The 230,686-nt window shown below is 53.8% G+C and carries 226 protein-coding genes (1 of these 226 running past the window's edge); 116 read left to right on the top strand and 110 right to left on the bottom strand.

Features of this window, described 5'->3' with window-relative positions; all coding sequences use genetic code 11:
* Positions 1-1,395, bottom strand: the 5' portion of a protein-coding gene (locus HUF18_RS11410; RefSeq protein WP_225692276.1) for an AMP-binding protein. It extends 267 nt beyond the left edge of the window; 1,395 of the gene's 1,662 nt are visible here — the first part of the coding sequence; the start codon lies at positions 1,393-1,395; its stop codon lies beyond the left edge, outside the window.
* Between the two features lie 263 nt (positions 1,396-1,658).
* Between HUF18_RS11410 and HUF18_RS11405 the strand changes: the two genes are divergently transcribed.
* From HUF18_RS11405 to HUF18_RS11385, 5 genes are all read left to right on the top strand, one after another.
* Positions 1,659-2,663, top strand: coding sequence for an AraC family transcriptional regulator (locus HUF18_RS11405; RefSeq protein ID WP_225692275.1), 1,005 nt, complete (start codon positions 1,659-1,661; stop codon positions 2,661-2,663).
* An 871-nt stretch (positions 2,664-3,534) separates the two neighbouring features.
* The gene (locus HUF18_RS11400) at positions 3,535-4,404 is read left to right on the top strand and encodes a hypothetical protein (protein WP_225692274.1); all 870 of its coding nucleotides are present in this window, start codon (positions 3,535-3,537) and stop codon (positions 4,402-4,404) included.
* Positions 4,405-4,452: 48 nt separating this feature from the next.
* Positions 4,453-4,815 carry a hypothetical protein gene (locus HUF18_RS11395; RefSeq protein ID WP_225692273.1) on the top strand — a complete coding sequence of 121 codons (363 nt, stop codon included), beginning with the start codon at positions 4,453-4,455 and terminating at the stop codon, positions 4,813-4,815.
* A 78-nt stretch (positions 4,816-4,893) separates the two neighbouring features.
* Positions 4,894-5,196, top strand: a complete 303-nt coding sequence (locus HUF18_RS11390) for a hypothetical protein (RefSeq protein WP_225692272.1) — start codon at positions 4,894-4,896, stop codon at positions 5,194-5,196.
* Between the two features lie 280 nt (positions 5,197-5,476).
* Entirely contained in the window at positions 5,477-5,962 is a 486-nt protein-coding gene (locus HUF18_RS11385) for a hypothetical protein (protein WP_225692271.1), read from the top strand.
* 68 nt (positions 5,963-6,030) lie between these two features.
* Here the strand turns inward: HUF18_RS11385 and HUF18_RS11380 are convergent, their stop codons facing one another.
* The 4 genes from HUF18_RS11380 to HUF18_RS11365 all read right to left on the bottom strand — a co-directional run bounded on the left by HUF18_RS11380 (position 6,031) and on the right by HUF18_RS11365 (position 10,943).
* Positions 6,031-7,212, bottom strand: a complete 1,182-nt coding sequence (locus tag HUF18_RS11380) for a thiolase family protein (protein ID WP_225692270.1) — start codon at positions 7,210-7,212, stop codon at positions 6,031-6,033.
* A gap of 137 nt (positions 7,213-7,349) precedes the next feature.
* Complete coding sequence (locus tag HUF18_RS11375; protein ID WP_225692269.1) at positions 7,350-8,498, bottom strand: acyl-CoA dehydrogenase family protein; 1,149 nt, start codon at positions 8,496-8,498, stop codon at positions 7,350-7,352.
* A 7-nt stretch (positions 8,499-8,505) separates the two neighbouring features.
* Positions 8,506-9,267 (bottom strand): SDR family NAD(P)-dependent oxidoreductase, encoded by a 762-nt coding sequence (locus HUF18_RS11370; RefSeq protein WP_145469639.1) that lies wholly within the window; start codon positions 9,265-9,267, stop codon positions 8,506-8,508.
* A gap of 287 nt (positions 9,268-9,554) precedes the next feature.
* On the bottom strand, positions 9,555-10,943 hold the full coding sequence (locus HUF18_RS11365; RefSeq protein ID WP_225692268.1) for a DsbA family protein: 1,389 nt from the start codon (positions 10,941-10,943) through the stop codon (positions 9,555-9,557).
* 106 nt (positions 10,944-11,049) lie between these two features.
* On the opposite strand from HUF18_RS11365, the gene HUF18_RS11360 reads away from it, so the two are divergent.
* The 5 genes from HUF18_RS11360 to HUF18_RS11340 all read left to right on the top strand — a co-directional run bounded on the left by HUF18_RS11360 (position 11,050) and on the right by HUF18_RS11340 (position 17,790).
* Positions 11,050-11,376, top strand: coding sequence for a hypothetical protein (locus tag HUF18_RS11360; protein WP_225692267.1), 327 nt, complete (start codon positions 11,050-11,052; stop codon positions 11,374-11,376).
* 17 nt (positions 11,377-11,393) lie between these two features.
* Complete coding sequence (locus tag HUF18_RS11355) at positions 11,394-12,614, top strand: cation:proton antiporter (RefSeq protein ID WP_225692266.1); 1,221 nt, start codon at positions 11,394-11,396, stop codon at positions 12,612-12,614.
* 227 nt (positions 12,615-12,841) lie between these two features.
* Positions 12,842-13,816 carry an HlyD family secretion protein gene (locus HUF18_RS11350; RefSeq protein WP_225692265.1) on the top strand — a complete coding sequence of 325 codons (975 nt, stop codon included), beginning with the start codon at positions 12,842-12,844 and terminating at the stop codon, positions 13,814-13,816.
* 81 nt (positions 13,817-13,897) lie between these two features.
* Entirely contained in the window at positions 13,898-16,663 is a 2,766-nt protein-coding gene (gene rbbA, locus HUF18_RS11345; RefSeq protein WP_225692264.1) for a ribosome-associated ATPase/putative transporter RbbA, read from the top strand.
* Between the two features lie 2 nt (positions 16,664-16,665).
* On the top strand, positions 16,666-17,790 hold the full coding sequence (locus HUF18_RS11340) for an ABC transporter permease (protein ID WP_225692263.1): 1,125 nt from the start codon (positions 16,666-16,668) through the stop codon (positions 17,788-17,790).
* 20 nt (positions 17,791-17,810) lie between these two features.
* On the opposite strand, the gene HUF18_RS19850 is transcribed toward HUF18_RS11340, so the two are convergent.
* Both HUF18_RS19850 and HUF18_RS11330 read right to left on the bottom strand, forming a co-directional pair.
* Entirely contained in the window at positions 17,811-18,200 is a 390-nt protein-coding gene (locus HUF18_RS19850; RefSeq protein ID WP_145469646.1) for a VF530 family protein, read from the bottom strand.
* Between the two features lie 143 nt (positions 18,201-18,343).
* Positions 18,344-19,465: a putative solute-binding protein gene (locus tag HUF18_RS11330; RefSeq protein ID WP_222428579.1), complete on the bottom strand. Its 1,122-nt coding sequence runs from the start codon at positions 19,463-19,465 to the stop codon at positions 18,344-18,346.
* A 290-nt stretch (positions 19,466-19,755) separates the two neighbouring features.
* Between HUF18_RS11330 and HUF18_RS11325 the strand changes: the two genes are divergently transcribed.
* Positions 19,756-21,573, top strand: coding sequence for a 5'-nucleotidase C-terminal domain-containing protein (locus HUF18_RS11325; RefSeq protein ID WP_225692262.1), 1,818 nt, complete (start codon positions 19,756-19,758; stop codon positions 21,571-21,573).
* 110 nt (positions 21,574-21,683) lie between these two features.
* On the opposite strand, the gene HUF18_RS11320 is transcribed toward HUF18_RS11325, so the two are convergent.
* Together HUF18_RS11320 and HUF18_RS11315 are read right to left on the bottom strand one after the other, a co-directional pair.
* Positions 21,684-22,967, bottom strand: coding sequence for a glycosyltransferase family 4 protein (locus HUF18_RS11320; RefSeq protein WP_225692261.1), 1,284 nt, complete (start codon positions 22,965-22,967; stop codon positions 21,684-21,686).
* Between the two features lie 51 nt (positions 22,968-23,018).
* Positions 23,019-23,507, bottom strand: a complete 489-nt coding sequence (locus HUF18_RS11315) for an HPP family protein (protein ID WP_145469649.1) — start codon at positions 23,505-23,507, stop codon at positions 23,019-23,021.
* 126 nt (positions 23,508-23,633) lie between these two features.
* Here HUF18_RS11315 and HUF18_RS11310 point away from each other — a divergent pair, with 126 nt between their 5' ends.
* The gene (locus HUF18_RS11310; protein ID WP_225692260.1) at positions 23,634-24,245 is read left to right on the top strand and encodes a TetR/AcrR family transcriptional regulator; all 612 of its coding nucleotides are present in this window, start codon (positions 23,634-23,636) and stop codon (positions 24,243-24,245) included.
* A 4-nt stretch (positions 24,246-24,249) separates the two neighbouring features.
* On the opposite strand, the gene HUF18_RS11305 is transcribed toward HUF18_RS11310, so the two are convergent.
* Together HUF18_RS11305 and HUF18_RS11300 are read right to left on the bottom strand one after the other, a co-directional pair.
* Positions 24,250-24,819, bottom strand: a complete 570-nt coding sequence (locus HUF18_RS11305; RefSeq protein WP_225692259.1) for a hypothetical protein — start codon at positions 24,817-24,819, stop codon at positions 24,250-24,252.
* Positions 24,816-25,298, bottom strand: coding sequence for a hypothetical protein (locus tag HUF18_RS11300; protein WP_225692258.1), 483 nt, complete (start codon positions 25,296-25,298; stop codon positions 24,816-24,818). Before HUF18_RS11300 ends, HUF18_RS11305 begins: the two co-directional genes overlap by 4 nt.
* 136 nt (positions 25,299-25,434) lie before the next feature.
* Here HUF18_RS11300 and HUF18_RS11295 point away from each other — a divergent pair, with 136 nt between their 5' ends.
* The 4 genes from HUF18_RS11295 to HUF18_RS11280 all read left to right on the top strand — a co-directional run bounded on the left by HUF18_RS11295 (position 25,435) and on the right by HUF18_RS11280 (position 27,771).
* A complete protein-coding gene (locus HUF18_RS11295) occupies positions 25,435-26,271 on the top strand; it encodes a hypothetical protein (protein ID WP_225692257.1) in 837 nt (278 codons plus the stop codon).
* Positions 26,272-26,305: 34 nt separating this feature from the next.
* Positions 26,306-26,704 carry a GFA family protein gene (locus HUF18_RS11290; protein WP_225692256.1) on the top strand — a complete coding sequence of 133 codons (399 nt, stop codon included), beginning with the start codon at positions 26,306-26,308 and terminating at the stop codon, positions 26,702-26,704.
* Between the two features lie 169 nt (positions 26,705-26,873).
* On the top strand, positions 26,874-27,437 hold the full coding sequence (locus HUF18_RS11285; RefSeq protein WP_225692255.1) for a hypothetical protein: 564 nt from the start codon (positions 26,874-26,876) through the stop codon (positions 27,435-27,437).
* A 127-nt stretch (positions 27,438-27,564) separates the two neighbouring features.
* A complete protein-coding gene (locus HUF18_RS11280; RefSeq protein ID WP_145469656.1) occupies positions 27,565-27,771 on the top strand; it encodes a DUF2798 domain-containing protein in 207 nt (68 codons plus the stop codon).
* Positions 27,772-27,846: 75 nt separating this feature from the next.
* Here the strand turns inward: HUF18_RS11280 and HUF18_RS11275 are convergent, their stop codons facing one another.
* Genes HUF18_RS11275 through HUF18_RS11265 form a run of 3 tightly spaced genes read right to left on the bottom strand, consistent with a single transcriptional unit; the run spans position 27,847 to position 30,093 of the window.
* Positions 27,847-29,511 (bottom strand): PepSY-associated TM helix domain-containing protein, encoded by a 1,665-nt coding sequence (locus tag HUF18_RS11275; RefSeq protein ID WP_225692254.1) that lies wholly within the window; start codon positions 29,509-29,511, stop codon positions 27,847-27,849.
* Entirely contained in the window at positions 29,508-29,831 is a 324-nt protein-coding gene (locus HUF18_RS11270; protein ID WP_225692253.1) for a hypothetical protein, read from the bottom strand. The genes HUF18_RS11275 and HUF18_RS11270 overlap by 4 nt, the downstream gene beginning before the upstream one ends.
* Entirely contained in the window at positions 29,821-30,093 is a 273-nt protein-coding gene (locus tag HUF18_RS11265) for a hypothetical protein (RefSeq protein ID WP_225692252.1), read from the bottom strand. Before HUF18_RS11265 ends, HUF18_RS11270 begins: the two co-directional genes overlap by 11 nt.
* A gap of 242 nt (positions 30,094-30,335) precedes the next feature.
* Here HUF18_RS11265 and HUF18_RS11260 point away from each other — a divergent pair, with 242 nt between their 5' ends.
* Positions 30,336-30,887: a nucleoside 2-deoxyribosyltransferase gene (locus tag HUF18_RS11260; protein WP_225692251.1), complete on the top strand. Its 552-nt coding sequence runs from the start codon at positions 30,336-30,338 to the stop codon at positions 30,885-30,887.
* 278 nt (positions 30,888-31,165) lie between these two features.
* On the opposite strand, the gene HUF18_RS11255 is transcribed toward HUF18_RS11260, so the two are convergent.
* The gene (locus HUF18_RS11255) at positions 31,166-32,407 is read right to left on the bottom strand and encodes a benzoate/H(+) symporter BenE family transporter (RefSeq protein WP_225692250.1); all 1,242 of its coding nucleotides are present in this window, start codon (positions 32,405-32,407) and stop codon (positions 31,166-31,168) included.
* A 110-nt stretch (positions 32,408-32,517) separates the two neighbouring features.
* Between HUF18_RS11255 and pdxR the strand changes: the two genes are divergently transcribed.
* On the top strand, positions 32,518-34,014 hold the full coding sequence (gene pdxR, locus HUF18_RS11250; protein WP_225692249.1) for a MocR-like pyridoxine biosynthesis transcription factor PdxR: 1,497 nt from the start codon (positions 32,518-32,520) through the stop codon (positions 34,012-34,014).
* 90 nt (positions 34,015-34,104) lie between these two features.
* On the opposite strand, the gene HUF18_RS11245 is transcribed toward pdxR, so the two are convergent.
* From HUF18_RS11245 to HUF18_RS11230, 4 genes are all read right to left on the bottom strand, one after another.
* Complete coding sequence (locus HUF18_RS11245) at positions 34,105-34,524, bottom strand: hypothetical protein (protein WP_225692248.1); 420 nt, start codon at positions 34,522-34,524, stop codon at positions 34,105-34,107.
* A gap of 294 nt (positions 34,525-34,818) precedes the next feature.
* Positions 34,819-36,459: a chaperonin GroEL gene (gene groL / locus HUF18_RS11240; RefSeq protein WP_145469664.1), complete on the bottom strand. Its 1,641-nt coding sequence runs from the start codon at positions 36,457-36,459 to the stop codon at positions 34,819-34,821.
* 55 nt (positions 36,460-36,514) lie between these two features.
* Positions 36,515-36,808 carry a co-chaperone GroES gene (locus HUF18_RS11235; protein WP_145469665.1) on the bottom strand — a complete coding sequence of 98 codons (294 nt, stop codon included), beginning with the start codon at positions 36,806-36,808 and terminating at the stop codon, positions 36,515-36,517.
* 159 nt (positions 36,809-36,967) lie between these two features.
* Positions 36,968-37,447: an FxsA family protein gene (locus HUF18_RS11230; protein WP_225692247.1), complete on the bottom strand. Its 480-nt coding sequence runs from the start codon at positions 37,445-37,447 to the stop codon at positions 36,968-36,970.
* 284 nt (positions 37,448-37,731) lie between these two features.
* On the opposite strand from HUF18_RS11230, the gene HUF18_RS11225 reads away from it, so the two are divergent.
* Positions 37,732-38,223, top strand: a complete 492-nt coding sequence (locus HUF18_RS11225; protein WP_225692246.1) for a GNAT family N-acetyltransferase — start codon at positions 37,732-37,734, stop codon at positions 38,221-38,223.
* An 81-nt stretch (positions 38,224-38,304) separates the two neighbouring features.
* On the opposite strand, the gene HUF18_RS11220 is transcribed toward HUF18_RS11225, so the two are convergent.
* Entirely contained in the window at positions 38,305-39,000 is a 696-nt protein-coding gene (locus HUF18_RS11220; protein ID WP_145469668.1) for a phosphoglycolate phosphatase, read from the bottom strand.
* A 3-nt stretch (positions 39,001-39,003) separates the two neighbouring features.
* Positions 39,004-39,678, bottom strand: coding sequence for a ribulose-phosphate 3-epimerase (gene rpe, locus HUF18_RS11215; RefSeq protein ID WP_145469669.1), 675 nt, complete (start codon positions 39,676-39,678; stop codon positions 39,004-39,006).
* Positions 39,679-39,831: 153 nt separating this feature from the next.
* Between rpe and HUF18_RS11210 the strand changes: the two genes are divergently transcribed.
* From HUF18_RS11210 to HUF18_RS11200, 3 genes are all read left to right on the top strand, one after another.
* Positions 39,832-41,193: a DUF3530 family protein gene (locus HUF18_RS11210; RefSeq protein WP_225692245.1), complete on the top strand. Its 1,362-nt coding sequence runs from the start codon at positions 39,832-39,834 to the stop codon at positions 41,191-41,193.
* A gap of 81 nt (positions 41,194-41,274) precedes the next feature.
* Positions 41,275-41,874, top strand: coding sequence for a hypothetical protein (locus HUF18_RS11205; protein WP_145469671.1), 600 nt, complete (start codon positions 41,275-41,277; stop codon positions 41,872-41,874).
* A 37-nt stretch (positions 41,875-41,911) separates the two neighbouring features.
* On the top strand, positions 41,912-42,649 hold the full coding sequence (locus tag HUF18_RS11200; protein ID WP_145469672.1) for an MBL fold metallo-hydrolase: 738 nt from the start codon (positions 41,912-41,914) through the stop codon (positions 42,647-42,649).
* A 73-nt stretch (positions 42,650-42,722) separates the two neighbouring features.
* On the opposite strand, the gene ampE is transcribed toward HUF18_RS11200, so the two are convergent.
* Positions 42,723-43,598 carry a regulatory signaling modulator protein AmpE gene (gene ampE, locus HUF18_RS11190; protein WP_255606100.1) on the bottom strand — a complete coding sequence of 292 codons (876 nt, stop codon included), beginning with the start codon at positions 43,596-43,598 and terminating at the stop codon, positions 42,723-42,725.
* Between the two features lie 9 nt (positions 43,599-43,607).
* The gene (ampD, locus tag HUF18_RS11185) at positions 43,608-44,165 is read right to left on the bottom strand and encodes a 1,6-anhydro-N-acetylmuramyl-L-alanine amidase AmpD (protein WP_145469674.1); all 558 of its coding nucleotides are present in this window, start codon (positions 44,163-44,165) and stop codon (positions 43,608-43,610) included.
* A gap of 130 nt (positions 44,166-44,295) precedes the next feature.
* On the opposite strand from ampD, the gene HUF18_RS11180 reads away from it, so the two are divergent.
* The 8 genes from HUF18_RS11180 (at position 44,296) to yacG (ending at position 52,122) form a co-directional block, all read left to right on the top strand.
* Positions 44,296-45,678 (top strand): alanine/glycine:cation symporter family protein, encoded by a 1,383-nt coding sequence (locus tag HUF18_RS11180; RefSeq protein ID WP_225692244.1) that lies wholly within the window; start codon positions 44,296-44,298, stop codon positions 45,676-45,678.
* Positions 45,653-46,513: a carboxylating nicotinate-nucleotide diphosphorylase gene (gene nadC, locus HUF18_RS11175; RefSeq protein WP_225692243.1), complete on the top strand. Its 861-nt coding sequence runs from the start codon at positions 45,653-45,655 to the stop codon at positions 46,511-46,513. Before HUF18_RS11180 ends, nadC begins: the two co-directional genes overlap by 26 nt.
* A 260-nt stretch (positions 46,514-46,773) precedes the next feature.
* Positions 46,774-47,262, top strand: a complete 489-nt coding sequence (locus HUF18_RS19715; RefSeq protein ID WP_274704266.1) for a pilin — start codon at positions 46,774-46,776, stop codon at positions 47,260-47,262.
* Positions 47,263-47,404: 142 nt separating this feature from the next.
* Positions 47,405-49,099 carry a type IV-A pilus assembly ATPase PilB gene (gene pilB, locus HUF18_RS11165; protein WP_225692242.1) on the top strand — a complete coding sequence of 565 codons (1,695 nt, stop codon included), beginning with the start codon at positions 47,405-47,407 and terminating at the stop codon, positions 49,097-49,099.
* A gap of 47 nt (positions 49,100-49,146) precedes the next feature.
* Entirely contained in the window at positions 49,147-50,373 is a 1,227-nt protein-coding gene (locus HUF18_RS11160; RefSeq protein ID WP_255606099.1) for a type II secretion system F family protein, read from the top strand.
* Positions 50,373-51,251 (top strand): prepilin peptidase, encoded by an 879-nt coding sequence (locus tag HUF18_RS11155; protein ID WP_225692241.1) that lies wholly within the window; start codon positions 50,373-50,375, stop codon positions 51,249-51,251. The genes HUF18_RS11160 and HUF18_RS11155 overlap by 1 nt, the downstream gene beginning before the upstream one ends.
* Positions 51,252-51,267: 16 nt before the next feature.
* Positions 51,268-51,867 carry a dephospho-CoA kinase gene (coaE, locus tag HUF18_RS11150; protein ID WP_225692240.1) on the top strand — a complete coding sequence of 200 codons (600 nt, stop codon included), beginning with the start codon at positions 51,268-51,270 and terminating at the stop codon, positions 51,865-51,867.
* Positions 51,868-51,921: 54 nt separating this feature from the next.
* Positions 51,922-52,122, top strand: a complete 201-nt coding sequence (gene yacG, locus HUF18_RS11145) for a DNA gyrase inhibitor YacG (RefSeq protein WP_145469683.1) — start codon at positions 51,922-51,924, stop codon at positions 52,120-52,122.
* A 56-nt stretch (positions 52,123-52,178) separates the two neighbouring features.
* Here yacG and HUF18_RS11140 read toward each other — a convergent pair whose 3' ends face one another.
* Positions 52,179-53,135 carry a DUF808 domain-containing protein gene (locus HUF18_RS11140; protein WP_225692239.1) on the bottom strand — a complete coding sequence of 319 codons (957 nt, stop codon included), beginning with the start codon at positions 53,133-53,135 and terminating at the stop codon, positions 52,179-52,181.
* Positions 53,136-53,153: 18 nt separating this feature from the next.
* Complete coding sequence (locus tag HUF18_RS11135) at positions 53,154-53,690, bottom strand: PadR family transcriptional regulator (protein ID WP_145469686.1); 537 nt, start codon at positions 53,688-53,690, stop codon at positions 53,154-53,156.
* Between the two features lie 150 nt (positions 53,691-53,840).
* On the opposite strand from HUF18_RS11135, the gene HUF18_RS11130 reads away from it, so the two are divergent.
* Positions 53,841-55,529, top strand: a complete 1,689-nt coding sequence (locus HUF18_RS11130) for a phytoene desaturase family protein (RefSeq protein WP_225692238.1) — start codon at positions 53,841-53,843, stop codon at positions 55,527-55,529.
* Positions 55,530-55,681: 152 nt separating this feature from the next.
* Here HUF18_RS11130 and HUF18_RS11125 read toward each other — a convergent pair whose 3' ends face one another.
* From HUF18_RS11125 to HUF18_RS11115, 3 genes are all read right to left on the bottom strand, one after another.
* Positions 55,682-56,107 carry a copper chaperone PCu(A)C gene (locus tag HUF18_RS11125; protein WP_225692237.1) on the bottom strand — a complete coding sequence of 142 codons (426 nt, stop codon included), beginning with the start codon at positions 56,105-56,107 and terminating at the stop codon, positions 55,682-55,684.
* Between the two features lie 84 nt (positions 56,108-56,191).
* Positions 56,192-58,180, bottom strand: coding sequence for a bifunctional diguanylate cyclase/phosphodiesterase (locus tag HUF18_RS11120; RefSeq protein WP_225692236.1), 1,989 nt, complete (start codon positions 58,178-58,180; stop codon positions 56,192-56,194).
* Positions 58,181-58,182: 2 nt separating this feature from the next.
* A complete protein-coding gene (locus HUF18_RS11115) occupies positions 58,183-58,944 on the bottom strand; it encodes a transglutaminase-like cysteine peptidase (RefSeq protein ID WP_225692235.1) in 762 nt (253 codons plus the stop codon).
* A 69-nt stretch (positions 58,945-59,013) separates the two neighbouring features.
* On the opposite strand from HUF18_RS11115, the gene HUF18_RS11110 reads away from it, so the two are divergent.
* The 9 genes from HUF18_RS11110 (at position 59,014) to HUF18_RS11070 (ending at position 70,463) form a co-directional block, all read left to right on the top strand.
* Complete coding sequence (locus HUF18_RS11110; RefSeq protein ID WP_145469690.1) at positions 59,014-60,615, top strand: diguanylate cyclase; 1,602 nt, start codon at positions 59,014-59,016, stop codon at positions 60,613-60,615.
* A gap of 134 nt (positions 60,616-60,749) precedes the next feature.
* Entirely contained in the window at positions 60,750-61,199 is a 450-nt protein-coding gene (gene aroQ, locus HUF18_RS11105; RefSeq protein WP_145469691.1) for a type II 3-dehydroquinate dehydratase, read from the top strand.
* A gap of 1 nt (position 61,200) precedes the next feature.
* Complete coding sequence (gene prmA, locus HUF18_RS11100) at positions 61,201-62,091, top strand: 50S ribosomal protein L11 methyltransferase (protein ID WP_225692234.1); 891 nt, start codon at positions 61,201-61,203, stop codon at positions 62,089-62,091.
* 9 nt (positions 62,092-62,100) lie between these two features.
* The gene (locus HUF18_RS11095) at positions 62,101-63,387 is read left to right on the top strand and encodes a DUF3426 domain-containing protein (RefSeq protein ID WP_225692233.1); all 1,287 of its coding nucleotides are present in this window, start codon (positions 62,101-62,103) and stop codon (positions 63,385-63,387) included.
* A 147-nt stretch (positions 63,388-63,534) separates the two neighbouring features.
* A complete protein-coding gene (dusB, locus tag HUF18_RS11090) occupies positions 63,535-64,524 on the top strand; it encodes a tRNA dihydrouridine synthase DusB (RefSeq protein WP_145469693.1) in 990 nt (329 codons plus the stop codon).
* On the top strand, positions 64,521-64,853 hold the full coding sequence (gene fis / locus HUF18_RS11085; protein ID WP_145469694.1) for a DNA-binding transcriptional regulator Fis: 333 nt from the start codon (positions 64,521-64,523) through the stop codon (positions 64,851-64,853). Before dusB ends, fis begins: the two co-directional genes overlap by 4 nt.
* Positions 64,854-64,923: 70 nt before the next feature.
* Complete coding sequence (gene purH, locus HUF18_RS11080) at positions 64,924-66,555, top strand: bifunctional phosphoribosylaminoimidazolecarboxamide formyltransferase/IMP cyclohydrolase (protein WP_225692232.1); 1,632 nt, start codon at positions 64,924-64,926, stop codon at positions 66,553-66,555.
* Positions 66,556-66,790: 235 nt separating this feature from the next.
* A complete protein-coding gene (gene purD, locus HUF18_RS11075; protein ID WP_225692231.1) occupies positions 66,791-68,083 on the top strand; it encodes a phosphoribosylamine--glycine ligase in 1,293 nt (430 codons plus the stop codon).
* A gap of 25 nt (positions 68,084-68,108) precedes the next feature.
* Positions 68,109-70,463, top strand: coding sequence for a 7TM-DISM domain-containing protein (locus HUF18_RS11070; protein WP_225692230.1), 2,355 nt, complete (start codon positions 68,109-68,111; stop codon positions 70,461-70,463).
* On the opposite strand, the gene HUF18_RS11065 is transcribed toward HUF18_RS11070, so the two are convergent.
* Positions 70,460-71,935: an AAA family ATPase gene (locus tag HUF18_RS11065; protein WP_225692229.1), complete on the bottom strand. Its 1,476-nt coding sequence runs from the start codon at positions 71,933-71,935 to the stop codon at positions 70,460-70,462. The two genes, HUF18_RS11070 and HUF18_RS11065, sit on opposite strands and share 4 nt — an antisense overlap.
* Positions 71,936-72,077: 142 nt before the next feature.
* Here HUF18_RS11065 and coq7 point away from each other — a divergent pair, with 142 nt between their 5' ends.
* Both coq7 and HUF18_RS11055 read left to right on the top strand, forming a co-directional pair.
* Positions 72,078-72,728, top strand: coding sequence for a 2-polyprenyl-3-methyl-6-methoxy-1,4-benzoquinone monooxygenase (coq7, locus tag HUF18_RS11060; protein WP_145469699.1), 651 nt, complete (start codon positions 72,078-72,080; stop codon positions 72,726-72,728).
* 167 nt (positions 72,729-72,895) lie between these two features.
* Positions 72,896-73,138 (top strand): hypothetical protein, encoded by a 243-nt coding sequence (locus HUF18_RS11055; protein ID WP_145469700.1) that lies wholly within the window; start codon positions 72,896-72,898, stop codon positions 73,136-73,138.
* Positions 73,139-73,215: 77 nt separating this feature from the next.
* Here HUF18_RS11055 and ilvN read toward each other — a convergent pair whose 3' ends face one another.
* Both ilvN and HUF18_RS11045 read right to left on the bottom strand, forming a co-directional pair.
* Complete coding sequence (gene ilvN / locus HUF18_RS11050; protein WP_145469701.1) at positions 73,216-73,707, bottom strand: acetolactate synthase small subunit; 492 nt, start codon at positions 73,705-73,707, stop codon at positions 73,216-73,218.
* Between the two features lie 2 nt (positions 73,708-73,709).
* Positions 73,710-75,434 carry an acetolactate synthase 3 large subunit gene (locus tag HUF18_RS11045; RefSeq protein WP_145469702.1) on the bottom strand — a complete coding sequence of 575 codons (1,725 nt, stop codon included), beginning with the start codon at positions 75,432-75,434 and terminating at the stop codon, positions 73,710-73,712.
* A 369-nt stretch (positions 75,435-75,803) separates the two neighbouring features.
* Here HUF18_RS11045 and HUF18_RS11040 point away from each other — a divergent pair, with 369 nt between their 5' ends.
* Positions 75,804-76,271 (top strand): DUF4124 domain-containing protein, encoded by a 468-nt coding sequence (locus HUF18_RS11040; RefSeq protein WP_225692228.1) that lies wholly within the window; start codon positions 75,804-75,806, stop codon positions 76,269-76,271.
* Between the two features lie 7 nt (positions 76,272-76,278).
* Here the strand turns inward: HUF18_RS11040 and pgeF are convergent, their stop codons facing one another.
* Positions 76,279-77,010 (bottom strand): peptidoglycan editing factor PgeF, encoded by a 732-nt coding sequence (gene pgeF, locus HUF18_RS11035; RefSeq protein ID WP_225692227.1) that lies wholly within the window; start codon positions 77,008-77,010, stop codon positions 76,279-76,281.
* Positions 76,997-77,950 carry a 23S rRNA pseudouridine(1911/1915/1917) synthase RluD gene (rluD, locus tag HUF18_RS11030; protein ID WP_145469705.1) on the bottom strand — a complete coding sequence of 318 codons (954 nt, stop codon included), beginning with the start codon at positions 77,948-77,950 and terminating at the stop codon, positions 76,997-76,999. Before rluD ends, pgeF begins: the two co-directional genes overlap by 14 nt.
* A gap of 158 nt (positions 77,951-78,108) precedes the next feature.
* On the opposite strand from rluD, the gene HUF18_RS11025 reads away from it, so the two are divergent.
* A complete protein-coding gene (locus tag HUF18_RS11025) occupies positions 78,109-78,930 on the top strand; it encodes an outer membrane protein assembly factor BamD (protein ID WP_145469706.1) in 822 nt (273 codons plus the stop codon).
* Between the two features lie 58 nt (positions 78,931-78,988).
* On the opposite strand, the gene HUF18_RS11020 is transcribed toward HUF18_RS11025, so the two are convergent.
* On the bottom strand, positions 78,989-80,611 hold the full coding sequence (locus tag HUF18_RS11020; protein ID WP_225692226.1) for an NAD+ synthase: 1,623 nt from the start codon (positions 80,609-80,611) through the stop codon (positions 78,989-78,991).
* Between the two features lie 115 nt (positions 80,612-80,726).
* Between HUF18_RS11020 and HUF18_RS19785 the strand changes: the two genes are divergently transcribed.
* The 9 genes from HUF18_RS19785 (at position 80,727) to HUF18_RS10975 (ending at position 90,485) form a co-directional block, all read left to right on the top strand.
* On the top strand, positions 80,727-82,253 hold the full coding sequence (locus tag HUF18_RS19785; RefSeq protein ID WP_225692225.1) for a sensor histidine kinase: 1,527 nt from the start codon (positions 80,727-80,729) through the stop codon (positions 82,251-82,253).
* A gap of 31 nt (positions 82,254-82,284) precedes the next feature.
* On the top strand, positions 82,285-83,628 hold the full coding sequence (locus HUF18_RS11010) for a sigma-54-dependent transcriptional regulator (protein WP_145469709.1): 1,344 nt from the start codon (positions 82,285-82,287) through the stop codon (positions 83,626-83,628).
* A gap of 170 nt (positions 83,629-83,798) precedes the next feature.
* The gene (locus HUF18_RS11005; RefSeq protein ID WP_225692224.1) at positions 83,799-84,356 is read left to right on the top strand and encodes a GspH/FimT family pseudopilin; all 558 of its coding nucleotides are present in this window, start codon (positions 83,799-83,801) and stop codon (positions 84,354-84,356) included.
* 140 nt (positions 84,357-84,496) lie between these two features.
* The gene (locus HUF18_RS11000; RefSeq protein WP_225692223.1) at positions 84,497-85,051 is read left to right on the top strand and encodes a pilus assembly PilX family protein; all 555 of its coding nucleotides are present in this window, start codon (positions 84,497-84,499) and stop codon (positions 85,049-85,051) included.
* A 55-nt stretch (positions 85,052-85,106) separates the two neighbouring features.
* Entirely contained in the window at positions 85,107-88,190 is a 3,084-nt protein-coding gene (locus HUF18_RS10995; RefSeq protein ID WP_225692222.1) for a PilC/PilY family type IV pilus protein, read from the top strand.
* 3 nt (positions 88,191-88,193) lie between these two features.
* Positions 88,194-88,667, top strand: a complete 474-nt coding sequence (locus tag HUF18_RS10990; protein ID WP_225692221.1) for a GspH/FimT family pseudopilin — start codon at positions 88,194-88,196, stop codon at positions 88,665-88,667.
* The gene (pilV, locus tag HUF18_RS10985) at positions 88,661-89,227 is read left to right on the top strand and encodes a type IV pilus modification protein PilV (protein WP_225692220.1); all 567 of its coding nucleotides are present in this window, start codon (positions 88,661-88,663) and stop codon (positions 89,225-89,227) included. The genes HUF18_RS10990 and pilV overlap by 7 nt, the downstream gene beginning before the upstream one ends.
* Positions 89,224-90,063, top strand: a complete 840-nt coding sequence (locus tag HUF18_RS10980) for a PilW family protein (RefSeq protein ID WP_225692219.1) — start codon at positions 89,224-89,226, stop codon at positions 90,061-90,063. The genes pilV and HUF18_RS10980 overlap by 4 nt, the downstream gene beginning before the upstream one ends.
* Complete coding sequence (locus HUF18_RS10975; RefSeq protein ID WP_225692218.1) at positions 90,063-90,485, top strand: type IV pilin protein; 423 nt, start codon at positions 90,063-90,065, stop codon at positions 90,483-90,485. The genes HUF18_RS10980 and HUF18_RS10975 overlap by 1 nt, the downstream gene beginning before the upstream one ends.
* Here HUF18_RS10975 and ispH read toward each other — a convergent pair.
* The 12 genes from ispH to rplU all read right to left on the bottom strand — a co-directional run bounded on the left by ispH (position 90,482) and on the right by rplU (position 102,521).
* Positions 90,482-91,429 carry a 4-hydroxy-3-methylbut-2-enyl diphosphate reductase gene (ispH, locus tag HUF18_RS10970; RefSeq protein ID WP_225692345.1) on the bottom strand — a complete coding sequence of 316 codons (948 nt, stop codon included), beginning with the start codon at positions 91,427-91,429 and terminating at the stop codon, positions 90,482-90,484. The two genes, HUF18_RS10975 and ispH, sit on opposite strands and share 4 nt — an antisense overlap.
* Positions 91,419-91,862, bottom strand: coding sequence for an FKBP-type peptidyl-prolyl cis-trans isomerase (gene fkpB / locus HUF18_RS10965; RefSeq protein WP_225692217.1), 444 nt, complete (start codon positions 91,860-91,862; stop codon positions 91,419-91,421). Before fkpB ends, ispH begins: the two co-directional genes overlap by 11 nt.
* A gap of 26 nt (positions 91,863-91,888) precedes the next feature.
* The gene (lspA, locus tag HUF18_RS10960) at positions 91,889-92,395 is read right to left on the bottom strand and encodes a signal peptidase II (protein ID WP_145469719.1); all 507 of its coding nucleotides are present in this window, start codon (positions 92,393-92,395) and stop codon (positions 91,889-91,891) included.
* Entirely contained in the window at positions 92,396-95,290 is a 2,895-nt protein-coding gene (gene ileS / locus HUF18_RS10955) for an isoleucine--tRNA ligase (protein ID WP_225692216.1), read from the bottom strand.
* Between the two features lie 34 nt (positions 95,291-95,324).
* On the bottom strand, positions 95,325-96,278 hold the full coding sequence (gene ribF / locus HUF18_RS10950) for a bifunctional riboflavin kinase/FAD synthetase (protein WP_225692215.1): 954 nt from the start codon (positions 96,276-96,278) through the stop codon (positions 95,325-95,327).
* A gap of 86 nt (positions 96,279-96,364) precedes the next feature.
* On the bottom strand, positions 96,365-97,948 hold the full coding sequence (gene murJ, locus HUF18_RS10945; RefSeq protein ID WP_225692214.1) for a murein biosynthesis integral membrane protein MurJ: 1,584 nt from the start codon (positions 97,946-97,948) through the stop codon (positions 96,365-96,367).
* Positions 97,949-98,104: 156 nt separating this feature from the next.
* The gene (gene rpsT, locus HUF18_RS10940) at positions 98,105-98,371 is read right to left on the bottom strand and encodes a 30S ribosomal protein S20 (RefSeq protein ID WP_145469723.1); all 267 of its coding nucleotides are present in this window, start codon (positions 98,369-98,371) and stop codon (positions 98,105-98,107) included.
* Positions 98,372-98,487: 116 nt separating this feature from the next.
* Positions 98,488-99,327, bottom strand: a complete 840-nt coding sequence (kdsA, locus tag HUF18_RS10935) for a 3-deoxy-8-phosphooctulonate synthase (RefSeq protein WP_145469724.1) — start codon at positions 99,325-99,327, stop codon at positions 98,488-98,490.
* A 59-nt stretch (positions 99,328-99,386) separates the two neighbouring features.
* Complete coding sequence (gene proB / locus HUF18_RS10930) at positions 99,387-100,526, bottom strand: glutamate 5-kinase (RefSeq protein WP_186435960.1); 1,140 nt, start codon at positions 100,524-100,526, stop codon at positions 99,387-99,389.
* A 57-nt stretch (positions 100,527-100,583) separates the two neighbouring features.
* Entirely contained in the window at positions 100,584-101,774 is a 1,191-nt protein-coding gene (gene cgtA, locus HUF18_RS10925) for an Obg family GTPase CgtA (protein WP_225692213.1), read from the bottom strand.
* Between the two features lie 87 nt (positions 101,775-101,861).
* Positions 101,862-102,122, bottom strand: coding sequence for a 50S ribosomal protein L27 (gene rpmA / locus HUF18_RS10920; RefSeq protein WP_145469726.1), 261 nt, complete (start codon positions 102,120-102,122; stop codon positions 101,862-101,864).
* A gap of 87 nt (positions 102,123-102,209) precedes the next feature.
* Positions 102,210-102,521, bottom strand: a complete 312-nt coding sequence (rplU, locus tag HUF18_RS10915) for a 50S ribosomal protein L21 (RefSeq protein WP_145469727.1) — start codon at positions 102,519-102,521, stop codon at positions 102,210-102,212.
* Between the two features lie 409 nt (positions 102,522-102,930).
* Here rplU and ispB point away from each other — a divergent pair, with 409 nt between their 5' ends.
* Both ispB and dsbD read left to right on the top strand, forming a co-directional pair.
* Complete coding sequence (gene ispB, locus HUF18_RS10910) at positions 102,931-103,899, top strand: octaprenyl diphosphate synthase (RefSeq protein ID WP_225692212.1); 969 nt, start codon at positions 102,931-102,933, stop codon at positions 103,897-103,899.
* Positions 103,900-103,927: 28 nt separating this feature from the next.
* Entirely contained in the window at positions 103,928-105,706 is a 1,779-nt protein-coding gene (gene dsbD / locus HUF18_RS10905) for a protein-disulfide reductase DsbD (protein ID WP_225692211.1), read from the top strand.
* Position 105,707: 1 nt separating this feature from the next.
* Here the strand turns inward: dsbD and HUF18_RS10900 are convergent, their stop codons facing one another.
* Complete coding sequence (locus HUF18_RS10900) at positions 105,708-106,478, bottom strand: MBL fold metallo-hydrolase (protein WP_225692210.1); 771 nt, start codon at positions 106,476-106,478, stop codon at positions 105,708-105,710.
* Between the two features lie 91 nt (positions 106,479-106,569).
* Here HUF18_RS10900 and HUF18_RS10895 point away from each other — a divergent pair, with 91 nt between their 5' ends.
* Both HUF18_RS10895 and trxC read left to right on the top strand, forming a co-directional pair.
* Positions 106,570-107,508 carry a GlxA family transcriptional regulator gene (locus HUF18_RS10895; protein ID WP_225692209.1) on the top strand — a complete coding sequence of 313 codons (939 nt, stop codon included), beginning with the start codon at positions 106,570-106,572 and terminating at the stop codon, positions 107,506-107,508.
* A gap of 61 nt (positions 107,509-107,569) precedes the next feature.
* A complete protein-coding gene (gene trxC, locus HUF18_RS10890) occupies positions 107,570-108,007 on the top strand; it encodes a thioredoxin TrxC (RefSeq protein ID WP_225692208.1) in 438 nt (145 codons plus the stop codon).
* Between the two features lie 2 nt (positions 108,008-108,009).
* Here trxC and HUF18_RS10885 read toward each other — a convergent pair whose 3' ends face one another.
* Complete coding sequence (locus HUF18_RS10885; RefSeq protein ID WP_225692207.1) at positions 108,010-109,149, bottom strand: response regulator; 1,140 nt, start codon at positions 109,147-109,149, stop codon at positions 108,010-108,012.
* A 145-nt stretch (positions 109,150-109,294) separates the two neighbouring features.
* Between HUF18_RS10885 and HUF18_RS10880 the strand changes: the two genes are divergently transcribed.
* A complete protein-coding gene (locus HUF18_RS10880; protein WP_145469734.1) occupies positions 109,295-109,534 on the top strand; it encodes a YdcH family protein in 240 nt (79 codons plus the stop codon).
* A gap of 65 nt (positions 109,535-109,599) precedes the next feature.
* On the opposite strand, the gene HUF18_RS10875 is transcribed toward HUF18_RS10880, so the two are convergent.
* The 6 genes from HUF18_RS10875 to HUF18_RS10850 form a co-directional block, all read right to left on the bottom strand.
* Positions 109,600-110,274: a TorF family putative porin gene (locus tag HUF18_RS10875; protein WP_145469735.1), complete on the bottom strand. Its 675-nt coding sequence runs from the start codon at positions 110,272-110,274 to the stop codon at positions 109,600-109,602.
* Between the two features lie 130 nt (positions 110,275-110,404).
* Positions 110,405-111,367: a lipoyl synthase gene (lipA, locus tag HUF18_RS10870; protein ID WP_225692206.1), complete on the bottom strand. Its 963-nt coding sequence runs from the start codon at positions 111,365-111,367 to the stop codon at positions 110,405-110,407.
* Position 111,368: 1 nt separating this feature from the next.
* Positions 111,369-112,004 (bottom strand): lipoyl(octanoyl) transferase LipB, encoded by a 636-nt coding sequence (lipB, locus tag HUF18_RS10865; RefSeq protein WP_225692205.1) that lies wholly within the window; start codon positions 112,002-112,004, stop codon positions 111,369-111,371.
* The gene (locus tag HUF18_RS10860) at positions 112,004-112,276 is read right to left on the bottom strand and encodes a YbeD family protein (RefSeq protein ID WP_225692204.1); all 273 of its coding nucleotides are present in this window, start codon (positions 112,274-112,276) and stop codon (positions 112,004-112,006) included. Before HUF18_RS10860 ends, lipB begins: the two co-directional genes overlap by 1 nt.
* Before the next feature lie 160 nt (positions 112,277-112,436).
* Positions 112,437-113,558 carry a D-alanyl-D-alanine carboxypeptidase family protein gene (locus HUF18_RS10855; protein ID WP_225692203.1) on the bottom strand — a complete coding sequence of 374 codons (1,122 nt, stop codon included), beginning with the start codon at positions 113,556-113,558 and terminating at the stop codon, positions 112,437-112,439.
* A 283-nt stretch (positions 113,559-113,841) separates the two neighbouring features.
* Positions 113,842-114,933, bottom strand: a complete 1,092-nt coding sequence (locus tag HUF18_RS10850; protein ID WP_145469739.1) for a hypothetical protein — start codon at positions 114,931-114,933, stop codon at positions 113,842-113,844.
* 387 nt (positions 114,934-115,320) lie between these two features.
* On the opposite strand from HUF18_RS10850, the gene HUF18_RS10845 reads away from it, so the two are divergent.
* The gene (locus HUF18_RS10845; RefSeq protein WP_145469740.1) at positions 115,321-115,602 is read left to right on the top strand and encodes a hypothetical protein; all 282 of its coding nucleotides are present in this window, start codon (positions 115,321-115,323) and stop codon (positions 115,600-115,602) included.
* 31 nt (positions 115,603-115,633) lie between these two features.
* Here the strand turns inward: HUF18_RS10845 and HUF18_RS10840 are convergent, their stop codons facing one another.
* Together HUF18_RS10840 and HUF18_RS10835 are read right to left on the bottom strand one after the other, a co-directional pair.
* Positions 115,634-116,095 (bottom strand): YchJ family protein, encoded by a 462-nt coding sequence (locus HUF18_RS10840; RefSeq protein WP_225692202.1) that lies wholly within the window; start codon positions 116,093-116,095, stop codon positions 115,634-115,636.
* Positions 116,092-117,120 carry a DUF3549 family protein gene (locus tag HUF18_RS10835; RefSeq protein ID WP_225692201.1) on the bottom strand — a complete coding sequence of 343 codons (1,029 nt, stop codon included), beginning with the start codon at positions 117,118-117,120 and terminating at the stop codon, positions 116,092-116,094. The genes HUF18_RS10840 and HUF18_RS10835 overlap by 4 nt, the downstream gene beginning before the upstream one ends.
* A 156-nt stretch (positions 117,121-117,276) precedes the next feature.
* Here HUF18_RS10835 and HUF18_RS10830 point away from each other — a divergent pair, with 156 nt between their 5' ends.
* Complete coding sequence (locus HUF18_RS10830) at positions 117,277-117,516, top strand: hypothetical protein (RefSeq protein ID WP_225692200.1); 240 nt, start codon at positions 117,277-117,279, stop codon at positions 117,514-117,516.
* 9 nt (positions 117,517-117,525) lie between these two features.
* Here HUF18_RS10830 and HUF18_RS10825 read toward each other — a convergent pair whose 3' ends face one another.
* The gene (locus tag HUF18_RS10825) at positions 117,526-118,146 is read right to left on the bottom strand and encodes a DedA family protein (RefSeq protein WP_225692199.1); all 621 of its coding nucleotides are present in this window, start codon (positions 118,144-118,146) and stop codon (positions 117,526-117,528) included.
* Between the two features lie 99 nt (positions 118,147-118,245).
* On the opposite strand from HUF18_RS10825, the gene HUF18_RS10820 reads away from it, so the two are divergent.
* The gene (locus tag HUF18_RS10820) at positions 118,246-119,100 is read left to right on the top strand and encodes a class I SAM-dependent methyltransferase (RefSeq protein WP_225692198.1); all 855 of its coding nucleotides are present in this window, start codon (positions 118,246-118,248) and stop codon (positions 119,098-119,100) included.
* Positions 119,101-119,130: 30 nt separating this feature from the next.
* Here the strand turns inward: HUF18_RS10820 and HUF18_RS10815 are convergent, their stop codons facing one another.
* Both HUF18_RS10815 and HUF18_RS10810 read right to left on the bottom strand, forming a co-directional pair.
* On the bottom strand, positions 119,131-120,117 hold the full coding sequence (locus HUF18_RS10815) for a GGDEF domain-containing protein (protein WP_225692197.1): 987 nt from the start codon (positions 120,115-120,117) through the stop codon (positions 119,131-119,133).
* A complete protein-coding gene (locus HUF18_RS10810; RefSeq protein WP_145469747.1) occupies positions 120,107-121,039 on the bottom strand; it encodes a GGDEF domain-containing protein in 933 nt (310 codons plus the stop codon). Before HUF18_RS10810 ends, HUF18_RS10815 begins: the two co-directional genes overlap by 11 nt.
* Positions 121,040-121,156: 117 nt before the next feature.
* Between HUF18_RS10810 and HUF18_RS10805 the strand changes: the two genes are divergently transcribed.
* From HUF18_RS10805 to HUF18_RS10770, 8 genes are read left to right on the top strand one after another with little or no spacing between them, the layout of a single operon-like run.
* Entirely contained in the window at positions 121,157-122,413 is a 1,257-nt protein-coding gene (locus HUF18_RS10805) for a glutamate-5-semialdehyde dehydrogenase (RefSeq protein WP_145469748.1), read from the top strand.
* A complete protein-coding gene (gene nadD / locus HUF18_RS10800; protein ID WP_225692196.1) occupies positions 122,394-123,083 on the top strand; it encodes a nicotinate-nucleotide adenylyltransferase in 690 nt (229 codons plus the stop codon). Before HUF18_RS10805 ends, nadD begins: the two co-directional genes overlap by 20 nt.
* 6 nt (positions 123,084-123,089) lie before the next feature.
* Positions 123,090-123,440, top strand: coding sequence for a ribosome silencing factor (gene rsfS / locus HUF18_RS10795; protein ID WP_145469750.1), 351 nt, complete (start codon positions 123,090-123,092; stop codon positions 123,438-123,440).
* Complete coding sequence (gene rlmH, locus HUF18_RS10790) at positions 123,437-123,904, top strand: 23S rRNA (pseudouridine(1915)-N(3))-methyltransferase RlmH (RefSeq protein ID WP_145469751.1); 468 nt, start codon at positions 123,437-123,439, stop codon at positions 123,902-123,904. Before rsfS ends, rlmH begins: the two co-directional genes overlap by 4 nt.
* Before the next feature lie 7 nt (positions 123,905-123,911).
* Positions 123,912-125,765 carry a penicillin-binding protein 2 gene (mrdA, locus tag HUF18_RS10785; protein WP_145469752.1) on the top strand — a complete coding sequence of 618 codons (1,854 nt, stop codon included), beginning with the start codon at positions 123,912-123,914 and terminating at the stop codon, positions 125,763-125,765.
* Entirely contained in the window at positions 125,765-126,910 is a 1,146-nt protein-coding gene (gene rodA, locus HUF18_RS10780) for a rod shape-determining protein RodA (protein ID WP_225692195.1), read from the top strand. Before mrdA ends, rodA begins: the two co-directional genes overlap by 1 nt.
* 11 nt (positions 126,911-126,921) lie before the next feature.
* A complete protein-coding gene (gene mltB / locus HUF18_RS10775) occupies positions 126,922-127,896 on the top strand; it encodes a lytic murein transglycosylase B (RefSeq protein ID WP_145469753.1) in 975 nt (324 codons plus the stop codon).
* Complete coding sequence (locus HUF18_RS10770) at positions 127,893-128,666, top strand: septal ring lytic transglycosylase RlpA family protein (protein WP_145469754.1); 774 nt, start codon at positions 127,893-127,895, stop codon at positions 128,664-128,666. Before mltB ends, HUF18_RS10770 begins: the two co-directional genes overlap by 4 nt.
* A 102-nt stretch (positions 128,667-128,768) precedes the next feature.
* On the opposite strand, the gene ccoM is transcribed toward HUF18_RS10770, so the two are convergent.
* Entirely contained in the window at positions 128,769-128,888 is a 120-nt protein-coding gene (gene ccoM, locus HUF18_RS19780; RefSeq protein WP_286716578.1) for a cytochrome c oxidase subunit CcoM, read from the bottom strand.
* A gap of 350 nt (positions 128,889-129,238) precedes the next feature.
* Here ccoM and HUF18_RS10765 point away from each other — a divergent pair, with 350 nt between their 5' ends.
* Positions 129,239-130,690 (top strand): tetratricopeptide repeat protein, encoded by a 1,452-nt coding sequence (locus tag HUF18_RS10765; protein WP_225692194.1) that lies wholly within the window; start codon positions 129,239-129,241, stop codon positions 130,688-130,690.
* Between the two features lie 11 nt (positions 130,691-130,701).
* Positions 130,702-132,390: a FecR family protein gene (locus tag HUF18_RS10760; RefSeq protein ID WP_225692193.1), complete on the top strand. Its 1,689-nt coding sequence runs from the start codon at positions 130,702-130,704 to the stop codon at positions 132,388-132,390.
* Positions 132,391-132,410: 20 nt separating this feature from the next.
* Here HUF18_RS10760 and HUF18_RS10755 read toward each other — a convergent pair whose 3' ends face one another.
* The 8 genes from HUF18_RS10755 to HUF18_RS10720 form a co-directional block, all read right to left on the bottom strand.
* Complete coding sequence (locus tag HUF18_RS10755) at positions 132,411-134,624, bottom strand: CHASE2 domain-containing protein (RefSeq protein WP_225692192.1); 2,214 nt, start codon at positions 134,622-134,624, stop codon at positions 132,411-132,413.
* Positions 134,625-134,698: 74 nt separating this feature from the next.
* Positions 134,699-135,001 (bottom strand): hypothetical protein, encoded by a 303-nt coding sequence (locus HUF18_RS10750; RefSeq protein WP_145469758.1) that lies wholly within the window; start codon positions 134,999-135,001, stop codon positions 134,699-134,701.
* Positions 135,002-135,062: 61 nt separating this feature from the next.
* On the bottom strand, positions 135,063-136,220 hold the full coding sequence (locus HUF18_RS10745) for a glycosyltransferase family 4 protein (protein WP_225692191.1): 1,158 nt from the start codon (positions 136,218-136,220) through the stop codon (positions 135,063-135,065).
* A 78-nt stretch (positions 136,221-136,298) separates the two neighbouring features.
* On the bottom strand, positions 136,299-136,997 hold the full coding sequence (locus tag HUF18_RS10740; protein WP_222428580.1) for a helix-turn-helix domain-containing protein: 699 nt from the start codon (positions 136,995-136,997) through the stop codon (positions 136,299-136,301).
* Between the two features lie 223 nt (positions 136,998-137,220).
* Entirely contained in the window at positions 137,221-137,655 is a 435-nt protein-coding gene (locus HUF18_RS10735) for a CBS domain-containing protein (protein ID WP_145469761.1), read from the bottom strand.
* An 83-nt stretch (positions 137,656-137,738) separates the two neighbouring features.
* A complete protein-coding gene (locus tag HUF18_RS10730; protein WP_225692190.1) occupies positions 137,739-137,990 on the bottom strand; it encodes a DUF4404 family protein in 252 nt (83 codons plus the stop codon).
* A 95-nt stretch (positions 137,991-138,085) separates the two neighbouring features.
* Positions 138,086-138,616 (bottom strand): hypothetical protein, encoded by a 531-nt coding sequence (locus HUF18_RS10725; RefSeq protein WP_225692189.1) that lies wholly within the window; start codon positions 138,614-138,616, stop codon positions 138,086-138,088.
* Positions 138,617-138,799: 183 nt separating this feature from the next.
* Positions 138,800-139,000 (bottom strand): DUF2788 domain-containing protein, encoded by a 201-nt coding sequence (locus HUF18_RS10720; protein WP_145469764.1) that lies wholly within the window; start codon positions 138,998-139,000, stop codon positions 138,800-138,802.
* A 166-nt stretch (positions 139,001-139,166) separates the two neighbouring features.
* Here HUF18_RS10720 and HUF18_RS10715 point away from each other — a divergent pair, with 166 nt between their 5' ends.
* From HUF18_RS10715 to HUF18_RS10705, 3 genes are all read left to right on the top strand, one after another.
* On the top strand, positions 139,167-140,183 hold the full coding sequence (locus HUF18_RS10715) for a putative solute-binding protein (protein ID WP_222428581.1): 1,017 nt from the start codon (positions 139,167-139,169) through the stop codon (positions 140,181-140,183).
* 173 nt (positions 140,184-140,356) lie between these two features.
* Positions 140,357-141,457 carry an NAD(P)/FAD-dependent oxidoreductase gene (locus HUF18_RS10710; RefSeq protein WP_225692188.1) on the top strand — a complete coding sequence of 367 codons (1,101 nt, stop codon included), beginning with the start codon at positions 140,357-140,359 and terminating at the stop codon, positions 141,455-141,457.
* Between the two features lie 276 nt (positions 141,458-141,733).
* The gene (locus tag HUF18_RS10705) at positions 141,734-141,985 is read left to right on the top strand and encodes a hypothetical protein (RefSeq protein WP_145469766.1); all 252 of its coding nucleotides are present in this window, start codon (positions 141,734-141,736) and stop codon (positions 141,983-141,985) included.
* A 37-nt stretch (positions 141,986-142,022) separates the two neighbouring features.
* On the opposite strand, the gene HUF18_RS10700 is transcribed toward HUF18_RS10705, so the two are convergent.
* A complete protein-coding gene (locus tag HUF18_RS10700) occupies positions 142,023-142,733 on the bottom strand; it encodes a TetR/AcrR family transcriptional regulator (protein WP_225692187.1) in 711 nt (236 codons plus the stop codon).
* Positions 142,734-142,935: 202 nt separating this feature from the next.
* Here HUF18_RS10700 and HUF18_RS10695 point away from each other — a divergent pair, with 202 nt between their 5' ends.
* From HUF18_RS10695 to HUF18_RS10685, 3 genes are all read left to right on the top strand, one after another.
* Complete coding sequence (locus HUF18_RS10695; protein WP_225692186.1) at positions 142,936-143,637, top strand: hypothetical protein; 702 nt, start codon at positions 142,936-142,938, stop codon at positions 143,635-143,637.
* A 118-nt stretch (positions 143,638-143,755) separates the two neighbouring features.
* On the top strand, positions 143,756-144,235 hold the full coding sequence (locus tag HUF18_RS10690) for a hypothetical protein (protein WP_225692185.1): 480 nt from the start codon (positions 143,756-143,758) through the stop codon (positions 144,233-144,235).
* A gap of 83 nt (positions 144,236-144,318) precedes the next feature.
* Positions 144,319-145,065, top strand: coding sequence for a DUF481 domain-containing protein (locus HUF18_RS10685; RefSeq protein ID WP_225692184.1), 747 nt, complete (start codon positions 144,319-144,321; stop codon positions 145,063-145,065).
* Positions 145,066-145,095: 30 nt separating this feature from the next.
* On the opposite strand, the gene HUF18_RS10680 is transcribed toward HUF18_RS10685, so the two are convergent.
* Together HUF18_RS10680 and HUF18_RS10675 are read right to left on the bottom strand one after the other, a co-directional pair.
* On the bottom strand, positions 145,096-145,548 hold the full coding sequence (locus HUF18_RS10680) for a flavodoxin domain-containing protein (RefSeq protein WP_225692183.1): 453 nt from the start codon (positions 145,546-145,548) through the stop codon (positions 145,096-145,098).
* A gap of 78 nt (positions 145,549-145,626) precedes the next feature.
* On the bottom strand, positions 145,627-146,019 hold the full coding sequence (locus HUF18_RS10675; RefSeq protein WP_225692182.1) for a hypothetical protein: 393 nt from the start codon (positions 146,017-146,019) through the stop codon (positions 145,627-145,629).
* Between the two features lie 93 nt (positions 146,020-146,112).
* Between HUF18_RS10675 and HUF18_RS10670 the strand changes: the two genes are divergently transcribed.
* From HUF18_RS10670 to HUF18_RS10655, 4 genes are all read left to right on the top strand, one after another.
* The gene (locus HUF18_RS10670) at positions 146,113-146,988 is read left to right on the top strand and encodes a DUF6685 family protein (RefSeq protein ID WP_145469773.1); all 876 of its coding nucleotides are present in this window, start codon (positions 146,113-146,115) and stop codon (positions 146,986-146,988) included.
* A 154-nt stretch (positions 146,989-147,142) separates the two neighbouring features.
* On the top strand, positions 147,143-148,171 hold the full coding sequence (locus HUF18_RS10665; protein WP_145469774.1) for an AraC family transcriptional regulator: 1,029 nt from the start codon (positions 147,143-147,145) through the stop codon (positions 148,169-148,171).
* 155 nt (positions 148,172-148,326) lie between these two features.
* Positions 148,327-149,541 (top strand): glycosyltransferase family 4 protein, encoded by a 1,215-nt coding sequence (locus HUF18_RS10660; protein WP_225692181.1) that lies wholly within the window; start codon positions 148,327-148,329, stop codon positions 149,539-149,541.
* Positions 149,495-150,079: a phosphatase PAP2 family protein gene (locus HUF18_RS10655; RefSeq protein WP_225692180.1), complete on the top strand. Its 585-nt coding sequence runs from the start codon at positions 149,495-149,497 to the stop codon at positions 150,077-150,079. The genes HUF18_RS10660 and HUF18_RS10655 overlap by 47 nt, the downstream gene beginning before the upstream one ends.
* A gap of 26 nt (positions 150,080-150,105) precedes the next feature.
* Here HUF18_RS10655 and dinB read toward each other — a convergent pair whose 3' ends face one another.
* Positions 150,106-151,224 (bottom strand): DNA polymerase IV, encoded by a 1,119-nt coding sequence (gene dinB, locus HUF18_RS10650; protein ID WP_225692179.1) that lies wholly within the window; start codon positions 151,222-151,224, stop codon positions 150,106-150,108.
* 209 nt (positions 151,225-151,433) lie between these two features.
* Here dinB and HUF18_RS10645 point away from each other — a divergent pair, with 209 nt between their 5' ends.
* The 6 genes from HUF18_RS10645 to HUF18_RS10620 are packed head-to-tail and all read left to right on the top strand — an operon-like array spanning position 151,434 to position 154,476.
* Complete coding sequence (locus HUF18_RS10645; RefSeq protein ID WP_225692178.1) at positions 151,434-151,793, top strand: HopJ type III effector protein; 360 nt, start codon at positions 151,434-151,436, stop codon at positions 151,791-151,793.
* 1 nt (position 151,794) lies between these two features.
* Complete coding sequence (gene minC, locus HUF18_RS10640; RefSeq protein WP_225692177.1) at positions 151,795-152,487, top strand: septum site-determining protein MinC; 693 nt, start codon at positions 151,795-151,797, stop codon at positions 152,485-152,487.
* 42 nt (positions 152,488-152,529) lie between these two features.
* The gene (minD, locus tag HUF18_RS10635; RefSeq protein ID WP_145469780.1) at positions 152,530-153,336 is read left to right on the top strand and encodes a septum site-determining protein MinD; all 807 of its coding nucleotides are present in this window, start codon (positions 152,530-152,532) and stop codon (positions 153,334-153,336) included.
* A gap of 1 nt (position 153,337) precedes the next feature.
* Positions 153,338-153,592 (top strand): cell division topological specificity factor MinE, encoded by a 255-nt coding sequence (minE, locus tag HUF18_RS10630; protein WP_145469781.1) that lies wholly within the window; start codon positions 153,338-153,340, stop codon positions 153,590-153,592.
* A complete protein-coding gene (locus HUF18_RS10625; RefSeq protein WP_145469782.1) occupies positions 153,589-154,131 on the top strand; it encodes a paraquat-inducible protein A in 543 nt (180 codons plus the stop codon). The genes minE and HUF18_RS10625 overlap by 4 nt, the downstream gene beginning before the upstream one ends.
* Before the next feature lie 33 nt (positions 154,132-154,164).
* Entirely contained in the window at positions 154,165-154,476 is a 312-nt protein-coding gene (locus HUF18_RS10620; protein ID WP_225692176.1) for a peptidylprolyl isomerase, read from the top strand.
* Between the two features lie 65 nt (positions 154,477-154,541).
* On the opposite strand, the gene HUF18_RS10615 is transcribed toward HUF18_RS10620, so the two are convergent.
* The 4 genes from HUF18_RS10615 to HUF18_RS10600 form a co-directional block, all read right to left on the bottom strand.
* A complete protein-coding gene (locus HUF18_RS10615; RefSeq protein ID WP_225692175.1) occupies positions 154,542-155,693 on the bottom strand; it encodes an ABC transporter substrate-binding protein in 1,152 nt (383 codons plus the stop codon).
* A 270-nt stretch (positions 155,694-155,963) separates the two neighbouring features.
* Positions 155,964-156,422: a hypothetical protein gene (locus HUF18_RS10610; RefSeq protein ID WP_225692174.1), complete on the bottom strand. Its 459-nt coding sequence runs from the start codon at positions 156,420-156,422 to the stop codon at positions 155,964-155,966.
* A gap of 23 nt (positions 156,423-156,445) precedes the next feature.
* Complete coding sequence (locus HUF18_RS10605; RefSeq protein ID WP_145469786.1) at positions 156,446-157,531, bottom strand: peptidase M42; 1,086 nt, start codon at positions 157,529-157,531, stop codon at positions 156,446-156,448.
* Positions 157,532-157,640: 109 nt separating this feature from the next.
* A complete protein-coding gene (locus tag HUF18_RS10600) occupies positions 157,641-157,817 on the bottom strand; it encodes a PA3496 family putative envelope integrity protein (protein ID WP_186435965.1) in 177 nt (58 codons plus the stop codon).
* Positions 157,818-158,209: 392 nt separating this feature from the next.
* On the opposite strand from HUF18_RS10600, the gene HUF18_RS10595 reads away from it, so the two are divergent.
* The 4 genes from HUF18_RS10595 (at position 158,210) to HUF18_RS10580 (ending at position 163,307) form a co-directional block, all read left to right on the top strand.
* Entirely contained in the window at positions 158,210-158,824 is a 615-nt protein-coding gene (locus HUF18_RS10595; RefSeq protein WP_145469787.1) for a TMEM165/GDT1 family protein, read from the top strand.
* 152 nt (positions 158,825-158,976) lie between these two features.
* Entirely contained in the window at positions 158,977-159,627 is a 651-nt protein-coding gene (locus HUF18_RS10590) for a 2OG-Fe(II) oxygenase (RefSeq protein ID WP_225692173.1), read from the top strand.
* Between the two features lie 134 nt (positions 159,628-159,761).
* Positions 159,762-161,495, top strand: coding sequence for an ABC transporter substrate binding protein (locus HUF18_RS10585; protein ID WP_225692172.1), 1,734 nt, complete (start codon positions 159,762-159,764; stop codon positions 161,493-161,495).
* Between the two features lie 183 nt (positions 161,496-161,678).
* A complete protein-coding gene (locus tag HUF18_RS10580; RefSeq protein ID WP_225692171.1) occupies positions 161,679-163,307 on the top strand; it encodes a methyl-accepting chemotaxis protein in 1,629 nt (542 codons plus the stop codon).
* A 73-nt stretch (positions 163,308-163,380) separates the two neighbouring features.
* Here HUF18_RS10580 and HUF18_RS10575 read toward each other — a convergent pair whose 3' ends face one another.
* From HUF18_RS10575 to HUF18_RS10540, 7 genes are all read right to left on the bottom strand, one after another.
* Positions 163,381-166,527 carry an efflux RND transporter permease subunit gene (locus tag HUF18_RS10575; protein WP_225692170.1) on the bottom strand — a complete coding sequence of 1,049 codons (3,147 nt, stop codon included), beginning with the start codon at positions 166,525-166,527 and terminating at the stop codon, positions 163,381-163,383.
* Positions 166,508-168,085, bottom strand: a complete 1,578-nt coding sequence (locus HUF18_RS19710) for an efflux RND transporter periplasmic adaptor subunit (protein ID WP_274704265.1) — start codon at positions 168,083-168,085, stop codon at positions 166,508-166,510. The genes HUF18_RS10575 and HUF18_RS19710 overlap by 20 nt, the downstream gene beginning before the upstream one ends.
* Before the next feature lie 6 nt (positions 168,086-168,091).
* On the bottom strand, positions 168,092-169,495 hold the full coding sequence (locus HUF18_RS10560; RefSeq protein WP_225692169.1) for a TolC family protein: 1,404 nt from the start codon (positions 169,493-169,495) through the stop codon (positions 168,092-168,094).
* Positions 169,496-169,581: 86 nt separating this feature from the next.
* Positions 169,582-170,061 carry a hypothetical protein gene (locus tag HUF18_RS10555; RefSeq protein WP_225692168.1) on the bottom strand — a complete coding sequence of 160 codons (480 nt, stop codon included), beginning with the start codon at positions 170,059-170,061 and terminating at the stop codon, positions 169,582-169,584.
* A gap of 18 nt (positions 170,062-170,079) precedes the next feature.
* Positions 170,080-170,454 carry a SirB2 family protein gene (locus HUF18_RS10550; protein ID WP_145469794.1) on the bottom strand — a complete coding sequence of 125 codons (375 nt, stop codon included), beginning with the start codon at positions 170,452-170,454 and terminating at the stop codon, positions 170,080-170,082.
* Positions 170,455-170,662: 208 nt separating this feature from the next.
* Entirely contained in the window at positions 170,663-171,097 is a 435-nt protein-coding gene (dtd, locus tag HUF18_RS10545) for a D-aminoacyl-tRNA deacylase (protein ID WP_225692167.1), read from the bottom strand.
* Positions 171,098-171,172: 75 nt separating this feature from the next.
* The gene (locus tag HUF18_RS10540) at positions 171,173-173,143 is read right to left on the bottom strand and encodes a methyl-accepting chemotaxis protein (RefSeq protein WP_225692166.1); all 1,971 of its coding nucleotides are present in this window, start codon (positions 173,141-173,143) and stop codon (positions 171,173-171,175) included.
* Positions 173,144-173,247: 104 nt separating this feature from the next.
* Here HUF18_RS10540 and HUF18_RS10535 point away from each other — a divergent pair, with 104 nt between their 5' ends.
* The 3 genes from HUF18_RS10535 to ntrC all read left to right on the top strand — a co-directional run bounded on the left by HUF18_RS10535 (position 173,248) and on the right by ntrC (position 176,595).
* A complete protein-coding gene (locus HUF18_RS10535; RefSeq protein WP_225692165.1) occupies positions 173,248-173,760 on the top strand; it encodes a DUF4124 domain-containing protein in 513 nt (170 codons plus the stop codon).
* Positions 173,761-174,085: 325 nt separating this feature from the next.
* Positions 174,086-175,162: a nitrogen regulation protein NR(II) gene (gene glnL / locus HUF18_RS10530; protein WP_186435967.1), complete on the top strand. Its 1,077-nt coding sequence runs from the start codon at positions 174,086-174,088 to the stop codon at positions 175,160-175,162.
* Positions 175,163-175,164: 2 nt separating this feature from the next.
* Entirely contained in the window at positions 175,165-176,595 is a 1,431-nt protein-coding gene (gene ntrC, locus HUF18_RS10525) for a nitrogen regulation protein NR(I) (RefSeq protein WP_145469798.1), read from the top strand.
* 20 nt (positions 176,596-176,615) lie between these two features.
* Here ntrC and HUF18_RS10520 read toward each other — a convergent pair whose 3' ends face one another.
* The 15 genes from HUF18_RS10520 to HUF18_RS10450 all read right to left on the bottom strand — a co-directional run bounded on the left by HUF18_RS10520 (position 176,616) and on the right by HUF18_RS10450 (position 193,062).
* The gene (locus tag HUF18_RS10520) at positions 176,616-180,458 is read right to left on the bottom strand and encodes a DUF6701 domain-containing protein (protein WP_225692164.1); all 3,843 of its coding nucleotides are present in this window, start codon (positions 180,456-180,458) and stop codon (positions 176,616-176,618) included.
* Positions 180,459-180,887: 429 nt separating this feature from the next.
* Positions 180,888-181,700 (bottom strand): type II secretion system protein, encoded by an 813-nt coding sequence (locus HUF18_RS10515; protein WP_225692163.1) that lies wholly within the window; start codon positions 181,698-181,700, stop codon positions 180,888-180,890.
* Positions 181,700-182,185, bottom strand: a complete 486-nt coding sequence (locus HUF18_RS10510) for a type IV pilus modification PilV family protein (RefSeq protein ID WP_225692162.1) — start codon at positions 182,183-182,185, stop codon at positions 181,700-181,702. Before HUF18_RS10510 ends, HUF18_RS10515 begins: the two co-directional genes overlap by 1 nt.
* A gap of 61 nt (positions 182,186-182,246) precedes the next feature.
* Positions 182,247-182,711, bottom strand: coding sequence for a prepilin-type N-terminal cleavage/methylation domain-containing protein (locus HUF18_RS10505; protein WP_225692161.1), 465 nt, complete (start codon positions 182,709-182,711; stop codon positions 182,247-182,249).
* A 12-nt stretch (positions 182,712-182,723) separates the two neighbouring features.
* Positions 182,724-183,218 carry a type II secretion system protein gene (locus tag HUF18_RS10500; protein ID WP_145469804.1) on the bottom strand — a complete coding sequence of 165 codons (495 nt, stop codon included), beginning with the start codon at positions 183,216-183,218 and terminating at the stop codon, positions 182,724-182,726.
* An 18-nt stretch (positions 183,219-183,236) separates the two neighbouring features.
* Positions 183,237-183,851 carry a hypothetical protein gene (locus HUF18_RS10495; RefSeq protein ID WP_225692160.1) on the bottom strand — a complete coding sequence of 205 codons (615 nt, stop codon included), beginning with the start codon at positions 183,849-183,851 and terminating at the stop codon, positions 183,237-183,239.
* A gap of 108 nt (positions 183,852-183,959) precedes the next feature.
* Entirely contained in the window at positions 183,960-185,186 is a 1,227-nt protein-coding gene (locus HUF18_RS10490; protein WP_225692159.1) for a type II secretion system F family protein, read from the bottom strand.
* On the bottom strand, positions 185,179-186,900 hold the full coding sequence (locus tag HUF18_RS10485; RefSeq protein ID WP_145469807.1) for a GspE/PulE family protein: 1,722 nt from the start codon (positions 186,898-186,900) through the stop codon (positions 185,179-185,181). The genes HUF18_RS10490 and HUF18_RS10485 overlap by 8 nt, the downstream gene beginning before the upstream one ends.
* Positions 186,901-186,903: 3 nt before the next feature.
* Positions 186,904-187,860 (bottom strand): tetratricopeptide repeat protein, encoded by a 957-nt coding sequence (locus tag HUF18_RS10480; protein ID WP_225692158.1) that lies wholly within the window; start codon positions 187,858-187,860, stop codon positions 186,904-186,906.
* Entirely contained in the window at positions 187,857-188,765 is a 909-nt protein-coding gene (locus HUF18_RS10475) for an ExeA family protein (protein ID WP_225692157.1), read from the bottom strand. The genes HUF18_RS10480 and HUF18_RS10475 overlap by 4 nt, the downstream gene beginning before the upstream one ends.
* Before the next feature lie 2 nt (positions 188,766-188,767).
* Entirely contained in the window at positions 188,768-190,390 is a 1,623-nt protein-coding gene (mshL, locus tag HUF18_RS10470) for a pilus (MSHA type) biogenesis protein MshL (RefSeq protein WP_225692156.1), read from the bottom strand.
* Between the two features lie 9 nt (positions 190,391-190,399).
* Positions 190,400-190,744 (bottom strand): hypothetical protein, encoded by a 345-nt coding sequence (locus tag HUF18_RS10465; RefSeq protein WP_225692155.1) that lies wholly within the window; start codon positions 190,742-190,744, stop codon positions 190,400-190,402.
* Positions 190,737-191,414, bottom strand: coding sequence for a type II secretion system protein GspM (gspM, locus tag HUF18_RS10460; protein WP_225692154.1), 678 nt, complete (start codon positions 191,412-191,414; stop codon positions 190,737-190,739). The genes HUF18_RS10465 and gspM overlap by 8 nt, the downstream gene beginning before the upstream one ends.
* On the bottom strand, positions 191,411-192,097 hold the full coding sequence (locus HUF18_RS10455) for a hypothetical protein (RefSeq protein WP_225692153.1): 687 nt from the start codon (positions 192,095-192,097) through the stop codon (positions 191,411-191,413). Before HUF18_RS10455 ends, gspM begins: the two co-directional genes overlap by 4 nt.
* Positions 192,097-193,062 (bottom strand): hypothetical protein, encoded by a 966-nt coding sequence (locus HUF18_RS10450; protein WP_145469813.1) that lies wholly within the window; start codon positions 193,060-193,062, stop codon positions 192,097-192,099. The genes HUF18_RS10455 and HUF18_RS10450 overlap by 1 nt, the downstream gene beginning before the upstream one ends.
* A gap of 129 nt (positions 193,063-193,191) precedes the next feature.
* Between HUF18_RS10450 and trmL the strand changes: the two genes are divergently transcribed.
* Together trmL and HUF18_RS10440 are read left to right on the top strand one after the other, a co-directional pair.
* Positions 193,192-193,656: a tRNA (uridine(34)/cytosine(34)/5-carboxymethylaminomethyluridine(34)-2'-O)-methyltransferase TrmL gene (trmL, locus tag HUF18_RS10445; protein ID WP_145469814.1), complete on the top strand. Its 465-nt coding sequence runs from the start codon at positions 193,192-193,194 to the stop codon at positions 193,654-193,656.
* Positions 193,657-193,671: 15 nt separating this feature from the next.
* Positions 193,672-194,760 (top strand): PQQ-dependent sugar dehydrogenase, encoded by a 1,089-nt coding sequence (locus tag HUF18_RS10440; protein ID WP_225692152.1) that lies wholly within the window; start codon positions 193,672-193,674, stop codon positions 194,758-194,760.
* Between the two features lie 108 nt (positions 194,761-194,868).
* On the opposite strand, the gene secB is transcribed toward HUF18_RS10440, so the two are convergent.
* On the bottom strand, positions 194,869-195,342 hold the full coding sequence (gene secB, locus HUF18_RS10435; RefSeq protein WP_145469816.1) for a protein-export chaperone SecB: 474 nt from the start codon (positions 195,340-195,342) through the stop codon (positions 194,869-194,871).
* A 39-nt stretch (positions 195,343-195,381) separates the two neighbouring features.
* The gene (locus HUF18_RS10430; RefSeq protein WP_145469817.1) at positions 195,382-195,795 is read right to left on the bottom strand and encodes a rhodanese-like domain-containing protein; all 414 of its coding nucleotides are present in this window, start codon (positions 195,793-195,795) and stop codon (positions 195,382-195,384) included.
* A 296-nt stretch (positions 195,796-196,091) separates the two neighbouring features.
* Between HUF18_RS10430 and gpmI the strand changes: the two genes are divergently transcribed.
* The 7 genes from gpmI (at position 196,092) to HUF18_RS10395 (ending at position 203,952) form a co-directional block, all read left to right on the top strand.
* Complete coding sequence (gene gpmI / locus HUF18_RS10425) at positions 196,092-197,636, top strand: 2,3-bisphosphoglycerate-independent phosphoglycerate mutase (protein WP_225692151.1); 1,545 nt, start codon at positions 196,092-196,094, stop codon at positions 197,634-197,636.
* 1 nt (position 197,637) lies between these two features.
* A complete protein-coding gene (locus tag HUF18_RS10420) occupies positions 197,638-198,762 on the top strand; it encodes a murein hydrolase activator EnvC family protein (protein WP_186435969.1) in 1,125 nt (374 codons plus the stop codon).
* A gap of 81 nt (positions 198,763-198,843) precedes the next feature.
* Positions 198,844-200,223: a S41 family peptidase gene (locus tag HUF18_RS10415; RefSeq protein WP_145469819.1), complete on the top strand. Its 1,380-nt coding sequence runs from the start codon at positions 198,844-198,846 to the stop codon at positions 200,221-200,223.
* A complete protein-coding gene (locus HUF18_RS10410) occupies positions 200,224-201,060 on the top strand; it encodes a divergent polysaccharide deacetylase family protein (RefSeq protein WP_225692150.1) in 837 nt (278 codons plus the stop codon). It begins immediately after the preceding gene.
* 125 nt (positions 201,061-201,185) lie between these two features.
* Entirely contained in the window at positions 201,186-201,482 is a 297-nt protein-coding gene (locus tag HUF18_RS10405) for a c-type cytochrome (RefSeq protein WP_145469820.1), read from the top strand.
* A 2-nt stretch (positions 201,483-201,484) separates the two neighbouring features.
* Positions 201,485-202,906 (top strand): D-arabinono-1,4-lactone oxidase, encoded by a 1,422-nt coding sequence (locus HUF18_RS10400; RefSeq protein ID WP_225692149.1) that lies wholly within the window; start codon positions 201,485-201,487, stop codon positions 202,904-202,906.
* Positions 202,907-203,091: 185 nt separating this feature from the next.
* Complete coding sequence (locus HUF18_RS10395) at positions 203,092-203,952, top strand: substrate-binding periplasmic protein (protein WP_225692148.1); 861 nt, start codon at positions 203,092-203,094, stop codon at positions 203,950-203,952.
* A 16-nt stretch (positions 203,953-203,968) separates the two neighbouring features.
* Here the strand turns inward: HUF18_RS10395 and HUF18_RS10390 are convergent, their stop codons facing one another.
* The 3 genes from HUF18_RS10390 to HUF18_RS10380 form a co-directional block, all read right to left on the bottom strand.
* Positions 203,969-204,700, bottom strand: coding sequence for a tRNA-uridine aminocarboxypropyltransferase (locus HUF18_RS10390; protein ID WP_225692147.1), 732 nt, complete (start codon positions 204,698-204,700; stop codon positions 203,969-203,971).
* A 73-nt stretch (positions 204,701-204,773) separates the two neighbouring features.
* A complete protein-coding gene (locus tag HUF18_RS10385) occupies positions 204,774-205,553 on the bottom strand; it encodes a TIGR01458 family HAD-type hydrolase (protein ID WP_225692146.1) in 780 nt (259 codons plus the stop codon).
* Positions 205,554-205,685: 132 nt separating this feature from the next.
* Positions 205,686-206,906, bottom strand: coding sequence for a cytochrome-c peroxidase (locus HUF18_RS10380; protein ID WP_225692145.1), 1,221 nt, complete (start codon positions 206,904-206,906; stop codon positions 205,686-205,688).
* Between the two features lie 189 nt (positions 206,907-207,095).
* Here HUF18_RS10380 and HUF18_RS10375 point away from each other — a divergent pair, with 189 nt between their 5' ends.
* The 5 genes from HUF18_RS10375 to HUF18_RS10355 all read left to right on the top strand — a co-directional run bounded on the left by HUF18_RS10375 (position 207,096) and on the right by HUF18_RS10355 (position 213,690).
* Positions 207,096-208,670, top strand: a complete 1,575-nt coding sequence (locus HUF18_RS10375; protein WP_225692144.1) for an imelysin family protein — start codon at positions 207,096-207,098, stop codon at positions 208,668-208,670.
* 87 nt (positions 208,671-208,757) lie between these two features.
* The gene (locus tag HUF18_RS10370) at positions 208,758-210,227 is read left to right on the top strand and encodes a di-heme oxidoreductase family protein (protein WP_225692143.1); all 1,470 of its coding nucleotides are present in this window, start codon (positions 208,758-208,760) and stop codon (positions 210,225-210,227) included.
* Positions 210,227-211,390 (top strand): DUF1513 domain-containing protein, encoded by a 1,164-nt coding sequence (locus tag HUF18_RS10365; RefSeq protein ID WP_225692142.1) that lies wholly within the window; start codon positions 210,227-210,229, stop codon positions 211,388-211,390. The genes HUF18_RS10370 and HUF18_RS10365 overlap by 1 nt, the downstream gene beginning before the upstream one ends.
* 15 nt (positions 211,391-211,405) lie before the next feature.
* Entirely contained in the window at positions 211,406-212,479 is a 1,074-nt protein-coding gene (locus HUF18_RS10360) for an imelysin family protein (protein ID WP_225692141.1), read from the top strand.
* A gap of 32 nt (positions 212,480-212,511) precedes the next feature.
* Positions 212,512-213,690 (top strand): porin, encoded by a 1,179-nt coding sequence (locus HUF18_RS10355; RefSeq protein WP_225692140.1) that lies wholly within the window; start codon positions 212,512-212,514, stop codon positions 213,688-213,690.
* 111 nt (positions 213,691-213,801) lie between these two features.
* On the opposite strand, the gene HUF18_RS10350 is transcribed toward HUF18_RS10355, so the two are convergent.
* Positions 213,802-214,767, bottom strand: coding sequence for a magnesium transporter CorA family protein (locus HUF18_RS10350; protein ID WP_145469830.1), 966 nt, complete (start codon positions 214,765-214,767; stop codon positions 213,802-213,804).
* Positions 214,768-214,862: 95 nt separating this feature from the next.
* Entirely contained in the window at positions 214,863-217,304 is a 2,442-nt protein-coding gene (locus HUF18_RS10345) for a DNA polymerase II (protein ID WP_225692139.1), read from the bottom strand.
* A gap of 52 nt (positions 217,305-217,356) precedes the next feature.
* Here HUF18_RS10345 and HUF18_RS10340 point away from each other — a divergent pair, with 52 nt between their 5' ends.
* Positions 217,357-217,701 carry a pentapeptide repeat-containing protein gene (locus tag HUF18_RS10340; RefSeq protein WP_225692138.1) on the top strand — a complete coding sequence of 115 codons (345 nt, stop codon included), beginning with the start codon at positions 217,357-217,359 and terminating at the stop codon, positions 217,699-217,701.
* A 160-nt stretch (positions 217,702-217,861) separates the two neighbouring features.
* Positions 217,862-218,659 (top strand): Crp/Fnr family transcriptional regulator, encoded by a 798-nt coding sequence (locus HUF18_RS10335; RefSeq protein ID WP_225692137.1) that lies wholly within the window; start codon positions 217,862-217,864, stop codon positions 218,657-218,659.
* A gap of 290 nt (positions 218,660-218,949) precedes the next feature.
* Here HUF18_RS10335 and HUF18_RS10330 read toward each other — a convergent pair whose 3' ends face one another.
* Both HUF18_RS10330 and HUF18_RS10325 read right to left on the bottom strand, forming a co-directional pair.
* Positions 218,950-219,714 (bottom strand): heme ABC transporter ATP-binding protein, encoded by a 765-nt coding sequence (locus tag HUF18_RS10330; protein WP_225692136.1) that lies wholly within the window; start codon positions 219,712-219,714, stop codon positions 218,950-218,952.
* Complete coding sequence (locus HUF18_RS10325) at positions 219,708-220,703, bottom strand: FecCD family ABC transporter permease (protein WP_225692135.1); 996 nt, start codon at positions 220,701-220,703, stop codon at positions 219,708-219,710. Before HUF18_RS10325 ends, HUF18_RS10330 begins: the two co-directional genes overlap by 7 nt.
* 32 nt (positions 220,704-220,735) lie before the next feature.
* Here HUF18_RS10325 and HUF18_RS10320 point away from each other — a divergent pair, with 32 nt between their 5' ends.
* On the top strand, positions 220,736-221,053 hold the full coding sequence (locus HUF18_RS10320) for a Rieske (2Fe-2S) protein (protein ID WP_225692134.1): 318 nt from the start codon (positions 220,736-220,738) through the stop codon (positions 221,051-221,053).
* Positions 221,054-221,068: 15 nt separating this feature from the next.
* On the opposite strand, the gene HUF18_RS10315 is transcribed toward HUF18_RS10320, so the two are convergent.
* Genes HUF18_RS10315 through HUF18_RS10305 form a run of 3 tightly spaced genes read right to left on the bottom strand, consistent with a single transcriptional unit; the run spans position 221,069 to position 223,293 of the window.
* Entirely contained in the window at positions 221,069-221,269 is a 201-nt protein-coding gene (locus HUF18_RS10315; RefSeq protein ID WP_145469837.1) for a hypothetical protein, read from the bottom strand.
* A 45-nt stretch (positions 221,270-221,314) separates the two neighbouring features.
* Positions 221,315-222,085, bottom strand: a complete 771-nt coding sequence (sfsA, locus tag HUF18_RS10310) for a DNA/RNA nuclease SfsA (protein WP_225692133.1) — start codon at positions 222,083-222,085, stop codon at positions 221,315-221,317.
* On the bottom strand, positions 222,085-223,293 hold the full coding sequence (locus tag HUF18_RS10305; RefSeq protein ID WP_225692132.1) for a pyridoxal phosphate-dependent aminotransferase: 1,209 nt from the start codon (positions 223,291-223,293) through the stop codon (positions 222,085-222,087). Before HUF18_RS10305 ends, sfsA begins: the two co-directional genes overlap by 1 nt.
* A 254-nt stretch (positions 223,294-223,547) precedes the next feature.
* Here HUF18_RS10305 and dksA point away from each other — a divergent pair, with 254 nt between their 5' ends.
* The 5 genes from dksA to HUF18_RS10280 all read left to right on the top strand — a co-directional run bounded on the left by dksA (position 223,548) and on the right by HUF18_RS10280 (position 229,511).
* Positions 223,548-223,982: an RNA polymerase-binding protein DksA gene (gene dksA / locus HUF18_RS10300; protein ID WP_145469840.1), complete on the top strand. Its 435-nt coding sequence runs from the start codon at positions 223,548-223,550 to the stop codon at positions 223,980-223,982.
* Between the two features lie 84 nt (positions 223,983-224,066).
* Complete coding sequence (gene gluQRS, locus HUF18_RS10295) at positions 224,067-224,975, top strand: tRNA glutamyl-Q(34) synthetase GluQRS (RefSeq protein WP_225692131.1); 909 nt, start codon at positions 224,067-224,069, stop codon at positions 224,973-224,975.
* Between the two features lie 45 nt (positions 224,976-225,020).
* The gene (locus HUF18_RS10290; RefSeq protein WP_186435975.1) at positions 225,021-225,197 is read left to right on the top strand and encodes a hypothetical protein; all 177 of its coding nucleotides are present in this window, start codon (positions 225,021-225,023) and stop codon (positions 225,195-225,197) included.
* Positions 225,187-228,117 (top strand): sensor histidine kinase, encoded by a 2,931-nt coding sequence (locus HUF18_RS10285; RefSeq protein WP_255606068.1) that lies wholly within the window; start codon positions 225,187-225,189, stop codon positions 228,115-228,117. The genes HUF18_RS10290 and HUF18_RS10285 overlap by 11 nt, the downstream gene beginning before the upstream one ends.
* Positions 228,114-229,511, top strand: a complete 1,398-nt coding sequence (locus HUF18_RS10280) for a sigma-54-dependent transcriptional regulator (RefSeq protein ID WP_145469843.1) — start codon at positions 228,114-228,116, stop codon at positions 229,509-229,511. Before HUF18_RS10285 ends, HUF18_RS10280 begins: the two co-directional genes overlap by 4 nt.
* Positions 229,512-230,686: the final 1,175 nt, after the last annotated feature.

Below are 230,686 nucleotides of genomic sequence, written 5' to 3'. Positions count from 1 at the left end.
TGCCGGATGTTCGAGCAATGCACTTTCAACTTCGGCCGGGCCGATACGGTAACCGGCGGAGGCAATAATATCGTCGTCGCGGCCGGTATAAGAATGTGAGCCGTCTCCATTGCTGACAACCACATCGCCAGTCAGATAATACTGACCTTTATAAGGTTTTTTCGCATCGCCCATATAGCCCTGAAAAAAGAACAGCGGCGAGTTATCCATATCCACCGCCAGCTCGCCGGTTTCCCCGGGCGCCACTTCTTTGCCATAAGGGTCAAGCGCAACCAGACGATAGCCGGGAATCTCATACCCCATGCTGGCATCACGGTGCATATGATCAAACTCGTGAAAATTCGCCGAGGTCATACCGGTTTCGGTCTGGCCGTACTGATCACACACACGGCAATTCAGCATGCGCTGTGCCCAGCTGACAATTTCCGGATTCAGCGGTTCACCGGCACTGCTGGCTACGCGCAGATTAATCTCCGGATAGTTTTTTAATAAATCATCATTAGCTTTTAATAAACGATACGCCGTTGGTGCCGCCGCCAGATTGGTAATGGCGTATTTACGTAAAAATTCAAACGTATTGTCGGCAGTAAATCCGGCTTCGTTAAAATGAATGGTCGCACCCAACTGCAGCGGCGCCACAATGCCGTAATACAAACCATAGGCCCAGCCAGGATCGGCAACGTTCCAGAATTTATCGTCGGCACGCAAACCCACGGCGTATTTCATATACATATGAAAGGCCATTAATGCCCGCGCCGGAACCACCAGACCTTTGGCTTTGCCGGTGGTGCCGGAGGTAAACATCTGCAGCATCGGATCATCGGCACCAATTAAAACCGGTTCAAAGCGGTCTGATTGCCTGGCCAGCTCGGCTTCAAACAGAAAATCCGGCTTACCCGCCACAACATCGGCGGAATCCGCGACCAGCATGCTGGGTGGCAAGCCTTTAACATCGGCCAGCTTGGGCCACTGTTCCGGATTGGTAATAATCAGCTTACTTTGCGCCTGTTCAAGACGGTATTCGATTGCGCCGGAACCAAACGCGGTAAACAATGGCTGATATACTGCACCGGCTTTCAGAGTACCGAGCACACAAATGAGTAATTCCGGGGTGCGTGGCAACAGACAAGCCACACGATCGCCGGGGCCAATGCCCTGAGCTTTAAGAAAACCGGCAAAGCGCGCCGCACGCTGCTGCAGCCCGGCAAAGGTAATTTCGCCGGTTGAGCCATCAATACGCTCGTAACGCAGGGCAACCCGGGTTGGATCTCCGGCATGGCGGTCGCAGATTTCGGTGCAGACATTAAGACCTTGGTCGAAGTCAGCACAGAACTGCTGTTTGAGAGAATCGACAGAAAAACCGCTGACGAAGGCGTCATAGCTCATAGTGTGCATAGTGCTTTACCCTGTTGTTCTTGTTGTGCGCATCATTGTTGTCTGCGCGGGCGTTTATCAGGGCCTGTTTAAATAGTGTCGACAGGCCCTGACATGCGATTCACCCATGCTAAGACAAGGCAGGCGACAAACAGAATGACAGGATTAAGCAGATAACTTAACAACTTTTGCGCACAGCCAGAGTGCTGATGCCAGGCAAGCCGCTCAGTCCAGACACCCGGGCCAGACACTGGTAAAAACAACGCAGGACAGCCGATATCGCTATGCAAAATCTGACCTTCTCTTCACATTATGCCCGCGCTGCACTCTACGGACTGGAACAGAAAAAAGGCGATTGCTCGGCCCTGCTGCAGGCGAAGAATATTGACCCCAACCTGATCCGCGAGCCACTGGCGCGTATTCCTACCGACCAGTTTGTGCGTCTGTTTCGCCTGATCTGGAAAGCGCTGGATGACGAGTTTATGGGCCGCACTATCAACCCCTGTAAGGTCGGTCATTTTCATCTTATGGGGTCACTGGCGGTACACGCGAATAATCTCGAAGAAGTGCTGCGCGAAAGCATCCGCTGTTACCGTTTATTTACCAACGAAATAGAAATCAGCCTGAACCTCGATGGCGATGATGCCGAACTGAGCCTGACTCATCATAATCCGCAGCTCGACCCCGATGCTTTTTTGGTCGAATGGTTATTACTGGTCTGGCACCGCCTGACCGGCTGGCTGATTGACCGTAAAATTGTGCTCAGCCAGGCCACGTTCACACACGCCCTGCCACCGCATTTTGATGAATACCGTTTTGTATTTCCCACCCGCTGTTTTTTTGGCCGCGAGCGCAACAGCCTGTTTTTCAGTAAAAACCTGCTTTCTATGCCGGTGGTGCGCACACCCGCCGAGCTGGATGAATTTATTAATAATTCACCACGTGACCTGATTGTCTGGACCGATGAAGACGACAGCATCACCACCCAGGTGCGCCGCCTGCTTGAAGCCGGCAATACCAGCAGCCTGCCGAACCTCGACTGGGTGGCCGAGCAACTGCACATGACCTCCTACACCCTGTGCCGCAAATTAAAAGCCGAAGGCAGCGCCTATCAGAAAATTAAAGATAACCTGCGCCGCGATCAGGCCGTGGTAATGCTGACCCGGCAAAACCTCAGTATTGCTGAAATATCCAGCCAGCTTGGTTTTGCCGAACCGGGAGCGTTTTCACGCGCGTTTAAAGGCTGGACCGGGGTGAGCCCGTTGGCGTACCGGCAGCAGGATCAATAAAGGAGGCGCTGCGCGGGCTGGCTTTTGGGCTGCCGCCTGCCCCTGTAATCGGCTCGCTACTGCGCTCTGCGTAGTAGTGGCTGCCACTTTGTTGGTTCTGGAAATGATTGTGCTCTGAGTTGTAGCCGCTACGTGGGTTGGTTTTTGGGCTACCGCCCTATGACCTCTTTGAGGGGTCTTACCCTCACTCCGGTCGAACGCTTACTCCTGACCGCTATGGATGGGGAAATGCAGGTTTTTCAGGAGCAAAAACCATCAATCACGCAACGCCCGATATAACACCAAACATCGCACTGTGGGAGCGGATCTTATCCGCGACGGAAACAGCCCTACATTCACTCTCATATGCAGAGTGGGCACTACCCACCAAAAGGCCTGAACCGAAGACCGCTGAATAGTAACTTTTGTAGGTATCTGAAATTTACCCACAAAGCTTCGTATGTAAAGAAACAGTGGAACTATATACAGTATATTTCCGAGTTATACGCAAATCAGGCATGCTTTACATTCGTACTTGCTCGCTTTGCCAGAGGGTAGTAACTTAAACGTCAAATGAATCAACAGTTTGCAAACTGCTAGTTAATACAGCTGCCTTCTGAACCTGAATTAACAGGTGTGCGCGTTTTTCTTGAAGGAATTTAAGAAAGGATCAACGTCGAGGGAACGCTTTAATTTTTCCATAGAAATTTTATTAACAGATTTGATGTGGTGCGCCCGATTGGTCGCAAAAGAAAAGAGAGCTACTAAAACGTGGTCAAACAAATCAAGAATTTAAGGCTTAACAAGGCCAGGCACCGCGACGGCTTTTCCGTTACGGCTTTGCCCCCCACTAAAAAGCCGCGCATGCTGGCGGCGTTAGCAGAACAATTTAATGGATAAAGCCCTAGAGCTAAAAATCAGTATACATAATGGTCTCTCGATTTCGAGAAGTGAGGCATTACAGCTGCTTGCGCAGTCAGAGCTTGTAAAAAAACTCACACGAGATTGGAGCGATGACCCGCTTTTCTATGTATGGAGACTCATTGCGTTGAGTGAGATACCTTTTGCCCAGCACCTTGAATATACCAGCAAGCTAATTGAACAGGTCTTTGAGAAGCTTGCAACTCCTTTTGGTTTCTCGTTAAGCGGTGATGAAAAGTATTTTCTCCCCTGTTACAACGCCATGCTGGTCTCTGCGATGTGCAGACTAGGCCAATCCAAATCAGATCACGTGTTGAATGGTGTTGAGTGGATTACTACATATCAACCAATGGATCGCGGACGATCAGTAACAATACCAAAATTTAATTTTGATAGATTTGGCGGTTGTTTTAAACCTACACCTTGTTACATTGGAGTCGCCAAATCCGTATTTGCATTATTTTCTTATAGGGAAGCGACTGGAGATACAGGTGTTAACGAAAAATTGGAGCAAGGTACAGAGTACTTACTTGAACATGAACTGGTAAGAAAGCGTAGCGATGGTACACCGATTACCCGACATATCATGGATATTTCATTTCCTGAGTCTTATCACCTGAATATTGTTGAACTGATTCGATTTGCCGGTAATGCCGGCCTTTTGGATGATCCAAGAAGCCAATACGCAATACGTTATTTGGAGACAAAAAAAGGAAAACCGGGTTGGGTAAGGGATTTTCGTTACAGAGCTAACGGATACACTACCTTTGATGATGGTAGAAGAACAGGTGATTGGGTAACTTATATAATTAATAGCGCATTAAATGGACGACCATGCTAACAAAGCGCTGCACCGGACAAACCGGTGAACGCACGTCAGGAGTGATCGATGGAATACTATATAGAGCATAAGAGGGAGCTAACAGAGGAGGAGAAAATAATCCTTCGTCGAGTGCTTTCAAATCCTTCACATGGCTCTTATGCAAACCAAATCGATTCGCTAGTAATAGTGGCTCGCTGCGGCTGCGGCAAGTGTCCCACGATTCTTTTTGGTCAAAAATTTGAGAATATTCCAGTTCCAGATGGTAAAGATATTGTGCAATATCAAGGCATAAATTCAGATGGTGAAGTCGTAGGTGTAACAGTCATGGCCTTGGCAGGCAAGCTAACTGAGCTGGAGGCGTCATCTTTTTCAGGCGGAGATATCAATTCATGGCCTCCAGTTAAAGATCTGGTGGCAGTAAATGTATAAAAATTTCTCCGGCTCAAAGCGCGACTTCCACCAGAACTCGATTCGTTCACCCATACTCGTGGCATGATAAGGTAACTTATGAACTTTGACCAATTGCCACTCCATGATGCTCCCTTGTATTCGATAGCTTACACATGGCAAGAACATTCATTACGTATTGAGCTGGCGGCATTTATAAACAACCAACAAAGAGCCATTCCTTATATATTGCAATTTAATGGAGTTAAAGGATTTGAATTATCCCATGAAGAACCTTGGGGACCATCAGATTTTATCAATGAAGTTGAATGTAACAATGGAGAATATAAAATTAAAATGCAAAGCGGTGACATTTTATTGATAAAAGCTGATAGCTATGACTTTAATCCGGTTCAACAATAGCCAAGCGTCAACGTAGACTACCTACTGCAAGTTTTCTTACTGGCAATAACTCCAGCATTTTTTCTGCGAAGAAATCTCTGCATTCTCCTGCCGTTTACTCAGGTTTTACGGGTCCCCTACCTACCCCTACGACCACTCCTGCCATAACAACAGCTTTGTATTTTTAAGCCCCCTTCGCCGATATCTGTGTATAAAAGCGGCATCAGAATTAAGAGTACGATTCTGCCTGCATAATTTCAGGCAGGAGATCCCCGAAAAATATCATCGATACGGATATTGAATGGCCAGACTACTGATTTTAGCAACCTCAGTCCTGCAGTTATCCGCCTGCTCTCAGGTTGAGAAACAGGTTGCAGATACTGAAGCTGCTGCACAAGTGCAGAGTATTCCTGAACCGCCTACCTGGAGGTTTCCCGATATTATGGAAGCCGCCCGTGAGCTGGTTCCCCTGAGTATCGAAGGCAAGCCTTTTAACCGCCATGGTTTTGCATATCCCATAGAGGAACTGAAGCAGCTGGATGTTAAAAACATGAGCGCCGCTGAGCTGCAGAATTATGCTGATGTTACAGCCCATGCTTACCCGGATGCACTGGGCCGGCAGATTGCGGATGAGTGCGACAGCACAGAGGCGGATGAATTAAGTAACCGTGCGATTGCGACCGTGGCCTATGTGTCACTCAATGCCATTGATGCCGGTATTCGTTCTGAAGCAGCCGCCTGTCTGGCACGTGTTCAGGCCGATTTACAACGTCAGGAAAGCCACTGACCTTTATCAGTGGCTTTAAGGCTGTTACTTGCAGAGTATGGCCTCCTGCCAAACCGGATAAACCCTGCTCACAGAATCTCGACAGCCACCGCCGTGGCTTCGCCACCACCAATGCAGAGAGAGGCCACGCCTTTTGTCAGGCCACGCTGTTTCAGTGCATTAATCAGGGTAACCACGATACGTGAACCGGAAGAACCAATCGGGTGGCCAAGTGCGCAGGCACCGCCATTGACGTTTACATTATTCTCATCCAGCCCCAATTCCTGAATCGCCAGCAGGCTGACAACGGCGAAGGCTTCGTTAATCTCGAATAAATCCACCTCGGCACTGCTCCAGCCAGCTTTTTCCAGTACCTTTTTTATTGCGCCGATAGGCGCCAGGGTAAATTCCGCCGGTAATTGCGCGTGGGTTGCGTGGGCAACGATGCGTGCCAGTGGTTGCAGGTTTTTCTGCTGCGCGTAGGCGCTGCTGGTCAGTACCAGCGCCGAAGCACCATCGCTGATGGAGCTGGCGTTGGCAGCAGTAATAGTACCATCTTTTTTAAACGCCGGTTTCAGCGTCGGGATTTTTTCCGGGCGGGCTTTGCCCGGCTGCTCATCAACGTCGATCAGGGTATCGCCGTTACGGTCTGATACCAGCACTGCCGCAATTTCCTGTTCAAAATAGCCGTTTTTAATCGCCGCCAGCGATTGGTTAAGTGAGCGGATGGCGAAGTTATCCATGGCTTCGCGGCTGATGCCGTATTCATCGGCACTGCGCTGGGCAAACACGCCCATCAGGCCGCCTTCGTAGGCGTCTTCGAGGCCATCAAAAAACATGGAGTCAATAACCTGGCCGTGCCCCATGCGCATACCGGCACGCGCTTTGGGTAATAAATACGGTGCCTGACTCATATTTTCCATACCGCCGGCAATCATCACGTTATTGCTGCCCGCCTTAATCTGATCGTGGGCCAGAATAATCGCCTGCATACCGGAGCCGCACATTTTATTCACGGTCGAGCAGCCTGAGCTGTCGGGAATTCCCGCCGCACGTGACGCCTGACGCGCCGGGGCCTGACCCAGTCCGGCCGGTAACACACAGCCCATAATCACTTCGTTAATCTCATCCGGGCTCAGGCCCGCACGCTCTATCGCAGCGGAAATAGCCACCGCGCCTAATTGCGGTGACGGTACACTGCTTAATTCGCCCAGCATAGCGCCCATTGGGGTACGGGCTGCCCCACAAATAACGACGTCATTATTGTGCATAGTTTGCTCCGGATTTTTTGGGCTGACGATCCCTGGATAAATATTATTGCCGGATGGTCAGCCGCTTTTGTTTATATATCGGGGTTTATCTGAGTTGCTGCTCTGCGCTGTGGCTTTATCAGCTGCTGCCTGAACTGCTATTTTCCTAACAGGGAACGGGCAATCACTTCTTTCATAATTTCTGACGCGCCGCCGTAAATACGTTGCACACGGGCATCGGTAAAGGCGCGGGAAATCGGATACTCCGAGGTGTAGCCATAACCACCAAATAATTGCAGGCAACCATCGGCTACGCGAAACTGCATTTCGGTGGCGCTGTATTTCGCCATCGAGGCGGTAGCGGTATCCAGCTCACCGGCGCTGTATTGGCCAATACACTGGTCAATAAAGGCTTGATTAACGCGGTATTCGGTTTCCATTTCAGCAATGCGGAAACGGGTATTCTGCAACTGGCTGAGTTTCTGGCCGAATAATTCACGCTCGGTGGTGTAGGCGACGGTTAAATCCAGTGCGCCACGGGCGGCGGCACAGGCCAGCGCACCAATCACCAGACGCTCGCGTGGCAATTCGCGCATCAGGTAAACAAAGCCCATGCCTTCTTCGCCCAGTAACGCCGATGCCGGAAGGCGGATATTGTCGAAAAACAATTCAGAGGTATCGCCGCAATGCTGACCGATTTTTTCCATATTGCGGCCGTGGCTGAAGCCTGCAAGCGTCGTGTCGACCAGAAATAAACTGATGCCTTTGGCACCGGCAGTCGGATCGGTTTTCGCCGCCACAATCACCAGTCCGGCGTGCTGGCCGTTAGTAATAAAGGTTTTTGAACCGTTAAGAATATAATGCTCGCCGTCTTTTTTTGCCGACGCACGCATGGCCTGTAAATCGCTGCCCGCGCCAGGTTCGGTCATGGCGATGGCACCCACGATTTCACCGCTGGCCATTTTCGGCAACCACTGCTGTTTTTGCTGCTCGCTGCCAATATGCTGCAGGTACGGCGCAACAATATCGGAATGCACCATCACATTGGTCGCCAGTGCGCCAAAGCCCATGCGCGCCAGCTCGGCACCGACCACTACGGAATAATCGAAAGGCACGCCGCAGCCGCCAAATTCTTCCGGCATATCGACACATAACAAACCCGACTCACCCAGAGTGCGCCAGATTTGTGCCGGTACAATGCCGTCTTTTTCCCACTGCTCATAATGCGGAGCAACTTCGGCTTCGAGCAGGCGCGCTACGTTGTCGCGGAACAGTGCGCGTTCCTGAGGTTCTTTAATAAAGCTCATGCTGCTCTCACTTCGGTGCCATGCGCAGAGCGCAATCCAGACGGATAACTTCGCCGTTCAGAATCGGATTTTTAACCATCTGATTCACCATCATGCCGAATTCCTCCGGACGGCCAAGACGCTGCGGAAATGGCAGTGTCGCCGCCAGGCTGTCCTGCACTTCCTGGGGCATACCGGCCATCATCGGTGTCATAAACAGGCCCGGAGCAATGGTATTGACGCGGATACCGCTGCGCGCTAATTCACGCGCCGATTGCAGCGTCATCGCCACCACACCACCTTTGGAAGCGCTGTAAGCCGCCTGACCAATCTGGCCTTCGTAAGCTGCCACTGACGCGGTGCAGATAATAATGCCGCGTTCGCCATCGGCATTGGCTTCGCGCTCCATCATCTCGGCCGCGGCCAGACGCATAATATTAAAAGTACCCACCAGGTTGACCTGAATAACGCGGTTAAAAGCATCCAGCGCCATTGGCCCTTCGCGGCCAACAATTTTTGCCGCCGGAGCAATGCCGGCACAGTTCACGGCAATGCCACACAGGCCATGAGCTTCGCGTGCGGTTTTAAAAGCGGCCTCAGCACTCTCGGCCGACGACACATCACAGCGTACAAAAATACCGCCGACTTCTTTGGCCAGCGCTTCGCCCCGCTCTTCCTGTAAATCGAAAATCGCTACCCGGCAACCTTCGGCGGCCAGTGCGCGTACCGTGCCTTCGCCCAAACCTGACGCGCCGCCGGTGACGATGGCGGCTACATTATTAAATTCCATGACATGCCTCTTGTTATTAGTTGTTATTAATTTTCCTGACTGGAATACCCGTTAACGGGTTATACGATGAATAAACAGCGGAGTTCAGTGTGACGCAGCTTGGCTGGGCAAACCATGACAAGATTGCGCAGGAAATTTGGCAAAAAAAAGCAGGGAGAGAGAGTTGTCGCTGTGGGGGTGCTCCATAGCCGCCGCGCGGTCAGCCCAAAAGCCAGCCCGCACAGCGGCTACTCATCAGAACCAAGTATTTCCATAGAAGAGATTACAAAAGCTATTCCGCGCAGGGGTTACTCAACCGCCCCGGCTTGTCTTAACGCCCGCTCTATCACAAAAATCCTGTCCTGCCCCCACACCGCCAGCTCGCCATAACGCATACTGGGCACGCCCCATAACCCATAACTGATCATTTCCTGGCGGTTGGCTTCGGCCCAGTCCTGCCAGTGTGTACGCCAGTCATCACGCTGCAGAATGGCCTGAGCGTCAGGCCAGTTAAGGCCGGCGCGCTGAACGATAAGGCGCATGCCGGAGTCAGTTTCGGCCAGTACACCTTCGCTGTTAACCGCGCGGGAAAAACTCAGTAAATAGTCGGCGGCTTTGCCCTGCTGCTGCGCCCAGGCGAACAGGCTGTAGCAGCGTTCCACCCCGGCACCGAGCGGGTCGGCAACATAGCCGTACGCAATACCGCGTTTGCGTGCTTCGCGCTGGGTGTCGGCGAAGATGTACCATTTTTTCAGCGCCGGTACTTTCAGCCCGCGCATCAGCATGGGCAATACCGGTTTAATCATTAATGGCTGGCGGTAGTGCTGTGCCAGTTGCAGCATCTGTTCCAGCCCCAGATGGCTGTAGGGGCTGCGCGCGGAAAAATACAGCACCAGCGGCTGGTTTTCTGCAGGAGGAATATCAGCAACAGGATGGCAGCAGAAGTCGCGCCAGGTGCGGTTAAATTCCATCAGGGTGCCATCGGCCTTTTGTAAGCCCAGATCGCGCAGACGCTGCTGCAGATGATCGAGACGATCCAGCCCCCAGTACCATTCGCCTTCGTAATACAGCGTTGCGCTGAGGTAATGCCCCAGTTGCTGCAGGCGTTGTTCATTGCGGCGCAGATGCTCATTCAGGTCGTGATTGAGCAGCGGATAACTGTCCAGCACCCGCGTATCGTCGTACCAGTAAGCGCGGAATACCTTTTCTACCGCCTGCCAGTCGGGCTGGCCGCGACGCTCCAGCAATAGCAGCTGGGCACTGGCCTGTAAGCGGCGCATCGCGCGCTGCTGGCTTTGCTGTTGTCGGCGTTGTTGTGGGTTTTTTTGTTGTGAATCCGGCAATTCCTGTGATGGATAATCCAGCCCATACAGCCCGGCCAGATAACCGGCATCTTTAAAGGCATTGCTGTGCCACAGCGCAGGCTCGGGGTACATATCGTCCTGCAGCTCCAGCACGGTAAAGCAACGCACGCTGACGCCATAATGCTGCTGAAAATCCGCCAGTATCTGTACCAGCAGATAGCTGTAAGGGTCGTCGATGCGCAGAAAAACCTGTATTTCATGCGGGCGATTGGCCAGCAGCCTTCGACCTTCACGCCAGCGGCGGCGCAAAGCCAGTAAACCGGGCTGACTGAGTAAGCGCGCGGCCTGTGCCTGCAGACGGGCGCGTAGGAAAAGCGTCGGTATTAGTGTCATTGGGATTCTTATTGTTATTCGATGCTTTATACTAAACCTCCGTGTCAGACATGTCAGGTCTGTTTCCTGACTCCTTGTACGACCATCAGTGCGCTAAAGCGAGCCTATGAATAAACGCCCGAGCAAACGCGATTTACGCGATCAACTGAATCAGGAAGTCGATGACTTTCTGCGTCAGGGTGGCGAAGTAAAAGAGGTGGCCCGTGGCGAAACCGGGCTGCAGAATGGCCGCAATAACGATCACTCCCTGGCCTTTGATAAGCCCAAAGAAGAACGCACTCCGCTGACCGATGTATTAAAAACCATCGACCAGCGACGCGAAGCCAGCCGCAAGCACAGCAAACCGGCAGCCGAGAAAAAACACCGCCGTCCGCGTAAAAAAGTCATTTACGATGATTTTGGCGAGCCATTGCGTATTATCTGGGAAGAATAACCGGAAAGGATTTTTCCATGCTGGCAGAACCTCTTGCTCTGTTAATTGCCGCCGCAGTATTTGCCTATGCGCTGTTTTCCCGCAAGACCGAGCAGGCCGCGCTGACCGCGCCGATGATGTTCACCGCCCTGGGGATTTTGCTCGGGCCGGCCTGGCTTGACTGGGTAACCGCAGAAATTGACGGCAAAGGCCTGATGGTGCTGGCGGAATTTACTCTGGCACTGATTCTGTTTGTTGATGCCAGCCAGATTGAACGTGCCCATCTGGTCAAATTTGAAGTATTACCCATCCGCCTGCTGGCTATTGGCCTGCCACTGACCATGGTTGCCGGCACCCTGCTGGCCTATCCGTTATTTGCCGGAGGCTGGCTGCTGGCGGCCCTGCTCGCCATTATGCTCACGCCGACCGATGCGGCCCTGGCACAATCTATTTTTAATAAAAAAGATATCGATGAGTCGCTGCGCCATTCTATTACCGTGGAAAGCGGCCTGAACGATGGCATTGCGTTGCCGGTTTTATTATTTGTTATGGCCCTGCTGGCAGCAAATACCGCTGCCGGTTCTGCCATTGATCATCTGCACTGGCTGTTGTTTATCAGCAAACAATTTCTGATCGGCGTGTTATGCGGTGTTGCAACCGGCCGGGCCGGTGGACTGCTGACCGAAACCGCTGCCCGGCGTCAGTGGATGACGGCTTCATTCCAGCGCTTATCAGCCCCGGCACTGGCTCTTCTGGCATACAGCGGGGCTGAGATCCTTGGTGGTAACGGCTTTATTGCGGTGTTTCTCGCCGGGCTTTTTCTGCAGTCACATCACACCCTGGTACTGCAGCGTCTGAAAGAATTTGGTGAAGCCGAAGGGCAGTTGCTGAGCCTGACCATGTTCTTCCTGTTTGGCCTGATTTTTGTGCCCGATGCCCTGCCACACATCACGCTTAGCAGCTGGATTTACGCCCTGCTTAGCCTGACCGTTATCCGTATGATTCCGGTATTTATCAGCCTCACCGGCAGCGGCCTGCCATTGCGCGCACGGATGTTTCTTGCCTGGTTTGGCCCGCGCGGTATTGCCAGTATTCTGTATCTGCTGCTGGTCAGCGAGCAGCTCGGCTTCGGCAGCAGCAATCCGGATCACGCCGAACTCTTCGCCACCACCGTACTGACCGTGCTGCTCAGCATTTTTATTCATGGCATTTCGGCGCGCTTTTTTACGCGCCTGAGTGTGGATAACAAACCGACATAGCCGACACTCTGTCCTGAAAATGCAACGACCCTGCGATAAAACGGAGCTAAGCCGCATAAAACCTGATCTTTCTTGAGCAAAGACCGTATTACCGATAACTATCCTGTTGCTGAAGTTTGCGCAATATCAATAGCCTTATGGCCCGGATTGAGTACCCTTGGCAGCACAGTATTTATTATTCATCCCTGTTTGTTCTGCCCCTTTTTCTGCCTTAAGGAGTTTGTGTCATGGAAACGAAGAAAATTCTCTCTGCCGCTGCCGTTATTCTCGCCGCGGCCGGCACACTGGCCTGGACTTTATTTAACCCATCATCACTGCCGGAAGGCGTGGTTGAAACCAACGGCCGGCTGGAAGCCGAACAGGTGGAAGTGGCCACCAAAACCGCTGGGCGGGTAGCCGAAGTTCTGGTCAGCGAAGGTCAGCTGGTCGCCGCCGGTGATTTGCTGGTGCGCATGGATAATCAGCAACTGCTGGCGAAAAAGCGCGAAGCCGAAGCACAGATTGCCCAGGCTGAACTGGCCGCCGAAGAAGCCGCCGCCGCTGTCGCCCAGCGTCAGAGTCAGCTGAAGCTGGCCAATGCCGAATTAAAACGCGCGCAAACCCTGTTTAAACAAAAAGTCGCACCGCAGGACAAACTGGATCAGGCCGAAACCCAGCAGGAATCAGCAAGCGCTGGTTTGCGTCTGGCACAGGCCACCGAGAAACGTACCCAGGCCAGTATCGAAGCGGCACGCGCCGGACTGCAGGAATTACAGAGTCTGCTGGATGACACACAGATTTACGCCCCGCGTAACGGCCGTGTGCAGTATGTACTGGCACAACCGGGCGAAGTACTCGCTGCCGGTGGCCGGGTGATTACCCTGCTGGATGTTTCCGATGTGTATATGACCATTTTCTTACCGGCCACTCAGGTTGGAAAGCTGGGGATTAATGACGAAGCACGGCTGGTGCTCGACCCGATTCCGGAATACGTGGTACCGGCACGGATTTCGTTTATTGCCGGTGATGCGCAATTTACCCCGAAATCGGTCGAAACCAGCGAAGAGCGCAACAACCTGATGTTCCGGGTAAAACTCAGCATTGATCCGCAGTTACTGAAACTGCACGAAGAAAAAGTCAAAACCGGCGTGCGCGGCAGTGCCTATGTGCGTACCAACAGCACTCTGGAATGGCCGGAAAATCTGGCCGTGCAACTGCCCTGATATTCATATCCGCCAACAATCGTCTGTAACAGCAAAGACTGCCGCAGACCCTGACCTATGAATACAGGTATGGATACAGATATGGATCAGCAAGCGTTCCGCAGCATTGTCAGAGCCCGCGGCTTAAAGCACGTTTATGGCAAAACCCAGGCGCTGGCACCGCTGGATATTGATATTCCCGCCGGGGTCATGGCTGGGTTTATCGGCCCTGATGGTGTGGGTAAATCCACACTGCTGTCATTAATTACCGGCGTCAGCCAACTGCAGCAGGGGCAGCTGACGGTACTCGGTGGCGATATTAATAACCGCCGCCACCGTAATGCCAGCCTGCCGCGCATTGCCTATATGCCACAGGGGCTGGGCAAAAACCTCTACCCCACGTTAAGCGTGGCGGAAAATCTGGATTTTTTCGGACATTTATTTGGTCAGGATAAAGCCGAGCGCAACAGCCGTATTCAGCGTTTAACCGCAGCCACCGGTCTGGCCCCTTTTCTTGAACGTCCGGCAGGTAAATTGTCCGGCGGCATGAAGCAAAAACTCGGTCTGTGCTGCGCATTAATTCACGACCCCGATTTACTGGTACTGGATGAGCCCACTACCGGCGTTGATCCGTTATCACGTATGCAATTCTGGCAGCTGATTCAGGAAATCCGCCGTGAGCGGCCGCAGATGAGCGTACTGGTCGCCACCGCTTATATGGAAGAAGCGCAGCAGTTTGACTGGCTGGCCGCCATGGACGATGGCCAGATTATTGCCACCGGCACACCACAGGAATTACTGCATAAAACCGGCTGCGATACGCTGGAAAAAGCCTTTATTGCCCTGTTGCCGGAAGAAAAACGTGCCGGTCATCATGAGGTGGTGGTGCCCCCGGCGGTGCAGCACGATGGCCCGCCGGCGATTGAAGCACGGCATTTAACCCGGCGTTTTGGCGATTTTATTGCAGTGAATGATGTCTCCTTCCGCATTCAGCGCGGCGAGATATTCGGCTTTTTAGGTTCCAATGGCTGTGGCAAAACCACCACCATGAAAATGCTGACGGGGCTTTTACCCTTCTCATCCGGTGAAGCGCGTTTATTCGGTCAGCTGCCGCAGGCCAACGATATGGAAACGCGGAAAAAGGTCGGCTATATGTCGCAGAGCTTTTCGCTGTACAGCGAAATCAGCGTACGCCAGAACCTCGAACTGCATGCCAAACTCTATGCGCTGGAAGAGCAACAGGGATCAGCGCGTATTGCCGATGTACTGGAAGAATTCGGTCTTGCCGACGTGCAGAACAGTCTGCCGGAAAGTCTGCCTTTAGGTATCCGCCAGCGTCTGCAGCTGGCGGTTGCGGTATTGCATCAGCCGGATATTTTAATTCTGGATGAGCCAACCTCCGGCGTTGACCCGGTGGCGCGTGATCAGTTCTGGAGTCATTTAATCCGTCTGTCGCGTGAACAGGGCGTGACCATCTTTATTTCCACCCATTTTATGAACGAAGCCGAACGCTGCGACCGTATTTCGCTGATGCATGCCGGCAAAGTGCTGGCGGTGGGAAAACCCGCCGAACTGGCGCAACAGCGTGGCAGCGCATCACTGGAAATTGCCTTTGTTGATTACCTGCGCGAAGCCGCAGGCCTGACAGACAGCCCGGTTAAAAGTGACGTTTCAGTGGAGACACTGGCGGGCCGTCCGGATATTCCTGAACAGGACATGCGCCAGAAACCTGTACGTCAGGCCTTCAGCCTGCGCCGTTGGTGGGCCTATGCCTGGCGTGAAACGCTGGAAATTCAGCGCGATCCTATCCGTTTGCTGTTTGCCTTATTCGGCCCGCTGTTACTGATGCTGACCTTTGGTTATGGCATTTCTTTTGATGTCGATAATTTAAAATACGCGGTCATCGATCAGGACCAGTCACGGGAAAGCCGTATGCTGCTCGAAGGACTATCCGGTTCGCGTTATTTCGACGAGCAACCCGCACCACTGGATTTTGCTGATGGTATGCAGCAATTGCGCAGTGGCAAACTGAGCATACTGGTTGAAATCCCGCCGGATTTTGGCCGCCATTTATTACTCGGCTGGCAGCCGGAAATTGGTGTATTGATTGACGGCGCCATGCCCTTTAAAGCGGAAACCAGCGCCGGTTATATTGACGGCCTGATGCTGCAGGAATTACAGGCGATGGCCGCCGCCAGTCCGCAGGCATCCGGGCTCAGTTTACCGATGTCGGTCAGCACCCGCTTTCACTTTAACCAGTCATTTAAAAGTGTATTTGCCATTGTGCCCGGCGTGGTCATGCTGATGCTGGCGCTGATTCCGGCGATGATGACTGCACTGGGTATTGTGCGGGAAAAAGAAACCGGCTCTATTGCCAATTTCCGTTCTACCCCGGTCACCCGGCTGGAGTTTTTGCTTGGCAAACAGGCGCCTTATATTGCCATTGCCTTTTTAAGCTATATCACCCTGCTGTTAATGGCCGTGCTGCTGTTTCAGGTGCCGGTGCGCGGTTCACTGCTGACACTAAGCAGTGGCGCATTGCTGTATGTGTGGGCGACCACAGGTTTCGGTATGGTGATTTCATCCTTTACCCGTACTCAGGTTGCCGCCTTATTTGCCGCCGCGGTACTCAGCATTTTACCGGCGGTGAATTTCTCCGGTTTATTAACCCCGGTATCGTCATTAACCGGTGCCAGCCAATGGCTGGGGCTGGGGTTCCCGTCGGCCTGGTTTCAGCAGATCAGTATGGGCAGTTTTACCAAAGCCCTGACCTTCTCCCAGCTATGGCATAACCATCTGGCACTGGCTGGTTTTGTGCTGCTCTTTACCCTGCTGGCCTGGCTCGGCCTGAATAAACAGGAGCGTTAATTATGCGTGTAAAAAATATCGCTCAGCTGGGAATCAAAGAGTTATTCAGCCTGAAAGCCGACCCGGTACTGTTGCTGCTGATTATTTATATTTTTTCGGTGGCGGTTTATACCGTGGCAACCGGGGTCAATTTTGAGGTTAAAAACGCCTCGGTCGCGGTGGTTGATGATGATAATTCCGCGTTATCGCGGCAGATTACCGCCAGCCTGCTGGCACCGGAATTTCAGCCTGCGGTGCGCATTGCAGCCTCCCGTATGAACGAAGTGCTGGATAACGGCGAGTTTGTCTTTGTGCTGGTATTTCCACCGGATTTTGAACGTGATCTGCTGCAGGGTAAACAGCCTGAAGTACAGTTAAATGTGGATGCTTCCGCCATGACCCAGGCCGGTAACGGCGCCGTGTATATTCAGCAGATTATTCTCGCCGAGGCCATTCATGCTTTGGCTCCGACGCTGAACTTTGCCGACCAGCTGCCGGTTAAAATCAGCGTGCGTAAGCTGTTTAACCCGAATTCCAGCTCGGCCTGGTTTAACTCGGTAATGCAGGTGATTAACAGTGTGACCATGCTCGGCATTATTCTTACCGGTGCAGCCCTGATCCGTGAACGCGAACACGGCACCATCGAACATTTGCTGGTGATGCCGGTCACTCCGGCAGAAATTATGCTGGCCAAAATCTGGGCCAATGGTCTGGTGATTTTAATCGCAACCCTGCTGTCACTCTGGCTGGTTGTGAATAAGCTTTTGGCGGTACCCATTCATGGCTCGGTGACTTTATTTGCCCTGGCCTCGGCGCTGTACCTGTTTTCGGTAACGTCGCTGGGCATTATGCTCGGCACCCTCACCCGTTCCATGGCACAGTTCGGCCTGCTGATTATTCCGGTGGTGGTGATTATGTATCTGCTGTCGGGCGGTACGACACCGCAGGAAAGTATGCCGGATGCGCTGCGCTGGATTATGCAGCTGTCGCCTTCCACTCATTTTGTGTCACTGGCGCAGGATATTCTCTATCGCGGTGCCGGATTTGAAAGTGTTTGGCCGTTACTGCTGATATTACTGGCGATTGGCGCGGTATTTTTCAGCGTGGCACTGGCACGCTTCCGCAAAGCCATTGTCAGTATGGGCTGATGCGTTCAGCCCAACCGGATTTATTCGCCGCGGGCTTTTTTCCAGGGGTCCGGAGCGCCGGGTTTACGGGGTTTGGCGGCGGCGCTTTTTTGCTTCTGCGCCGCTTTGCTTAAGCCATCACCGGCCGCCATGGTTTTGAGCCGCCCGCGAATCGCTTCTACCTCAAGACCATCTTTGAAACCAATAAACACCGCCTCCACCTGTGCTCTGGCCCAGGGAGTACGGCGCAGAAAGGTAAGACTGGAACGGATGCTGGGGTTGGAGCGGAAACAGTTGATACGCACCAGATCGCTGAGCGTTGCCCAGCCATACTGATCCACCAGCTGGTTGAGCAGATTTTCCAGCGTAACACCCTGCAGATGGTCGGTTTTACGTGGTGCAGATGGAGTAGCAGGCGGGGTATCGGTCATGATTTTCTCTTCCGGGTTCGTACTTAAGGCGCGACCTTAGCAGATGGAGGAAGAAGCGCATAGCGACAGGTTACAGCTGACACCATCATCTGCACGCCGTAACTGCCAGCGACCGCCCTGACTGTCGCTGGCAACCGTCAGAATTACTCAACCGGCTGCGCACATTCCGAATGCGAAGGCTCAAATTTACAGCGGATTTTACGCTGCAGGGTCAGCATATCACCGTCGTAATAATCACGGTCACGCAGGGCAATCCGTGCCTGCTGCATCATCAGCTGGTATTCGGCTTTGTCTTCCGCTGAAATATCAATCCACAGATTATCCGGCACATCACCGGTCTGACGTTCTACTTCTTTTTCAATAGCGGCAAAGCGGCTGTAAAAATTCTCACGCACCAGCTGGGCAATTTCAGTCGGAAATTTATCTTTACGGCCAATTAACTGCAGCGTTAACTGCGAGAACGGATAATTCACAATACCGCCCTTATCGCCGATACCGCGGTATAACTCCATAATGTTATAAGCCACCAGCGGTGCCGGTAATACATCCACGGCGCGGTTATTAAACTTACTGCCGGCACTGACTACGCTGGTCGGCACCGGATTGGCACCCAGCTGCAGAATCATTTCCGCCTGCACCAGATCGTAATCCATCACCGCCACGCGCTTACCCGCCGCTTTCGCCAGCGTGCTGATCTGCTTATCGTTGACGAAAATATAAGCCGCGCCCATAGGGGCAAAACCCATCACCACAAACTGGCCTTCTTCCATGCGCGGTGCATTTTTCGGATTGACCAGTACTTTCATCAGCATATTCATATGCTTTGATGACGGAATCGCACCAATCGCATCGATGGTGCCGGTAAATTTATTAAATAAACGCGCGCGGATACCGGTAAATAAAGCGGCATCGCACTGACCGGCTTTCAGATCATCGGCCAGCACCCCTTCATTGGTATAGGCCTCCATATTAATGGTCACCCCCATATCCAGCATCCGTGCCTGCTGATCCAGTGCAGCCGCATAAATAGGCCCGGAGCGGCCAAGAATATCCCAGACGCAAACCGTTCGTGGCGGAATATTGCCATCAACCAGTGTATTGCCATACAGCTGCTTAATCGCATCAATGCGTTCATGTTCTGTCAGCGCCGGATTCATTGCTTTTTGGTGCAGAGCCTCTGCAGAAACAGCGGAACTGGTGGTGGATTGTGCGGCATACGCACTGCCAGTCAGTAACACGAGAGAAAACAGCAAAAATCGGATCATGGAAGGGCCTGCGTTTTGAATTGTTATTATTGTGCTGCCTGGCAGTACTTATCCGGCCAGACACGGCATGCTCGATAGTAGCCTGATGCTGCAGTCAGCAGCAGGTGAAAAAAAGAAACGATGGTCTTGTTTTTGGCGTAACCGGACATGCTGATGATTCCGGCTAACCTGACAATAACTGACAAAATACATAGCAAGATCATAAAACTGACACCCAAACGTCATGCTTATCTCTTAGGCTCACCTTATCTGTGCACACATTAACCAACAGTAACCCTGTGAGATCCGCTATGAAACCTTTAAGCCGTATTATTGCCCTCAGCAGTCTGGGTCTGGTGACCTTGTTGAGCGGTTGTCAGGATGACGACAATAAAGACTCAGCCAAAGCCATCGACCTGACGATCCTGCACACCAACGATCACCATTCTTACTTTGAAGGCCAGACCTACGACCTGAAGCTGGACTACAACACCACCACCAGCGCGCCGGAAAATGTACGGCTTAACCTGGGTGGCTTTGCCCGTATCGCCAGCGCTATCAGCGCATACCGCGATGACAATACTCTGGTACTGAACAGCGGTGAATTAAACGGCACCCTGTATTTCAGCCTGTTTAAGGGCGAAGTGGATTTTAAAGTATTTAATGCCATTGGCCTGGATGCCTACGAACTGGGCAACCACGAATTTGATGAAGGTGAAAACCGTCTGGCCGAGCTGATTGAGATGGCCGAATTCCCGGTGATCAGCGGTAATATTCACCCGACCAGCAGCAGCCCGTTATACGGTTCAGATATTCAGCCTTACGTTATTAAAGAAGTGGATGGCGAACTGGTTGCTATTCTCGGTGTACTAAAAGTTGAGAAAACCCGTGAATCATCACTGGTTACCGACGCCGTTGAATTTGATGAAGAAATTGCCTCGGTAAAAGAGCATGTCAGCAGCCTGCAGCAGAAAGGCGTGAATAAAATTATCGTGCTGAGCCATCTGGGTTACGACTTTGACCAGATTCTCGCCGCCAGCGTAACCGATGTGGATATTATTATCGGTGGCGATACCCATGATGTTCTCGATTCCAGTGGCGAACTGAGCAGTATGGGGATTGATGTTCACGGTGCATATCCGACGGTCATTATGAACCCGGCCGGTAAACCGGTTTATATTGCCCAGGCCTGGGAATATGCCAAGGGCCTTGGCCGTATGAATGTTTCCTTTGATAAACAGGGCGAAATTACCGCCATCAACGGTAATTTAGAATTACTGGTTGGCGCACCTTATCAGGTAAAAAATGACAGCAATGCCTGGGTAGATGCCAGCGCAGAACAGCAAACACAGATTAAAGCCGCGATTCAGAATCTGAAAACCATCCGCGAAATGGCTGCCGACAGCCGTATCGAAGATATTCTCGCGCCTTATAAAACCGAACTCGAAACCTTTAAAAATGCGTCACTGGGCACTGTTACCAACACTATGCCGTTTACCCGCATTCCACAGCCATTTAATAATGGTGACACGCCATCGGGCAGTTACGCAGCACAGGTTGTAGCGGATGCGTTTATGCAGTATCTGCCGAAAGCCGATGTTGCGATTCAGAATGCCGGCGGTGTACGTGCAGAAATGGCCAGTGGTAATTTCACCGTAGCCGATGCTTACACCATTCTGCCGTTTTCCAATACCGTGGTTACCATTGATATGAGCGGTGCCGATATTGTGAAAGTGCTGAACGAAGGTCTGGATTATGCACAGGGTGTTTCCGGTTCAACCGGTGCTTTCCCGTACTCATCCAACCTGCGCTATGACGTAACCCTGGGGGCTGCGGCCGGAACCGGTATTCACAATGTCGAAGTGCGCAACCGTGCCACAGGCGTGTGGAGCAATATTGATATGGCTGCAACTTACACCGTTGCTACCAACTCGTTTACCGCACTGGGTAAAGATGGCTATAACACCTTTGCCAATGTGCGCGCGGCCAATCCGGCGGCTTTCGAAGAATCCGATGTGGCCTACGCTGTACCTTTAATTGAGTATTTCCGTGATGTACTGGCCAACAATATTTTACCGCCACTGGATGCGGCCAATTACTGCATTAAATCGGTAAGCGTTGCGCCCTGAGTATTTGTACTAAGAAGATTATCTGCAGCCTGATCACACTTATTAACAAGGTCTTGTGATCACCGGCCCGGCATTATGCCCGGCCGGTTTTTTTATATCTGCAACTGACTTTACTGAATGCGGTTTTTCGCTTCGATCCACTGGGCCATATACTGCGTGCTTTTTAAGCTGTGATGGCGCAGCATCATGCTGTAAAAATGCTGCTGACGGTGGGCCTGAATATTCTTACCGATAGCGGCCAGACGCTGCTGCAAACGCGGCGCATGTTCAGCAAAAGAAAAACGTGAACTAATCAGATTAAGCCCGTTTTTCTGTAGACGCAGCCACTGCGCTTCATCCTGATACAACGCCACCGCCTGCTGAATAAAGTCCTCAGCGCTATTGGCAACCAGCGCCGCTTCAGAGCCCGGAGAATACATACCTTCAGCACCAATGGCGGTCGTCACCGCTGGTGTACCGCATTCGGCGGCATCAATTAATTTGCCTTTTAATCCGGCACCAAAGCGTAATGGTGCCAGCATCACCCGCGCCGAACGCACTACCTGTTGCGCATCATCAGCCCAGCCTTTGACCAGAAAACCCTGACGGGCGTTATGCAGCTGGGTGGCCTTAGGCGGCGGATAAGCGCCATAAATATGCAGCTCAGCCTGAGGGAGTTGCTGGCGGATCGCCGGCCATAACGATTCTTTTAAATAGCGCACGGCATCCCAGTTAGGTTCATGGCGGAAGTTACCGATACTGATAAAGTGCTGACGCCGGGAAAAATCCGGCACCGTCTGTGCGGTGTTTTTTTCAGCCTGCATAAACGGCAGATACAACAACTGAGTGGCCGGTACATTAAATTGTGACTGCAGCCAGTCCATTTCAAATTCAGAAATCATCAGGCTCAGATCACAACGCAGGATGGCAGCGATTTCGCGCACGGCCAGCTCGCTGTGCATAAATTCTGCCGGAGGCTGAATCACCGGCTGTTGCGGGTCGGCTTTAATCATCGCCGCACGCGCATGACGCAGACAGTGCAGGTCTTCGGTATCGAGAATACGCAATGCCTGTGGACAATATTTTTCTACCCGCCAGCCGAATTGCTCTTCCATCATAAAACGGTCAAACATCACCGCATCGGGTTTAAGCCGTTGAATAAAGTCATCAAACGACGAACAGTTCAGCGCCAGCTTATGCGGCTGAATATTCAGTGCAGGCAAATCCGTGGCATGTTCACTGAACTCGGCCGGTGAACCATAGTGCACGGTATAGCCACCCTGCTGCAGCGCCTGAATCAGCTGCAGCATACGGCTGCCGGCTGCCGAGGAATTGGGTTCGGGCCAGACATAGCCAATCACCAGCAGTGTTTTCGCCGGCACGGTCGTTTCGGGGGAAGTATTGAAATCAGTCATCGGCGGATTATAGCGGCCGCAATGCCCCGACCGCCATCGCAGATAAAAAGGTTAAAACCAGCGCAACGGATACGCACGACGGTTGATCATACGGTGGTAGATCACTCCGAACAGTACAATCAGCACGGCTCCGCTAAGCACCGGAGTCAGTAAAAAATCCCATTCAGGAACCGTCAGCATAACCAGCAATGGATTCGCTCCGGCCGGCGGATGCAGAGTATTGGTCAGCACCATCAGGCTGACTCCAAGCCCGGTCGCCAGCCCCAGGGTCAGCGGGCTGACCTCTGCATAATGCAGCATCAGCAAGCCGATCAGAGTGGTCAGCAGATGGCCACCGATAATATTGCGCGGCTGTGCCAGCGGGCTGTCGGGCAAGGCAAACAGAATCACCATGGTGGCACCAAAAGGCGCCATGATCAGCAGGCTGTGCTGCCAGTGCTGCAGTAATGCCAGGCTGCTGATACAGAGCATTGCCCCGGCGCCGGCCAGTAAAGCTGCCCTGAGCGAGGTTATGGATGGGTGGCGTAAAAGATGAAGCATAGTGTCTCCTGTGATAACGGCTGTAGCGTTAAATTCAAACAAAATAGACCGATCGGTCTACTTTAAACGCAAGGTAGACAAATCGGTATACCTTTGTCAATATCGGCATATCAGCGGAGCCTTACCATGACCGATTCATCACCGACACCATCAGCAGTCAATGCTGTACCCGCCAAGCAGCAACAGCTGATACAGACGGCCTTTGCTTTGTTTTACCGTGACAGCATTCATGGCGTTGGCATTAATCAGATTCTGCAGGAAGCCGGTATTGCGAAAAAAACCCTGTACCACCACTTCGCCAGTAAAGATGAACTGGTACTGGCAGTGCTGGCCTATCGCGATGAGGTATTTTTTAACTGGCTTGAACAACGTATCCGCAGCGCCAGCAGCAAAGAAGATACGGTGCAGCACTGGTTTGCCGCTCTGGATGACTGGTTTCATAACCGTGTGGCCGAGTTACAGGAATTCCGCGGTTGTTTTTTTATGCACAGCGCCGCCGAATTTACCGACCCTGCCCATCCGGTTCATCAGCACTGTGCGCAACATAAAACCCGCCTTGTCAGCATGCTGAGCAAACACCTGGGGCAATGGCTGGATAGCAGAAAAGCAAAAAAACTGGCGGATGATTTGTGTCTGTTAAAAGAAGGGGCGATTGTCTGCGCTCAGGTGCAGGGCAATAAAAAAGCCGCCCGGCAGGCGGCTTTAATAGCTCAGGGCTTGCTGATATCAGCCCATTAACGACTTATTCCGCTGCGGGCATTTGCCGCTGTGGCCGCTCCAGTACTTCGCGATACCAGATCGGCCAGCCGCGACTGGCACGGATTAATAATTTAATGCCGTTGTTCAGTTCCTGCAGCTGAGCAGCCGACAGGTAATACAGTGTTTCACCCTGCGCATTGATGCCGTCTTTCTGTGGCTGAACACGGATGTCCGGCACGTGGAAGTCGCGCAGCCATTGCGGTGGCTTATTTTCTTCCAGCACTTCAAAGCGAACATTGGTGATATTGCAATCTGCTACGGTCACAGGAGCAGTCGGCCGGGCATTGCATTCTGCCAGCTGGGTCTGCAATGCGGCACGCTCCCGGTTGCATACACTCAATGCCGAGCTGCATTCCTGCAGCTGGCTGGCACTGCTCTGCTGATCCAGCTTTAACTGATCCCGTTCAGTGCTGACCTGCTGCAACTGATGTTTCAGGTCATTCACCCGGTACTCTTCTGCCGCCATTAACTGATTGTGCGTACTGGTCAGCATCACGCACCCCGGCAGGAAAAACGGCAACGCCACAATAAACAGACTCTGGCCCAGTTTCATTGGCTGCCCTCCCATACCAGAAAACCATCAATATCTTCGGCCAGTAATTCATCCAGCTGCTGCTGACTGCGTTCTGACCCCTGCTGCTTAAGCGCTTTGAGTAAACTCAGACGGTCATTAATACGCTGATTAATCACCAGCAGCTGATCACGCCCAGCCTTTAAGCGGTTAAAGGCTTCGATCTGTTCGTTCAGCTCACGGGTACGCTGGGTGATGGTGTTATTCAGACCTTCGACTTTGCCCTCAGCCTGATCGGCCTGCAGCTTTGCCGCATCACGCTGTGCTTCAGCCTGAGTACGCTGGTTATTCAGTAAGGCATTGGCCGTCTTCAGACCATCCTGCTCGCTGCGGCAGTTACGCAGCTCATCCTGTATCGCGCTGAGCTCCTGCTGCAAAGGACATTCCGGTGGGTTAAACACCTGATAAACCAGCGCAGAACCAAGGGCGGCAATAATGGCGAGATAGATATAATCTTTCACGATATTTCCCTGATGAATTATTGTTTATCCCTGTGCCATGACTCTGCCACAGAATATACGGCGGTAAAACTACTCATTCGCCCTGTCCGGCATTGTTGTTAAACTGCATTTTAAACACCGGGTACCGGTGTCCGCGTTGTTTCACCGCCCGCTCTGGCATCGTGAGGTTATTGTGCTGTTACTCGCCAAAATTCTGGTTACCTTCTTAACCGTTGTGCTGTTGGCCAAAGTGGCCGAACGTATGAGCCCACGCCACGCCGGATTACTGGCCGGATTTCCTCTGGGCACGGCCATTGCGCTGTATTTTTTCGGCTGGCAGCAGGGACCGCAGTTTGCCGCTGACAGTGCCATATTTACCCTGTCGGGCCTGACCTCCGCCATTTGTCTGGCCTTTGGCTACTGGCAGGTGATTAAGCGCAAACCAGGTTTAGCCTGGTTGCCGCTGGCGGTACTCAGTGGCTTTGCCTGTTTTTTTTCTGCCAGCGTGATACTGCAGCAATTACCGGCCAACCGCTGGCTGAGTCTGGCGGTGGTGGTGGCTGCCATCTTTTTATTCCGCACGCTGTTTAAAGATATTACGGAGCAACAGATTGACCGCAGCCAGCCGCCGGCCAATAGGCTGGCCGAATTATTATCCGGTAAGGCCGCGACCCTGCTGTTCCGCGCCAGTATTGCCACCGCATCGATACTGCTGATTACCGGCCTCGCCGATCTGCTTGGCCCGACCCGTGCTGGCCTGCTGGCGGCTTTTCCGGTGAGCTTTTTCCCGCTGATGCTGATTCTGCATATCAGCTATGGCGCCGGCGTGCTTAACGCCACCATCAAACATTACCCTGATGGTATCGGCGCATTAGTGGTTTATGCACTGGCAGTCAGTTACCTGTATCCGCTGCTTGGCCTGCACTGGGGAACGGCTGCCTCGTTGCTGTGTTCGGTAGGCTACTTACTGGTTTATTCGCGTCTGAAGAAATAAATCCCAGGTCTGAAAAAACAGAAGGAACCGCGTTATGAAAGGAAGTTGCCTGTGTGGCACGGTCAGCTACGAAATGGACGAACTGGCCATGCCCATTATGCATTGCCATTGTGATACCTGCCGTAAGGCTCAGGGCGCAGCCTTTGTACCCACCGCCGGTGTTAAACGTGAACACTTCCGCTGGCTGAGCGGTGAAGACAAGCTCAGCTGCTATGAATCATCACCGGGTAAAAACCGCTGGTTCTGCTCACGCTGCGGCAGCCATTTAATGGCCGAACGTCCGGCGATGCCGCTGGTGATTGTGCGTGTTGCCACCCTTGATGAAGACCCGGGCGCACGGCCACAGGCGCATATTTGGCAGGAACACGACAAGCCCTGGCTTAACTGGGAAGGGATTGACGGTTTTGCCCAATGGCCGCCCGGAAAAAACTGATACGCTTAGGGCCTGTTAACACTAATTAAACAGGCCCTGGCACAACAGACTGGAGCCCTCCGGACGCTGGCCGGCTCAGACAAAGTGCCGGACTCCTGCTACAATAGCCGCCTTTACACGATCATTGATCAGGGCCTGCCGTGCCGGCCCTTAGTCCGGAATCCAGAACATGAAAGAATTTACCACCCCAACTCAGTTTCAGGATCTTGCCCAGCTGCTTTCTGACGATGGTATTGCCACGTCCGGCATCTGGTATCACGGCACCGCCTCCGGTCTGGTTGCTACGATTCAGAGCGAGGGCCTGAAAGGCTCCGGCGACGCTGAAATTATGGCGCGTCAGCTGAAAACCCTGAGCACTATTGGTCACACCACCAGCGAACATAAAGACCCGGTGTTTTTAACCCAGAGTAAAGAACTGGCGTATTTCTGGGCCAGCCAGAAAACCCACACCCGTAATCTTTACCTGCAGGGCAACGAAGAAGCCGTTATCTTTGCAGTAAACCTGCCGGAAACACTGCAGGCACAGGTGACTACCGATGCCGGTGGTGCAGCGCTGGTGATGGAGCCGGGTAACCTGTATGTAGCCTGGCTGCGCGAGCTGTACGAAAACAACGGCAAAGCACTGGCCGAGATTGATCCGTTCAAGTGTGACCGCATGGATTACCTGAACAAACTGGGTCTGGCTTATCTGGCCACCGATGTTGAACCACAATATCTGACCCTGTTGAAATAACTGCGTAACCGCTGTTATCTGTGCCGGAATATTCTGTTCCGGCGCAACGACTTTTTCTGCTCCCCCGCCAGGCGTAGTCTGCGCCGCTTTCTTTCTGTTCAATCCATTATTCCGCGAGGCTGTGACCATGAAACAGCGCATTGCATTTACGCTGATGATGTCTTTTGTCTTATCGGTGCTGATGACCTGCTGGATTACCTTTCTCAATCTCGGATTTACCGACGAATTTTTTCTGCGCTGGTTTAATGCCTGGATACTGGCCTGGCCAGCGGCGGCGCTGATTGCCTTTTTTAGCGGCCCGACAATTCAGCACTGGTCTGCGCGTTTTAAATAAAAGTGCTCACTGACAGCCAGACATAAAAACGGACGCTGACGCGTCCGTTTTTTTATATGTACCGTCTGTCAGTAATCAGGAACCTGCTCCGATACCCGCAGGCTCAGCCTTATGGCCGGTTTCCTCGATATGCCATACGGTATCGGCGTTGGCACGCTGCAAGCCCCGCTGTGTGCGGTAAGCCGCAAAGATAAAGGCCAGTGCCAGCAACAATGCCGTAAAATCGACCGCCAGCGTAGCCGCACTGTTATAAAACCAGAGTCCGGTAGATGGCATAAGAACCGCCAGTGCCGAAGTTACCGGGATCAACGCGCTGGCCAGCGCACACAACCATAATAACGGTACCGCAGCACGGGCACCGCCACGCATAAACGCAAATGTCAGGGCCAGCAGGAACACCAGATAATAAACCTGCAGGTAAAGGCTGTTAATGTCGGCAACAGCCGCAACATGCCCCCATTTCCCGGCGGCAATAGCAAACCCGATTCCGGCGACGGAGCCCAGCGAAACACCAATGGTCAGCGCTGCCATCAGGCGGGTATTACGTGCCTGTTGTGGTAATGGCTGGCCCCGTTTCTGTTTTTTACGCCGGCTTTCTATCCATAATAAATTGCCGGAATAAAACAAGAACGCTCCGCTTAATCCCAGCAGAAAATACACCCAGCGCACCCACTCGCCAGCAAAACTGCCAAAATGCAGCGCGAAAAATGTCACAACGATATCGCTCCAGACATTACTCTTGCCCGGCAGCATACCCGTCATGGTCAGCTCACCGTTGTAGGGGTTTATACCGACATAACCCGTCAGCGGACCGCGCACCAGATATTGCGGATTATAAATACCGGCACGCACTATTGGCCTTGGGCTTTCGACCTGCATATACACCAGTTCGGTCACTTTAAAATCCGGTGCTGCCTGTTCGATCCGCCGGATCAGTTCTGTCGGCGGTAACAGCTGATCAACGCTTCTGGCCTGTGGTCGTTCTCCCGCAGCCGGAGGCGCCCCGAACATCGGAGTGTCCTGATAAACAACCGCCTTCAGGCTGCCATAAAATGAATCGTGAAAAGCAAAAACAACAACAGTAAACGCAATAATCAGATGGAAAGGCAAACTGGTTATGCCGATTACATTATGCGCATCCAGCCAGAAACGTTTGCGGTTTTTGCCGCGCCGGATCAGGAAAAAATCTTTTACCAGAGTCGGCAGCAAAATAATCAGCCCGGAAACCAGCGCCAGAAAATACAGAATGCCGGCCAGCCCAAGAATCTGTACGCCCAGATATTCATGCCCGACAGTACCGGGAATACCCGCGGTCTGGTGCAATAAATCAATCAGATCACCCAGCATAGAAGGCCGGATACTTTCAGCCTGTACTTCACCGGCCGCATTCAGCGTTGCATGCCAGTGCTCGCCATCCAGATCCGGGCCATGACCGCCATCTTCGTCCTGCGATTGCCACTCAACCGGAGCAGAAATATGCTCCGCCGATTCAAGATGCACCACCAGCTGTTGGCGGGCATCCGGGAATTGCTGCATGACTCCGCTGACCAGCGTATCCAGCTCATTGCTTTTCACCATAGCCAGCTGCTGCGCCGGAGGTGCCGACCAACGGTCAAGCGGCTGTTTGAACATGGTCAGCGCGCCGGCAAAAAAGCCGATAAATAATAATAAGCCGGTACCAATACCCACCCAGGTATGCAGCGCTTTATAAACCCGCAGAATATCGCTGCTGACTTTCATCCGGCCATGACTCCCCGCACGATCAAAAATAACGGCCACAACAGCAGATTCGCACCGCCGAGCCACAACAATGCCTGATTACCACTACGGAACAGGTACACCAGACTCAGGACCAGCAGCCATAACAAGGTCAGCAGCCACATATTAAATTGCACTTTATCGGTAGCTGAGATGCCGCCCGGACCAGCCCAGGCAAACAGACCAGTGATCACCAGCGCCAGCGGAAAACCGAGCAGAACCGCCGCCAGAGTTTTACGCCACCAATCGGGTTGCAGGCGTGGAGCCTTCTGTCTGCCTGCCGATAGTGATTCAGCGCTCACTGACGGAATCCTCCACCGGGGGTTTAAGCAAGGCAGCAAATGGCAGCAGGCCAATGCAGAGCATCATAATTACCAGCCAGGCAAACAATGCGCTGTTAACCGGCAGATAACTGGCAGAAAACAGCAGTCCGCTAAGTACCGCTACCACGCCAAGCCAGCGCCAGGGGCGTATGGATAAAGGCCGTTGCAGCCACTGTTGGTTGCTATGCGACAGATACAACAGCACACAGCCGGTGAGAGTAAGCGCAATAAACATCAGCATGGAACACTCCTGCTACAGAACAGAACCCGGAGCCTGCCGACACACAGTAAACAGGGCCAGATCAGGTAATGATAACGATTAGCATTTGATTCTGAGGTATTTTAGCTATCACATCAATAGTTAATGAGATTTATTATTATTTGAACCTCAGCTGCCATGCTGAACCGTCTTTGTTATTCGTCTTTGTTATAGTGCCGCCATGCCAACGGGGCTTTCTTATTTACCTTTATGGAGACATCGGGATGCCGAGAACCATTTACCTTGCCGGCCCGGAAGTCTTCTGCCCGGCGGCCAGTGAACTTGGCGCGCGTAAAAAAGCCCTGTGTGAGCACTATGGGTTCCGCGGTTTATTTCCACTTGATGGGGAATTACAGCAAAGTGGCAGCGCTCGCGAACTGGGCTTTGCCATCAGTGCGGCAAACGAACAACTGATTCGCCGTGCCGATCTGGTGATTGCCAACCTGACGCCGTTCCGCGGAGCCAGCGCTGATGCTGGTACGGTGTATGAGCTGGGACTGGCACGTGGCCTTGGTAAAATAATTCATGGCTACAGCAATGATCCGGCATTGTTTGCCGAGCGTACCTTTGCATTATTTGGTCAGGGAGAATATGGCGGCTCTGAACTGCACGATTGTGATGGCTTAAGCATTGAGCAGTTTGATCTGCACGACAATCTGATGATCGAAGGCGGTATCGCCCTGAGCGGCGGAATATTCCTGACACACCGGGCAGCAGAGGCGGAAAAGTACACCGATTTAACGGCATTTGAAGCGCTATTAATCAGGCTGAATTGATGCGTTTCCCGGCACGAATCAGCCGCGCCCTGCAGCTTTTTTAATAGCGCAGGACAGCGACAACTGCTCAATCTGCAGTTGCTCTGCTATGCGGCTATCTGACTCACGACACTGATGCCACCGGCGCGACTGTCCTCAAGTGCCGTACTGAGCACGGCACTTGAGGACAGTAAGCGGGAAATGCACGCCACTCCCTCATCGGTCTGCATTTCCTTGCCAGCCAGCGGCTGTTACTGACCATAATTTTTGGCTACCGGCTGTGTCAGTTGTGGCTTATATCAGTTCGCCTTGCTGCTGCCTGCTATTGGAGATATGAGCGATTCAGGTGTGCGCTGTGGCAACTGACCATTAAGCACCGTATAAGCCACCAGACCGATCACCAGTCCCCAGAACGCGCCGCCAATACCCAGCAAGGTGATATTTGCCGCTGCCGCAAGGAAGGTGATGAGCGAGGCTTCACGGGTTCTGGCATCAGCCATGGCGCTGGCAAGACTACCGCCGATGGTGCCCAGCAAAGCCAGACCCGCCAGGGTGGTGATAAAGGTTGCCGGGAAAGCCATGAAGACCGCAGCCAGTGTCACCCCAAAAACACCGACCAGAATGTAGAACACACCAGCAGCAATACCGGCGATCCAGCGTTTATCCGGATTTTCGTGTGCCTCCCGGCCAGTACAGATAGCCGCCGTTATCGCGGCGACGTTGAAAGCATGCGAGCCAAAGGGCGCCATCAGCAGAGAGCCAAATCCGGTGATCGTCACAATAGGGTTGGCACTGGTTCTGAAGCCGTCATTGCGCAGTACCAGCATGCCCGGCATATATTGCCCGGTCAAAGTGATCAGGAATAACGGCAATGCCACGCTCAGCAAAGCATTGAGCGAGAATTCGGGCGTGGTAAAAACAGGGGCGGCCAGCTTCAGGCTCAGGCCCGATAAGTCAACGCGATCCTGAATAAGCAAGAAAGCCAACCCCAGCACCAGAATACCCACCACCGCATAGCGTGCGGTGAAGCGCTTGAGTGCGACATAGGCAACGATTAAGAGTCCCGCCAATAATGGATCAATGCTCATGCCACCAAAGGCCCCGATACCGAACTGGAGCAAGATGCCAGCCAGTAACCCGGCTGCTACCCCGGGTGGAATCAGGCGAATTACCCGCTCAAACCAGCCCGACAGCCCCAGTACGACAAAAGCGGCGGCTGAAATCAGATAAGCGCCGACCGCTTCCGCGTAGGGTGTACTCGCCAGAGCAGTAACCAGAAATGCGGCCGCTGGTGTCGACCAGGCCGTGATGATCGGTTCGCGGGAAACCCAGCTCAGAATAATCCCTGTCACGCCTACGCCGATGGAGATCGACCACACCCATGACGCCGTAAGCTCTGGGCTGAGACCGGCCACTTTGGCGGCCTGGAATACCAGAATAAACGTACCGCCATAGTTAACGATAACGGAGATCAGACCCGCCACAATGGGATGAGTAAGATCGCTCCAACGAACGGGTAAATATGAAGGAATGGATGACATGGTCTGAAGAGGCTCCTGAATGCAATCTGATGGGCAAAGTTGATAAACATGTTTATAGCCCTAAAATGGATGGCTAAGCCCCACCATTTTATGAAAGAGATACAGACCAATTGTTTAAGCATGCCCAGCTGGAATCGGTCAAAGCCTGGATTGGCGACCCTGCGCATAACGCCTTGCCGCTGTATGCGCGAATACAGCGTGGAATCCGGCAACTGATTCTTGATGGCACGCTGGCCGTAGGTAAGCCACTGCCCGCTTCGCGTGCTCTGGCGAAATCGCTGGGCGTTTCCCGTGATACCGTCGAATCGGCCTATAGCCAGTTGCATGCGGAAGGTTTCCTCGAGCGCCGCGTTGGCAGCGGTAGCTTCGTATCGGAACAGGCTAAACGCCTCCCGAGACGCAGCCCGGCACGCCGCCCGGGAGCACGCAAGGAAACCCTGCGCCTTAGCCAGCGCGGCAGCGCTATGTTTCAGGGCGGAGGCTTGCGCGATTTCCTGGCTCCGCGCCCATTTGCTCCGGGTGTACCGGAAACGCGTAACTTTCCCCTCCAGATTTGGGAGCGCCTGGAGCGGCAGGTACTCAAGGAATATGGAACTCAGCTTTTGTCACACAGCGACCCGCAAGGGCTGGAACCATTACGGCGGGCCATCGCAGATTACGTCAGCCTTGAACGCGGGGCACATGCCACACCCGAGCGCGTTCTGGTGCTGACCAGTTCACAACAAGCGATGACGCTGTGCGCCAATGTATTGCTTGATCCTGGCGACAGAATTTTCATTGAAGATCCGGTATACCAGGGAGCCCGCAAAGCATTCGACGCCGCCGGTCTGGAATGCGTACCCGTGCCACTTGATGCCAATGGTATGCAGGTGGAACACCTGAACAATGCGGCACAAACATTCGGAGATTCGGCCAAGGCCGTATTCCTGACGCCATCGCATCAGTTTCCGACCGGGACAACACTGACGCTGGAGCGGCGCCTGGCCGTTATTGAGTGGGCCAGGCAATATCAGAGCTGGATAATCGAAGACGACTACGACAGCGAGTTCCATTACGCAGGCAAGCCCACCGCCTGCGTACAGGGGCTTGATCAGCATGAGCGGACGATCTACATCGGTACCTTCACCAAGTCGCTGTTCCCCGGCCTGCGCATCGGCTATATGGTGTTGCCGTCACCGCTGGTCGCGCCTATGACCGTAGCCCGTACCCTACTGGATGGACACAGCGCACCTATTCCGCAGCTCACGCTGGCGCGCTTTATCGAAGGGGGTCACTTCGGTGCGCATATGCGTACCATGCGTGCCATCTATGCCGAACGGCGCGATGTACTGGCGCGGTTGGTGCGCCAGTACCTGGCTGAATTCGTGGAGCCACGGGTGCCCGCCGGCGGGATGCAGATGCCCTGTGTGTTTATCCGCGACATCCCCGAAGATGAGGCTATAGACTCTGCGAGCCGGGCTGGAATTGACCTGTTGGGACTGACGGCACTCCATGCATCGAACCGGCATACGCCTGGATTCCTGATGGGATTCGCCGCCCACGCTCCGCATGAAATGGAAATCGCCGTAAAGAAGTTGGCTAACATCCTGCGGGCACTGTGTCGCTGACCGCGATAAGCCGGACGAACAGGATTTATGTATCACATCGTTATCCAGCCAACCTCTGCGTTGACTCTTGTTACCCGATACCAGTCATTCTTACTCCCCAACCCCCATACGCTGTTCACGGTATTTCTGAATATCGGGGGTAGCGCAATACAGTGTGTCGATATAAATATTTCTTTCTGCCCAGAACACCTCAAGATCATAAACACAGAAAGAAAATCGGCCCGGATCTTCCACCCATTCTTCTTCAGTCAGCACGGAAACCGACGTGAATAATTCATTATCGTTCCCCCACCAGGCGAGAATTAAATAAAGAAACCCTGCCCCTTCATGAAAAATGGTAAATGCTGCAGTCTCCGCCCACGGCAGGGCTTTCGATTGTTTTACGGCATTTAAGCGCCCGCTGAAGCGGCTTTGATCAACGGCATTATCATTAACCGAAATGGTATAAATTTTAATGCCATCCTGATCTGTCCATTGCGGGTTACTTTCTGTTTTTCGCGGGATAAACATCAACAAACTCCCCGTGGCTGAATGCATTCATGTGGTCTCTGTGCATGCTCATGTGTCCGCCGGAAATTACCGGCTGATTCTGCACCAGACATCTCTGATGATATGTTCATCACCGGACCAGCATGCACTGATTTTCCGATCTTTCAAGTTGTTATCACATATAACAATAAGCATGTTCGCCACACTAACAACGCAAACTGCAGACATAAAAAAACCGGCCCTTATGAGGCCGGTTTTTATTGCAGTACCCTTGGTGTGGGCGCTGTTCTTACAGACAGCCGGGCTGGCGTCAGATCACATCATGCCGCCCATGCCACCCATTCCGCCCATGCCACCCATATCTGGCATTGCTGGCGCTTCTTTCGGGATTTCTGCAACCATGGCTTCGGTGGTGATCATCAGACCAGCAACAGAAGCAGCAGCCTGCAGAGAAGTACGGGTTACTTTGGCAGGATCCAGAATACCCATCTCGATCATGTCGCCGTATTCACCGCTGGCAGCGTTAAAGCCGAAGGCACCGGAACCGGCTTTTACTTTATCAACCACAACGGAACCTTCTGCACCGGCGTTGGCAGCGATCTGACGGATCGGAGCTTCCATTGCACGCAGTGCCAGAGCGATACCGACGTTCTGATCTTCGTTGTCACCTTTCACGTCAACCTTGGTCAGAGCGCGAACCAGTGCAACACCACCACCGGCAACCACGCCTTCTTCTACCGCAGCGCGGGTAGCATGCAGAGCGTCGTCTACGCGGTCTTTTTTCTCTTTCATTTCAACTTCAGAACCGGCGCCTACTTTGATAACGGCTACGCCGCCAGCCAGCTTGGCCACACGTTCCTGCAGTTTTTCTTTGTCGTAGTCAGAGGTGGATGCTTCCATCTCAGCACGGATCTGTTCAACGCGGCCTTTTACGTCGCCTTCGTTACCAGCGCCGTCAACGATCACAGTGTTTTCTTTGCTGATTACTACTTTCTTGGCAGTACCCAGCATATCGATGGTGGTGGTTTCCAGAGACATACCCACTTCTTCAGAAATCACCTGAGCACCGGTCAGAACAGCGATGTCCTGCAGCATGGCTTTACGACGGTCGCCGAAGCCAGGCGCTTTAACCGCAGCGACTTTGAAGGTACCGCGCAGGTTGTTCACAACCAGAGTCGCCAGCGCCTGACCTTCAACGTCTTCAGCCACGATCAGCAGCGGACGGCCGGATTTGGCAACGTTTTCCAGAATCGGGATCAGTTCCTGCAGGTTGTCGATTTTCTTGTCGACCAGCAGGATCACCGGGTGCTCCAGTTCAGCAACCATTTTTTCCTGGTTGTTGATGAAGTAAGGAGACAGGAAGCCGCGGTCGAACTGCATACCTTCAACCACTTCCAGTTCGTCGTTCAGGCCTTTGCCTTCTTCAACGGTGATAACGCCTTCTTTACCCACTTTGGCCATCGCTTCGGCGATGATGGTGCCAACAGATTCGTCAGAGTTGGCAGAGATAGTACCAACCTGAGCAATGGCTTTAGAATCGGTACAAGGCTGAGCCTGTTCTTTCAGGGCTTCAACAACAGCGGCGGTGGCTTTGTCGATACCGCGCTTCAGATCCATCGGGTTCATACCCGCAGCAACGGCTTTCAGACCTTCGTTAACAATGGCCTGAGCCAGAACGGTTGCGGTAGTAGTACCGTCACCGGCCTGATCGTTAGCCTGAGACGCCACTTCTTTAACCATCTGCGCGCCCATGTTTTCGAACTTGTCTTCCAGTTCGATTTCTTTGGCTACAGATACACCGTCTTTGGTGATGGTCGGAGCGCCGAAAGACTTTTCCAGAACCACGTTACGGCCTTTAGGGCCCAGAGTTACTTTTACCGCGTTAGCCAGTACGTTAACGCCAGCCAGCATTTTTACGCGGGCGTCATTGCCAAATTTAACTTCTTTAGCAGCCATGTTTGTTTCCTTTAAATTCAGTGAGTTTCGATACTAACGGTTGAAGCAGAAACGCTTAGGCTTCGAGAACACCGTAAATTTCGCTTTCGTTCAGAATCAGCAGCTCTTCACCATCGATCTTGATGGTGTTGGAGCCGGAGTATTTGCCGAACACAACGGTATCGCCAACTTTCACAGACATAGGCTGAACTTCGCCATTGTTGGAAATACGACCCGTACCGACAGCAAGCACTTCACCCTGGCTCGGCTTTTCAGCAGCAGCGCCCGGCAGCAGGATACCGCCAGCGGTGGTTTGCTCTTCTTCCTTGCGACGAACAACGACGCGATCGTGTAAAGGACGGATTTTCATTTGAGGTTTTCTCCAATGTTTAAAGCAATGTTTGCTGATAACCGGGGTCGGACGGTACAGACCATGCCTGCTTCGCCCTTATCCCCAAACTGTATTTTCGTTGTGTTTCGCTTATTGGGGGTGGCGCACAACCTTTTCAACACCCCCGCTTAAAAATTTTCAGTCTTCGCGGCGATATTCGCCGTCGATAATGGTCGGACGGTTCTGATTCGGGTGAATACGGCCCGGCTGTTCGCTTTCACCATAAACATCACGCGGGCCACGACCTGCGCCCATACCGCCCATCATCTGAGGTTTGAGCAGTTTCAGTACCGAACCGGCAAAATGGCCGCGTACACCGGGCAACAACAGGGTAAAGCCGATAGCATCGGTGACAAATCCCGGAGTAATCAGCAAGGCACCGGCCAGTGCCAGCAAAAAGCCTTCCGCCAGTTCCTGTGCCGGTAACTGCCCTTCCTGCAGACGCTGACCGGCACGCATCAGCGTCGCCAGCCCCTGAGCACGCAGCAGGGTAACGCCAATAATGGCGGTAAGGAAAATAAGCGCCAGCGTCCACAGCACACCGATATGGGAGCCAACTTTGATCAGAACCGCCAGTTCAATCATCGGCACCAGAATAAAGATTAATAACAAAGGCACAGGCAGCTCCGTGAGGTCAGTGCTTGAATGGCCGCCGGGTCTGTTGGCTGACTGTGCAGCAGAAGATGGCGGGTGGTAACAGCTATATGGGATCAAGGGCGGAGATTACAAGGCAAAGGGGCTGGCTCAGGGCCTGTTAACACTAATTAAACAGGCCCTGGCGTCATAAAATGTCAACACTGCCGGTCATTCCACGCAGCACAGGATGCGATGCTTTACGCCACGGACCGGAACTCCTACAGTACGGCACTGCTGAGTATCTTATTAAATCCGGAATTGCTGTTGTGTCTGAACAATCTGAACAAATCGTTATTGCTGATCTGAACAATCCCCTTCATGCCAGCGCCATGATCGAGGTGCTGAACCACTATGCCGACGGCATTATGGGTGGCGGTGAAAAACTGTCTGACTTTACCCGTGCTAATCTGGCAGCCGAGCTGGCCAGGCGCCCGAATGTGCACGTGGTACTGGCCTTTATTGATGATGAGCCAGCGGGACTGGTGATTTCCATCGAAGGTTTTTCAACCTTTTCCTGCAAACCACTGCTGAATGTGCACGACGTTGCCGTAATGGAAAAATTTCAGGGCCGTGGTCTGTCAAAGCGCATTATGAATAAAACCGAAGAGATCGCCCGCGAACTCGGCTGCTGCAAGCTGACGCTGGAAGTGCTGGAAGGTAATAAGGTCGCGAAGAACGCATACCGCTCACTGGGCTATGCCAGCTATGAGCTGGATGCGGCCATGGGTAAAGCGATGTTCTGGCAGAAATACCTTTAAGCCGTTTTTCGGGCAAATAAAGAAAGCAGACAGGCACAGAAAACAGCGGCGGCATAACCGCCGCTGATAGTATCGACAGTATCAGCCGAGTAACTGCAGCAGATTATCCACCACCCAGTCAGGCCGGGCGCTGTGAATATCTTCGCCGTGGTTATAGCCGTAAGTGACGGCAACACTGGCAATACCCGCCGCTTTTGCCGCCTGAATATCGTTACGCGAATCACCGATCATCAGTGCCTGTTGCGGTGTCACATTCTGCGTCTGGCAGGCGTGTAACAAAGGCATGGCTGATGGTTTTTTCTCGGCCAGATCATCGCCGCACAACACCTGAACGAAGTACTCTTCCCAGCCCAGTGATTGCAGTAAAGGCAGGGTAAATAAACGCGGTTTATTGGTAATCAACACCTTGGGCACCGACACCTGCTGCAACCACTCGCTAACGCCCGGATATGCGCCGGTGGCATGATGCAGGGCATTCAGATACGCCTGATCGAACAGCGCCCGCGCCGGTTGCACATGCCCGGTGGCCAACGCCACGGCAGCCTGTTCATCACCGTCGCAGAGGGCACGACGGATCAGCATATCCGCACCGTTACCGACCCAGTGGCTGACGTTTTCTGTGCCGGCGGCTGCACGGCCAAGACCTGCCAGCATAATATCCACAGCGGCCGCCAGATCGGGCACACTGTCGATCAGTGTGCCATCCAGATCCAGCAGCAATAACTGCGGGCCTGAAGCCACTGCAAAATGCGCACTCAGCGCAGCATTCCAGCGCATCCGTTACTTCGCCGCAGCAGCGATTTCTGCACGCATCTGATCGATAACAGTTTTGTAGTCCGGCGCATTAAAAATGGCAGAACCGGCGACAAACATATCGGCACCGGCAGCGGTGATTTCGCGGATATTATCGGCCTTAACACCACCGTCGATTTCCAGACGGATATCCAGACCCGATGCATCAATTTTGGCGCGCGCTTCACGCAGTTTATCCAGTGTGGCCGGAATAAAAGACTGACCACCAAAACCCGGGTTAACCGACATCAGCAGCACCACATCCAGCTTGTCCATCACATAGTCCATGTAATGCAGTGGTGTTGCCGGGTTAAACACCAGGCCCGCTTTACAGCCCGCCGATTTGATCAGCTGCAGGCTGCGGTCAATATGCTCAGACGCTTCCGGGTGGAAAGTGATATAGGTTGCACCGGCTTCAATAAAATCGCCGATCAGACGATCCACCGGCTTTACCATCAGGTGCACATCAATCGGTGCCTTGATGCCATGATTGCGCAGCGCTTTACACACCATCGGGCCGATGGTCAGGTTCGGTACGTAGTGGTTATCCATCACGTCGAAGTGCACCACGTCGGCTCCGGCGGCCAGTACGTTTTCAACTTCTTCACCCAGACGGGCAAAGTCGGCAGACAGAATGGACGGTGCAATCAGGAAGTCTTTCATCAGCGGTTCCGGCAAAGAGAAATTCAGCGCGCATTGTAAGGTCTGAGCGCGGCGAACACTACCGCCGGCAACACCCTGTCAGCCACAGCCAGAAAACAGGAACGGCTTTTGCTGTAAGCCTGAAAAGCGTCAGTTTTTAAGGATTTTACGCCCATGACGGCTCTCTCAGGGTTGCTGAAAAACCTGCTCAAAGCCTTGCCCGCTCTGCTGTTGCTGGGCAGCTGTGTGCTGTATGCCGCAGACGGTGACGATACCGGCGACAACGGCAACAATGACAACAGCGGCAATGAGAGCGGTCAGCCAGTGCCGGCCAGTGACGCAGCATTGCCGGATGCTGCAGAAGCGCCTGCGGCAACAGAAGATCCGCAGTCGCCGGAAGATCAGAATCAAACCGCCGTAAAGCAACTGCCGCGGGTTGTTCCGAATCCGGACGCCAGCCGCCATTACGGTCTGCTGCAATATCTGCAACTGCACAGCCGTGAATCCGAACTGGTCAGACTGGTTGCCGCCGAAAGTGAATTTTACGGCCTGCTGTTAACCGAAACCCGTGGCCAGCCTCAGGGCGGTGTGCTGATTCTGCACGACAATGGCCAGCACGGACACTGGCCGGAAATCGTCGCGCCGCTGCGTGAAACCCTGCCGGCTTATGGCTGGACCACCCTGAGCATCGAACTGCCGGAACAACCCGTAGCACAGCCACCGGCACGCACCAGTACGGCCGAATACACCGCCGCCGCCACGCCGGCAGCCACAGAAGTTCCTGAAGCAACCCCTGCCGACAATGCCGCAGCGCCTTCTGAAGCCTCACCGCCAGCGGCAACACCAGCTACGGACAGCGTCGACAGCAATGGCATCAGTACTGTCGAAAAAACCACCAGCGACGGACAGGACAGTGCATTTAATGCCGCCGAACCGGCCTTACCAAGACTGAGCGGACTACCACCGTTGCCAACCGCAGATGAACCGCAGACAGCGGCACCGGCAGAGAAAACGGACCCCAACGAACGCTACCGCGAACAGATGCAGGACCGTATCCGGCAAGGCATCAGCTTTCTCAATCAGCGCGGTCAGCTCAATATTGTGGTGATTGCCTGTGGTAACAGCGCTAACTGGGCGGCTGATTTTTTACTGGCGCGCAGCAAGAACGGCGCGACAAGTAAAACGGCAGGCAATGCAGGCAGCCAGAGTAAAGCACAGGAGCGCGGACTGGCACTGATTCTGATTGATGCCCTGGATAACCCGCTGTCTCCCGTGCCACTGAATCAGCAACTGGTGCGGCTGGATCTGCCATTACTCGATCTGATCAGCGAGCAGAGCATCAGCCCTGTTTATGCTACTCAGCAACGCGCCGGCAGCATGCGGCATAAACAACGCCTGCAATATCAGCAAATCGAAATTCCGGCATTTGATCTGAATTACGACGACAGCAACCTGATCGTGCGCCGCGTGCGTGGCTGGCTGAAAACCAATGCTGCAGGCACTGAATTACCGAACCAGAAGATAACCGCGAACTGATCTGCGGAGATAACAGAAAAACTATCTATACTTTTCAGTATTCGCGCTCAGATACCAGAGCCCCTGCCGGACACACTGATTATGGCTACACCTATTTTTGTTACCGCTGCCAGCATTGCCGCCGAATTACATCAGGCCATGCTGGAAGCCAAAGGACTGGCCCTGACAGCCAAAAACGCCCGTGCGCTGGCCGTCCGAGCCGGTTCCAAAACCGTAGGTTTTAAGGCAATTACGCATTTTATTGATGAGCTGGCATCCGACATTATCCGCCAGTCGCAATATATTAACGGCGTCTCTGAGCATTTATCCCATAACGCGGTGGCTCTGTGGCGCGCCAGTACCGCCGCCGACAAATTTGGCTGGGTCGCCGACCAGCACAGCCAGAACCTCGGTTCGCTGACCGTTTCGATGCAGAACTGCTATAAACAGCGCGAGACGTTGTCGCAAACCCTCAGCCGTGGTCTGCGTGAACTGGAGCAACAGCTGGAAGAAGGCGATAAACACATCCGCACCGCCAATCTGATTGCCACTTCCAGCAAAGTAGAAGCCGCCTCAGCCGGTGATTTCCGCAATCAGCTGGAGGTGATTGCGCAAAATATTACCGATACCGCCGACAAAATCCGCGCTCACCTGAGCCAGGCCAGACGCCTGCTCGGGCAGCGGCAAAAACACACACAATAATCCGCAACGGACGATAAACAGGATAAGGAATCGCACTATGCTGGCAACCACGCTGTATGAAGACGGTGATCACCGCTGGATTATGTTCGGCCGCGACCCACATAAAGCCGAAGGTATTATCGATACCAATCAATATCTGATTCAGAGTGGTGATCAGACCATTCTGCTGGATCCGGGCGGTATTGAGCTCTTCGCCCCGATGTTGTCAGCGGTATTAAAATTCGTACCCGCCGAACAGATCACACATTTATTTGCCTCGCATCAGGATCCCGACATTATCTCGTCGCTGGGTTTATGGGATCAGGCATTACCCAATGCCAAGCTTTACTCCCCCTGGTTATGGGAAAGTTTTATCCGTCACTTCGGTATGGAAAAAATAGAGTATTGCTCAATTCCGGATGAAGGTATGACGCTGAATCTGGGCCGCATTCAGCTGCAGTTTATTCCTGCCCATTATTTGCATTCTTCCGGCAATTTTAATGTCTATGATCCGAAAGCTAAAATATTAATGAGTGGCGATATCGGAGCGGCGATGGAATCCACCGATGCTCCGCTTTGGGTCGACAATATGAGTACGCATATTCCCAAAATGCGTAAATTCCACCAGCGCTGGATGCCGTCTAATGAGGCAAAGCTGGACTGGGTTCGTCGCGTACGGCAACTGGATATTCAGATTATGGCACCACAGCATGGCCGCTTGTTTCAGCCGCCCTATGTGCACGAATTTCTGAACTGGTTTGAAGAGTTGCCGGTCGGGATTGCCATTAAAGGCTGAAGGTAAGAGACAATAATGCTGCCCTGACCGTGCACTAAGTACTATCAGGGCAGCGACTTTTAAGCCGCTGTTACTACAGCAACCACCCCCCTACCGTGGCCGCAGCGATCATAACCATCCAGATAGAGACACTGCGCAAATGCAGCTGATGCCATTCATCCAGCTCCCGTGCCGCCGCCTCACCATCGTCAGCCACACTGTGCCATTTTCTCTGCTCACCGTTATGGGATAACGCACTGCTGGCGACGGAAAACAAAATATCGGCGCCACTCGCTTTCAGCTGCCATAAATACCCCTGCCAGACCGGCAGGGCACGCATAAAATTACCCGCCAGACCATAAGTAAGCCCTAACAGACGAACCGGAATCCACTCCAGCCAGTGCAGGTAACGCCAGGCTTTCTGATCACAGTCGCTGGCGCGTGCGTACTGCACACTGAACCAGGCCAGCAATACCCCGGCGACATCGGCAATCATGTACCAGAACACCATCAGGAAAAAATATTCGAACCAGCGATGCAACAGCGCTTTAATTACCTGCTCGTTCATCTGACCGGTATCTTCCGTCACGCTGACTTCCGGTACCGCGAGGAATTTTTCAGCACAGTGATAAGCCCCCTGAGTATCCCCCTGCTGCAAATCTTCACGGTATTCCTGCAGGTGCCGCTCAATACCGATGTGCGACAGCACATAAAGCAACAACAGGATTTCCAGCACAAAGCTGATTAAGCCCCAGGCAAACTGCTCCATATACCAGAACCCGCCCGCCAGCAGCAACGCCGGAACGACCACGATCAAAGCGTATTTTACGTGGCGCGGGATACGCGGAAAAAAGCTGCGCGGCAGCCACAGGCTGAGCCAGCGCGCAAAGGTGCGGCTGCGTGTACTGCGCTGCGGCAAAGGTAATTGCGATTGCAGTACCAGTGCGATAAAAACGATCAGAAATTTCATAACAGCCTCTCAATCTCCGGACGAAGCCAATAAACGGAGTAAATGTTGCCAGTCGAATGCCGGGCCCGGATCGGTTTTCCGCCCTGGCGCAATATGCTCGTGCCCGGTAATACGCGCACCGATAGCAGGATAGGCCTGCTGCAACGCTCTGATGACAGCAGCCAGCGTAACGTATTGCACAGCACTGTAGGCATCGGTGTCCGTACCCTCAAGCTCAATACCTACAGAATAGTCGTTGCAGTCTTCCCTGCCGTTATAAACCGAACGCCCGGCATGCCAGGCGCGGTCATTAAAATTCACAAACTGGGTTACTGTTCCGTCGCGCTCGATCAGTAAGTGACTGGAAACCTGCAGAGAAGCGATTTCAGCAAAGTACGGATGCTCATCGACCGGCAATTCATTCTGAAAAAAACGCTGCACATAACCACCACCAAACTGGCCTGGCGGCAGGCTGATATTGTGAATCACCAACAGACTGATCTCACCCTCACTGCCCGACGGGCGCGGGCCAAAGTTCGGTGACGGACACCAGCAGGCACTATCCAGACGCCCCTCACTCACTTTCATGCTTGTGCTCCCGGATACCATGAACAAAGTCGACACCTTAACGCTTTTTAGCAGTGTCGTCAGTTTGGCAGCCTCTGCCACAACCTTTATAGTGACCGCTGACATAAAATGACAATAAAGAGAGAGCAGCATGCTGGAGTTTATTAAGACGATTAATGGCTGGGCCTGGGGTGCGCCCATGCTGTTTCTGATCGGTATCACCGGCCTGTATCTGACCATCGGCCTGAAAGCTTATCCGATCCGTAATATCAAACGCGGTTTCGTCTACCTGTGGACCAACCGCGAAGGCAAAGGTCAGGGCGAAATATCCGGATTCAACGCCCTGATGACCTCGCTGTCAGCCACGATCGGTACCGGAAATATTGCCGGGGTTGCCACCGCGATTGCTTCCGGTGGGCCTGGGGCGCTGTTCTGGATGTGGCTGATTGCCCTGCTGGGCATGGCCACCAAGTACGCTGAAGCCGTACTGGCCGTTCACTACCGTGAACGCAACGAGCAGGGCCATTATGTTGGCGGCCCCATGTACTACATCCGCAACGGCCTTGGCCCGAAATTCCGCTGGATGGCATTAGTCTTCGCTTTCTTCGGTATGCTGGCAGGCTTCGGTATCGGTAACGGCGTACAGGCCAACTCGGTCGCCGACGCCCTGCACGATGGTTTTGGTGTGCCGGAATGGGCGACCGGCGTAGCCATCGCCATTCTCGTTGGCATGGTGCTATTAGGTGGCATTCGCCGTATCTCTGAAGTGGCCGGTAAGCTCGTCCCTTTTATGGCGATTGCTTACATACTTGGTGGCCTGATACTGCTGGTGATCTTTGCCGACCGGGTACCACAGGCAATTGAACTGATTATTCATCACGCCTTTAACCCGACAGCCGCAGTGGGTGGCTTTGCCGGCGCAGCGGTCTGGGCAGCCATCCGCTTTGGTGTAGCCCGCGGCGTCTTCTCTAACGAAGCCGGTCTGGGCAGCGCACCGATTGCCCACGCCGCCGCCCAGACTGACAACCCGGTGCGTCAGGGCAGCATTGCCATGCTGGGTACCTTTATCGACACCATCATTATCTGCACCATCACCGGGCTGGTGATTGTCGCCTCCGGTGCCTGGCAGCTGTGCCCGCCGGAAGTCGCCGAATGTGTCGCCGGCAAAGGCTTAAGTGGCGCCAACCTCACATCTGCCGCTTTTGCCCTCGGCCTGCCCGGCGTTGGTAACTATATTGTGACCCTCGGCCTGGCGATTTTTGCCTTCACCACCATTATTGGCTGGTCTTTTTATGGAGAGAAATGCACAGAGTACCTGTTCGGTGTAAAATCCGTGCCCATTTTCCGGATCATCTGGGTTTTGGCCATTCCGATCGGTGCAACGCGTGAACTCGACGTCGCCTGGCTGATTGCCGATACCCTCAACGCAATGATGGCGCTGCCAAACCTGGTTGCCCTGTTACTGCTGAGCCCGGTCGTATTCAAGCTGACAAAGAGTTTCTTAAACCATGGATCTGAGCCTGCATCAAAATGATATCGCCACCATCGTTGCCCGTGCGCTGGAAGAAGATGTGGGCAGCGGCGATATTACCGCCCGTCTGATCCCGGCAACTCAGCAAGCCAAGGCGCGCATCATTTCCCGTGAGCGCGCCATTGTTGCCGGACGCGCCTGGGTAGATGAAGTATTCCGCCAGCTCGATCCGGCCGTCAGCGTGATCTGGCGTGTATCCGAAGGCCAGTGGGTACGCCCCAATCAGACTCTGTTCGAACTGCAGGGAAGTGCCCGCTCGCTGCTGACCGGCGAGCGCTGCGCCCTGAACTTTCTGCAAAGCCTGTCAGGCACAGCCACCCTGTGCCGCTTCTATGCCGACAAAGTGACCGGCACCGGCGTTAAGTTGCTCGATACCCGCAAAACCATTCCTGGTCTGCGAATCGCACAGAAATATGCAGTCAGTGTCGGCGGCTGCTTTAACCACCGCATTGGCCTGTACGATGCTTTCCTTATTAAGGAAAACCACATCATGGCCGCCGGTGGCATCCGGGCGGCGATCAGCCAGGCTCATGACATTGCCCCTGGCAAACCAGTCGAAGTAGAAGTGGAAACCATGCAACAGCTGGATGAAGCTATCGACGCCGGTGCCGACATCATCATGCTCGACAACTTCAATCCTGAACAAATGCGCATTGCCGTTGTCCATGCCAGACAGAAAAGTCAGGGCCGCCCTAACGGCGTGGTAAAACTGGAAGCTTCCGGCGGCATTACCGATACCAGTCTGCGTGCCTATGCCGAAACCGGCGTGGATTACATTTCTATTGGTGCCCTGACCAAAGACTGCAAAGCGATTGACCTGTCGATGAGGCTGGTGTGAGGGGGGAGAGTAAAGGTCAATACCCTGTTTTAGCACGTCCAAAGTGACAATATTTGTCACTCTCTGACAATCTGGTTAATTGACGTTCAGGTTATCGCCGGACATGGATCAAAAAACGTGACGAATACCCGAAAACTGGGCTTGCAGCGGCCAATTAAGCTTGGCACACTCTTCGCACTGTCCTTAATGTGACACAGCGAATCAGAGCTCACCTCTGAATTGCCATAACTAAAATCTCATTCGAGAGTGGAGAACGAACCATGAAAAAACAACAAGGCTTCAGCTTGATCGAACTGATGATCGTTATTGCGATTATCGGTATTCTGGCTTCTGTTGCAGTACCACAGTATCAAAACTATGTACTGCGTACCGATGCTACCAACACACTGTCAGTAGCGCGTCCTCTGCAGCTGGCGGTTGGTGAATTTGCTGCGCGTTACTCTCGTCTGCCTGACACCATCGCTGAACTGGATACATACACTGGCATTGACGCAGCAACTCCAACAACACACGCAGCTGGTAAAATTGCTAGCATCACTATGATCCCAGTTGTGCAAGGTACCGGTACTACTGGTTCTTACCTGCGTCTTGAGTTCGATACTGTTGCTAATGGTGTACCAAAAGAACTGGCTTCTACCAGCTTTGAACTGTTCCCTACTATCAATGCTAATGGTGTTGTAACCTGGCAATCTCGTGTAGGTTCAGGCACAACTCCAGTTGACGCTAAATTCCTGCCAAAGACTAATTAATTAGTCAGGCATGATAAAAAAACCGGCTCACAGCCGGTTTTTTTATGCTTGCCAATTAGCATCCTACACACCGCCGCTGGCGCTGGCGCGCCCCCTCTGGTATGTTTTGAGTCAAAAAGCGCAATGCCTTTGGGGAATATCTATGGCCGTCTTAACCGGCTTACCACGCCGTATCGTTGAGCAGAATCTGGTGAACAGCCAGCAGGCTCAGGAAATCATCAATAAGGCAAAACAGGACAAAATCAGCTTTGTTGCCGCCGCCGTTGCATCGGGTTACATCAAGTCACGCGCGATCGCGCTGCTCGCCTCTGAAGAGTTTGGTCTTCCCCTGCTGGATCTCGGTGCCTTTGATTTTGACCTGATGCCCAAAGAGCTGGTCAGCCGCGAACTGATTGAGAAGCACCGGGTGCTGCCACTGTTTCAGCGTGGCAATCGCCTGTTTGTCGCGCAAAGCGACCCTTCCGCCATGCTGGCCATTGATGAAATAAAATTTAATACCGGCATGACCGTCGAAGCGGTACTGGCTGAAGAAGATAAGCTGGGTCAGGCCGTCGATAAGTTTCTGGCCGCTAACGACAACAGCTTTGATGATCTGGATGGCGAACTTGATGTCGACTTAGAAGACCCTGATGCACGGGATAAAGCTCAGGAAACCGAGAAAGATTCTTCGGGTGACGATGCTCCTATTGTACGTTTCGTAAACAAAATGTTGCTCGATGCCATTAAAGGTGGCGCATCTGATATTCACTTTGAACCCTATGAAAAGCGCTACCGGGTACGTTACCGCACTGATGGTATGCTGCACGAAGTCGCCAGCCCGCCAGTCAACCTTGCTGGCAAGATTGCTGCGCGTTTAAAGGTCATGTCACAGATGGATATCTCTGAGCGACGCGTTCCACAGGATGGCCGTATCAAGATGAAGTTGTCCAAAACCAAGGCTATCGATTTCCGCGTAAATACCCTGCCAACCCTGTGGGGCGAAAAGATCGTATTGCGTATCCTCGATCCTTCTTCAGCCAAGCTGGGCATTGATATGCTCGGTTACGAAGCAGACCAGAAAGCCTTGTACATGGAAGCTCTGGCCAAGCCTCAGGGAATGATTCTGGTTACCGGCCCCACCGGCTCTGGTAAAACGGTATCCTTGTACACCGGCCTGAATATTCTTAACGTCGAAGGCACGAATATTTCCACCGCCGAAGACCCAGTGGAAATTAACCTGGAAGGTATTAATCAGGTCAACGTTAATGCTCGCGTCGGTCTCGACTTTGCTGCTGCGCTGCGCTCGTTCCTGCGTCAGGACCCGGATGTGGTGATGGTGGGGGAGATCCGGGATCTGGATACCGCCTCTATCGCCATCAAAGCGGCCCAAACCGGTCACTTAGTGCTTTCCACCCTGCACACCAACAGTGCCGCCGAAACCCTGACCCGTCTGGCTAATATGGGAGTGCCCTCATTCAATATTGCCACCTCGGTCAGTCTGATTATCGCCCAGCGTCTGGCGCGGCGTTTATGCGCAAGCTGCAAAGCCCCGGCAGAGATTCCCAAAGAACTGCTTTTGGAAGCTGGCTTTACCGAAGAGCAGCTACAGACCGCTGAGATTTATAAGCCGGTTGGCTGTGAGCAATGTAAAGGCGGTTATAAAGGCCGTGTCGGTATTTATGAAGTAGTTAGAATAACGGATGCCATCTCCCGTATTATCATGGAGGGCGGCAACTCGATTGAGATCTCAGATGCCGCCCGCAAAGAAGGCTTTAACGATTTACGGACATCAGCCCTGCAAAAGGTTGCTCAAGGGGTTACCAGCCTGGAAGAAGCCAACCGGGTAACCACCGACTAAGTTTTACGGCAGTGCTTAGCACTGCCCATGTATGGACATATTGCATTATGGCTAAGCAAATTAAAAACAGCTCCTTTACCTGGGAAGGTGTTAACCGTCGCGGTCAAACCATAAAGGGCGATATGACGGGCCAGAACGCAGCGATGGTGAAAGCCCAGCTACGTAAACAGGGAGTGAATCCAATTAAGGTACGCAAAGTTGCGCAACCATTATTTGGTATTGGTGGACCGAAGAAGAAGAAAATAACTACCGGAGATGTGACCTTTTTTACCCGCCAGATGGCCACCATGATTAAAGCCGGTGTACCACTGGTGCAATCATTCGATATCGTTGCCGATGGCGTTGACAATCAATCGATGAAAGATCTTATTTTTGGCATCCGCGACTCAGTGTCGGCCGGTAATGACTTTGCGTCAGCACTGAAGCAGTACCCGGAATATTTTGATGACCTGACCTGCAACCTGGTTGAATCCGGCGAACAAGCCGGTGCACTGGAAGCCATGCTGGATAAAGTCGCTATTTACAAAGAAAAGACGGAGTCTCTGCGCAAAAAAATCAAAAAAGCCTTGATGTACCCTGCAATTACACTGGCTATTGCATTTATCGTAACAGTCATTTTGCTGCTCAAGGTTGTACCAACCTTCCAGGAAATGTTCTCTAACTTTGGCGCAGAGCTACCCGCTCCAACTCAGTTCGTGGTGTTTTTATCGGAACAGGTGCAAGCATACTGGCTACAAGGGTTTGCAATAATTGCCGCCTTCGGGATTGCCTTTACTCAAGCACTGAAACGCTCTCCAAAATTCCGTGATAACTTTGAGCGCTTCACGTTACAGGTGCCAATATTTGGCGACCTCATTCGTAAAGCAGCTGTTGCACGCTATGCCCGGGTGCTATCAACAACCTTCGCTGCAGGTGTTCCTCTGGTTGAAGCCCTCGAATCGGTGGCCGGAGCCGTTGGTAATGCCGTATACAAAGACGCCGTTCTGAAAATCCGTGATGAAGTCTCTTCCGGTCAGCAAATGCACTTTGCGATGAAAGCCACCGGTGTGTTCCCCAATATGGTGGTACAGATGACCAGTATTGGCGAGGAGTCCGGCGCCCTGGATGCCATGCTGGATAAAGCCGCCAGCTACTTTGAAGAAGAAGTCGACACTACAGTCGACGGCCTTACGGCCATGCTGGAGCCCATGGTGATGGCGTTTCTGGGCGTAGTTATTGGTGGCCTGATCATTGCGATGTATCTGCCCATTTTCCAGATGGGGGATGTGGTGTAATGCAAACCTTGCAGTTTGTTGGTGGGAATATCTGGCTCGCTGCTGGCAGCGTTCTTTTACTTGGCCTGCTCATCGGCAGCTTCCTCAACGTCGTTATCCTGCGCTTTCCGGTCATGATGTTCCGCAGCTGGAAGCAGGATTGCCTGGAAATGGACAGCAATCTGCCCAAGCACCCGGCCATTGACGATCTGAGTAAGCCCTTCAACCTGTTAAAGCCTGACTCACACTGCCCAAAATGTCAGGCTCCAGTCAGGGCCTGGCAGAATATTCCGGTGTTGAGCTGGGTCTTGCTGCGCGGTAAGTGTGCCGGTTGTGGCACCCCTATAGGCCTGCGTTATCCGGCAGTGGAAATCGCCACCGCCATCCTCAGTACGGCGTTATTACTGGTGTACCCCTGGGGTTGGCAGCTGGCCGCTATGCTGGTGTTCACCTGGCTGTTAATCAGCATGTCGGTGATTGATATCGACCATCAGATTTTGCCCGACACCATGACGTTAAGCCTTCTGTGGCTGGGGCTTATGGTCAACAGTCAGGGATTATTTACCGATCTGGAAAGTGCGGTATACGGCGCCGCTGCGGGCTATCTGGCATTGTGGAGCGTGTTCTGGATCTTCAAGCTGGTTACCGGCAAAGAGGGAATGGGGTACGGCGACTTCAAACTGCTGGCCGCCCTTGGCGCCTGGCTCGGCGTTCAAAGCCTGCCGCTGATTATTCTGCTCTCTTCCGTGGTGGGCGCTGTGGTTGGTATTGCCGGCATTATCATTCTCGGACGGGACAAAAATGTTCCGATTCCTTTTGGCCCCTATCTGGCCGCCGCCGGCTGGATTGCCGCCCTCTGGGGCAATGACATCAGCCAGTGGTATCTGGGCCGTTTCTGACAGGTAATAATCAGCGATGTGGGTTCTGGGTTTAACCGGTGGGATTGGCAGCGGCAAAACCGCTGCCAGTGACTTTTTTGCCGGCAAAGGTATTACTGTGGTCGATGCCGATATTGTCGCCCGCGAAGTTGTTGAGCCTGGCCAGCCGGCCTGGCAGGCAATCAAGGAGCATTTCGGCGAACAGGCCCTGCTCACGGACGGCAGCCTTAACCGCGCCTGGCTGCGCGATAAAGTATTCTCCGAGCCGGATGAACGTAAGTGGCTGGAATCCCAAACCCACCCGCGTATCCGCGACAGTATTATCCGCCAGTTGCAGCAAGCAACTTCTGCCTATGCCATTCTGGTGTCACCCCTGTTGTTCGAATCCGGCCAGGCATTATTAACACAACACACACTGCTGATTGACGTGCCGGTCGATATTCAGATTGCACGGGCGACTTCCCGCGACCAGAATAACGCCGATCAGATCCGTCGTATCATCGCCGCACAAATGCCTCGCGATGAACGCCGTGCACGCGCCGATGATATTGCCGATAACAGCCTGGGGCTGGCTGAGCTGCACCAGCAACTGGAACTGTTACACCACAGCTACCTGTTACGTGCCGCCTCACGATAAAATAGCCAGCAACAGCGCTGACTGACATGCGATTAGCAAACCTGCGAGAAACCCATGAAAGTAAACTGCCCGACCTGTAAAAAAGACGTGGAATGGATTGCGGAAAACAAATACCGTCCATTCTGCTGCGAACGCTGCAAGCTGATTGATCTGGGCGAATGGGCCAGCGAAGGTCATGCCATTCCCGGCAAACCGGCTGATGAAGTACTGATGTCGGAAGAATGGCAGCAGGAACAGAATAAGCCGTACAACTGATTATCCTGCGGCCAGCTGCAGAGAAGCCGGCCGCTGAATAAGGGAAAATACCAACCTTACTGAACAGCAGCAGCGTTTTTCCCGCGCAGTTTCTCCCACACAGCCATTACACCCACCAACACCGCTCCGGCCAGCAATCCCACCAGCAGGTTAAATACCAGCGGCAGTAATGCACTGCTGATATCCGCCAGCCATGGCAGCGTTGTGCCCCAGCTGTGAATTGCCCAACCGGATGCCGAATGCGCCAGATGCTCCAGCTGTGGTACGCCGTGCATCAGAATACCGCCGCCCACCAGAAACATCGCCAGCGTGCCGACCACCGATAAGGTTTTCATCAGCCAGGGAGCCAGAACCAGCAAGCCACGGCCGACGTTCTGCAGCAGGATATTGCTGCGCTCACTGAGATACAGACCGGCGTCATCCATTTTCACAATCGCGGCCACCAAGCCGTAAACGCCAAAGGTAAACAGCAGGGCTAAAGCCGAAACAACCAGCACCTGAGTGGTAAAACTGGCCTGAGCAACCGAGCCCAGCGTAATCACAATAATTTCTGCCGAAAGAATAAAATCGGTGCGTATCGCGCCTTTGATTTTGCCCTGCTCAAACGCCAGTAAATCTTCAGAGCCATTAAGCAACGCCTGCTGCAATTGCTGTTTGCCAGCTTCCGCCTCTTTGCGGTGTAAAACGCTGTGCAGCAGTTTTTCAACGCCTTCAAAACACAGATAAGCGCCGCCCAGCATCAGCAGAATCATCACCGCCCAGGGAGCAAACGCACTGATCAGCAGTGCCGCCGGAACCAGAATCAGCTTGTTCTTCAATGAGCCTTTGGTAACCGCCCACACCACCGGCAACTCACGCTCGGCACGTATACCGGAAACCTGCTGCGCATTGAGCGCCAGATCATCCCCCAGCACGCCGCTGGTTTTCTTGGCCGCCATTTTCGACATCACAGCCACGTCATCCAGTACCGTGGCAATATCGTCCAGCAACGCTAATAAACTTGCACCCGCCATTGTTGTTCCTTTTTCAATTTATTGGTGATTCAGAAAAGCGTCGACTTCATCTGCCCAGTCGAGCCAGGCCTGCACTGACAGAATGCCGCGACGCAAAGTAAGGTATGGAAAGCGGTAACGCTGCCGCTCAGTTTCAGGCAAAGCCAGATAATGCTGTTCAATCGACAACAGCGCTGCCCGGTTCTGCTCATACAGTTTACGGTGATGGGCTATATCCGCACGGATAGCGTCCGCTTCACGTAAATGGCCGCCATACAAACGCACCAGCAGACTGTCATTGACCTTCTGCGGCTTGCTGGTTTCAGCCAGCCAGTCAAGCAAGGCATCATGGCCCGCCGGTGTTAGTTCGTACACCTTGCGGTCCGGCTTCCCCTGCTGCGGCTCGGTGCGCAGCGCCAGCCAGCCGGCTTCGTGCATCCATTTAAGCTGCTGATAAATCTGCTGATGACTGGCATTCCAGAAATAGCCCATATGCTCACGGAAACGCTTCAGCAGGTCATAGCCTGAGCCCGGCTCGGTTTCCAGCAACACCAGAATGGCGTGTTTCAGCGACACTGTGTTCTCCTTAATTTTCGCCGTCATTCTACCTGTCCGGGCTTGCATCGCCTATGTGGTCGGGATAATCTGACAACCATATGCAACTTTTTGCATATATAAATCGTAATAACAATAACAAAACACCAGCCCCATCCGGAGGAGCACCCCATGAGCAAGGTCAAAGTAAGAACCGGCACCCGCTTTCGCGCCAATCGCGCCGACAGCCATTACGATGTAATTGTTATTGGCTCCGGCATGGGCGGCCTGACTACCGCGGCCTTCCTGTCCTTACTGGGCCAGAAAGTCGCGGTTCTTGAACAGCATTACACCGCCGGAGGCTTTACCCATGCTTATGACCGCGAAGGTTTTGAATGGGATGTCGGCGTGCATTACATCGGTGAAGTGCATAAGCCCTCTACCCTGCGCCGGGTATTTGATGTGGTCAGCGAAGGACGTCTGCAGTGGGCGGAAATGGAACCCGAATACGACCGCATTATTCTCGGCAAAGAAGAATATGGTTTTATTGCCGGCCGGGATAACTTTGCCGCCATGCTGAAAGAACGCTTCCCGCAGGAAGCTCAGGCGATTGATCGTTACATCGAACTGATCCGTGAAATGAGCCGCAAGACCCCGCGTTTTTTTGCCGGCCAAGCGATGCCACCGTTACTGGCACGGGCCTATAATCTCATTCGTCCGCTGCTTCTGCCGAAAGAATTTTTCCAGACCACCCGCGAAGTGCTGGAAAATCTCACCAGCAATCAGCAATTAATTTCGGTACTGACCGGCCAATGGGGCGATTACGGTCAGACACCCACCGACGCCGCCTTCATCATGCACGCTTTAATCGCCAAGCATTATCTGGCCGGTGGTGCCTACCCGGTGGGCGGCGCTTCGGCTATTGCCCGCACTATTATTCCGACCATTCAGAAATCCGGCGGCGAAGTCTTTACCTACGCCGATGTCGACGAAATCATCGTGCGTAATAACCGCGCCTGTGGCGTGCGCCTGGCCAATGGCACCGAGCTGATGGCCGGTCGAGTGGTCAGCAACGCCGGCTTCTGGAATACCACCCAGCGCCTGCTGCCCGCCGACGTGCGGAAAAAACTGGGCACCGAACGCTGGGCCAAACAGGTGCAGCGTTCCAGCGCTCATTATTGTATTTATGCCGGCTTTGACGGGACTGCCGAAGAACTGGGCTTAAACACCACCAACCTGTGGATTTACCCAAGCGCCGACCACGAAGGCAATCTGCAGCGTTACTATGACGATCCGGAGCAGGAATTTCCGGTCGTATATATTTCCTTCCCATCGGCCAAAGACCCTGACTGGAACAACCGCTTTCCGGGTAAATCCACCGTCGAAATTGTCACCGTGGCCAAACACGAATGGTTCAGTCAGTGGAGCGGCAGCACCTGGAATCAGCGTGGCGAAGAGTACGACAATATCAAAGCCCGCGTCAGCGAGCGTCTGCTGGAAAAACTCTACCAGCGTCTGCCGCAGTTACGCGACAAACTGGTGTTTCAGGAATTATCCACACCGTTGTCGAGCGACTGGTTCCAGAAAAGCACGGCCGGTGAAATCTATGGCCTTGATCACTTTGTCGATCGTTTTAAAAAGCCGTTTCTGCATCCGGTCACACCGGTTAAAAACCTCTACATGACAGGTGCCGATGTGATGACCGCAGGCGTGGGTGGCGCTTTAATGGCGGGCATGATGACCGCCTGTGCCATGCAGGGACGTAAAGCCGGAGAGGTATTAAAACTACTGAAAGAGTGGCAGCCACCTCAGCCTGATGAAACGGAAACCACCAAAGAAACGACCGCCAAGAAAAATGCCGGGCAAACTGAAACAGCCTGAGCTGGCAGTGTTTTAACGACAATTTATCGTTCCCAAGCTCCGCGTGGGAGCCTGATGATGGACAATAATAAGCAATAAAAAACGCGCCCTGTAAATATTCCTGATGAATACTTAATGGGCGCGTTTTTTATTGGGTTTAAATGTCGGGGAATTTATTTAAGACTGCGTAACTCAGCGCTGGCGGTCTGACACTCACCATCATCGAAACACAGGGTTAATGGCAGCGGTTCCGTCAAAGGTAACTGCAGCTTAAACAACATCAAATGCAGACCACCAGGCTGCAGTCTCACCGTTTCGCCGGCCGGGATAGTCAGCGACTCCAGCTGACGCATACGCATCACGCCGTTATCATGCAAGTGGGTGTGTATTTCAATAATTCCCGCCCAGTCAGCACTGACACTGATCAGTGTTTTATCGGTGGCTGACGTATTAGTGAGCGTCATAAATGCTGCACTCATATAGCGCCCGGGAATGGGCTCTCGCACATAAGCACCGCTCACATCCAGCGGTTGAGACAACGCTATTACAGAGCCTGTCAGTCCCAACAGCAATACCAAAACAGCAGTCATATTACGCATAATAATTTCTCCGCACGACAGCGTATAAACTGGGCGCATTGTACTGGTTACAGTCTATGGATACAGAGGCAAAATGTCGCAGCCTTAGTCATCGTCTGCCGGTAATTGCCAGGCATGAGCATCTGCCAGTGTCGCCAGCGGCTTGCTGAAGAAATAACCGCTCATGCCATCCACACCGGTCTGGCGCAGCACGCTGACATCATCGGCTTCTTCAATACCTTCGCCAAGAATCAGCAGATCCAGGTTGTGGGCAATCTGCACCATCGACTGGATAAAGAAACGATGATCCTGCGCCTGATGCAGGCCGCGGTTAAAGCTGCCATCAATACGGATATAATCCAGCGGCAAACGCTGCAGGTAAGCAAAAGCCATGCTGCCGGTACCCACCTGATCGACGCCAAGAGTTACGCCAAAAGGTTTCAGCTGTATAGCCAGCCGGGCCAGAGCAGTTTCGATACCGATCAGGGCTGATTCAGGTACTTCCAGTGCAATATGAGCCGCCAGCGCAGGTGAAGCGCGGAATAACTCCACAAGCCACTGGTGGAACTGTTCATCCAGGACTGAGGCCGGCGAAATATTAATGCAATAGCGAATACCTTTCTGCGGGGCATGCTGCTCCAGTAAAGCCAGTACCTGGGCAACAATACTGGCATCGTAACGGGCAGCCAGCTGATGCTGTTCCACCATTGGCCAGAACCGTGCCGCCGACAACGTTTCCCCCTGCCAGACGATACGGCTGAATACTTCAAACTGCAGCAAGCGGCGATTGCGGTTGCTGATCACCGGCAAAAACTGCAACTGCAGCGCTCCCGCCTCCAGAACACCGGTCAATAACTCGCGCCACTCACCGGCCGTCCACTCCTGAATCCCGCTACTGCTATCGCTGCGGTACAGCTGTGCGCGGCCTTCCGGTGAGCGCTGCGCCTGGCGTAAAGCCGCATCAGCACAACTTAACGCCTGCACAGGATCGTCCTGCACACCTTGCAGAAACACGCCACCAAGATGAAAAATCAGCTCTTTGCGACGCGACAGAACACTGGTCGCCAGCTGACTGAACATTTGCTGCAATAAGGCATCGGCCTGAGCCTGATCAGCACAGGGAATATAAAGCGCAAAATCACTGCCGGAACGGCGACCAGTGAACGCTGCGGGATATTCCTGCAAACAGCGTTGCAACCCGGCTCCCAGCATGTGCAGAACGTCATCCACCAGCTGCCGTCCCTGCGACTGATTCAGCTCGCTCAGATTCTGCAGCTGCAGCAGCATCAGTACACCACTGTGCTCTTCCCCGCGCTGCAGAATATGTTGCAAGCGCTGATCAAAGCCACGACGATTAAGCAAACCGCTGACATTATCGTTAAACGACTCAGCCCGCAGTTGCTCGGTCATCGCCGATTGTTCGGTGAAAATGCTTTGCAGCTTCTGCACCATTTTGTTCATCGCCAGAACCATGCGCCGCAGCTCACGTGGGCGCGGAATCTCGGTCTGTACCTGCCACTGCCGTTCACAGATGGCCAGCGCCTGACGCTCGACCCGTACCAACGGCCGGAACAGCCAGTTCAGCAGCAACTGCAACAGAACCAGCGTAATCACCAGCACCCACGAGAACCAGATCAGCTCGGCGCGCACCATCGCCCACAGATCGCGGTAAGCAAAATCACTGTGACTGACAACACGCACAGTTCCCAGACGCTGCCACTGACGGGTAACATCTGCTTCTGCCGGAATCATTTCCAGCCCAACCCAATGCATAAACCAGCGCGGCGCTGGTAAATCCCCCGGCGTATCGCGGCTGCGGCGATAGATGGGCTCATCGTCGACCCGCTGCAATTCGATCTCTGCAAAAAAACCACGGTCAAACAGTACATCCATCAGACGGGTTAACTGCACCTCGTCATCAGCCGCTACCTGAGACATGGATAAAGCCAGAGAAGTCGCCGCATCATAAGCCCGGGCATTCAGCTGCTGCTGAAAATAATCACGGCCATTCATAACCATCACCAGCAGATTACCAGCCAGTAAAATAACAACCAGCAAACCGGTGAGCAGGGAAAATTGTTGTCGCAATGTCATTGTTATAAGTCCATTCCCAGTTGGTTCATGCGGACACGTAAATCTGTCCATAAATCGAGCTTATTCGGATTCCCCATACGAATCCCTTCGCCCTTCATACGCTCCAGCCACATACCATCGCCATTAAAACTGTAAACCGGCGATAAATCACCGCGCTCACTGGCCGGAGCAATAATGCCGATCAGATTATCCAGCACCAGAGGTACCGCATCCGGTGTGGGGAAATAGGTTAACACCATGTGCGCCTGATTCAGACGGATCGCCTTCACATAAGTGATGCGCAGTTTACTGGTATCCACGCCCAGCTTGCGCAACGAGTAATATTTGGCAATCACATAGTCTTCGCAATCGCCACCATCACTGCCCAGAGCTTCATAAGGTGTGGCCCAGTAATCATCCATGCCCCAGTGTTTTTCATCGCTGACAAAGCGCAACTTGCGGTTAAAAAAATCATTCACCCCTTTAAGCTTGTCGGCCTCGGTGGCATCCGCCAGTCCATGTAAAACCTGTCGCCAGGCGTCAATCCGCGCCGCCGCAGGAGCGTCATACTGCTGCTGCGCCTTTTGGGTCAGAGACTCAGGAACCCAGCCTTCAGTATCCGCATACAGTCTCTCCTGCCCGGAAAAATGCCAGCACAGCGAAACAAGCAACACCCATGGCAGCCACCTGAGGTAGTCCGGCTGACGACGGGAGCAAAACACAATGATGGAGAAATCCATGCGCAGACAGGCAACCAACAGATAAAAATTGTTACCATTAAGCATAGACAGACAACATGAGTCCGGCGCAGAAACTGCTACTCTTAGAACATCTGTAGCTAAGAAGTAACACTGATGACGGATAACCTGAGCCCTGCCGCCCGCCTAAAACAACACTTCTCCTTCCGGGTTATTAATCAGGTTCGTCAGGTTATTGATCTCTGGCGCCAGCTGCCGGCACAGCACTGGAGTGCTGAGCGCATGATGGATTTCACCCTCGCGGTAGAAAAGCTGGTGCGTTTTGCACAACGTTTTGAAGCTGCCCGGCATGAAAAACTGGCCCGTCAGTTATTATCCACGCTGGCCCATATCGCCGTTGGCCACAGCCCCGACAGTGCCCAGCTGGAAAGCCTCAATCAAACAATTATCGCCCTCAGTAAAACGGCATTACGCCATACCGACGATAAAAACGCAGACACCCTGATTCCGGAAAAAAAACCGGTTTATATTGCCCTCAGTAATACCGACCATGCCCTGACCATGGCTGAGCAGATGCAGTACTTTGGCTTACGTCCTGAGCTGCAGCGCACCGCCCATGACTTTGCCCAGGCACTGGAACGACGTCATCCCGCGGCCGTGGTGCTGGATCTCGACTTTGCCGGACCCGGTCAGGGACTGGAACTGGCGCAGAGCCTGCAGCAAAGCCGTGAAAATCCGCTGCCGGTACTGTTCACCTATCGCGAAACACCGCCAACGCTGGAACAACGTCTGGCGACTCTGCGCAACGGAGGCCTGGGAATTTACGAAGAAATGGACGTACAGTCGGTCATCGGCCATCTGGAAAACCTGCTCGACAGCACCCCCGATGTGCCCTTCAAAATTCTGATCATCGACGACTCCCGCGCACAGGCAACCCATACCGCCAACGTACTGAATAAAGCCGGTATGGTCACTCAGGTCGCTAACGACCCTTTACTGGTACTCGATGTTCTTAGCGGATTTACACCGGATCTGATCCTGATGGATATGTATATGCCCGGCTGCAATGGCATGGAGCTGGCTAAAGTGATCCGTCAGCAACGTGAGTACATCAACCTGCCCATCATTTATCTGTCCGGCGAAGAAGACCGCGAACGCCAGTTAGCCGCCATGGCCGAAGGCGGTGACGACTTTTTAACCAAACCTGTCGATTCCGGACATCTGCTTACCACCCTGCGTAACCGTGTCAGCCGTGCCCGCCAGCTACAGAATCTGATTGCCTGTGACAGCCTGACCGGCCTGCTGAATCATACCCACCTGCTGGGGGCCCTGCAGGATGCCATGCGCAAAAATGAAGATGTGCCTATCAGTTTTGTCATGGTCGACATTGATCACTTCAAACAGGTCAATGACCGCTATGGTCATCCGGCCGGTGATCTGGTGATCCGCAACCTGTCACTATTCCTGCGCCAGAGCCTGCGCAAATCCGACCCTATCGGCCGCTATGGCGGTGAAGAGTTCGCCATCATCCTGCTCGACGCCACCGCCCAGCAGGCTCGCCAGATCATGGACGATATCCGTCTCAACTTTGCCAACCTGATTCATGATGGCCAGTCACTGCGCGTGACCTTCTCCTGCGGTATCGCCGAATGGAGTGGCCAGAGCATCAGCGAACTGGTCGCTGCCAGCGATCAGGCGTTGTATCGCGCCAAACGTAACGGCCGCAATCAGGTGCAGACCGCCGAGCAAGGCGAATAACCAAGCTATCCCCGCCAGAACTGGACGCTCGCCGGCTTTTTCGGCAAACTCGCGGGCTTTCGGATCATATCGGCCGGCCTGCCTACAGGAGCCTGCCGTCTGCGATCCTATTTCTTCATTTCAGGGGAATCATCATGGCAAGCATTCTGGTATTGCAGGGGCCAAATCTGAATCTGCTGGGCAGTCGTGAACCGCATATATACGGCTACACAACCCTCGCCGATATTGAGCAGCAGCTGAGCCAGCACGCCAGCGCCGCAGGCTTTACCCTGGAACAATTCCAGAGCAACGCTGAACATGAGCTGATCAACCGCATCCATGCCGCACGCACGGATGGCACGGCCTTTATCCTGATTAATCCGGCCGCCTTTACCCATACCAGTGTCGCCCTGCGCGATGCACTGGCCGGCGTTGCCATTCCTTTTATCGAAATTCATATTTCCAATGTCCATGCACGCGAAGCCTTCCGCCATCATTCCTATCTGTCGGATATTGCCGTCGGAGTGATCGCCGGACTCGGTGTGCAGGGCTATGACCTGGCGTTGCAGGCGGCTATCAGCCGTTTAAACGCGGAGAACGTATAACATGTCCTGGATTCAGATCCGTATTCACGCCACACAGGCCGATGTTGAAGCGGTTGAAAATGCATTACTGGCCGCCGGTGCCTTATCGGTCACCCTGCAGGATGACGCTGACCAGCCGATTCTCGAACCCGAGCTGGGCACCACGCCTATCTGGGATAAAACCCAGATCATCGGCCTGTTTGATGCCAATCAGGACAGCGATGCCCTGCTGGAGCAGATTGCCCTGATGTATGCCGCCGAAGGCGGTACTGCACTGCCTGAACACAAGCTGGAACTGGTGGAAGACAAAGACTGGGTTCGCGCCTGGATGGACGATTATCATCCGATGCCTTTCGGCAAGCGCCTGTGGGTCTGCCCAAGCTGGCGCGAGCCGCCACAAGCAGATGCCGTTAACCTGATGCTCGACCCGGGGCTGGCCTTTGGTACCGGCACCCACCCGACGACCGCGTTGTGTCTGAAATACCTCGACGGCGCGGTTGAAGGCAACGAACTGGTCGTCGACTACGGCTGTGGCAGCGGTATTCTGGGGATTGCCGCCCTGCTGCTTGGCGCAAAACATATGATTGGCGTCGACATCGATCCGCAGGCACTGACTGCCACCCGCGATAATGCCGAACGTAATGGTATTGATGCCAGCCAGTACGAAATCTATCTGCCGGAAGCGACGCCGGTAGTACAGGCGGATATGACAGTAGCCAATATTCTCGCCGGACCATTAATGAGCCTCGCGCCGCACATGGCGGAACTGACCCGTACGGGTGGTAAACTGGCTCTGTCCGGCCTGCTGGCCGAGCAGGCAGACGAAGTCTCGGCCTGTTATGCTCAGTGGTTCATCATGAACCCGGCGGAACAAATGGGTGATTGGGTTATTCTTACAGGGATTAAACGTTAAGGATCTGTCATGGCTGTTCACGTAACCCGCTGCCCACATTGCCAGACCAGCTTTCGCGTTCGCGATGAGCATCTGAATGCTGCCCGTGGCATGGTGCGTTGTGGCTCCTGCCTGCAGGTTTTTAAAGCTGCCGAACACTTTATTCAGGAAGGCGCTGCGGCTGCGGTAGCCGTACAGCCCAAGACGGATACGATAAAAGCCCCGGCGGTCCCTCAGGCCCGTCCAGCCAGTAAACCCGCCGCCAGTCAGCCAGCGATTGAAGAAGATGACGATGATACCGGTCTGATCCACGATGATATGGACGATGACCCTATCTCTGACACCCTCGCCGACGATCCGTTTACCGACTTCAATCTGCGCGCTCCCGAAAAGCAGAAACGGCCCAAACCCCGTATTGAACTGGAAATGGACGATTCTATTTTCAGCCTGCGTAACGTCAGCAACGACACCCTCGATTTCTCTGACATGGATGCAGAGGACGAAGGCAAAATTAAGGACGATGATGAGTCCTGGGCCAATGCCCTGCTGAACGACGATGACGACAGCATCCGGCAGATGAAGGAAGAGAAAGTTACTTCCTCACGCCTGAAACTGAGCGGCAACGACGAATTCAACTTCGACCTGCCACCACCGGAAGAAGATGACTTCCACGGTTTCCTCGATGACGAAGACGATACCGATCAGCACCACAACCGGAATGACTTCACCCTCGGCGGTGATGATGGCCTGCAAACCGAAACACTGGAAATTAGCCTGCCGGCCAGCAGCATTGCCGGATTACAGGAAGAACCCCTGCAGCTGGCCAAAAAGCGCCGTCGCAAACTCCCCTGGGGCTGGCTCACCGGGATCGTACTGATGCTGGTCGCAGCCGCTGCGCAGACGCTGTATTTTCAGTTCGACAACTGGGCACGCACCCCACAATGGCGTCCTTATTACGCTCAAATCTGCGCTGCTATGGATTGCCGCCTGCCGAAAATTCAGAACATCCGCGAGATGACAACTCAGCATCTGGTTGTCCGGGCACACCCTGACCTGCAGCGTGCGCTCGTCGTCGACACCCTGCTGCTGAATAAAGCGGCGTACGAGCAGCCCTTCCCGGATCTGACACTGGTGTTCCGTGACCTTAACGACAATATCGTCGCCAGCCGCCAGTTCACCCCGGCTCAGTATCTGTCCGGTGAACTGGCAGGACAACACGATATGCCAAGCCAGGCACCGATTCATATCGCACTGGAAATTGTCGATCCTGGCCCGGAAGCCGTCAGCTATGCCATCCAGATTGTAGGCAACCAATAATTCCCGGCGGTCAAGCGGCCGCCGTCAGAATTTTTCACACTATTCATACAAAAGCAGCCAACTCCCCCTTTATTCAGCAGGGGGTTATGAGTATCATACCGCGACTTTTTCGCAGCACATTTTTTGATCAGATTTCAGCGGTTTCGCATGCCTTCGATTGGCCCTTACACACTACCCAATCCAGTAGTTCTGGCGCCAATGGCAGGGGTAACTGACCGTCCGTTCCGTCAGCTCTGCCGCCAGTTAGGTGCCGGCCTGGTGGTCGGCGAAATGGTGTCATCCAGTCCGGATGTACGCCATACGCGTAAATCACAGCTGCGCCTGGATCACACCGGCGAACCGGAACCGATTGCGGTACAGATCGTCGGCGGAGACCCGGAAATCATGGCGCAGGGCGCCATATTTAATGTTGCCAACGGCGCCCAGATCATCGACATCAATATGGGCTGTCCGGCCAAGAAGGTCTGTAACAAGGCTGCCGGTTCAGCGTTGCTGAAAGATGAAGCTTTGGTGAAGGACATATTACAGGCGGTCGTCGGCTCTGTTGATGTGCCGGTCAGCCTGAAAATCCGCACCGGCTGGGATCCGGACAACCGCAATGGCGTGCGCATTGCCCGTATTGCCGAAGACGCCGGCATTGTCTCACTGGCGGTACATGGCCGTACCCGGGCCTGTGGTTACAGAAATACCGTCGAATACGATACCATCCGCGCGATCAAACAAAGCGTTGGAATACCGGTGTTTGCCAACGGTGATATCACCAGCGCCCGCAAAGCCTTCGAGGTGATGCAGTACACCGGCGCCGATGGCGTGCTGATTGGCCGCGCCGCTCAGGGTCAACCCTGGATTTTCCGCGAAGTGGCCCACTATCTGGCCACCGGCGAAGAGCTTCCTGCCCCACAACTGCAGGAAGTCGAACAGATTTTATTAAGCCACCTGGAAGCGCTGTACGAGTTTTACGGCGACTTTCTGGGCGTACGGATCGCCCGCAAGCACGTCAGCTGGTACCTCCAGTATCAGAACGGCGACAGCGATTTCCGTACCCGCTTTAACCGGCTGGAAGGCTGTACCGAGCAACAACAGGCGGTGCAGCAGTTTTTTAAGGATACGATCCGGAAGAAGGAATTGGCAGCATGAACACCGATACATTGAACAGCGAAGTAATCGAAAGAAGGAAGGTTGAGACAGTGACCGATTCAGCAGACTTGCAGCAATATCTGCGCACCCCGTTAGAAGCGACACAAACCCTGCGCGACAGTGTGGAAAAAGCACTGCAAAACTACTTTGACCATCTTGATGGTCAGGCCGTAGTCGATATCTACGACATGGTATTATCCGAAGTGGAAGCCCCACTGCTGGAAACTGTCATGAAGTACACCCGTGACAACCAGACCAAAGCTTCCGTTGTGCTCGGCCTGAACCGCGGCACCCTGCGTAAGAAACTGAAGCAGTACGGCATGCTTTAAGACTTATCCTGAATACTCAGCGGCTTTGTGGCCGCTTTTTCTTTTTTAAAAACATAGAAAACCTGACCATATGAGCAACTTTATTCCTGCCAACGAGATCCCCGCGGACATCACCCCTGTACGCCGAGCCCTGATCAGCGTGTCGGATAAAACCGGAATCGTCGAATTCGCCCAGGCCCTGCAGGCGGCTGGTGTTGAAATTCTGTCCACCGGCGGTACTTACAAGCTGCTGATCGACAACCAGATTCCGGCGGTTGAAGTCTCAGATTACACCGGTTTCCCGGAAATGATGGATGGCCGGGTAAAAACCCTGCATCCGAAAATTCACGGCGGAGTACTGGGCCGTCGTGGTCAGGACGATGATGTGATGGCCGAACACGGCATCAACCCGATTGATCTGGTCGTGGTTAACCTCTATCCGTTCGCCGCCACCGTTGCCAAAGAAGACTGTCATCTGGCACTGGCGATTGAGAACATCGATATCGGTGGCCCAACCATGGTGCGTTCCGCCGCGAAAAACCACGCTTATGTGGGGATCGTGGTAAACAGCAGCGACTACAGCAAGGTGTTGGAAGACCTGAAAGCACACAACGGCCTGACCTACAAAACCCGTTTTGGTCTGGCGCTGAAAGCCTTCGAACACACCGCCGCCTACGACGGTATGATTGCCAACTATCTGGGCACCATCGACCAGAACGCGGAAGTACTGAGCACTGATAACCGTCTGGCCTTCCCGCAGACCTTCAACAGCCAGTTCATCAAAGCGCAGGACATGCGTTACGGCGAGAACCCGCATCAGAATGCGGCCTTCTATGTTGAAGCCAACCCGGCCGAAGCCTCAATCGCCACGGCCAAGCAATTGCAGGGCAAAGAACTGTCTTACAACAACGTGGCCGACACCGATGCTGCGCTGGAGTGTGTAAAGTCTTTCGTTAAGCCTGCCTGTGTAATCGTCAAACACGCCAACCCTTGTGGTGTGTCTGTGGTTCCGGAAGAAGACGGCGGCATCCGTAAGGCCTACGACCTGGCTTACGCAACTGACAGCGAATCCGCCTTCGGCGGCATCATCGCCTTTAACCGCGAACTGGATGCCGACACCGCCAAAGCCATCGTTGACCGTCAGTTTGTCGAAGTGATCATTGCTCCTAAAGTGAGCGCTGAAGCCGCCGCCGTAGTGGCCGCCAAGCAGAACGTGCGTTTGCTCGAATGTGGCCAGTGGCCAGCAGAACGTGCCGCCGGTCTGGATTACAAGCGCGTTAATGGTGGCCTGCTGGTGCAGGATCGCGATAACGGCATGATCTCCGCCGATGAACTGAAAGTCGTGACCAAGCGTGCTCCGACCGAAGCCGAACTGCACGATCTGATTTTCGCCTGGAAAGTCGCCAAGTTCGTTAAATCCAACGCCATTGTTTACGCCAAAAACCGTCAGACCGTGGGCGTAGGCGCCGGTCAGATGAGCCGTGTAAACTCAGCCCGCATCGCGGCGATTAAGGCCGAACATGCCGGTCTGGTGGTTGAAGGTGCGGTAATGGCATCCGATGCCTTCTTCCCGTTCCGCGACGGTATCGACAACGCCGCGGCTAATGGCATCAAAGCCATTATCCAGCCGGGTGGCTCGATCCGTGATGAAGAAGTGATTGCTGCAGCCGATGAAGCCGGCATCGCGATGGTATTCACAGGAATGCGTCATTTCCGCCACTAAGTGGGTTGAAAGCGATTGCGCTCGCTGTAGCGGCGTTATTTTTTGCCTCGGGATGCTCATGTAGGTCAACTACACTGCGCTCCCTCAGCAAAAAATGCCTTGCTACAGCGTCGCTCATAACGCTTTCTGACGCAGGGGCGCGTAAATGAAATAAAAATCCGTAGGAGCGGGCCATGCCCGCGACCTGATCGAGATATCGCGGGCATGGCCCGCTCCTACAATAAGGAATGTAAGAATGAAGGTATTAATTATCGGCAGTGGCGGTCGTGAACATGCCCTGGCCTGGAAGGCTCTGCAATCACCGTTGGTTGAAAAAGTATTTGTTGCGCCGGGCAACGCCGGTACCGCGCGTGAAGCCGGTATGGAAAACGTCGCCCTCGACGTTATGGATTTTGATGGTCTGCAGAAATTTGCTGAAGATAACGCCATCGGCCTGACCATCGTCGGTCCGGAAGCTCCTCTGGTTGGTGGTATCGTTAATCAGTTCAGTGCCGCTGGCCTGAAGATTTTCGGCCCAAGCAAAGGTGCTGCGCAGCTGGAAGGCTCCAAAGCCTTCACCAAAGACTTCCTGGCCCGTCAGCAGATTCCGACCGCCGATTACCAGAACTTCACCGAAGTCGAACCGGCGCTGGCTTACCTGCGTGAGAAGGGTGCTCCTATCGTGGTTAAGGCCGATGGTCTGGCCGCCGGTAAAGGCGTGATTGTCGCCGAAACCCTGGAGCAGGCAGAAGAAGCCGTCAAAGACATGCTGTCCGGTAACGCCTTTGGCGATGCGGGCTGTCGTGTTGTTATCGAAGAATTCCTCGCCGGCGAAGAAGCGTCTTTCATCGTGATGGTCGATGGCAAAAACGTGCTGCCGATGGCTACCAGTCAGGATCACAAACGCGTTGGCGATAAAGATACCGGTCCGAACACCGGCGGTATGGGTGCTTATTCTCCGGCGCCAGTCGTTACTCAGGAAATCCATGACCGCGTGATGCGCGAAGTAATTATGCCAACGGTTAACGGTATGGCCGCCGAAGGTAATGATTACACCGGTTTCCTCTACGCCGGTCTGATGATTGACGAGTCTGGTGCACCGAAAGTCATCGAGTACAACTGCCGTTTCGGTGATCCGGAAACCCAGCCAATCATGCTGCGTATGCAGTCTGATATCGTTGCCCATTGTCTGGCAGCGCTGGAAGGCAAACTGGACGGCGAAACCGCGCAATGGGATCCGCGCCCATCTCTGGGTGTAGTACTGGCCGCTGCCGGTTACCCGGCTGACTACCCGAAAGGTGATGTCATCAGCTTGCCGGAAAACGACGGCGCTGACCGCAAAGTATTCCACGCCGGTACCAAGCTGGACGACGCTGACAATACCGTCACCGCCGGGGGCCGTGTCCTTTGTGCCACTGCGCTGGGTAACAGCGTGGGTGAAGCTCAGGCTCAGGCCTATGAGCTGATCAAACAGATCAGCTGGAAAGGCATGTTCTGCCGCTCTGATATCGGTTATCGTGCCATTGCGCGCGAGCAGGCCGATAACTAAGCAGAACGTAATGGAGACAGCAGGGATGAGGCAGTACAGAGGACGTAAGCATCTGATTGTCACCCTGCTGTTTTTGTTTTTCCTGCCGCTGAAACTTTGGGCCAGCAGTCCTGTGCTGCTGCCCACCTCCTCGTTTGATTACCCGATCACGCCCTATATTTCGGTTTACGAAGATCCTGGCCGCACGCTCGATATCAACGCCATGCTCAGCCGTGAGCAGCAACTGCGTTTTACTCCAAGCCACGCCCGCCGGCTGAAATTCGGCATCAGCGATTCCAATTATTGGCTGCGTTTCAGCCTGAGTAATCCTTATGCTCAGGAACGCGAAGTTGTTTTTACTTTGTCCGACAGCGATATCGACGATTTCAGTTTTTATGAACTCAGCGATGCACAGTCCTACCGCTATATCAGCTCCGATGATCCGGCCCGCAGCCTGCGTGGCGGTTTTTTACAGACGTTTCCGGTTGTACTCACCGTACCGGCACAAAGCACCCGCAGTTATCTGGTACGCATTCACTCTTATGGCCTGTTGAGCACCAACGTCAGCCTGCTGAGTCTCGACCGCTTCCTCAATAATGAGCAGGAATTTTTCATGCTGCAGGGCATGAGCATCGGCTGGATTCTGGCCACCCTTGCCTGGTTTATTTTTGTGGTCCGCAGCCAACGCATTATGCTCGCGGCTGCCGGCGCCGCTTATTGCGTCAGCATGATCATTTACCAGCCGGCGTGGATGGGACAGTTCTCCCTGCTGCTGAATATCAGTCCACTGATTGCCGATAAAATCGGTGAACTGGCACTGGCAGCCTCCGCAACCTGCCAGGCGCTGGCCGTACTGGCGCTGGGCTGGCATGGCAGCCGCGCCACACTGTACCGGCGGATTCTGCTGCTGGCGGCATTGGTTCACCTGCCGGTTGCTTTAGTGACCGTCTGGCTGGCACAGGAGGCCACGCTGATGGTGGTTGCCTGCATGATTGTCGCTAATGAATTTCTTGCAGCCCTGATTCTGACCCAGGGACGTTCTGAACACCCACAGGCTCAGCGCTGGCTGCTGACTGGCCACCTGCTGGTTGGTTTTGGTGTGCTGCTGGCCATCCTGACCAGCCACAACCTGTTATCGCTGGATCTGTTTACCAGCTGGGCACCGGTTATTCTGCCATTTATCGTTATTGCCAGTCTGGTGCTGGCAATTATGAGCATTAAGCTGCAACAGCACCCTTTGCAAAATCAGGCCAATGCCGAGCTGCGTATGACCCCTGCTCTGCTGTCGCAGATCAGTCATGAACTGCGTACACCAATCAATGGCGTTATTGGCATGACGGAGTTACTGGGCGATACCCCACTGAGTGCCAACCAGCGTGATTTCTCCGATACCATCGCCCTCGCCGGTCGCGATCTGTTGCATGTTGCCAATGAAGTTTCCGATCTGGCGCGCATCCAGAACGCCCAGCTCGAACTGGAGCAACGACCATTCAGTACCACGCAACTGCTGAATCAGGTTATCAGCCACTTCCAACAGGAAGCCAGCCGTAAACAGGTCGAACTGGTGCTGGATATCAGCGACGAGCTGCCGGAATATTTTATCGGTGACCGCGGCCGTCTGCAGACCCTGCTGCATAATGTTCTGGCCCGCGCTCTGGCTTATACCGAATATGGTGAGCTGGCATTGCAGGCATCTTATTACCAGACCACTCAGGCCCATGGACTGCGTCTTCAGATCCAGCTGAGCAGCACCATCGTCAAGCAGGACGAGCTGAAAAATGCATTCTCCGTTTTACAGCACCACCTGCCTCTGGCAGAAAACTACAGCGCCAAGAGCTGGAATCTGCTGGTAACACGCCATCTGCTGCAGAAAATGAAAGCCACTCTGGAAGTAGAAAGTATGACCAGTCAGGGAGCCTCGCTGACGCTCTACCTGCCGCTGGAAGCGGAAGCCGGAAACAGCATTCCCTCGCCGCAGGATGACAGTCTGATTGGTCTGCGCATTCTGATCGTCGATGACAATGCATCACTCAGAAACGTAATCGAAAAACAGGTACGCCGCTGGGGCATGCGCCCGGACAGTACCTATAGTGGCAAGGAAGCACTCGCCATGCTGCGTAATCAGATCAGCATCGGCCAGCCCTATGATTTCATCATTATCGATCACGATATGCCGATTATGGATGGCCTGCAGCTGGCAGAACGAATCCGCTCCGATAAAGACATCAGCCAAAAACCAGCGCGCCTGATGCTGACAGGTTTAAGCATCAGCAGTGTGCGCGACGATGCTCTGGCCGTTGGTATTCAGCACCTGCTGGCCAAACCGGCCAGCGGCGAACGCCTGCGTAACGCCTTGCTGACCCTTAAATACCAGCCTCAGGTGCAGAACGAAGGCAGTTAATCGGCCGCGACTGCGCGGCTTGCCGCCCACTGCCGCAGTGCCTGCATAGGTTCTGCCATCACCACTGACAACGGCCGGGTACGGCGGATTTCCTGCAACAGAGTATCCGTGCTGAGACCGGGGCCGGAATGCTCACTGCTGGCGGCATGCCAGGCCGATACCACCGCCTGCTCCAGCTCGGCACCGGAAAAACCGCCACTCTCTTCAGCCAGTGCAGCCAGATCAAAACGCTGTGGGTCCAGCCCGCGCTTTTGCATATGCAAACGCAGAATCTCGGCACGGATTTCGGGTTTGGGCAGATCAACAAAGAACAGCTCATCCAGACGGCCCTTACGCAGTAACTCCGGTGGCAACGCATGAATGTTGTTCGCCGTCGCCACCACAAATACCTGCGCATCATGCTCTGCCAGCCAGGTCAGTAAGGTGCCGAGAATACGCTGACTGACGCCGGCATCGTTGCTGTCCTGACCCAGTCCTTTCTCAATCTCGTCAATCCAGACCACACAGGGCGACATGGTTTCGGCAAGCTTCAGCGCTTCGCGCAGATTGCGCTCAGTTTCACCGAAAAACTTGTTGTACAGGGTGCCGAAATCCAGACGCAGCAGGGGTAAGCCCCAGGAACCGGCCACCGCCTTAGCCGCCAGACTCTTACCGCTGCCCTGTACACCGAACAGCAGTAAGCCGCGAGGCCGCAGTTTGCGTTCGGCGGTCATAAAGGCCTGCTGGCGCTGCCCCAGCCAGGTTTTCATCACCTCCAGACCGGCGACATCGCTGAAACGCGCAGTGTCGTATTCAAAACTCATCACGCCGTCCATATCCAGCAACGCCATCTTGGCGCGGCTGACCGCCGGGACATCGTCCTGAGTAATGGCACCGTCATCGACGATAGCACCGCGCACCAGACGACGGGCATCGGAGAAAGTAAGCCCCTTCAGATTGGCGACCAGCTGCTGCAGGGTGTCGTTATCACTGCGCACTTTACGGCCACTGAGCTTGGCGTAACGCTGGGCTTCTTCTTTCACCAGCGCCAGCAACTGGCTGTCATCCGGTAACTGCAGGCTGAAGCTGGCGGCCAGGCGCTGCAACTCCGGAGGCGCCTGCAGGCGGTGGCTGAGCAACACCACGGTTTTGCCGTAACGCTCATGCTGCAGAGCAATGTCTTTCAGCAGACGCACCACCAAAGGCTCTTCGAGAAACGGATGCAGGTCGCAGAAGATAAACAGTCCGCCCTGTTCGCGCTCGCGTACAATGCGCAGGGCATCGGCGGGCTGCGTGGTTTCGGTGGCGCCAATATCTTCACCAAAACCGAGGCGGCGCAGGCCATCGCTCAGCGTCCATTGTTGCAGCGCCAGACCGCGGCGGATGGCCAGCCGGGTCAGCATCTCCAGCGCCCGCGCTTCCTCATGGGATTCCAGCAGTAACAGCGGCACCTGGCGGTCGAGCAACAGGCTTAAATCGTGTAAATCCTGCATCGCAGTCTCCTTATTCTATGCGCGATTCTAACCACTCAATCGGCGACTGTCCGCCCTGTTCTGGCCGAAACTCACTTGATATGGGTCATGCGCCGGACGCCGTTATGCCGTAAAATGGCCGGAAATTCCGGAGGTATGAGTTATGAATGCCAACTCCCGTCGCTACTCGCTGTTTGACAAACTGATCCAGAACGCCGATCAGGCATTACGCACACTGGTGCCCGGTGCTGCACAGGAAGAACGCCCGTCCCCGGCGCAGCAGCGCCCGTACCACGAGCTGAACGAGGCCGAACAGAAACACGCCGCCGGGCTGATGCGTATTAACCATACCGGTGAAGTCTGCGCTCAGGCGTTGTATCAGGGTCAGGCATTGACCGCCAAATTGCCTGAGGTACGGGAAGCCATGGAAGAAGCCGCCCGCGAAGAAATTGATCATCTGGTGTGGTGCGAAGACCGCATCAAAGATCTGGGCAGCCATACCAGCCGTCTGAATCCGCTGTTTTACGGACTGTCATTCGGCATCGGCGCTCTGGCCGGAAAAATCTCCGACAAAGTCAGTCTGGGTTTTGTCGCCGCCACCGAAGAACAGGTGTGCAAGCATCTGAGTCAGCATATGACCAGCCTGCCGGTGCAGGACGAAAAGAGCAAAGCGGTACTGCTGCAGATGCTGGAAGACGAAGCCAAACACGCCACTGTTGCCCTTGAAGCCGGCGGCCATAAATTCCCGCTGCCGGTCAAACTGGCGATGACCGCGGTATCGAAAGTGATGACCAAATCCGTTTATCGCTTCTGATAAAACCCCAGCCAGTATAATCATGCCTCCGCATCGCGCACTGACCTGCACCAAAGCAGGTCAGATGCGGAACGAATAACTCCCGTCACCAATAGATAGAATCGCTGTTTAGCAGGCAAAATGCCGCTGGTCTCTTACTCTGAATAAAGATGAGTAAGGAGCATCCCATGAGCCGATTCAGCGTTATCGAATTTATCCGCCGTATTTATCGCCTGCCACAGGATTATCCGGAACTGAACTGGACCCGTACCGAGCTCTACCGGCGCCGGTTAGAGCAGGTAAAAAATGGCTGGATTATTACCGGCCTGATTATGCTCGCCAGCGGCAGTACCGCCGTGGTTTGTGTATTGGGCGCATTCGCCACCTTTTTATCGCTGGCGTTTCTTGAGCCGGATAATCCGCCACTCTGACGGTTCTTTAGTGCACGGAATCGCAGGCATAAAAAAACCCTCCGGCGGAGGGTTCTTTTATGGCTTCTGATTCTGAATTACAGGCTCAGAATTTTCTCGCCGCGGGAAATACCGGACACACCGGTACGTACCGTTTCCAGAACACAGCCAGCACCGATTGCTTCAATAAAAGCTTCCAGTTTGTCGCTGGTTCCGGTCAGCTGGATGGTATACACGCTGGCAGACACATCCACGATCTGACCACGGAAGATGTCGGCAGTACGTTTGATTTCCGCACGCTGCGCACCCACCGCCTTTACCTTGATCAGCATCAGCTCGCGCTCAATGTGCGGGCCTTCAGACAGATCAACCAGTTTCACCACTTCGATCAGCTTGTTCAGCTGCTTGGTGATCTGTTCGATCTTGCGATCATCACCGGTGGTGGTCATGGTCAGGCGTGACAGGGTGTTGTCTTCTGTCGGCGCCACCGTCAGGGTTTCAATGTTGTAACCACGCTGGGCGAACAGACCGACAACGCGTGACAAAGCACCCGGTTCGTTTTCCAGCAGAATCGAAATAATGTGTCTCATGTTCAGGTCCGCTCCGTCTTGCTCAGCCACATATCACGCATGGAGCCAGCCGGCACCTGCATCGGATACACGTGTTCTTCCGGGTCGACAGCAACGTCGAGGAAGACCAGACGGTCATTGTATTTATTGAAGGTGTCTTCCAGTGCCTGTGGCAGCTCATCGCGGCCGGTCACGCGGATACCCACGTGGCCATAGGCTTCCACTAGTTTGACAAAGTCCGGCAGGGACTCCATGTACGAGTGGGAGTGACGACCTTCGTAGTTCATGTCCTGCCACTGACGAACCATGCCCAGAGAGCCGTTGTTCAGACACAGGATTTTTACCGGAATGCCGTACTGCAGACAGGTCGACAGTTCCTGGATATTCATCTGGATAGAGCCTTCACCGGTCACGCATACAACCATTTCTTCCGGGAAGTTCATTTTGATGCCCATCGCCGCCGGGAAACCAAAGCCCATGGTTCCAAGACCACCGGAGTTGATCCAGCGATTTGGCTTATCGAACTTGTAGTACTGCGCGGCAAACATCTGGTGCTGACCAACGTCAGAAGTCACGTAAGCGTCACCCTTGGTGGCCGCCCAAATCGCTTCGATCACTTCCTGCGGCTTCATCAGCTGCGAGTCGTTTTTCTCATAACGCATCGCATGACGCTGGCGCCATTCGTTGATCTGTTTCCACCAGGAAGCAATGGCTTCGGCATCCGGTACTTCGTTGCTTTCATCCAGCAGCGCCATCATTTCGTCCAGCACGTTGCCAACCGGGCCAACGATAGGCACATCAACGATGATGGTCTTGGAGATTGAAGACGGATCAATGTCGATATGAATGATCTTGGCATCCGGGCAGAACTTGCTGGTCGCGTTGGTTACACGGTCATCGAAGCGCGCGCCAATAGCCAGAACCACATCAGCGTGGTGCATGGTCATATTCGCTTCATAAGTACCGTGCATACCCAGCATGCCAACAAAACGCTCGCCGGTACCCGGGTAAGAACCCAGACCCATCAGCGTATTGGTGCAAGGGAAATCCAGACGATCGACCAGAGCACGCAGTTTGTCGGAGCTGCCATCGATAATTACACCACCACCGGCATAAATAACCGGACGTTTGGCTTTCAGCAGCAACTCAACGGCCTTTTTGATCTGGCCGGAGTGACCACGCTGAGGTGGCGTGTAAGAACGCAGTTTGACCTTCTTCGGATAAACGTATTCGTAACGCTCATTCGGCATGGTCATGTCTTTCGGAATATCGATAACAACCGGACCCGGACGGCCAGTGCTGGCAATATGGAAGGCTTTAGCCACCAGCTCAGGGATATCTTCCGGGCGGCGCACACTGAAGCTGTGCTTAACAATAGGACGTGACACACCCAGCATGTCGGTTTCCTGGAAGGCATCATCGCCCACCAGATGGCTCATCACCTGACCAGAAATGACGACCATAGGAATCGAGTCGGTAAACGCCGTGGCGATACCGGTAATTGTGTTGGTAGCACCCGGACCAGAGGTGACCATGACCACACCTGGCTTACCGGTTGCACGCGCATAACCATCAGCCATATGAGCAGCCGCCTGCTCATGACGGACCAGGACGTGTTTGACTGCGCTCTGCTTGTACAGCGCATCATAAACGTGCAGCAGCGAGCCGCCCGGGTAACCGTAAATATATTCGACGCCTGATTCATGCAGTGCACGAACCAACATTTCTCCGCCGGAAAGTAATTCCACCGTACTATCCTCTTCACAAGCCCGCAGGGGCGTGGGTAACTGAAATAACTGTGCGATTAGAGCCCGAAACACAAAGGCTCTCTCAGGCTGGATGATAAACTTGTAGTTTCTCATCAGAGTCCCGTTGCCTGGTCGAGGACACCGGGTCTGAAACTGGGTCGGAGATAACCGCACCAGAGGCTGTCATTGTCAGCGAGCGGGGCACTGGGTGGAGGCGCAGGCCGGCTGACAAAAGCGCGGTAATTCTAGCATTCCCGGTATTATTGTCTAGCAAAAAACCGCCCTAAATCCTTGACAAATCATATGGTTTTAATAATGTCCGGAGCATGTCAGAGAAATTATCCTTTTCCTTAACAACGGATGTGTTTTATGCGTTTTTTTACTGCTTTTTTCGCTCTGCTGCTTGCTAGTGCAAGCCTTACGGTTCAGGCCGACAAAATGTACCGCTGGGTGGATGAAAATGGTCAGACCCATTTCTCCAGCCTGCCTCCCGCCGACAAGGCTAAAAATACTGAAGAATATAAAGTGCGGGTAAGCAAACCCGCCGACAAAGTCGATGGCTATAAAATCAACACTGATAAAGAAAAAGAAACGGCGACAGAAACCAGTGAAAGCAGCGAGCCGAAGGTGAGTAAAGCTGAAGCCGAAGCAGCCTGTGCCAAAGCCCGGAAACACAAAGAAGTGGTGAGCACCAATTACAGCACCCGCTTCAAGCAGGAAGACGGCGAATATCGCCCGCTCTCTGATGAACAGCGGGCGCAGCAGATCAAACTGGCGGACGAGCAGATTGCCAAATACTGCAATATGACCTTTTCCAACAAAACCCGTAATCAGTAAGGCAGGATTAAGTCTTTATCCAGATCAGGCTGGCCATACGGCCGGTCTGACTCTGACGGCGATAGGAATAAAAGCGTTCATCGCTGAAGGTACAGAATCCACCACCGGCAACCTCGGCCACGCCCGCCCGCAATAACTGCAGCCGCGCCAGCGCATAGATATCCGCCATCAGCCGATCACCACGCCCGGCACGGAAACAATGGTCCGGCGCCCAGGCAAAGGCTTTACGTACCTCAGGCCCCACCTCAAAGGCATCGGGGCCAATCGCTGGTCCCAGATACACCCGCACCTGAGAAGGCTCAGGGAAAGTCGCCAGCGTGTTCAGCAGAATCCCGGCCGCCAGTCCGCGCCAACCAGCATGGGCAGCGGCCACCTGCGAGCCATCAGCAGCACAGAACAATACCGGCAAACAATCAGCGGTAAGAATGGCACAGGCCAGCCCGGCACGGTCACTGAACTGCGCGTCAGCCTCGGGCACCACAGATTCACCACAGGCTTTAACCACCGTTGTGCCATGTACCTGAGATAACCATTGAATGCCCTGCACACCCGGCAGTTGCTGCCACAAACGCTTACGGTTAAACCGCACCCGGGCCGCATCATCAGCAACGTGCAGAGCCAGGTTGTTATGTTCGAAAGGAGGTAAAGAAACACCACCCTCGCGGGTGGTAATTACGGCACCGATACCCGCGGGCAGATCCCAGTCGGGTATCAGCAGACCAGACTCAGCGCTCGGCATCAGCTTCGAGCACATCGAGCAGATGAATAAAATCCTGCGGCAGATCCACTTCCCACTCCATCCACTCGTCGGTATCCGGATGAATCAGGCCCAGCTTGCGCGCATGCAGAGCCTGGCGGCCAAAGTGCAGCAGCGTATCGCGCAGCTCCGGGCCGATGCCTTTGGTCAGACGGGTACGCGCCGCATAGGTGGAGTCGCCCACCAGCGGATAACCGATATGCGCCATATGCACCCGGATCTGGTGGGTACGGCCGGTTTCCAGCTTGAGACGAATATAGGTGTGGGTCGGGAATTTCTTCAGCACACGGTAATGAGTAACGGCTTCTTTACCCATAGGATTCACCGCCATTTTGGTACGTTGGGTACCGTGGCGGCCAATCGGCTGGTCGACTTTGCCACCGCCGGTCATCACGCCCTGCACCACCGCTTCGTATTCACGCCCCATGGAGCGATCCTGCAGCTGACCGACCAGATTGTTCTGTGCCTGCAGGGTTTTGGCGACGACCATCAGACCGGTAGTGTCCTTATCCAGACGGTGCACAATACCGGCACGGGGGATATTCTCCAGCTGCGGGCAATGATGCAGTAAGCCATTCAGCAGAGTGCCGTCCTGATTACCGGCCGCCGGATGCACAACCAGATCGGCGGGCTTGTTAATGACGATGATATGGTCATCTTCATAAATGATGTTGAGCGGGATCTCTTCCGCCTGCCAGTTCCCCTCAGGCGCCAGCTCGGCTTCCAGAATCAGGGTTTCGCCGCCAGTGAGCTTATCGCGGCCACGCCACGGCTTGCCATCGACCGTCAGCTGGCCGTCTTTGATCCACTGCTGCAGACGCGAACGCGAATAATCGGGAAATAACTGGGCAGCGACCTGATCAAGACGCTTGTTTCCCATGTCGAAGGGAACTTCTACCCTGTTTGAAATCTGATTGGACATAAACTCTCTGAGATTAGCTGTATGGCTGCCGCGACGATCGGCTGTATCCCGCTAACAGCCAGTGCTGTCAGTTGGGGCTATGCGGGGACTGTGTTTTAATACGGCACATTCGTAAACCGGCACGTTGCCAAGTATATCGACAATCAGGAATGCACTCCATGAACTCCCGTTCGCTGTTGGTTATTTTTACCCTGCTACTCTGCGCCTGCTCAGGAAACCCCGACAAACCTCAGGAACTGACTGAGCGTGAGTACTACGAACAGGCGCGCGAGTCGCTGGATAACAATAACTTTCTGTCGGCCACCGAAAAGCTGCGCCAGCTGGAATCCCGCTATCCGTTCGGGCGTTACGCCGAGCAGGCACAGCTGGAGCTGATTTACGCTCAGTACATGATGTCTGACCTGGAAGCGGTACTGGCCACCACCGAGCGTTTTATCCGTTTGCATCCTCTGCATGAACAGGTCGATTACGCCTATTACATGCGCGGCCTAGCCACTTATGAGATGGGTTTTGCCTTTGCCGAGCGTTATTTTGACAGCGAAATCGCCCAGCGTGACCCAACACCCATGCAGGATGCCTTCAACCATTTCTCCGACCTGCTGATCCGCTTCCCCGATAGCCCGTATACCGCCGATGCCCGGGCGCGCATGGTGTACCTGCAGCAGCGCATGGCCTCCCATGAAATCGGGGTGGCGCAATACTATATGAAGCGCCACGCCTATCTGGCGGCCGCCAACCGTTGTGAGAACGTTCTGCTGCACTATCAGAAAACCCCGGCCGTTGCCGATGCGCTGGCGATTCAGGTTGAAGCCTACCGCCTGCTGGGCCTGAATAAAGAATCAGAGCAGGCACTGGCACTGCTGAAGCTGAATTACCCGCAGCATCCGCAATTAAAAGATGGTGAATTTGAAGACAGCGGCCTGGCTATGGTTGACCGCCGTTCGTTCTGGAACATCATCAGTTTTGGTTTGTTGGACTGAGCAGACAGCACAAATATACAGACACAAAAAAGCCCGCTATTGCGGGCTTTTTTGTGGATTAAATTCCGGCTTTCCAGCCGTTGGTCACCGGATAACGGCGGTCACGGCCAAAGCCACGCTGAGTTACGCGCACGCCAATGGGTGCCTGACGGCGCTTGTATTCATTAACGTCGACCAGACGCAGCACGCGCAGCACGTCGTCACGGGTAAAACCGGCACTGATGATGGCTTCGGCACTCATATCACGCTCAATATAACGCTCAAGAATGGCATCCAGCACCGGATACGGCGGCAGGCTGTCTTCGTCTTTCTGATCCGGCGCCAGTTCCGCCGATGGCGGACGATCAATCACACGCTGTGGAATCACCGGCGAGATGGAATTCCGGTATTCCGCCAGGGCGAATACCTTGGTTTTGTAGACGTCTTTTAAAGCGCCGTAACCACCGGCCATATCGCCATACAGGGTGGCGTAACCCACCGCCATTTCGCTTTTATTGCCGGTGGTCAGCACCATGTAGCCGCTCTTATTCGACATCGCCATCAGCAGCACACCGCGACAGCGTGACTGCAGGTTTTCTTCGGTGGTATCCACCGGCAGACCGGCAAACTCACCCGCAAGGGCCGCCATAAATTCACGGTACATGGGTTCAATGGAGATCGACTGGTAGCGCACGCCCATGGTTTCGGCCTGTTCTGCTGCGTCTTCTTTGCTCATGCCGGAGGTATAGGTAAACGGCATCATCACCGCCTGCACCCGCTCGGCACCTAACGCATCCACCGCAATGGCCAGTGTGAGCGCGGAGTCGATACCACCGGACAGCCCCAGCAAAACCCCTTTGAAACGGTTTTTATTGACGTAATCGCGCACACCGAGCACCAGTGCCTGATACAGACTGGCCAGTTCACTGTCCGGCTCTGCCGACTGCGCTGAAAGCGCCTGCAGCTTACCCGAGTGGTAATTCACCAGTGCCAGCGATTCGCTAAAGGATGGCATCTGCAGGACGCGCTCACCATCGGCGGCGACCGCAAAAGAACCGCCATCGAACACCAGTTCATCCTGCCCACCGACCTGATTCACATACAGCAGCGGTACATTCTGACTGCGGGCATGTTGCTGCAGCAGAGTCAGGCGCTCCCCATGCTTACCCAGATGGAAGGGCGAAGCGTTCAGGTTAAGAATCATTTCCGCACCAGCTACAACACTCTGCTCCACCGGCCCCTGGTGCCAGACATCTTCGCAGACGGTCAGACCGATACGATGCCCCAACAGATCAATAACACAGGGCTGATCACCAGCGCTGAAATAACGCTGCTCATCAAATACCTGATAATTCGGCAGGCACTGTTTGGCATAGCGCCCGAGACATTCGCCCTGATACCAGATACCGGCACAGTTATAGAGCTTGCCCTGCTCGCGCCACGGGAAACCAACGGCGATGGCGATGTTATGGCTGGCAGCGGCAATCTGCTGTAAAGCTTCTTCTACACGTGGCTGAAGGCTCGGACGCAGTAATAAATCTTCCGGCGGGTAACCGGTTACCGCCAGTTCGCTGAACACCACCAGCTGCGCACCCTGCTGTTGTGCCTGCTGTGCAGCCTCAACAATACGCTGGCCATTGCCGGAAATATCTCCGACCAGAAAGTTGTGCTGTGCCAATGCGATGGTAAGTGACTGTGACATACTCTCGGGTTACCCTGACGAATTTGCGCGTATTGTCGAAAAATTACCGGGCCGAAGCAATCATCAACGCACTGGCCGGCGCTTTTCGCCCGATATTTATACTTAAGGAGCCCCTGTGGCACGCTGGTTTAAATCCACTGAACTGGTTGTACGTGGCAACCGCTTGCTGCGCTTTTACAGCTATTATTCGCTGTTCCTTTCCCTGTTGCTGATCATTACCGATGCTATCGACCTGCAGAACGTAATTATTGGTGGCAAGCTGCCACATATTTTTCTGGTGGCATCATCAATCTATGTGATTGTCGCCTCAGGTTTTGCCGCAATCGCCAACCGCGAACCGGACCCGCAACAGGCCACCAGTTATGTCTTTGCTGAAATCGCTATTCTGGCCACTCTGATGCATGCCTCCGGCGGTCTGGATACCGGCTTTTCCAGCCTGATTCTGATTCCGGTCATGATGTCCAACCTGCTGGCTCCCGGCGTTCTCGGCTATGGGGTAGCCGCCTGGACAACCATTGCCGTGTTTTATACTCAGCACCTCTGGCCCGGTAACTACAACACCCAGGAAATTGTAAACTCCGGTTTGTATGGCTTTTTATGCTTTATCCTCGCCTGGTTAACCCAGACACTGTCACGTCGTCTGAACAGTGCCTTAACTCTGGCCTCTGATCAGGCGACACGCATCAAACGCCTGCAGCGTTTCAGCCAGCAGGCACTGCTGGAACTGCCCAACGCCGTCATCGCCTGTGATATCAATGATCATATTCTGTTTTATAACCAACAGGCGCGGCAGTGGTTCAGCCTCGCAGAAGGGGCACCGCTGCCACCGGCGTTACTGAAAGCCGAAGCCGATCAGGTTATTGAAGTACGTAACGAAAAACTGATGTTCCGTCGTGTGGCTCTGAATGGTTCCGAGCCCGGTGATTATCTGATTTATGTTGAAGAAGCCGCACGCATTGCCGCCGAGGCTCAACAGTTCAAGCTGGCATCATTAGGGCGTCTGACCGCCTCCATCGCCCATGAGATACGCAATCCGCTCAGCGCCCTGCGCCAGGCATCACAGCTGCTGGCAGAAACACCCTATCTGCAGGAAAGCGAACAGCAACTGACCCAGATCGTTGAACAACATTGCATGCGTATCAACCGTACCATCGAGGATATTCTGCAGCTGTCCAGACGTAATAAAGCCGTTGCCGAAACCCTGCGTCTGGCACCCTGGCTGCAGCATTTTCACGATCAGTTCCGCAACCTGACCAGCGGTCAGAGCTTTCATTTCAGCGTGCACTGCAACGACAGCCTGCTGGTGCAATTCGATCCGGATCATCTGCAACAGATTCTGCATAACCTGTGCGCCAATGGTCTGCGCTATGCAATTAAATCTGCACCGGATAATGCGCGTCTCACCCTTATCGCCCAAACCTTAAATGAACGTCAGGTACAGCTGGATATTATTGATAATGGCAGTGGTGTTCCGGCCGAACAACGCACCCACCTGTTTGAACCCTTTTACACCACCGAACATAATGGCACCGGACTCGGACTCTATTTATGCCGCGAACTGTGCGAAGCAAACCAGGCCCATATCCAGTATCATCCGATACCCAACGGAACCTGCTTCCGCATCATAATGCGAACATCCTGAGCCAATTGCGCCACAGAACGGACACTGTTGTATGAATAAATTTGCCGCCCTGATTATTGACGACGAACCCGACATCCGTGCCCTGATTGCACTGACGCTGAAGCGTATGGAACTGGATTGCTATCAGGCAGGAAGTGTCAGCGAAGCACTGACGTTATTGCAGGAACGTCCTTACCATTTCTGCATCACGGATATGAAATTACCGGATGGTAACGGCCTGGATCTGATTCAGCTGTGTAACACCCGCCATCCGGACATGCCGGTCGCCATGATCACCGCTTACGGCAATATGGAACTCGCCGTCAACGCGCTGAAAGCCGGCGCCTTCGATGTGGTGGCCAAACCACTGGATACCGACCGCCTGCGTGAACTGGTCAAAGCCGCCCTGCAGCTGACCAAAGTGCCGGCCAATATTGAAAACCTGCCTTCTGCCGACGGCCTGCTTGGCCAGTCAGACGGCATGCGCACGCTGAAAGAAAAAATATTCAAAGTGGCCCGCACCCAGGCACCGGTATTTATATTCGGTGAGTCCGGCACCGGCAAAGAACTGGTAGCACGTTTGATTCATCACCAAAGCGCCCGCATGGAGCAGCCGTTTATCGCCGTTAATTGCGGCGCTATCCCGCGTGATTTAATGGAGAGCGAATTCTTCGGTCACGCCAAAGGCAGTTTTACCGGCGCCAGCAGCGAAAAGGCCGGTTTTTTCCGCGCAGCCAATGGCGGCACCCTGTTCCTTGATGAAGTCGCCGAACTGCCACTTGATATGCAGGCCAAACTGCTGCGCGTAATTCAGGAAAAAGCGGTGCGCAGCGTTGGCTCCGAATTTGAAACACCGGTCGATGTGCGCATACTCTGCGCCAGCCACAAAGACCTTGGAGCACTGGTCAAAGCCGAAGAGTTCCGTCAGGACTTATATTTCCGTCTTAACGTGATCCAGATTAACGTACCGCGTCTGGCCGACCGGGCAGAAGATATTCCAATGCTGATCCGGCATTTCATCCGTAAATATTCCCAGGAATGGGGCATGCCGGAGATTATGCTGGAAGATAGCGCACAGCAGGCACTGCTGGCCTACCACTATCCGGGGAACGTACGTGAGCTGGAGAATATCCTGCAGCGTGCCGTCACCCTTGCCGAAGGTGACAGCATCGGCCTCAGCGACCTGAGCCTGAGCAAACCGATCAGCGAAGAACCGGACAGCAGCAATCCGCGTATTGAAACCAACAACCTCGAAGCCTACCTCGAGAACATTGAGCGCCGTGCCATCACCCAGGCACTGGAAGCCACGCGCTGGAACAAAACCGCCGCCGCCGAAAAGCTAGGCATCAGCTTCCGCGCGCTGCGTTACCGCTGTAAAAAACTGGAGATAGATTAAATTTCCGGATCGTTAAAGCAGCTCTGACATCAGGCCTGAGACTGAACCGAAAAACAAAATTTCAGCCTCAGGTCTGAGTGACACCAGCATAGCGGACACTAGAGTATTGAAAGCGGTGCCATGGACAGGCGCCGGCAACACTCATCTCCCGAACGGACTCAGGAGTTACTATGCATAACAATCAACATATCAAAGCCTTTACGCTTGTTGAACTGATAACAACAACCCTTATTGCAAGCCTGCTTCTCTTTGTCGGCATGCCTGCCTTTAACCGGTTTACAGAACGCCTGACTGCCGGACAACGCATATTTGAACTACAACAGGCAGTCAGCTATACACGCGCAAGTGCAATCAATAATCTGCAACGAACAACAATGTGCCCTCTCGACAGCAGCAAGCGCTGCGGCCAGGACTGGAATACAGAACTCAGTATATTTCTCGACCCGAATGAGAATAACCAGCTGGACAGTGGCGAACACCTGCTACAGCAGCTGGAGCCAACCCGGGCTGGTAACGATTTCAGAAGCTATACCGGCAGCTCTATCAGCTTTGACCCCCGGGGATTTTCCGGATTCCACAACGGCTCTTTAGGCTATTGTTTTCCCGGAAGTAAACCTATCGGAGCTGCATTCATAATCTCCAGAATGGGACGTATCCGGCGTGGTCTCGATACAGACGCAGATGGCATAGAAGAGACTGCATCTGGCCAAAATGTGCCATGTCGCTGAATTGATCGTGAACTGAGTCTCAGTCCGACAACCACTGGTCTATCTACTATGACCGCTTGTCTTGCGGGGGTTCTCCACAACAGCAGAACTGCCTAAAGTACACTCAGATATTTCCCTTACTCCGACCATCGGATACAGATATGAACTCACGATTCCGTCATCAACAAGGCTCCGCACTTCTGGTCAGCCTCGCCGTTCTGACTGCCATCACTCTCGGTGCGATGGTCGCTATGCAGCGATCCACGGTTCAGATCCGGATGATCAGTAATCTGCAGCATCAGCAGGAGATTACCAACGCTACATTAGGCACACTGAACTATCTGTATGATCAAATGGAAAATAATGGCGCACTGCAAAACGACATACTGATCAAAGCTGAAAGTCTCTACAAAGCCTCCCTGGCTGACCCTGCGACCAATACCTCATTCAATCCCTTTACTGAATTCAAGGCCAGTCTCACTCAGCCTTCGTTCAACAGCAAGAGTATCGCCACTGGTGGCATAACGGCCAGTGCCCGTAATCTCCCCGTTCCTCCGGGAACAAGCTTTTACCTGAAAGGCAAAGGAGGCTGCGGTAATGGCTGCTCGGTAATGCACGCGGCGCTCAATGTTTCTACCGTCAGTACAAATGGTGCAATCAGTGAATCTCAGGAAATTGGCGTACGCCGCCTGATTCCCGGAGGAACTGGCCAATGATTATTGCAACCCTTTTTATTAATCCCGAATTTTTACCAACCCGAGGTAAGAAACCATGAAGCTTTATTGGTTGTCTCTTATTGCTTTTGGACTGTTCAGCGGCCGTTTTGTCTATGCTGACGATACTGAGATTTATCGCAGTACCACTGGGCGCATTAACCCTAATGTGGTATTTGTGTTCGATACCTCCGGCAGTATGATTGCTGATACTGATGGTGAAGTTCCAGCCGCTACTGGAAAGAGGTCGAGACTCGATATAACAAAGCAAGCTTCAAAGAAAGCCATTCAAAACTTGTACGCGGAAGGCAAAGGAGTAAACCTTAGCATTCTCCGTTTTACAGATAGAAAAGCATCTTCTAGTAATATAACAACGGCTGAAGGTGGCTATTTATTAGTTCCGGCACTGGATATATCGAAAGCAACTAATTTTAATTTAATTACCAGCGCAATTGATTCCCTTCATGGTGCAGGCGGTACGCCGATGACGGAGAGTGTATATGAAGCAGCTTTATTTCTTTTAGGCAAACAACCTGTGTATGGTAATCTTGCATCAGGTAGCAACTATTATAGATCAACCGCAATATATGAGAAGGGGAATTGTAAAAAATATGATTGGAAATATGGATGTATTGAATATTACTACAATTATAAACACACTACAGACACCGTAAACAATCGCCTACCTAACAGCCCTTCAAGTACGATCTCTGATGGCAGTTATATATCACCTGTTACCGACACCTGCCAATCAAACCACATTGTACTATTTACAGATGGCTTGCCATCGAGTGACGAAGGCGTCAACGATACGATTAACGGGTTGATTGAAAACATGCCCAATCTGCCATCCGATCTCGATAAAGATTGTAGTGGCAGCGGTGGATGTGCAGAAGAACTGGCTTATTGGCTGCAACATACTGACCATTTCACAGACAGCAAACTGACGGGCGTTAATGACCCTAATGCCAAGGAAACTGATCAGCCAATTTATGTTCATACTGTAGGTGGCTTTAATGTTAATGATGCTGCCAATACCATGCTCAAAAAGATGGCTGAGCATGGAAACGGTATTTACCAAAAAGCTGATGATGAAGATAAGCTTGCAAAAGCGCTTGATCTGATCTTCAGATCCATTTCCGATTCAGCAGGCAACTTTGCGGCGCCAGTTGTTGCAGTAAATGCCTTCAACAGTCTTGAGCACAGAGACGAGTTATATTACTCCGTATTTAAGCCATCCGAACGCCCCGGATGGTCTGGAAATATTAAACGCTACCGCATGAATTCATCCGGACAAATTCTTGATGTAAACGGTGACCCAGCCATTGATTCATCTACTGGCTTCTTCAAAGATACCGCCAAAAGTTATTGGACTATCGGTGATCCTGATGGATCCAAAGTAACCAGTGGAGGTATTGCAAAGCATCTGCCTGCTGGCAGGAAAGTTATAACAAAACTAAGTGGTACGGGTGACATTACTGATTTAGTTAATGAAAGTAACATTTCTACCAGTATGCTGTCCGGATTACTGCCCAGCACAATGACCCTAACCTCCGCAGACAGAACAGAGATTCTTCAGTGGGCACAAGGGCTTGATCCAACGGCAACCGCCCCATTAACAACGGCCCGAGGCAGTATGGCCGATCCTCTGCATGGAAACCCAATACTGGTAACCTATAAAGAAGGCGATACTCTGACTGATGTTCTGTTCAGCGGCAATAATGCTGGATATCTGCAAGCTATCAATCCGGATGAAAACACTCCGGGAGAATACTGGGCATATATTCCTAAAGAACTTCTTCCGAATCTCGCCGTTTACCAAAAAGGTATCAGTAAATATCTGAAAATTTACGGATTAGATGGGCCTCTTAGCTTGTCTCACCTCGACACTAACGCCAACCGTGTTATTGAAAGTGGTGAAACGGCTTATCTGGCCGCAGGTATGCGCCGCGGTGGATCCAGCTACTACCTGCTCGACATCTCAAAGAAAACTGCCCCGAAACTTGTTAGTCAGATAAATAGTGGTGATTCCGGATTTGAGGAACTTGGCCAGACCTGGTCCAAGATGACTTCTGCTACGGTCATGTGGAAAGGTGTAAAAACACCGGTCTTCTTCTTTGGCGGTGGCTACGATACAGACGAAGATAATGCCAAAACCCGTATCACCCATGATAAGGGCAATGCTATTTATATGGTTAAAGCGACCACAGACAGTAACGGTAAAGCGTTTGATTTGCTCTGGAAAGTAACTGGCCGTTCAACCAACAGTCAGGGTTTAAGTCTAAGCGATATGAAGTCCAGCTTTGCCGGAGACCTTACACTGGTTGATAACGATGGCAATGGAACGGTTGATTTAATCTATGCGGCCGATGTGGGTGGCCGAATCTGGCGGTTCGATATTGACAGTAGCAATACCAGTGCAAACAACTTTGCGACCGGCGGGATAATTGCCGATTTTAATGATGGCACAGAATCCGGCAACATTCGCTTCTATACCCAACCGGATGTGGTTTATACCGACTACGGCCTGTTTGAAAGTGTCGATCCGAATGATCCAACCAATGTTATTGCCAAAAAAGAGGGGCGCTATCAAATCGCGATAGGCTCTGGTTTCCGCGCAGGTCCACTGAGCACCAGCGTTAAGGACAAGATTTTTGTAATTAATGACTTTAATACCACCAGTGTTCCGACCAGCGGTTACAGTAAAAAATCTGTTACTGATCTGGCGAATTACAAAAATTTCTCCAGTGCAAGTTACAGCCAAATACGTAATGGCTTTTACTACGAACTGACCAGATCCGGAGAGAAGGTGTTAAGTACAACACTCACGGTTAATAATGTAATTTATATTCCAACATTCCGGCCATCTGATTCAACGGTGAACATCGGTTGTGAACCAGATACTGGTCAGGCCAGTTTAATTAAAATTGAGCCCTTAAGCAGCCCACAAACAACTGAACGAAAAGTCACTACTACTGACTTGAATCAGGGCGGCATCGTGCCTAAACCTATTCTGGTTTTTCCTCCTGCCGACCCAACAACCAAGAAACCATCTGAACCAGTGATTGCTATTGGTACAGAAATTACCCCGGTAAGTGGCGACTTCAATGCTTTCCAGCAGACTTATTGGAAGGAAAACTGATCAATGAAAAGCGGTACGCGAAAAGGCTTCACGCTGGTTGAAATGATGATAGTCATTGCTATTGCAGCCATACTCCTCATGGCTGCACTGCCTGCAATGCAAAGCATGTCAGCTAATAGTCTTGCTGATCGCCTGTACAGAGACTTAGAGCTCGATTTACGCTACGCAAGAAGCCAATCCTCTACAACAGGACAATCTGTAAGCTTTGAACCGGTAGACAGCTGGAAGGGCGGATGGAAAGTCACGGATGTCAGTACGAATACAGTCCTTAGAGAAAGAAAGCTGACCCTGGCTGCCAATACGTTATCCAGCGTCACATTAAAAACCGGAAGTCCGTTAATTTTCGACCCTAAAGGACGAACCAACGCTGATGCGACAATATCCATTTCGGTTCCAGAGTGTTCTGGCCAGAGGAAAAGAACACTCCTTGTCAATCGCATCGGCCAGGTCATTCTGACAGGAGTAGCAAAATGCTGAGGAAACAAAGCGGTATCACTATGATTGAAGTGATGGTTACGCTGGCAATAACCACAACTGGTTTATTAGGCATCAGTGCATTGCAGTTGCAATCTAACAGAGCAGCCCAGGATTCCGGTAATCGCTCACAAGCAGTATGGATGCTTGAAGATCTGGCAAGTCGTATAAATTCAAACAGCACAGCTCTTGTCAACTACAACACCAATGGTGTTTACGCCTGTGGCAATGTGCCAACCCGATGCGCGGATTACGACGAGAAAGGCAGTAAGAAAGATGCCGCGATCTGCACGGCTACCGAGGTGGCTGCTTTTGATTTATGGGATGTTGCCTGCACAAAAGGTAATACAATTAACGGGGAAATTGTTCGCCAATCTTATGCTGATTTTATCAGCAACCCAAGATTGTCAATCACGGTAAATGCTGCCAATAAGCAGGCTACACTTTCTCTGACCTGGGATGTCAGGACATCGGGAAAAGATGCTGGCGGGAACACACTGTATTTTTCAAATGAAGGCACTACAGATCGAACAGCCACAATTACACGGCAGGTACAGCTATGAACAGAGCTCGTCAATCCGGGATGACATTAATTGAGTTGATGCTTGCCGCTGCGCTGAGCGTTGTTATTTCCTATTTCATTATGAACATTATGATCACCAGTGCCCGTACAGCGTCGACAGCAGAAGGTTTGTCACAGGCACAGGAAACCGGACGATTAGTAATGGCCTGGCTTGATAAAGAAATCGCAACTGCAGGCTATAACAGTGATTACCAGTCAAGCATCAGCGTTGCACCACTCGCGGAGTTATGTACAACCGCCGCGGTTCCCCCAGCCAATTCTGCGCATTGTACTTTTGAAACATCAAGCAACAATACAGGTGGTGATCGCTTAGCGATTCGCCGCTCAACCGGTGGCTTAACAGCCTCTCAAAAGGATTTGCAAACCTGTGGAGGTGAAGCCCTGGCTACCTCCATTACCGACAATATGACGCCAGTGATCGATGTTTATTGGGTAGAGCCCAATACCGGTGATACCGATCCATCAAACGATTATCAATTCCGCTGTGCAACTTATGATGAGGGTGGTATTAGACAAGGCAGCGCACAAACTATCGCTAATGGCGTTGAAAGTATGCAACTACTGGTTGGCGTAAGTGATGGATCCGGAAGCGGCAGTGTTGTCAATTTTGTTTCTGCGGATAAAGTCGCCGACTGGTCAGCTGTTACCGCCGTGCGATTAGCGATTCTTACCCGGGAGTTCAATGAAAATAATACCCTGCCAAACGATACCCGGGTATTTGGTTTACTGGATTCAACAACAGCTCCTTATACCGACACTATTGCACGCTACGTACAAAACGGTACAGTTTGGTTTCCAAATACAAAGAGAATGTGATGAATACTTTAATAAACAGCAAAGGTATTACAATACTTGAACTGATGGTAACGCTGGCGATCGTTGCAATTCTGGCATCCGCAGCTATACCTTCATACCAAAATTATTCTATGCGCGGCAACCGCAGTGATGGCATAGAAAGCATACATGCTATCTTGAGTGCCCAAGAGCGTTATTATGCTGACAATATGACCTATGCCGATTCCTTGACCAAACTCGGCATGGGAAGCACTTCATATACAACCCCTAAAGGTTATTACAAAATCACCGTCGAGAAATGTGGAGCCATGCCATACACTCAGTGCGTGCAACTGGTAGCTACTCCCCCTCAGGGAAATAGCCAAGAGAAAGATGGTATTTTAATTTTCAATACCACAGGTAAGCAGGTTAAAAAGCTTGGGTCTACTGAAGTAGACCTCTAATCGACGGCATTAAGCCGCAACTCTTTCGGCAACGAAAACACCACATTTTCCGGGCGGCCCTGCATTTCCTGCGGGGCTTCTCCGCCCAGAGCAACCAGCTTGTTAACCACTTCACGCACCAGTACTTCCGGAGCTGATGCTCCCGCGGTAATACCAACGGCTTTCACATCTTCCAGCCACTGTGGTTGGATTTCTGCGGCGTTATCAATCAGGTAAGCTTTCGCTCCCATACGCTCACCCAGCTCACGTAAACGGTTCGAGTTGGAGCTGTTCGGTGAGCCGACAACCAGTAACAAATCACAATCGGCGGCCAGATTTTTCACTGCATCCTGACGATTTTGCGTGGCGTAACAGATATCATCTTTACGCGGCCCCTGAATATTGGGGAACTTTACCCGCAGAGCATCAATTACACGCGCAGTGTCATCCATAGATAACGTCGTCTGCGTTACATACGACAATCTGTCCGGATTATTTACCGCCAGTGCTTCCACATCTTCTTCGTCTTCGACCAGATAAATATGTCCGCCCTGAGCATAATCATACTGCCCCATTGTGCCTTCAACTTCCGGATGACCTTTATGGCCAATCAGAATGCACTCACTGCCATCGGCGCTGTAGCGGCTGACTTCCAGATGTACCTTGGTCACTAATGGACAGGTCGCATCAAATACGCGCAAGCCACGATCTTCTGCGGTTTTTCGTACCGCCTGAGATACACCATGGGCAGAAAAAATAACAATGCTGTTATCCGGCACCTCATCCAGTTCATCGACAAAAATAGCACCACGCTCGCGCAGGCCATTCACCACAAATTTGTTATGCACCACTTCATGGCGCACATAAATCGGTGGTTCAAATAAATCGAGCGCACGGTTAACAATGTCGATAGCGCGATCAACACCAGCACAAAAACCCCGTGGATTAGCGAGTTTAATCTGCATCATGAACCTCAAGAATCTGCACTTCAAACTGCAGGGTTTTACCCGCCAGCGGGTGGTTGAAATCAACAGTTACCCAATCGCCTTCCACTTTGCTGATAACGCCCGGCAGTTCTGCTCCCTGAGCGTCAGCAAAAGAGACCATTAAGCCCGGTGCAACCGGCATATCAACAGGGAAGCTGTTGCGCTTCATTTCCTGCATATTCTGCGGATTCGGCTGGCCAAAGGCTTTTTCCGGCGGCACGCTGAAGGTCTTATGATCGCCGGTTGCCAGTCCCAGTAAATACTCCTCGAAACCTGGCAGCAGATTGCCATCGCCCAAAACAAAGTTAACCGGGCTACGTTCAAAGGTTGAATCAACAATCTGCTCATCGTCGATTTTCAACGCAAAGTGCATTGTGATTTTACTGTCTGCTGCAATGATTCCGACGGACATAATAACTACTCAATAAAAACTATATTTCAGGAAGCCTGACGACGTTCCTGCCAGGTCTCGCGCACAACATCCAATGCCATCATCACAGCACCGACGGTAATTGCCGAGTCAGCCAGATTAAAAGCCGGAAAATACGAACGATCCCAATGTACGGAAATAAAATCGATCACATGACCATACACCAGGCGATCAAATAAATTGCCCAAAGCACCGCCTAAAATCAGCGCCAGCGCAACCGGCATCCAGATTTGTGTACGCGGCAAACGTTTCAGCCAGACAATCAGCATGACACTCACGCCAAGCGAGACTGCGGTAAAAAACCAGCGCTGCCAGCCAGACTCATCAGCGAGAAAACTGAAGGCCGCCCCACGGTTATACAGCAGGGTAAAATCCAGTACGGGCAATAAATATACCGGACGGCCATACGTCAGCATCATTTCGGCCAGCTGTTTGGTGGCGATATCCAGCACGAATACCGCCAGTGCCAACCAGAGCCAGATTAATGCTGAGCGGGACTGCTGAGAATTCGGCATTTATGCAAAACGACGGACTTCGCCATCGCCCTCCACGTTTTCCACACAACGGCCGCACAGCGTCGGATGCTGAACATTCTGACCAATATCATCGCTGTGGTGCCAGCAGCGCTCACATTTGTCATGTGCAGACGCTTTAACCTGCACACGCAAACCTGTCAGCTCGGTTTCAACACCGGCTGCAGCATTGAAATCCAATACCTGAACACCGGAAGTAATGAGCACGAAACGCAGTTCATCACCCAGTTTTTCCAGCTGAGTTTTCAGTTCAGGCTGCGCGTAAATTTCTACTTCGGCACTCAGGCTCGCACCGATGATTTTATCGGTACGGGCTTTTTCCAGCACACCGTTCACTGCGATTTTAGCGGCGATAATATCGCCCCAGAATGCATCATCAAAGGTGCTGGCTCCGGTGTCAGGGAAAGCGTTGTACCATTCGGCCAGCATAACTGATTCCTCACGCTCACCGGCCAGACAGCTCCAGATCTCTTCTGCTGTAAATGACAGAATCGGAGCAATCCAGCGACTCATCGCTTCCAGCACGTGGTACAGAGCCGTCTGCGCACTACGGCGTGGCAGACCATCGGCTTTACAGGTGTACTGACGGTCTTTAATCACATCAAGATAGAAACCACCCAGCTCCGTCACACAGAAATTCATCAGTGTTTTGGTCAGGCCTTTAAAGTCATAGTTGTGGTAGTAACCAATAACTTTGTCCTGCAACTGGCGGGTATAATTCACCATCCAGGCATCCAGCGGCAGCAGTTCATTTCCGGCAACCATATCGGTCTGCGGGTTAAAGCCATTAATATTGGCCAGCAGGAAACGACAGGTATTACGTACACGACGGTATGAATCCGCACTGCGCTTGAAGATGTCCTGAGACACCGTAATTTCACCGGTGTAATCAACATCACCAACCCACCAACGCAGAATATCGCCCCCGTACTGTTTAATAACCTCGGCAGGCTCGATCGTATTGCCCAGCGACTTGGACATTTTGTGGCCATTACTGTCGACCGTAAAACCGTGCGTCAGCACACTTTTATAAGGTGCCTCACCGTACGCGGCGACACTGGTCAGCAAGGAGCTCTGGAACCAGCCACGATGCTGGTCTGAACCTTCCATATAAAGATCAGCCGGTGCCCGCAATCCTTTACGCTGACGCAAAACCGCGCTGTGGGATACACCGGAATCAAACCATACATCCAGCGTATCGGTGACTTTTACATAGTGTTCGGCGTCAGCGCCTAACAGCTCAGCGGCTTCGAGTTCAAACCAGGCATCAATACCTTTTTCTTCAACTTTCAGGGCCACTTTTTCAATCAAGGCCGCAGAATCCGGATGCAGTGCACTGGTTTCTTTATGCACAAATAACGCAATCGGCACGCCCCAGGTACGCTGACGGGAAATACACCAGTCAGGGCGGTCGGTCATCATGCTTTCGATACGCGCCTGACCCCAGCTTGGCTTCCACTCGATATTTTCATTCACTTCATGCAGGGCTTTTTCCAGCAATCCGGCCTGATTCATACTGATAAACCACTGCGGCGTGGCGCGGAAAATAATCGGCGTTTTATGACGCCAGCAATGCGGATAGCTGTGGGTAATTTTCGCTTTTTTCAGCAATGCGCCTTTTTCTGCCAACAGACCCAGCACACGGAAATTACCTTTATCGGCGGTACTTAATCCTGCCAGCTCCAGCGCATCCAGAGCTGCGTTGCTGATAAAGTTACCGGCGCCATCAACCAACATATCGTCAGATTTAACGTCAAAACGTTTAGACACCACAAAGTCGTCCGCACCGTGCATAGGTGCGGTATGCACCGCTCCGGTACCGGACTCTGCTGTTACGTGATCACCGGTAATGACAGGCACATATTTCGCACCGCCGTCTGCCGCGGGCATAAACGGGTGTTGTACAACGAAAGGTGCTGTTGCCTGCCCATCCAACTGGCCAAAAACCGAACCTTTAGCTGTGGCGATCACTTCAAAACCATCGGCCGCGATACTGTAGCGCTGCATGGCATCGTTCACCAGATCGGCGGCCAGCAGCAGAATTTCATCCTGTTCTTTCAGCAATACCAGCGAGTATTCCAGCGTCGGGTGTACAGATACGGCTTCGTTAGCCGGCAGCGTCCATGGTGTGGTGGTCCAGATCACAATACTGATCGTTTTTGCCGCCAGTGACGCATCAGCAGCAAAAGCCTGCAGCAATGCAGCACTGTCCGCAAAGGCGAATTTCACATCGATAGCGATGGATTGTTTATCCTGATATTCCACCTCAGCTTCGGCCAGTGCAGAACCACAGTCAGAACACCAGTTAACCGGTTTGAAGCCTTTGTGCAGATGGCCGTTATCGATGATTTTACCCAGCGTACGGATGATGTCGGCTTCGAATTTAAAATCCATGGTCAGGTACGGGTTTTCCCAGTCCCCCAGTACCATCAGGCGTTTGAAATCGGCGCGCTGGCCATTCACCTGCTCCATCGCATATTCACGGCAATGCTTACGGAATTCACTGGCGCTGACATTCACGCCAACCTTGCCGACTTTTTCTTCTACTTTTAATTCAATCGGCAAGCCGTGACAGTCCCATCCCGGTACGTAAGGTGAGTCCTTACCGCTGAGCGTCTGCGACTTCACGATGATGTCTTTTACGATTTTATTAATGGAGTGACCCAGGTGAATCTTGCCGTTCGCGTACGGCGGGCCATCGTGCAGAATAAACTGATCACGGCCGGCACGGGCTTCACGAATTTTCTGGTACAGGCCAATCTGCTCCCAACGGGCGAGCATTTCCGGTTCACGCTGTGCCAGATTTCCGCGCATCGGGAAGTCGGTATCGGGCAAATTCAGCGTCGCTTTATATTGGCTTTCCACTTTATCGTTCATAGCTGCGTCACTTTTCTGAAAGTCTGAATTCGGTTCAAAATCGGGATGAATCAGGCAAGGCGGCAAAATAATGTCTGGCCGCTGTTTTATCGGCCGTAATGGCCTGCTTTAGTTCATCCAGACCAGAAAATTTCTGTTCTTCGCGGATTTTATGTAAAAACTCCACCGTTAAATGGCGGTGGTAGAGATCGCCCTGAAAATCCAGCAGGTGTACTTCCAGCGAAGGTTCCGGCTCTCCGCTGATGGTGGGCTTAACACCACAATTGGCCACGCCCTGATATTTCTTGCCGCAGGCTTCGTCAATGGCACACACGGCAAACACACCAGTCAGCGGTAATTTACTGCGCCGCACCATCACATTGGCCGTTGGCGTATCCAGCATACGGCCCAGCTGACGGCCAAAGGCGACACGGCCCGACATGCGGTAAGGGTGTCCCAGCAGATGCGCGACACGCGCCAGATTATTCGCGGCCAGCTCGCTGCGTACGCGGGTACTGCTGACCCGCTCGCCGTCCACCTCAAAGGTAGAAGTATCCTGTACACGGAAACCATGTTCCTGCCCGGCAGCAGCCAGCGCCTGATAATCACCGCTGCGGTCACAGCCAAAACGGAAATCATCACCGACGATCAGGTGCTTAACGCCTAAGGCAGAAATCAGAATATCGCGGATAAAGGCATCCGCCGGCATAGAGCGCAGCGTCTGGTTAAACGGCAGGCACAGCACATAATCCACACCCTGAGCCGCGAGATCCTGCAGCTTCTCACGCAGGTTAGCCAGACGTGCCGGTGCCACATGAGGCGCAAAAAACTCCTTCGGCTGGGGCTCGAATAACATAACCAGGGTTGGCACCGAGTGTTGCTGCGCGACCGCTTTAAGCGCCCGCAGAATCCCCTGATGGCCAAGATGCAGGCCATCGAAATTACCGATCGTAACCGCACAACCGCTGAAGTCTTCCGGAATGTTATGAAGCCCACGCAATAAGCGCATCTACAACCACTACCCGCCGAATACAAAGGGCCGGATTATAGCCAAATGACTGCTCAGGGAACAGCCATTTGGCCAGACGTATGATTTCAGAAAACTTCGCCGCGCAGATGGCGCAAACGCAGCCCCGCTGCAATCAGCAAAGAAAAATACAGAGCGATACCGGAGACAACGATCAGCGCCATCCAGCCGGCACGCAGTGAAGGCGACCATTCCAGCCAGCTCTGCGCCGGCCCCATCAGCCACCACATAAGTGCCGCCAGAGCCCCATTAGCCAGCGCTAACTTGCCGGCAAAAGACCACCATCCGGTCTGCGGCTGATAGACCCCCTGCTTACGCAGGCCGCGGTACAGCATATACACGTTAAAATAGGCCGACAGCGAGGTAGCCAGTGCCAGACCCGCATGAGCGTACGGGAAAACCAGAATCAGGTTCAGCACCATATTCACCACCATCGCCTGAATACCGATTTTTACCGGGGTTTTCGTATCCTGACGGGCGTAATAGCCCGGCGCCAGCACCTTAATCATCATAAAGGCCAGCAAACCACTGCCGTAAGCCTGCAGGCTCAGACTCATCTTGCCGACATCGTAGGCCGTCACTTCTCCATGGAAGAAGATGGTCGACATCAGCGGCGTCGCCAGCAGCACCAGCGCCAGCGCGGCCGGCAGCGCAATCAGAAATACCATACGCACCGCCCAGTCGAGGGTACGGGAAAAGCTGTCCTTTTCATCCGCAGCATGACGACCCGACAGCGCCGGCAGAATCACCACACCGATAGCGATAGCAAAAACGCCCAGCGGCAGGTTGTTCAGGCGGTCGGAATAATACAGCCAGCTCACCGAGCCGCTCTCCAGAAAAGACGCCAGCAGAGTATCCAGTAGCAGATTGATCTGACTGACCGATACACCAAACAGCGCCGGCACCATCAGACTGCCGATACGCTTAACACCTTCATCTTTGGGCTGATATTGCGGGCGCACCAGCAGTCCCAGCCGCGCCACAAAAGGCAACTGAAATACCAGCTGCACCAGACCAGCCAGACACACACCCCAGGCCAGCGCAAACAACGGCTCTTCAAACCAGTCGGTCATCACCAGCGTGGCGAAAATCATGCACAGATTCAGCAACACCGGAGTAAACGCCGGTACCGCGAAACGGCCGTAACTGTTCAGTACGCTGGAAGCAAAGGCCGTCAGCGAAATAAACAACAGATAAGGAAAGGTGATACGCAGCAGATCGGCGGTTAAAGCAAATTTTTCCGGATCATTACGGAAGCCCGGCGCAAAAATCCAGGGCAGATAATCGGCAAACAACAGCGCCAGCAGTGTCACCGCCAGCAGTGCCGTTCCCAGCACACCGGAAGTACGGGCAATCAGCAGCTGCACTTCTTCCAGCGGCCGCAGGCGGCGGTATTCGCTCAGCACCGGTACAAAAGCGACGGAGAAAGCCCCTTCGGCAAACAGACGACGGAAGAAATTGGGAATTTTGAAGGCAACAAAGAAAGCATCGGCGCGGGCACCAAAATACTGCGCCACTACCACATCACGGATCAGCCCCAGCACCCGGCTGAGCAGCGTCATCAGGCTGACAATCGACGACGAACGCAGCAGGCCCAGACCTTTACCGGCTGGCTTCTGTTCGGCGGGAGTAGGGTCTTGCGGTTGCGTCATACGAGTCTCCATTTACCTGCGCGTATCATACGCAGCTACACCGGAAAGTCTGTAGGAAAGTCAGCCAGCGCCTGACACTATCCGCGCAGCAAACGACAGAGACAAAAAAACCCGCAAAAGCGGGTTTTTCGTCCGAACCGGAACGTTAATCAGAGATTAACCTTTCAGTGCGAAAACCTTAGCATTCAGACGACTCTTGATACGTCCAGCAGTATTCTTGTGCAGAATACCTTTGTTCACCATTTTGTCGATGTAAGGTTGAGTCTTAGTAAACGCAGCCTGGGCTTGGTCATAGTCGTTAGTCGCAACAGCAGCGTGTACTTTCTTAATGTAAGTACGCACCATTGAGCGCAGAGCTACAGTACGAGCACGACGTTTGATAGCCTGACGGGCGCGTTTACGAGAACCAGCGGAATTTGCCACAGTCGGCTCCTCAAAATTGGTTTATCAATCAAATCTAAGAGGGCCGGGATTATCCAGACATCCCGCCCCAGTGTCAACAAGGGCACCGCTTAAAAAGCAGTCCCTTCCCTTAATGATCAGTCGATGATCACTTTTGCAAAAGACTTCACCAGCGAATCCACGGCTTTCATCTGCTCCAGATACACTTCCAGCTTATCCAGCGGTAAGGCACAAGGGCCATCACACTTGGCTTCAGCCGGATTCGGGTGTGCCTCCAGAAACAGACCAGCAATCCCCAGAGCCATACCGGAACGTGCCAGCTGGAACGCCTGCTGACGGCGTCCATCGGCAGAATCGGCACGACCACCAGGACGCTGCAACGCGTGCGTGGCGTCGAAAATAACCGGCGCCATGGTCTTCATATCGTCCATACCCAGCATATCCACCACCAGGTTGTTATAACCGAAGCTGGAACCACGCTCACATAACATGACGCGCTCATTACCGGCTTCAGCAAACTTCTTGATGATATGGCGCATTTCATGCGGCGCCAGGAACTGCGGCTTCTTCACGTTAATGGCCGCACCGGTTTTGGCCATAGCCACCACCAGATCGGTCTGACGCGCAAGAAACGCAGGCAGCTGGATAACATCCACCACTTCAGCCACAGGTGCGGCCTGATAAGGTTCGTGTACATCGGTGATCAGCGGTACGTTAAAGGTCTTTTTGATTTCTTCAAAAATCTTCAGACCTTCTTCCATGCCCGGACCACGGTAGGAATTGATCGAGGAGCGGTTAGCCTTGTCAAAAGATGCTTTGAACACATACGGAATGCCAAGCTTTTCCGTTACTTTTACGTAGTGTTCACAGATCTGCATTGCCAGGTCACGGCTTTCCAGCACATTCATGCCGCCAAACAAAGTGAAAGGCGCGTCATTACTGACGTTAATACCGGCTACGTTTACGGCCTCGATCATGTTATTCCTCTGCTTATTCTTACTTTTGCTTAACGCACAGCCCAAGTGCTGCGCCAAAGTTACAAGACTACCAGATTATCGCGGTGAATAATCTCCGGCTCGGCAATATACCCCAGAGCCTGCTCCAGCTGCGCAGTCGGTGTGCGCACGATTTTCTGAGCGTCAGACTGGTTGTAATTAACCAGACCTTTAGCCACCAGATTGCCCTGCTCGTCTTTACAGGCCACCACCTGGCCACGTTCAAACTTACCACCAACCGCCACCACACCAATCGGCAGCAGACTGCGGCCACCTTCGCGCAAGGCTTTAATCGCCCCGGCATCCAGCACCAGTTCACCATGGGTCTGTAAATGCCCGGCAATCCACTGCTTACGCGCCGCCACCGGCTCTTTATCAGCCAGCAACATAGTACCCAGCACTTCACCGGCCCGCAGACGGGTTATGACGTTATCAATGCGGCCACCGACAATCACAGTGTCCGCACCGGAACGCGCCGCCAGTTTGGCCGCACGGATCTTGGTGATCATGCCACCACGCCCCAATACACCGCCGCCGCCGGCCATCGCCATATACTGCGGATCTGAGGCACGCCCTTCGGCGATCAGCTCAGCATCTGGGTTTGAACGCGGATCCGCGGTAAACAGGCCCAGCTGATCGGTCAGAATCACCAGTACATCGGCTTCCACCAGATTGGCAACCAGCGCCCCAAGGGTATCGTTATCACCGAATTTGATTTCGTCGGTAACCACGGTGTCGTTCTCATTGATCACCGGCACCACACCCAGACTAAGCAACGTGCGCAGGGTACTGCGGGCATTCAGGTAACGCTTGCGGTCGCTGAGATCATCATGGGTCAGCAGAACCTGTGCGGTAGCGCGCTTGTGACCGGCAAAAGCCGTCTCATAGGCCTGCACCAGCCCCATCTGACCGACCGCTGCAGCGGCCTGCAGCTTATGCACTTCGTCCGGACGCTTGCTCCAGCCCAGACGAGTCATGCCTTCTGCCACCGAACCCGATGATACCAGCACTACTTCGTGACCCTGCTGCAGCAAAGCTGCAATCTGATCCACCCAGCTCTGCATACCTTCACGATTCAGACCACGGCCATCATTGGTCAGCAACGCGCTGCCAATTTTAATGACCCAGCGCTTCTGTTGCGCCAGCTTCTGCCGGGTTTCCTGCCACTCCACAGCCGTCATTGCTTTCTGCCTGTTGCTCTCTGCGACTGCTCTTTCGAGCGTTATGGTTAGCCGCGATTATTCGCGGGTATAAATAACTTCCACGTCGTAATCGTCATCATCATCGTCATCCTGATCCAGCTCACGCTGCTGACGACGACGCTCGTGCAGATACTCGATATGCTCACGCGCTTCGGCCTCAACCTGTGCACGCTCTGCCTGTAACTGCTCGGCAAATTCTTCATCTTCCTGGGCACGTAACCGACGCTGCTCAATGTATTCCATGATGTCGCAGCTGATTTTAAACGTACCCTCGCGGTTAATCGCGGCAATACGGTATACCGGCCCCTGCCACTGCAGGCGGTCGATAACGTCCTGACAACGCGCCTCGCGTTCTTCTTCCGGCACCAGATCCAGCTTATTCAGCACCAGCCAGCGGTCACGCTGCGCCAGTCCCGGCGAAAACTGCTCCAGCTCGTTGCTGATGGCCTGTACGTTTTCCGCAGGATCGGAGTCATCGAAGGGTGCCATGTCGACGATATGCAGCAATAAGTGAGTACGCACCAGATGCTTGAGGAAACGCGTCCCCAGACCGGCACCATCAGAGGCGCCAGGAATCAGACCCGGAATATCCGCCACCACAAAGCTACGGTGCGCTTCGACCGATACCACACCCAGATTCGGCACCAGCGTGGTAAACGGATAATCCGCCACCTTTGGCTTGGCTGCAGAAACGGCACGGATAAAGGTCGATTTACCGGCATTCGGCAAACCCAGCAGACCTACGTCAGCGAGCACTTTCAGCTCCAGCTTGAGGTTGCGTGATTCGCCCGGCTGACCCGGCTTGGTTTGGGTCGGCGCCTGGTTGGTACTGGATTTGTAACGGGTATTGCCCAGACCATGGAAGCCGCCACGGGAAACCATCAGCAGCTGACCATGTTCGGTCAGGTCACCCAGCGTTTCACCGGTGTCTTCATCAATAGCCGTCGTTCCGACCGGAACTTTCAGATAGAGGTCAGCACCTTTATAACCGGTACAGTTACGGCTGGAACCGTTCTTACCGTTTTCGGCCTGATAATGGCGTGTGTAACGGTAATCGATCAGGGTGTTCATGGCATCATCGGCTTCCAGAAAAACCGAACCACCATCACCGCCGTCACCACCGTCCGGGCCACCTTTAGGGATGAACTTTTCGCGACGGAAGCTCATACAGCCATTGCCGCCCTTGCCCGCCTGAACGGTAATTCGCGCCTCGTCGACGAATTTCATGCCTTATATCCTCTTGAATGCAAACAAAAACGCCCTGACTTCAAAGTGAACTTTGCAGCCAGGGCGCTCGGGTAAGTCGTGCAGCGATTAAGCGGCTGGAACGATACTTACAAACTTACGGTTTTCCGGACCTTTTACCTCGAAGGTAACAACGCCGTCTGCAGTAGCAAACAGAGTGTGGTCACGGCCAACTTTAACATTGGTACCAGCGTGGAAACGGGTGCCACGCTGACGAACGATGATGCTGCCTGCTTTTGCAGCCTGGCCACCAAACAGTTTGACACCAAGGCGTTTACTCTCGGAATCACGACCGTTACGGGTAGAACCACCAGCCTTTTTGTGAGCCATTGCTTTTCTCCTGTTTTGGGGTCACTGCAACACTGCGGATGCGGCGGTTTGGCAAACCGGCACGGACCCCGGACTTAATTCAGATAATTAGCCAGCGATGCTGGTGATTTTCAGTTCAGTGAACCACTGACGGTGGCCCATTTGCTTCATGTGGTGCTTACGACGCTTGAACTTCAGGATCTTCACTTTCTTGTGACGACCGTGAGCAACGACCTCAGCAGTCACTTTAGCGCCTGCAACAACAGGAGCACCGATCTTAACGTCATCGCCGTTACCGATCAGCAAAACTTTTTCCAGAGCAACGGATTCGCCGGTAGCGATTTCCAGTTTCTCAACTTTCAGGGTCTGGCCTTCTTCAACACGGTACTGTTTACCGCCAGTTACTACTACAGCGTACATACTGTAATCTCCACATGAGCCCATAAACGGGCACTTACTTGGCTGCTACTTTCACGACCTGCTTCTACTGGCAACGCTCTGGTTTCCATATGGCAGGGAGCAGAATTTCGGGGCGCGAGACTATACCCCAGCTTATCCACACGCGCAAGTCACAATTCTATTGGGCGGTAAGCCTGCCATCCGGCTGACATCAGCAGCGAAAACTCCCGGCCAGCGGCGACGGCAATTACAGGCCAAAAAGTAAAAATATGCTGAAAAGCCGGTTTCAGGCGGCCAAAAACTGACTTTTTCACCCGCTATCGTTGTCAGCCCTTCCAGTACATCGCTACACTGCACGCCTTCAGCCGCTCCGGTTCTGCCTGCAAGCTCCGCCGGAGTCGAGCGCCGTTTTTTATAAGGCCCTTAATTCATGCAGATACAAGATATTCTCGCTGTCGTCAGCGACGAATTTCAGGCGGTGGATCGCCTGATCCATACCCAACTGGCATCGCGCGTTCCCCTGGTTGAAAAGATCGCCGACTACATTGTCAGCAGCGGCGGCAAACGCATTCGCCCGCTACTGGTACTGATGACCGCCAAAGCATTCGGCCAGTGCAACGAGCAAGCGGTTAAGCTGGCCACCGTGATTGAGTTTCTGCACACCGCCACCCTGCTGCACGATGACGTGGTCGATACCTCGGACATGCGCCGCGGCAACCCGACCGCCAATGCCAAATGGGGCAACGCTCCCAGCGTACTGGTCGGTGACTTCCTGTACAGCCGTGCCTTTACCATGATGGTTGAACTGGGTTCACTGCCAACGATGAACATCCTGTCGAATGCCACCTGCGTGATCGCTGAAGGTGAGGTTCTGCAGCTCACCAACGTAAAGAACCCGGACACCAGCGAAGCCCAGTATATGGATGTTATCCATGGCAAAACGGCGATGCTGTTTGAAGCCTCAACCCATGCAGCCGCCGCTCTGCTGCAATGCACTCCCGAGCAAAGCCGGGCCATGCAGGAGTATGGTAAGGAACTGGGCATGGCCTTCCAGCTGATTGATGACGTGCTGGATTACGAAGGCGACGCCGAAGCCATGGGTAAAAACGTCGGCGACGATCTGGCCGAAGGCAAACCAACCCTGCCGCTGATTCACGCCATGGCTCATGGTAACGAACAACAGCGCAGCCTGATCCGCTCGGCGATCCGCAAAGGCGGCCTTGACGATATGGCCGACGTACTGAATGCCGTACGCGAACTGGGCTCGCTGGAATACACCCGTCAGAAAGCCTACGACTGTGCTGACCGCGCCCAGGCGCATCTGCAACTTTTACCGGATTCAGAGGCCAAAGAGGCCCTGCGTGCGCTGGCGTTACTGGCGGTGAAGCGTAATACCTGACAGACGGACAATGACCCGGAGGTTATCTGTGGCGAAGTGGTTACTCTTGTGTATTTCTCTGTTCTGGCTGCCGGCGCAGGCCGGCTTGCTGGACAGCCTGACCGGTAACGACGAGCCGGACTTTCTGCCGGTCGAACAGGCATTTCCGCTGACCACGCTGGTCGATAATGGCCAGCTGCACGCCAGCTGGCACTCCGCCGATGGCTATTACCTCTACAAGCACCGCATCTTTATCCAGCAGGGTGAGCTGAAGGCCGACCCGGTGTACTACTCGCATCCGGGTAAAGAGAAAGAAGACGAAGCCTTTGGTCTGGTCACTGCATTTTATGGTGAGCTGGATACCCGCTTTGACCTGAGCCGGTTTCAACCCGGCGAACTGGTATTGCACCACCAGGGCTGTGCCGACGCCGGCCTGTGCTATCCGCCGCAGCGCTCTCGCCTGACCATTACTCAGGCCGATATTCAGGCTGCACAAAACACAACGGCCAATGCCAACTCCGATACGACGTCAGGCAACAGTGTCGCAGACAGCTGGTTCAGCAACCGCTCCTGGGGCGCCGTTGTCGGTTTGTTCTTTCTGCTGGGCCTCGGCCTGACCTTTACCCCCTGCGTGCTGCCGATGGTGCCCATCCTGACCACGGTTGTTCTGGGTCAGAAGAATACCTCCGCCAGCCGTGGCTTTATGCTGTCATCCATCTACGTGCTCGGTATGGCGCTGACCTATGCCGCCGCCGGTCTCACCGTAGGCCTGCTGGGTGCCGGAGCCAATATTCAGGCCTGGATGCAGACACCCTGGGTACTGATTCTGTTTGCCGTTCTCTTTGTGCTGCTGGCACTGGCCATGTTTGGCCTGTATGAGCTGCAACTGCCTTCTGGCCTGCGTAATCGTCTGAACCAGCTGAATCAGAACCAGAAAGGCGGTCAGTGGCTGAGCGTCTTTATCATGGGGGTTCTTTCCGCTCTGGTGGTATCCCCTTGTGTATCTGCACCGCTGGCGGGCGCGCTGGTTTATCTGAGCACCACCGGCGACGCCGTTTTGGGCGGCAGCGCATTACTGGCGCTTGGCCTCGGTATGGGCGCACCACTGATTGTGCTCGGCACCACCGGCGCTTCGTTCCTGCCTAAGGCCGGCGGCTGGATGAACCAGATCAAGGCATTCTTTGGCATTCTGCTGCTGGGCGTTGCCATCTGGCTGCTGAGCCGTATCCTGCCCGAGAGTATCAGCCTGCTGCTGTGGGCACTGCTGGCACTGTTTTACGGCATCAGTCTGGGTGCACTGGAACCGGCCGCCAGCGGCATTCAGCGGCTGGTTAAAGGTCTGGCCTGGGTGTTTTTACTCTACGGCATCATCGCCTTTGTTGGCGTACTGCAGGGCAACAGCAACCCGCTGCAACCACTGAGCGGCGGTCTGGTTGCGGCTAACACTAACAGCACAACAGCGCACAGCTCAGCCTTCTACCGCAGCGATTCCGTTACCGATATTGAGCGCCGGATTGCTGCCAGCCAGCAACCGGTGATGCTCGATCTGTACGCCGACTGGTGCATCAGCTGCAAAGTGATGGAAGAAGAAATCTTTGCCGAGCCCGATGTGCAGCGGATGATGAAGAACGTCCTCTGGCTGCAGCTCGATGTCACCGATAACAGCGCCGAGCAGATTGCCTTTATGCAGAAGCACGCGATCTTCGGCCCGCCAACCATTCTGTTTTTCAATCAGCAGCAGGAAATGCAATCCGCCCGTATTGTCGGAGAGCTGGACAAAGCGGCCTTCCTGCAGAAGGTTCAGGCCGCCGGTCTTACTCAACCCTGACTCAAAAAAAGCAGAGCTCTTCACCGTCCTGCGGAATATGTAAGCGTTCCAGAATACCTGCCCGACGTGCTGCCAGTGTCAGTGACTGGCGTGTCACCGGGCAGTGATCCAGAGCCTCCAGATGGTTTGCCACCACCACTCCCTGACTGAGGCGTGCGGCTTCCAGCGCTTCTTCCTGTCCCATGATGATATCGCCACCGATATCAAACCGTGCCCCTCCTGCCGGAATCACCGAAACCTGCGGCTGCTGCTCCGTCAGACAACGTTTCACTTCAGCTGTCAGCAGTGTATCACCTGCTATATACAGACTTGGCTCCTGCGGATAGCGAATCAGGTAACCAAAGCCATGGGCCATCATGCTGCCCACAATCCCGCGGCCGTGCACGCAGGGAACCGGCGTAATTTCGCCTTCCAGAAAAGACTGTGTTCCGCTTTGCAGCGGCTGAACGTTCAGCCCCTTACTGCGCAGAAAATCAGCATCTCCAGTCATACAGAATACTGGTATACCGCGCTCACGCAGCCAGCGGCTGCCAGCCCGGTCAAGATGATCAAAATGCCCCTTCTGGCAGTGGGTAATCAGACAATGGGTCACTTCATTCAACCAGGCATGGCTGTCATCCGGAAGCTCAACCAATGGGTTACGCCGACGGCTGAAGGTTGCATATTTCAGCGCAGGGATAGCCCCTTTGGGAGCCAGCATGGGGTCCACCAGAATGCGTTTGTCGCCCAGCTCAACAATCATGGTGGCATTACGGATCTGTCGTATTTTCATAGCGTTCTCCTCTCTTATTAAGGGCATTGTAGAGAGGGCCTGCACGCGCTAGCATGGCAAAAATCGACATAAAACAGACATTTTTAAGCAGATGAACATTGGATTACTGCTCTACCCTGATTGTATCCCTGCCGGCCTGTTCGCCTTTGCCGACCTGCTGACTGCCTGCAATCTGCGCCTCGGCAAGCGGCAATTCCGTATAACCTGGCTGAGTGAACCCGGCGGTGCATTGCCGGTCGCCAATGGTCAGACGCTCGACACTCTGGCACTGGCTGCAAACCCACCGGATGCCCTGCTTATCCCCGGTGCCTGGCGTGATCGTCATCAGGTCATACAGGCAAGTGACCAGGCGCTGGTTAATACCCTGCAGCGGCTGCCGGACAACACACAATTATGGAGCTACTGTACCGGCGTTTGTCTGCTTGCCAGCAGCGGACGTCTGGATCAGCACAACGCCACAACAACCTGGTGGCTGAAAGATACAGTCAGTCAGGCTTTTCCACAGGTTCACTGGAGCCTGCAGCACAGCTGCCTGTTTGACGAGCATCTGGCAACGGCCTCGGGAGTTAACGGCTATCTGCCCATCGCGCTGAAGCTGATCAGCCGCTACTGCGGTGCTGCTCTCGCCGAAGAGATCCGTCGCTATATGGTGCTGCCGCGACCGAATGAACAGAACAACCCTTTTCAGCAACTTCCCCTGTTACTGCAACAAAGCGAGTTGTTACGCCGCATTATCCAGTGGGTGGAGCAAACTCCGGCACAACAGGTACAAACCTCTGCGCTGGCCGACCATCTGCACCTCACCCCGGCCACACTGGCACGCAGGGTTAAGCAGGAAAGCACAATGACCTGTGCGCAGTTGCTGCGGTTGATCAAACTGAATCAGGTCAGTGATCAGTTACAGACCAGCAACCGCAGCATCAGCGAAATCAGTCATATGCTGGGGTTTGTTGATGACAGCAGCCTGCGCCGCAGCTTTCGCCAGCTGACCGGCCTGACGCCAGGCGAGTATCGTCGGCAATTCGGCTGAGCCCTTGAAACTTCATTACCGAAGACGCATATAGATGGCATGTTTTCGCGGAGATTCCATCATGCATTACACCTGCCCATCCTGTGCGGCCATTAACCGCATCCCTGAAGATCAGCAACAAAAGCTGCAGGCCCAGTGCGGGCGCTGCAAACAGCCCTTATTCAACGGTCGTCCGGTGGAGCTGAACGACAGCAATTTCCAGCGTTTTCTGCTGAAAAATGATCTGCCGGTTGTGGTGGACTTCTGGGCCAGCTGGTGCGGCCCGTGTCAGATGATGGCGCCGGTATTTACCCAGCTGTGCGGACAAATGCAACAACAGATGCGCTTTGCCAAGGTCAACACCGAACAGGCGCAGCAAACCAGCGCGCAACTCGGCATCCGCAGTATTCCGACGCTGATTGTTTATCATCAGGGAAAAGAAATTGACCGTCTGGCCGGAGCCCTACCGGCACCGCAGCTGCAACAGTGGTTGCAGGCGGCGCTGAGTAAAATTCACTGATCTCAGACAGAGTCTCTGTCAGGCAGGCGCTTTCCGGCAATATCAGCCAGCGCCTGCAGCACCGGCTGCAGCGGGCCGGTGACATCTGCGCAGTTACGATACAGGCGCTCCAGCTGACCCATATGATTACGCACCAGCTGCGTCAGATGCTGCTCCTGATCCGGATCGAGATTCAGCAACAGCAGCTCTTCTGACAACTCCAGCTCCAGCTCCTGCACGGTTTCACGCGCACTGTTTAACCCCTGATCCTGACGCTGCTGCAAATGCTGCAGGGCATATTCCACATCGTCCAGTGCATTCAGCAGCGTCTGCTGCTGATGCAGTTTGTGCTCAGTCGCCAGCGACTGCAGCCTTGCATGTACACTGCTCATAAGAACGCACAGGTGATCTTTTATCCGGCCATAGCGTGCCTCTTCCTGCCAGGGCACGTTCTTGATCAGCACGGATGCATTACCAAAGTTCACTATCATGCGTTTTTCCAGCTCGATAATACGCGCGCCTTCGCGGCAGCTCAGCAACAGCTCCGCTTCCAATGGCCGCACCTGCTCAGCATGCGAGACAAAACAGAACTCCGGCCCCGTCCAGCAAGCCAAAACAGCATTCAGGCCAAAGTTTTTCAGGCTGGCAATCAGCACAGAGGCCAGCTGCTGGCGGTTTTTACAGCCCATAACCTGTTCGATAAAGCGACTGATCTCCCCCTGCTCCGCCGAGTGAGTCATGGCTTCAAACGCCGCCTGGCGGGCATAATCGGCCGATGATTGCAGAATTTCCCGCTGCTCTTTACTGAGCAGAGCGCGTTCAACCTTGGCGCGCATCTCGTCAATATTAAAAGGTTTGCTGATAAAATCGTCAGCCCCGGCAGCATACCCCTGCAGACGCTGGTCAAGATCACTCTGACCGGAGACAAACAGAATCGGCGTATGGCGTGTTGCTTCACGGGCACGCAACAGACGACAGATTTCATAGCCATCACGGCCCGGCATCTGAATATCCAGCAGAATACAGTCCGTCTCCGGACGCAGACCATTCAGAAACCCTTCCGGATCGGTAAAGGACTGAACATCGTAGTTATCCAGCGCGCGCTCAAGCAACCTGACCATGCTGATCTCATCATCCAGCAGCGCAACGTTGTTACAACTCATATCCCTCTCCCTGAAATAATTAACGATTTGATCTGCATCAACTATAGCAAAGCCCCTGCAAACGACAGGGATTCGCCTGATCTGTATCAAGACGCTTTCTGCCAGAGCAGGCAATCTGAAAGCATCTGCAAAAGGAGGCCTGATAATGACAATTGAACACCACGACCTGCACAGCGAATTTCCGGACATGGGCGACCAGATCCGTTCCCTGAAAATGAAAGACCGTCACTTTGCCCGTCTGTTTGACGAGTACCATGAAGTTGACCGCGAAGTACGTAAAATCGAAGAAGCCGTTGAAGCGGCCTCCGATGAGCGCCTGGAAGGCCTGAAAATGCGCCGTCTGCATCTGAAGGACGACTTGTATGCGATGCTGAAAAGCGCCTGAACATTTCTGCCAGACACAAAAAAGCCCGGATTTTCCGGGCTTTTTTGTAGATAACGCATCACTTATCAGAAGTTTTTGCGTACACCGATAACGAAATTCAGATCGGAATCATCTTTATCGTTATTGTCGCCATAAGGGGTGTCATCGCTGATAAAGTCAGCAGCGATAAACAGATCAATCTTATGGAATTCGGGGAAATCACGGGCCACTTCAACGCGGGCAGTCAGCGCTTTATCATCAGCGTCATCCACCATCCACATACCAACGGCTACGTCCAGGTACAGACGCTGAGGCAGGTGTTTTTCGAAGGTGACTTCCGGATACCAGTACTGAGCCTTTACGCCACGGTGCATATTGACAGATAGACCTTTAGCCGGGCTGGTACCCAGTTTGAATTCGGTTTCTTCACGACCCACATCGAACAGGGTGTTGTAAGTACGCACGCCCATATCGAGGTTAAAACCATCGAACTGGTTGTTGTAGCCGAAATACACGTCCATCTCGACCGGCAGACCTTCGGCGCCGTCTGGCTTATCAACATTGGAGAACCAGGCACCGGCATAGGCATTACCGTTTTTAACATCTGCACCACCCTGCAAGGCCGGACCATCATCAGTCTGGCTCAGGCCACGGAACAGGTAGTTTGAGACAAAAGCGGCGTTATACGTCACAGTGGCGGCGGATGCCGCAGACGAGAGTGCCAAAAAAGCCGGAATGGCCAGCAATGTAGTGCGTTTCATGGGGTTCCCTCAGTGAATTAAACAGGAACCCCTTGTCTACCACAGAGCGATTACAGAATCATCGCCCAGCGTTTCACAATCCAATAACGTTCACAGAAAGAGCCGCTACAGAATCACGGCCCACAGCATTTTACAATCCGCCAACGTTTTCCCCCTGCGCCTGCAGATCCGCATGGTAAGACGAGCGCACCAGCGGGCCGCTGGTCACACGCAGGAAACCCAGACTCTTGGCGATATCCCCCAGTTCTTTAAACTCTTCCGGTGTAGCAAAACGCTTAACCGGTGAGTGATTTTTGCTCGGCTGCAGATATTGCCCCAGCGTGATGTGATCAATGTTATGCGCGCGCATATCCTTCATCACTTCAATCACTTCTTCATTGGTTTCGCCCAGGCCCAGCATCAGACCGGATTTAGTCACCACCTCAGGGCGGCGGGCCTTATATTCTTTCAGCAGCGTCAGAGACCACTGGTAATCAGAACCCGGACGGCATTCTTTGTACAAACGCGGCACGGTTTCCAGATTGTGGTTAAACACATCCGGTGGCGTTTCGCTGAGAATATCGAGGGCAATTTCCATACGGCCACGGAAGTCCGGTACCAGGGTTTCAACCTGAATCGCAGGGCTGTGCTCGCGGGTCAGGCGGATACAATCAGCAAAATGCTGGGCGCCGCCATCACGCAGATCGTCACGGTCTACCGAGGTTATCACCACGTATTTCAGGCCCATATCGGCAATGGCGGTAGCCAGATTGATCGGCTCATCCACATCAAGCGGATTCGGCCGGCCATGGCCCACATCGCAGAACGGACAACGGCGGGTACAGATATCGCCCATGATCATGAACGTTGCCGTACCGCCACCAAAACACTCACCGATGTTCGGGCAGCTGGCCTCTTCACACACGGTGTGCAGCTTGTGCTTGCGCAGCTTCTGTTTGATGTCGTTAATCTTCGGTGAGGCCGGAATACGCACGCGGATCCAGTCGGGTTTACGCGGCAACTCTTCGGTAGGGATGACTTTGATCGGGATACGGGCGACCTTTTCTGCACCACGTAATTTTTCTCCCTGAACCACTTTCGCCTTATCTGTCATATCACGCTCCGGGCGCTTCGCTGCCGGCACTCAATTCAGCCAGCAACTGTTGTTGTAAGGAAGCAATCACCGCTTCAGTGCTCAGCGGCAGATCGGTTTCATTGCGCATCTGCGTCATCTGCATGCCGGCATAGCCGCAGGGATTGATACGCTGAAAGGGCTCCAGATCCATATCGATATTCAGAGCCAGGCCATGAAAGGAGCGGCCATTTTTAATACGCAGCCCGAGTGAGGCAATCTTGCGCTCACCGACATAAACACCCGGCGCATCTTCGCGCGGAGCAGAATCAATCTGCCACTCGCTGAGAGTGGCCACGATCGCACGCTCAATTGCCGACACCAGTGCCCGCGGTCCCCAGCCAAGGCGTTTGATATCCACCATCAGATAGACCACCAGCTGACCCGGCCCATGATAGGTAACCTGCCCGCCACGGTCACTCTGCACCACCGGGATATCGCCCGGCATCAGTACATGTTCGGCCTTACCCGCCTGCCCCTGGGTAAACACCCGCTCATGCTGCAGAAACCAGAGCTCGTCAGCTGTCTGCTCGTCGCGCGCGGCGGTAAAGGCCAGCATATCGTCATACACGCGGGTGTATTCCTGCAGGCCCAGCTCACGCACAAGCACAGCCGTCATCAGATCACCATATGGATATAGTCATGGGCCAGCAGGTCTTTATGCAAAGCCTGCAGCTGTTCGATCCCTGTGGCCGTGATATATACGGTCAGGGCACGGAAACGGCCATTGGAACTGTTGCGGATCTGAATGCGTTCAACATCGCATTCAGGCGCATGAATACGCACAATCTCCAGTACAACCTCGACATAGTCATCCTTACCATGACCGAGAATTTTTACCGGATAGTTAGCGCAGGGGAATTCAATTTTTGGAGCTTCAGGCTGACTCACGTTTATGGCCTCTCTGTACATCAGAGCCTTATATGGTTGTAACCCATACGAAATTCAAGCGCCATCGGACTTTGGCCAAAGACGCCACATTATTCAGCAGCCAGAAACACAAAAGCCAGCCTGAGCCAAACCCAGACTGGCACGTATCGGCCGCGTTCAATCAGGCAAACAGGCGGGCAAAGAACAGCTTGATACTGCCCCACAGACGACCGAAGAAACCAGCTTCTTCAACATCAGACAGCGCAATTAACGGGCGCTCAGCCTGTACTTCACCTTCCATGCTGACGGTCAGGGTACCAACCACCTGGCCTTTAACGATGGGGGCTTCAAGAAATTCATCGGTCAGGATATTCACTTCCAGCTCGCCTTTCATGCCGCGCGGCAGGGTCAGGTAAAGCTCTTTTTCCAGACCAATATCAGCGGTTTCGGTTTTACCCAGCCACACCGGATTGGTTTGCAGTACCTCTTCAGCGTTATAGACCTTACGGGTTTCGTAATAACGGAAACCGTAAGCCAGTAATTTCTGGGTTTCACGGGCACGGGCTTCTTCGCTGCGGGTTCCCATAACAACGGCAATCAGACGGGTGTTATCACGTACAGCAGAAGCCGCCAGACAGAAACCGGCCTCATCGGTATGACCGGTTTTCAGGCCGTCTACGGAAGGGTCACGCCACAACAGCTTGTTGCGGTTTGGCTGACGGATGTCGTTGTATTCGTAATATTTTTCGGCGTACAGCTTGTAATAATGCGGATGGTCTTTAACGATATGCAACGCCAGCTTGGCTATATCGCCAGCGGTAGATAAATGCCCCTCAGCCGGCCAGCCGGTTGCATTTTCAAAGTGGGTATTGGTCATACCAAAACGTTCAGCGTACTGATTCATCCAGCCGGCAAAGGCTTCTTCCGAACCGGCAAAGTATTCGGCCACCGCAACGGATGCATCGTTACCTGACTGCACGATAATGCCACGCAGCAGATCAATCAGCGCAACTTCGGTACCTTCGCGCACAAACATTTTTGAGCCGCCTTTACGCCAGGCTTTAACACTGATCGGCACCTGAGTCTGCTCAGTGACATTGCCCAGTTCCAGCTCATGCACAGCAATATAGCTGGTCATCATTTTAGTCAGACTGGCCGGCGGTAAACGTTCATCAGCGTTATGTTCAACCAGAATACGGCCACTATCGGCATCCATCAGCACATAGGCACTGGCATCCAGATCCGGCGCTTTAGGCACGATTACTTCTGCCTGCACGGCAGAAGCAGTGATGGCAGAAATCATTACAGAAACTATCAATAGCAAATAACGCATAACAAATATTTAACCGTTGGGTAAACACGGGCGCGCATTGTAACACGCTGAACATTTTTTGCAGGGGGCAGAAAGAGTAACGACTGCTCCTGCTCCCTCCAATGTTCGTTTGCCCCTGTCGGGTGAATTAGCCGGGCCGCTGCCCGACCATGAGTGACCGTAAAAACCGGTGTTTGGTTCCATCGCCACAGACGAAAAAACGATATAAAAAAACCCGGCAAAAAAACCGGGTTTTTATCTTCAGCGCGTAAGTTTAATCCCCTGCCTGACGCACCAGAGAGACTTCACGCGTTGGGTGCAAAGTCACAAACGGAGCGTTGTCAGCTACAGCCTGATAGCTGTGACGCAGACGGAACGACTTATCCAGACGGCGCAGACACAGTGTCAGGCGTACCGTCAACCAACGGTAATCCGCTTTATCCTGAGTATGAACAACCACCGATGCATCGTTATCCAGAATGGCTTTACAGACCGGCTGCAGACTATCGGCGATATCACGGTCACGGCTGGCAATCTGCTCGGCTGAAACCGGATAGCTGGCCATAGGCGCGGTATCTTCTTTCGCTTCACTCCACAACTCAGAAACTTCATTACTGCCGGCGCTGGCTTTTACCACAGGCTTAGGCGCTACGGGTTTAGCCACGGCGACAACAGGAGCAGCTTTAGCCGCTGGTTTGGCATCAGCTTTAGATTTAGCAGTGTTGGCCTTTTCTGCATCAGCCAGACGTTTTGCAGCGGCTGCTTTTTCGGCTTTTTCCGCTTCAGCACGACGCTGACGTTCCTCTTCCTGACGACGAAGACGCTCCTGCTCGGCTTTCTTCTTGTCCGCCGCAGCCTGACGTTTTTCTTCTTCCGCCTTACGCTTACGCTCGGCTTCTACCTTGGCTTTTTCTTTTTCTGCAGCTTCGGCCAGTTGTTTCTGACGCGCCAGCTCTTCTTTGCTCGGGCCTTTTTCTTCAGCACGGGCAACCACGTTCGGCGCACCTTTATAAAGCTTATCCAGTTTATCCTGGCTTTCTTCCAGCCCCGGAGTCAGTGCTGCTACCAGCCAGACTTTATCCAGATACCCCTGAGCCTTATCGTACTCTTTGGCTGCGATGGCTTTGTTTGCCAGCGCCACATAGGCTTCGCCCCACTGATAGGCCAGTGGCACAACACGGAAATCATAGGGAGCCTGCTCACGGAAAGCGTCGATACGCTCCAGCGCGTTATTGCCCGCCGGGCTGGATAAACGCTGTGCAGCAATATCGGCTTTGATGCTGCTCAGCAGCTGATCCAGGTTCTGGGTAGCGGCCTGGGAATTCATGGCCAGCAGTAGAGCAGTTACGGTAATCAGTCGTTTCATAATGAGCAGCTTTATTTTGTTATCGTTTTGTCGGGCATAAGCGGAGCCTGTTCATACTGATTAAACAGGCCTGTTATCGACTAAAAATATCTCAGGCAAGGCGCTGAGAGTGTGGCCTAACAGGTTAAGCGAGCGAACAGCAACGCGGCATGAGTAATTTTTAGCCATAACCCTTCGGGCTGAGGCCGGTTTCCCCCATAAACCTCGTCGTTCGTCATTCATTTAGCCTGCTAATATCAGTCCTCTCTCCTTGTTCTGAGGAAAACTGGCTCTCAGCAGGCCTGATTCAATTAGTGTGAACAGGCCCGAGGCTGGTAAGATGCAAAGAATCGCCCTCTGATGTCAAGTTCCATCTGTCATTCACCTGTAATACGCGGAGAAAAAACCATGTGGCTACGCCTCGGTTCACTGTTATTTGCCGTTCCCGGCATTATTTTGCTGACACTGTACGGAATCGAAATGTCGGCCGTGACTGAATGCAGCCAAAGCGGTGGCTTTTACGACTTCATCAATGCCCGCTGTGCCGATCAGCCGCAACCACAGAGCAGTTACTATCAGCGCCACAGCACACTGGTCAATCTGATGATGCTGTTGTCTGTGCTTGGCACTTTTGCCATGGTCTGGGGCATGCTGTTAAAAGGCATGACCCGCCCACAGCAACCATCCTGACAGTCCTTTTATCCGGCGCCCGATATCAGTGTCAGGCGCCGCAACACTTCTTGTATTTTTTCTCGCTGCCACAAGGGCAAAGGTCGTTACGCCCCGGCTGCAGCGGCTGAAAATCAGCCTTACCATCCACATAACGCCAATGGCCATCGGCCGCTAAAGCAAAAGCAGAAACCTCGCTCAGGCAGAACCAGTCTTTGCCTTCACAAAAACGCGCACTGAAACTGACCGTCGCCCTGTCGCCATCCTGCTGTGAATCATGCACCGTTAAGCCAAACCAGCGGGTATCGTTATCCAGCGGTAATTCTGCCGGGCGGGTGCGGCTGTCCCAGCTTTCGAGCAGATACTCCTGCAAGCCAAAGACAAAGGCGGTGTAACGCGAGCGCATCAGGGCTTCGGCGGTTGCAGCAGGCTGTCCCTGATGCAACGGCTGACAACAGTCACCATACAGACGGCCACTGCCACAGGGGCACAGAGCTTCTGCCTGACCGCTCATTGCAGACGCCCGCTGTCACCCTGACGCGCCAGCGACAACAGCTGACCAATCGCCTGCGCCAGCGATTCACTGCGCTGCGGAGAACGGAAGACTTCCATAAAGCGCTCGCGCATACCCGGCAACGCCAGCAGGTCGGCAACCAGTGCATTAAAGGCACTGATGCCCTGTTCGTTAACCGCCAGACATTCGAGATAAGCCAGCAGCAGTCCGCCCTGCAGATCACGCCAACAACGGCTGCCCAGCGCGGCCAGCAACTCGACCGAACGGCTGTGCGGATGTTGCAGCAGCAACTGCAGCAACAGCACGCGCTGATCGGCATTAACACTGTGCGATAAGGCACGGGCAAAGGCTGCCAGATCGGCCACCTCAGCACCGCCTGCCACCACCTGTGACAGACTGTCGTTAATCGCAGAGGTCAGCGCCTGACCCGGTGCGGCATTTTCAAGGAAGCCCAGCACCACGTTGCGCGGCACCGCCGGTAAATGCGGCAGTGCATTACAGAGCAGGGTTTCATTCTGCTCTTCCGCCAGGCGTGCAACCACTTCCGCCAGCCCCTGCAGGCCGAGCTGCTGCCAGTTATCCCAGCCGATATCACCGCTCAGGTAAGCGCGGGCGGTCGCGTAGTATTGGGTCGTCCCCTGCCCCAGCGCCTGCAGCGCCAGTGCATGAAAGTAAGCCATACGATTAGCATCTGGTTTGTAGCTGCAGGGCGCATCGCCGTGCTTCTGATCCGGATACTGGGCAACCCGCAGCCAGTGTTGCAGGAAGGCATCACGCGGACCTGGCTGCAGAATGTTCTGCTCATCCAGCGGCAATTTCACAAACCAGATATTGTGCTGCCCCGGCTCATCGGGATTCCAGCTGAGAATGCCCAGCCAGGCATGTTTCAGATAGGGTACCGGATAGGGTTTCTGCATCTGTTCAAAGGCTTTGAAATCCGCCAGAGGCATTTCTTCGATGCGTCGCCCAAGATCAAATACGCGCATCTGCGCGCCGCTTTTGGCTACCAGTTCAGCAATGGTCACAACTTCGCTCCACAACAATGGGCTGATGGCGATCAGCCCACAGAAAATTCAACGGCGGGCAGTTTACCAGTTTTTGCCCGGCAGCCGGGTATATCCGCGCTAATTCCGATAAACTGACGTTTTACCCCGCATAGCCTCAGGGCCACAGGAGTTGTTATGGGTCTTATTTTCGCCATTATGGCAGGCATGATTATTGGTGGTGCCGTGGTGGCATACCGGCTGAGTAAACGCTGGCAGCAGCAGGTAAAAGATGCCGAAAAAAGTCTGCAGGAGATTGCCGACCAGCATCAGCAGGAAGTGGCCGCTGCGCGCGAACTGAAACAGAAAGTCGCCGACCTGCAGTTTCAGCTTAATGAGGCACGTAACGAAGTACGGGCATTACAGGATAAGCAGTAAGACCTGTTATCAGCGGTCTTTCCGGCGCCGCAATACGCGACTGAGCAGCAGCGCGACCAGCGTTGCCAGTCCCAACCCCAGCAATAATTGCCAGGGTTGCAGCACGGTCAGGGCTGCCTGACCAAACCAGTAAACCGGCAGCAGATAAAACGCCGCCCAGGCCGCCGAAGACCAGCTGTTTACCCACCAGAAGTCGCGCACCGGCATCCCGCACACTCCGGCCATGGCCGGAACCAGAGGGCGCAACGGGCCGATAAAACGCCCGAGCGCAATGCTCCACACACCGTAACGGGCGAAAAAGTGCTCAGCCGAGGGCAGCCAGTCAGGGTGACGGCGGAAGATATTCCAGTGCGCCAGCCGCGGTCCATACCAGCGACCAATATGAAAACTCAGACCGTCACCACAGAATGCCCCCGCCGCTCCGGCAAGCCACCACCATGCAACGGGCAGTCCCTGCTCCGCCGCCAGAATGGTTAACGCCACCAGCAGTGCCACACCAGGAATAAATAACCCAACCACCAGCAGCGACTCAGCCAGCGCCAGAACAAATACCGCCGGCAACAGCAGCCAGACATGTTGCTCAACAATGTCGGTGAAACCTGCAAAAAAACCGGATAGTGCCGACTCCATCACAACCGCCCGGGCTGTTGCCGGTTGACCACGCGTGGACGCAGCAGGGTATTCCCCTGTATTCTCGTGTGCGTACACAACAACAATAAAAGACAGCTCATGACCTCTTCCACTTCCGCCACCGATACGTCCCGCATCAGCATCAGCGCTCACTATACCGGCTACATCTGGTACAAGCACGGCCTCTCCGCCCCCGGGTTTATTACCGGTATGGGACGTGTCGCCAACGCTGCACTCAGCCCGGTTAATGCCTTTTTACGTCTGGTGGCCGGTGCTGATATCGATACATTTTTACTGCAGCGGCACTCTGTTATTGATCATCAGGTCGAGCGCCTGATTGAAGAAGAAGGTGTGGAGCAGATTGTTGAAATTGCTGCCGGTCTATCGCCGCGCGGTTACCGCTTTAAACAAAAATATCCGCAGCTGACTTATATCGAAGCCGATCTTCCCGGCATGGCCAACCGCAAACAGGCACTATTGGCGGCCATTGGCCAGGCCAGTGGCCACAGCGTCCGGGCCTGCAATATTCTGCAGCAAAGCGGTGATGACTCTATTGCCGCCTTGCTGGCCAGTCTTGATCCGGCGAAAAAAACCGCCATCGTTACCGAAGGGCTGGTGAATTATTTTGATCTGACCACCATCCGCAGTGTCTGGGCACGAATGGCGGAAGGTCTGAAAGGATTTTCCGGCGGATTTTATGTCACCGATTTATACCCGGATTTTGCCGATCATCCGTCATACCGCTACGTAAAATTCGCGCAGAAACTGGTGGGATTTTTTACCCGCGGCCAATGGCCGCTGCACTATCCATCGGATGCCGCGATTAAAGAAGGTTTTCAACAGGATGGTTTTAACGAGGTACGGGTACACGACCCGGCGGAATTTTACGGCAAGCTGAACCTGCCACAATCAAAAACAAAAACGCTGGTGCGGATTATCCGCGCCAGCGTTTAAGTCACAGGCAACAACCGTATTGAAACCCTGTTAATCGGCAAACGCCGCCAGTTGCAGACTGGCGCGTTTCTGTTTCTTAAGTTTTGCCGATAAACGTTTTTCCAGATCTTTACTGTCTTCCCCACTCTGCAGACCCACCGCTGATGCGCTGATGGAAATCTCCGCAAAGGGTTTCCACGCCTGTTGCTGTAATGTGCGCTTAACCCTCTCCATCAGCACAATGGCGCCATCTTCCGGACAGTTCGGCAGCGCCAGTACAAACAAATCATCGGCCAGACGGAATATTTCATCTCCGGCACGGATCTGGCGCTGAGTGCGTTCTACAAAGCGCGGCAGAAACTGCGACATCACCCGGTTGCCGTGAATATCAATCAGCTGACGGTAATCATCAATCACCAGTCCAATCAGGCTAACACTGTGACGGGTCGATTCACTGCGGGCAATCTCGCGGGTCAGGGCATGAAAAAAGTGTCTGCGGTTATAGGCGCCAGAAGTCTGATCGGTCAGCGCCAGACGTTTCAGCGACCAGCCTTTTAACAGCGTTAAATAGGCAAAACACCAGGCAGAGCCGAGCAGCAATGAATAATTGGTGCCGGTACGCAGCGCCAGCATAAAACCATGATCAAGCCACAGCAGCAACGTCATCAGAACCGCGACCACCACATTAAATACGGTGGCCGGATACAGCGGCAGACAAAAATAACTGAACAGCGGTAAGGCATATAAATAATGCGTCATCAGCTGCGGGTACTGCGGCAACTGATACAGCGCCAGTCCGGCCAGGGTAAAAATCAGCGGATAATTGACCCAGGAGAAGCTGTCACGGTCGCGGTTGATATAAATAAAAATGGCGCTGAATACAAACGCCGGGATGGCTATAGCGTTACTCAGCACCAACGGGTACAACCCCTGCCGGTACTGGTCGTACATCAGAATGCCAATGGCGACCGATGCCAGTAAATACACCACGGCCTGAAGTCTTGGCAGCAATTCGTCCTGTGATAAGTCAGCCAGCATGTAATGTCTCCATAACCCGGCGGATCAGACTGTGAGCATCGTCATCCGGTTGATAGGCCTCCACATGCACCGGCAGTTCTTTCAGTGCGGCAAATTTTTTATCGGCCATACAGCCCAGCAGCTGGGCTTTCAGCTCTTCAGAATCCTGCGGATCACTGTGCGGCATAACAATCACAAAATCATCGGTATTCAGGCGGTAACAGGCATCGTATTTTCGCAGACACTTGCGCAGTTTGTTGCCGAGATAACTCAGGCGCTGTTCATAGTCTTCCACTTTCAGACTGTGCCAGGCCTCTGGTGTTGCCACCGCCATTAACATCAGGCTGCTGCGCTGACGGTCCGCACGGGTCATTTCTTTATTCAGATCCAGATACAACTGATGTTCGTTATAGACCTGCGTCAGAGGATCGGTATTCACAATCTCGGTCAGGGCACGGTTATTACGTTCGTTAATCAGTGCATACATCACCGAGAAGGTGTAACAGGCAGCGTAGGTAAACAGCATCTGCAAACGGCTGTAATTATCAAAGTCTTCCAGTACCAGTAATACCAGCACCGCGCTGTACGCGAGGGTAATGTAACTTGCCAGACGGAAGGGAAACAAAAAGTAGGTGTACACCGGCACAAAATAAATCCAGTGCGCGACCTGTGCACTCTGATGCATACCAAACAGGGTAAACACCGATAACAGCCCCACCAGAACCCACTCCGGGTACGGCGAAGAACGCTGCTTACGGCGCAGTAGCAGGTAACCGGCATAAATCACCAGCGCCAGCGAAAAACCGGCGGCAATCATGGCGAACTGTTTTTTATCTTCGAGCAGATCCAGGGCGGCAATAATGCTCAACCCCAAAGCCGCAAGCAGGCAATAAAGGACTTTAACCTGCAGCACGACCAGGCTGTGAAACTGCGTTTTTTCCATAACCGAGAGAATCCGTAGCTGAAATTACTGCACCGCAGAGGCTGCGGACGCTTTCATTGTAGTTGTTGGTGTATACTAGCGCACTTTCTCCCGCTACAGACTGTTCAGGTGTGATCGATGGATGTAATCGAATACATGCAGACCCTGGGTCAGAATGCCCGCCAGGCCTCCCGTGCCATGGCCCGTGCGTCGACTCAGGACAAAAATAAGGCGCTACTGGCCATTGCCGACGCCATTACCGCCCAGCGCGATGCCATCAAGGCCGCCAACCAGCGTGATATGCAGCGCGGCCGCGACAATGGCCTTGAGGCTGCCCTGCTCGATCGTCTGGAACTGACCGACGAGCGTATCGATACCATGATCGAAGGCCTGCATCAGGTCGCCACACTGGCCGATCCGGTCGGCGAAATCACCGATCTGAAATACCGTCCAAGCGGCATTCAGGTGGGCAAGATGCGCGTGCCCCTGGGCGTTATCGGCATCATTTATGAAAGCCGTCCGAACGTCACCATTGAGGCCGCCAGCCTGTGCCTGAAATCCGGCAACGCCGCCATTCTGCGTGGTGGTTCCGAAGCCATTGAAGCCAACCGCACACTGGCCGCCATTATCAGCGCCGGACTGGAAGAAGCCGGCCTGCCGGCCAGTGCCGTGCAGGTGGTGGAAACCACCGACCGTGCCGCAGTCGGCGCGTTAATCACCATGCCGGAGTACGTGGACGTGATCGTACCGCGCGGTGGCAAAGGCCTGATTGAGCGTATCAGCCGTGACGCCAAGGTGATTGTGATCAAGCATCTGGATGGTATCTGCCATGTGTATATCGACGAATTCGCCGATAAAACCAAGGCCATCAATATCGCCATCAACGCCAAGACACACCGCTACGGCACCTGTAACACCATGGAAACCCTGCTGGTGCATCAGGCCGTGGCCGCCGATATCCTGCCGGAGCTGGCCGAAGCCTATGAAGCCCTTGGCGTGGAGCTGCGTGGCTGTGAGCGTACCCGTGAATTGCTGACCGATATTAATGCCGCGACGGAAGAAGACTGGCATACCGAATATCTGGCGCCGGTACTGGCGGTGAAAATCGTCGACGATATGGACAGCGCCATCGACCATATCAACCACTATGGCTCACACCATACCGACACCATCGTCAGCGAAAACTACACGCTGGCACGGCGCTTCCTGACCGAAGTCGACTCCAGCTCGGTGATGGTCAACGCCTCAACCCGCTTTGCCGATGGTTTTGAGTACGGCCTGGGCGCCGAAATCGGTATCTCGACCGATAAAATCCATGCCCGCGGCCCGGTCGGTCTCGACGGTCTGACCTCACAAAAGTACGTAGTGCTGGGTAATGGCGAAGTCCGTAAATAATCCGCCCGCCACGCAGCCAACCGCCGGGCAATCGTCCGGCAGCCGCCGCAAACGCTGGGCACTGCTGGGCGGTACCTTTGACCCGGTTCATATCGGTCATCTGCGTATCGCCGTGCAATTGCGCGATCTCGGCTTCGAAAAAGTCCTGCTGATTCCCAACCGCATTCCGCCACACCGGCCCCAGCCACAGGCCAGCGCTGAACAGCGTCTGGCAATGCTGCTGCTGGCATGCCGCAATCTGGATGGGATTGAACCGAGCAACATCGAGCTTGAGCGTGATGACCTGAGCTACAGCGCCATCACCGTCGCGGCCCTGCGCGCTGCTTATCCGGACGTCGGTTTTACCTGGGTCATGGGACAGGATGCCTGGCAGGGGTTCGAACACTGGCATCAGCCGCAGTCACTGCTGGATGAAGCCAATCTGCTGGTCATCAGCCGTCCCGGATTGCGCAATGTCAGCCACTGGCAGGAACAACAATTAGAGCAACGTGAGTGCTCACTGACCGATTTACTGGCCGCTGAAGCCGGTCATATCTGTCTTCATCACTGGCCGGAGCTGGATATATCCGCCTCCGACTTGCGCCGGGCTATCAAGCAGGGCGACAATGTGACCTTTCTGACACCGGACGCGGTGCTGGATTACATAACCCAACAACAACTCTATCGATAGAACTGAATGCAAACTGAGCAAATCAAATCTCTGGTGATCGACGCTTTGGAAGACCTGAAAGCGCAAAATATCACCGTTCTCGACGTCCGCGGCCGTACTTCGGTAACCGACTGGATGATCATCGCAACCGGTACTTCTAACCGTCACGTCACAGCTGTTGCCGCTAACGTAGAAGAAAAAGCCAAGCACGCCGGCCTGCGCCCTAACGGTACGGAAGGTCGTGCCGCCGCTGATTGGGTTCTGATCGACCTGATTGATGTGGTGGTACACGTTATGACCGACCAGTCCCGCCACTTCTACGATCTGGAGCGCCTCTGGGGAGAACCCGGCGCAGAGACCGGACAATCTGAGGCATGAAACTGCGCCTTCTGGCGGTAGGTCATAAGATGCCGGCATGGGTGGAACAGGGCTTTGCGGAATACGCCAAGCGCCTGCCTGCCGACTGCAGCATCGAACTTGTGGAAATTCCGCCGGGACACCGCGCCAAAAACACCAGCAAAGAAAAAGCCATGCAGCAGGAAGCTGACGCTCTGCGTAAAGCAATCCGTCCGCAGGATCATGTCGTGGCGCTGGATGTAAAAGGCAGCAACTGGTCGACCGAGCAGTTGTCACAGCAGCTGGAAGGCTGGCGCATGCAGGGCGGCGATGTGGCCCTGCTGGTCGGCGGCCCGGATGGCATGACTGCCGAAGTACTGGCACTGGCCAGACAGCGCTGGTCGCTGTCAGCACTGACTCTGCCCCACCCGCTGGTGCGTGTACTGCTGGCCGAACAGCTGTACCGTGCGTGGAGCATCCTGCAGGGCCACCCTTACCATAAGTGAGTCGTTTATGTGGGAGCATTCATTCAGGGATAAATCGGCAGAACGGAGGCTGTTCCGCTCCCGCGCATTAACACTGGCCATCTTTATTTTCCTGATGCTGTGCATACTGGCCTGGCGCATGGCCTATCTGCAGATCAACCTCTACGAAAAATACAAAGACCTGTCGGAAAACAACCGTATTCAGCTGCGTCCTATCGCACCTAACCGCGGTCTGATTTACGACCGCAACGGCATTCTGCTGGCCGAAAACATCCCCTCTTACAGTCTGACCCTGGTACCGGAACGGGTACGCGATATGGAGCAGACAATCGCTTTCCTCGATCAGCTGATCGGTATCAGCGAACGTGACCGCGAACAGTTTGAAAAACGTCAGGGCTTCCGCCGCCGGCCGTTTGAGCCTGTAGTGCTGCGCCACCAGCTGAGCGAAGACGACATTGCCAAAGTGATGGTCAACCGTTTTTACCTGCCCGGTGTCGACGTTGAAGCCCAGCTGGTGCGGCATTACCCGCAAGGTGAAACCTTTGCTCATGTACTGGGTTATGTTGGCCGGATCAACCAGCAGGAGCAGGCCACCCTCGACACCGACCCGGAAACTAAGCGCCGTTACAGCGCGACCCAGTTTATCGGCAAGCTCGGCGTAGAGCGCCGTTACGAGCAGGATCTGCACGGTGAAGTGGGCTACCAGAAAGTAGAAACCAACGCCCGTGGACGGGTTATCCAGATTATTGAACGTCAGGACCCTGTGCCCGGCCAGGACATCAGCCTGCACCTCGACAGCCGCTTGCAGAAGCTGGCAGAAAAAGAAATGAAGGGGATGCGTGGCGCCCTCGTTGCAATCGAAGTGGCAACCGGCGGTATTATCAGTCTGTACTCCAACCCGAGTTTCGATCCGAACTTATTTGTTACCGGAATCTCACACAAAGATTATTCAAGCCTGCGTGACAATCCCGATCTGCCATTGTTTGACCGGGCAATCCGTGGCCAGTATCCACCAGCCTCCACTCTCAAGCCTTTCGTTGGCTTAGCGGCACTGAACTCCGGCATTACCAGCTGGAACGAGAGCATCGATGATCCGGGCTGGTATCAGCTGGAAAATGATGAACGCCTGTATCGCGACTGGAAGCGCAGCGGCCACGGAAAAGTAAACCTGCAGCGTGCCATTGTTGAATCCTGTGACACCTATTTTTACGACGTCGCTGTACGGGCCGGTATCGACAATATTTCGCCGTTCCTCGCTCAGTTCGGCTTTGGCCGCAATATGACACTGGACATCAGCAACGCCCTGCCGGGTTTATTGCCCGACCGCGACTGGAAACGGGCCAAAAGAAAATCCTTCTGGTACGCCGGTGATACCGTCAACCTCGGTATTGGTCAGGGCTTTATGCTGGTTACGCCGATGCAGCTGGCCACCGCAACCGCAGTACTGGCCAATCGTGGTCAGTGGCAGGTACCGCGTCTGATTCTGGCGCATAACGATATAGCCGACGAAATTCCGCATGGCGATATTGCCGATATTCAGCTGAAAAACCCGCAGGACTGGGAACAGATGTATCACGCCATGGAACAGGTGATCAGCGGCAGCCGTGGCACAGCCCGGCGCCTGCTGAGCAAACTGCGCTACCCGATTGCCGGCAAAACCGGTACCGCGCAGGTCGTGGGCATCAAACAGGATGAAGAGTACGACTCCGAATCCCTGCGTGAGCGCTGGCGTGACCACGCACTCTTTATTGCTTTTGCTCCGGTGGAAAAGCCAGAAATTGCCATTGCCGTGGTGATCGAAAACGGTGAATCCGCCGGCCGTACCGCCGGCCCGATTGCACAGAGCATCATTAACGAATACCTCGGAGGCGCAGAAGGCTAGTGGCTAATACCGATTTCAGCCGCACCATGGGCAGCGGCCATCACCAGCATGGTTTCGATCGCAGCCGCGCCTGGTTTGAGCGCATGCACATCGACCTCATACTGTTCCTGCTGATTCTGCTGCTGGCCGGTTGCGGCCTGCTGATTCTGTACAGCGGCAGCGGCCAGGATATGACCATGGTCAAACGTCAGGCGCTGCATTTTCTGATCGGTTTTATCGTCCTGATTGTCGTGGCCCAGTTTCCTCCGCGCTTTTATCAGACAGTGGCTCCCTGGGCCTTTGCCATCGGTGTTATTGCGCTTATCGGCGTACTGGTCATGGGCGTGGGTGCCAAAGGCGCACAACGCTGGCTGGAGCTACCCGGTCTGCCGCGTTTTCAGCCATCAGAGCTGGTGAAGCTGGCGCTGCCCCTGACGGTCGCCTGGTATATGTCGACCCGTCCTGTACCGCCGCGTTTTTTCGACCTGATTAAGGCCATGATAATTATTGGCCTGCCCACCATTCTGATTCTGAAACAACCCGATCTCGGTACATCCATTCTGATCAGCGCGTCCGGAATTCTGGTGTTGTTTTTTGCCGGTATGTCCTGGGCATTAATACTGTCGATGATAGGTATTGTCGCAGCCTGTGCACCACTGATGTGGTTTTTTGTGATGCGTGAATATCAGAAACAACGGGTGCTGACTTTTCTTAATCCGGAAAGCGATCCGCTCGGGTCCGGCTGGAATATTATTCAGTCAAAAACGGCCATTGGTTCAGGCGGCATTGATGGCAAGGGATTTTTACAGGGCACTCAGTCGCAGCTTGAGTTTCTGCCGGAAAGCCATACCGATTTTATTATCGCCGTACTGGCAGAAGAACTCGGCCTGATTGGCGTACTTGCCCTGCTGATATTGTACTTTCTGATTATTATGCGTTGCCTGTATCTGTCTTCCCGCTGTGAAACTTTATTCGGTCGTTTGTTGTCCGGTAGTCTGGCCGTTACGTTTTTTATCTATGTATTCGTAAACATAGGTATGGTCAGTGGCATATTACCAGTGGTCGGCGTACCCTTACCGTTGGTGAGCTACGGTGGCACCTCGGTAGTCAGTCTGCTGACGGCTTTCGGTTTAATTATGTCCATGTACACCCACCGGCAGAATTAGGATACAGATTTATGCGTTTTTTCCGTGACACCCTGAGTAAATTAAGCAGCGCTTTATTGTTATGTGCAGCCCTGCCTGTTTCTGCAGCTTATGATCAGCATCCGCGCAGCGACGAATTTATTGCTGAAGCCAGCAAAGAATACAAAATTGATCCGGCCGAAATCCGCGCCTGGCTGACCCATGCCGAAAAGCTCGACTCCGTTCTCGAAGCCATTGCCCGTCCGGCCGAAAAAGTAAAAGAGTGGGACGAATATCAGGATATATTCCTGACCTCAAAACGCATATCTGCCGGTAAAGCATTTTTGCAGGAACATGCCGAGCTGCTGCAACAGGCCGAACAAAAATTCGGTGTTGATAAACACATTATTGCTGCCATCATCGGCGTAGAAACGTTTTATGGAACCCGTCAGGGAAATTATCGCGTACTCGATTCCCTCGCCACACTGGCCTTTGACTATCCGCAGCGGCCGCTGTTCTGGCGCGAATTAAAAGCCTTCTTTGCTCTCGCCCGCGATGAAAAAATCGACCCGGCCAGTGTCAAAGGTTCGTATGCCGGGGCGATGGGTTATGGCCAGTTTATTCCTACCAGTTTTCTGAACTACGCCGTTGATGCCGACAAAGACGGTAAGCGTGATCTGTGGGGGAATCCTGCGGATGCGATTTTCAGCGTCGCCAACTACTTCAAACGCCACGGCTGGCGCACCGGTGAAGCCGTAACCCAACGCGTTCGGGTCAGCGGTAAAGACTATGAAGAAATCATCAACGACAGCCTCAAACCCAAATGGACCGTTGCCGAATTAAAAGCACTGGGCGTGGAACCGACCAACAAAGTCGCCGAAGACCGCCCCGCGAACCTGATCCGTCTGCAGGGAAAAGTCGGTGCAGAATTCTGGCTCGGTGAGCACAATTTTTATGTTATCACCCGCTACAACCACAGCCGCATGTATGCCATGGCCGTCTATCAGTTGAGTGAGGCGCTGCGTTGAGAGCGGTTACCCTTCTGCTGGCACTGACACTGGTGCTGGCAGGCTGTGCGACCTCGCGTTATCAGCACGCCAACGACTTCACTCCGGCAACCGTTGCCGATATCCACAATCTGCCGGAACCGGAACCTAAAGCAGAGCCCCGCAGCAGCATGGGTAATCCGCGCAGCTACCAGGTATTCGGCAAGGAATATCAGGTGATGGACAAAGCCGATAACTACAAAGAACGCGGTATTGCTTCCTGGTACGGTATGAAATTTCATGGTCACCGCACCTCAAACGGCGAAATTTACGACGTTTATCAGTTCAGCGCCGCCCACAAAACCCTGCCTCTGCCCAGCTATGTCCGTGTTACCCGGGTTGATAACGGCAAATCCATTATCGTGCGGGTCAATGACCGCGGGCCGTTCCACGAAGGCCGGATTATTGATCTGTCCTATGCTGCTGCCGTTCGCCTTGGCATCAATAAAATGGGCACGGCCGTGGTTGATGTTGAAGTTGTCACCCCACCCCATGCCCACAGCGTACGCTGGGTGCAGGTCAGCGCGTTGTCAGATGCCGCCGCCGCGCAACGGCTGCAGGCCAGCCTGCAGCGCTCACTGGCGCCCATGACCTGGCCGGTCAGCATCAGCACTCAGGATGGCGGAGCCGGTTTACATAAAGTGCGAATCGGACCAGTGCCCGAGGGCGATGATCTGCAGGCCGTACTGGACCGGCTTAATCAGCTGAATATCCGCCAGCCACTGCTGCTGGCTGCTCACCAGCTGAACTGATCACAACAAAGAGACAAAAAAAGGGGCCATGACGATCAACGTCAGGCCCAGAGGCAAGGTACTCAGCGCAGAAACAGTAAAACTAAAGCGTGTTGGCCCGGCTTATTCACCAGTACCGTGTTTTTCGATGTCTTTCTTAACAGCCCAGTAAACGCCGCCAAAGAAGGCGCAGGTCAGGGCAACAATAATCAGGCCGGAAAATACAACTTCATCCATAAACATAGTGCTCACCTCTCAGTTAAGCCGTGCAGTTCGAAGCGGCAATGGCTGCGTTGGCTGCTTCATTGCGCTTGGTATGAAGTCACTTTAGCAAGGGGCCGGAAGGCAGAATTGATGTAAATCAACGAAAAAATCGCCCCTGAAAGAGGTTGATACGGAGCTTGATGCACATCAAATAACCATACAGTTATTATGACTAATGGTGTAAACCTTGCTACCTGAACATGCTGAGCATCAACAATCCTGCGCAGATCCCTTGCAGCCATGCAGCAGACAGACACTGCGCAATTATTGGTATTTATCGTCAGTCAGTGCACACTATGTAAACCGGCGACCATAAAGGACTGAGCAAGGTGAAAGGACCAATTACACAAGCTGCTTCACTGCTGCTGTGCGGATCATTGTTCTCTGCGGCCCTGCTGCAGGCGGAAGAACAACCCGCCGCCGGAACGTCCTCTGTGACAGAGGCAACGGCAGAAGTTCCGGCAGACCAAGCCACACCAGCCCTAACGCCTGTTACACCAGGTGCAGCGCCCGAAGCAGATACCACAACACTGGCACGAACCAATCAGCAACTGTCACAACTGATCCGGCAGCAGGACTACCAGAGCGCCTATCAACTGGCACAACCACTGCTCAGCCTTTACGAAGGCGACCCGTCATTCGATTTTTATTACGCATTCAGCGCTGCCCAGCTTGGATATTTCAATGAAGCCTTATTCGGCTTCGAGCGCCTCAGCAGCAACTACCCGGCAGTTGCCCGCTACCGTCTGGAGTTAGCACGTGCTTACTATTACCTTGGTAATCACGATGCTGCCGAGCAGGAGTTCAGCCGGGTTCAGAGTACCAACCCGCCTGCCCAGGTCCGGGAGACCATTGCACAGTTCCTGCAACGTATTCAGGAGCAGCGCCAGAGCGTGATGCCTGCCTGGGGAGGTTTTGTCTCCGCCAGCGGCGGTTATGACTCCAACTACAATACCGCCACTGATCTCAATGAGGTCGACCTGCTCGACGGCCTGCTGACCGCGCGCCTGAGCCGTGATCAGCGCGCTAAAGGCAGTGGCTACTATCAGCTGCGGGCCCAGGGCAGTTATATCAGCCCACTGACACAGCGCAGCGCCATCGACCTGCAGTTAGGAGCCAGCCGCAAAGACAACGCCGCCGATGATCTGTTTGATCTGGATAACCTCTACGCCAGCGGCGGTATGCGGATGGTCCGTGGACGTCACAATCTGCGGCTTGGCGGTCGTTACAGCCACTATTGGCTGGGCCGGGATGATCTGCTGTCAGACCTGTCGGCGAATCTGGAATGGAACTACCAGCTGGCCAGCGAATGGCAGAGTCAGACCCGTCTGACACTGAGTAGCCAGGACAATAAGCTCAATGATGATCTCGACCTGCTGCAGGCCGAACTTCAGGCGGGTGCCGCTTTTTCAGCCGGATCGCTCTCAGCCCAGTTTGCACTGGTGCTGGCCACCGATGACGGCGAACAGGAGTATCAGGCACGGGACACGCAGGGTATTAACCTGAGTGCTCAGCAACTGCTGAACATTCACAGCAGTCTGTATGCCAGCCTGATTCTGCGCGACTACCAGTTTCAGGGGGCATTTCCGGCAGACAACCTGCTCGCCGCCGGCGAAACCCGTGCCGAGCAAATGATCCAGCTGGTACTGGGCTACGGCTATACCCTGTTACCAGCCCTGACCCTTTACACCCAGGCCAGCCAGGTCCGTTACAACAGCAATCTCCCCTTGTACGAATATGACCGCACGCTGCTCGAAGCGGGCATCAACTGGACATTCTGATGGAGGCCATCATGCACCGGATTACACGTTCAGCCTGCCTGTTTCAGGCAATGGTTATTCTGCTGATGATGTTCACACTGAACTCAGCCCGCGCAGCCGAACTGGCCGGCCACATAATCATGGTAAAAGGCGATGTCACTGCGCAGGCAGCCGATGGCAGCAGCCGCAATCTGAAGCGCCGCGATGAAATTTACCCCAGCGACACCATTCGTACCGGTACCGGCAGCCGCGTACAGATCCGCTTTATCGATAACGCCCTGCTGGCTCTGCAGGAAAACAGCCAGCTCAGTATTCATGCCTACCAGCAGGCCGATGCCGATGGCAAAGGGGGCAAGGTGCTGATGGAACTGGTGGAAGGTGGGTTCCGCACCCTGACCGGCAGTATTGGCAAAGGCAATAAAGAGGCTTACCGGGTCGACACCCCCGTTGCCAGCATCGGTATCCGTGGCACGCTCTACAGCGCCTTACTGGCCAAAGGCCAGCTGATGGCGGGAGTCTGGAAAGGAGGCATTACGCTGTCCTCAGATCAGGGCGATTTTAATCTTGGTCAGAATGCTGATTTCAACTTTGGCGTACTGGGTAACACTGGCTTTCAGGGAATGCTGGAAGCACCGCAGGCACTGGATAATGCAGATTCTGACGTCATACCAGACAGCATGAGTACAACCGGTTCAGAAAATCCGGATGGCAGCACACCACCTCCCGGAACAGCCACTACCAGCCCGGCTACAACGGTACTGAATAACACCAGCGGCGATAACAAAGTTCCGCCACCTCTTGATCAGGATGCCGACAGTGGTCATGAAGATACCTTGAAAGAAGCCGGTAATCTGATTGATAACACCCCTCCTGATGGTGGAGACGGTGGTGATGGTGGCGACGGCGGTCCTGTGATCACCTCACCGGATCTGCGCCTGAGTTCGGAAGAATTCACCGCCTTTCTCACCAGTACCAGCGTCGGCAGCATTATTGTTAATGGCAAAGCAATTCCTGTATCCGCTTTCCGTGACGAGCGTGGCGAGCCGGTGTTTGTATCCGTCGACGACAATAACGGTATTGATATCACCCGTTACAGTGGCACAACCGACAGTACATTGCTGCCGGAGATGGCGGATATTGCCGGTATTGAATGGGGCATCTGGAACGGCAGCGCAGAGGCGCCGGTTTCACAGTTGCTGGAAGAAAGTTCGCTGGTTGTCACCGCTGTCGAATCGCCGGTTATATGGGTGATTGCCAATCCCGCCCTTGAAGGCAATATCCCCACCTCAGGCTCGGTATATTTCGGCGGCACTCAGGCCCTGGGAACAGACAGCAAAGGGAATGCTCTGCTCAGTGCCAGCGGCAATTTTGATCTGGATTTTGCTACCGGTATTGTCAGTAATGGTTTTCTGAGTGCTGACTATGCTGATGGCAGTGGTGGCCAGAGTATCGGCGGTAATTTCTGGAACGCCGACTTTACCGGCACCATCCGTGCGGGTGGCGCCAACGGTAAAAATACAGCGCTGGTTCAGATGCAGTTCGGCACAGGTTATCACGGCGAAAGCTCTGCGCTGGACGCCGTCGCCAGCCAGTTCAGTGGCGTACTGGTCGCTCCGTCAGGCGGCGTATTTGCCGGCAGTTTCAACCTGATCGATATGGACGGCAACAGTGCCGCCGGCATTGTTGTCTGGCCACAACAGGTGCGGACAGGTCAGTTCTGAAGCTGACCTCTATCTTCCGCTTACTTCTCGGTATGGCGGAAGACACCATCCCAGTCCTCGGCCAGCGTCTGCTGGCGCAGGCTGCCGATGCGCTCGATATATACCTGATATAAACGCCGTGGCTGTTGCTGCCATAACTGTGTAAAAATCAGCACCGCTTCATCCCAGCGGCGGGCAAAATAATGCTCGGTTCCCTGCTGCTGCAGTGCCAGCTCCTGCCGCGTTGCCTCATCAACTTCACCTGCCAGGCCCAGCGGTTCATAGACGCGGATAGGTTCGTTTTTACCTTTTACCTGAATACGGTCGACATAGCGGTAAACAAACTCCGGTGCCTGGGCATGGGTGTTCTCACCAACCAGAATCTTCACACCATAAAACTTGGTAATGCTTTCCAGCCGGGAACCCAGATTCACCGCATCCCCCAGCACGGTATAGGCACGGCGGTAGGATGATCCCATATCGCCAACATTCATCGGACCGGTATTAATGCCAATGCCGATTTCAATCGCCGGCCAGCCACGGGCAATGAACTCTTCACGCAGCGAGGCCGTAACGCGCTGCATACTGAGCGCTGCCTGTACCGCATGACAGGCATGACGTTCGTCATCCAGTGGTGCTCCCCAGAAAGCCATCACCATATCGCCGACGTATTTATCGATGGTGCCTTCATTATCAAAAATCACTTTGGTGATGGGCGTGAAGTAGCTGTTCAGCAGTGCCTTAAGATCAGCGGCCGACAGATTTTCAGAGATATTGGTAAAGCTGCGGATATCGCTGAACAGTACCGTCAGCTCTTTGCTTTCCCCGGCAAACTGATAAGCCGCAGGGTCATTCATCATCCGCTCAATATGCGCCGGCGGCACATACTGGTCGAACATCCCTTTCAGCAATCGACGGCTGAGATTTTCGCTGACAAAGCCATACCCCAGATTAACGATCGTCAGCCCGCCAACCAGCAGCAATACCGCTGCCAGCGGTAAATCGAGGTTCTGATAGGACCACAGATAAAAATTGCCACTGATCACCAGTACGACCGCCAGACCACTCAGCAACATGGCACTGAAAGGCCCAAGCCGTGGCAGCCAGAATGACAGCACAATGCCAAACAACAACAACTGGGCAAGCAGCGCACCCGCTTCCCATTCCGGACGGTATGGGAATTCATCATTAAGTAGGGCTTCGATCACATTGGCATGTACTTCCACCCCCGGATACTGCGTACCCACCGGCGTGGCACGCAGATCCGATAAGCCGAGGGCTGAGGTGCCCACCAACACAATGGCACCTTCCAGCGCATCGTCGCTGATATTGCCATTGAGCACATCGGTGGCAGAAAAATAGGTAAAAGTACGCTTTGGCCCTTTATACGGCACAATCACCCGGCCAGCGGCATCGGTACGTGCCAGCTGTCCCCCGACACCGGCATAGCGCAGTACATCAACATCGCCCAGCGCAACCGTTTCCAGTTGCAAGGTGCGGTCGAACAGATAAGCCATCACCGTCGCCAGTGCCAGCGATGGGTACAGATCGTTACCATAGCGGATAACCAGTGGCGCCCGGCGGATCGCGCCATCAGCATCGGCAAAGGTGGTGACAAAGCCAGCACCGGCGGCAGCATCCTGCAGCAGTGGCAGATTGGCAGCATAGCCCGGCTTGGCGATCACCACCGAACGTCTGGCAGCCTCCACCGGCAACCGGTAGACCGGAGCCGGTAAACGACCCACGCTCACATTGCCCTCATCAAGAAAGAAAAAACCCAGCACCGTATCGGTCGCCGGTAATTCCTGTGCAAAATGAGTATCGGCATCAACCTGCCGGCGCCATCCTTCGGGCGCCTGCCAGCGCTCACCATCAACCGCCAGGCGCTTGCGGATATCGTCCACCGGGTTACGTTCCGGCTCAGAGAACACCACGTCAAAGGCCACAACCACTGCGCCATACTGCGCCAGAGTGGTTACCAGATCGGCGAGTTTGTGCCGGCTCCAGGGCCAGCGGCCTTCATGGGCAAGGGATTTTTCATCGATGTCGATAATGATAATTGGCTGCTCGCCACGTTCGGGCGGATGCCAGTCGAGTGCTGCGTTAAAGCGCAGGTCGTAAAGCAGAAAGTCGAGTCGTTTCAGCCAATGGCCGGGACTTTGCCCGGGCTGCAGGCTCAGCAGAATAAAATAAGCGGTCAGTAACACGCCCAATAAAATGGGCAGACGCGTGCGAGACAATGATCCCCAGCGCATAGAGTCCCTCAGAAACGTCCCTGCATTGGGCGAACACTAGCACAGGCGCACTTTAATGTCGCACCAGCCGCAGTTCAGGCCATCACCACCTGACCGCGGTACACACGCTGGGTACGTTTGCTGACCCGCTCAGAATCATCCATCAGGCGCTGGCTGCCACGGTATACATGGCTGATTTCATGCAGCTCTGGTGGCTCCTGGGTTGGCAGAAACTCCTCAATCAGGGCCAGCAAATCACGGCTGACGCCGCTTTGCACCAGAACACGCAGGTCATGCTCAAGGGACGGTGAATCAAAGTGAATCACGCATCCCTGCTCGTCTTTCGCCAGTCGTTTGATCTTTTGCAGCAAAGCGATGTTATGACGGTTGAATTCCATGCAATCATCTCCGGTTAATAGCTACTATCAGAAGTCTCAGTTAAACGAAGTACTGCAACCCTCATACCATAGTTTGAATCTGTTCAGTTTTATTCGGCGCAGCCGCTCCGGTATGACGGCTCGCCAGTGCAGCAAATTGCTCTGCCACACTCTGCCAGCTGGCACGCTCAGCCTGAAGACGAGCCGCGATGCCCATGGCCTGAAGATCACCACCAACAAGACGCGATGTCGCAGCAATAAACGCCTCATCCGTATCGTCCGCCGCCAGCTCACCATTAACCCCGGGTTGCACATGCATCTGCGCGGCAGCCATATTGAACGCCACGACCGGCAAACCACTGGCCATCGCCTCCAGCGTTACCAGGCCAAAAGTCTCTGTCTGGCTGGGGAAGATAAAGGCATCGGCTGAAGCAAAATAACGCGCCAGTGTTTCACCGGTTTGCACGCCGGCAAAAATAATCTGCGGATGTTCTCGCTCCAGCTCCGCCCGCATAGGACCATCACCCACCATGATCAGACGGGCATTGTTCCCCTGCACCCGCAACGCCTGCCAACTGCGGATTGCCAGCGGAATATTTTTCTCAGCGGCAATGCGTCCGACATACAACAGCACCGGTTCAGCGCCAACCTGCCACTGCTGACGCAAAGCAATGCTGCGCCGGCGCGGATGAAACAGCTGGCAATCAACCCCGTGAGGCAGCACCGAGACATTGCGGAAACCTTCGCTGCTTAATGCGCTTGCGATTTCACCCGCCGGCACCAGCGTGGCCGCCGTGCGGTTATGAAAACGCCGCAGCCAGGCCAGGGTCAGTGTTTTGATCCAGCCAAGGCCGTAATAGCTGCTGTAGCGATGGAAGTTGGTGTGGAAGGCACTGATAACCGGAATACCCTGCTTACGGGCCTGGCGCAGAGCAGAGTTACCCAGCGGGCCTTCGGTCGCAATGTACACCAGATCCGGCTGGAAACTTTGCCAGGCTCTGGCCACCCGGCGCCGGGCTGGTAATCCAAGCTGCAGATCCGGGTACATCGGGATGGTCAGGCCACGACACCAGACTTCTTCGGTTTCAGGCAGCCAGTCGCTGCGCGGTGCCGTGCGGATAATCTGAATACAAAATTGTTCAGGGTTCAGTTCACTGAGGAGCTGGCGCAGGGAATTGGCAACGCCGTTAACGTCCGGAACATAGGTTTCCGTGACGATCGAAATGCGGATCTTGGCCATGGTTAAGCGGCACTCTGGTGATTATTCCACCAGTGTGACGCTTAACCCATGACAGTTTTATGAAGAGAGGAAGGAGTGTCAGCACTCGCCGGAAAGTTTGGACAAGCGATAACGCAGCTGACGCGGCGTCAGGCCGAGCACTTTCGCTGCCATGGTCTTATTTCCGCTGCATTTGGCAATTGCCGACTGAATGTCACTCAGTTCATCGGCCTGTACCCGCTGGTAAGGGCGGGCATAAAGTGTTTTGAAATTCGGCACCACCTGGGTGGCCAGCATATGGGCAATCTGCGCACCAAGAAAATTCACCAGCGCCAGATCGATATGGTCTGCCCGTGCACCACGCAGATCCATCACCAGCACCGCCAGTACCGACTGACGCAACACCAGAGGCACCAGCAGACAGCGATCTTGCTGACACAAAGAATCGATAAAAGGTTCGAACCGCTCAGGGCGCTCGCTGCCATCTTTAATCACCAACCACTCACGTGATTCAAACTGACGGCACAGGGCATGCTGTACGGCGAAACTGTAAACACCGTTACTGACTCCGGTGGAACAGTACTGAGCTTTAAAACGGCTGGGAGAATCCGGTAAGGCTACGGAAACATTATTCAGTCCGCTGTTTTCGGCCACCAGCAACAACAGCTGCTGGATACTGTCCTCATCGTGGTAACGGCTTTCAATAATTTCGGTCACGCTGTTCAGCCAGGCCGATGGCATGGATGAAACGGGCATAACGGGCTGACGGTAATCCTGAATATCGGCAATTTTATACATAGGCTGCTCCTCCTGATAATCAGCCTTTCGCAAACTCCGTACCATGTTTTTATTTTGTTCAGGATGCGCTTAAAAACGGCTGATTACGGCCGGAAAGACAGGAAAAAAGAAGGATAAAGCGTGAAAAAATGCGCTATTTGTAAACAATGGAATATGGATATGTTCCAAGGCGGTGCACCTCCGGAACTGCAGTACCGGAGGCCACTACGGAGAAAGCGCCGCCTCAGGCTACGCCCGGATCATCACTCGGAAGGTATTCTTTCTGCAGCCAGCGGGCAAAGCCGCGGCAGGCATCCTGACTGGTAAGGATTCCGGCCAGACGATCATTACGCATAATCAGTACCGCATTAACATGCTGTTCTGCCATCCCCATAAGAACGACATCCAGCCGGGTATGCAGATCAACCTGTTTAATCTGCCGGCGACACATATCGCCGGCACTCAGGTCTCCGAGATCGCTGGAGGTATGACCCGGCTGTTGTGCCAGTTTGAGATCTTCGATGGTCAGTAACCCGACAACCTCATGTTCGGCCATAACCGGCAGGTGATGGCAGTTATGAGATTTCATCAGTTCCGCGGCTTCGGCCAGTGGCAGACTTTCTTCCACATGAACCGGAAACGCCGTCATAATTTCTGCAATCGTAGGCATATGGCGCATAGCTGTTCCCTCAAAACGAATTCCGCAGGTCGCTGTACCGGATACTGACGCCGGCACACAACGTACAGTACCCGGTACAGCGCTCAGACGCCAATGCGCCCCAGCGTATCCACTATCTGATGCAGAATACCCGCTAAGGTCGGATGTTCCTGCTCAAAACGAATCGCCTGCTCCTGCACCCGCTCGCCGATATCAGCCGCATCACTGTTATCCATGGCATTAATATCGCGGGCAATGCTGTGCAGCAATTCCAGACTGCTGTCGTCCAGCTGTGGATTCTGCTGCAGGGTTTCGTGCAGCTGTTGCAGTTGTTGTTTGAGATCTTGTTGAGGCATAAAGCAACTTCCTTGGGTTAAAGCCTGTTCATACTGTTGCTGTCAGTCTAACAACTGCAGCGGCTCAGGTGCTAATCCAAATCAAGAAAGCCTGTTCAGTAGAGCGCGTGAAAGCAGAATGGCATACCGCAGGCTTCAGCCATAGCCTTCATAGGTTTGCGGTTAGCGTTGTCGCCCACATACAGCAAAGATGAATAATTCAGATCCAGCCTCACAGCTTCAGGCAAAATCAGGCGCAGCGAATGCAGGATCGCGCTGTGGCTGGTCGACACCGGCACCCAGATTTGCGCCTTACCGGACATTAACTGCAGCAATTGCAGCAAACGCGCAGCATTAGTGCCGATCTGATCACGGGGGTTCACGTAGAAAAGGTAAATCGGGAGTTGTTCCGACAGAGACTGGCGTGCAAGCAGGTGCCAGACAAGAGGCATAGCATCTTCAATCAGTTCACTGAGCTGAGGCGTATAGCCCACGATTCCCAGAGAAGCAGAATCTGCCGGCAGATTAACGATATAAACACAGGCATCTGCACGCCCGCTGAGGGTTGATGGAACCCGCTGGATTCCTGCTCCGCCCCGCTCTGGGGACAATAGCTCCAGACTTGGTGCTGCGCTGCATGCAACCATAACCACTCCCTGTTGTTATTATTGCCGGACTCCTCTGCCGTTAGCAGATAAACAGAAGATATCCTTTATACTTTTAAGGTATAGACAAACAACAAGGCTGGCGCTAGCACCAGACAGACATTACTGCAGGAATTCACACCAGGTTCTTAAAAAATCTGGTGTTTTGGTCAGATGCCGGATGGCTCAGAGATCAAGCACTTCAACCAGTACGGTTTTAATAATAAAACCAACCATACCCAGCCCCAGACCAATCAGCAGAATCATCATCCCGAACTTACCGGCGTTGGCGCGCTTACCCAGGTCGTAAATAATGAAAAACATAAAGCCGATCAACAGTGTGACGCCAATATTCATTGCCCAGGTTTCAAACAGCTCTGCATTCATTCCGCGCTACCTTCCGGTGTACAGCTAAAAAGTGCGCGTATGGTACTCAGAGGCGGGCTCTGGCACCAGCCCGCAAGGCAATGCTGCGCCTGACTTGCTACCGCATCCCAGACGGTTATCATGAGCGGGCAGATGACCTGCATAATAATAAACAAAGGTCCTGATTATGTTTTCTAACGCCTCACGCCACCTGTTAATCCTTTTTGCTGTTCTGCTGTGCAGCCTGTCTTCCGCCCATGCAGATACCGTCAAACGTACCTTCTGTGTATTCGATCCGGTCGGTGCCAAAGGGCCGATATTCGACGCCATGCGTGATTACCAGACCAGCGCCCTGTCCTGGGGAACCGAACTGGAGTTAAAGGCCTATACCAACGAAGCCGTCGTGCTGGCCGATTTTAATGCCGGTCATTGTGACGCGATGGGCGTCACAGGCACGCGCGTTCGTCCCTACAACGCCTTTACTGCCAGTATCGAAGCGCTGGGCGGCATCAGCGATTATCAGCAGTTGCAGGATTTAATCGGCATGCTCGCCAAACCTCAGGCCAGCAAATATATGCTGCAGGGTGATTATGAGGTGGCCGGTATCATGCCTGGCGGTGCGGTATATATTTACGTACGCGATAAAGCCATCAATTCAGTCGAGGCAGCAGCCGGCAAGCGCATTGCCACTCTCGATTACGACAAGGCTTCGGTAAAAGTGGTGGAACATGTAGGAGCCACCATGGTGCCATCCAGCGTCGCCACGTTTGCACCACGTTTTAATAATGGCGATGTTGACGTTGCCTATGCCCCCGCCATCGCTTATCAGCCTTTCGAAATGTACAAAGGGCTGGGGGAAAACGGAGGTATTTATCGCTTCAGCATGGCGCAGATGAATTTCCAGCTGCTGATTCACAGCAAGCGCTTCCCGCCACAATTTGCACAACAGAGCCGTGAGTTTGCCTTCCGTAATTTTGATAAAGCGATGGAACATATCCGCGTCGCGGAGGCCGGAATCCCGGAGAACTACTGGATCGACCTGCCGCAGAAAATGATGGATGAGTACAAAGAAATGTTGCGTCAGATCCGTCTGGAACTAACCGCCGAAGAGGTTTACGACCCACGGATGATGAAGCTGATGTTCCGTCTGCGCTGCCGTGCTAATCCTGGCCATTTTGAATGTGCTGAAAAGGCCGAAGGCTGATTCCAACCCCATTAACAGGGATTCGCTGCGTGCGGTGAGCGTTAACAGTTACCGCACGTCCCCTTGGTCCGCCATGAAGGCATCTTCATACGCGCGGATATCCTTTACAATTCAGCCAGACCCCTGATTCTGTACTCTACCCGACCCGGCCACATCATGGTGATTTTCAGCCTATGACAGACTTCGATTACTGCATTATCGGCGGCGGTGTTATAGGCCTTGCCTGTGCTTATGAACTCAGCCACCACGGCTCCGTCCTGCTGCTGGAGCAAAATAACCGCTTTGGCGCAGAAACCAGCAGTCGTAACAGCGAAGTCATTCATGCCGGTCTTTACTATGCACCAGGCTCACTGAAAGAACGTCTGTGCATCGAAGGCAAGCAGCGCCTGTATCGGTTCTGTGAAGCCTTTGATGTTCCCCACAAAGCTATCGGTAAACTGATTGTCGCCCCCGAAAGTGGTCAGGAACAGCTGACACAGCTGCTGCGCAAAGGCCGTAATCTGGGGATTCCCCTGCAGTCGCTTAATCAGCAGCAGCTGCAGGATATGGAACCTCAGGTGCGCGGTTATGCGGCGCTTTACTCTCCCACGACGGGTATTATCGACAGCCACAGTTATATGGAGCGTCTTGCCCAGCAGGCTGAGCAACGCGGCGCCCTGCTGCTCAAACACTCGCGGGTTGTCTCCGCCAGCGAGCGCGATAATGGCTGGCAGATTGAGGTATGCAGCATGGATGGTGTAAGCACTATCCGCTGCGCAGCACTGGTCAATGCCGCTGGTCTGCAGGCCCAGAAGATGGCCCACGCACTGGGCGTTAAAGAAAGCCGGATTCCAAAGCTTTATCTCTGTCGCGGGCATTACTTCAGCTACCAGAGCAAAAACCCTTTCCGGCATCTTATCTACCCGCTGCCGGAAAAGAATCTGGCAGGGCTGGGCATTCATGCCACCCTCGATCTTGGTAATCAGCTGCGCTTCGGCCCTGATACCGAATATCTGTCAGACGATACCCCGGATTACCGGGTAGACCCGGCGCTGGCGCCCGCGTTCGCCAGAGCCATTCAGCGCTACTTTCCCGGCCTGAAAGAACAACACCTGCAGCCAGATTACGCCGGTATCCGTCCCAAACTGCACACAAAGCATGAGACTGCAGCCGACTTCGATATCCAGCGTCCTGATAACCGTGCCCCCGCGGTTCATCTGTTTGGGATAGAAAGCCCGGGCCTGACCGCTTCTCTTGCTATTGGCACTTTTGTAACAGAAATGTTACAAAAGTAGGTTCAGGTGTTGCCAAAAACGCCCTGCACATGGCTACGGGCCGAAGCAATTCATCTAAAAAATCATAGAGTTATACGATCTGATGCAGTTAGTACGGCGGATTGTGCATTTATGTTACAGCCAAACTACACTGTAATCCGACAAGCCGCAGATGATGAACAATCGGCTTACGAATGCTCACCATAACTCCCTGATACGACACAAGCATGAGACAACGAACTGCTAATCTGAAGAACAGTTGTTAAGACAAACAGTTTGAATGAACAGGGGAACCCTATGAGTCAAGCGCTGCCTGTGAAACAAGCAGAGGTCAGCTACGGAGATGTCAGCACAATATTGTCTGCCAAAGTGATGATCCCGATAAACTGTGACCACTGCCAGCAGGACACCGACATCAGTATCGAAACGCTGAAAAGCAAACACGGTATTCTGTGCGAGCACTGCAGTAATGTCCGCACCTTCAGCACCACAGAAATGCGCCTGATGCGCATGCTGCTGGCTCAGGCCGGCTACCACTTCGCACTCTGAAAGCGCTTTGCCCGGCCTCAGGACAAAGCGCAGAACCTCAGGCTGCCAGTAACCTCGGCAGTAACAGAGACAGGTGACGGCGCAGGGTGGCTGACACTTCTGCCAGATCCGGCTCTTCTTCATTTTTCAGCAAAGCGCTGTACTCCAGCGAATGGAATAAGCCCAGCAAAATTTCAGCATCAGCTTCCGGCGCATCTGAGTTGGCTACATTGCGGAAAAATTCTGCCGCTTTCTCAAACAGCGCTTTACGATGCATCTGTGCCAGCTTGCGGATACTTTCATTAACGATGGCTTCATAACGGAATGCCTGTTCGGCAATCAACATATCGCGCTGACCGATAATCTGCTCATGCATATACACCGTGAGCTGTTCCACCATAAAGTCCACCAGCGCCTTCTGGCCTTCCGGACTGCTGATATCTGTGCCTGCCATACTGGCCATCGGCTGATAAAACTGGTGAGTGAATTCGTTAACCACTTCCAACGCCTTCTCCGTATACAGGGTGAAGGTGTCGATAATCAGTTCCTGAATATCCTTAAAGTAATAAGTGGTCGCCGCCAGAGGAACGCCGGCTTCTTTCGCAACAGCGCGATGACGGATCCCACGAACCCCCTCACTGATTACAATACGTAATGCTGCTTCCAGAATAATCCGACGACGCTGCTCGCTCTTGGCCCGGCTGGCTTTTCGCCCCTGATATTGTAAGGGCTTGCTTTTATTTATTGCTGTTTCAGCAACCAATGCCATGTTCGTCTCTCCGAATGTTTCACAGATATAGCCATTATTATGCGGATTGTCCGACGAAAGAAAAATGGCAAATATAAGCACCAAGGTACCACTTGAGCATATTTCATACTTTAGAGTGGCAGGATTTGCCCCACTCAAAACTGTACTTTGGTACAAAAATTGGGTTTTATAAGCACAATAATAATAATTTCAGGACCCAAGTATGCTCAGCAGCCTCAACCTTCGGCAAACCTCTTTGCAGACCCTGACACTTCTCTCGCTACTGAGCTGCACCGCAGTCCAGGCAGATGAGCAGGCTAAACTCGCCTTTCTGCAGCAACAGTTTGATAACAGCGCCAGCCATTCCCGCCTGTGGCAGGATGGCTGGTTTGGATTATTTGCCGGTGTAACCGCCCTGAACGGCATTGCCTATACGCAAACCGACGGCGAGCACAACAAATATGACCGTGCTGTAGGCTTTACGACCAGCTTCCTCGGTGCTGCCGATATGTTGCTTAATCCGATGCAGACCCATCGCTTTGCTGAGGATCTGAAAGCCATGCCAGAAACGGATAATACGGCCCGGCAGCTGAAGCTGGCACAGGCCGAGCAATGGCTTAACACCGCTGCCGAGCGTGAAATCTATGAGCAAAGCCTGCTGAATCATTTTCTGGCCGGCCTGGTAAATGGCCTTGCGGGGCTTGCCGTTGCCTACGACGACAAACGTCCGGCTGATGGCTGGATGACCTTCGCCACTGGCATGATCGCCTCCGAAGTGAAAATTTACACCTCGCCGCAGACAATGACGGCAGTGCGCGAACAGTACCGCAATGGCAACCTTGAGGCAGCAACGGCAAAGTCTGACGCACCTTACTGGCAGGTTGCCGCTTTCGGGCCTGTCTTGAGCGCTACTTACCACTTCTGAGAACCCACTAACCGCTCCGTAAGTCCCGCCACTCCTGGCGGGACTGCTGTTTGCTCAGCGCCTCTTCAGTAGTGGCACAGCTTCTGCATTCTCCGCTTAACGCCGGAGAATATGATTTATGCTTAACGCCCTTACCAGCTACCTGCAACAACAGTCGCCCCTGATTCCGGATCACAATCCGGCAGACAGCGTCGCGGGCGGACAGATCGGAGCTACCCCAGCCGTATCCGCTGCCAATACTGGCAATGCAGAAAGCATCGCCGGAGCCCACCCATATTCTCCTTCGCAACGCGCGTTAATGGTCAGCGCTGTAGCCAGCGATTTCGATGTGCGCTCCCTGCCTGCCGGAGAAGTCGGTGAATTTCAGAACCGCCTGCAACAGTACGGCCTGATCGCCGGGCGCGACCTCAACGCCTTTGCCCTGATCAATACTGCCCGGGCCGAACTGGATGACAGTGCCGAACTGGACACTGTGGCCATTCTCGATGAAGCCCGCCAGCAGTTTGGTGAGCGCGGCACGGCCTACTCTGAACGCCAGCAGATCAACCGCCTGCATACCCTGATTCAGAATCTGGCTTCCGCCCGTCTGCCGCAGTAATTACGCCTCCTGTGGCAGACATAACATGCAGTTCTGCCCCGCCTTCCCTATAATGTCCGACTTTTTTATTTCAGGAGTCCGACATGCGCTTTCCGCTGCTCGCTGCTTTCAGCCTGCTCAGTTTCACCGCCCAGGCGATTACTAACGTTGAAGAAAAGCGCGCCGGCGACGATCAGCTGGGCTGGTCCGGCAAAGCGGAGATCGGCTTTGATGCGGAATCCGGCAACAACGAAAAACGGAAGTGGAACCTGGGCCTGAACGGCAACTGGCAGGATGATAACAAGCGCTTTTTCACCTGGGGCAACCGCAGCTACGAATCCAGAAACGGTGAACGCACCGACGATGACACCTTTATCCACAGCCGTCTGGTGCTGAACCGTCGTGACACCTGGTCTGAAGAGTTTTATGCCCAATACGAACGTGATCCCTTTGCCGCCCTGGCACACCGGGCCCTGATCGGTGCCGGAATGCGTTACCAGCACGCGTTTGATGAGCAGACCCGCCTGTATCAGGGCATTGGTTTGTTTCATGAGGAAGTACGGGAACGGGTACTCAACGAAGATAACAGCAGCCAGCTCACTCGCCTGAGCCTGTATACCCATATTCAGTGGAAACTGGCCTACAGCAAGCTGCAGAGCACCCTGTATTTTCAGCCATCGGTCGACGAGCCTTCAGACCAGCGCGCCTTATGGCAGCTGGCAGTCACTTTACCTCTGGGCACTCATACCGATCTGAAGTGGCAATGGCAGAGCCGCTGGGATACCCGTCCGCCGGAAGGTACTGAATATCACAACCACCAGACTCAGCTGAAACTGGTGGTACGTTTCTGAGTAACATTCAGCCTTCTGCCAGCCTTGCTGTCAGAGGGCTTTTTCCATCCACTCGTTCAGCCAGAACAGGGCGTCCTCATCCGGAGTAACGGTTTCGGTAGCATCGATGGTGACCCGAGGTACCGGTGCACTGCCCTGCAGTTCAAAGAAGCGCTCTTCGAATAAGGCGCCGGCCCCACAGAAAGTGGCATCGTAAGAGCTGTCACCGAGGCTGATCACCCCAAACGGCTTACCATTCTGCAGTGGGAATTGTTCTTCGAGTTCAACATAGAAAGGGGCGATAGCGGCCGGTAAATCACCACGCCCGGTAGTCGATGTACAGATTAATACAGCATCGCACCGGCTGGCGTTTAATGCACTGACGCTGGGCTTATCGTCTAACACAACCCGGTGACCGGCTTGCTCCAGTTGCTGCTGTACCGCTTTGGCAACAATCAGCGCCGTACCCGTTACACTGCCAACAGCAAGATAAATAACAGACATAAGGCCTCCGCAAAAAGCGGCGATTATACGCAATCAAGGCCGGCAGAAACACTTCAGCGGAACAGCAACCATACGGCCTCAATAACCGGCCGGAACCTGCAAGCGCTGGTTTTCTTTCTCAATATCAGCCTGCAACGAACGGAAGCGGCTTTCCAGCTCGCGCCGTGTCCAGACGCTCAGTGTGCCGTGCGCCCGGCATAATTGCAGGGTTTCTTCAAACACGCTGCGGATAGATTCCGACAACTCCAGAGCGGTCATGGTCTGCAGCAACAGCGGCAGGGCGATACTCCATTCCATCTGCTGCTCGTTCAGGTCCTGACACACGAACCAGTCATTTAATAATTCAGTGAACAACGGCAGGGGCTCCCGCTGAGCGCGGTTATCGCTCAGTCCCGCATCTTCCAGCGCACGGTTTACCCGGGCCAGAACCTGCAGAGGCGATGGTGCAGAGGGTTCGGCGGACATAGCCATATCTCCCATTCATGCTTTACTTGTAATAGTGCCTGTTTAATGAGTGTTGACAGGCCTTCATTTCATTCAGCATAGACGTACTTACACTGACCCATGGATAATTCCGGAAAGCCAACACCACCCGCTCTGGATATTGAAAGCTTTTTCAACAATCTTATTCAGCGTCTGTTCCCTGTCTGGTACGCCGGCCAGGCGGCGAAAGAACTGTCTTTGCCCCCACTGGGAACCATCAACCCCAACAGTTTCCTCAGCCACCGCTGGCTCAGTCTGCAGGCTGTGGTTAAATCTTTGCATGAATCACTGCAAGCCTCCGGCAAAGACTGGCAGCCATTGATTGATCTAATGGAAAAACTGCTGATCGAAAAAGAATATAAACGGCCGCTATCAATCACGGCAATTGAGGGTGTGGAATTCAGTCATCAGGAACAGGACTGGCCCAACCTGCATGCCTATGCAGAACATAATTGCGCAGACATCATGCTTGAAAGCGCGGACGATTTTGAGCAGGCGCTGCATACGGTGTTTCCCGATGCAGCCAAACCTCACCGGGTGGTCTACCGCGAGTGGGATGGCCGTTATTACTGGGTGAATAAAGAGGAGCCGCGCCTGTTTGCAGCTACCCTGCTGTACGCTCAGCAAAAGCAGCGGGACGCATCCATTCCGGCGCTGATCAACGTGGAAAGCCTGAATACCAAGGTGCTGGATCGTCTGCGCAACGATTACTGGCTGCTGTTGATGCAACGTGACAGCGCCTACATTATGCATGATCTGCTCAGCCGTGCAGACCTGCCTGTGGTACTGGCCGAATTTGAATGGCGGCGCAGTGATCTGGTCTTTTTGGTCGCACGAAAGAACAACCGCAAGATCAACCGCATTCTGCTGAATCTGCTGAATAATCGCTCAACTCAGCAGATTACCGAGTTCGGCCGCTTTCTGACGCGCCAGCATTTTCCTTTCCGTAACCACTGACCGGATGTATCTGACCTGCCTCCGGCGACCATAAAAACTCAGCATTTTTACACGGACGACAAGTATCATTCGTGCCCTTTACACAGCGTATAGCTCTTGATTTAACGCTAAAGCCTGTCATCCTATCGCCCAATATAACAATAACGGTATTCACATGATCCGAGGTACTTGGAGCCTGACCGAACCTCTGGTTCCGGTAAATATTCCGGCAACCATGATCCGTGTCGGCGCAGAAAAAGGGATAACCAGCGATGTCCTGCTGCAGAACACCGGCATCAGCCCCGAGCAGTTATCCGACCCGTCGGCCCGTCTGACCTATCAGCAGATGCTGTTATTGGCCGGCAATCTGATGCGTGATTATCCTGAAGAAACGCTGGGTCTGGATCTCGGCAAAGCCATCAATATCAATCAGTTTGGTATGCTCGGCTACGCCATTCTCAGCTGTGCCGACTTGCGCAGTGCGTTGCGCCTGGGCCTGAAGTATCACTCACTGGTTGATCCTGCGTTTACTTTTGAAGTGGTCGATCAGGGCGATACCACCGCCGTACGCCTGACATCCCATATCCCGTTTGAACATATGTATCGCCTGATGTGCGATGTGTTCATTGCTATCTTTGCCACCCTTGCACGTTTTCTGACCGGCAAAGAGATCGACGCCCGCGAAGTGCACCTGAACCATCCGATGCCGGGCTATGCCGACGAATATCAGCACCTGTTTAACTGCCCTGTACTGTTTGATCAGCCACGCACCGAATTTATTATCGACAGCGTGCTGCTCGATACCCCGCTGGCGATGGCCGACCGAGCCACCGCCGCCATGGCGGAAAGCCAGTGCGAAGAGATCCTGGCCCGTATGGGACCGAAAGAAGGCATCGTTGCCAAGGTACGCCGTATTCTGCTCAGTAATCCCGGCACCTTTCCGCCGGTGGATGTGGTCGCCAGCCATCTGGCAACCTCAACCCGCACCCTGAGCCGCAGCCTGCAGGATGTTGGCACCTCCTATCAGCGTATTCTGGATGAAGTACGCAAAGAGATGGCGATTGAGTACCTGCGTAATTCCAGCCTGCCGATCGAAGAGATCGCCGCTCTCGTTGGTTACAGCGACCCATCCAACTTCCGTAAAGCATTCCGCCGCTGGACCCAGCACGCGCCGTCTTACTACCGCGAAGAACGCGGACTCTGACCCCGGCGGCCAGAGTTTCTGGCCGTCATTTATCCCTTATTTCCCCGTCACTGCCTCAGGCGCCCTGACTTCACCAGACCGTCACAGGGCTGAAACATAACTGTCATACTGCACCCGCAAAGTGAAAGTCACACTCAACCTGTCAGCGATGACCTATGACTTTGACTGCGAGTTCTTCCACGCTGCAACGCGTGACCATAGTGACCGAGACCTTTGCACCGGAAATCAACGGTGTCGCCAATACGCTCGGTCATCTGGTTCGGGGGCTAATATCACGCGGTATCGAGGTTCAGGTGATACGCCCGCGTCAGAACCGCAACGATCTCTCCACCAGTCAGGGCAAACTGCACAGCATTACCCTGCCCGGCCTGCCGATTCCCGGTTACAACGCCCTGCGCTTCGGTTTTCCGCTGATTGGCCGCATCCGTAAAGCTATCAACCGTTTTGCCCCGCAGGCGATCTATGTCGCCACCGAAGGGCCTATGGGTTGGGCTGCGGTCAGTGCCGCCCGCGCCAGTGGCATTACCGTACTGAGCGGCTTCCACACCAATTTTCACCAGTACATTGAGCACTACCGCCTCGGAGCACTGGAAGGCCTGGCTTACCGTTACCTGCGCTACTTCCATAACCGTACCAACGGCACACTGGTGCCGACCCGCATTCAGCGCGATGAACTGGATGCCCATGGTTTTCACAATGTACGGGTGATGGCCCGTGGCGTTGACAGCCAGTTATTCAGCCCGCAAAAACGCAGTGCTGAACTGCGCAAACAGTGGGGTGTACGCGAAGACGATCTGGTACTGCTGTACGTCGGCCGCATTGCCGGTGAAAAGAATATGGATCTGGCGCTGGCCACATACCGCCGCCTGCTGGCTGCCGATGAGCGGGTGAAACTGGTGCTGGTCGGTGACGGCCCGGCGCTGGCGGGCATACGTGAGCATTACCCGGCGGTGATTTGTTGCGGTATGCAACGTGGTGAAGACCTTGCCCGTCACTATGCCAGCGGCGATGTTTTTCTGTTTCCGAGTAAAACCGACACCTTCGGCAACGTGGTTACCGAAGCCATGGCCAGCGGTTTAGCCGTGGTCAGCTTCGACTATGCCGCCGCGCATGAACATATCCACAACGGTCAGAACGGCATGCTCGCCCCCTTCGGCGATGATCAGAGTTATATCCGCTGTGCCGAAACCTTACTCGACAGCCCGAATTTACTCCGGCGACTGCGCCAGCAGGCTTGCCTGCATGCAGGCAGTATCAGCTGGAACAGCATTGTTGATGATTTTATTCAGCGCCTGAATGGCGCCACTGCGGAGGTAATCCAGCATGGAACTGAGCAAAACAATACAGCCAAAAGCCGCGCTACTGTTTAACAAAGCAGACCGCTTCGAGCTGACATTGTGTCAGCGTCTTAACCGTATGGGTCAGTACACTTCGGTACGCCTGTTTTTCAAAAGCATCAGCCGCCTGGGTGATGGTGTGTTCTGGTACAGCCTGGCGCTGTCACTGATTCTGTTGCAGGGTGTCGAAGGTCTGGCTGCCGTTGGCCATATGACGGTGACTGGACTGATCTGTGTAGCGATTTACAGCCAGCTGAAAAACCGCCTGGTGCGTCAGCGGCCGTTTATTTCCTGGGACGATATCCGCGCCCACACCGCACCACTGGATCTGTACAGCTTTCCATCCGGTCACACCATGAACGCGGTGAACTTTGCCGTGCTGTTCAGCGTGTTCTTCCCGGCACTGTTCTGGCTGGTTGTGCCTTTCGCCCTGCTGGTTGCTCTGTCGCGGGTGATTCTCGGCATGCACTACCCGACCGATGTACTGGTCGGTGCCTGCCTTGGCCTTTTAATCAGCTATCTGTCACTGCTGATCTGGCCCCTCGGCATGTTTGCCGGCGTGGTGATGTAACATCCCATGCACATCAGGCCAGCCAATCAGAACAGCGTCAGCTGATTGCGGTCTATCTCCGGCGTGCGTCCGCCAATACCAAGCAGACGCACCGCCTTGTTTTCACGCTGCAGCGCCAGTTTCAGCAAACGGGCAAAGCCCTGTTCTGATGCCTGCTCGTGACTGTCGGCCAGCGTTGTCTGGGTAAAATCGGCAAATTTCACTTTCACAAAGGGCGCCAGCGCCGCCGCCGGCCAGCCTGCACGCTCAACCCGTTCATGCCAGCGTTCCAGCAATTGCGGCAACTGTGCCAGGCAATGTTCTTCACCGGCCAGGTCGGTGGCAAAGGTGCATTCCACACTGACCGATTTACGTGGCCGCTCCAGATTCAGTAAACGATGGTCGATGCCGCGGGAGCGTTCATACAGTACCGCACCCATACGGCCGAAGGTACGCACCAACTCGGTCAGCCCCCAGAGGCGGATATCGGCGCAGGTCTGCAGTTTGTAGAGCGCGAGTTTTTTCTCCATCGCCGGGCCAATACCGGGGATTTTCCCGACCGGCAACGCCGCGACAAACTCATCGACCTGATGCGGTTTTACCGCCCATTGTCCATCCGGCTTGTTCCAGTCGGAGGCAATTTTGGCGAGGAATTTATTCGGCGCGATACCGGCGGAGACAGTAATACCGAGTTCGTTACGTACCCGCTCACGGATTTCCCGTGCGACCTCGGTGGCATTCAGGTGGCTGGCAATTTCCAGATAAGCTTCGTCGACCGATACCTGCTCCAACTGCAAGGCATATTCCTGCAGAATCACCATCAGCTGTTTTGATACTTCGCGGTACAGCGCCATACGTCCTGGCAGCAACAGCAGCTGTGGACAGAGTTTTTTCGCCTGCGCCGTTGCCATCGCCGAGCGTACGCCAAAAGCCCGTGCCGGATAATTGCAGGTGGCGATCACCCCACGGCGGTCAGATTCGCCGCCAATGGCAATGGGCAGCTCACGTAATGCCGGATTTTCGCGCATCTCAACTGCGGCAAAAAAACAGTCGCAGTCGATATGGATCACTTTACGCTGAGTAACAGCGGCAGATTCCGTTTCTGCCACAGCCGGCACTTCCGCTGACACGGCGGAAGCCTGTGAACTCTGAACGCTGTAAGGCATCGTATCACTCCGGGTTTGATAAACAGCGATGACCAGCCAATCTGGTACAAGGTTCAAATTACTGTATATTCAACCAGTATAATAATCAATCGCCATGACATAACCCGGTACTGGTGTTAGCCTTGGCGACCTGTCATTAACCGCCCGGCGAGTCGCTCAGAAATCGTACAGAGCATTATCCTTGCCGCCTATTTACAGGTAATTCCCGCGTGAACGATTTTTCTCAGGCGCAAGCCGACTTTATTGCCGCACTCGACAGCAATGATCATCTGTTTGCCAGCACTCTGGCATTTATCGGGCAGTGGTTTGATTTCACCCCAAGCGCGTTCAACAACGGTGGCGTACAAAACAGCGCCGAACAAAACCAGGGCAGCTGCAAGGTGTTTGCCCTCGCCCAGTTGCTGCAACTGAGCAAAGAGCAGGCTCTACGCTGCTTTGGTGAACATTACCGTGACGTGCTGGCCACCCCGGATGTCGATAATCACCATAACCTGCGCCGTGTACTGCGCGACGGTTTAGGCGATATCAGCTTCGACCAGTTCCCGCTGACTGCTAAAGCGCAGGCCTGATATGGACAGTGCTGTCAGTCTCAAAGCCGGTCTGGTGCCGCTGACCACATTGCATTTCAGCAGCAATGATCTTGCCGATATCCGCGCCCAGCTGGAGAAAAAGCAGGCCGAAGCGCCGGCATTGTTCCGTCATCTGCCCTGTGTGCTGGATTTATCCTCATTAGATCCCAACCTGCTGACGCTGGCGGATTTACAACAGCTCTGCCGTGATTGTGGTCTGCTGCCCGTTGCTGTACGCAACGCCGGCAATGAGTGGCTGGCTCAGGCAGAAGCATTGCATCTGGCCGATCTTGGTAAAGGAACCAGCCGCGCTGCAGCCCGCCAGCAGGACACAGCGGCCACAGATTCAGGCAATGAAACATCGCCACCTGCACGTGCGGTCAAAATTCATACCGGTAATATCCGCTCCGGTCAGCAGCTGTATAACGATGGTGATCTGATTATTTTTGGTATGGTCAGCGCCGGCGCTGAGGTACTGGCAACCGGCGATATTCATATCTACGGCACCCTGCGCGGACGAGCTCTGGCGGGGGTAAAAGGCGATGAGTCGGCCATTATTGCCTGTCAGCAGTTCGATCCGGAACTGGTTGCTATTGCCGGTCAGTACCGTCTGTTTGAAGAACAGCAGGAGCAACGCCAGCAGCCGGTCGCGGTCAGCCTGCAGGATGGCACCTTGAACATCACCAGCGTTTGATAAATACTGCGCCACACATTGAATTTTCAGGGAAATACGGCTTTGGCAAAGATCATCGTTGTCACCTCCGGTAAAGGCGGAGTCGGTAAAACCACCACCAGTGCAGCCTTCTCCACCGCTCTGGCCATGAAAGGCCATAAAACCGTCGTCATCGACTTCGATGTTGGCCTGCGCAATCTGGATCTGGTCATGGGCTGTGAACGCCGTGTGGTCTACGATTTCGTTAACGTCGTGCAGGGTGAAGCATCCCTGAAACAGGCACTGATCAAAGACAAGCGTCTGCCGAACCTGTTTGTCCTGCCGGCCTCACAAACCCGTGATAAAGACGCACTGAATCCCGAAGGTGTGGAAAAAGTGCTGAATGAACTCAGCGCCGATTTTGACTACATCGTCTGCGATTCCCCGGCCGGTATTGAGCATGGCGCGCATATGGCGCTGTATTACGCCGAGGAAGCCATCATCGTCACCAACCCGGAAGTCTCTTCCGTACGTGACTCTGACCGCATCATCGGCATTCTGCAGAGCAAATCACGCCTCGCCGAACAGGGCAAAAGCGTTAAAGAACATCTGCTGCTGACCCGCTATAACCCAGAACGCGTAGAGCGCGGTGAAATGCTGTCGGTACAGGACGTCGAAGAGATTCTCGCCATCCCGCTGCTGGGTGTTATCCCGGAATCGGAAGCGGTATTAAAAGCCTCGAATCAGGGTGTACCCGTTGTGCATGACGCCGAAAGTGACGCTGGCCAGGCCTACGATGACGCTGTAGCCCGTTATCTGGGCGAAGACCGTCCGCATCGTTTTCTTGAGAAGCAGAAAAAAGGCTTCCTGAAGCGCGTATTCGGAGGTTGATATGAGTTTAATGGATTACTTCCGCAAGGAGCAGAAAAGCAGCGCCAGTGTCGCCAAAGAGCGTTTACAGATTCTGGTTGCCCACGATCGCCTGCGTAATAACGGCCCGGAATATCTGCCGCAACTGCAGCAGGAAATTCTCGCGGTTATCCGCAAATATGTCGCCATCGGTGAAGACGACGTATCGGTTCATCTCGAACAGCAGGGCACCACATCGGTGCTGGAGCTGAACGTTACCCTGCCGGATCGTAAATGATCCGTCTGCTTGTGCAACGCTGGTCAGAGGCCCCCCTTCTGCAGCGTTGCGGCCTGTTCTTCGCCCTCTGCAGTTACGCCTTACTCTGGCCCGGGGTTACTGAACCCATTATGACCCTGAGCGCTCAGGTCAGCATGTTTGGCCTTAAGGCCCAGCTGTTTCACGAAACCCGCTCAATCTGGCAGACCGTTCTCAAATTACATGAGCTGGGTTACACCCCGGTTGCCATTCTTATTGTCAGCTTCAGTGTGATTATTCCGCTGCTGAAACTGGCGCTGATCATCAGCACCTGGCTGCTGCCTTCAGTACTGCGCTGGCGTCTGGTCGGCATGCTGGGTAAATGGTCGATGGCTGATGTATTTGTGGTCGCTATTCTGGTGGCATTTTTTACCGCCAAAGCCACCGCCGAATTATCGGCCGAACTGTTACCCGGTTTTTACTGGTTTACCGCCTTCTGCCTGTGCTCCGTTATCTCCGGACAAATGCTGACCCTGCACACCGACCAAAACCAGCGCGCAGGAACGCCTGAGCTGAACTAAGCTTATCCGCAGACAGTTGATCCCGGAGACGCTATGACCACCCTCGCCCTGCACCATATTCTGCTGAAAAGCCCGTTGCTGGCTGCCGATGTTTTACAGGAGCTGCATCTTGGTGCCGACTTCAGTGAACTGGCCGAAGAATATTCCGCCTGCCCCTCCGCACATCATCAGGGCTTTGCCGGTTATCACGACAGCGACCAATTACCCACCGAACTGCTGCGCGCCCTCAATGAGCATGACAGCGAATCTCCTTACGTCGGTCCGGTCAGAACCGCCTTTGGTTACCATATTCTGAAAGCGGTGGCGAAACCGGAACGGACTCTGCTTATTGATGAAGCCGGGTAATAAATTGGCTGAAAACAAAAAACGAGCCTGATGGCTCGTTTTTTTGTTCTCTGCCCCGGCGGCCTTTACTCCGACAGCAATGAATAATCCCAGTCAGCTTTCGCCATCGGCGCTCTGGTTTTAATCAACCCCATCGCATTAAACGCATCCTGAACCCGGTCATTCAGTACTTCCAGACGATGTGGGAATTGCGGATTACTGAAGAAATCAACATTGCCCTGCTTATCGACAAACTGCGCGTCGTAATACAGGTTTTCAATATCCGGCTGGGCGTTTTTATCACCCAGTAAAATATCTGCCGAGGCTTCCAGTAATTGCAGTTTCTGTGGATTGGACAGATCGCGCATCAGCTCCTGCAACTGAGCTGAAGTGCTCATCAGCGTTTGTACAAAACGCTGCACCTCAGCTTTATTTTTTTCAAAATAATCGGCACGCACTACATAAACATCGGCAATAATCCGGCGTGCAAACATAGTCGAAATAATCATCCGAGCACCGGTAATCGAACCGTTACTGCCGGTGCCGACCCGGCGGCCGGAGGTCAGCCCGTAAGCGTCGGAAATAATCATAAATGAGGCATCGATTTCCGGCAGCTTCAGTGCTTCCGGTGGTGAGTTGGGCGATAACGTAAGATCCGGCATCCATTTCAGATTCACATCACTCATCTTCAGGCCGGCCTGGGTCAGCAACGTGGTCATAAAATCCACATGGGGACCATAAGCCTGAATAGCGATGGTTTTTCCTTTTAATTCACCAACGCGGACTATGCCGTTTTTAGCAACCAGGGTGTCACCACCGCGCGACCAGGTGAGCTGGTAAATCACCACCGGGCGGGTACGCGGATCTTTATTAATCAGATCCAGCGCCTGGTTGCACATACCAATGGTACAGCGCAGATAAGGGGAAGCGCCGGATAAATAATCCTGCAGCTGTTTATCAAAGTTATCCTGCAAGACAAATTCGTAATTCAATCCGGCCTTGGCCATGGCACTGCCAGGCTGAGTGCGGGTATTCATACCATTGGCCAGAATACTGATCATATCGCCGCCCCAGGTAATCATCGGCACCCGCAGTGGCTGAGTATTCTTTACCGGGCCCACTGCCGTATTAATACGCGCTGCCAGTGGTTCAGGCTCAATAAACTCGGGCTCCGCAAAGACACCCCGCGCGAACAGCAGGGCCAGAACGGCAGCAGAGAACAACAGTATTGAACGCACGATGGTATTTCCTATTAACTGATTAATGAACGTCACTGGGCTTTAGCAAACATGATGCCATTGCTAGTGATACGCCTCACATCAGCGCAAATTCGTGAGCAACTGCACAATTAGAAAGCAAAGGAAAAAATAAAGCGGAAATACCTACGAATAAAAGCACCAGCATGATGCTGATATTTTTTACCGCGCACGGTAATAAGGCACAAATAATCATCTGACAAAGCAGAATAGAATTCCGGAAAAGCGACTGAAATACCGCTGGCGAGTAGGTTATTCTGCCTGATGCAGAAACAGACGCAGCGCCTGACTGGCACTCTGACAATGATACAGCGTGGCTTTAAGCTGATATTCACGGCACAGAATTTCACAGCGACGGCCGGGAACGCTGAGTAAAAAATGGCACTGATCCTGACCAAAACCTGCGCCTGAATTAATTAACTGAAAACAACCATGCTGCAGCATATTGCCTTCGGTATCGTAATCAATGCCGTCGTATTCCAGCACACTGTTCAGTTCCACAGCATCGGTATCAGCAGAGATCAGCGCCAGCACAACAAAGGCTCTGGGGGCCGATAAAAAATCCCGTGCCCGCTCATACACCAGAATATGCGGATCGGCTGCCGTGGCTGTGGCATAAAAAAATGCATAAGCGCCACCCGGCCCGCTGATGGAATCATCAGCCGGGGGTGGTAAATCGCTTAACAACTGCAGCTCAACAGGTTCGTTCATCAATCCATTACCGGTTAATGGCCTCAGGCCATCGGATCATAGGTCCAGAACGGGTAGCGCAGACCGGCCATGGCACAGAGTACCCGCAGAAAGGCATCACAGGCTTCAACGCCCGCACTTTCGTCCATGGTGTGATAACCCGTGGTCGGAATCTGCAGTGTGGTGCCATCCACCAGACCGTTAGAAGCCGCAATAATGCGGCCCATTTCGGTACTGCCCATGGATTTAGCGGCAATACCCTGACGGGCGTTTTCTTCGTTCTGACGGCGGATATAGTCATCTTTAAAACTGTAACGGATGCCCAGTTTTTTACATTTTTCGGCCAGCCGGTTGGTTAACTCCGTATTAAAGGAAGCGTTGGCATCGCAATGACGTAATACCAGTAACTGTTCGTTAGCTGCCGGAACATCCGGATAGGGGCTGGTATCCACCACCACCAGCTGGTTGGTGGAGCCACCAAAACGGCGGAACCATTCGAGCAGGTAACGCCAGCTGCGTCCGGCTTCTTCCTGAGCGGTAAAAAAGGCGGTGCCCTGAAAACCCAGTTCAAATAAATACACCAGCATGGCGGCAGTCAGCACGTTATCGAGCTGGCCCAGATAACGGCCATTTTCGATACGCAGCTGATCACGGAAAGCCACCGGCGTACCCGCCACCAGATGTTCCATACCGGACAGCTCAAAAATCAGGTTATTACGGTGCGGACAGATATAGGTACGCTCGATTTTGCCACGCCCACGGTAAGCACCGGACCAGGGTTCATAAGCAAACACGCCGACATCGCCGAAACGGTCGACGATCATTTTCATCAGTTCTTCCGACACCGAGTTACCCAGCAGGTCGGAACGGCCGCCGGAGACAAAGGCCGCGTACTGAAATTCGTTCGGGCCGGTACAGACCAGACCGTGACGGTCGATGTGGGCCGAAAACATCAGGCTCATCGGATCTTTGCCCTGCGCGACCAGCACGCCTTCGTACCAGGTTACCTGCGCCCCGCGCTCTTCCAGTTCGCGCTGCAATACGCGGAAAAAGGAATGCTCCGCGCCGACCACCGAAGGGCTGCGCAGCAGACTTTTTAAAATATCGAGAAAGGCGGTACGGTCGCTCATGGATACCCCGCAGAGCTGCTACAGATTGAAAAGCCGATGAAAGCACGGTTAGAAAAAGGGGTGCAAGAGAAGTTACACCCCGGAGGACGGAAATCGGCGCGTTGCGCGCTCAGTCCTGATAATCGATATCGAAGCCCAGCAAATCGCGCAGACGAGCCTGCTCCAGAATACGCTCGGCGCGACGACGTTTTTTATCGTAATCGACACTGCGTCCTTTGGGCTTGCTGCGGGATTGTGGCTGGTCGTCGAGATCGTCAAAATCTTCGTAGTCTTGTGGCTGACTCATACCCACCTCAGATGTTCAGATACTGCCCGCCCCTTACCGGCAAAGGCACCGGGGCGAAAACGGCGGCATAATTTCACCAGTTCCGGCTGTGGTAAATTGAAAAAAATTATTCTTCTGGATCAGTTTTTTTTGTTGTTTTGACAAAGAACACCATAACGTCTTACGGGGTGACGTGTGCCGCTTAAGCCGTTATAATCGCCGCGCTCTTGGGGGAGTAATCTGCCCTGACCCATAAAGTCAGCGGCGCCCGTGTCAACATAATTGAGCCTCATGCTCATGGCACCGGCGACCATCTCACGATGGTTTGATGAGACCTGAGACAAACAGCAGGATGACCAGGGCGGCATCGTGCCGTTTGTCTTTGGTTAACGATCTCCGCCCGGACTATAAACATGACTGATACCCTGATTAGCCTGCCGGCTCTGAACGACACCTTCGCTCATTCAGCCTTCCTGACCTCTTCCGTTGCTGTTGCCATTGCCGAGATCGGCGATAAAACCCAGCTGTTGTCTCTGCTGCTGGCAGCCCGTTTCCGTAACAAGAGTGCAATTGTGCTCGGCATTCTGCTGGCAACCCTGCTGAACCACGCAGCCTCGGCCTGGCTCGGCGCCTGGCTTGGCAATTCCCTGACCGAATGGCTGAATGGCAGCACCGGCCGCCTGCTGCTGGCCGCTGGCTTTGCTGCCATGGCGATCTGGGTGCTGGTGCCGGACAAAGAAGACGACAGCACTGACACCCATCAGGCCTGGGGCGCCTTTCTGGCCACCACTGTGCTGTTTTTCCTGGCTGAGATCGGCGACAAAACCCAGGTAGCCACCGTATTGCTGGCCGCCGAGTTTAACTCGGTGCTTTGGGTAACTCTGGGTACGACCTGCGGAATGCTGCTGGCCAACGTACCGGTGGTGATTTATGGCGAACGTCTGATGCGCCGTATGCCGCTGCATCTGGCCCGCTACGCCACCAGCCTGCTGTTTGCCATACTTGCGCTGTGGACATTGCTCAGCTGAGCCGCTGTGCTGTCAGGGCCGTACCCGGTGCGGCCGCTGGCACTTATCTCCAGCAATAAACGGGATCGAAACGATCTGTATTTTTTGTTTTTACTGCCGCCGGGCTTTGGGTAAAACGCCAGTCCCTTTGTGTTTTGCTCCGGAGTACGTCCTTGCAGTTTGCTGAAGCCAGCCATGATGATCTGTTTGAAAGCATTGCCGCCGATCTGCAGACCCAGGGCTATGCCATCACCCATGATGCACTGCCTCTGCTGATGTCTTCCGGCCTGCTGAGCCGTGTGGTGAGACTGCAGCACGATGATTTCAGTGCCGCAGGCACGGGTCGCCAGCAACAGCATCAGCTCAACCAGTTTGTCCGTCGTGACAAAATCCGCTGGCTCAGCAATGACGATCCGGCCGAAGCCGCGTGGCTGGATTATATGGCCGAACTGCAGCGCTATATGAACCGCCGTCTGTATCTGGGTCTGTTCAGCTACGAAGGCCATTTTGCCCATTACCAGCCCGGTGATTTCTATAAAAAGCATATGGATGCATTCAAAGGGCAGGCCAACCGCGTACTGACCACCGTGCTCTATCTGAACCCTAACTGGGAAATTCAGGATGGTGGTGAACTGGTGATCTATCAGGCTGAAAACCATGAACAGGAACTGCTGCGCGTCAGTCCGCGTTTCGGCACGCTGGTCACCTTTCTCAGCGAAGACTACCCACATGAAGTGCTGCCCGCCAAACGCGACCGCTACAGCATTGCCGGCTGGTTCCGTCTGAACAGCTCAACCACTGTCCGGGCCGACCCTCCGCGCTGAGCCTCCACGCTTCCGCTGTACGATTAAAGAGCAACAGAAAGGCAAAGAAAAATACGCTATGCTCTGACTTCGGAGATGAGGAATCTCCGTTGTATAGCCACGGATATCCGGCTGCATAATTTGCGGGAGCAACCGTGCTGATCAGGCATATTTTATTCGTTATTTTTATTACTATCATTTATAGCCCGGTATTACAGGCCGATAGCCAGCGCGCGACATTCCTTCCCCAGCCTGACATATTAATTATCCACTCGTATCACCTGCAGTTTCCCTGGACCCGCCTGCTTAACGACAAGCTACTCAGTAATCTTGAGCCGCTGCTGCCCGGTGAACAGATTCATGTCGAATTTATGGATGAACGGCGCTATAGCGACAACCCGCAGGTCCGTGCCGAATTACTGCGCCTGTATGATCTGAAATATGCAGAACAACCGCCGGATGTGGTGGTAGTCAGCGACGATGCGGCACTGAATCTGGTGCTCAATGCTGAACTGCCCTGGCTGAAGAATACGCCACTGGTATTTTTAGGGATTAATGTTCCCCAAGGCCACGACCTCAGCCGCCATCCGCAACATACCGGAGTACTGGAAGGTATGGCGATTGAAGAAAATATCGGATTTATCCGCACGCTGTTGCCAGCCACCCGCGAAATTCTGTTAATTGCCGACCGCTCCGGACTGGGCGCCCTGATGGGCAACGAAGCCCGCCAGCTGATCCGCAGTCAGCGCTTTCACGATATAAAATTATCTGTTTACGACGATTTTACCTTCGCCGAACTGGAACAGCGCCTGAGTAATATGCCAGCCAACAGCGCGGTGTTGTTTCTTGCTATTCATAACGACCGTAATGGCGAATATTTTTCTTACGCCAAACATTTACCTGTGCTGAGTGCAAAAACACCGGTACCGATCTTCGGCATGTGGGGCGACCTGATGATGGGTCAGGGCAGCGCCGGTGGCATGATGCACAACGCCAGCAGTCAGGCGGAAATGGCCGCACAGATAGTGCGCAAGATTCTGAGTGGAGTTCCTGCCGCTGATATTCCCGTATTACCAAAAACCCGCTTTACGCCACAGTTAGATGAGCGCCAGCGCCTGCGTTTTAATATTCCGCTGAGCAATCTGCCCAGCGGAACCGAGCTGCATTTCCGGCCACAAAGTTTTCTCGCTGCCCATGCCGTGCTGATCGGTGTCAGCCTGAGCATTATCGTTTTTCTGTCGCTGATTATTTTAGTGCTGAGCCTGAATATTCGTCGCCGTCAGCATGCCGAGCAGCAATGGCAAAGCCTGCGTCTGACACTTGAGCAACGGGTATCGCAACGCACCAATACGCTTAACCGCCAGAATCAGCAGCTGACCGAACTCAGCCAGCAGCTGGCCTTACAGGCCAATACCGATGTGCTTACCGGAATCAGCAACCGCCGCCATGGTGATATACAACTGCATAAGGCAATGGAGAACGCTCTGCAGCAGAAAACTCCGCTGAGTCTGGCTCTGATCGATGTGGATTATTTCAAGCGTATCAATGATCAGTACGGCCACGAACGCGGCGACCAGATATTAATTGAGCTGACCGATTTACTGACTAAGCATATCCGCCCCCAGGATCTGCTTGTCCGCTGGGGCGGCGAAGAATTTATGCTGTTGCTGAACAACTGCACGCCAGAACAGGCAGCAGTACTGTGTGAGCGTCTGCGCCAGCAGGCACGCACTATCCGGATCAGCGCTGACAATACCCTCAGCATCAGCATAGGAATCAGCAGCAGCACCAACGCCGACAATACCGCACAGCTGTTGCGCCAGGCCGATCAGAATCTCTACGCCGCCAAAGCCGGTGGCCGCGACCGGGTTATCGGCGCTGATAATTAAATAACGCGGCATGCTCCACAGTTCACATAATGCGCCATCCTCCCGGGCCGGTTGTTACTGACATGGTAGATAACGGCCCCTGATCTACACTTCCCTGTAATGAAGGCCAGATATTCCGCCGGATAACTGAGCCATTTCGTATCAGGATCTGCCCGTATACAGCAGGCCTAACAGGAGAATAATATGAACTGGTCCGACCTTGGCCTTGCCAAAAAACTGACATTACCGATTGCCGTTCTTGCTATTTTACTCGCCACACTGTCCGTTATTCAGATTTCGAACCTGAACACAATTACTGCCGAATACAGCCATATTAATGAGCAATATCTTCCGGCGCTGGAACTGACCCTGAACGCTGACCGCGATTTATATCAGGCACAAATTGCCGAACGTTCGATGGCCTTAGGTCTTACAGCAGACACATATAAGCAAATGCATAAGGAAAATCTCGATCAGGTTGCCACCCGTCTGAAAAAAATTCAGGTACTGGATATTTCTGCCGATGCGAAAAAACTGTCTCAATCTTTTCTGACGGCTTTTGAACGCTGGCGCCCGAAAAGTGAAGCGATGGTACAGCAGGTTCTCGGCGGCAGTCTGAGTACCCACCAGGCAACAGAAATGAGCACAGGCTCGCTGGAAAATGAATTTGAGGGCATCCGCGAAACGCTGAACGTTCTCGGCGAAAAGCTTGGTGAAGAAGCCAAATCCTTACAGAAAAAAGCAGAACAGGCCAAAAATGCCGCACTGCGCAGCATTTTTATTCTGGTCGGTGTGGCCCTGTTGATTGCATTGCTGGTTGCCGTCTATTTCCCACGACTGATTACCCGCCCGGTTAACGAGCTGGCCAGAGTGCTTGGCCAGATGGCCGATGGTAAAGGCGATCTGAGTAAACGTATGCCGGATCTTGGGCGCGATGAAATTGGTTTGCTCAGCCATAACTTCAACCGTTTTCTCGGCGGCATGCAGCAGATGATCGGCACCATTCAACAGGTCGCACTGGATGTTGCTTCCACCACCAATACCCTGAAAAAAGGTGCCGGCGACAGCCAGCGAATCAGCGGCGAATATGCAGGTTCGATGGAGCTGGTTGCCACCGCCAATCATGAAATGGGACTGGCGATTCAGGAAGTATCATCCAACACCCAGCAGGTATCTGAAGAAGCCAAAGCGGCCGACCAATCGGCGCGGGCGGTATCAAAACAATTCCGTCAGGCCATGGAAGAGATTCAGGCACTGGCCGAAAATGTTGATAACTCAGGTGCCGTTATTCAGGAGCTGGTCGCCGAAACCACCAATATCGCCTCGGTGCTGGATGTGATTAAAGGCATTGCCGAGCAAACGAATCTGCTGGCGCTGAACGCAGCCATTGAAGCGGCCCGTGCCGGTGAGCAAGGCCGGGGGTTTGCCGTGGTGGCCGATGAAGTACGGACTCTGGCCAGCAAAACCCAGCAGTCGACCGGCGATATTAATGTCATGATTGAGAAGCTGCGCAGTGGTGTTAACCGTGCCGTCAGCAGCATGAAAGAGAGTCAGGAAAAAGCGGTCAGCACCGTCGAATATGCCAGCAAGTCGGAAGAAAATATCCGCAATATTTCCGGCTCACTGCTCAGTATCAGTGACCGTATTCTGCAGGTTGCCTCCGCTATTGAAGAGCAGACATCCGTTATCAATAACATTAATGAAAACCTCAGCAATGCCAAACATCTGAGTGATCAGGGTATGCAGAGTGCCAGCAGTATCCGCCAGGCCGTTGACGGGCTGAATCATCAGGCATCCAGTCTGCGTGATGAGGTGTCCAGCTTTTCACTTTAACCCGCGTAAAGCGGAAATAATAAAAGCCGGCGACTGTCGCAGTCGCCGGCTTTTATTTTATCGCGTTGATTAATTATGCGGTTTCACGCTTACGCCAGAGAAAATACAACACCGGAATCACCACCAGTGTCAGCAACAGAGCACTGGCAGTACCACCCACCATAGGTGCGGCAATACGGCTCATAATTTCCGAACCTGTGCCCTCTCCCAGCATGACCGGCAATAAGCCCACGGCAATAGTAGCCACCGTCATCGCTACCGGGCGCAGACGTAAACCGGCACCATTGATAACCGCCTGACGTAATTCACTTTCCGTAACCCTGCGCTGCTGCTCCTGTGCCAAAGCCAGAGCAGCCTGATATGACTGATTTAAATACACCAGCATAATCACACCGATTTCTACGGCGACACCGGCAAGAGCAATAAAGCCTACACCGACAGCCACAGAAAAATTAAAGCCCAGCGCCCACATCAGCCACAGGCTGCCAACCAGTGCCAGTGGCAGAGTCAGCAAAATCATCGCGACTTCGGTCAGCCGGCTGAAACTCAGATACAGCAGCAAAGCAATAATGGCGATGGTTAACGGCACCACATACTGCAGTTTTTCTTTCGCACGCTGCATATATTCATACTGCCCCGACCAGCGCAGCGAATAACCCGCTGGCAGCGTCAGTTCGCCGCTGTCCAGCGCCTGCTGTACCCGGCTCTGGGCAGAATCAACATAGTGGCCAACATCCACACCGTCGATATCAACAAACAGCCAGCCATTAATGCGCGCATTTTCACTTTTAATGGCTGCAGGCCCCGCTTCACTGCGGATATCAACCACATCACCCAGCGTCACCAGCTGGCCATTCGGCGCGACAAAAAACAGCTGTTTTAAAGCTTCCGGTGAATCACGGTAAGCCTGTGGATAACGCAGATTGACGCCGTAACGCTCCAGTCCTTCGACGGTTTCAATAATATTTTTGCCGCCAATGGTGGTGGTAATAATCTGTTGCAGCTGCGCCACACTCAGACCATAACGCGCGGCCTGCTCACGGCGGATATCCAGGGTTAAATAACGGCCACCGGCTACCCGCTCAGCATAGGCTGATACCGTACCCGGTACTGTTTTAATAATGCCTTCAAGCTGCTGACCTATTGCCTGAATCTGCTGCAGATCCGGCCCCGCTATTTTCACCCCGACCGGGGTTTTAATACCGGTGGCCAGCATATCAATACGGGTCTTGATCGGCATAACCCAGGCATTACTCAGCCCCGGAAACTGTACTTTATTTTCCAGCTCCGCACGGATATCGGCGGTCGTAATCCCCTCACGCCACTGATATCTGGGCTTCAGCTGAATAAAGGTTTCGATCATGGTTAATGGTGCCGGGTCGGTCGCCGTTTCCGCACGGCCGATTTTTCCCATAACAGTTTCCACTTCCGGAACACTGCGGATTAATTTATCGGTTTGCTGCAATATCTGCCGCGCTTCACCGATAGACAAACCCGGATAGGTAGTCGGCATATACATTAAATCGCCTTCATCCAGTGGCGGCATAAATTCGCTGCCGATTTTTGTCAGCGGATACAGGCTGGAAAGCGCCACCAGCAGTACCAGTGCCAGCAGTGTTTTCGGACGCGCAAGAACCCGTTGCAACAGCGGCAGATACAGCACCTGCAAAGCACGGTTGAGCGGGTTTTTATCTTCCGGCTGAATATGGCCGCGAACAAAATAGCCCATTAATACCGGCACCAGGGTAATGGCCAGAATAGCAGCCGCGCCCATGGCATAGGTTTTGGTAAAGGCCAGCGGGGCAAACATCCGCCCTTCCTGCGCTTCGAGGGCAAACACCGGCAGAAAACTCAGGGTAATAATCAGCAGACTGAAAAACAGCGCCGGGCCAACTTCCTGCGCCGAGCGGCTGATCAGTGCCCAGCGTTCACTGCGTTCGGCGGGTGGCTTTTGTTCTTCGGCTTCCAGATGTTTGTGCAGGTTTTCAATCATCACAATGGCACCATCGACCATGGCACCAATGGCAATGGCGATACCGCCAAGGGACATAATATTGGCGTTAATTCCCTGCCATTTCATAAGTACAAAGGCGGCCAGAATACCCACAGGTAAACTCAGTACGATGACCAGCGACGAACGCAGATGAAATAAAAACAACGCACAGACAATAGCAACCACAACGAACTCTTCGCTGAGTTTTTGCCATAAATTATCGATAGCATTATCGATCAGCCGGGTGCGGTCATACACCGTGGTAATTTCGATACCGGCCGGCAGTGAGCTCTTTAAACGCTCAATACGCTGTTTAACGCCGGCAATGGTCGCCTTGGCATTTTCACCAAAGCGCATTACCACAATACCGCCAACCACTTCGCCATCACCGTTCAGCTCGGCAATACCGCGACGCATCTGCGGGCCGGTGCTGATGCTGGCAACATCTTTCAGTAATAACGGCACGCCAGCACTGTCGATACCCAGCGGAATATTTTCCAGATCGGTAATGCTGCGTATAAAGCCGGTGGCGCGCAGCATGGTTTCCGCTTCGGCCATTTCAATCACCGAGGCACCGCTTTCCTGATTCGATAACTGCAGCGCATTCACCACCAGCGACAGCGGAATTTTATGCGCCGCCAGCGCCACCGGATCGAGCTGAATCTGGTATTGCTTCACCATGCCGCCTAATGGCGCAATTTCGGCGACACCGGGCAGACTCTGTAATTCGAATTTTAAAAACCAGTCCTGATAAGCGCGCAGATCCGCCAGCGAATGCTGTCCCGTAGGGTCGCTCAGAGCATAAATAAATACCCAGCCGACACCGGTCGCGTCCGGGCCTAACTGCGGCCGTGCCGCTTCCGGCAGGCTGGGCGCAATCTGGCTTAAATACTCCAGCACACGCGAGCGCGCCCAGTACAGATCGGTGTCGTCATTAAAAATAACGTACACATAGGAATCGCCGAAAAAGGAAAAGCCGCGCACGGTTTCTGCACCCGGCACCGACATTAATGCCGAGGTCAGCGGATAGGTTACCTGCTCCTGCACAACCTCCGGTGCCTGGCCGGGGTAACTGGTTTTAACAATCACCTGCACGTCGGATAAATCGGGAATAGCATCCACCGGTGTACGCGATAAGGCGTAAAAACCGCCACCAACCAGCATCAGACTGAGCAGCAGCACCAGCAGGCGGTTGCGTACCGACCAATCAATGATGGCTGTGATCATGCATCACCTCCGCTGGCTGGTTATCGCTTTCCATCTGCTCATGATTCATCTGTGAATGATCCATGTTCGAATGATCCATGTTCGAATGATCCATCTGCGAATGATCCATCTGCGAGTGATCCATATTCGAGTGATCCATATTCGAGTGATCCATATTCGAGTGATCCATATTCGAGTGATCCATATTCGAGTGATCCATATTCGAATGATCCATGTTCGAATGATCCATCTGTGAATGATCCATCTGTGAATGATCCATCTGTGAATGATCCATCTGCGAATGATCCATATTCGAGTGATCCATCTGTGAATGATCCATCTGCGAATGATCCATCTGCGAGTGATCCACTTCATCGTCAAAACGGCTCAGGTCGGCACCGATGGCCGATTCCGAATCCAGCATAAACTGCGCACTGGTCACCACCTGCTGGCCTTCTTTCAGGCCACGCAGAATTTCGACGTTATCCTGTCCGCTGCGGCCAACCATAACCGCCTGAGAACGGAAGCGGCCATCACCCAAAGCCAGCACAACCCGTGGCTGTACGCCATCATCAATCAGGGCATTACGCGGCACCTGCAGTACCGGTTCACTCTGTTTCTGCAGTTGTGCCTGGGCAAAATCACCCGGGCGCCAGTTACCGCTCTGGTTATCCAGCTGCAGGCGTACCGTCTGGCTGCGCAGCTCGCTGTTCAGCAGTGGATACACACTGTCGGCCATAAGCTCGGCCGACACCCCGTCACGCCGTTGCAGCACAACCCGATCACCAGCGCTGAGCCAGCCGGCCAGCGACCCCGGCAAACGCACGTCCACCCACAGGCGGCTTAGATCCGCGATCCGTAATAACGCCTGCTCCGGCATTACCCGTGCTCCCGGCATCAGATTCAGCTGGGTAATCACACCATCCTGCGGCGCCACGATCGCCACCTGCTGGCGCACCTTGCGATCGCGGCGCAGCTGCTGCAGCCAGCCGGCATCCACACCCAGTGCTAACAGACGGCTCTCCGCCGCGCGGATCAGCGCTGGCTGACGGGCTTCCAGTGCGCCCAAAAGTTCTTCCTGTGCGCTGATAATGCGCGGGCTGTAAAACTCAAACAGCGTCTGTCCGGCGCTGACACGCTCGCCCACGGCAAACACCTGCTGGCGGCTGATCCAGCCTTCGCTGCGCACCTGGATCTGCTGTTCGTATTGCGGATTCACCTGAATTTCCGCCAGTGCCAGCGCCTGCTGCACCAGCGGCACCCGCTCTGCTGCAGCGCTCTGTACGCCCAGGTTCTGTTCTACCGCAGGACTGATGCGGATGGTGCCCGGCGCGTCTTCGGCACCGCTGTTGTCATCGGCGTAGACCGGCACCAGCTCCATCCCCATCGGCGACAGGCCGGGTTCAGGGCGGCGATAGTTAGGGTCCATCGGCGCAACCCAGTAAAGTGGCTGCGGTTCAGCACTGGCCTGTGTTTCTGCCGCTTCTGTTTGTGGTTGCTGTACCGACATCAGGCCGGCGCCGAGACCGGTACCTACTGCCAGAGCCAGTAATAACGGCCATTGTTGTTTCATTGTCATATCGTTTTATTCCTGTTCAGTACCGTGGCCGGATGTCATGCCTGGCTGCGCAGCAGAGGCGGCAGGCGACGGTGCAGAAAATCCGGGGGCATAAAATTCAAGGCGGATTGCGGTTTTGTGCAGTTCACGCAAAAGGTTAAGGCGTTCGATATCGCCGTTGAGGCGCTCCATCACCGCACGGATCACATCGTTAAAGTCATCTCTGTCCTGGCCGTAGCTGTTCTTTACCGCCTGTAGCTGGCGGCTGATCTGCGGCAACAGAGTCTGATCGTAAAATTCCAGCCGCTGGCGCTGCAGCTGATACTGAGCCCATTCGTTGCGTACTGCGCTGAGCAGCTGGCGTAACAACAGCTGCTGCCGGGTTTGTTCGGCTTCGCGGCGGCGTACACTGGCGGCCACCTTGCGCTCGTTGCGTTCGCCGTTAAACAACGGCAGGTCGACGCTGACACCAACGGAAACAAAATCCGCACGGTCGTTACCCATCGCATCATCGCCGCGATAGCCGTAGCTGGCCTGAATGCCCCACTGCGCTTTGTCTTCCTGACGCGCCAGCTCGATATCAGCGGCGGCGCTGGCGACGCGGTTTTCAGTCTGGGCCCACAGCGGGTGCTGCATCAGCACGGCGGCTAACGCCTGATCGTCAGGCATTGCATTTACCAGCTCTGCTGCGGGCTCAAAGCGGGGAGCATCTTCCAGCGCCAGAGCCGTCATCGCCTCACCCGGCGGCAGCCATTCATTCAGACGCTGACGCGCAGCCTGATACTGTTGCTGCAAATTCAGCAGGCGCTCACGGATACGCTGGGTTTCCAGCTCAACGCGCAGCAAATCCTGTTGCTGTGGCCCGCTGTCAGCATTCAGCCCGCTGGCGTTACGGTAACGGCGGTTCAGTACGGCGGCCTGCTGTTGCAGGTGCTGCAGGTGTTCGGCGGTCAGCTTTTCGGCCGCCTGAGCACGGGCAGCTTCCAGCCATAACAGTGATACTTCACGACGTAACTCACGCGCACGCAGCGCCTGATTTTCACGGCTGAGGCCGGCCATCAGACTTTGCTTCTGCGCCTGCAGATCAAGGCTGTCACCACGCGGCAGCATCTGGCTGATACCCAGCTGGATCTGGGTCATGGGTTCCTGCTCAAACGACCAAGAGTCGGTAGGAAGATTCTGCGCATTCAGCGCGATTTTCGGATTAGGCCAGTAGCGGCTGGCGGCGCTGTCCTGGCGATAGGCCTGCTCCAGCTGACGCTGACTGCGCAGCGCCGGGTCCGACTGCAGCGCATACTCGCGCGTCTGCTCCAGACTCAGACCCAGACCCAGGCCCGGCTCCGCGGCCAGTACCCTGAGCGCAGGCCAGCACAGCAGCACAAACACAATGGCCTGCGCACAGGGGTGGCGGCCGGTAAAAAACGACATCATGGAAATGCTCCACTTTCAGCAAATCAAAAAGACACAAAGATCAGGGGCTGTTGCCACCAATACCTGTGCGGTTCTGTAGCAATGATTCAGCTGAAAATGGGGGGACGTTGCGGCAGGGCCAGCACCACGGCAGCAGCCGGGCGTGGGTCGTAGCGGGAAAAACTCTGCTGTTTGCTGCGTATCGCACGCGGCATATCCAGCGTCATAGCAAAAGAAGAACAGGCACCGGCACAGCAGGGGCAGGATGCATCACAGTCGGCCATTGTGGCGCTACTATGCGTACCGGTGTGCATACTGCTGTTGTCTGAGACGTGCTGAGCGTCGCCGCTCATATCGTTCATCAGCATCATATCGTGGCAGGCAGGCATGGTATGCATTGCTGCCGGCGCCTGAGAGTCTCCGCCCGCCGTCATCTGTACCAGCTCATTCTGCGCTGCCATTTGCCAGAGCATCAGAGCCTGACTGTTGGCACTCAGCACTACTCCAAACACCAACGACAGCACCAGCAGCCCCTGAAGAGGGCCGCGCAGCCGGCGGTTAATGGATGAAAGGCTCAGTGTCAGCAAGTTTCTGTCCTGTATTGATCAGAAATACGAAAACCAGGATACAACATTATGCGTTTTTGCCACGCCAAGAACATAGGCATAACTCAATAACGCCATAAAAAATGCACTGCGGCTGGCGCGCTTGATCGCGGCGGTGCCAAAACCGATGTACAGCAGCAGACCAATCACTTTACCGGTCAGCCAGGCATCAGTCAGCGGGTACTGAGCAATGCGGATACACAGCATAATGGCAAACACCAGCAGCAGGGTATCGAGCACATGAGGCAGTATTTTCAGCAGTTTGTTCCGGCGCCATACCGGCGCGAAATAAAACAGCATAAAGCGGCCGGCAAACAGCAGGACGGTTAAATAGGCCAGGCCTGCGTGCGAGTGTTTCAGTACAGAGTAATCCACGGCAATCTCCGTTATCGCAGCCGTTACCTGCCCGGAATCGGCAGAGGCTGGCAGCGGTCTGATAAAAAAGTGGCGGCGAGCATAGCAAGAAGTGTCCGACGATTCACCCGCACAGCCAAAGACAGAACCGATATGGCCCGATGGGAAACACAGAGCAAGCAGAAATCGCGCGCGTCTAGCAGGCTGCTAGACACTAATTAAACAGGCCCTAGACCTCAAGCCAGAAGGTTACCGGGCCATCATTCGTGAGGGACACTTTCATATCGGCGCCAAAGCGGCCGCTGGCGGTGGTTACCTGTAACGCGGCCTGCTGCAGAAAATAGCGGTATAACTCTTCAGCCAGCTCCGGCGCTGCGGCGCGGGAAAAACCAGGGCGGGTGCCTTTGCCGGTATCAGCCGCTAACGTGAACTGCGACACCACCAGCAATTCATAACCACAATCAAGCAGGCTGCGGTTCATACGCCCCTGCTCGTCGGCAAAAATACGGTAGTTCAGTACTTTATTCAGCAGCTTATCGGCACTGGCGCTGCTGTCGTCACGCTGTACACCAAGCAATAACAGAATGCCTTCACCGATGGCACCAGTGGTTTCGCCATCCACCACCACGCTGGCGTTGCTGACGCGCTGAATCAATCCGATCATACAAACCCTGCCCTGCAAACAAAGGCGCAGAGAATAACCGCTCAGTCTGCGCGCGCAAACCTGCACGCACTGGCGTCAGTGACGGCTGATGGCGTGCAGACGCTGCGCCACGGCGGTGTAATCACGGCTCATATCATTCAGATGGCTGGCATCCTGTGCATTCTGCTCCGACAAATTGCGGATACGCTCGGCCAGCTGATGAATTTCCTGCGCAACCCGCGTCTGTTCATCCACGGCAGTGGCAATGGTCGCCGTGCGGCCCTCAATATTACTGAAAGCGCTGACAATATCGGCAAAGCTGTCGCGCGCTTCCTGTGCCCGTTCGATTGACTGACGTGACAGTTCACGGCTGTTTTCAATCACCTGCACACCAGAGCCTGCGGCCTGCTGCAGCTGGGTGATCATCTGTTCGATCTCGCTGGCGGAGGCCTGGGTTTTACCGGCCAGAGTACGTACCTCATCGGCCACCACGGCAAAACCGCGCCCCTGCTCGCCGGCCCGGGCCGCCTCAATAGCAGCGTTCAGCGCCAGCAGGTTGGTCTGTTCAGAAATCGCCTTAATCACCGCCAGTACGGCTCCGACCTGCTGCGAATCGGTGGCCAGACGCTCAATCACCTGCGAAGCATTGCTCAGCGCATCGGCCAGCCGGCCAATGGCTTCACTGTTTTCGGTGACCACCCGCTGCCCCTGATCAACCACGGTGCGCGCTTCGCTGGCGGTCTGCGCGGCGGTGGCGGTGTTCTGGGCCACCTCTTTGGCGCTGGAAGCCATTTCGCTGACGGCGGTTGCCAGAGTGTTGTTTTCATCCAGCTGGGCATGGGCGCGGCGGGTCAGGGTATCGCTGAGACCGTTCAGACCATCGGCACCTGTGCGGATACCTTCGGCTTCGGTGCTGATGTTACGGAGGATGCCGCCCAGATAATCAGCGTAATCATTCACCGCCTGACGTAAGCGCCCGACTTCGTCATCACGGCTGACGGTAAGACGGGTACTGATCTGACCGTTAACCAGACTGCGGACCTGCGCCGTGGTTTCTTCCAGCCAGCCGATAATCTGCCGGCCAAAGACAATCATCACCAGCACAAACAGCAGAATCAGCGGAACCAGACTGGAATACAGCATCAGCGACAGTGCACTCATGGTCTGCAGAGCAACGCTCTGCGGCAACAGCATGCCCACCTGCCAATGCTGTTCCTCCAGACTGCTCAGAACCAGCAAAGCCTCGTCGTCCGGCACCACGCCGGCAGGTACAGCAACGCCACTGCGGCCGGCACTCAGCAGTGTTTTCAGCGGTGCCAGACTGCGGTCTTTGGAGGCCAGTTCATCCAGTGTTTTCATATCCAGAGACTGCGTGCGCAGACCCGGTGCAGCGACCACGGTACCGGTCTGATCAACCACGAAGGGATAAGCCTGAGCAATTTCGCGATGCCCCTGCAGTAATTTGCCCAGACCGCTGAGCATCAGATCGATAGTGGCAACACCCCAGAATTCTCCCTGACGACGAATAGACACGGTACAGGTGACCATTGGCGTGCCGGATACCGGATCGGCATAGGCTTCCGACCAGGCACACTGCCCCGGCGCCAGCGTGCGCCCGATGCTGTACCAGCCCTCGTTGTGATAACCCGACCCCGCCGGATCGTTATAATCGTTCAGCAGTTGCAGACGACCCTGACTGTCACGCGCCCAGAACAGCGACGCACGCTCCCGCGCCGGGTCCAGACGTTGCGGCTCTGGCCAGATACCGCCACCGGCAATGGCACCATTACCAAATTCGTCCACCAGATCGCGTAAATGAGTAATAAATGTTGTCTCATCCAATGGCAGTGTTGCACCCAGTGCCGCCATACTGCGCGTCAGTGATGCTGTGGCCTGCAGTACGCCATGGATTTCGGCAGCAATGCCCTCGACCCGCAGCTGCGCACTATCCTGCGCTTGCTGATACAAACGTGGCTCGGCAAGATAGTGGGTAAGAAGGTAGATACAGAGAACAGCGCCCAGCAGCAAAGATGCACCGGCCAGCCAGAGTTGTTTACGAATTAACATAGAATACGCCCGGAAGGTGATTATTTTCAGTCTAGTGAGAATTCCTGACTCTTCCGGATAACCGCCCTCAGCACAGCAGGATTACCATGACAAAGAAGACACTGATGTCACTCATTCTTTTATTAACAGCCTGCACCAGTCTGGCGACCGAGGTGTACATCAGCCGCGACGCTAACGGTAACGTCATCTTCAGTGATAAGCCGGGACAGAACTCCGAAAAACATGCGGTTAAAGAGCTGCCGTCCATCCCCGCCTATGTGCCTCCCCCCAGTGCACACCAGCCGGCCAAGGTGAACGAACCCAGCTTTAACTACACCAGTCTGAGTATTATCACCCCAAGCAATGGTCAGGATATTCCGACCGGTTTCGCCGGTAATGTTGAGGTGTCCGGCGTACTCAGTCCCGGCCTGCGCGAGGCCGACACACTTTATCTGCTGGATAACGGCGAAGTGTTACGTCAGGGACGCCAGACATCCTTCCAGCTCACCAACCTCAGCCGTGGCGAGCATGGCCTGCAACTGGTCGTGCGTGACAAAGCCGGCAACACCATTATCAGCAGTAACCTGGTGACCATTTATGTTCAGCGCGCTTCGGTTCTGAACCGTTCAGGCCGCTAAGGCCTGTTAACGCGGCCTGCACTGGCCTTAAAACCAAAGCACCAAATTCGAGCACAAAAATACTGCGAAGCACTGTTTTTGTGCGCTTAATTCTCCTGTATGTTCGTTCATGTTCGACTTAGCAACATGAATCGCCTACCCCGGCGCTAATATTGTGCATCCCTCCCATGACCTCTGATATATGGCTCAGTTTTTGCTGAAAGCCAGTTGCACAATGTTTTAGCGGCCTGACAGATGGCCACGACTGCCCTCTGGATAAGTACTGGTGGTGCGGTCTGACCCACGCCTCACGCGGCGTTTTTACAGGCAGCAAACGGAGACAAGCATGCTGGCCAGCCCGATCATCAATCAACGCTTACTGGAACACCTGAATACCGGTGTTCTGCTGCTGGACGCCGATCTGACCGTTCTTTATATGAACCCCGCAGCCGAAGCCCTGCTGGAAATGAGTGGCAAGCGCTGTCTGGGCGTGCCCTTTTTTGAACTGGCCATCGAATCTGAAGAAGCGACCAGCGCGCTGGAGCAGGCGATTATTACCGGCCACTCCTATACCAAACGTGAAGCCACTATCCAGCTGCACAATCAGCAACAGATGACGCTGGATTACAGTGTCAGCCCGGTATCCCATCCGGAAAGCCGCCTGCCTTCGCTGCTGATCGAACTGCAGGGGCGTGACCGGCTGATGCGCATCAGCCGCGAAGAGCAGCTGATCGCCAAACAGGAAACCACCCGCTCGCTGGTACGCGGGCTGGCCCACGAAATTAAGAACCCTCTCGGTGGTATCCGCGGTGCCGCGCAACTGCTGGAGCGTGAATTACCTTCGGCCGAGCTGAAGGAATACACCAACATCATTATCGAAGAAGCCGACCGCCTGCGTGATCTGGTCGACCGTCTGCTCGGCCCGCGTCAGATTCCGAAACAGGAACAGGTTAATATTCACGAAGTGCTGGAACGTGTCTGCCAGCTGATCGATGTTGAATCGGCCGGCCGCATCAATATTGAGCGCGATTATGATCCATCCATTCCGGAGCTTGAGGCCGACAAAGGTCAGCTGATTCAGGCCCTGCTGAATATCTGCCGCAACGCCATGCAGGCAATGCTCGAAGCACAGCCGCCACTGGCACAGCCACAACTGAGTTTACGCACCCGCACCGTGCGCCAGTTTACCATTGGCCATCATCGTCACCGTCTGGTCGCACAGATCGATATCAGCGACAACGGCCCGGGCATTCCCGAAGAATTACGCGAAAATCTTTTCTACCCGATGGTCAGCGGCCGCGCCGACGGCACCGGCCTGGGATTATCGATTTCGCAATCCATTATCAATCAGAAGAACGGCATCATTGAGTTTGTCAGTGATGCCAGTAAAACCGTCTTCTCTATTTATTTACCTCTGGAATAACTATGAGCACTGTCTGGATTATCGACGACGACAAATCAATCCGCTGGGTTCTGGAAAAAGCTCTGGAACAGGCCAATATCACCACCCGCGTCTTTGAACAGGCGGAGCCGGCACTGGCAGCGTTAAAGCGAGAACATCCGGATGCCATTATTTCCGATATCCGGATGCCCGGCATGGATGGTCTGGCGTTATTACGTCATGCTCATGAAGCTCACCCGGATTTACCGGTGATTATTATGACCGCTCATTCCGACCTGGAAAGCGCGGTATCGTCCTATCAGCAGGGTGCGTTTGAATACTTACCCAAGCCATTCGATGTGGATGAAGCAGTCAGCCTGATTCATCGTGCGATTGCACACTTCGCTGAATTAAATGCCAATGCGCCGCAAAGCGAAGAAGAAACCGAAGAGCATGAAATTATTGGCGAAGCGCCGGCCATGCAGGAAGTTTTCCGTGCCATTGGCCGCCTGTCGCAATCCAATATTACCGTATTAATTAACGGTGAATCCGGTACCGGTAAAGAACTGGTTGCCCATGCCCTGCATAAACACAGCCCACGTTCGGCGCAGCCGTTTATTGCCCTGAATATGGCGGCTATTCCCAAAGACCTGATCGAATCAGAATTATTCGGCCACGAAAAAGGCTCCTTTACCGGTGCCGGCGGTCAGCGTCGCGGACGCTTTGAACAGGCTAATGGCGGTACTTTATTTCTCGACGAAATCGGTGATATGCCGGCCGATACCCAGACCCGTTTATTGCGTGTTCTGGCCGACGGTGAATTTTACCGCGTAGGTGGCACCACGCCGGTCAAAGTGAATGTACGGATTATTGCCGCAACTCACCAGAACCTTGAAGGCCTGGTTAAAGAAGGACGTTTCCGTGAGGATTTATTCCACCGCCTTAACGTTATCCGTATTCATCTGCCACGTCTGGCGGATCGTCGTGAAGATATTCCGAAGTTACTGTCACACTTTTTAAAGCGTGCCGCCGAAGAGCTGGAAGTCGAAGCCAAAACCCTGCGCAGTGAAACCGAAGATTATTTAAGCTCGCTTGACTGGCCGGGTAACGTGCGTCAGCTGGAAAATACCTGCCGCTGGATTACCGTCATGGCGTCCGGCCGTGAAGTATTAATCAGCGATCTGCCTCCGGAGCTTTTGGAACAGCAAGGCAGTATTCATACCTCCGGCAACTGGGAACAGGCTTTACGCTACTGGGCAGATCAGCAACTGGCCAACGGTGTTACCAATCTGCTGGATACCGCCGTACCGGTGTTTGAACGCATTATGATTGAAACGGCACTTAAGCATACCGCCGGACGCCGTCGTGATGCCGCCAACCTGCTGGGCTGGGGACGTAATACGCTGACCCGTAAAATCAAAGAACTGAATATGGATGGCCACGGTTCTGATGATGACGATGACAGCGACGAATAACGTCGCTTTGCAGTCAGGCCTCAGGGCCTGACTTCGCGCCAGTAAATCACCCGGTCATGACCACGGTAAATACCAAAGGTGGCCGTCGCCTGCGGATCATCCAGCGAACCATTATTATCAAAATCATCCTGCAGCCATACAGGCACATTAAAGCCAACCGTTGCCGTGCCGGTATCCGGTGTACCGGCGTGTAAAACCGGTGCCTGCAGTAACACCGCATCCGTATTACGGCCACTGATTAACGTACGACTATTACCCAGCACACTGGTCAGCGTTGACGGCAAGACACTGGCATCAACGCTGCTGTCGTAACTCCAGCAGCTGTCATCGCTGTTCTGCACAAAGCGTCCGCCAGAAAAATATTCTGCCCGTGCCGGTATCCGCAGAGTTTGCGTTTCCGGGCCGTAGCTGTCTTCCAGCCATAAACGCCCGTAACGCAGCTCAAAACCAGAAGAAATATTAAGCGTTAACGAGCCTGCCATATTAACCTCATCCGTATCTTTAAAATCGCTCAAGGTTAAAATCGGCTTCGGTTGAAAAGGGGACACTTTTGCTCTTAGTTCTTTACTGTAGGTAAAGGTATCATTCAGCACATCAAGGGTATAATTCAGAATACCTGCCGAAGCGGTAGTCAGGTTTCCGGCATTAATCACCGCTGACAGCGAAACAGGCAAACCATCATTGGCCAACGCGCTGCTGTCTGTGGCCGGCAGAGAAAATATGGCCGGGTTCGGCGGTAACTTCATAAACCCAGTCTGGGTATAGTTCTGCGTCAGATTATTCAGCGCATTCCGGGCCTGAATTTCCAGCACAGGGGCAAGATCCCAGTGAATATCCTGACCGCTGTAAGCAAAACCAGAAGCCGTACTGCAATAGGGCTGCAACTGTCCGGCGACCAGTTCTGTGACGTTAAAATGATGTGGATAAAAACGTCCGGTCGGAGTACTGACCGCCGCTGGTAATGTTACGCCATGATAATTACTGCCCGGTGTTAAGCGGATATTAAATACACCGACTTCTGATACATTCGCTGCCAGAATGTTTTTATTATCCGTGGCGGCACTGTGATTATATTGTGCCGGATTTAATACAGCATTAACGCCTGCCGAAGGGGCAACCAACTCCGTACTCAGAGTCATATTATTCATTGCAAAGCTTGGGGTTGGTGTATTGTTACAAAAATCAGAATCACTAGCCGTCTGCCAGCCGACGGCGGAAATATTCAGATTAAAATTATCTCCGGCTTTGACGAAGGCATCACAGTCACTATAGACAGGAAGACCACATTCACCATTGTTGCCATTATTGTCATCTGCCTGAATACAGAAGCCCGCCGGGTAACTGACAAAACGGTCGTTTCCGCTCATGGTTAATCCGTTTTCCGTACCCGTTCCGCTGTATTGCACGTTCAGCTGCATCAGCCCGGCATCGGCATAGTTAATCGTCAGCGGAGTCTGTCCATTGGCATCAAAACTCAATGTTAAGGTTACTGCTGGTACAGAAATATCGGCGATATTATTTCCGTTAACACTGACCGGCCAGGACACAACACGGGAAGTATTATCAGGGTCAATATATTGTGAGCTGAAAGCGATGTCGCGACTGACACTGGCAAATCCTGGCACACAGGCTCTGGTTACATCGTCTTTTTTAACGGCTTTCAGCAATACATCACTGGCGCCAAGCCCTGCAGGAAAATCCGGAATATCCAGCACAAAACCAGAGTCTGCAAAGGTCATACTGCAGTTGGTCGATAATGCCCCGCCGTCACGCGAGCAAAGATTAGACGTAAACGCCTGCGATACCGGTACCGATGACAACACCTGAAGATTAACCGTTGCCGCCGTATTCTGGCGTAAAGAAAGCGTGGCAGAACCACCACTGAAGGTTTGTACATCGCCCCCTTCCCAACCGGAAGGGCCAAGTGTAACGGTCACCGGATCGGTATATAAACTGGAACAGCTGGCATTGGCGCAGGCTTTAATCTCTACTTCCTGTGGAGAACAGGTCAGTGCACTGCTGGCGTAGCTCATTTCAAAATGATGAACGATGGGGCCAATCGGATTAATGGTATTGGCACACACCCTTAGCAGATCTATTTCGTGATAATTACTGGAGGCTCCGGTTGATCCTGTAAATGAGAGTAATAAATTCTGTGGAATCGTCGCCTGGCCATTCAGGTTCGCAACATTAACCGGCGCGACCAGGGGTACAAAACCAGCGCCACTGTCGCGCTCGACACTGACGATGGACTGCCCGGCGATACGGGAATCAATAACAAAACGATAACGGTGAGCCGGGCCACCAGCTGAGGATGTTGGCCGTTGATCCACTCCCGGAGATAAGCTGCTGGTGCCGGTCAGATAACGATAGCCACTGCTGCCACTGCCCGAACCACGAATGGTTACGCTGTCTGGTCTGGCACCCGGCCCCCCAATCCGGCCTTCGGTCGGATTGGAAAAGTTTCCGTACTCATCCAGACCAATCCCCAGCCAGCCACCGGCAAAACCGGGGTCACCATTATCCCGCTGGGCATACCCCAAAGAACCACCAAAACTACCGGACTGCGGGGTAATGGTGGCATCGGAGAAGACCACCGAAATACCGTCAGCACCGGTACCAAAAAAGGAAGTTGACCAGGCGTAATGGGTGAATTCAATCACCACTATATTATCTGCCGCCGGAAATAAACGCTGTAATGTCGATGCTGTGGATTGGTAGGTAACATCCTGCGTCAGACGCAGACGGTTATTCACTAATGAGGGTGTAAAACCACCGGCCACCGCTGATGTGATCCAGTCGCTGCCATTGCCGGTGCGATCAAAATCATCATTAAAACAGGTTAAAGCAGCACTGTCTGAGGTGATACGCAGGTCATCCAGATGGAAGTAATCATTTCCTCCGCTGTTGCCGCCGGTCTGGCGAAAACGGAACTGAAAATTACTGCTCAGTGCCCCGGAAGGGAGAGCAAAAATACTGTTACCGCTCGCACCCGCGGTACCATTTCCGCTAATAGTCTCCAGTGGCGTCCAACCTCCGGAACCGGTACGGAATTCTGCAACCAGATCCTCGCCGATATCAGGGTCTTCGCTGAAAGAATCAGCTCCCCGCCGCCACCAGTACTCAAGAGTAACGCCACTGTACACACTTAAATCGAGGGTTTTTAGCTGTACATTGACCACACCACTGCTGGTATAGAGTGAGCGCGTCGGACTACTGGCTGTCGCAGAAGAAATTCCGGTATCACCACCAGAAGACGTCGTCACACTCCAGTCACTACCAAGAAAATTGCGCTCAAAATCGTCGCAGAAAATAATATTACTGCCGCCACAATAACCTGCAGTCTCCGTCAGTTTAACGTCATCGATATGCCAATAGTCGTTATCCGGACCATTTCCCCGGTCAAGCTGAAAGCGGACGCGTAAACCGGTATACATAGCCGCTTCGGGTAATTCGTATTCAGCCAGCCCTGATTCTCCGGGCGTACCACTACCGTCAAAGCGCTCCAGCTCTACCCAGTTAGTATTATTTAATAAAATCTGCACTGTCAGATCTTCATTGCTGTCAGGGTCTTCACTGAAACTGTCATCGCCACGCCGCCACCAGAAGGATAACGTAGCACCGGCTTTACCCGCCAAATCAAACGCCAGCGTATCGACCGTTACCGTATCCCAACGCAGGAATAAACTGCGGGAAGGTGAGTTTGCTGTTGCATTACTGATGCCGGTATTCGTGCCGCTGCTGGCAGCCCAATTGCCACCCAAAGTGGTACGTTCAAAATCATCACTGAAAATAACATCGCCGGGAGCAGCATAAACCCCGGCACTGCACAGTAAAAAAAACAGCCGTAAAATAATCTGCATTATTTCACTCTCACTTCAGTGGTACGTTGTGCGCTGTCAGTGCCACTGCCACAGGTTCCCGTCGAGGTCAGCGTAAAATATACCTCACTGTCAACCGTAACCGGCTGGCATACAACACGAACATTGCAGCTGCTCAATCCGTACAAAGAATTCGTTGAAGAAAAATCATGAGCATAGAACGGTACTGATGCACAGCTTCTGCCTGCACTCCCATCCGGAGGCAGAAGTAAATTAAGGCTGAGCTGTAACCCGGATTCTGCCGCATAAAACGCACGCTGCGACTGTAACTGCAGGCTGCTGCCCTCACTGCTGCTTTGCTGTAATTGCGCCATAGCAGCGATAACCAATGCCAGCACCGTGATTACAAACACAGCCATTGGTAAGCCAAAACCCGACTGCCTGGCCGTTATTCGGGCATTTAATATTCGCTCAGGGCACATTACGGAGCTGTACCTCCTGTGTCTGTTGCAACTGGTCATCAGAGGATGGGTTTTCCAGAATATAAGAAAAGGTAACCAGACCATTGCGCCGCAGTGTCGGGGGTAAATAACGGAAATTCAGCGAGTTATTTTGCAGGGGATAGGCCAGAACATCCCGCCCGGCGGCCTGTGATGCTGGCAGCGACGACTCCAGCGAGGCGATATTGGCAATAAAACCGTAATTCCGGAAATGATAAAGAAAGCTGCCCTGCTGACAAACCGCTTCCGGCGTAGTAACCAGATAAAAGCGCCTGACAGGCGAATCCGATAAAAATTCGTGAGCTGACGACAGGCTTACCGTTACCGCAGCAGTGCCAGCCGGCAAGGTAGCAATGGCCTGCGTTAATGCGCCACTGGCAGACGGACTGTAAAGTTCGTTCTGATTGATAGGATAAATAACTGCGTAGCCACTGTTAACTTCTGATGCCGAAACCGGCACGGCGGTAAAATCGGTAATTGCCATATCCAGGGCAAGACTTGTGTAAACAGAGGCAACCTTGACCGGAATAAACTCAATACAGCGGCCATTGGCTGTTACCCGGATACTCCCGGGCAACGCCGGGCGTAATAACCGGCTGATCTTTTCATTGATGACACTGCCTGTTGCAGCCAACTGCTGGCGCGCGCCACTGTCGAGCAGCATGCGACCACTCTCGCTGATAAAACGTACAGAAATAATGGCCAGAACACTGCCGACAACAAGTACAATCAGCAATTCAATCAGAGTAAACGCCTGTAATCTTGATCTGGCCGGAAGCAGCATCAGAAATTACCTTTATAAGCGGTAAAACGGCTTACCTGCCCATTGGGTGCCATAATACTCAGATCAATTCTTTTTGCGCCTTCAGCATTAATGCCCAACGAATTATCGCAATGTACCTCAATGCTGACGCTATAGCCGTTATACAACCCTGCCAGGCTCTGATCCATTAATGCCGGATCTTCGGCATTAATACCGTTGTAGTCATCCACATCATCGTATTGAGCACGGCTTTCGCCGTCATCGGTGATACGACATACGCCATTATAAGGTGGTACACCGGCAGGCCCGGTTGTTTCGTCAAACTGGCGAGCGAGTATTTCGTCCAGATAAATTTGCGCCAGATTGGTTACACGGCTTTGCAACAGCGCATCAGCACTACGGCCGGATAGCAGCGAAAATACCCGCAAGCTACCCACCAGTGCCACGCTGATAATAATCAGCATGATCACCAGCTCGACCAATGTCAGTCCCTGTTGCCTGTTCATATTATCGCGCCTGAAATATTAGGGCCTGTTAACACTGAAAATACCTTCTAAGTTTAGCTGATCAGGGCTGACAGGTTGCCGGATAAGCAAAACCACTGGCAGCCAGGCACAATGGATGAGTCGTTTCGGAGGAGAAGACAAACTGATAGTTGCTGCCTACAGAGGTATCGCTGGCAAAGATAAGGCTGCTGGTCTGACCATTGCTGAAGGCCGAGCCATTAAGGCTGAGAGTAGCGTTATGACGGGGAGCCTGACGCTCCTTAAATGACACCGTTCCCTGACTGAGATTAAACCGCCAGTTCGTATTGTCCTGCATCACGCTAAGAACAACCGCAGAATTACTGGTATTGGCCAGTGCACGCTGCTGGGCCAGTAAAATCATAGCCTGTAATTGATCACGCGCACTTAACGCAGAAAAACTATCCGGGCGGGCAAAAAGACTGCTGCCAATCGCACTGAGCACCCCCAGCAGAACCAGTACCATCACCAGTTCTACCAGGGTAAAGCCCGAGACATGCGGCTTCATTGCAGAAGCGGATTAGCAACCACTGGCAGTAACCACGACTACCGGAGAGGCGGTAATAGGGGCGGTATTATCGGTTGCTGCAGTTGCTGCGGTATAGGCAGCGGTGCAGTTTGCACGCAAAGTATATGTCAGGGTACTGCCACCTGTTGCACCACCACCGCTGACCACATAATCCACAGTGCCAGCATCAAAAGCAGCCTGAAGACCCGCCGAAACCTGAGCAGCTACCGTAATACCGGCGGCATCGGCAGTCGGATAACCGTTCACCATAGTAATGGCACTGCCTTCCAGTGTAACGCTGGCGCCCAGTGCTGCCCCATTCGCCAGTTGCTGAGCGTGGGCAATATTTGCTGCCGAGCGCAGTGCACCTGCCAGCGCATTAACACTGGCCGTACGCGCGTCACCGCCAAAATCTGCGAAGCGGGGCAAAGCAAAAGCCGACAGCACGCCGAGAATCACAATTACCATGATCAGTTCGATCAGTGTAAAACCTGCTTGTTTCTTCATATTCCGACTCCTGCTTGCTTATCGGATAAACCAAGTGACCCGGCCATTGGCCGCGTTATATTCAATGTAAGACTGACTTCCGTTTTCTTCCTGCCCGCCGGCGTCTTTGCCTGCGGTTTTTCCACTGTTTGCCGCCGTTACTTTTACGTAGCGACAAACACCGGAGATCCAATACACACGATAGCTGTCTGCCGGCGCGTGCTCATAAGCGGTATACAACGGTGGTACCGGGTCCTGCAGCAATGCCCGCCAAAGGCGGATACAAGGTGCTGTTGCGGCCACCACATCTGACGATACCGGCGTATTCTGCTGTTCATCAAAACCCGCGTCCGCTGAGGTTACTGCTGCATCCACCGGCCAGCCGGAAACCGATACAGCAATATCATTACGTCCAAAACCACTCAGCCGTTCGACAGCTCCGGGCTGACCATCCAGAAACCAACGTTCATGCACTTTCATGACGGCGGCTTTTAAGCTACTTCCCTGGGCAATAACTTCTGCCCTTCTGGCATCATCCAGCAAACGGTTATAACGCGGTAACAACAGCGCAGGCAGTAGTGCCAACAGAGCGACCGCCGCCGCAAATTCCAGTTTGGTATAAGCATGTAAAGAACAAATGCGGCCATCATTCATAAGCCTACTGAAACCTTAGCTCAGTGATTTTTTTTTGCCGTTTATATTTACGAAACAAAACATAAATCCGCCTGTTTTCAGTGATTTAATGCGCCGGATCAAAGAATCCTAACGCCCTGTCGCCACACGGCTGAGATCCCAGATAGGCAGGAAAACCCCCAACGCCAGAACCAGCACCATTAAGCCGAGAAAAACCAGCAGAACCGGCTCAATCGCATCAGCCAGGCGCTTCAGATCGTAATCAATTTCCTGCTCATAAAAATCCGCAACCTCATCGAGCAAACTATCAACCGAACCGGTTTCTTCTCCCACCGACATCATCTGTAAAACCAGTGGGGTAAACAGCCCGGTCGCAATTGCTGTATTCGTCAGGCGATCGCCGCGCTCAATACCATGCTGCATACTCTTAACCGCTGCACCGATAAAGCGATTACCGACACTCTCGGCAACAATGGAAAGTCCCTGCAGAATTGGCACCCCCGCCGCCATCAGCATGGCGAAAGAGCGGGAAAACCGCGCCAGAGCAATACGCTCGAAGATGCCGCCCAATATCGGAATTTTCAGTTTTTTCTCATCCCAGAACAGGGCACCTTGCGGTGTTCTTACGTAGCCCCGGAATGCCCAAAAGGAAACGCTCAGCATCACCAGTAAGAACAACCAGTAATCCTGCATAAATTGTGATGTGCCCATTAATACGCGGGTAGCCCAGGGAAGCTGGGCGCCAAGATTATTAAACACCCCACTGAAGCTGGGTATCACAAACATCGTGATCACGACCATCGCAATACTGATACTGCCAACAACCATGGTTGGGTAGCGTAATGCGGCTTTAATCCGCTTACGGGTTTCACGCTCCATTTCCAGGTGCGAAATCAGTTTCAGTAATGCATCCGCCAAATGCCCCGTAGTTTCACCGATATGCACCATGCTGATAAAAATGGGAGAGAAATACTGCGGGTATTGACGGAAAGCAGTCACCAGATCCGACCCGGATACCAGAGAACGATTGATACCATTCAGTGTATTTTTTATGGCGGGATTTACCGATGACTCTGCCAGCCCGGTTAAAGCACGGATAATAGGAACACCTGCTTTAGTCAGCGAATAAAGCTGCCGTGTCAGCAGAATTAATTCGTCCGCACTGATACGCTCGCGCGCCCACAGCTTCATGTTTAAGCCGGATGATTCCCGGACTTCTTCGGCCTCATCCAGCGCAAGTACAATGATCTGCTGTTGCTGCAGCTGATCCAGCGCCGACTGACTGCTGCCGGCGGCAATAATTCCATTCACCGCCTGGCCACGGTTATCACGGCCACGGTAAATAAATTCAGCCATTGGCCAGATCCTCTTCCAGAGTTGCTGACACCCTGAACACCTCTTCCAGCGAAGTTACTCCGGCACGGGCATAATCCAGTGCGCACAAAGCCAGGGAACGGAATCCGCTCTGGGCGGCAGCTTGTTCAGCAAACAACTGCGCATCATCATGACGCAATGATGCAACCAGCTCGGGAGTCATTTCCAACAGCTCGTAAATACCGATACGTCCCTGATAACCGGTATTGTGACAGTGATGACAACCACGGCCACTGAGGTAATTGTGAGCCGAAGATCCCGGTTCCAGTACATCCAGCCAGGCCTTTTCCTGGGCGTCCATAACATGCGGCTGCTGGCAATGGCGGCATAGCTTTTTGACCAGACGCTGAGCCACCACCGCGCGCAGCGATGATGCCACCAGATAGCGGTCAACCCCCATATCCATTAAGCGTGCGACCGTTGATACCGCATCATTGGTATGCAACGTTGATAACACCATATGGCCGGTCATGGCTGCACGCAGACCAATTTCAGCCGTTTCGTGGTCACGAATCTCCCCGACTAATACAATATCCGGGTCCTGGCGTAATGCGGCACGTAATACCGTAGAAAACTCCAGGCCAACTTTGCTGTTTACCTGTACCTGATTTACCCGCGGCAAGCGGTATTCAATCGGGTCTTCAGCGGTAATGATCTTTTTTTCCGGCTGATTCAGCACACTGAGAGCAGCATAGAGGGTAGTGGTTTTACCACTACCGGTCGGACCTGTGACCAGTATCAGGCCATGAGGCCTGTGAATCAGATATTCAAAACGCTTCTGTAGTTTTTCCGGCATCCCCAGTGTTTCCATGCTGAGAATTCCGGCACTCTGATCCAGCAAACGCATCACCACCGATTCACCGAACTGCACAGGCATGGTCGAGACCCGCACATCAATATTTTTATTCGACACGCGGATATTAAAACGCCCATCCTGTGGTAAACGTTTCTCAGAAATATCAAGACCAGACATAATTTTCAGGCGTGATACTAATGCCGAAGCAACACGCTTTTCTTTCATAACCTGTTCCTGAAGTTCACCATCGACACGCAGACGAATACGCAGCTGGTTTTCTTCCGGTTCGATATGAATATCCGATGCTTTAATCTGTACCGCATCTTCAAACAGGCTTTGCAGTAAGCGTACAACCGGCGCTTCATTAACATCGGATGACTGTGCCATCTGATCAATATCAAATTCACTGCCACGCAGCTCGCCTTCCAGCTCACCGGCGATGGTCGCCATCTGCTCCTGACGGCGGTAAACCGTATCCAGAATAGAGAGGAGCTCCTGCTCACGGATAAACGCCGGGAAGATCGCTGTCTTAAGGATTCGCTGCAGATCATCAATCACCATCAGATCGGTAGGGTCTGCCATACCGATCAGTAAGCCATTATTTTCCTCAGACAAAACCAGACAGCGATAACGCCGGGCATGGGTTTCCGGCAGACGCTGTACCAGATGATTATGAATACGGAAACGGGCCAGATCGATAAACGGATAATTAAAAAAATCGGCCAGCGTTCTCAGCAGTTCATCTTCTTTAACAAAACCCAGATCAGTAATCGCCCGGCCCAGCTTTTTCCCGGTTTTTTTCTGCTCTGCCAGAGCCTGATGCAGCTGATCTTCGCTGATCAGGCTCTTTTCCAGCAGCAGATCTCCGACACGGACACGTTTACGACTCGGCGTTTCCATAAATTACCTTAAGCTTTTTAATTTTTGCTCAACCCAGCGCTGCTGATCAGGGGTCAGACGATTCTGCTCATAAAGACCCTCCAGCACGCTACGTGCCTGCTGATTTCGCCCGGCAGAATGCAAAGCCTGAGCTAACGCCAGTGGCCAGTTAACAACATCCGGCTGCGCAAGGATCAGCTGCTGGTAAACCCGGACAGCATCGTCATAACGGCCAAACAAATGCAGACCCGGTGCTGCAACAGCAAGCCAGTAAGAATGGAGAACAGAGGCATGCTGCGCATAAAACTGCAGAAATTGCTCCCGTTCCTTTTGTTCAAGGTAAATACGCAGTTTGATGGCGAGATAGTCTTCCCGCCCGGCCAGAACCAGTGCCTGATTTATATGCTCCAGTGCCATGGAAAACTGCTGACTGGCGAGATCATCCAGCGCCTGCAAATAATGTTGTTGCGCTTCCTGATCGCTGCGCACCACCGAGGCAGCACCTGCTGACGCAGTCGGTTCTGCTTTCTCTTTTACAGGTTTTTCTGCAGCAGTGAGGACTGACGGCTGAGGCTGAGTTTCCTCTGCAAAAGTATTCTGCGCTCCGGCCCGAATCTCATTATTTGAAGTAATGACAGCCGTAATCTCTTCTGCTGCGGCTGGCTGAGTATTTTCAGTATTGGAATCCGCCGGAATATCTGCATTTTCCGGAATATCTGCGCTTTGTATTGCAGCAGGCGCTACAGCCTCTGTTATAACCTTTTCAGGGCCGTTTTCTGTTAACCGCTCAGACAGATAAAAAAAGACCGGAATTAAAATCAGCAACAGCCAGAACACAGGCTGATAACGGCGAAAACGTAATTGCGCCGGGAAATAGGCTGCAGCAGGTGTTTCATGATCCAGCTGCAAAGAGGGTGGTAACACCGGCTGTACAGCGTCACGTTTATCGATATCCCGCAGAACCTGATGCAGCAAGCTCATATAAGCACCAGAACCACAGCGGCAAACAGAGTAGAAAGGCGCAGCCATGACCAGTCCGGCGCAGATGGGTAAGCACCTTCGGTATCGGCCACCGCTTTCGCCACATGACGGGATTCCAGCTGATGGCTGCCATTGCCATACCCCACCAGCAATGTTTTTGCCGCAAGAATATTAACCAGTCGCGGAATTCCGCGGCTGGCCTGCCACAGATGCTTAAGCGCCGATGCCTGAAACAGCGGCATGCCACGATACCCGGCAATACTCAGGCGTTGTTGCAGATACACCGCCAGAGCTTCGCTGTTATTTAACGGCCGCAGATCTGCACTGTAAGTAATACGCTGTAATAATTGGCGAAAGCGGGGTTGAGCAAGCGTCAGATTAAGCTCAGGCTGGCCGAATAAAACAATCTGAACCAGCTTCTGCCGTTCGGTTTCCAGATTGGAGATCAGCCGCAGTGCTTCCAGCGTATCCTCCGGCATGCACTGCGCTTCATCAATAATCAGCACGACCGGCTGAGCATTCAGTGCAAACTGCAGCAGACACTGCTGAATATCTTCCTGCACCTGAAGATCGCTTTTATTTTCCGTGTTTAATCCAAGCTCACGGGCAATGGCGCGCCATAACCCTTCTGCGCCTAATGCCGGATTGGGAATATAAGCAGTGCGCACGCCATCAACACTGAGAGCATTGAGCAGACGGCGGCACAATAATGTTTTGCCGGTTCCGACTTCACCGGTAACTTTTATAAACCCTTCACCAGACGACAATGCAAACAACAGCAGTTCGAAGGCCTGCTTCTGACTGGGCAATTCCACATAAAATTCGGTATTGGGCGTCAAGCCAAAGGGTGGCTGTTTAAGGCCATAAAATTGCTCACAGGCCTGGGTCAGCTGGGTCATATCCATACTCACCTCCGGGCGGGCATCAGCCGTGAATAGCGCCGGTTAAGCTCATCCACCTGCTCTCGGCTCAGTGCGGAATCAATGACCTTGGGCTGAATCAGGATGACCAGTTCGCTCTGCACAATTTCTTCCCGGGTCTGACGGAAGAACCAACCCAGAACAGGAATGCTCCCCAACCAGGGAACGCTGGCATCTGTACGCACTTTGCGGTTCTGCATCAGGCCACCAATAACCACCACCTGACCGGAACGGGCACGGACAATTGAATCGGTTTCGCGCACGGTACTGTACGCCAGAGGCAGTGTGTAATCGTCGTTATTCAGCTGCACCGTTTTTACTTTTTCTTCTACCTCGGTCACGGTGGGGTGCACGTGCAGAGTCACTTCCTGATCGGAACCGATCTGCGGTGTAACGTCCAGAGCAATACCGGAGAAGAATGGCGTCAACTCAATATCCGGTGTATTGGAACTGCCGGTTGTTGTTGACGTTGTTGTGTTGCTGACATTGGTAACAAAAAACTCGTCTGATCCTACTTTAATGACCGCTTTCTGATTATTAACAGTGGCAATGCGCGGGCTGGACAAAACTTTTACATCACCCTGTGTTTTTAATAACTGCAGCGCTGCAGTAAAGTCGGTTGCCGTAATATTGAGCGAGAAAATACCATCAATTAAATCGGGGTTGGTTAATGCGGTCGCAGACTGAGTCGCATTGTAGGTATAGCGGCTTCCCTGCTTACCAAAGGCTCCCCAGTCAATACCCGACTGAAAGCCATCACTCAGTGTCACTTCAACAATTTTTGCTTCAATCAAAACCTGTTTCTGTACGCTTAGCTCCGCTTTTTCCAGATAGCTGGCAATATGATTTAACGTTCCCGGCATGGCTTTTACCACCACGATACCGGCATGAGCATCAACCACCACCTGTGCATCGGTTTCCTGAGCCAGCATCAGTTGCAGGGTATTTTTTAATCCCTGCCAGAAATCAGTATTGGACTCGGTATCAACTTCACTGCTGTTAATGGTTTGCGAACTGCTGCCCGAGGTGGTGGTGTTGGTCTGAGTGCTGCTTTGACGCGAGTCGGTCGATGTCACCTGGCCGCTGCTGACATGCATGCCGGAACGTCCGGCACGTTTTACGTTGAGGTAATTAATCGGAAAAATACGCGTTTGCTGCTGACGCGGTAAAATCTGCACCCCATAGGCTGACTGCACAAAATCAAAGCCGTAGATATCACGCACGGCCTGCAGAGTTTCCAGCAAAGTTACGCTTTTTAAATTCAGACTGATATCGCCGCTGACTTCGGGATGAACCACCAGGTTATAACCCGTTCCATCCACCAGGCTGTTAAAAAAGGCGGTGGCCGGTGTACGGTCGGCCAATACGTCAAAATGCTGCGGTGGCGAAGACGGCTGCTGATTCAGCGGTGGCAGCAGTTGCTGCAGATCGAGATCAGCCTGCACAGGTTCCGCTTCAGTCTGCAGCAGCAGATTATCAGCCGTTTCTTTATCCTGTTGGGTTTTAGGCGCAGACGCAGCGCAGCCACTCAGCCACGGCATAAATAAAGCCAGAGTCAGCAGAGAAAGAATGCGCAATGGTGCAAAACGACTGGCAATGACAACAGACAAAATAAATACCTATTCAGAAATACGTCGTGTATTAACAAGTAAAGACAGTTCATGCCGTTTCTGCCGGATTTTCACCACAACCTTATCCGCATAAATCGCCATAACCTGAGCTCCGTCAACAACATCGCCGGCTTGCACCAGACGGTTATTAATAACAGCGCGGTTATCGCCTTTACGGATCAGGATCTGCTGTACCCGCAGAGGTACATCCGCTGCTGCTGCCGAAACCGGCGCCTGCTGCAGCCAGGGCGGTGGCTGCGTCGGATCGGCGGCAAAGACGGCAGCAGCAAGCCCCAGCCAAAGCATCGGTAACAGACGAAACTGCTTTTTCAGCATGAAAGAATATTCAGCCACCCAGTACCTCCTCACGCATACTCAGGGTGTATACCTCAAGCGTCAGTTCGCCACGGGGATGCTGATCAACGGTAAAATTCAGCTCTTGCCAGAACAATCGCCAGGGCATGGCATCCAGCCGTTGCAGATACGCCAGCAAGCCATCGTAGCTGGCATCAAGCGTCAGGCGCAGGCCGTGACGGTAGAGCTGCACATCGGCAAATTCTTCCCCCAGCCCCAGACGCTCACGCGGCAGATTCACCAGACTTTTCAGTTGCAGGCGCTTGTCCTGCTTCAGCATTTGCTCCAGCAGGGGCACCATCTGCGCCGGAGATACCAGGGCATCGGTCAGGGTAGCGATACGCCGGTTCATATCAGCCTGCTGCACCTGCAAGCGGGCAAGCTCATCCCGTAAAGGCTGGTTGGGATCGGTCATCACCTGCAGCTGCAGCTGTGTCAGCTGCTCCTGTAATTGTTGATTCTGTTGCTGCTGGCTGGCGGTTGTTTGCTGCAGTACTTCGCTGCGCTGCCACAAAGGTTGCAGCAGGAATAAGGAAAACAGAGCAAGAATGACGGCATGCAGAATAATCTGCAGCAACAGCTGCTCACGCGGGAGCAGTTTTTTATAAGCAGTAATAAGCTTTTGCGCGAGCGGATGGCGCCACCAGTACACTTTGTTGCGGGAACTCATAAACGCCCCCCGCTACTTATCTGTTGCTGATTGCGAGTAAGATTCTGTCTGGCTGTTAACTCTGTAGTGCCCTGCTCTGCTGCGGGAGCTTCCGTATCCAGCACAAAGCTGAGCCAGCGCTGTTCGCTGCGCTGTATATCAATCTGACTGAATGATTTACCCGCATAAGCGCTGCGCTGAAGCAGCTCAACCACATAACGGGACAGTTTCTCTGGTTCATCAACAAACCCCCGCAACTGTACCTGCTGACCGCTTCCGCGCACGCTGAAGCCCTGCAGCCAGACACCGCGAACCTGCTGCTCTCCCAGCTGAGCAATCAACGGGGTAAACGACTGGCTTTGCTGCAATTGCTCGCGGCCCAGATAAAGCAAAATTTTCTGACTGTCAGCCAGCTGTCGCCTTGCCTGTTCAAGCTGCTGCTGCAAACCGTTATCGACCACCAGTGGCGGGTGACGTGCCATTTCGTCTTCCAGCTGCCGGGTCAGGTTCTGCGTAAACTGGTTTATCTGCTGCTGTTCGTGCTGCAGCCACCGGGAGTAGCCCAGCAGCACAAGTGCAGCCACCAGCAGCAGTACAGCAGTCAGCCCGAGCTGCAGTAACAGCTGCCTGATATCACGCGGCAAAGCCGGTGGACGGAATTCTTCAAGGTAAAAATTAACCCGCTGCCGAATCTGCCAGGTCATCAGGCCACCTTTCCGGCAACAGGCAATGCCGCGTCGTTCTGCTCAAAAGAAAGAGCATTACCCAGAGCAATAGCGAGTGAAGCGGTCAGTGTTTCCTGGCCGCTGTTACTGAATGCCGACTCCAGCAACAGGCTGCGTACCGGAATATTCACGCTGCGCTCCAGCTCCGGTAATAACTCACTGACATCAGCATTATCAGGCACCAGAACCCAAAGCTGACCAACGATACCCATGCCCAGTTGGCTGTCGAAATAATCCAGAGAGCGTTGAATATCCAGTGCCAGAGCATCAACCCGGCTGTCGGTTTCCAGGCTGAGTTCACCTTCACCAGCAGAGGCTAAACCCAGCGCGCGGGTGCCGGTATTCAGCCTCCGGGAAAGATACAGTCCGCCATCGCGGTAGAGATAAATCATGCCGTCGTCAGCATCCAGACGCAGCACACCAACGGCGGTTTCCGGCTCCATTTCAGCCACCAGATGCAGCAGACTTAGCTCCGGAATGATAATGCTGTGCAACTGTAACTGCTGATGTTTGCACCAACGCACAAGTTCTTTAATCCGGCGATGATCGACCACCACCGCAAAGGCCATCTCCAGCCGCCGGCGATAAGCATCAGCGGGCATACGGAAACCCTGAATGATTTTTTGTTCTGAGCCTTGCGGCAGAAGATCCCGCATGCGGAAACGCAGAGCATCGCCGAGTTCGTCATCGCTCACTGCCGGCGCCTCGACCAGATGCAGTTCATAATCCAGAGCATCCAGTGACAACACCACCGGAACCCCCTGCAACTGCTGACGGCCAACCCAGGCTGCCAGACCATCCAGCCCCTGCTCTGTATCTGCAGGACGGTAACACTCCCGCACGACATCCGCTTCACGCAACACAGCAAAGCCTCTGCCCTGATGCAATTCGATGCCCAGACAGCGTGAATCCTGAAGACTTTTTTTCTGCCAGGGCCAGCGCATCGCCACCTCTTTAAAACAAAATAATCTAAAGAGAGTGTAGACCATGATTCTGGCGCAGGATGGCCAATGTCTGTATTCAGTCAGAGCCGGGGAATCTATAATGCCCGACTGTTTTTAAGGCCAGGTACTATGTTTAATATCGTTCTGTTCGAACCCGAAATTCCGCCTAATACCGGCAATATCATCCGCCTGTGTGCCAACACAGGCTGCCGCCTGCATCTGATTGAGCCTCTGGGCTTCAATATGGAAGAAAAGAGCCTGCGCCGTGCCGGACTGGATTACAGCGAGTGGGCCAGTGTAAAAATCCACCCCAACTATGACGCCTTTCTCGAAGCCGAACAGCCACAGCGTTTGTTTGCCCTGACCACCAAGGGCCGCCGCACCCATTCCGATGTCGCCTTCAGCGCCGGCGATTATCTGATGTTTGGCCCGGAAACCCGCGGCTTACCGGAAGATGTGCGCATGAGCCTGCCGTTTGAACACTGGCTGCGACTGCCGATGATGCCCGACAGCCGCAGCATGAACCTGTCCAACGCGGTAGCGGTGATGGTTTATGAAGCCTGGCGGCAACTTGGGTATACTGGCGGCTCCTGATCCGGGAGTACCGCCATGAAATTCCTGCTGCTGATCGCTACCCTCCTTACCCCGCCGCTGCATGCAGCAAGCACCCACGAAGTACTCACCGACAAGCTCAGCCGCCCCTGGGGTATGGCCTTTGTCGCACCCGGCCAGCTGTTAATCAGTGAACGCAGCGGCCAGCTTAAATTATTCGATACCGGACAGCGGCAACTGCAGGCAGTACAGGGGGCCCCTGAGGTGTGGTTCGATGGTCAGGGAGGGCTTTTGGACGTTGCCACTGCCGCCGACTATCAGCCCGGCGGCTGGATTTATTTCACCTGGAGTGCCCCGCTGCCAGAGAATCGGGCGGCCACCGCGCTGGGCAGGGCCCGTCTTGATGTCAGCCAGCAGCCCCTGCACCTTAAAGACTGGCAGACACTGCTGATCAGCCAGTCGGCGAGCAGCAGCGGCCAGCATTTTGGCAGCCGCATTGCCTTCGATGAACAACACGTATTTTTCAGCATCGGCGACAGAGGCGAGCGCGATAACGGCCAGCACCTGAACACACACGCCGGAAAAATTCTGCGCCTGACCCGTAACGGCAATATCCCCGCCGACAATCCCTTCATCAATAAACCCGGAGCCCTGGCAGAGATCTGGAGTTACGGACACCGCAATCCGCAGGGCCTGACATACGATGCTGCCAACCAGCGTCTGTGGGCGATTGAACACGGGCCGCGCGGCGGGGATGAAATCAATCTCATCATAAAAGGCCACAACTACGGCTGGCCGGTTGTGTCGTGGGGAAAGGAATACTGGAACCCAGTGTATGTCGGCGAGGCCCGCAGCCGCCCGGATATGACCGATCCGGTAAAGATGTACGACCCGTCAATCGCGCCCGGTTCTTTGCTGTTTTATCAGGGAAAAGCTCACCCGCAATGGCAGGGCAACCTGTTAGCCGGAGCGCTTAAATTAACTCACCTGAACCGCATCACACTGGCCGGAACTCAGAATAAGCCACAGGCCGTGGCGGAAGAACGGCTGCTGACCGATCTGAACGAACGCCTGAGAGCGCTGGCAACCGACAGCAGCGGCAAGCTCTATATCGCCACCGACAGCGGCCGTCTGCTGCGCTATTAATAGCAGCGGTAATCCAGCACCACCATAAGCAATAAAGGCCGCACCCTGACGGGTTGCGGCCTTTATTTCTGCTGCGCAGAATTATCTGCGTAACGAAAACCACTCAGCTCAGTGAGTCGTTTCCTGCTCGGCAGACTCTGCCTGAGCCTGCTGAGCTTCCTGCTGCATACGCTGCTGGAACAGGGCATCGAAGTTAATCGGTGCCAGCATCAGTGCCGGGAAGCCACCTTTCACCACCAGGCTGTCGATGCTTTCACGCAGGTAAGGGAACAGGATGTTCGGGCACATGGCACCCAGCATCGGCTTCAGCTGTTGCTCAGGAATGTTCACCATGGCAAACAGACCGGCCTGTACCAGCTCTACCAGGAAAGCGGTTTCGCCATCATTGGTCGCGGTAACGGTGACCTTAACAGACACTTCGTAGTGGTTATCATCGAGCTTACGCGCACCGCTGTTCAGATCCAGTTTGATCTCCGGCTTCCACTCTTTGGTGAAGGCCTGTGGTGCATTAGGAGCTTCGAAAGAAGCATCTTTGATGTAAATACGTTGCAGAGCGAACTGCGGCTGTTGATTGTCGGCCATGTCGTAACGTCCTTCTGATTATTATGCGCCGGAGCAGCCTCAGCTGCGTACCACCGGCAGGTTCTGATTAGTCCACTCCATCATGCCGCCACTCAGGCGCACAGCGTTGAAGCCCTTTTCGCGCAGCATCTTGCCCGCCACACCGACAGTCTGGCCGGTCTTGCACACCAGAATGATCGGACGCTCTTTGTGAGCATCCAGTTCATTCAGGCGGCTGGCCAGATTGCTGTACGGAATATTCATGGCATTGGCCAGGTGACCAGCGCTGAAGTCTTTCTTGTCGCGGATATCCAGCACGACGGCGTTTTCTTTATTGATCATTAATGTGGCCTGAGCGGTCGATACCGTCTGGCCACTGCGCCGGCTGTTGTCCCACAGCAGAGCCGCCAGAAATGCGCCCCAGATAGCCACCAGCTCGATGTGGTTGCCCACAAATTCAAATAGACGATCCATAACTACTCATCATCACCCGAAAAAAGAAGGCGGCAGTATAGCGTCTGCCTGCCCGCGGAACCACCGGACTGTTCAGGTAAGTAAAGAAGGTCATAACATAGCCTCTGCCTGCCTGCGGAACCACCGCCCAGACCGGCCATTGCACACAGACCGGCTCTGCCTGCCGCCAGCACTATCGCGGCGAGAGATAAAATCAATGGCTGAGCACGATTTTTGCCTGCTCAGCAGGGCGACGAGCGCCGTGTTTTTTAGGTACAATGGCGGACTTTCGTGGCAACGTAACCGAGTCTGTTTTAATGAAATCGCGTCCTGTACCTACTGCTCTGATCATTCTCGATGGCTGGGGCTATCGTGAAGAAACCGCCAACAACGCCATTGCCAACGCCAATACCCCAACCTGGGACCGTCTGCTCAAGCAGTACCCTAACGTACTGATCCAGACCTCCGGTGAAGCCGTGGGCCTGCCCGACGGCCAGATGGGTAACTCCGAAGTGGGCCATATGAATCTGGGTGCCGGACGCATCGTTTATCAGAATTTCACCCGCATCAACAAAGCCATCAAAGACAACGAACTGGCGCAGAACGAAGCACTCTGTGCCGCCATCGACAAAGCCGTTGCCAAAGGCGGTGCCGTACACTTTACCGGCCTGCTGTCACCGGGCGGTGTGCACAGTCATGAAGACCATCTGGTAGCCCTGCTGGAAATGGCCAAAGCCCGTGGCGCTGAGCGCGCTTATGTACACGCCATTCTTGATGGCCGTGATATGCCACCACGCTCTGCCGCGCCTTCCATTAAAAAGATTGAAGACACCTTTGCCCGTCTGGGTAATGGCCAGATCGCAACGGTGATCGGCCGCTTCTTCTCGATGGACCGCGATAACCGCTGGGAACGGGTACAGGCCGGCTACGATGCCATGACCCTGGGCAGTGCCGAATTCCGCGCCGCCTCGGCCAGCGAAGCCCTGGCCAACGCTTATAGCCGTGACGAAAACGACGAGTTCGTGAAAGCCACCGTTATTGAGGGTGCCGACGGCCGTGTACAGGATAACGACGCGGTGATCTTCTTTAACTTCCGCCCTGACCGTGCGCGTGAACTGACCCGCGCCTTTGTCTCCGGCGATGAATTCAAAGGCTTTGAACGCGCTGCCCGTCCGCAGTTAACCGACTTTGTCATGCTGACCGAATACGCCGCCGATATTAAAGCCAGCTGTGCCTTCCCGCCGGCCACGCTGAGCAACGGCATTGGCGAATACGTATCCAATCTGGGCCTGACCCAGCTGCGCATTGCCGAAACCGAAAAATACGCCCACGTTACCTTCTTCTTCTCCGGTGGCCGCGAAGAAGAATACGCCGGCGAAACCCGCATTCTGGTGAAATCCCCGGATGTAGCCACCTATGATCTGCAGCCTGAGATGAGCGCCCCGGAAGTGACCGACAAACTGGTCGCCGCGATTAAAAACCGCGAATTCGATCTGATCGTCTGCAACTACGCCAACGGCGATATGGTGGGTCATACCGGCGTTTACGACGCCGCAGTAAAAGCCGCCGAGTGCATCGATGAATGCATCAGACGCGTGACCGACGCCCTGCTGGAAGTGGGTGGCGAATGCCTGATCACCGCCGACCACGGCAACGCCGAACAGATGCTGGATGACAATGGCGAAGCCATGACCCAGCACACCACAGGTCCGGTTAACCTGATCTACGTACATGACCGTGCCGAAGCCGTACAGCTGAATCCGGGTCGTCTGTGTGACGTGTCACCAACCCTGCTGAGCATGATGGGTCTGGAGCAGCCGGCAGAAATGGACGGCAACAGTCTGGTCAGCTACGGCAACTGATATGAAATCACTGTTGCTGAGCGGCTTCTGCCTGGCGCTGTTGTGTCTGCCGGCGCAGGCCGACGACGAAGCGAAACTGGATGCGCTGAAAACCGAAATTGCCAAGCTCGAACAATGGCTGAACTCAGCAAAAGATGAGTACAGCCAGCTGAACGATGCGCTGCGTAAATCGGATAAAGACATTGCTGAGCTGAGCAAGCAGATCGAGCAGACCCGTGCCCGCCTGCAGGAGGAGAAAGACCGCCTAAAAAAGCTCAGACAGGAGCAGGGACAGCTCCGTCAGCTACAGGACAAACACCGTCTGCACCTCGCTGAGCAGCTGCGCGCCGCCCAGCGTATCGGTTCAGAAGGGCCGCTCAAACTCCTGCTTAATCAGGATGACCCGCAACAGGCACAGCGTATGCTGCGCTACTTCAGTTATTTCAATAACGCCCGCATTGAGCATATCAATCAGATTCTGGCCGAACTTGAACGGCTGGATAACCTCGCCGAGCTGATTGCACAGCAGGAACAGCAACTGCTGAGCACCGAAAAAAAGCTGCTGGATAAAAACCGCGAAATGGCAGCCAGTAAGCAGGAACAGCAACAATTACTGGCTAAACTCGCCGGGCAGATGAAAACCGAACAACAGCGTCTGAGCCAGAAACAGGCCGACCGCAAACGTCTGGAAGCCCTGCTTAACGAAGTTCAGACCCTGCTGGTCAACAGCCCGCGTAAAGAAGATGCCCGGCCGATTACCGCTCTTAAAGGCAAGCTGCCGCGCCCGGTCGATGGCCGCGTACTGCATGCTTTTGGCAACCGCAACAATGACAGCATGACGCGCTGGGAAGGCTGGGTGATGAGTGCCCCGGAAGGACTGCCGGTGCGTGCCATTCATCATGGCCGGGTAGTGTATTCCGACTGGCTGCGCGGTTTTGGTTTAATTACCATTATTGATCACGGCCAGGGCTACCTGAGCCTGTATGCCCATAACCAGACACTGCTGCGCGATGTCGGAGCCTGGGTCAATCAGGGTGACAACATTGCCACCATCGGCCGCAGTGGTGGCAGTACGGAACCGAATCTGTATTTTGAGATCCGTTATAAGGGCCGCCCGCAAGACCCGGCTGCCTGGCTGAAACGATGATGTCAGCGGCGCTGCAGCCGCCTTAACAGGTTCTGACTTTTGTGCCATTCTTCAACGCATTGACCTGAATTGAGTATCCCCATGTCGTTATCTTCTGTTCTGCCCCGCCGTATTTTTCCCTGGTTTGGTTGTACTGCGGTCTGCGTACTCGCACTGGGGCTGACGCCGGTTAATGCTCAACCCGCCGAAGACAGCGCCGCCACGCCTGCTGGCAGCGAGCAGGTACAGCGTCCACAGGGCCAGCTGCCATTGCAGGAACTGCGTAATTTCACCGAGATTTTTGAGCGCATCCGCACCGCCTATGTTGAAGAGGTGGATGATAAAACCCTGCTCGAGTACGCCATCAACGGCATGCTTACCTCCCTTGATCCGCATTCGGCCTATCTGCAGCCTGAGGCTTTTTCGGATCTGCAGGAAAATACCTCGGGTAAATTCGGTGGCCTCGGTATCGAGGTGGGCCTTGAAGATGGCCTGATTCTGGTAGTCACCCCGATTGACGACACCCCCGCACAAAAAGCCGGAATCCGTGCCGGTGATTTAATTGTTTCGCTGGATGGCGAAGCCGTGATGGGCATGAGTCTGAACGATGCTGTGGAACGTATGCGCGGCGCACCGGGTTCTGAGATTACCCTGGAAATCCGCCGTAAAAATGAAAAAGAACTGCTGACCTTTACCCTCGCCCGTGCCGAAATCAAAGTTGCCAGCGTACGCACCGATATGCTCAGCGGTAACGTCGGCTATGTGCGTATTACTCAGTTTCAGGAACACACCGGCAGTGAGCTGGCCGCCGCTATCGAAGACTGGCGCGCCAAAGGCAATCTGAACGGCATTATTCTCGACCTGCGCAATAACCCGGGTGGTGTTCTCGATGCTGCCGTAGAAGTGGTCGACAGCTTCGTCAGCAAAGGTCTGATTGTGTACACCAAAGGCCGCACGCCAAGCGCCGAAGTCAGCTATTCCGCCACCAATCACACAGCTGCAGGCGACGTGCCGGTGGTGGTACTGATTAACGGCGGTTCGGCATCCGCTTCAGAAATTGTTGCCGGTGCACTGCAGGACCATCAGCGTGCCGTGATCGTCGGTACTCAGTCGTTTGGTAAGGGCTCAGTACAGAGTGTGCTGCCAATCACCGAAGACCGTGCCGTTAAGCTCACTACCGCGCGTTATTTCACCCCCAATGGCCGCTCTATTCAGGCACAGGGCATCAAGCCGGATATCTGGGTGGAACAAAGCGAAGTAACCCCTTACGAACAGCGCTTTTATAAAGAGGCCGATCTTCCCGGCCACCTGAGCAACCCGACACGTAAAGAAGAAAAAACTCAGGATAAAAACGCTAAAACCGCCGATACAGCGACCAGTGCAGACGCCAGCGGCGAGTTGCTGAAAAAAGATTTCCAGCTGTACGAAGCCCACACCCTGCTGCGCGGCGTTACCATTCTCAGTCCCCGTCCGGAGGCCTGATTGCTGCAACGCTGCTCCCGGCTGGCTACGGCCAGCCTGTTCACCCTGCTCAGCCTGATTTCAGCCTCTGCAACCATGGCCGCTCCCCCACAGGCCAGCGCCGAGTTATTGCTGATTATCGACGATATCGGCAATAACCACCGCCTGGGTAAGCGCACGGTCGGACTGCCCGGACCGCTGAATCTCGCGTTTCTGCCGCATACGCCTTATGCCGCAGCACTGGCCGAGGATGCCTTCAGTGCGGGCCATGGCATTCTGCTGCATGCGCCGATGGCTAATGAAAAAGGCGCCCGCCTTGGCCCTGGTGCCCTGACCAGCGGTATGGATCAGGCCAGTCTGCAACAAACCCTGACCGACAATCTGGCGGCCATCCCCCATGTCCAGGGGATGAATAACCATATGGGCAGTCTGCTCACCCAGCAGCCCGATGCTATGCGCTGGGTGATGCAGATCGCCCAGCAACAGGGACTGTTTTTTGTCGACAGTCTGACCAGTCCGAAAAGTGTGGCTCTGGAGCAGGCCAAAGCGGCTGGCATTCCCGCTCTGGAGCGCGACGTTTTTCTCGATAATGACATCCGCCCACAGGCACTGCAGCGTCAGTTCGGGCAAGCTCTGCATCTCGCCAAGCGTCGCGGTTATGCCGTTCTGATCGGCCACCCTTATCCCGAGACACTGGACTTTCTTGCCCGCGAGCTGCCGGCTCTGGGCATCCGGAATATCCGCCTGACCCGTATTGATGAGTTTTTGCAGCAGCGTCTGTGGCAACCACTGGAAAGCCCGGCTCTGGCTCCGTCACGCTACCTGCTGCGTACCAACGGCAGCAGCCTGCAGCCCTGATAATCTTCTCCCGGCAAGACTTCCGACCGTAAAAGACTGTAAATAGCCGTGTTTTGGTACGCCACGATACTTGTACGTTAGTTTTGTTTTGGATAATCTGGGCAGGATTTTGTGAGGGGCAAATAATGATAAAAAAACTCAGCACCGGCCTGCTGCTTGTAATCGCCTGCAGTGCCAATGCCACCGATGACTACAGCAAAGAGCTGTATGATATTTATTGCACGGCCTGTCATGCCGTCGCCGCCTCCGGCGCACCACAAGCATTTACCTCCGAATGGGACGACCGGCTCGACAAGGGCATCACCACCCTGGTCAATAACGCCATTAATGGTATCGGCAATATGCCACCCATGGGGACCTGTGCAGAGTGCAGTGCCGAAGATCTGGAAGACATCATCCGTTATATGGCACAGGAGCAATAGCCGTGAATTTTGACCGTATTCAACTTAACCGTCGCAACCTGCTGAAAGCCGCCGGCGCAGGTCTGGTTGCCGCCGGTACTGCTGGCTGCAGCTCCAGCGTAAAACCTCAGGAAAACCCGGGCATCATCGGCAAAGACGGCAAGCGGGTGCTGCCATGGAGCAACTGGTCCGGTAATCAGCACTGCCAGCCGAACGAGCGCCTGGTACCACGCAACGAAGACGAGCTGCTGAACATTCTGCGTAATGCCACCCAGCCTATCCGCAGTATTGGCTCTGGTCACAGCTTCAGTGCACTGGTACCAACCGATCAGACCCTGCTGTCTCTGGCACGTCTGCGTGGTGTCGAAAACATCGACAGCGACGCGATGGAAGCCGACGTCTGGGCCGGTACGCGCTTGTCGCAGATCGGCGACAAGCTGTGGGAACACGGCTTATCCACCATCAATATGTCTGACATCGACACCCAGGCCTTTGGTGGCGCACTGGCGACCTCAACCCATGGTACGGGTAAAGAACTCGGCACCCTGTCGACCCATGTTAAAACCCTGCGCATCGCCAATGCCGCCGGTGAAATGCTGGAATGCAGCGCCAGCCAGAATGCTGATCTGTTTAATGCCGCCCGTAACAACCTGGGTGCTCTGGGCGTTGTAACCAAAGCCCGTATTCATGCCGACAAAGCCTATTATCTGAAAGAACACAGCTGGATGATGTCGGAAGACGAAGGCTTGGAACGCGCCGAAGAATTGCGTGATGCACACCGCCATTACGAAATGTATGCGCTGCCGCACAGCGACTATATGCTCGGTATTGCCATCGATAAAATTGATCCGTCCGAAATTCCGGCCGATCAGCCGGAACCCAGCGGCGATGCTTATGAAGCCTTCCGCATGATGTCGAACCTGATCGACTATATGCCATTCGCCCGCAGCTGGCTGGTGAACTTTGGCGCCGGTGGCGTGGAACCTGAAACCCGTTACGGTAAATCGCACGAGATTTTCGGCAACCTGCGCGATATCCGCTTTAACGAAATGGAATACACCGTACCGGCTGAAGTGGGGCCACAGTGTCTGCGCGAAATTCTGCAGACCATTAAAAAGCAGAATATTCCGGTGATTTTCCCGATCGAAGCCCGCTACATTAAAGGCGACGATGTCTGGCTGAGCCCGTTTTATAAGCGCGATGGTTTTGCCATCAGCTGCCATAATTTCCACGACAAGGACTACAAAAAGTACTTTGCCGCGATCGAACCGATTTTCTGGAAGTACGATGGCCGTCCACACTGGGGTAAAATTCATACTCTGAAAGCCGCTGAATTTGCCGCCCGTTATGAACGTTTCAATGACTTCCTGCGCGTACGTAAAGAAATGGACCCACAGGGACTGTTCCTGAACGACCATCTGCGTTCAACGCTGGGGATCAGCTGATTTAATAATTGCAGTAATTAATCATCCGATAACAAATAAAGCCGGCAACTGCCGGCTTTATTGTTTATCCCATCAGAAACAGATAATCCCCAGCCGAATGCGGATTTATATTCATCAATCACCCCGGGGCTGCTATACAGGCTCGCCACTTCTTATCTCCGGCACACTTCTGGTAAGCTTGGCCGATGAAATTCGTGCTATTCCGTTTATTATCAAAAATCTTTTTACCAGCGTTCAGGCTGTTATGCCCTGTTGCGCTTTTACTCACCTTTTCATCGTTAACGGTTGCGGCTGAAGTTAATCAGGAGACAGAGCAAGCCATTCCGCTGGTCGTGACGTCAACGGTTCAGCCCTGGGGATTTTCTGATACAGAGAAAGCCAATAAAGGCATTCTGGTGGATTTTCAGAACTCGCTGTTTACCCGCGCCAATATTAAGTTCAACAACCAGCTGGAGCCCTACCCTCGGGTAATTCAGGATATTGAAAAAGGCGACGCCGACATTGCTGTTATGTTTGTCAGTCCACAGGCTGAGCGTATTGCTCACTCGCTGGGGTTTGTGCTCAACGAACGCATCGTCATCGTGGTAAAAGCCGGCAGTAAAGAATACCGCTCGCTGGATGATTTTAATGGCCAGAACATTGGTCAGGTACGCGGCTCAAAATATGGCCAGGCCTTTGATACTCATCCGGGCATTACCCGGGTCGCTCTGACCGATGTTGAACAGGGATTAAAAATGCTGCTGGCCGGGCGTCTGGATGCCATGGCCAGCACTGAGCATTCGCTGCTGTTTGCCATGTACAGCGCCGGTATCGATGCCGCCGCCGTTCAGCTGGCGTTGCCATTATTTACCGCCCGCGCCGACCTCTATGTCGCCCATCATGCGCTGCAGGCAGAGTGGGTCAAACCATTGCGGCAGACACTGGAGGCGATGCGCCGTGATGGCAGTCTGACAAAAGCGCTGTATCAGCATAAATACTGGCCTTACGACAGCTACTGTTTCAGCGGCGGTGACTGCCTCAGCGGCCATCAGGTCAGTGGCGACTGAAACGCCCGCCAGCCTTTCAGCGGCCGTCGTACTCCGCACCAAACAACATGCTCATCTGCCGCTGTGGTTTCTCATTAATATTGGCTTTACCGGCTAAATAGCGCTCACGGAAAACTGCAAAATACTCTGCCAGCGCCTGCGCGGCGGCGTGGTCTTCGGCCAGTTTTAATATCTCCACACCGACCTCAGCCGTGCATAACTGATGCAGATGTGCGGCTTCGCGCAGCTGATATTCCGAACCTTTTTCCGGCTGAATGCCGAGCACCGGCAGAGTCTGCAGATAGGGGCTGCGGAACATTTTTTTCGCTTCACGCCAGGTGCCGTCGAGCATCACAAACAACGGAATTTTGCCCTGCTGCACGGCTGGTAATTGCGCCGGAGAATGAATACAGCGTTCGGGCTGCGCATACTGATGCGGAAACACCACAATCGGGGCATAACGCTCATCCTGCAGCAGCGCCAGTAACTCAGGGTCATGCACCGTCCGCTGCCACTGGTAGGCGTAATTATCGGCCACCACATCGGCAATCAGCCGCCCGGTATTACTCGGTTTAAAGACTTCACCGTGATACATGATAAAAACAAACGCGCTGCGGCTGCTGACTTCCGGCCGCTCGGCACAGATGCAATGGCTGACACCCAGCAGACACTGCGGACAACGCACGGTTTTGCTGCCGCGTGCCAGGAAAGCACGGCGGGATTTCGCCAGTTCCTGCAGGCGCAGGTCAGCGACAGAGTTACGATGCATTGGCGTTGTTACCCACAGGCAAATAAAGAAAAGGCGCGCATTCTACCCTGCACAGGGGCTAACGCGAAGATGGCTACAGGCTGCGCCAGAGCTCGGGTAAACCGGCTACAGAATCCAGCAGGTGTTGCGGCTGCAATCCGGCACTGTCGGCGTCTTCATCACCCGGCCGGTATTTGCCGGTACGCACCAGTGCGCCGTGAATGCCACAGGCCTGAGCGCCCAGCACATCACCGAGGCGGTCATCACCGATCATCAGGGTTTGCTCTGCCGTAACATTAAGCGCCGCCAGCGCCTGCTGAAAAAACGAGGCCGCCGGTTTCCCCATCACCAGCGCCTGCCGCCCAGTGGCGTATTCCAGCGCTTTAACAAAGGGGCCGACATCCAGCTGCAGGCCATCGGCGGCAGCGAAATAGCGCGTCATTCCTAATGCCAGCAAGGGAATATCAGGATCAGCCATCAGCACCCGGAACGCCTGATTCAGCACCTCAAAGGTAAAACCCGTACCCATATCACCGATCACCAGCGCCTCGGCATCGTCACCACCGCTCAGATCAAACATACCGAACTCGCTGTACACCGCCTGCGGTAACAGCACATGCAGACGCTGCTTACGCTGTTGCTGCAGCCACAGCCGCGCGGCAATCGGCGGGGTAAGAATATCGGCTTCGTGCGCAGCAATACCGGCGGCCTGCAGATCGGCTGCAATACGGCTGGCGGGTTTGGAGGTGGTATTGGTTAAAAACCGGTAAGGAATGCCCTGCTGCTGCACCCAGCGCAGGGTTTGCGCAGCACCGGGCAGTGCTGCGCCTTTAAATAACAGGACACCATCGATATCAAAGAGAACCGCCTGCATAACGCCTCCTCTGCTGTTCTGTCTGCGCGTTCTGTCTGCCCGTTCATCTGCGACAGAATCATCACCTGAATAAACAGACTACTACAAGCTGCAGCAGCCAGCAGAAAACTGCGTTTATCTGCTCAGCGCTTCTCAGTCACACAAGCCATCGTCCGGTAACAAATGCTCGTAGCGGGCGTCGGTCAGGGTGCGCAGGAAGCAGACGATGGCCTCGGCATCCGCCTGCGTCATCTGATCACCTGTATTCAGCTCGGTAAAACTGATGTTGGCATTCACTTCCGGTGCAGCCCAGGCTACACCGGTTTCCGGGTTAATGGCATTAGCCGGATTGTTAAAGTGATCGTAGAACAACACGACGGTTTTTAAATCCTGAAAAATGCCGTTGTGCATATAAGGTCCGGTAACGGCAACATTGCGCAATGTCGGAACCTTAAACTTGCCATTCTGCGCGCTTTCAGCCAATACACCACCCAGGCCCAGATCAGCCTGATTCACACCATTACGGCTGCGCACCGCGGTATTCTCCGGCACGCCAATATTGTGATACTCAAAACCGGTGAACAGTTCGCCACTACGGCCCTGGCTGAGACGCATATGACAGGCCGAACAGTTGGTATCGGTTTCAGAGAAAAACAACGCTTTACCGGTAGCGGCTTTGCTGCCCGGTTCATAGGTGTAAGCACCGGTCAAGGAGCGGTCATAGGCGGAATCGAACGGGTAAAACGTATCGCTGAATTCAAATGCCTGAATGGCTTCCGTCATTGCGGTATAGGCAGCATCGGTATCGTTAAACACATCACTGCCGTACAGAAATTCAAACGCCGCCACATAGTCTGCATTTTCACGCAGACGATCGACCACGCTGGCTTTATCGGGCATGCCCATTTCCAGCGGATTTAACGGCGGACCACCGGCCTGAGCTGCCAGAGTGGCGGCACGGCCATCATGAAACTGCCCACCCAGATAGCCGCTGTAGTTATCCAGTTTGGTATTAAAGCGGGCTCTGCTGCCGTTTTTGAAAGCCGGTGAAAATGCGGCGTACATTGCCGTCGGGGCATTACGATCCCCCAGAGAAACACCATCAGCGCCGGTAGAGACTGCAACAACCTTGTCACCGGCATTCTTCCGGCTGTCGATAAAGGCACTGCCCGGGTTATGGCAACTGGCGCAGGATTGCTGACGATTGAACGACAGGTTTTTATCTGAAAACAGCGATTTTCCCAAAGCGATCAGGGTTGGATCATCAATCGCCGGGGTGGTCGGAGCCGCCTCTGTGTCGCCGCTGTCGCTGCTGCCACCACACCCCGTCAATACCATCACGAGGGTTAGAATCGCCCAATTTTTTACTGCCATAACAACGCTGCTCACCGCAAAAGCTTATGAAAAGGCCCGGAGTTTACTACGGGAGGAGCACTATAAAACAGATACCCATGCAAATCTAATAGCTCTTGCAAATCATTAGCATTTACATTACTTTGCACTCCGTTCTTAAGCTCCGGCGTTTCTGCGCCACGCTCACCCTGCATTCATAAGGAATTAGTCATGCGCATTTTACCTCTCGTTACCTGTATCACCGCCGCGTCCTTACTGGCAGCCTGTGGCGGCTCCTCCAGTTCTGACTCTGACAGCACCCTGGACAACGCGCGTAAGTTACTGAACACCAACGCCGAAATCGCATACGCCATTTACAGCGACTCAGTCGATACCGCCAAGGCCCTGCAAACCGCCATTAATGATCTGCAGGTTGCCGCAAATGCTTACAAAGCAGCGACCAGCAATCTGGCGTCTGCCGCCGCTACTTCTGATATTCCTGAATTTACTGCCCTGAAAAACGCACACGAAGCAGCAAAAAAAGCCTGGCTGGTTGCCCGTGAGCCTTATGGTCAGAGTGAGGTGTACCGCTTCCGTAACAGCCCGATTGATTCAACCGATTACAGCAGCGAAGACGGCCCGGAAGGTGCAATCAATGCCTGGCCATTAGGCGAAGCACTGATCGACTACGTTGAAATCGGCGGCGACTTTGATAATGGCCAGATCGATGCTGCAACCACTCTGGAAGGCGTCGGCATCAGCACCACCGTAACCATGGAAGGTGAAGAGCGCACATTGAACGTTATCAACGCAGCACACGCCCAGTCCAACCAGCACGACAACATTATCGGTCGTCTGGAAATTGATATCGAAGCCGACGAAAACGACGATGGTCTCGCAGACATTCTTGAAGCCTCCGAAGCCGGCGATGGCCGTGACGTGATCTCCGGTTACCACGCCATTGAATTCATGCTGTGGGGTCAGGATCTGAAAAACAACGGCGACGTAACCAACGGCACCGACCGTGATGAAGCCGTAAAAACCCAGGGTGCTGCCAATCTGGCCAGTGGTGGTCAGCGCGGTTCCTATGACTTCGTTGAACCCACTTACGGTGACCGTCGTCTGGCTTTCCTGAAAGTCGTAACGGCCAAACTGGTGGCCGATCTGGAAAGCGTACAGGCAGGTTGGGCGCCAGGTGCCAGCTACCGTACCTCCTTTACCAGCGTCAGCAATGAAGCTGCCGCAAAAGGGAAAATTACCGAAATTCTGACCGGGATGGCGACCCTGTCTCAGGGCGAACTGGCTGGCGAGCGTATGCAGATTGCTTTTGCTGATAACTCTCAGGAAGACGAACACTCCTGCTTCTCAGACAATACTCACCGTGATATCTGGCTGAATGCAGAAGGCGTTTCCAACTCCTTCCATGGTCAATATGCCGGTTACGACTCCGATCTGAATGGCACAGACGATGTGACCACCCGTGCAGTCAACGGCTATGGTCTGAATGACTTCCTGACAGACGAAGGTAAGTCGGCACTGGCCAGCGAACTGAGCGCGCTGCTGGCAACAACCGAAGTTGCCTACAAATCCATTGATACCAAAGCCCGTGCCGGCGAGCCGGTCGATGTTCAGATTATGGAAGGCAACAACAACACTGACACCCCAATGGCCAACACCATTCTGGCCCTGACCGCTCAGGCGAACAAAATTGCTGAAGTGGCCACCCAGCTGGATATCAACGATCCGGTACTGGATCCGGACGGTACTGCCTGTGACACCGCCAATCCAACCTCCACCTGCGATTAATCACAGGGAATACTTCAGCGCATGAGCCGTATATTGCCTGAAGCCGTAACACACAGAAGCCAGCCGGTTTTTTCCCGGCTGGCTTCTGTGCTATTCACGGCTCTTTGCCTCACATTGCCGCTCACGGCCTGTTCACCGGACAGCGGCATCAATCCACAACTGCCCGGCGGAAATGGCAGTACCCGCTCAATCCGCTTTGCCGATCTGGAGCTCCCTCTCAGCACCCTGACTCAGGAACAGCTACCGCAGTTTCATGCGGGTAAAGCACTGGCACACCAACCCTGGGTGAAAGCGCCAACCATTACCGATGCCCGTGACGGGCTTGGCCCGCTGTATAACGCCAATACCTGCCTGGCCTGCCATATGGGTGGTGGGCGCGGCATTCTGCCAGCCTCTTCCAGCGTACCGGTGTTCAGTGCGTTATTACGCCTGAGCGTAGCCACGGACAACACCCGCAACAGCACTATGGCAACCGTCCTGCAGCAGGAAGGGGTTATCCCCCATCCGCTCTATGGTGACCAGCTGCAGGTTCAGTCCACCGCGCTCAGCCACGAATTGCGTCATAAAAAACCGGACGCAATGAACGCCGCGGATGAAACTGCCCCCGAAGCCTATCTGTACATCAACTGGCAGCCGCAATTATTCCGCTACCCCGATGGCACCCAGGTAAACCTACGCCGCCCCGAACCGGTGGTGAAATATCTGGCCTATGGTCCGCTGGGCGAGGCGACTCATGTCAGCCTGCGGATTGCTCCGGCGATTCACGGTATGGGGCTGATTGAGCAGATACCGCAGCAGGCCATTGATGCACTGGCCGACCCGGATGACCAAAACGGCGATGGTATTTCCGGCCGTGTGAACCGGGTCTGGGATGCCCGCAGTCAGTCAACACAACCCGGACGCTTCGGCCTGAAAGCCAATAAGCCAACGCTGGAAATGACGGTTGCCGGAGCCTTTGCCAACGACATCGGTATCAGTAATCCGTTATTCCCGTCGCAGCCATGCACCACCGCCCAGCAACGCTGCCAGCAACAGCTCAGCGGCAATAACGCCGATGGTTTTGAATTACCGGACGCCCTTCTCTCTCTGGTGGTCGATTTCAACCGTGCCCTGGGTGTACCGGTACGTTCTGCACAACAGGTCAGTGCAACAGACGCGGGGGCCATACTGTTCAGCGACAGCGGTTGCAGTCTGTGCCATCAGCCGTCTTTTACGACCGCCGGCGACGGACCTTTTCCGCAGTTAGCCGGGCAGAAAATCTGGCCATTTTCCGACTTTTTATTACATGATATGGGGCCGGATCTGGCCGATAACCGCAGCGATTTTCTCGCCAGCGGCCGTGAATGGCGCACCGCGCCGTTATGGGGAATGGCCTCTGTTCTGTCCATCAGTCAGCGCTTTCATAAACAAGCCGGACTACTGCACGATGGCCGTGCCACCAGCGTCGAAGAAGCCATTCTCTGGCATGGTGGCGAAGCTGAAGGTTCCCGTCAGAAATTTATTGGGTTATCTCAGACTGAGCGTAAGGCTCTGTTATCGTTTGTGGAGTCTCTTTAATGAATCACCGTTTTTTAGCGGACGCATTAATTACCCGCCGGACAACATTAAAAGCCCTCGCCGGCCTCAGTGCCGCCGCACTGGCCGGATGTGAAAAATCATCCGCAACCGCACCGGGTGAAATGTATTTATCGGCACAGGGACGGGATGATGCTCATTTCGCCCTGAGCTGGATTAATCAGCAGCACAACGCGGCTTCTGTTTTATCCGGTTTCCGCGGACACGGTGCAGCGCAGCATCCTCTTGAGCCGTGGCGCGTCGTGATGTACTCCCGTCACCCCGGTATTTATGCCATGGAAGTGGATATCCGTTCCGGGCAGATAACACACAGAATTGAAAGCCCCGAAGGCCATTGCATGCACGGCCACGGCGCGTTTTCTGCCGACGGACAGTGGATGTACAGCACAGAGTCAGATTACCGCAGCGGTGAAGGTAAAATACTGGTCAGAGACAGCCGTAACTATCAGCTGGCAGGTGAATTTTCCACCCACGGCATGGGCCCGCATCAGATGCTGATGATGCCCGATCAGCACACACTGGCAATTGCCAACGGAGGCTTGCGCACCCATCCCGATAAAAGCGGTGAAATTCTCAACCTCGACACCATGGATTCCTCGCTGGTGTATATCAATTCCGCCAGCGGTGAACTGACCGGCCAGTACCGGCTGGATGAGAAAAAAGCCAGCATCCGTCATCTCGACGTTGCACCAGATGGCACCGTTGCCATCGCCACTCAGGTTCAGCGCAGGGCGATGAGCAACGACAAACTGGTATTACTGGCCGCGCTGCACAAACCGGGCAGCGGCGCATTAATGCCACTGCATGCGCCGGACAGCCTGATGTCCAAATTCAATGATTACATGGGCAGCGTTGCCATAAGCCAACACGAACGCATCGCTGGCTTTACCAGCCCGCGTGGAAATCTCGCCGCGTTCTGGCATCTGGATTCCGGCGAGCTGGCCGGATTTCATGCTTTTCATGATGTGTGCGGCCTGACTACAGCAGAGCAAGGACGTTATTTTGTGTTATCGAACTCCGCCGGTGAAGTCCGCTACATCAACGCGTTATCCCTGCAGGAAGAACGCAACCGCCGCCAGCAATTCGCCGGCATGCACTGGGACAACCACATGTTTACCTTTAATATTCGCGACCTTAACGCCTGACACAGCAGATTGATGATGAGAAATACTATTCGCATAAGTGCAGCACTGGTATTACCACTGCTGATCAGCAGCTGCGGAGGTGACCGCAGCAATGATCCGTTAACGGTTTCTTCCGGCTCGATTCAGAAGGTCATTACCGAATTTACCGACCAGAGCCTGATACCGGTCATTCAGGATTTTAATCAACAGGCCGCAACGCTGAACACGGAGGCACAGGCCTTCTGCAGTACAAATACGGATTCAGCTACGTTAACAGCCCTGCAAACCCAGTGGCAGGTCACCACCGCTGCTTGGTACAAAGTGCTGCCATTTAAATTCGGCCCGATGGACGACAATCTGCTCGATCCACGCTATCGCTATATTGATTATTTCCGCGAACGCGGCCGTGATCGCAGCGATGCGGTGCGCACCAAAATCTCTGCATTTATTGCTGGCAGCAGCGAATTTTCAGCCGAATTTTCTCTGGCCTATGAAGTCGGTCTGATGCCACTGGAACTGGCGTTATTTGAAAACAATGCCACACAAAGCACTGCTAATAACGATATTCTCAGTGAATATACAGCCAACAACCGCAAGTGCACGGTACTGACCGGGCTGACCTCCCGTCTGGCGGCTGATGCCAATTATCTGCTGCAGGGCTGGCAGAACAGCTATCTGAGCAGCGATACATCCTACCGCGACCTGTTTACCGGCAATCAATTAAGCGACGGCAGTCAGGCCATCGATACGTTGCTGGTTTCTGTGCAGGAATATCTGGATTATCTGCCCAAGCGGGATGTGATCAGTGCCGCTTCGCTGATCGCTGACAATGGCTGGGACAATGCCCGCAGCAGCATCGATATGATCACCCAGATGCTGCAGGGCAAAGACAATACTGAGCTCAGTATTTTCGGCCTGATGAATGCTTCCGGGTACGACGTTGCCGCCAACAACATAAAAGGGACATTAATTCAGGCCAGGTTGCATCTTAACCAACAGGATGCCGTTTCCTTTTACGCGGATTCAGCCACTCTGGATGGATATTTTAAACGCGATATTCCCGATGCGCTGAAAATTCAGCTGGGCATCAACTTTACCGACGGCGATTAATTATTAAATTATTTTATAAGGGCAGATAGTCAATGAAAGCCAACCTGAAAAAACACGCCGCCCTGTTAGCCGGTGCGGTATTACTGGCCAATACACAACTGGCTCAGGCTGATGATCAGCAAACCATTATCGAGCTGCAGAAACGTATCGAACAGCTTGAGCAAAGTATGAACGAACGCCTGAATGCGATGGCCGACAGCATGGACAGCGCCCAACAATCGTCCGGCGCGGCTAAAAAAGTGCATATCGGCGGTTATGGCGAAATGCATTACAACCATCTGGATGCCGATGGTACCGATACCCGCCAGATTGATTTACACCGTATGGTGCTGTTTTTTGGCTACGACTTCAGCGACCGCGCACGCTTTGTGTCTGAATTTGAAGTCGAGCACACACTGGTCAGCGATGGCGCCCGTGGCGCGGTAGAAATTGAACAGGCCTACGTTGAACTCGACCTGATGAGCAATATGCAGTTCCGCAGCGGTGTTATGCTGATGCCGGTGGGTATGATTAACGAAACCCACGAACCACCAACCTTTTACGGTGTTGAGCGTCCGGTTATTGAAACCACCATTATTCCGACCACCTGGTATTCCGCCGGTATCAGCCTGACCCATCAGCTGGATAATGGCATCAGTTACGACCTGATGATTTCCGAAGGTCTGAAAACCGACGACCCGACCTACAACAGCGACGCCGATCCGTTTGATCTGAAATCCGGCAAACAAAAAGCATCTTTTGCCGATGCCTTCGATCTGGCCGTGACCGGACGCGTTGTTTATCGCGGCAGTGCCGGTCTGGAACTGGCGGCTTACGCGCAGTATCAGCCGGATCTGGATCAGAGTGCAGAAATCTCTTATGCCGACGATGCGACACTGGTTGGCACCCATGTGATTTATCAACTGGGTGATATCACCACCAAAGCGCTTTACGCACGCTGGGATTTAGGTGGCGATGCCGCTGACGCTGCCGGTAAAGCCGTACAGGATGGTGGTTACGTTGAAGTGAATTACCGCCTGAACGAACAATGGGGATTTTTTGCCCGCCAGAGCGCCTGGTCACAGAAAGATGATATGAACGCCAGCCAGAGCGATGCCGGTGTTAATTATTATCCGGTTGAAGGCATTGTGTTCAAAGCCGATATCCAGCAACAGAATGAAGACGCCGGTAACGCCGATGGCTTTAATCTGGGGATGGGTTATATGTTCTGATCGGGACTTCTATTTAAAGAGAGTTCTGAGACTTGTCATAAAAAAATGCCGGTGCGGTTTTCCGCCCCGGCATTTTTTATGCCTGCCTGTTGCTGTGACGTGAAACCGGGCTCAGAGCCAGCGCATACGCCGGAACAGCCAGAGTAATCCAACCGCCAGAAATCCCATAAAACCCAGCAGGATAAAATAGCCATCCTGAAATTTAAGCTCAGGAATATATTCAAAGTTCATACCGTAAAGCCCGGCGAGAAAACTCAGTGGTACAAAGATCGCGGTAATTACCGTCAGTACGCGCATGGTACTATTCAGCTGATGCGAGGTAATGGAAATATAACCATCCACCAGATCACCGCAAAGATCATAAAACATCTGAGTCAGACTGTGCAGGCGCTCAAAACGATCGTGCAGATCGTTAATCACATGGCGCATGTTTTCATCGTCCGGGAAAAAGGCATATTCCCCGGTGCGTAACTCGTCGGTGATGTTTTTATGGTAATTAAAGGTACGGCGTAACTTCACCAGCCGTGATTTGTAATTCATCAGCTCGCGCATATGCTCATCACTGCCCGCTTCTGACAACTCATCTTCGAGCTCACCCAGACGTTCTTCAAAGGCCAGAATATTATCCAGATAGATCCCGGCCGAGGTATGCATAATTTTCAATGCCAGCTGTGCCGGACTGCGCTGCAGATAAATACCGCCATTATCGGCCAGCAGACGATCAATACTCTGGGCAGCCTGAGGATGACGGGTCAGCAGAAAACGTTCACCGACAAAAAACGACAGCGACTGGCCGGTATAATTCAGGCCGGCATCAAAACCTGCAATACCACGGTAGAGAATAAAAATATGATCGGAAAACTCTTCCAGTTTCGGCGGATGACGGTCACGCAGGGCGTCTTTGATGGCCAGTGGATGACAACCAAAGGTCTGTAATATATCGCGTTCCTGTTCGGCATCGGCCTGCTGACTGTCAACCCAGATACGACTTTCAGGCTGCGCCCGCCAGGCATCAATCAGCTCGGCACCGCCACTGCTGATCTGGCCCTGTGCGTTAATTAATATTGTCCTGATCACAGGTTTCTCCTTGCCGATAGGGCGATACATAAGCGTCAGAGACAAAGGTCGGGTAAAACCACTGCTCAGTCAATGCTGTTACTGCTAATGCCTTGTCAGAACAAAGCCATCTGCTGTCCGGCCAGGGCGGTAAAATCATCGTCGATGTAATGAAAAATAGCATCCGCCGTGGGTTTCAGCTGCTTTTCCAGATAATGATGATAATCCGCCGCGGCACCTGCACTGCCATCCGGCCAGACCGGTTCCGGGCCGTTCACCGTCCAGCGATAGGTAATCCAGCCGCCACGCTCAGCAAAACGCGAAGGTAACCCTTTTAATGCCAGCCATTGCTCCAGTTTGGCCGCAGCCTGGGCATGGGGCGGAATATTTTTCTGATAAGCCGGTAACGGCCGGCGCAGACGCCGGCGATAAGTCAGCAGATGATCCAGCTTGCCGCTCAACAATCCCTGAACCTGTTCGCGCAGCCAGTCCTGATAAGGTTCCTTCAAAAAAATACGGCGGTATAATTCCGTCTGAAACTGGCGCGCCAGCGGTGTCCAGTCAGAACGGACCGCTTCCAGTCCTTTAAACACCAGTTCGCTTTCACCGCTATTATTTTTTATCAGGCCGGCATAGCGCTTTTTGCTGCCGGTTTCTTCCCCGCGGATAGAGGGCATAAAAAAGCGCCGGTAATGGGTTTCGTATTCCATTTCCAGAAAGCTGTCGATGCCAAATTCCTGCGGCAAACGTTCAGCCCACCACTGATTCAGTTCGCGTACCAGACGCTGACCAATGCTGTCCGCTTCAGCATCGCTGACACTGCGCTTGAGCCAGACAAAGACCGAATCGGTATCGCCATAAATCACATCAAAGCCCTGCTCTTCAATCCAGGCTGAGCTCTGCTGAATAATCTGATGGCCGCGCAGGGTAATGGAACTGGCCAGACGGGTATCGTAAAACCGGCAGCCATCGGAACCCAGTACGCCATAACAGGAAGCCATAATCACTTTAATAGCCTGACTCAGGGCTTTATTACCGGCTTTTTTCGCCTGTTCGCGCTTATCACCCAGTACCCGGATAAGTTCCGGCAGAATATGTTGCTCTTGATGAAACTGCGCACCAAAAAAACCGGGCACAATATCGCGGGCTTCGGTGCTTTTTTCCGCCAGGCGCAGGCCTTCAGCCAGGCCCATAGGATCAATTTTAAAGGTGCGGATAATCGACGGGTACAGACTCTTAAAATCCAGTACCAGCACATGCTCAAATAATCCGGGGCGTGAATCCATCACGTAACCACCGGGGCTTTTCTGCGCGTGGTAACCTTCGCCAATATTAGGCGCCACAAAACCTGCGCGGTGCAGACGCGGCAGATACATATTTTCAAAGGCTGCGACCGAGCCCCCCATACGGTCCATGCTGAGGCCGGTCATATGGGCACGTTCGATGGTAAAATTCAGCAGATCGGCCTTTTCAAAAATCCGCCAGACCAGTTCGCAGTCTTTCAGGTTATAAGCCGCCAGAGCGGCTTTATCATGAATAAATAAATATTCGATATCACCGCCGCGGTCATCGCTCTGCAGCAGCTTGCTGTCACCGAGAAAATACTGGGCAACATCATTCAGGGCAAAACTCTCAAACTGCCAGGTGGCATTACGCAGCAGGTCGATGCCGTCAAGCACAACCCGGCCGGCAATATGCAGAAAAATCCGGTCAGGGTTATTGGCACTGACCCGCCAGCTTAACTCGCTGCCGTCGCGGCCAATAGTGAATGGAATGTTGTGCTCGGCGCATTTGCGCCGTAAAAAATCAAAATCGAACTGAATAACGTTCCAGCCCATGATCACGTCCGGATCGTATTCGGCAATTAATTGCAGAAAACGCCGCAGCAGCGCCGCCTCATCGGCCACTAATTCAGGAGAACCGCTGTCGTCAGTAGTGGCGGCAGCATCTGAATCGCCAACCATTACCACCTGTTGCCAGTCATCGGCATAGAAGCCGATGGAAAACAGCCGGTCAGGCTCTCCGCGACGCGGAAAAGAGGTTTCTATATCCAGCGATATACAGCGGAAGGCGGGCAGTGTGGGAAACGCCGACTGCCCGGCAGGCAATGCCCGTAAACGTCCGCTCTGCTCATGTGAAAACGATCGTTGTTCATCCGCGACCAGTCTGTCTGGCAGCTGTGCTGTGCCATAAATAAAGCGTTCCATCAGATAACGGTCGGTGGGGCGGATGTCCACCTCGCGGCAAATAATGCCCTGCTCAAGTAAAACATCACGCCAGCGGTAGGTATAAGACGACGGCAGATAACAGGCACTGGCCGGTTGTGCGGCAAAACTGTGCAGCGGCACATCGGCAATGCGCACCGGCCAGTTGAGGGTACGGGCAATATCGGCGGCCCGTGCCGCATGTTCACAGTCAATAAAACACACCGCCGGCTGACGGATCTGCTGACGCACAGGTCCGCGCGCGGTATGCCACCAGAACGTCAGTACGGTGTGCAGGCCATCGTCTTGCTGCAGGTCGGTCCAGCTGCTGGTCAGCAGAAAAGCGTTGTTCATAGGGCGATCTATACTTGAAAGAACGGAGTTTACCGTAATTAAGGAATAACCTATGCCTACTCCCATCATAAGCCAGGATCCCATGTACCAGCTGCTGCGCAACGACGATGTGCAGGGCTTTAATAAAGCGCGGGATAGTGGCAAAACCTGTGACCTGCGTGGCTGTGATCTGCGCGGCCTGGATCTGCGCAATATCAACCTGAAAGGTATCGATCTTACCGACGCCTACTTCCGCGGCGCCGACCTGCGCGGCATTGATTTCCGCGGCTGCCGTATGGATGGTGTCAGCCTCGCCAATGCCAAAATCAGTGGCTGTTATTTTCCGCCCAGCATTCCTGCCGAGGAAATTCTGCTGTCGGTCAGCCACGGCACCCGGCTGCGCGATCAGGCACAATAAACGCATTGCCGCCCGGCCTCCTGCCGACAATTCAGCCAGTTATAAACCGGAGGTTGATCTGATCGTACCTTTTGCGCAAATTCCGCAGCCGCAGGTTCAAGCCCGCGGGGTTTTGCTGTACATTCCTGAGATCAATGACAGGATTGCCCGAAGAGGCAAAATGTGGGGGGATAGCATGTTTCTGGTCGGCAAACCATCAGACACCATCGAACAGTTAATTAACCGGATTTCACATCTGGTACGACTGCTGCTGGAAGGGTTTGAACTGAGTAATACGCCCATCACACTGGAGGGTGTCGACGATCTTTACGAGCATTTCGACCGCGACCAGTTTTTTCTGATTCAGGACGGCATGCTGCATCTGAGTAAAAACGGCCAGAATCTGGTCAGCTTTGACGAAGGTGACCTGATTGGCATCATCCACTCCTTTGATCTGCCTTTACCAGTACTGCGTACCGACGAATACGTTGAACTGATCCCGATTGACCGCGACCGCTTCCTGCGCCACGTCTATTCCGATAAACGCCGCCAGCATTACTGGAGCCACTTTCTGGTGTGCCAGAATGCCCTGCTGCTGAACTATCTGGCCGATACCTTCAAAACCCAGGTACGGCCAACCGCCGGCTTCCAGAATATTCAGCCCGGCGATGTCATTATTCAGCAGGGTGATCCCGCTGAGCATGTCTACACCATCATCAGCGGTGAAGCGGATGTGTTTGTTGATGGCGTCAAAGTCGGCGATATCGGCGAAGAAGAAGTCTTCGGTGCCATGGCGGTATTTACCGGCGAGCCACGCAGCGCCACCGTCATCGCCCGCACACCCTGCACCATTATGGCGGTGCCACAGCATGACTTTATTCTGCTGATCGAAGCTCAGCCTAAAGCCGCGGTGAATCTGATTGAAAACCTGGCGCGCCGCATCACACTGATGAATCAGCAGCTGATCGACAAAGAATAAGCATCACGCTCAGCGGGAAACAAAAAAGCCGTGACAGTTTTCTGCCACGGCTTTTTTGTGCCCTGCATATGCTCAGGAAATATTTTCAAATATAAATGAGAATTATTATTGACAACCCTTTTGAGAATCATTATTGTTTACTCATCGACGTCAGAGATGGCGCCGGTGTTCTACACCTCATTCTGTTGTCGGGGTGAAGATCTCTCTCATCAAGCTAATCACGGTTGCTTTGCCCCTCTCTCTTTAAGAGCCGAGGGGCGTTTTTTTATCTGCTGTCCACGCCTGCTTATTCACACCCAATGCAGGTAATCACCCTCAAGCACCGTCTCAACGCGGAAGGTGTCACTGACCTGCTCCGCCGTTAATACCTCCCGCGCCGGCCCGTCCGCTACCAGACGACCACAACAGAGCAGCAGCACACGATCGGCATAGCGCCGCGCCAGATTAAGATCATGCACCACCATCAGCACGCTCTTACCGGCGGCCGTCAGCTGGCGGATATGGCTCATACACTGCTGCTGATGGCGCAGATCGAGCGCACTCAAAGGCTCATCCAGCAGCCACAACTGACTGTCAGCCTGATTCACCTGAATCCAGCTGCGCGCCAGCTGACAACGCTGTTGTTCACCACCGGACAACAGACGTACATCGCGCCTGGCCAGATAAGCGATATCCCAGGCCCGTAAGGCGTCCTGCACCTGAGTACGCAGCGCTACCACCGAGTCGCTGTGCGCCAGACCACCCAGCTGCACCACCTCGCTCACCGACAGCGGGAAATTCATCGGACTCAGCTGTGGCACCAGGGTGACCCGTTGCGCCCAGTCACGACGCTGCCAGTTACAGGTATCCTGCTGATTAAACTGCAGCGTACCGCGATCGGGCTGCAGCATACCGGCCAGCATGTTCATCAACGTCGATTTACCCGCGCCGTTGGGGCCCACCAGCATCACCAGCTCACCGCAGGCCAGCTGAAAACCGACATCATCCACAATGGCGGCACCAGCGCGGCTTAAGCCCAGCCCGGACGCCTGAATCAGAATGTCAGGGCTCACCATGCCAACCTCTTCTTCTCGCGGATCATCAGCGCAATAAACAGCGGCGCCCCCAGCAATGTGGTGACGATACCGATTGGCAGTTCCGCCGGCGCCACAATCACCCGTGACAACATATCCGCCGCCACCAGCAAACAGCCGCCCAGCACCACCGCCAGCGGCAATACCCGCTGGTGCGCAGCACCGGTTAACAGGCGGGCGATATGCGGGCTGATCAGGCCAATAAAGCCGATCACACCACTGGCCGATACCGCCAGCGCCACACAGAGCGCAACCCAGATGACGACCTGCCACTGCAGACGACTGACCGAAACGCCCAGCGAGCGGGCCTCCACTTCGCCCAGCAGCAGCGCATCCAGACTGCGTAATCGCTTGGGCCAGAAGATCACCGCGCCCAGCAGCACCGCGCTCATCGCCCCGACCCAGCCCCAGTTGGCGCCGGATAAACTGCCCAGCGACCAGAAGGTAATCTGGCGCAGCGCATCATCGCTGGCCATATACGACAACAAACCAATCAAAGCTCCGGCAAGAACATTCACCGCTATCCCGGCCAGAATCAGAAAGCTCATGGCGTGCAGGGAATTGCCCTGCAGGCCGAGACGCAATACCAGCAGCAGTGCCACCACACCACCGGCAAAGGCGGCGATGGGCTGCGCCCAGTAAGGCAGCGCCAGACCCGCGGCCTGCAGCACCACAAACACGGCCGCCGCCACCGCCGCACCACCGGATACACCGATCAGTCCCGGATCGGCCAGCGGATTGCGCACCATGCCCTGAATCAGTACCCCGGCCCAGGCCAGCAAAGCCCCCACAAGAAAGGCCATCAGCACCCGTGGCAGACGGATCTGCCAGAGAATGGTCTGGCCAACATCGGTATACAGCAGCCAGTCCAGACTCTGGCTGCCGCTGGCCAGGCCAAGCAGAATAAAGATCAGTGGTAGCAGCAGGCATAACAGCAGGATATGCTTGCGCCGCTTCAGGGCGGTGTTCATCGCAGGAATTAACTCAGGCTGCAGGAAAGAATATGCGGGCATTGTGCCACACAGACACAATTGCGGAAGGACAGAGTAAAGGTTTTGAACTCGAAGGCCAGTCGGTCTTTGTTGTGCACAAACAGGGACAGTTCTTCGTATATCACAATCAGTGCCCACATCTGGGCATTAATCTGGAATGGTTACCGGACCAGTTTCTCGACAGCGATGGCTGCCTGATTCAGTGTGCCATGCACGGTGCGTTGTTTCTGATTGAAGATGGTCAGTGCATCGCCGGCCCCTGCCAGGGCCAGCGTTTAAGAGCCGTTGCGCACGAAATCCGCGATGGGCGGATCTGGGTCGATCTGTAACACCGCAAGCGGCCGTTACTTTTTCAGCTTATCGATACCGTCCTGCAGCACATCCTTACCGCCTTCCAGTAAGTCGGAGCCACCGTCTTTCAGGCGATCCATCAGCGCATCGGATTTAAACGGGTTGGCGAACGGATCACGGTCACGGATCAGATTGGAACCAATCCAGGCGCCCAGCAAAAGACCAATAATGAGAATAATAAGAGTGCGTTTCATCGTACTTACCTTGTTTTTGTAATCAGTTGTGCCATTGCTGCAGCATCAGCCAGCAATATCGACCGGCAAACACTGCCCCAGCTCCAGGCCGCTGGCATCCGCATAAAACTGCGCCTGATAAGCCAGTACCTCAACGCCCTGTGCCACCACCTCGGCCAGTGCCGCGGCATACGCCGGATCAATGGCCCGCGCCGGGCGTACCCGCTTAATGCCCTCGTGCGGTACGCAGAATAACAGCAGGGTACGATACCCCTGCTGACGTAACTCGGCCAGACGGCGCAGATGCTTCAGACCACGGGCGGTCACCGCATCCGGAAAACTGCCCCAGCCATCACCGGGCTGGGGCTGATCGAGCTGGGATAGAGGCTGAGGGTTATCAAGCAAAGTCACGCTCTTAACCTCAACATACACCGCGGGTTCTTGCGGCTGCTGTGGCTGCAGCAGAAAATCCAGCCGCCCGTCTTCAACTTTAGGCTCTGGCAGAATCTGATAATCCCCCGCCAGCTCAGCAATGCGCCCGGCGGCCAGTGCCTCAGCCACCAACTGGTTCGGGCGGGCGGTGTTGATACAGGCTTTATAACGCCCGGCAACTTCCACCCATTCCCAGCTGTAACGGTATTTGCGTTTGGCAGCCGCGCCGGATGGCAGAGAGTCCCACAACCATACGCGACTGCCGGGTTCGGCACAGTGTTTCATCGAGCCGGTATTGGGGCAGTGGGCGGTAATTTCCTCACCACTGTCGAGCACGATATCGGCCAGAAAACGTTTATAGCGTTTGATTAAACGCCCGCCGACCAGCGCTGAATCGTAACGCATCAGCGTACTCCGCCGGCTTGAGTGAGCCAGCTCTGCAGGCGGGCAACCGCTTCCTGCAAACGTTCAAGACGGGTGGTAAAAGCAAAGCGCACATGACTGCCGGCTTCGTGTTCACCAAAGTCGACGCCCGGCGTAATGGCCACGCCGGTTTCACGCAGCACCTGTGAACAGAAGCTCAGACTGTCGCTGGTAAAACGGCTGGCATCGGCATAAATATAAAACGCGCCGTCGGGTGCAACCGGCACGCCAAAGCCCAGTTGCGGCAGAGCTTCAAGCAGGTAATCACGGCGCTCGGCCAGTTCCGCCCGGCGCTCCTCAAGAATCGCCATCGTCTCCGGCTCAAAGGCCGCCAGCGCTGCGTATTGCGCCGGTGTTGGTGGCGCCAGAAAGAGGTTCTGCGCCAGGGTATCCAGATCCGGCACCCAGGACTCCGGCACCACCGCCCAGCCCAGACGCCAGCCGGTCATACCAAAAAATTTGGAAAAGCTGTTCAGCACCACCGCATCCTCCGCCACCGACAGCACCGTCTGCGGCGCACTGGTGTAATTCAGCCCCTGATAGATTTCATCCACCCAGAGTTCGCCCTGCTGTTCACGTACAGCCGCCGCCAGAGCACTGAGTTCATCCAGCGACAACACGGTGCCGGTCGGGTTGGCCGGTGACGCCACCAGCGTCACTTTGGTATCTGTCGACCAGTGCTGACGAATATCGGCCGCCGTCAGCTGAAACTTCTGCGCCGCACCACAGGGCAGCAGTTGCCCGCGGCCTTCAAACACCCGGGCAAAGTGACGGTTGCAGGGATAACCCGGATCGGCCAGCAACATCTTCTGCCCCGGATTCAACCGTGCCGCCGTTAACAGCAGTAAGGCGCCGGAGGCTCCCGGTGCCAGCACAATACGCTTCGGGCTGATGCTGACACCAAAACGGCTGTAGTAATAATCCGCCAGTTTCTGACGCAATTCGGGCAGGCCCAGCGCCGGGGTGTAGCCGGTTTTGCCAGCGTTCATCGCTTTGATGGCGGCATCAATCATCGGCTGTGGCGTCGGGAAGTCGGGCTCGCCGACTTCCAGATGAATAATATCTTTCCCCTGCGCCTGCAGCGCCTGAGCTTCGGCCAGAATGGCCATTACCTGAAAGGGTTTGATATCCGCACAACGGCGGGCAGACGAAGTGAAATCAGGGGTGGCCGGGGCCTGTTCGGAGGACATAACAACTCAACTATCAATAAATACAGATAAAAACGGCTAAAGAAGACAACAAAATAACCGGCCTATTGTGCCAGATGACTGACTGGCAGCAACCAAAGCCAACAAAACCCTGCGGAAATAGTTGGCGCTTGGCAGGTTATCTGATAGTTTCCCCGCCTTATCATTTGGAGCCCAGGGAAGAAAAGTGTTGTTTTCCCGGGGCGCATGGACCCGATGTCCGGTTAAACCGGTTTACCAGGTGAGGCAGTAACGCAATGCCGCAAGATAAAAAAGAATTTGCCCTGTCCGATTTCACTCCTTACGAAATTGGCAAAGATGAAGAATACATGAGTGATGCTCAGCTGGAGCACTTCGCAACTATCCTGCGCAACTGGAAACAGGAGCTGATGGAAGAAGTGGATCGCACCAAAGAGCACATGCAAACCGAACTGAATAACTACGCCGATCCTAACGATCGTGCCAGCCAGGAAGAAGAGTTCAACCTGGAACTGCGCACCCGTGACCGTGAGCGTAAGCTGATCAAAAAGATTGAGAAAACCATCGACCTGATCGGCAAAGGTGACTACGGCTACTGCAGCGCCTGTGGCGTAGAAATTGGTATTCGCCGTCTTGAAGCCCGCCCTACCGCCGATCTGTGCATCGACTGTAAGACGCTGGCTGAAATCAAAGAAAAACAGCTGGGCGTCTGATCCGGCTGAATGCGCGACCGCCAGCGGCGGTCGCGCTTTCTTTTTCCTCTGATGACTGACCCTTTCATGTCAGACACTGCCGTCATGGCCAATCTCCTTTCTTCTGTTTCTTATACCGGCCGCTTTGCGCCTTCTCCCACCGGACCATTGCACTTCGGCTCACTGCTTGCCGCGGTGGCCAGCTATGTCGATGCCCGTGCTAATAACGGCCGCTGGCTGGTACGCATCGAAGATCTCGACCCGCCACGCGAAGACCCCTCTGCCGCCAGTGCGATTCTGCATATTCTCGATGCCTACGGCCTGCACTGGGATGGCGAGGTACGCTATCAGAGCAAACGCCATGAGGCCTATCAACAGGTACTGCAGCAACTGATCAGCAACGGTCTGGCGTTTCCCTGCCAGTGTTCGCGCAAGCAACTTGGCGGCCTGCCGCATCAGGGGAATTGCCACTGCCAGGCAACAACGGATATCGCCTGGCGTTTTCTGTGCCCGGCAGGTGAGCTGTGCTTTGACGATGGTTTACAGGGCCGCTGGTGCAGCGATCTGACACAGGAGATTGGCGATTTTGTTATCAAACGCCGCGATGGTCCCTGGTCGTATCAGCTCGCGGTGGTCACCGATGATATTGATCAGGGCATTAGCCATATCGTGCGTGGTATCGATCTGATCGACTCCACCGCACGCCAGATCCTGCTCTATCACGCGCTGCAGCACCCCCTGCCGTGCTACAGCCATATACCTGTGGCGCTGGAGGCTAATGGGCAGAAGCTGAGCAAACAGAATCTGGCACAGCCGCTGACCACAGAAAATATCAGCCACACCCTGTGGCTGGCGCTGAGCTGGCTCGGCCAGCAACCCCCGCCGCAACTGCAGTCATGCTCGCCCGGCGAACTGCTGCACTGGGCAACACAACACTGGCAACCACAGGCGCTGGCCGGCCAGCGCGAGCGTCCGGCCCCCGAGGGCTTTCAGCGCGAAGCGTCTGCCGGCTGAGAACTTTGTGGTACGCTTGCCGCTTTCATTTACGACGGCCTGGTTATGTACGATTACCGCCTTGGATTGGCACTGTTGGTGGGGATTTATCTGTTTTCCCCCATCATGATGGACTGGTGGCTCGATGACCGCGGCGCCTGGTATCGCCCCTTTGCAATCTGGTTGTTACTGATCGGCTTTTATATCTGGCTGAATCATAAGCGGGGTGACGATGAGCTTTAGTCTGGGTCAGCTGGGGCTGATCGTTTTAGGCTACCTCGGCGCACTGTTTACCACCGCTTATGCGGTTGAACGCGGCTGGGTCCCGCGCCGCTGGGTGCGCCACCCGCTGGTGTATATTTTCTCGCTCGGCGTGTATGCCAGCGCCTGGGCGTTTTATGGTTCGGTGGGCATGGCCAACCAATACGGCTATGGTTTCCTGGCTTATTACCTGGGCATCTCCGGCGCCTTTGTCATGTCGCCAATCCTGCTGCGTCCCATTCTGCATATTGCCCGTATTTATCAGCTGGGATCTCTCGCCGACCTGCTCGCCTTCCGTTACCGCTCGCGTCTGGCCGGTATGCTGGTGTCAGTGTTTACCCTCGCCGTCGTGATTCCGATGCTGACGCTGCAGATCAGTGCCATCGCCGATACCCTGCATCTGCTCAACAGCGAGTGGCCGGTGACCACGCTGGCATTCGGCTTCTGTGTCACCATGATTATCTTTGCCGTACTGTTCGGCGCGCGTCATGTTTCACCGCGGGAAAAACACGAGGGGCTGGTCTTTGCCCTGGCCTTTGAATCGCTGCTCAAACTGACCGCCATTCTGGTGCTGGCCGGTGTGGCGTTATTTGGTATTTTCGATCAGGTCGGTGGTCTGGAGCAGTGGCTGATCGATAATCAGGACCGCCTGTCCAACCAGCAGATTACCCTGCAGGAAGGGCCGTGGCGCACGCTGTTGCTGGTGTTTTTTGCCGCGGCCATCGTCATGCCACACATGTTCCATGTGACCTTTACCGAAAACGTGAACAGTGATGCGCTGAAACCGGCAAGCTGGGGGTTCCCGCTGTTTCTGCTGGCCATGAGCATGGCCGTGCCGCCGATTCTGTGGGCCGGTATTTACCTGAATGTACAAACACCGGCGGAGTACTTTGCCATCGGTATCGGCCTGAAACTGGAATCGCCGTTTCTGGTCATCCTGACCTTTGTCGGCGGTCTGGCCGCCGCTTCAGGCATCATGATTGTGATAACCCTGGCCACCGCCGCCATGTTCCTCAATCATCTGGTGCTGCCTTTCCACAAGCCCAGTCCGCGCCACGATTTTTATCGCTGGCTGCTGTGGATGCGGCGCTCGCTGATCGCCGGCATTCTGCTGCTGGCTTACGGCTTCTACCGTTCCGTCGGCGCCGATCTGGATCTTAACCGCCTCGGTATTCTTGCTTTTGTCGCCGCGCTGCAGTTTTTACCCGGCGTACTGGGATTGCTGTACTGGCCCAAGTCCAACCGCAAAGGTTTTCTCGCCGGTCTGATCGCCGGTATTCTGGTATGGATCTACGGCATGCTGCTGCCGTTTTCTGAGCTGGCGCTGGGCTGGAACGTACCGCTGCCACTGGCCGCCATTGATGAAAGCAACTGGCATCTGGCCGCGCTGTCAGCCTTTGCCATCAACCTGTTGCTGTTTGTTTTGGTGAGTCTCAGCAGCAAACAGAAGGCCTCGGAAATGTCGGCTGCTGAAGCCTGTTCCATTGACACCGTCTCACGCCCCAGCCGCCGCCCTTTGATTGCCGGCAACTCCAACGATGTGATTATGTCGCTGAGCAAACCGCTTGGGCGCTACGTCGCCGAGCGCGAGGTCTATCAGGCCCTGACTGACCTCGACCTGCCTTCTTACGAAGACCGTCCCTACGCCCTGCGCCGCCTGCGCGCACGTTTAGAGGCGAATATTTCCGGCCTGATGGGACCAACTGTGGCGCACGATATCGTCAGCCGCTACCTGCCGTTTCAGGAAAATGCCGAGCTCAGCGAAGACATTTATCAGATTGAACAGCGCCTGGAAGGCTTCCATGACCGCCTCAGCGGCCTCGCCGGCGAACTGGATAACCTGCGCCGCTACCATCGGCAGACACTGGAGCGTCTGCCGATGGGGGTATGCTCACTGGCTGACGATGGTGAGATTCTGATGTGGAATCAGGCGATGACTGAGCTGACCCAGATCGATGCCGCTCAGGTCACCGGCTCACATCTCAGCCGTCTGCCACCACCGTGGAATACGCTGCTGCAGGATTTCGTTCTTAACGAACCCATGCACGAACACAAAAAGCGTGTCGATATCGGCGCCCGTCCGCGCTGGTACAGTCTGCATAAATCGGTAATCAAGCCCAGCGGCGGCCAGCCCGGCGGTATTGTCGTGCTGATGGAAGATCAGACTGAAACCCAGTTGCTGGAAGACGAGCTGATGCACAGCGAGCGTCTGGCATCCATTGGCCGTCTGGCGGCCGGTGTGGCCCACGAAATCGGCAACCCCATTACCGGTATCGACTGTCTGGCGCAGACGATCCGCTACGAAACCGACAACCCCGAACTGCTGGAAATGGCTAACCAGATTCAGGAGCAGACCAAGCGGGTTACCCGTATCGTGCAATCGCTGATGAACTTTGCCCACGCCGGCCACCACTCCACCGAACATGAACCGGTCAGCCTGGCGCATGTTATTGACGAAGCCATGCAGCTGTTGCGTTTAAGCAAACGCAGCCAGGACATTGCCTTTATTAATGAGTGTGCCGGTGACGTGATGGTGCTTGGCGATGATCAGCGCCTGGTTCAGGTATTTGTGAACCTGTTAAGCAACGCACGCGATGCCAGCGGTCCCGGTCAGGACATCCGCGTTACCGCCGATACCGACGAACATCAGGTGATATTAAGAATTATCGACCAGGGGCACGGCATTCCCGCCGATAAAGTCGACCGTATTTTTGAGCCTTTTTTCACCACCAAAGACGTCGGTAAAGGCACTGGACTGGGGTTGTCACTGGTGTATTCCATCATCGAAGAACACTACGGCCACATCGCCATTGAAAGTCCGGTCGCCGACGGCCGCGGCACTTGTGTTAAAGTCAGCCTGCCACGTTATCATCACATTGAAGAATCGGAACCCGTTGCATGAGTCACATCCTGGTTGTTGAAGACGAAGCCATTATCCGTCAGTCCGTGCGCCGCCTGTTGCAGCGCCACGACTACGAAGTCACCGATGTGGATTCCCTTGATGCCGCCAAAAATGAAGACCTGAGCCGCTACAGCCTGATCATCAGCGATCTGCGCCTGCCCGGCGGCATGGGCACCGAACTGGTCGAGCTGGCCGGAGACACTCCGGTACTGATCATGACCAGCTACGCCAGCCTGCGCTCGGCGGTTGATGCTATGAAGATGGGGGCCGTGGATTACATCGCCAAACCCTTCGACCACGACGAAATGATTCAGGCAGTACAGCGCATTCTGAAAGAATCCAGCCTCAGCCATAAGCCAACCAACACCGATCTGCGCAAAGAAGTCAGCAAAGAATATCCGGTCAGCGGCATTATCGGCAGCTGCGAGCCTATGCTGCTGCTGTTCAAAAAAATCAGCAAAGTAGCCCCCACTGACGCCACAGTCCTTATTCAGGGCGAATCCGGTACCGGTAAAGAGCTGGTCGCACGGGCACTACACAATCAAAGCCGTCGCCATAACGCGGAGATGATTTCGGTTAACTGTGCCGCCATTCCTGAAACCCTGATTGAATCGGAATTGTTCGGCCATGAAAAAGGCGCCTTTACCGGCGCCAACGCCATGCGTCAGGGTCTGGTCGAAGCTGCCGATGGCGGCACCCTGTTTCTTGATGAAATCGGTGAACTGCCACTCGAAGCTCAGGCGCGCCTGCTGCGCGTATTGCAGGAAGGTGAAATCCGCCGCGTGGGTTCAGTACAAAGCAGAAAAGTCGATGTTCGCCTGGTTGCTGCAACCCACCGCAATCTGAAAGATCTGGCCAGTCGCGGCGAGTTCCGTGAAGACCTTTACTATCGTCTGAATGTTGTTGAGCTGCATCTGCCGCCACTACGAGAGCGTGGCGACGATGTGGTCGAAATTGCCAATGCCATGCTGACCCGTGCCTGCGAGAAAATGCAGCAACCGCCGATGCATTTTACCGCCGAAGCCACCCAGGCTATCCGCCAGTACAACTGGCCGGGTAACGTGCGCGAGCTGGAAAACGCCGTCGAACGTGCAGTGATTCTTGCCGATGATGACAGCATTCAGGCTGATCTGTTGGGTATTGATCTGTCACCGGATCGTTATGTCAGCCCGGCGATGCGTGAAAATCTGCTGCAGAATGAACAATATGGGCCAGTTGATGGTCAACCCCAGCAGGGCGATCTATCTTTGGACGACTACTTTGTGCACTTTGTGCTGGAAAACGAACACAACATGACCGAGACCGACCTGGCGCGCAAGCTGGGCATCTCACGCAAAAGCCTTTGGGAGCGCCGCCAGCGTCTGGGCATTCCACGTAAGAAGAGCGGGAAATAAACACCGCTTCCGCCAGCATCACCACGATGTCATCTGTATCACAAAGTGTAACCTTCGGGTTACACCCCTCTCAAAAATCAGTCATTTACCGCCACCACTGGTAACACTTTAGTGGAACGCAATTCGGGCCAACGTTCTTAAAAATTTATAAGCTACTGATTTTAAAGGGTTTTTAAAGAAACCAATTAGTTGGCACGGCATTCGCTATATAGTGAGCAAAGCAATAAAAAATGCGCCTCATAAAATAAAAATAAAAAAACGAGCGCGACAGGCCAGACAATAAAAATAAAAACGGCCGCTGAGTTAAAAACAATAATAACAAGCCCCGACTCACTGAAAGACGATTGCTTTGCCCGCGACGCAGCCGGCAAAGCAATCATCTCTCTTATCTGCAAGACCCCAGTACTTCTGCCAACTCCCCTCTGAAACAGCTCCGGTAACAAAATTCTGTAACAGACCCGGACAATCCCGCCCGTCCTCAGCTCTCGTCAGTATTTTCAGCGCAACCAGCAATAAACCGTAAAAACCAATACTTTCCCCTGATTTAAAAAGCGTCAGCCACGACCAGAAGCGACGTCGCCCCCAATAAGGTTACACACTGTTACCCAGAAACATCTTTTGTTACCTCAGGCCTCGCTCCAAGTAACACTTTAGTCGAAGTCTCGGGTAACAAACGTCACGTAAAATACATAAAGCATTGATATTAAAGGACTTTTAAAAACTGGCACGGCAAATGCTATATAGATATCAGAACACTGAGGCGAACAATAAAAATAACAAACGTCCTGAGTGCAAAACCGGCGACTTATAAAAATAACAAAGCGCCGGGCAAAACGGTCTTCGATAACAACAACAATAAAAGACCGGTGTTATGAACACGCTGTTTTGAATGCACAGCTCTTGGCTGTGAAGAATAAGAAAAATAAAGGGCAGGAACCTGTCCATTCAAAACAGTCGGTTCGCCTGGTTGAAAAATAACAATAATAAAAAGAGAAGACTCACAAAGCCGCCAATGCGGCTTTTTGTTTATCTGCCCCCCGCAAACAGACTTCGCGGCCATTGCTGGCAGACGAGACTATTCAGAGGTTCCTTAAATTCAGGTGAACCGTTACACTCGCCTGCTTATCTGCAAGATCAGGGCCTGTTAACACTAAGTGAACAGGGCCTGCTGAGAA

It is taken from the genome of Thalassolituus sp. ST750PaO-4, from assembly GCF_020320405.1.
In the GTDB taxonomy this organism is placed as follows: domain Bacteria; phylum Pseudomonadota; class Gammaproteobacteria; order Pseudomonadales; family Oceanobacteraceae; genus Venatoribacter; species Venatoribacter alkanivorans.
The sequence above is the reverse complement of the archived record's forward strand: the minus strand, read 5'-3'. Positions and strand labels throughout refer to the sequence as shown.

Bases quoted from the DNA above. Each gene is read 5' to 3' on its own strand.
- HUF18_RS10595 (WP_145469787.1), top strand. From the start codon at position 158,210: ATGACTGATACCCTGATTAGCCTGCCGGCTCTGAACGACACCTTCGCT.
- ampE (WP_255606100.1), bottom strand. From the start codon at position 43,598: ATGAAATTTCTGATCGTTTTTATCGCACTGGTACTGCAATCGCAATTA.
- HUF18_RS10690 (WP_225692185.1), top strand. From the start codon at position 143,756: ATGCTTAACGCCCTTACCAGCTACCTGCAACAACAGTCGCCCCTGATT.
- HUF18_RS11110 (WP_145469690.1), top strand. From the start codon at position 59,014: ATGACGGATAACCTGAGCCCTGCCGCCCGCCTAAAACAACACTTCTCC.
- rpmA (WP_145469726.1), bottom strand. From the start codon at position 102,122: ATGGCTCACAAAAAGGCTGGTGGTTCTACCCGTAACGGTCGTGATTCC.
- HUF18_RS10620 (WP_225692176.1), top strand. From the start codon at position 154,165: ATGACCACCCTCGCCCTGCACCATATTCTGCTGAAAAGCCCGTTGCTG.
- HUF18_RS10805 (WP_145469748.1), top strand. From the start codon at position 121,157: ATGGATGTAATCGAATACATGCAGACCCTGGGTCAGAATGCCCGCCAG.
- HUF18_RS11010 (WP_145469709.1), top strand. From the start codon at position 82,285: ATGAATAAATTTGCCGCCCTGATTATTGACGACGAACCCGACATCCGT.
- HUF18_RS10730 (WP_225692190.1), bottom strand. From the start codon at position 137,990: ATGCCTCAACAAGATCTCAAACAACAACTGCAACAGCTGCACGAAACC.
- HUF18_RS10360 (WP_225692141.1), top strand. From the start codon at position 211,406: ATGAGAAATACTATTCGCATAAGTGCAGCACTGGTATTACCACTGCTG.
- HUF18_RS10885 (WP_225692207.1), bottom strand. From the start codon at position 109,149: ATGAGTTGTAACAACGTTGCGCTGCTGGATGATGAGATCAGCATGGTC.
- minE (WP_145469781.1), top strand. From the start codon at position 153,338: ATGAGTTTAATGGATTACTTCCGCAAGGAGCAGAAAAGCAGCGCCAGT.
- HUF18_RS10710 (WP_225692188.1), top strand. From the start codon at position 140,357: ATGACAGACTTCGATTACTGCATTATCGGCGGCGGTGTTATAGGCCTT.
- HUF18_RS10680 (WP_225692183.1), bottom strand. From the start codon at position 145,548: ATGTCTGTTATTTATCTTGCTGTTGGCAGTGTAACGGGTACGGCGCTG.
- HUF18_RS10450 (WP_145469813.1), bottom strand. From the start codon at position 193,062: ATGCGCTGGCCCTGGCAGAAAAAAAGTCTTCAGGATTCACGCTGTCTG.
- coaE (WP_225692240.1), top strand. From the start codon at position 51,268: ATGTGGGTTCTGGGTTTAACCGGTGGGATTGGCAGCGGCAAAACCGCT.
- pilV (WP_225692220.1), top strand. From the start codon at position 88,661: ATGCTGAGGAAACAAAGCGGTATCACTATGATTGAAGTGATGGTTACG.
- dinB (WP_225692179.1), bottom strand. From the start codon at position 151,224: ATGCCTTACAGCGTTCAGAGTTCACAGGCTTCCGCCGTGTCAGCGGAA.
- HUF18_RS11310 (WP_225692260.1), top strand. From the start codon at position 23,634: ATGACCGATTCATCACCGACACCATCAGCAGTCAATGCTGTACCCGCC.
- HUF18_RS10755 (WP_225692192.1), bottom strand. From the start codon at position 134,624: ATGCGCTGGGGATCATTGTCTCGCACGCGTCTGCCCATTTTATTGGGC.
- HUF18_RS10855 (WP_225692203.1), bottom strand. From the start codon at position 113,558: ATGATTTCTGCCATCACTGCTTCTGCCGTGCAGGCAGAAGTAATCGTG.
- HUF18_RS11385 (WP_225692271.1), top strand. From the start codon at position 5,477: ATGGCCAGACTACTGATTTTAGCAACCTCAGTCCTGCAGTTATCCGCC.
- HUF18_RS11125 (WP_225692237.1), bottom strand. From the start codon at position 56,107: ATGCGTAATATGACTGCTGTTTTGGTATTGCTGTTGGGACTGACAGGC.
- HUF18_RS11400 (WP_225692274.1), top strand. From the start codon at position 3,535: ATGGATAAAGCCCTAGAGCTAAAAATCAGTATACATAATGGTCTCTCG.
- HUF18_RS10900 (WP_225692210.1), bottom strand. From the start codon at position 106,478: ATGAAAATACGACAGATCCGTAATGCCACCATGATTGTTGAGCTGGGC.
- HUF18_RS10825 (WP_225692199.1), bottom strand. From the start codon at position 118,146: ATGGAGTCGGCACTATCCGGTTTTTTTGCAGGTTTCACCGACATTGTT.
- HUF18_RS10850 (WP_145469739.1), bottom strand. From the start codon at position 114,933: ATGAAACGACTGATTACCGTAACTGCTCTACTGCTGGCCATGAATTCC.
- HUF18_RS10660 (WP_225692181.1), top strand. From the start codon at position 148,327: ATGACTTTGACTGCGAGTTCTTCCACGCTGCAACGCGTGACCATAGTG.
- lipB (WP_225692205.1), bottom strand. From the start codon at position 112,004: ATGACGGCTGTGCTTGTGCGTGAGCTGGGCCTGCAGGAATACACCCGC.
- HUF18_RS11360 (WP_225692267.1), top strand. From the start codon at position 11,050: ATGAATAAACGCCCGAGCAAACGCGATTTACGCGATCAACTGAATCAG.
- HUF18_RS10685 (WP_225692184.1), top strand. From the start codon at position 144,319: ATGCGCTTTCCGCTGCTCGCTGCTTTCAGCCTGCTCAGTTTCACCGCC.
- HUF18_RS10815 (WP_225692197.1), bottom strand. From the start codon at position 120,117: ATGCTGGCTGACTTATCACAGGACGAATTGCTGCCAAGACTTCAGGCC.
- HUF18_RS10845 (WP_145469740.1), top strand. From the start codon at position 115,321: ATGTGGCTACGCCTCGGTTCACTGTTATTTGCCGTTCCCGGCATTATT.
- HUF18_RS10375 (WP_225692144.1), top strand. From the start codon at position 207,096: ATGCGCATTTTACCTCTCGTTACCTGTATCACCGCCGCGTCCTTACTG.
- purD (WP_225692231.1), top strand. From the start codon at position 66,791: ATGAAGGTATTAATTATCGGCAGTGGCGGTCGTGAACATGCCCTGGCC.
- HUF18_RS11000 (WP_225692223.1), top strand. From the start codon at position 84,497: ATGAACTCACGATTCCGTCATCAACAAGGCTCCGCACTTCTGGTCAGC.
- gpmI (WP_225692151.1), top strand. From the start codon at position 196,092: ATGAAATCGCGTCCTGTACCTACTGCTCTGATCATTCTCGATGGCTGG.
- HUF18_RS10290 (WP_186435975.1), top strand. From the start codon at position 225,021: ATGTACGATTACCGCCTTGGATTGGCACTGTTGGTGGGGATTTATCTG.
- HUF18_RS11155 (WP_225692241.1), top strand. From the start codon at position 50,373: ATGCAAACCTTGCAGTTTGTTGGTGGGAATATCTGGCTCGCTGCTGGC.
- HUF18_RS10610 (WP_225692174.1), bottom strand. From the start codon at position 156,422: ATGAACGAACCTGTTGAGCTGCAGTTGTTAAGCGATTTACCACCCCCG.
- mltB (WP_145469753.1), top strand. From the start codon at position 126,922: ATGCGTTTTTTCCGTGACACCCTGAGTAAATTAAGCAGCGCTTTATTG.
- yacG (WP_145469683.1), top strand. From the start codon at position 51,922: ATGAAAGTAAACTGCCCGACCTGTAAAAAAGACGTGGAATGGATTGCG.
- lipA (WP_225692206.1), bottom strand. From the start codon at position 111,367: ATGACAGATAAGGCGAAAGTGGTTCAGGGAGAAAAATTACGTGGTGCA.
- aroQ (WP_145469691.1), top strand. From the start codon at position 60,750: ATGGCAAGCATTCTGGTATTGCAGGGGCCAAATCTGAATCTGCTGGGC.
- HUF18_RS19710 (WP_274704265.1), bottom strand. From the start codon at position 168,085: ATGACAATGAAACAACAATGGCCGTTATTACTGGCTCTGGCAGTAGGT.
- HUF18_RS10560 (WP_225692169.1), bottom strand. From the start codon at position 169,495: ATGATGTCGTTTTTTACCGGCCGCCACCCCTGTGCGCAGGCCATTGTG.
- HUF18_RS10580 (WP_225692171.1), top strand. From the start codon at position 161,679: ATGAACTGGTCCGACCTTGGCCTTGCCAAAAAACTGACATTACCGATT.
- HUF18_RS10725 (WP_225692189.1), bottom strand. From the start codon at position 138,616: ATGGTTGCATGCAGCGCAGCACCAAGTCTGGAGCTATTGTCCCCAGAG.
- gspM (WP_225692154.1), bottom strand. From the start codon at position 191,414: ATGAGTTCCCGCAACAAAGTGTACTGGTGGCGCCATCCGCTCGCGCAA.
- HUF18_RS11235 (WP_145469665.1), bottom strand. From the start codon at position 36,808: ATGAAAATCCGTCCTTTACACGATCGCGTCGTTGTTCGTCGCAAGGAA.
- groL (WP_145469664.1), bottom strand. From the start codon at position 36,459: ATGGCTGCTAAAGAAGTTAAATTTGGCAATGACGCCCGCGTAAAAATG.
- HUF18_RS10820 (WP_225692198.1), top strand. From the start codon at position 118,246: ATGACCTCTTCCACTTCCGCCACCGATACGTCCCGCATCAGCATCAGC.
- HUF18_RS11005 (WP_225692224.1), top strand. From the start codon at position 83,799: ATGCATAACAATCAACATATCAAAGCCTTTACGCTTGTTGAACTGATA.
- HUF18_RS11205 (WP_145469671.1), top strand. From the start codon at position 41,275: ATGGCTACACCTATTTTTGTTACCGCTGCCAGCATTGCCGCCGAATTA.
- HUF18_RS10655 (WP_225692180.1), top strand. From the start codon at position 149,495: ATGGAACTGAGCAAAACAATACAGCCAAAAGCCGCGCTACTGTTTAAC.
- purH (WP_225692232.1), top strand. From the start codon at position 64,924: ATGAGCAACTTTATTCCTGCCAACGAGATCCCCGCGGACATCACCCCT.
- HUF18_RS10475 (WP_225692157.1), bottom strand. From the start codon at position 188,765: ATGGATATGACCCAGCTGACCCAGGCCTGTGAGCAATTTTATGGCCTT.
- HUF18_RS10830 (WP_225692200.1), top strand. From the start codon at position 117,277: ATGGGTCTTATTTTCGCCATTATGGCAGGCATGATTATTGGTGGTGCC.
- ampD (WP_145469674.1), bottom strand. From the start codon at position 44,165: ATGAAAGTGAGTGAGGGGCGTCTGGATAGTGCCTGCTGGTGTCCGTCA.
- HUF18_RS10430 (WP_145469817.1), bottom strand. From the start codon at position 195,795: ATGGATCGTCTATTTGAATTTGTGGGCAACCACATCGAGCTGGTGGCT.
- HUF18_RS11130 (WP_225692238.1), top strand. From the start codon at position 53,841: ATGAGCAAGGTCAAAGTAAGAACCGGCACCCGCTTTCGCGCCAATCGC.
- rbbA (WP_225692264.1), top strand. From the start codon at position 13,898: ATGGATCAGCAAGCGTTCCGCAGCATTGTCAGAGCCCGCGGCTTAAAG.
- HUF18_RS10440 (WP_225692152.1), top strand. From the start codon at position 193,672: ATGAAATTCCTGCTGCTGATCGCTACCCTCCTTACCCCGCCGCTGCAT.
- HUF18_RS11350 (WP_225692265.1), top strand. From the start codon at position 12,842: ATGGAAACGAAGAAAATTCTCTCTGCCGCTGCCGTTATTCTCGCCGCG.
- HUF18_RS11115 (WP_225692235.1), bottom strand. From the start codon at position 58,944: ATGCTTAATGGTAACAATTTTTATCTGTTGGTTGCCTGTCTGCGCATG.
- HUF18_RS10575 (WP_225692170.1), bottom strand. From the start codon at position 166,527: ATGATCACAGCCATCATTGATTGGTCGGTACGCAACCGCCTGCTGGTG.
- nadD (WP_225692196.1), top strand. From the start codon at position 122,394: ATGGCGAAGTCCGTAAATAATCCGCCCGCCACGCAGCCAACCGCCGGG.
- rpe (WP_145469669.1), bottom strand. From the start codon at position 39,678: ATGAAAGACTTCCTGATTGCACCGTCCATTCTGTCTGCCGACTTTGCC.
- trxC (WP_225692208.1), top strand. From the start codon at position 107,570: ATGCATTACACCTGCCCATCCTGTGCGGCCATTAACCGCATCCCTGAA.
- HUF18_RS10665 (WP_145469774.1), top strand. From the start codon at position 147,143: ATGATCCGAGGTACTTGGAGCCTGACCGAACCTCTGGTTCCGGTAAAT.
- HUF18_RS10380 (WP_225692145.1), bottom strand. From the start codon at position 206,906: ATGGCAGTAAAAAATTGGGCGATTCTAACCCTCGTGATGGTATTGACG.
- pgeF (WP_225692227.1), bottom strand. From the start codon at position 77,010: ATGCCGAGCGCTGAGTCTGGTCTGCTGATACCCGACTGGGATCTGCCC.
- HUF18_RS10515 (WP_225692163.1), bottom strand. From the start codon at position 181,700: ATGCTGCTTCCGGCCAGATCAAGATTACAGGCGTTTACTCTGATTGAA.
- HUF18_RS11280 (WP_145469656.1), top strand. From the start codon at position 27,565: ATGAAACAGCGCATTGCATTTACGCTGATGATGTCTTTTGTCTTATCG.
- lspA (WP_145469719.1), bottom strand. From the start codon at position 92,395: ATGCCGAATTCTCAGCAGTCCCGCTCAGCATTAATCTGGCTCTGGTTG.
- ccoM (WP_286716578.1), bottom strand. From the start codon at position 128,888: ATGTTTATGGATGAAGTTGTATTTTCCGGCCTGATTATTGTTGCCCTG.
- ispH (WP_225692345.1), bottom strand. From the start codon at position 91,429: ATGCAGATTAAACTCGCTAATCCACGGGGTTTTTGTGCTGGTGTTGAT.
- HUF18_RS19850 (WP_145469646.1), bottom strand. From the start codon at position 18,200: ATGACCGATACCCCGCCTGCTACTCCATCTGCACCACGTAAAACCGAC.
- rsfS (WP_145469750.1), top strand. From the start codon at position 123,090: ATGCAAACTGAGCAAATCAAATCTCTGGTGATCGACGCTTTGGAAGAC.
- HUF18_RS11220 (WP_145469668.1), bottom strand. From the start codon at position 39,000: ATGCGCTGGAATGCTGCGCTGAGTGCGCATTTTGCAGTGGCTTCAGGC.
- HUF18_RS10700 (WP_225692187.1), bottom strand. From the start codon at position 142,733: ATGGCATTGGTTGCTGAAACAGCAATAAATAAAAGCAAGCCCTTACAA.
- HUF18_RS11380 (WP_225692270.1), bottom strand. From the start codon at position 7,212: ATGCACAATAATGACGTCGTTATTTGTGGGGCAGCCCGTACCCCAATG.
- HUF18_RS10840 (WP_225692202.1), bottom strand. From the start codon at position 116,095: ATGAGCGGTCAGGCAGAAGCTCTGTGCCCCTGTGGCAGTGGCCGTCTG.
- HUF18_RS10535 (WP_225692165.1), top strand. From the start codon at position 173,248: ATGTCACTCATTCTTTTATTAACAGCCTGCACCAGTCTGGCGACCGAG.
- HUF18_RS11255 (WP_225692250.1), bottom strand. From the start codon at position 32,407: ATGTCATCCATTCCTTCATATTTACCCGTTCGTTGGAGCGATCTTACT.
- ispB (WP_225692212.1), top strand. From the start codon at position 102,931: ATGCAGATACAAGATATTCTCGCTGTCGTCAGCGACGAATTTCAGGCG.
- HUF18_RS10715 (WP_222428581.1), top strand. From the start codon at position 139,167: ATGTTTTCTAACGCCTCACGCCACCTGTTAATCCTTTTTGCTGTTCTG.
- HUF18_RS10355 (WP_225692140.1), top strand. From the start codon at position 212,512: ATGAAAGCCAACCTGAAAAAACACGCCGCCCTGTTAGCCGGTGCGGTA.
- proB (WP_186435960.1), bottom strand. From the start codon at position 100,526: ATGACGGCTGTGGAGTGGCAGGAAACCCGGCAGAAGCTGGCGCAACAG.
- HUF18_RS10505 (WP_225692161.1), bottom strand. From the start codon at position 182,711: ATGAAGCCGCATGTCTCGGGCTTTACCCTGGTAGAACTGGTGATGGTA.
- HUF18_RS10705 (WP_145469766.1), top strand. From the start codon at position 141,734: ATGAGTCAAGCGCTGCCTGTGAAACAAGCAGAGGTCAGCTACGGAGAT.
- HUF18_RS10480 (WP_225692158.1), bottom strand. From the start codon at position 187,860: ATGAGCTTGCTGCATCAGGTTCTGCGGGATATCGATAAACGTGACGCT.
- sfsA (WP_225692133.1), bottom strand. From the start codon at position 222,085: ATGCGTTACGATTCAGCGCTGGTCGGCGGGCGTTTAATCAAACGCTAT.
- HUF18_RS10390 (WP_225692147.1), bottom strand. From the start codon at position 204,700: ATGCATCGTAACTCTGTCGCTGACCTGCGCCTGCAGGAACTGGCGAAA.
- HUF18_RS10675 (WP_225692182.1), bottom strand. From the start codon at position 146,019: ATGGCTATGTCCGCCGAACCCTCTGCACCATCGCCTCTGCAGGTTCTG.
- HUF18_RS10490 (WP_225692159.1), bottom strand. From the start codon at position 185,186: ATGGCTGAATTTATTTACCGTGGCCGTGATAACCGTGGCCAGGCGGTG.
- cgtA (WP_225692213.1), bottom strand. From the start codon at position 101,774: ATGAAATTCGTCGACGAGGCGCGAATTACCGTTCAGGCGGGCAAGGGC.
- HUF18_RS11180 (WP_225692244.1), top strand. From the start codon at position 44,296: ATGCTGGAGTTTATTAAGACGATTAATGGCTGGGCCTGGGGTGCGCCC.
- HUF18_RS10280 (WP_145469843.1), top strand. From the start codon at position 228,114: ATGAGTCACATCCTGGTTGTTGAAGACGAAGCCATTATCCGTCAGTCC.
- HUF18_RS10880 (WP_145469734.1), top strand. From the start codon at position 109,295: ATGACAATTGAACACCACGACCTGCACAGCGAATTTCCGGACATGGGC.
- HUF18_RS10500 (WP_145469804.1), bottom strand. From the start codon at position 183,218: ATGAAGAAACAAGCAGGTTTTACACTGATCGAACTGATCATGGTAATT.
- HUF18_RS11275 (WP_225692254.1), bottom strand. From the start codon at position 29,511: ATGAAAGTCAGCAGCGATATTCTGCGGGTTTATAAAGCGCTGCATACC.
- HUF18_RS10395 (WP_225692148.1), top strand. From the start codon at position 203,092: ATGAAATTCGTGCTATTCCGTTTATTATCAAAAATCTTTTTACCAGCG.
- HUF18_RS11355 (WP_225692266.1), top strand. From the start codon at position 11,394: ATGCTGGCAGAACCTCTTGCTCTGTTAATTGCCGCCGCAGTATTTGCC.
- fis (WP_145469694.1), top strand. From the start codon at position 64,521: ATGAACACCGATACATTGAACAGCGAAGTAATCGAAAGAAGGAAGGTT.
- minC (WP_225692177.1), top strand. From the start codon at position 151,795: ATGGACAGTGCTGTCAGTCTCAAAGCCGGTCTGGTGCCGCTGACCACA.
- ileS (WP_225692216.1), bottom strand. From the start codon at position 95,290: ATGAACGATAAAGTGGAAAGCCAATATAAAGCGACGCTGAATTTGCCC.
- HUF18_RS11020 (WP_225692226.1), bottom strand. From the start codon at position 80,611: ATGTCACAGTCACTTACCATCGCATTGGCACAGCACAACTTTCTGGTC.
- HUF18_RS11405 (WP_225692275.1), top strand. From the start codon at position 1,659: ATGCAAAATCTGACCTTCTCTTCACATTATGCCCGCGCTGCACTCTAC.
- HUF18_RS10810 (WP_145469747.1), bottom strand. From the start codon at position 121,039: ATGGAAAAAACGCAGTTTCACAGCCTGGTCGTGCTGCAGGTTAAAGTC.
- HUF18_RS10345 (WP_225692139.1), bottom strand. From the start codon at position 217,304: ATGAACAACGCTTTTCTGCTGACCAGCAGCTGGACCGACCTGCAGCAA.
- HUF18_RS10895 (WP_225692209.1), top strand. From the start codon at position 106,570: ATGAACATTGGATTACTGCTCTACCCTGATTGTATCCCTGCCGGCCTG.
- HUF18_RS11315 (WP_145469649.1), bottom strand. From the start codon at position 23,507: ATGCTTCATCTTTTACGCCACCCATCCATAACCTCGCTCAGGGCAGCT.
- HUF18_RS10335 (WP_225692137.1), top strand. From the start codon at position 217,862: ATGTGGGGGGATAGCATGTTTCTGGTCGGCAAACCATCAGACACCATC.
- HUF18_RS10305 (WP_225692132.1), bottom strand. From the start codon at position 223,293: ATGTCCTCCGAACAGGCCCCGGCCACCCCTGATTTCACTTCGTCTGCC.
- prmA (WP_225692234.1), top strand. From the start codon at position 61,201: ATGTCCTGGATTCAGATCCGTATTCACGCCACACAGGCCGATGTTGAA.
- fkpB (WP_225692217.1), bottom strand. From the start codon at position 91,862: ATGTCCGTCGGAATCATTGCAGCAGACAGTAAAATCACAATGCACTTT.
- HUF18_RS11245 (WP_225692248.1), bottom strand. From the start codon at position 34,524: ATGTTTATCCCGCGAAAAACAGAAAGTAACCCGCAATGGACAGATCAG.
- HUF18_RS10340 (WP_225692138.1), top strand. From the start codon at position 217,357: ATGCCTACTCCCATCATAAGCCAGGATCCCATGTACCAGCTGCTGCGC.
- HUF18_RS11210 (WP_225692245.1), top strand. From the start codon at position 39,832: ATGACGGCTCTCTCAGGGTTGCTGAAAAACCTGCTCAAAGCCTTGCCC.
- HUF18_RS10455 (WP_225692153.1), bottom strand. From the start codon at position 192,097: ATGACCTGGCAGATTCGGCAGCGGGTTAATTTTTACCTTGAAGAATTC.
- HUF18_RS10330 (WP_225692136.1), bottom strand. From the start codon at position 219,714: ATGGTGAGCCCTGACATTCTGATTCAGGCGTCCGGGCTGGGCTTAAGC.
- HUF18_RS11285 (WP_225692255.1), top strand. From the start codon at position 26,874: ATGAAAGAATTTACCACCCCAACTCAGTTTCAGGATCTTGCCCAGCTG.
- HUF18_RS10385 (WP_225692146.1), bottom strand. From the start codon at position 205,553: ATGCAGGCGGTTCTCTTTGATATCGATGGTGTCCTGTTATTTAAAGGC.
- HUF18_RS10510 (WP_225692162.1), bottom strand. From the start codon at position 182,185: ATGAACAGGCAACAGGGACTGACATTGGTCGAGCTGGTGATCATGCTG.
- HUF18_RS11260 (WP_225692251.1), top strand. From the start codon at position 30,336: ATGCCGAGAACCATTTACCTTGCCGGCCCGGAAGTCTTCTGCCCGGCG.
- HUF18_RS10990 (WP_225692221.1), top strand. From the start codon at position 88,194: ATGAAAAGCGGTACGCGAAAAGGCTTCACGCTGGTTGAAATGATGATA.
- HUF18_RS10285 (WP_255606068.1), top strand. From the start codon at position 225,187: ATGAGCTTTAGTCTGGGTCAGCTGGGGCTGATCGTTTTAGGCTACCTC.
- HUF18_RS10325 (WP_225692135.1), bottom strand. From the start codon at position 220,703: ATGAACACCGCCCTGAAGCGGCGCAAGCATATCCTGCTGTTATGCCTG.
- HUF18_RS11330 (WP_222428579.1), bottom strand. From the start codon at position 19,465: ATGATCCGATTTTTGCTGTTTTCTCTCGTGTTACTGACTGGCAGTGCG.
- HUF18_RS10605 (WP_145469786.1), bottom strand. From the start codon at position 157,531: ATGAGCGACCGTACCGCCTTTCTCGATATTTTAAAAAGTCTGCTGCGC.
- HUF18_RS10540 (WP_225692166.1), bottom strand. From the start codon at position 173,143: ATGTTAATTCGTAAACAACTCTGGCTGGCCGGTGCATCTTTGCTGCTG.
- HUF18_RS11160 (WP_255606099.1), top strand. From the start codon at position 49,147: ATGGCTAAGCAAATTAAAAACAGCTCCTTTACCTGGGAAGGTGTTAAC.
- HUF18_RS11320 (WP_225692261.1), bottom strand. From the start codon at position 22,967: ATGACTGATTTCAATACTTCCCCCGAAACGACCGTGCCGGCGAAAACA.
- HUF18_RS10420 (WP_186435969.1), top strand. From the start codon at position 197,638: ATGAAATCACTGTTGCTGAGCGGCTTCTGCCTGGCGCTGTTGTGTCTG.
- HUF18_RS10495 (WP_225692160.1), bottom strand. From the start codon at position 183,851: ATGAATGATGGCCGCATTTGTTCTTTACATGCTTATACCAAACTGGAA.
- HUF18_RS10720 (WP_145469764.1), bottom strand. From the start codon at position 139,000: ATGAATGCAGAGCTGTTTGAAACCTGGGCAATGAATATTGGCGTCACA.
- HUF18_RS10975 (WP_225692218.1), top strand. From the start codon at position 90,063: ATGAATACTTTAATAAACAGCAAAGGTATTACAATACTTGAACTGATG.
- HUF18_RS10670 (WP_145469773.1), top strand. From the start codon at position 146,113: ATGGATAATTCCGGAAAGCCAACACCACCCGCTCTGGATATTGAAAGC.
- HUF18_RS11395 (WP_225692273.1), top strand. From the start codon at position 4,453: ATGGAATACTATATAGAGCATAAGAGGGAGCTAACAGAGGAGGAGAAA.
- HUF18_RS10995 (WP_225692222.1), top strand. From the start codon at position 85,107: ATGAAGCTTTATTGGTTGTCTCTTATTGCTTTTGGACTGTTCAGCGGC.
- HUF18_RS11140 (WP_225692239.1), bottom strand. From the start codon at position 53,135: ATGGCGGGTGCAAGTTTATTAGCGTTGCTGGACGATATTGCCACGGTA.
- secB (WP_145469816.1), bottom strand. From the start codon at position 195,342: ATGGCCGACAATCAACAGCCGCAGTTCGCTCTGCAACGTATTTACATC.
- HUF18_RS10600 (WP_186435965.1), bottom strand. From the start codon at position 157,817: ATGAGTCAGCCACAAGACTACGAAGATTTTGACGATCTCGACGACCAG.
- gluQRS (WP_225692131.1), top strand. From the start codon at position 224,067: ATGGCCAATCTCCTTTCTTCTGTTTCTTATACCGGCCGCTTTGCGCCT.
- kdsA (WP_145469724.1), bottom strand. From the start codon at position 99,327: ATGATCGAGGCCGTAAACGTAGCCGGTATTAACGTCAGTAATGACGCG.
- pilB (WP_225692242.1), top strand. From the start codon at position 47,405: ATGGCCGTCTTAACCGGCTTACCACGCCGTATCGTTGAGCAGAATCTG.
- rplU (WP_145469727.1), bottom strand. From the start codon at position 102,521: ATGTACGCTGTAGTAGTAACTGGCGGTAAACAGTACCGTGTTGAAGAA.
- ribF (WP_225692215.1), bottom strand. From the start codon at position 96,278: ATGCGCTTATTGCGTGGGCTTCATAACATTCCGGAAGACTTCAGCGGT.
- HUF18_RS11365 (WP_225692268.1), bottom strand. From the start codon at position 10,943: ATGACACTAATACCGACGCTTTTCCTACGCGCCCGTCTGCAGGCACAG.
- HUF18_RS11065 (WP_225692229.1), bottom strand. From the start codon at position 71,935: ATGCAGGATTTACACGATTTAAGCCTGTTGCTCGACCGCCAGGTGCCG.
- HUF18_RS10520 (WP_225692164.1), bottom strand. From the start codon at position 180,458: ATGCAGATTATTTTACGGCTGTTTTTTTTACTGTGCAGTGCCGGGGTT.
- HUF18_RS11290 (WP_225692256.1), top strand. From the start codon at position 26,306: ATGAAAGGAAGTTGCCTGTGTGGCACGGTCAGCTACGAAATGGACGAA.
- dusB (WP_145469693.1), top strand. From the start codon at position 63,535: ATGCCTTCGATTGGCCCTTACACACTACCCAATCCAGTAGTTCTGGCG.
- HUF18_RS10485 (WP_145469807.1), bottom strand. From the start codon at position 186,900: ATGGAAACGCCGAGTCGTAAACGTGTCCGTGTCGGAGATCTGCTGCTG.
- HUF18_RS11375 (WP_225692269.1), bottom strand. From the start codon at position 8,498: ATGAGCTTTATTAAAGAACCTCAGGAACGCGCACTGTTCCGCGACAAC.
- HUF18_RS11070 (WP_225692230.1), top strand. From the start codon at position 68,109: ATGAGGCAGTACAGAGGACGTAAGCATCTGATTGTCACCCTGCTGTTT.
- HUF18_RS10750 (WP_145469758.1), bottom strand. From the start codon at position 135,001: ATGGAATTCAACCGTCATAACATCGCTTTGCTGCAAAAGATCAAACGA.
- dksA (WP_145469840.1), top strand. From the start codon at position 223,548: ATGCCGCAAGATAAAAAAGAATTTGCCCTGTCCGATTTCACTCCTTAC.
- HUF18_RS10735 (WP_145469761.1), bottom strand. From the start codon at position 137,655: ATGCGCCATATGCCTACGATTGCAGAAATTATGACGGCGTTTCCGGTT.
- glnL (WP_186435967.1), top strand. From the start codon at position 174,086: ATGCTGGCCAGCCCGATCATCAATCAACGCTTACTGGAACACCTGAAT.
- mrdA (WP_145469752.1), top strand. From the start codon at position 123,912: ATGTGGGAGCATTCATTCAGGGATAAATCGGCAGAACGGAGGCTGTTC.
- HUF18_RS11055 (WP_145469700.1), top strand. From the start codon at position 72,896: ATGAGCCGATTCAGCGTTATCGAATTTATCCGCCGTATTTATCGCCTG.
- HUF18_RS11040 (WP_225692228.1), top strand. From the start codon at position 75,804: ATGCGTTTTTTTACTGCTTTTTTCGCTCTGCTGCTTGCTAGTGCAAGC.
- HUF18_RS10875 (WP_145469735.1), bottom strand. From the start codon at position 110,274: ATGAAACGCACTACATTGCTGGCCATTCCGGCTTTTTTGGCACTCTCG.
- HUF18_RS11390 (WP_225692272.1), top strand. From the start codon at position 4,894: ATGAACTTTGACCAATTGCCACTCCATGATGCTCCCTTGTATTCGATA.
- HUF18_RS10405 (WP_145469820.1), top strand. From the start codon at position 201,186: ATGATAAAAAAACTCAGCACCGGCCTGCTGCTTGTAATCGCCTGCAGT.
- murJ (WP_225692214.1), bottom strand. From the start codon at position 97,948: ATGACGCAACCGCAAGACCCTACTCCCGCCGAACAGAAGCCAGCCGGT.
- HUF18_RS10415 (WP_145469819.1), top strand. From the start codon at position 198,844: ATGTCGTTATCTTCTGTTCTGCCCCGCCGTATTTTTCCCTGGTTTGGT.
- rluD (WP_145469705.1), bottom strand. From the start codon at position 77,950: ATGTCCAATCAGATTTCAAACAGGGTAGAAGTTCCCTTCGACATGGGA.
- trmL (WP_145469814.1), top strand. From the start codon at position 193,192: ATGTTTAATATCGTTCTGTTCGAACCCGAAATTCCGCCTAATACCGGC.
- HUF18_RS11200 (WP_145469672.1), top strand. From the start codon at position 41,912: ATGCTGGCAACCACGCTGTATGAAGACGGTGATCACCGCTGGATTATG.
- HUF18_RS19715 (WP_274704266.1), top strand. From the start codon at position 46,774: ATGAAAAAACAACAAGGCTTCAGCTTGATCGAACTGATGATCGTTATT.
- HUF18_RS10365 (WP_225692142.1), top strand. From the start codon at position 210,227: ATGAATCACCGTTTTTTAGCGGACGCATTAATTACCCGCCGGACAACA.
- rlmH (WP_145469751.1), top strand. From the start codon at position 123,437: ATGAAACTGCGCCTTCTGGCGGTAGGTCATAAGATGCCGGCATGGGTG.
- HUF18_RS10625 (WP_145469782.1), top strand. From the start codon at position 153,589: ATGATCCGTCTGCTTGTGCAACGCTGGTCAGAGGCCCCCCTTCTGCAG.
- HUF18_RS10745 (WP_225692191.1), bottom strand. From the start codon at position 136,220: ATGGCCAAGATCCGCATTTCGATCGTCACGGAAACCTATGTTCCGGAC.
- dtd (WP_225692167.1), bottom strand. From the start codon at position 171,097: ATGATCGGATTGATTCAGCGCGTCAGCAACGCCAGCGTGGTGGTGGAT.
- HUF18_RS10760 (WP_225692193.1), top strand. From the start codon at position 130,702: ATGCACCGGATTACACGTTCAGCCTGCCTGTTTCAGGCAATGGTTATT.
- coq7 (WP_145469699.1), top strand. From the start codon at position 72,078: ATGAATGCCAACTCCCGTCGCTACTCGCTGTTTGACAAACTGATCCAG.
- HUF18_RS10320 (WP_225692134.1), top strand. From the start codon at position 220,736: ATGCGGGCATTGTGCCACACAGACACAATTGCGGAAGGACAGAGTAAA.
- nadC (WP_225692243.1), top strand. From the start codon at position 45,653: ATGGATCTGAGCCTGCATCAAAATGATATCGCCACCATCGTTGCCCGT.
- ilvN (WP_145469701.1), bottom strand. From the start codon at position 73,707: ATGAGACACATTATTTCGATTCTGCTGGAAAACGAACCGGGTGCTTTG.
- HUF18_RS11370 (WP_145469639.1), bottom strand. From the start codon at position 9,267: ATGGAATTTAATAATGTAGCCGCCATCGTCACCGGCGGCGCGTCAGGT.
- HUF18_RS11095 (WP_225692233.1), top strand. From the start codon at position 62,101: ATGGCTGTTCACGTAACCCGCTGCCCACATTGCCAGACCAGCTTTCGC.
- HUF18_RS10980 (WP_225692219.1), top strand. From the start codon at position 89,224: ATGAACAGAGCTCGTCAATCCGGGATGACATTAATTGAGTTGATGCTT.
- HUF18_RS10695 (WP_225692186.1), top strand. From the start codon at position 142,936: ATGCTCAGCAGCCTCAACCTTCGGCAAACCTCTTTGCAGACCCTGACA.
- HUF18_RS11340 (WP_225692263.1), top strand. From the start codon at position 16,666: ATGCGTGTAAAAAATATCGCTCAGCTGGGAATCAAAGAGTTATTCAGC.
- HUF18_RS10740 (WP_222428580.1), bottom strand. From the start codon at position 136,997: ATGTATAAAATTGCCGATATTCAGGATTACCGTCAGCCCGTTATGCCC.
- ntrC (WP_145469798.1), top strand. From the start codon at position 175,165: ATGAGCACTGTCTGGATTATCGACGACGACAAATCAATCCGCTGGGTT.
- HUF18_RS11265 (WP_225692252.1), bottom strand. From the start codon at position 30,093: ATGCTGATGTTTATTGCGCTTACTCTCACCGGCTGTGTGCTGTTGTAT.
- HUF18_RS11305 (WP_225692259.1), bottom strand. From the start codon at position 24,819: ATGAAACTGGGCCAGAGTCTGTTTATTGTGGCGTTGCCGTTTTTCCTG.
- HUF18_RS11325 (WP_225692262.1), top strand. From the start codon at position 19,756: ATGAAACCTTTAAGCCGTATTATTGCCCTCAGCAGTCTGGGTCTGGTG.
- HUF18_RS11120 (WP_225692236.1), bottom strand. From the start codon at position 58,180: ATGACATTGCGACAACAATTTTCCCTGCTCACCGGTTTGCTGGTTGTT.
- HUF18_RS10315 (WP_145469837.1), bottom strand. From the start codon at position 221,269: ATGAAACGCACTCTTATTATTCTCATTATTGGTCTTTTGCTGGGCGCC.
- HUF18_RS11025 (WP_145469706.1), top strand. From the start codon at position 78,109: ATGAACTCCCGTTCGCTGTTGGTTATTTTTACCCTGCTACTCTGCGCC.